Genomic DNA, 223,683 nt, shown 5'->3' with positions numbered 1-223,683 from the left:
CCCGGAGCTGGTCGACGACCTGTTCGAACACAACGGTCCCCACGCGGGACCGAAGGAGACGGCGATGATCACCCACATCGCGCCCGACCTCGTCCGCGAGGACCGGCTCGAAGACGCCCGCGACGACGGCCTCGTCGACCTCGCGAGCGCGGAGACGACGGTCCACGGCGCCCGCACCTTCTACGACGCGGTCGACAACTCCCCGAACGGCGCGTTCGGCGACCCGACCGACGTAACGCCCGAGAAGGCGGAGCGCCTGTTCGAGGCGGCCGCGGACCAGCTCGTCCAGTTGGCGGACTGGATCGGCGAGCGCGACGAGAGCGAGCTGTACCCCGAGCCGCGCGTCGAAGGGGAGACGGCCTAAGCGTCGCCGGGCTCCCGGTCGCTCCCGTCGCCGAGGATCTCGTCCAGCGCGGCGTCGGCCGCGTCGCGCCGGCCGTCGAGGACCGCGAACGCCTCGCCGCGGCGGCGTTCGAGCCAGCGGAGCAGCCGCGCCGCCCAGTCGAGCTTCCGCGCCTTCATCGGGTCGACCGCCGGGTCGTCGAAGTCCCAGCCGGGGAAGACCAGCTCGCCGGCCCCCGCGTGATCGGCGAGGAACGCGGCCCGGTCGCCGTCGGTGAATCCGCCGGGGTTTCGGACCGGGCCGACGGGGGCCGCCTGCGTCGTCGCCAGCGTCCACTCGTCGGCGAAGCGCGGAAGCCACTCGCGGACGGCGGGGACGTTGTCGCCGTGCGCGTGGGCGGCGACGGGGACGCCCTCGCGGGTCAGCGACGCCGCGGTCTCGGGGTTCTTGTCGAGGTCGGTCACCAGACAGTCGACGTCGACGCCGCGGTCGGCGAGCACGTCGGCCGCCGCGGAGGCGGCGACGACGACGTCGGCGTGGCGGGCGAGCGCGACCTCGTCGGCGAGGCACGGCGCCGCGCCAGCGACGGCGACCGTCTCCCCCTCCCAGTCGCCCAGGCGGGCGAGCGGGAACGACGTCGCGAGGTCGGCGGCGAGGTCCCGGGCTCGCTCGTCGGCGGCCCGGTCGAACCCGAAGTCGGCGAGGATCGCCTCGTAGACGGGTTCGAAGGTCGCGAAGTTCACGGACGGGTCACTCCGCGTGCGGGATCCCGTCTCCGCGCTGACCGGCGCCGCCGCTCGCCGGTCGAATTATGGTATGGGCCGGAGTGGCACAGAGTACCCCTACCCGCGTGCCCCTCCGGCGTCCGGTCGATCGGTTGTCTACACGAGGGCATAAACTTTCTCTTAACTGACGTTGGCGGCGATTCCGTCGAGCGCGGCGTCGAGCGCGTCGGAGACGCCGGAAACCGACTCTCTGACCGATTCGATCGCGTCCGGGGCCCCGATCAGGAGGCCGCGGCGACGGTCCGGGAGGGCGTCGCCGGGAGATCCGCCGTTCGCGCGGTCGCCGGTCCCGCCGTCGGTCGTCGGAGGAGTCGTCGGGACGCCGGCCCGGTTCGGATCGCCGAGCGCGAACGCCGCGGCGCTCGCGTCGCCGCCGACGGTCGCGGCGCGCAGGGCGCCGACCGCGGCGTCGCCGAGCCCGTCGAGCTCGTAGGTGCGGACGACCGCGGCCTCGGCGGGGTCGCGCTCGCCGTCGGCCGCCCGCGGCGCGCCGATCCGGTCGAGGTGACGCCCCGCCTCCCGGACCGTCGTCACGTCGAGCTCCGTGACCGCGACGGCGTCGTCACTTCCGCCGGCGTAGCGGTCGCGGGCGAACTCGGCGCCGATCAGGGCGGCGTCGCGCGTCTCGGCCACGTCGTGCGTTCGGATCACGTGGGCGCCGCGCTCGACGGCCATCGACGTGGCGGCGAGCGAGACCGGGAGCGCCTCCTCGGTGCTGCGCCCGGCGATCGTCTTGAGGAAGCTCTTGCGGTTGATCGAGACGAGCAGGGGGCGGCCGTAGCCGCGGAACTCGCGCAGGCGGTGGAACGTCTCGCGGTCGTCCTCGTGGGTCTTCGCCTCGGACCAGCCGCCGAACGCGGGGTCGAGGATGGTCTTGTCGGTGAGGCCGTTCATCGAGAGGGCCTCGTAGATGTCGTCCACGTCCTCGATGGCGCCCGGGCGTTCCAGGTCCGGCGGCGAGGCCATCTTCGAGACCGCCACGTCGTGCTCGCGGCAGACGCGGGGCATCTCCGGGTCGGCGAACCCGCAGATGTCGTTGACCATGTCGAAGCCGCGCGAGAGCGCCTCGTCGGCGACCTCGTGGTAGCGGGTCTCGATCGACCAGACGGCGTCCCCCGAGGTCGATTCGAGGGTCTCGACGGCGGTGTCGAGCCGGTCGAGCTCCTGTTCGGCCGAGAGCACGTCGAGGTCCTTGTTGGCCGATTCGAGGCCCACGTCGACGATGTCGGCGCCCTCGCCGATCAGCTCCTCGTCGACGTACGCGGCGGCCTCGCCGGGGTCGTCGTACACGCTGGGGTCGTACGGCGACTCCTCCGAGACGTTGAGCACGCCCATGATCCGGGGCGGGTGGTCGTCGCCGATCCCGAGTCCCGCGGCGTCCACGTTTCGCATACGATCACCACGGGCGCGAGCGACATAAACGGGGGGAATAGTCGGGGGAGACGAGGTGAGAAACGGGCGGAGTACGAGGACGGACCGGCGGGCGAAGACGCGCCGCCGAACGAGCCGAGAATCCGTCCGCAGACGCCCCGATACGTGTCAGTATGGGACACGAGGGCAGCCGTCGGACACGTCTTAATGCCGTTCGTCACCTATCCGGGATATGTACACGAAAACGGAGTACCGGTTGCTCGGACTCGCCTCGGCCGCTCTCCTCGCGACGATAGGCGCGGAACTGCTCGGGAGTCAACTGCTCGTCACGGTCGGCGTGGGTGTCTTCGCCCTCGCCGTCGCGGCGCTTTTCGCGGTCATGAGCGTCGTGCTCGCGGTGGCCGTCGCCCGGACCACGGACCTGAACATGCTCGACGCGGCGGCGGCCGACCGACCCCGCTGAGACGCCCTCACAGGTCGAACGCCAGCGAGTCCCCCACTGACACGCCGTGCCGGTCGGTCCACTCGTAGGGGACTTCGAGCACGTACTGCCCGGAGCCGGGATACCGCTGTTCCTCGCCGTCCTCGTTCGGACCCGGCTCCGGCGCGTTGTGGATCGCGACGATTTTCCGGTCGCCGTCGACGTAGACGATGTCGATGCCGAAGTCCATCTCGCGCATCACGTAGGTGAGAGAGTCTTTGGGGGCGTCGTAGACGAACAGCATGCCGCCGTCCTCGGGGAGCGACTCGGCGTCGCTGAGCCCGAGGAAGCGCTTGTCGCGAGTGTCAGCGAGCGCGGCGGTCACCGACCCGTGCTCCGCCCCGTCGGTCCCCTCGACGGTCACGGTCGTCGTCTCGTAGTCGGCGTAGGTGCCGGTGGGCCACGCGGACCCGTCTTCCCCGTCTCCGCTTCCGCCGTCGCCGGTCGACTCGCTCTCCCCGTCCGCGTCGCCGCCGCTCGCTCCGTCGCTATCAGCTGCTGCGTCGCCGTCGTCCGCCGCGTCGCCCCCGCTCAGACAGCCCGCCGCGGCGCCGAGAGTTCCGGCCGCGGTCAGTCCGAGGAGTCGCCGCCGTCTCATGCCCTGAACGAGGGCGGCCGGGGATATAAGCGACCGCGTCGGCGGCGAGCGCGTGCGGACGCCGCGGCCCCGGCGCGGCGCAGCGACCGTCCGCGTGCCGGGAAGGACGCGCTTTTATCGCCGCCGGAGCGTAGCGTGAACATGGCGAAAGTGAGCATCGGCCTCCGCGGGTGGCGCTTCGAGGAGGACGAGATATTCAGCGACGACGAGGAGCTGAAGCCCCTCGACGAGATCCCGGAGGACCCGCGAGAGCGGCTCCTGCGGCTCGTCAGCCTCGTCGAGGAGCCCTGCGACGTCTGCTACCTCGACTACGGCGAGGCGGAGGTCCACCGCTGTAACGAGGCGGAGATCGTGTACGGCGAGCCGGAGGGCGAGGTCCTGCTCTGTCCCGAACACGAGCCCGACCTGCTCTACTGGTTCCGCGAGGAGGGCGGCAGCGAGCACAAGGGGTCCGTCGAGTTCGCCGACCGCTTCCACGAGTGGGTCGCCGCCGGCAACGAGGCCCCCGAGGGGTACGGCTCCGTCGAGCACGTCGAGGAGGACCCCGACGGGCTCCCGGACCTGCCCGACCAGCAGGAGGTCCAAGAGCGGATCGAGGAGGGGTTCGAGGGCGAGCGGATCGACATCCTCGAACTCGCCCGCGGCGAGGAGACCGACCGCGAGGAACTGACCGAGGAGGAGCTGGCGGAGTCCGACCTCGACCTCTCCACCGACTACCCGTCGGACCGATGAGCGGCGACGAGCGAGCGCCGGCCACGGAAGAAGACGAGGGGGCGGCGGACCCGACTGACGCCGAGGCATCCGACTCGGCGGACGGCGCGGCGGCTCGGCGGAAGCCCGTGGTCGTCGTCGTCGAGCCCGAGACGCCGGGCAACGTCGGGACCATCGCGCGGGCGATGAAGAACTTCGGCCTCACCGACCTCAAGCTGGTCGACCCGCCGGAGCTGCGGGAGGACGGCGAGGCGTACGGCTTCGCCGGCCACGCCCGGGAGGACGTGCTGCCGAACGCGGACGAGGTCACCTTCGACGAGGTCGTCGCGAACTACCACACGGTCGGCACGACCGCGATCACCGGCGAGGACGACCGCAGCCACGAGCGCTTCCCGTTCAAGACGCCCGTCGAGCTCCGCGAGTCCCTGAAGACGGTCGACGCGCCCACCGCCATCGTCTTCGGCCGCGAGGGGCGCGGGCTCAACAACGAGGAGCTCTCGCGGCTCGACGAGGTGTGTTCGATCCCGGCCGACGACGACTACCCCGTCCTCAACCTCGGGCAGGCCGCGACCGTCCTGCTGTACGAGCTGCGCGACCTCACGGTCGGCGAGACCCAGCTGCCCGACACCGAGGTCACCCGCGCGCCCGAGGCCGACGTGGAGCGCTTCCACGGGTTCTTCGAGGACTTCCTCGCGGCGACGGGGCAGCGCGACCACGTCCGCGAGAAGAACGCGCTGCTGATGCGGCGGCTGCTCGGCCGCGCGCACCCGACGGAACGCGAGATCCACACCCTGCTCGGCACCTTCCGCAAGGCGAACACGAAGCTGGAGCACGCGGACCACCTCGCGGCGAAGTACGACGAGCCGCCGTACCCGCGGGAGAAGTAGCCGTGTCCGACTCCGTCCTCGACGAGGACCTGCTGGCCGGCGTCCGCGACGTGTCGCCGCTCATCCTCGGGGTCGCGCCGTTCGCGCTCGTGGCCGGCATCGCCGCCGTCGACGCGGGGCTCGGCCTCGCCGAGGCGGTCGGGATGTCGGTGATCGTGTTCGCCGGCGCCTCCCAGCTGGCGGCGCTAGACCTGCTCGGCGAGAACGCGCCGCTCGCGGTCGTCGTCGGGACGGCCGTCGTGATCAACCTCCGGATGCTGATGTACTCGGCATCCATCGCGCCGCACTTCGCCGACTACGGGCGCCGCCTCCGGGCGGGGCTCGCGTACCTCCTCACCGACCAGGCGTACGCGCTCTCGGTGGCCGAGTTCGGCGAGAACCCCGACCGGAGCCGGTGGCGCTACTACCTCGGCGCGGCCGCCTCGCTGTGGATCGTCTGGCAGATCGGCACCGTCGCGGGCGTCGTCCTCGGCGCCGGCGTCCCCGACGCGTGGGGGCTAACCTTCGCGGTGCCGCTCGTGTTCCTGGCGCTCCTCGTCCCGGCGATGAAGGACCGCCCGACCACCGTCGCGGGCGTCGCCGGCGGCGCGGTCGCGGTCGTCGCGGCCGGGCTCCCGCTCAACCTCGGGCTGCTCGTCGGCGCGCTGTGCGGGATCGGCGCGGGGCTCGCAACGGAGGTCGCGGGCCAGTGACCGGCGGGGTCGGCGGGCTCGTCGCCTCGCCGAGAGCGTGGGTCGCCATCCTCGTCATCGGCGTGCTGACCTACGGGATCCGCCTCTCGTTCATCTACCTGTTCGGCCGGATCGACGGGGTCCCGACGCGCGTTCAGCGGCCGCTTCGGTACGTCCCGCCCGCGGTCCTCGCGGCGCTCGTCCTCCCAGACCTGGTGACGCTGCGCCCGTCGGTGGCCGCGACCCTCCTCGACGAGCGGCTGATCGCCGGCGCCGTCGCCGGCGCCGTCGCGTGGCGGACCGAGAACGTCTTCGCGACCATCGCGACCGGGATGGGGACGCTGTGGCTGTTCCGGTTCGTCGTGTTCGGCTGAGGCTCGCGAGGCGCGCTCGGCGCGGCCGTGTCGGCGTCGCGACGGCGTGACCGGCCACTATCGCCGACCGGAACGACGGTTCCGTCAGCGCTCGCGCTCCGTCGCTCGCTCCGCGGAGGGATCCCGAGAGGTCGCGTCGCCGCGGTCGACGGGGCGGTCGAACCGCGAGCCGCCGGCGTCGGCCTCCCGCTCGCGGGCGGCGGCGATACGCTGGGCGGCGTCGGCGAGCGAGTCGAGCGCCGCGAACACCCGGTACGAGAGGTACGGGCCGACCGAGAGCACCGCGACGGCGATGATCCCGAGCAGGATCTGTCCGACGATCAACAGAGAGTAGACGAACACGAACAGGCTCACGGCGCCCAGAACCGTGCCGGCACGGGTGCGGAGGGCCTCGGACGGCGAGAGCGGGTCATGCGACATGGCCGGGGCTACCGGCGTGAGACACTTAAAAATGAACGCGGGTCGGCGGACGCGGCGTCGATCAGTCGTCGGCCGGGGCCGCGGAGTCGCCGGCGGAGACGCCGGTGCCGGGGCCGATGTCGATGCCGAGTTCCTCCAACTTCTCGTCGGGGACGACCCCGTCGACCCAGTCGCGGGTCTCGTAGTACTCGGCCTTCAGCTGGTCGAGTTCGACGAGTTCGCCCTCGCTGGCGCCGGTGCCGGGAACGGCGTCCGGGTGGCCCTCGATGAACCGGTTCGGCAGCGTGTCGTCCGCGCCGTCGAAGCCGGCGAGGTTGTTGTAGTAGCGTTCGAGGTTGTAGACGCGCTCGCCGGCCTCGAACAGCTCGTCCTCCGTGACGTCGCGGCCGGTGACGCCGTTGTACTGGAGGACGTACTCCTCGATTCCCTCCGCGAACGCGCTGAACTTACAGATGTCGAACGAGTCTGACACCGCGTGGAGGTCCTGGAAGGTGGCGGTGAGCTCGCCTTTGCCCTCCCACTCGTACGGGTCGACCTTCTCCGGGATCCCGAGGATCTCGGCGGCCGGCGTGTAGCCGCGCAGGTGGCAGGCGCCGCGGTTGGAGGTCGCGTACGCGATCCCCATGCCCTTCATACAGCGCGGGTCGTAGGCGGCCATCGTCTGCCCCTTGACGGAGAGCTTGTTGCCGTGCGCGTCCTTCGCGTCGGCGACGCGCTCGGGGCCCTCCGCGAGGAGGTCGCCGAGGTCCGACGAGCGGTGGCCGATCTCGTCGATGAGGTCGATCATCGTCTCGGAGTCGCCCCAGTCGAGGTGACCGACGCCGTCGAGTTTGCCCTCCTCGCTCATCTCCATCGCCATCGCCATCATGTTGCCGGCCTCGATGGTGTCGATGCCGAGGTCGTTACAGCGCTGGAGCATGACCGCGATCTCGTCGCGGTCGGAGTGCCCCGAGTTCGGACCGAGCGCCCACGCGGACTCGTACTCGTACGACTCCGTGCGGACGTTCATGTCCTGGCCCTTGTGCGTGACGTTGACCTCGACCTCCTTCTTACACGCGACCGGGCAGGAGTGACAAGTCGGCTCGTCGACGAGGATGTTCTCGCGGACGTTCTCGCCGGAGACGCGCTCCGCCTCGATGTCGACGCCCTCCGCGTCGTGGTACGCCTCGGTCGAGGTGTACTTCGCGTTCTTCGACGGGAGCCCGTCCATCTCCTCGGTCGCGTTCATCAGGACGTTGGTCCCGTACATCGAGAGCCCGCCCTCGTTGGGCGCGGTCACGTCGGACTCGCGGATGACCTCCATCGCCTGCTGGTACCCCTCCTGGAACGTCTCGGGGTCGGCGGGCTTGGGCATGTCCGTGCCCGACTTCACGACGACCGCCTTCACCTTCTTCGCGCCCATCACGGCGCCGGTGCCGCCGCGGCCCGAGGCGCGGTCGTCCTCGTTGATGACGCAGCCGTAGCGCACCTGGTTCTCGCCGCCCTGGCCGATCGCCATCACCGAGACGTCGCGGCCGACCTTGCCCTCGACCTCCTCGCCGAGCTGGTCGATCGTGTCGTGGACGCCCTGCCCCCAGAGGTGCGAGGCGTCGCGTACCTCCACGTCGCCGTCCTCGACGAACAGGTAGACGGGCTCGTCGCTCTCGCCGTCGAGCAGGATGCCGTCGAGCCCGGCCCACTTGAGCCGCGCCCCGGACCAGCCGCCGTGGTGCGAGTCGGTGACCGTCCCCGTCAGCGGGGACTTCGTCACCAGCGCGATCCGGCCGCTCATCACGGTCTGGGTGCCCGTCAGCGGGCCGGTCATGAACGCCAGTCGGTTCTCCGGTCCCAGCGGGTCCACGTCGGGCCCCTTGTCGAAGACGTACTTGACGCCGAGCCCGCGCGCGCCGATGTACTTCTCCGCGTCGTCGTCGTCGATCCCGCGGTAGCTGACCTCGCCACCGCCGAGATCGACCTGTGCCACACGGTCTCTGTAGCCGCCCATTTCAGTCATGTAATGCTCGTTCATTATAGACGGACCACAGCGTGTTAGGTGTTCACCTCGGGACGCAACCGGAACCGGTTACCAAACGGGAGGCGGCGGCGGCACGGCGCTTATGAATGGATCGAGCGTTCCCCGCGTGAATACTCGCGGACTGCGGCGGGATGCGAACGGTTCTCACGTTGCCGCGACCGGGTAGTGCGAACGACCGGTTTCGGTCGGTACCCCGCGTCAGACGCCGAATATCGCGATGCCGCAGGGCATAATTGCCGGCGAGACGAAGCGCGAGCGTGACCGACCGAGGGGGAGAGACGACCGGACGCCGTCCGGGAGGGGTCGCGAGCCGTCTGAGAGCGATCGGGCGCGACCGAGGAGGGGCGCTCGCGTTCGCGCTCGTCGTGCTCGTCGCGTCCGTGGTTCCGGTCCCGGGGTCGTCGGGCGGTGGAGGGAGCGCGCTCGGCGGCGTCCTCGACGTCCTCCCCGCCGGGGTCGGCCTCACCGACCAGTTTCACCTCGTCGGCTACGCGGTCCTCGCCGCGCTGCTCGTACCGGTGACGCGGGGAAATCGATTTGGACCGCTCCTCGCTGCCGGCGGCGCGGTCGCGTTCGGGTTGGGGATCGAACTCGTCCAGGCGCCGATCCCGTGGCGGTCGTTCGCGTTGCGAGACGCCGCGGTCAACGCGGTCGGCGCGGCCGTCGGGGCGGCTATCGCGGCGGGTCGAGCCCGCGTGTCGAGATTGACGAGCGACCGCGACGGCGGGCGCTGAGCCCGCCCGCGTTCAGCGTCCCGGGGGGCCGGCGCGGCCGCGACCGCGGCGGCGCACGGTCGCCGCCACGTCGGCGTTCAGCCGCGAGCGCTCGAAGTAGATCTGGTCGAACTCGCTCGACTCGTACTCGGCGTAGAGGTCGAGCGGAACCTCGTCGCCGTCGTCCGCGTCCTCGACCGCGTCCGCCAAGTCGCCGTCGTCGACGCGGACCATCAGGTTGTCACCGCCCGCCGCGAAGACGACCGTCTCCGCGTCGAGGTGCTCGCCGTCCGGCGTCCACACGGCGACGGCGTCCTCGGCGACGGAGTCGACGTCGTCGGGCGCGTCGAACTGCGTGACCACCTTGCCGTTCCCGTCGACGGTGACCGACGCGTCGGGGAGGTCGCGGTCGACGCGCTGCATCCGGCCTTCGACGGTCGGAGCGATCGTCTCCCGCTCCTGTAGGTAGTTGACCACGGTCTCCGCCTGGAGCTCTCCCGTTTCCTCGGCTACGGGTTTGTCCGCCAGCGGGTAGCCGCTCCCGCCGTTTGCGATGAAGCTGTTGACTGCCACTTCGTACGTCTCCTCGAGGTCGAGCGGCTCGCCGTCAACGTACACGTCGCGGATCAGTTCGTCGGCGTCGTCGTGGGGGACCCACTCGAAGCGCAGGCCGCTGGTCTGCTGGGATATCTCCTCGCCGAAGTTCTGCCCAGTTTCGCTTTCCAGCGTGACGACCTGGCTCTCTAAGGTCTCGACGAGCTCCTCGCCGGTGAGCTCAAGCGAGATGACCGTGTTCGGGAACGGCAACGTGTTGAAGATGTCACCGCCGGTGATCTCGCCGGGCCCGTACACCGAGTCCGAGCGGATACCGCCCGCGTTCGTGATCGCGGCGTCGGCGTCGACGCGCTCGCGCATCGCGTCGGTGATCAGGTTACCGTAGCCGGTTTCGCGGTGGTAGTTCGCCCCGAACGTGGCGTTGAGCGGCGTCTCCGTCTCCACGACCGTCGAGTCCAGGCTCACCTCTCCGCGGTACTCGTTGATGATGTCGGACGCGGTCGGGTCCTTCTCGATGTCGTCGGTGACCTCGATCAGCTGCCCGTCGAACGAGGTGACCTCGCCGCCCTCGACCGTCAGCTCGATCTCGCTGAGGTAGCGGGCGCGGGCCCGAGCCTCTGAGACGATCGACCCGTCGACCTCCTCGGGCGGATAGAACTGCTCGTCGTCGCCGACGACGATCACGTCGATGTCGTCGTCCGCGTCGGCCTCCGCGAGGTCCTCGGCGTCACTGATGCCCGTGTGCGCGAGGGCGACGACGGCGTCGACGCCCTCCTCTTCCTTGAGCCGCTTCGCTTCGGCGGGGCCGGTTTCGGTGTAGTCTTCGAGTGTCAACCCTTCTTCGTTGAATTTGATGTTCGTCTTTCCGAACGTCGCGCCCTCGTCGACGAGTCCGATCAGGCCGACCTTGACACCGCCTCGCTCGACGATTCGGACGGACTCCGTCCCGTCGAACGCTTCGCCGGTCTCGCTGTCGACGAGGTTCGTCGCGAGCCACGGGAACTCGGAGTCGGCCGTCACGTCCGAGATGGGGTCGAGCCCGTAGTCGAACTCGTGGTTGCCGATCACGTCCGCGTCCGGGCCGACCTCGTTGAGCACGTCCACCGGCGCGCGCCACTGCGAGACCGGGCTCAGCGCGTGCGGTCCCACCTCGTCGCCGCCGCCGACCACGACGACGGGGCCGTCGGCCGCCGCCCGCCGCTGCTCGATGAGCGTCACCAGCCGCGGGAAGTTCTCGTCCTGCGCCGCCGCCGTCTGGATGTCGTTGTACGACAGGACGGTGAGCGTCGTCGCTCCCTCGCCGTCCGCGGCCGCCGCCGAGCCGGAGACGAGCGACCCGCCGAGTACGATTCCACCCGCTCGCAGTACGTCACGCCGTCCGTAGTCACGGTCCCGTGACATCGGTTTCTTCCACTTTGGGATGTTTATAAAATCTTTCTATGAAATAATATATATTTATCAGTCCGTCATGTTTGAGAATTCTTCGCAAACGGTCGTCTCCGACCGGCGGACGCGGAGTCGAACCACGGTGTCGGACTCGCGGGCGGCCGGGCCCCCGGCGACGTGACTGATTCCGACGAGAGCGCGACATGGGCTGCGATGCGGGCGCGACGTGGCCCGCGATGACGACACCGCTTTACGCGCGCGACCGCTTCTCCCGGCAATGAGCCAGCCGAGCCCCGACGCGTACGAGCAGGGGCGCGGGATGGACGCGCACAACGCCGTGATGCGCGACATCCGCGCCGAGCGCTCGGAGACGTACGACCCGACGGAGCCGACCCGCGTGTGGATCGACGAGGACAACACGCCCGACGGCGTGGTGAACTCCCTCACGATCATCCTGAACACCGGCGGCTGCCGGTGGGCCCGCGCCGGCGGCTGTACGATGTGCGGCTACGTCGCCGAGTCGGTGGAGGGCGGCAGCGTCGCCCACGAGGACCTGATGACCCAGATCGACGCCTGCCTCGACCACGAGGCCGAGGAGGCCGAGGAGCCGGCGGAGCTGATCAAGATCTACACCTCCGGCTCCTTCCTCGACGAGCGCGAGGTGCCGGCCGAGACCCGCGGAGCCATCGCCGAGACGTTCGCGGACCGTGACCGGATCGTCGTCGAGTCGCTGCCGGACTTCGTCGAGCGCGAAAAGATCGCCGACTTCGCGGACCACGGCATCGCGACCGACGTGGCGGTCGGCCTGGAGACCGCGACCGACCGCGTCCGCCACGACTGCGTGAACAAGTACTTCGACTTCGCCGACTTCGAGGCCGCCTGCGCCGAGGCGGCCGCGGCCGACGACGAGTTCGACGCCGACGTGGGGATCAAGGCGTACCTCCTCATGAAGCCGCCCTTCCTCGCGGAGCCCGAGGCGGCCGCCGACATGATCGACTCGATCCGGCGGTGCGCCGACGTGGACGGCTGTCACACCGTCTCGATGAACCCGACGAACGTCCAGCGCTACACGATGGTCGACGAACTGTTCTTCGAGGGCGGCTACCGGCCGCCGTGGCTCTGGTCGGTCGCGCACGTGCTCGAAGCGACCGCGGACGTCGACGCCATCGTCGTCTCCGACCCGGTCGGCCACGGCTCCGAGCGCGGCGCGCACAACTGCGGCGAGTGCGACGACCGCGTCCAGACCGCGATCAAGGACTTCGACAAGCGGCAGGATCCGAGCGTCTTCGAGCAGGTGTCCTGTGAGTGCGAGGCCACGTGGGAGTACGTGATGGCCGAGGAGACGAGCTACAACATGCCCTTGGCGCGATAGCCTTCGACGGAAACGCGGTCCGGGGCGAGGCGTACCCCCGAGGCGTACCTCCGAGGCGTACCTCCGAGGCGGGCGACGAAACGCCCCGGAACGATGATGACAGTCGCCGATCAGTTATTTTCTAATCGGTGAAATGAACGATCTATTATCTCTGAAAGTGCGTGACAGTCACGTTTGTCACTCCCGATCATACTGAACGATCAGGTCGAACAAGACCCTTATATCTCCGGGTCTTACCGGACACCATGAACGCAGACGCCAGCGGTTCCCCGCCCTCCCGCGGGAAGTCGGTCCTCTTCTGTCCGGAGTGTCGCTTCGAGAGTCCCCTGTCAGAGGGGTGGCTCGTCGTCAGCGACGGCGACGAGCGCACGATCGTCTGTCCGGAGTGCGGCCACGTGGCCGACCACCGGGCGGAGCGGGCCGCGCCGACGCCGCAGCACGCGGACTGAGGGCATCCCACGCGCGGACCGAACCCCGTAGTTCTTCTTCCGATCGCGATTTTCTCTCGTCAGGGCGCTCGATCGGCGAGGACGGGAATCTCGGACAGCCGCTCCGCGTCGAGCGCGTCCCAGTCGATGCCGTCCGGGCGCGCGTACGGCGTGTCGGTCCGGACCGTCCGCTCGGGCGTCACGACGAGGTCGAGCGGTACGTCGTGCGCGTCGGGTTTCGGGAGGTCGGCATCCGGGCCCACGGCCGACTCGGGGCCGTCGAGCACGGAGCACTCGTGAACGGTCGTCGCCACCGTCGTGTCGGCGTCGGCCGCGCCGAGTTCGCGGAGGACCGCCCACTCCAAGTCGCTGTACCCCTCGCCCTTGCCGATCCGAGCGCCGTCGGCGGTGACGCCGACGGAGCCGGCGACGATCAGGTCGACGTGCGCGACGGCCTCGGGCGCGGTCGGCGTCCCGTACTCGCCGATCCCGGAGACGGTGGTCGCGTCGTCGATCTCCGCCGGCGGGATCTCGGCGGGGTCGAGCCGGAGGAACGGGTCCGGGTCGCGGAGCCGGGGCTGCGCGACGTAGACGGTCTTGCCGGCGCAGAGCGCGGCTCGGCGGACCGGGAGCTGCGGCGCGTCGGGGTTGGCCTTCAGCGTCGCGGCCGCCTCCCACACCTCGGTTTCCGCGAGCCGCTCAGCCGCGGCGTCGGCGCCGGCGAAGTTCGGGATCCGGTCGTGCGGCGGGAACGGGAAGCGCGCGTGGTCGCCTGCGTCGAAGGCGTCCCACACCGCCTCGCGGACGGCCTGTTTGTCCATGCCCGAAGGACGCTCGGCCGCGACAAGTAAGCCCCGAACGCCGACCGAACTGTCGGTACCGACGACCGGGGTCGGGTCCGTCGGACCGGGAGGCGGGGAGCGCCCAGCCCTGGCGGAGCGGGGGTCAGTCGTCGTCGGCGGGCGACCGGTTGCCGGCCCGAACCGTGCGGGTCGCCGCCACGCCCTTCCGGTTCGCGTCGAACTCGGAGAGCACGTACACCAGGCCAGCGAGCGTCACCACGCCGATCGGGAGCAGCACCAGCGGCGTGATCCGGGTTGCGCCCCACACCGTCAGCAGCACCGCGGCCACGATCAGCACCGTCGTGGCGTAGTAGATCTGGGTGCGGACGTGATCGATGTGGTCGGCGCCGGTGAACGTCGACGAGAGGATCGTCGTGTCAGAGATGGGCGAGCAGTGGTCGCCGAAGATGGCACCGCTGAACACGGTCCCGATCGCGACGGGGAGCAGCGCCGGCGTCGCGCCGCCGACGCTCCACGCCAGCGGGACCGCGATCGGGGTGACTATCGCCATCGTCCCCCACGAAGTGCCGGTCGAGAACGCGATGAACGCGGACGCCAGTAACACGACGACCGGGAGCAGCGTGGGCGAGACGAACTCCTCCGCGATGTTGGTGACGAAGACGCCGGTGCCCAGCGCGGTGGTGACGGTCCCGATCGTCCAAGCCATCACGAGGATCGTGAGCGCGGTCAGCATCATTCCGAAGCCGTCGATCACGGTCTCCATCGCCTCGTCGAGGTCGGCGACCCCGCTCGCGATGCCGATGACGAGCGCGACGGCCACCATCATGAACGTCCCCCAGAGGAGCGCGTCGACGAACGCGGCGTTGCCGGCGATCTCGAACGGCCCCGCGCCGGGCTCTGACGCCTCGAGTCCGGTGTAGAACCCGCCGCCGACCACAGTCACCATCAGGGTGAGGGTCGGGAGCACGAAGTACCGGAGCTGCGGCGAGTCGGTCAGCACGTCGCCGAGGCTGTCCTCGGCGCTTTGCATCGGGATGGCCCCGTCGCGCAGGACCTTCCCCTCCGTCGCCGAGCGGTGTTCGGCGTCGAGCATCTCGCCAAAGTCCCGCTTGGAAAAGACGATTATCCCGACCATCACGACCGCTAACAGGCAGTACATGTTGAACGGGACGCTCTGGAGGAACAGCGCGAAGGCGCTGGGGACCTGACCGGCGTCGACGGAGACGCCCGCCGCCTCGTAGCCGTCGCGGATCATGCTCAGCTGGTACGCGACCCAGCTCGAGATACCGAACGTCGCGACCGGCGCGGCGGTCGAGTCGATCATGTACGCGAGCTTCTCCCGAGAGATGCTCACCTCGTCGGATATCTCCCGCATCGTGGTGCCGACGATCGCCGTGTTCGAGTAGTCGTCGAAGAACCAGATCATGCCGAAGATCCACGTCGCCGCGCCGACCTTCCGTTGGGAGTCGAGCCTGGAGGTCACCGCGTTCGCGAGGGCGTTCGCCCCGCCGAGCCGCCAGATGAGCGCGACGCCGGCCCCGAGGAACAGCACGATCAGCATGATCTTCGCGTTGAACGTGCTCTCGCCGATCGAGGAGACGAGCCAGTCCAGCGTCTGGACCACGCCGTGGTTCGTCGTGTAGATCGCGGCCCCGGACCAGATCCCTAAGAACAGCGAGAGGACCGGTTTCCGCGTCACCATCGCGAGCACGATCGCTAACAGCGGCGGCACGAGGGAGACGGCGCCGAACGTCTCGGCTCCCGTCATACGCCTCCCCCCGACCGATCCCGGCCTGACGAGGGGGACGAGCGGCCCACCGCGGACGACCGGAATCCTCGTCGCACGCGCTCGGAGGCGCCGGTACAGGCGTTCACCGGATTCGTCGAACCGATGCGACGGTCACGAGCCCTCGTTTGGAACACCATGTTACACACACTCACACTGGCCAAAGGTATATAAAACCCATGGTAGTTTCATATTTCGTACTGTAAGTTTTCGAAATATGGACATTCAATCCCCGTTCCGACTGTTTCGCTTCTCGAACGACGAGACGGCCGCGGGCGTGTCTCCCGAAAGACGATTCCTCTCGGGCCGGCGGCGCCCGTTCGCTCTCAGTCGCGACGCGTCAGAGACCGACGACGCGCCTTTTAACCCGTTCAGGCGCGCATCGTCGGGTATGTTCGAAGACCGGCCGGACCGCGACGCCGAGGTCGTCCTCGTTGGGCGCTCGAACGTCGGCAAGTCCACGCTGATGCGCGAGCTGACGGGCCACGACTTCTCGACCGGCGGCAAGCCGGGCGTCACCCGCCAGCCGAACCACTTCGACTGGGCCAGCGAGAGCTTCATGTTCACGGACCTCCCCGGCTTCGGCTTCATGTCCGGCGTGGAGGAGGAACACCGCGAGCAGATCAAGACGGACATCGTCCGCTACCTGGAGGACAACGCCGACTCGATCCTCGCGGGGGTCGTCGTGATGGACGGCAAGGCGGCGGTCGACATCATCGACCGGCACGCCGAGCGCGGGAACGTCCCCCACGACGTGGAGATGTACGGCTTCCTGGAGGACGTGGGCGTCGAGCCCATCGTCGCCGTCAACAAGACCGACAAGATCGACGACCTCGACGAGCGGCTCGACGAGATCTGCGACCGGCTCGGGCTGTTCCCGCCGTGGCAGCAGTGGTCCGACCGCGTGGCGCCCATCTGCGCGAAGCGCGGCGACATCGAGGCGTTAGAGGAGTGCCTCCGGACGCGTTTCCACGACCACAACCGCGACGACCTGCTGAAGTTCGTCTCTTAAGTAGTGGTGTGGTGCGGCGGGATCGGTTGCTCCGTGGGTTCGGCCGTTTATTTATAAGCGAACGTGTGCGAGTCAACGTCGGAGAGCGCCACAATCCCAGTTACTTGTTTATAAATGGCTGCTGACGGACTGACGACGTACACCGCCAAAGCCCTAGCTTCTCGGCCGTACGTGGGTGACGCCCAATCAACGGTGGACACCGCCAAAGCCCCAGCCGCGAGGACTCGGTGCGCTCGCTGCGCTCCTCGTTCGTTCGCTCCGCTCACTCACTCCGGTGCTTACGTCACGCGCCGTCGTCCTCGCGGCTGCCCCTTTGAGTCCCGCCCCGCACAGCGCCTCACACCTCCCCAGCCTCGTCAGCCGCCCTCGCTTCGCTTCGGGCGACTGACTCCCTCGCGCGTGCTCCTCGCGGCCGCCAACGGCGGCCACTCGGAGGCACGCGCCACCGCAGAGCCATTTGTGAATAGTTGACCCAGTAACCGATTGGAATCCCGTCGTTTCAGAACTCGAAGCCGACCGCGTCGTCGCTCGGTCGGAGCGGGCTCTTCGGATACGGCGGCTCGGCGTCGGGGTCGTTGTAGGCCCGCGGCGCCACGTCGTTCGGGGCGTCGGGGTAACACAGCGCGGCGAGCGTCTGGATCGCGGTGCGGCCGCTCGCGAGTTCGAACTGCCCGCCGCCGTACGGCTGGATCCCCTCCTCCTCGCAGTAGGCGATCGTCTCGAACAGCGATTCGAGCGTGCCGAACCGAGAGGGCTTAATGTTACACCAGCCGGGCTCGACCGGGAGGGATTCGAGGCTCTCGACGCCGTCGATCGGGTAGTCGAACGAGAGCCGGTCCGCCTGCGGCTGGACGAGCGCGCTCGTCGCGGGCGTGAACGCCGGATCCTCCACGACCGCGGCCGGGAACGCCGCGAACACGTCGCGGTACAGCTCCGGGTCGGGCTCGACGTCCACCTCCGTCCCCTTGTACCACCCCTTCAGGTCGAGGACGCGCACGGCGTCGGTCTCGCGCAGCGTCTCGAAGGCCGCCTCCGGCCACTCCGGTGTGGGGTCGAGCTTGAACTCTAACTCCGGGTCTCGGGCGAGCAGCGCCTCCACGCGGTCGGTCGACGGCGGGTCGCCGAGCCGCGTCGAGACGACGAAGCGGACCGGTTCGGGGTCCACGCCGAGGCGTTCGCCGAGCGACTCCCCGCGCTGTCGGAGGGCCAAGTCGAGCGCCGCGCTCTCGACCGCCCACCGGCGGTAGTTGCGGGACGTCTCGTTTGCGGGCTCGTGGCCGTGGAAGAGGTCGATCTCGTCGAGCCGGTCCGACAGCTCGTCGATGGTCCACTCGCCCTCGATGTCGATCGGGTCGGTGCCGGCGAGGGCGTCGTGGTCGGCCGTCTCGTAGGTCACGTCCTCTCCCCTGCCGACGACGCCGTCGCCCGCGAGCCGGTACTCCGTCGTCGTCCGCTCGAAGCCGCTCGTCGTGTTCGCCGCGTGGCGTCGCCGCGAGACCGACTCGATCGTGACCGTCAGGTCCGCGATCCGCTCGTAGTGGCTCATACCCTGGTGGAGGTCGGCCGTCCACTTAAATCGGTGAGCGCGGGCGGGCTCGACGCTCTCCTACTGCGACGACGACCCGGCGTCGCTTTCGCGGCCTCGCAGCGTCGCGATCCGCGTTCCGAGCGTCCAGAACAGCGGGATCACGGTGAGAGCGACCGCGCCGGCGGCCGCGACCTGGAGGACGGTCGTCGTGAACCACGGCGCGCTGTCGGCGTACGGCAGCGAGGTGTGGGTCACCTCGCCGATCACGGGCACGAAGTAGTCCATCAACAGGTCGACGGTGTACCACGCGGTCGCGACCGCGACCGCCTTCAGCGGGAAGTCGGTGATCCGGTGGAGGACGAACGCCTGGACCACCATCGCGAGGTGGCTGAAGAACAGGAAGGCGTACAGCGCCGGGCCGTTGACCGCGAGGAACTCCGGCCAGAAGACGACGAGGACGTACGGGGTCCACAGGCCGAGCTTGACGTTCCCGAAGAACGCCAGCGCGGCGAGCGTGTCGCTTGACCGGCCGAGCGCCCACGCGCCGAGCGCGAGCGCGATGAGCAGCGTCGCGCCGGGGCTGTCCGGGATGAATAGCCACATCTCGGTCGGGAGGGCCCGGAACTGAAACCGGTAGTACCAGAAGCCGAACGCGGTGCCGACGAGGTTGATGGCGACGATGACCCACGCGAACCGGAAGGCGACGTCCTCCAGCCGTTTCGGGAGCGGCGCGACCCACCGCGGGAGCGACTCGCGGTCCGGCGGGTCGCGGCCGAGCGCGCCGACGATGTCCATACCGCCGGCTCGGACCGGGCGGGCAAAGCCGTGGCGGTCGCGGCGGACGCGATCGACTCGGACCGCGAGCGGGCCGCGAGCCCCCGACGGACCCCGCCCGCGACGAAAAGGGCTATGGGCGCCCGGCGGGAAGGCGGGGGTATGCGCCCGCGAACGCTGCTCGCGCTGCTCCTCGTCGTCCCCCTCGTGGACGCGCTGTTCCTGATCGTGGTGGCGACGCGGCTCGGGTGGCCGGTGACGGTCGCCCTAGTCGTGTTGACGGCCGTCCTCGGGATGCTCCTGCTGCGCGCCGAAGGGCGCGCGACCCTCGCGCGCCTCCAACGGAAGGTCGCGCAGGGGAAGCCGCCGACCGACGAACTGCTCGACGGCGGACTGCTCATCGCCGCGGGCGCGTTCCTGCTCACACCGGGGCTCGTTACCGACGCGGTCGGCTTCCTGCTCGCGCTCCCGCTCTCCCGGGTGCCGATCCGCGTGGCCCTGAAGAAGTACGTCGTCGTCCCGTACATCGAACGCGAGACGGACGGCTTCCTCTCGGGCAACGTCTACATCGGCGGCTTCCCCGACGACGGCGAGGGGGGCTTCACGATGGGCGGCGGATTCTCCGGCGGCGGTCCGGACGGGTTCGACGGCGGTGACGCTGGCAACGGAGATGTCGGGGCGAGCGCGGACCGCGGCGGCGCGTCGGCGGACGATGACGACGTCGTCGACGTGGATTTCACCGTCGAAGAGGAGGAGCGGACGGGAACCGACTGACGGCGCCGGCGTCGAGACGCACCGTGAAACCGCCACACGGCGGGCGGCTCCCGAAAGGAAACCCTTAAAATCCTACCCGCGCAACGACTGAATGCGCTCACCTGGGCCAATAGCTCAGTCAGGTTGAGCGCTCGGCTGATAACCGGGAGGTCCACGGTTCAAATCCGTGTTGGCCCACCTGCTTCACGGGCGGTCATTGGCCGCTCGGGATTGGTGGGCTGGGACTCCCCAGCCACCCAATTTCGTTGTCTTAGATCACCAGCAACCCGCTAGCGTGTCTTGTCTAGGCAAGAATTAAGCCGGTAGTCCTCACTGTCCCCCGATCCGCGTTAGCCGAAGTGGTGTCGGCATGATGTTGCGCCAATCTCGGGATAGCCGAAGCATGTCTTCAGTACGACGCGCACGTGGCCGCGAACTTCCGCCGCGTTTACGGCGACGAGGACGGCCGTACACACCGATGTCTCGATTGCGATTCGGGAGCACCAATCTTCTAGGAAGCGAACGTATCTGGTACACTTCCCGGTAGACGGTCTAGTGCCGACGCTGTTGGAATTCGTAAGGCAAGGTTGAGAGCTTTGTATGGGGTTCTCGGCGCACCTTGTGGTCCGGCGTAGATAGATTCATGATCCACGACAGATGTACCCGAATTGGCTCGAACGGCGAGTGGGTGTGCCAGTTCGAAAGGCGAGCGGTTCTGATGACGACCAAGCGAGGAGTGTGACGATCGACGCTGCGCTCGGTGATCTTACTTAGTCAAACAAAAATTTCCGCAGAGCTAATGTTGAGTTGGATCTAGCTGCGGCCCAGCAGTTCAAATAGATGTGCTCGGGCAGATAGAAAAAAGAATCTCGTTAGAGATGGCGGGGTTCCGATTAGGCTGAGAGGTCCGCCGTTCCCTCAAAGATCACGTTCCCGCTCGGATCGTGGATGAGTTGGACCGTCGCATCCGTATTATCCGGGAACGCGGTGTTTTCGCTGTAGGTCACCGTTACCCCGGTTTGCCAATCGCCCGAGATACTTGTGTTGGCATCATCGTACCTCGTTCCATCGATAGAGATAACGAGGTCGTCGATCGGAATCGCCTGACCACCGGTTTTGGTGATGTTAACCGCTGTGTCATTCGAACTGTCGATATCGAAACTGGCCTGCGGCGCGGTGTCACCCAACTGGTCGCCGAGTCCGAGAACGAACGTCCCGATGACCGCCGCCAGGATGACAGTAATCGCGACCATGAGGATGACGCCGATGACGGGACTCACTGCCCTGTCGTCCGCGTTGGATTGGTTGCTTGGTTTCATAGTTTGAACCCAGCGGCCACCGACGAACGAAATCTCCGGGACGTAAGCGCCGTTGACGACGCTTACTAGACCCCGTTTTCGTTCAGATCGGTTGCTGGTTACCGTAGATGAGACGGACCTGCCTTATGTACTTACTGGCACGAATATCAGGGCAGAAAATTAGATGAATAGGCTGGAAGTAGTCGATTCAGATACACGACAAACGGAATCCACGTCTAAATCGCTCCTACGGACCTACCGCGATTTCGTGTATTCGGACTCATATCGAAGGTCCACGATTGGCGTCGCATCCGCGAGTAGCCGACCGAGATCAGCGGTCGGGTCTCGTAACCAATCATTTGTACACCGCCCGTGAGAGAGGGGTATGGAGCAGTTGACGTGTTACGACTGCGGGGAGACGTACCCGTTCGGAGACGCGACCCGCTGTCGCTGCGGCGAACCACTCTGGTTCGAGACCGACGCGGCGGCGTTCGACTGGCCCGACACGGGCGACGGTTCGCTCGGCCGAGACACCCTCTGGCGGTACGAGTCAGTGCTCCCCGCGACGACGCCGACCGGGCTCGCCGCCGCCGCGGGCGGGACGCCGCTGTTCCGTGCGCCGTCGATCGAATCGACGGGCGGCCCTCGGATCCACCTCAAGGTGGAGGGCGTCAATCCGACGGGGAGCTTCAAGGACCGCGGCACGGCCGTCGGTATCAGTCGGATCGACGGGCCGGTCGGGACGGTGTCGCACGGCAACATGGCGCTGAGCGTCGCCGCCCACGCCGCCGCGGCTGACCGGGAGGCGGTCATCCTCGTGGCCGAGGACACCCCCGACTCCCGGCTCGCGATGATCGCCCAACACGACCCGCACCTGTTCCGGGTCCACGGGGAGTACGGACGGCTCTACCACGACACCCTCGAACACGACCTCGGCGCCGCGTTCCTCAACTCGGACGCCCCGCTCCGAGTGGCCGGACAGAAGACCGTCGCGTACGAGATCTGCGAGGCCTTCGCCCCCGACGCCCCGGACGCGATCGTCCTACCGGTAAGCAGCGGCGGGCAGGCGAGCGGGGTCTGGAAGGCGCTCAGGGAACTGGACGCGGCGGGGCTACTCGCGACGACGCCGCGGATCTACCTCGCGCAGGCCGCGCGCTGCGACCCGATCGCGCAGGCGTACCGGCGCGGGGCGTCGCACGTCGAGCCGGTCACCGGCGAGCCGACGGCGGCCGTCTCGATCAACAACGCAGATCCGCCGAGCGGGAACCGGGCGCTGGCCGCCGTCGCGGAGACGGACGGCGGCGTCGTCTCCGTCCCAGAGGAGGCGATGCTCGCCGAGACGGACCGCCTCGCGGCCGACGCCGGCGTCTCGGTCGAGCCGTCGTGTGCCGTGGCCACGGCCGCCGTGCGGGACCTCGCCGCGGCCGGCGAGTTCGGTCCCGACGACGACATCGCCGTGATAATGACCGGGTCGGGGTACAAGTACGGGGAGAGCGACCCCGACATCTCGTCGGTTCGGGAGGTCGACCGAGCGGACGTCCCGGGCGCTGTCCGCGACGCAGTGTCGTAACTCGTCGGGTATCGGTCTCCTCCTCGCCGGCGTCTCGTCGGTAGTGTCGGCGAGGTCCCTGCCACCTCTGAGTACGCGCGGTCGAGCAGCAGCGTTAGGTCATAGTGACCGCGACGTCGACGACGGAGAGCGCGTAACAGGCGCGAGCCGTGGATGGCCGGTGAAAGCCACGGCAGGAGGTCGGGCCCACGCCGCGGCTCTCTTTTCGGAATCCCGGAACGATCCCGACCACAGGGGTTTACACGCAGTTCTCCGTCGGCCGAGGCATGAATCCGTTCGACCGCGGGGGCAGCTGTGCGAACGGCCACTACTTCGCGTCGCCGAAGCAGGCCGGTGACGGGACGTACTACTGCCCGAAGTGTAACGTCAAGAACGTCGCGCCTGGCACGGACGGCGTCGAGGACGGCGGGCGCTGCCGGAGGGGCCACTACTTCGAAGAGCCGACACAGTTGGGCCACGGCGCGTTCGGCTGCCCGGCCTGCGAGTCGACCGACATCGAGCCGGCGACCGACCCGTTCGACGACGGCGGCGTCTGCGAGAACGGCCACGAGTTCCGCGTGCCCGACCGGACCGACGCCGGGGTCGCCCGGTGTCGCGAGTGCGGCACCCGCGAACTGGAACCCAACTGACCGCTCGACGGGGGGCACGGCGGGGCTGAGGGCCACTACGCTTATGCGAACCGAGTGAGTCGGTACCAACGATCATGAAGAAGCTGATCAACGACCCGGACGACGTCGTCGACGAGATGCTGGACGGGATGACGGCGGCGTATCCCGACCGCCTGCGACGCCTGCCGGACACGCAGGTGCTCGTCCGCGACGACGGGCCGGTCGAGGGGAAGGTAGCGCTGGTGACCGGGGGCGGCAGCGGCCACGAGCCGACCCACGCGGGATACGTCGGCGACGGCATGCTCGACGGGGCGGCCGCGGGCGACGTGTTCTCCTCGCCGACGGCGGACGAGTTCGAGGAACTGATCGGCGCCTGCGACGCTGGCGACGGCGTCCTCGCGATCATCAAGAACTACGAGGGCGACGTAATGAACTTCGAGACCGCCATCGAACTTGCGGAGATGGAGGGGATCGAGGTGGAAAGCGTCGTGGTGAACGACGACGTGGCCGTCGAGGACTCGCTGTACACCTCCGGGCGCCGCGGCGTCTGCGGGACGATCCTCGTCCACAAGGCCGCCGGCGCGAAGGCCGCGCAGGGCGCCGATCTGAGCGAGGTGAAGCGCGTCGCCGAGAAGGTGATCGACAACGTCGGCACGATGGGCACCGCGCTCACCTCCTGTGTCACCCCCGAGAAGGGCGAGCCCACCTTCGATCTTGGCGACGACGAGATCGAACTCGGCATCGGGATCCACGGCGAGCCGGGGACGGAGCGCACGGACGTGATGTCGGCCGACGAGATCACCGAGCACCTGACCGAGGCGGTCCTCGACGACCTCGACCTCGACGAGGGACAGGAAGTGCTCACGATCGTCAACGGGATGGGCGCCACCCCGCAGATGGAGCTGTTCGTCGTCAACCGCCGGCTCCAAGAGCTGCTCGGTGAGCGGGGCCTGGAGACGTACGACGCGTGGGTCGGCGACTACATGACCTCGCTGGACATGGCGGGCGCGTCGATCACGGTGTGCGCGGTCGACGACGAACTGAAGGAGCTGTTCGACGCGCCGGCCGACACCCCGGCGCTGACGAAGAAATGAGCGACGACGGGGCGGCGGTCGTCGCGGCCGTCGAGGCCGTCGCCGAGCGCATCGAAGCCGAGCGCGACCACCTCACCCAGCTGGACTCCGCCATCGGCGACGCCGACCACGGCGGAAACATGGCGCGCGGGTGGGCCGAGGCGGCCGACGCCGCGCGCGACCTCGACGACCCGGACCCGGAGACCGTCGCGAAGACAGTCGGCAAGACGCTGATGAGCGAGGTCGGCGGCGCCTCCGGGCCGCTGTTCGGCGGGTCGCTCGTGTTCGCGGCGGGCGAGCTCGACGGCGGGATCACCCCCGAAACGGCGGTCGCGTTCGCCGAGACGTACCTGGAGAAGGTCGAGGACCGCGGCGACGCGCGCGTCGGCGACCAGACGATGGTGGACGCGCTGACGCCCGCGGTCCACACGTTCAAGAAGTCGATCGAGGTCGACAACCTGCCGCCGATCGAGGCGCTCGCGAAGGCGGTCGACGCCGCCGAGCGCGGCGTCGCGTTCACCGTCCCGATCCGGGCGCGGAAGGGGCGCGCCTCCTACCTCGGCTGGCGCTCGGTCGGGCACCAAGACCCGGGCGCGACGAGCACCCTGTTCATCCTCGAAGAGCTGCTCGCGGTCGCCGCCGAGCGGCTCGGCGTCGACGTTCCAGAGACGGACGCCGCCTCGCCGACGATCCCGGACGAGGACCCCGACGACGCGGGGGGCTCGGAGGACGACTGATGGTCGGGATCGTCGTCGTCTCGCACAGCGAGCGCGCCGCCGAGGGGATCGCGGAGATCGCGGCCGAGATGGCTGGCGACACCCGGATCGAACCGGTCGGCGGCGACGGGAAGGGTGGGATCGGCACCGTCCCCGACGCGATCGAGGCGGCGATCGACGCCGCAGCCGGGGGCGAAGAGGAGGAGAGTGACGCGGATGGGGGCGAGGAAGACGAGGGCGACGCGGACGGCGTCGTCGTCCTCGTCGACCTCGGCAGCGCGGTGATGAACGCGGACGTCGCGGTCGAGCTGAGCGACGCGGAGGCGGTCATCGCGGACGCGCCGGTCCTCGAAGGCGCGGTCAACGCCGCGGTCGCGGCCACCGACCCGTCGGCCACGGTCGAGTCCGTGCGCGAGCAGGCGGAGGCAGCCCGGGACATCGAGAAGCTGTAGGAGCGGCGCCGCCCTGGTTTCCGGAGTCGGCTACGCGTCGCGCTCGCCGATCTCCAGCACGTCCAGCACCTCGCCGCGCGTCTCGCAGGCGAGCGCCTCGTTCGCGAGCGACGCCGCGGCGTCGGCGTCCACCTCGCGGACGCGCGCCTTCACCTCGGGCACCGTCACCGCGCTCATGCTGAGCTCGTCGAAGCCGAGTCCGACGAGCAGTTCCGTCAGCGCCGGGTCGCCGGCCATCTCGCCGCACATCCCGACCCAGGCGTCGCTCCCCTCGGCGGCCGCGGTCGTGCGGTCGAGCGCGCGCATCACCGCCGGGTGGAGCGGGTCGTGATAGTCGGCGACGGCGTCGTTGCCGCGGTCGGCCGCCATCACGTACCCCGCGAGGTCGTTCGTCCCGACGCTCAGGAAGTCGAGGCGCTCGGCGAGCGCGTCCGCGAGGAACGCCGCCGCGGGCGTCTCGACCATCGCCCCCAGTTCCGGGACGGCGTGGTCGACGCCCTCGGCCGCGAGGTCGTCGGCGACCGACTCGACGGCGTCGACCGCGCGCTCGACCTCCTCGACCCGCGTGACGAGCGGGAACATAACGGCGAGCCCGTCGCCGTCCTCGGTCGCCGCGGCGCGGAGCAGCGCGCGGAGCTGCGTCTCGAAGAGGTCGGCGTGCTCGTCGAGCGACAGCCGGATCCCGCGCCGCCCGAGGAACGGGTTCGGCTCCTCGGGGAGGTCGAGGTACGGAACCGGCTTGTCGCCGCCGACGTCGAGCGTCCGGACGACGACGCGGTCGTCGGGGAACGCCGACAGCGCGGTGGTCACGGCCGCGTACTGCTCGTCCTCGCTCGGCGGCGCCTCGCGGTCGACGAAGAGGAACTCGGTCCGGAACAGGCCGATCCCGTCCGCGCCGCGCTCGGCGGCCGGCGCCAGTTCGGCCTCGCCGCCAACGTTCGCGGCGACCTCGACCGACCGGCCGTCGACCGTCTCGACGCGCTCGGGGATCACCTCATGGCCCGATTCCCGCACCGATTCGCGGCGCGCCTCGTCGGGGTCGACGACGACCTCGCCGGCCTCGCCGTCGACGAGGACCGTCTCCCCGTCTCCGATCGATTCGAGGGCGTCGCCGACGCCGACGACCGCGGGGACCGCGAGCGACCGCGCGATGATCGCGGCGTGGGAGGTCCGACCGCCCTCGACGGTCGTGATCCCGGCGACAGCGTCGGGGTCGAGCGCGGCGGTGTCGCTCGGGGTGAGCCGCTCAGCCAGCAGGATCGTCCCGTCCGGGAGGGCCGCGAGATCGGTCGCGGTCGACGCCTCCCCGTCTCCGGCGAGGAGCGCGCGGAGCAGCCGGTCGCGGACGTCGCGCAGGTCGTCGGCGCGCTCGGCCATCCGCCCCTCCATGCCCTCGAACTGCGCGACGGCCTCGTCGAACCGGTCCGCGACCGCGTGTTCCGCCGGCGTCCCCTCCCGGATCGCGGCCGCGACGTCCTCGACTATCGTCGGGTCGTCGAGGAAGCCCTCGTGGGCCTCGAACACCGCGGCCTCCTTCTCGCCCACGCGCTCGGCCGTCCGGTCGCGGGCGTCGCGGAGGGCTTCCCGCGCGGCGTCGCGGGCCGCCTCGTACCGGTCCAGTTCGGCGTCGGCGTCGACGGCGTCCGGGCGGTCGGGGAGCGACAGATCGGCCTCGGGCCGGTACCAGCGCGCCGTCCCGACGCCCGCACGCGGCGTGCTTCCGACGCCGGCGAGCGTCCTCACGGGGCGTCCTCCGCGTCACCGCCGTCCGTCTCCTCCTCGTCCGCCTCCTCGACTGGACTCGTGAGCAGGTCGCAGACGGCGTCCAGCGCCGCCTCCGCGTCGGGCCCCTCGGCGACCACGCGGACCGACTCGCCGTGTTCGACGTTCAGACCGCTGACAGAGAGCATGCTGTCGGCGCGGACGAGGCCGTCGTCGCCGTCGTCGGCGCGACCGATCGACACGTCGGCGTCGAATCGGTTCGCCGTCTGTACCAGCTTCGAGGCGGGTCGCGCGTGAAGGCCGGCCTCGGGTTCGACCGTGACGGTCCGTTCCATGGGGTCCGGTTGGACCCCGGCGGGTAATAGCTGATCGGGGGCGTCGAGGGCCCGGGCAGCGCGGGGCGACTACGGCGCCGCCTGCTTCGTCGAGACCAGTTCGATCACGTCGCGGTGGGAGAGCTCGCGGTCGGCCCCGACCTGCCGGCCGCTCCGGCAGTCGGTGCCGTGGAGCAGCCCCTCGCCGATGTCGGAGTGGATGTGGTACGCGAAGTCCTCGGTCGTGGCGCCCTCGGGGAGGATGAAGCAGTCGCGGAAGACCCCCTTCTCGTCTTTGCTCCCGTTGGCGGAGCCGGGGAAGACCGCGATACAGCCCAGCACGTCGAAGACGGCCGCTTCGAGCGCGCCCTGGACGCCCGTGCCGTTGTACTCGCCGACGAACTCCGCGATCTGATCGAGCCCGGCCGCCTGCTCGCCGGAGACGTCGCCGACGACCTCGAACTCGTCCTCGCCCGGCGTGTAGTCGACGACGCCCGCCTCGTCGGCGTTCTTCAGCGCCTTCTCGGCGTGGGCGCTCGCGGGGACGAAGGAGAGGTGGTCGTAGTCGGGGTCCGAAGTGATCTCCTCCCAGTTCGCCTGCGCCTCGGGCGTGTCCATCTTGTTGGCGGCGATCACCATCGGCTTCGTCCGCTTGCGGATCTCGCGGGCCAGTTCGATCCGGTCCGTCTCGTCCCACGTCTCCGGATCGAGTTCGAGCCCCTGCGCGAGGATGGTCCGCTTCATCCGGTCTTTGTCCGTGCCGAACGCGGACATCTGCTCGGCGAGCTCCTCCTCGACGGCGGCGTCGGCGCCCTGGTACCGCGTCTCGTACTTCTCGAGGCCCTTCTCTAACACGTCGAGGTACCAGGCGTCGAGCTCCTCCTCCAAGAAGTCGATGTCCTCGCGGGGGTCGTGGCCCTCCGTCGCCTCGCCCTCGATGTCGGTCTTCCCCGAGAAGTCGACGACGTGGATCAGCACGTCGGTCTCGTTGAGGTCGGTGAGGAACTGGTTGCCGAGCCCGCGCCCCTCGTGGGCGCCCGGGACGAGCCCGGCCACGTCCACGAGCTTGACGGGGACGAACCGCGTCCCCTCGCGGCAGACGCCGACGCTCGGCGTACACGTCTCGTCGAACTCGGGGGCGGCGCAGTCGACGCGGACGTACGCCTCGCCGACGGTCGGGTCGATGGTGGTGAACGGGTACGCGCCCTCCGGCACGTCGTTCATGGTCGCGGCGTTGAAGAACGTCGACTTCCCCACCGAGGGCTTGCCGACGAGACCGATCCGGTAACTCATTACCGCCAGTCCGCGATCCGCGGTGAAAAGCGATGCGAGACGCGCCGTGGCGTGGGACGCGATGACGAGGGGCCGCGGCGTGCGAAGCGGTGAGGAGTGGCCGCGGCGTGCGAAGCGGTGAGGAGCGAGCGGCAAAGCGGGCCCCGTCAGGCGTCGCCGTCGGACTGGCCCGGTTCCCCGAGCGCCTCGATGGGGAGGACGTTCTGGAGCGCGGCGTGCGCGTCGTCGGCGCTCTCGAACGTCTCCTGGTCGACGTCGGCGAGGAGGTCGCCGAGGTCGGCGTCGCCGTCGGCGAACAGCACCGTGGTCCCGGCGAACGCTTCGGCGAGGGCGTCTCGATCCGCGGGGTACGCGTGGTCTTCGAGCGTCGGTTCGAGCCGGGAGAGGGTGATCTCGTCGGACATACCGTCCCCTCGACGGGACGGAGCATAAACGCGCGCCCCGTCGCGGCCGGGGCGGGGGCGACGGCGAGAAACCGGCAAGAACCGCAAAGGGTTATCCGTCGTCGGTGATATGAGTCATGTGAACATGCCCCTATATGACCGGATTCTGGTCCCGACCGACGGCTCCTCGGAGGGGGAGCTGGCGGTGTGCCACGCGCTCGATCTCGCCGCGGTCCACGGGGCCTCGGTCCGCGCCATCTACGTGGTCGACACCGCGCGGTACGCCGGGATGCCGATGGAGACGACCTGGGAGGGCGTCGGCGACCTGCTGTACGACGACGGGGAGGCGGCGCTCGAAACGGTCCGCGAACTGGCCGCCGACCGCGACGTGGACGTGGAGACGGCCGTCGTCGAGGGGTCGCCCAGCCGCGAGATCATCACCCACGCCGAGGAGGCGGGCTGCGACCTCGTCGTGATGGGGACCCACGGCCGCGGCGGCATCGACCGGCTGCTCCTCGGCAGCGTCGCGGAGAAGGTCGTGCGGGGCTCGTCGGTTCCGGTGTTGACGGTGCGGATCGGCGACGGCGAGGAGCCGCCGAGCGCCGCCGAGTCGGCGACGGCGGGCGAGGCGGCCGGGACCGACGCCGAGGGGCCGGTCTCGGACGCGACGGAGACCGGATAAAGAGGAGGCTCGGGCCCCGCCGCCCACCTCACTCCGCGTCGCGGAGGTGTTCGCAGTCGCCCGCGTGGACGCGCCGCCGCCCCTCGTCGGTATCGATCACGAGCGCGCCCGGCTCGGCGACGTCGACGGCGGTGCCCTCCACGACGCCGTCGGCGGCCTCGACGCGGACCCGCCGCCCGAGCGTGCTCGCCCGCTCGCGCCACGCCGGGAGGACGCCGTCGAGGGCCTCGGGCGACGCGGTGAGTTCCGCGTAGCGTTCGAGCAGCGTCGCGGCGAACCGCCGCCGGTCGACCGGGGCGCCGCGCTCGGCCGACAGCGACGTCGCGCCCGCGGGCAGCGTCTCGGGGTCGAGGTTGGCGTTGACGCCGACGCCGACGACGAGCCAGCCCACGCGGTCGGCCTCCCCCTCCATCTCCGTGAGTATCCCCGCCAGCTTCCGGCCGCCGCGGCCGGTCGGGTCCGGATCGCCCCCGCCCTCGCCGTTCCCGTCGCCCGCGACCAGCACGTCGTTCGGCCACTTGATCCGCGCGTCGACGCCGGCCTGGCGGGCGGCGTCGGTCGTCGCGACCGCGGCCGCGAGCGTGAAGAGCGGCGCCCGCGCGGTCGGCACGTCGGGGCGGGTCAGGACCGACAGCCAGACGCCGCCGCTCGGCGCCACCCACTCGCGGTCGAGGCGCCCCCGGCTCCCCGTCTGCTCGTCGGCGACCACCGCGACGTCCGCGGCGCCCTCTCCCGCGAGCTCGCGGGCCCGCTCGTTCGTCGACCCGACCCGGTCGTGGTACTCCACCGAGTAAGGAGCGTCGAGCCCGAACGCGATGCCCGCCCCGGAGTAGCCCGGGTCGTCGGGCGCGACGTAGCCGTCCGGCGTCGACTCCACCGCGAACCCCTCCTCCCGGAGCCCCTCGACCGCCTTCCAGACGGCCGCCCGGGAGACGTCGAGCGACTCGGCGAGGGCGGGCCCGGAGACCGGGCCGTCGTCCGCCGCCAGGGCGTCGAGCAGCGCGCGCCGCGTGTCCATACCCCCCGATCCGGTGGCCGCGCCGAAAGCCGTTCCGGGTCTCGAACGCCCCGTCGGGTCCCCGACGCTTTGTGTCCGGCGCGCGAAGACCCTCCGATGACCGACGGCGACCGCGACGGCGACGACCGAACGGAAGCCGGGACGGAGACCGTGTCGCTCGTCGTCGTCGACGGCGACGAGCGCGTCAACCTCGACGTGGAGCGGGGGCGGAACCTCCGCCGGGTCCTGCTCGACGCCGGGCTGTCGCCGTACGCGGCCGCGACCCGGCGCCTCAACTGCGGCGGGCGGGGGCTGTGCGCCACCTGCGGCGTCCGCGCCCGGGAGGGACCGCCCGCCGACCACTGGCACGACCGGCTCGCCGACCGGTTCGGCTACCCCCGGCTCTCCTGTCAGATCGCGGTCGACCGGCCGATGACGGTCTCGCTCGTCGACAAGCGCGTCTGGGGCGGGCGGCGGTCCGAGGCGGGCGACGGAGGGTCGGACGGGAACTGACGCCCGGGCCCCACACCTCGTTTCCGGTGAAACGGCGAACGGTACCGCGTCGCACGGGCCGCCGGTCGAGGGGTTCCCGCGGGCCGTCGCGGGCGTTCCGCCCGGTCGTCGGGGACGTTCCGGACGGCCGTCGCGGCACAAAAGCCAAGTCCGCTGGCCCGAACGGTCGGGTATGCAACCCTCCAAGGAGCGCGAGTCGTCCGACGACGACCCGATGGACGACCTCGACGACCTCCTCGACGACGACCTCGCCGGCGGCGAGGGGGCGTCCGACGCCGATTCCGGCGGCGCCGCGAGCGCCGAACCGAGCGCGGGGACCGCCGGCAGCGCCGGGGGGTCCGGCCGAGTCGGCGTCTCGGGCCGGTGGTTCTCGGCGAGGGCGTTCGGGCTCGCGCTCGTCACCGTCGCGGTCGGCGTGTTCGTCGGCGGGCTGATACCCCTGATCGGGGGGACGATCGGGACCGCGGGCGGCGTCTTCCTTGCCGCGTTCCTCCTCGGCCTCGTGCTGTCGACGCGCCGCTACGTCGAGACGGGGATCGCCGGCGGCGCGGCGGGCGCGGTCAGCGCGGTGACGAGCGTCCTCGGCGTCGGCTTCCTGCCCATCGGGATCGACTACCTCTCGCAGTGGGGGCTCCCGCTGGTCGCGGTCGGCGGGGGAGTCGGGCTGGCACTCGCGCTGCTCGGGCACTACTTCGGCCGCGACCTCCGCGCGGGGCTGAGCCGAGAGATCGAGGGGTGAATCCCCGCTGAGGACGCGGAACTGTTTCGCTGGTCGCTATCCCGTCAGGCGGTCGCCGCCGACGTAGTCGGCGATCTCCCGGCGCTCCAAGACGAGGAAGCCGGCGAGGATCGCGACGAACCCGACAAGGGCTTCGGCGTCGACGAGGTGGCCGAGCAGGAGCCAGCTGCCGACCGCGGCGACGACGGGCTCCGCGTAGCCGACGAGGTGGAGCTGCGACGGGCCGACCGCGTCGAGCAGCGCGAAGTACAGGAGAAACGCGACCACGCCGGACAGCACCGTCAGGTACGCGAGCGACGCGATCGACGTCTGGTTCCAGACGATCGCGGCGGGCGACTCCCCGATCGCGGCGGCGGCGACGAGGAGCTGGCCCGCCCCGATGACCATCGCCCACCCCTGAAGCGCGGCGATCGGCAGGTCGGTGCGGAGGGGTCGCAGCAGGACGGCGCCGAGCGAGAAGGCCACCGCGCCCGCGAGCGCGAGGCCGACGCCGACGACCGCCGCGCTGCCGAGCCCGGCCGCCGCCGGGTCGGCGACCACGACCACCCCGAGGACGCCGAGCGCGAACCCGCCTATCTCGACCGGGCCGAGGCGTTCGTTCGGGAGGAGTGCGGCCGCGAAGACGGCCGTCAGGACCGGAGAGAGGCTCACGACGACCGCGGCGACCGCGCCGGAGATCCGGATCTCGCCGAGGTAGAGGAGCCCGTGATACGCCGCGATCACGAAGGTGCCCGCGACGGCGACGCCGAGCCACTCGTCGCGGCCCCGCGGCGTCCACCGGTCCGCGGCGACCGCGGCGTAGCCGAGCACGACCGCGCCCGCGACGGCGTACCTGACCCCCGCGAACAGCAGCGGCGGGAAGTAGTGGAGGCCGGCCTCGATGGCGACGAAGGAGGTGCCCCACAGCGTCGCGAGGAGGAGGAACGCGGCCACGATCGCTTCCGGAGTAGAGAGGAAGTTTCTGAGATTCACTGACTATCCGTTCGAAATACGCGGTCATAGTTAAACTATACTCTCGAAACAGCCGATATCTAGGATGAAGAATCAGACATACGAATCAGATTCGATTCCTCGCCCGAGCCGCCACCGTATCTTAGAGCAGACTCCAACCCTGTCGGGCGACATATACAACCGATCGGGGGTCGATCCGGGTGTATGGACGAGCGCGACGTGCGGCTGCTGAAGGCCATCTCCGATCTCGGCACCGGGAGCCCCGAGCGGCTCCACGAGGAGACCGGGATCCCGGTGTCGACGATCCACTACCGGCTGAACAACCTGCGCGAGGACGGAGTCATCGAGAACGACCTGTACGACCTCGACCACGAGGCGCTCGGGCTCGGCGTCACCGTCATCGTCGAGGTGCTCGCGAGCTACGAGGGCCCCTACGAGGAGTTCGCCGAGGAGCTGCTGGCGGTCGAGGGCGTCACGGAGGCGTTCTTCACGATGGGCGAGACGGACTTCGTCGTCCTCGCTCGGCTCTCCTCGTCGGACACGGTCGAGCGGCTGATCAGCGACTTCGAGGCGATCCCGCAGGTCGAGCGGACGAACTCGACGTTCACCATCGCGACGCTCCGCGACGAGTCGCGCGCGCCGGCGACGTACGACCTCGACACGCTGATCGAGGAGCTGACGGACTGACGGCCCACTCGGACGGCGACAGCGGTCCCCCTACCAGCGCTCACTCGGACAGAATCGAGTTGCCGACCGAGCGCTCGACGAATAGCAGCGCCACGAGGCCGCCGATGATGATCGTGTACGACACCGCCGCGAACAGCGCGTCCTGCGTCGTCGAGTACTCCGTGGTGCGGAAGATGATCACCTTCCGGACCATCGCGATGACGCCGGTGTAGATCACCAGCCTGACGATCCGGCGCGTGTCGCTCTGCTCGATGTAGGCGACGACCGTCTCGTACACCTCGACGATGATGAGGAGCAGCAGTCCGGTCTCGATGAAGCCGATGACCGTGTTCGGGTCGGTGATCGCGCCGGTGGGGACCGACTCGGCGATCTGGATCGCGAGGTCGATCACGCCGATACCGAACAGCAGGGCGAAAAGCGCCGCCGCGGCCAGTTCGACGCCGTGAATGAACCAGTTCGTCACGTCCGAGACGCGGTCGCCGCGTGTCTTCGCGGCGGCCGGGTCGGGCGTGCTCCCCGGCTCGGGCGAGTCGTCGGACGGGTCGGCCGCAGACGAGTCAGCCATCTGTAGTTCTCGGACGGAAACAGGCACTCCCGCCACGTAAAGAACGGGCCTAACCGGCGGCGAGCGCGCTACGTGCGCTTGCCGATCTCTTCGCGGAGCACGTCGGAGACGACCTCGCCGTCCGCCTTCCCGCGGAGCGCGCCCATGGCCTCGCCCATCAGCCCGGAGAACGCGCCCATCCCCTCGGCCTCGACCTGGTCGGCGTTGCGCTCGACGACCTCGACGACGGCCTCGCGCACCTCCGCCTCGCTCACGCCGGAGAGCCCGGCCTCCTCGACCGCCTCGCTCGCCGTCAGGTCGGGGTCCTCGGCGAGCGTCGTCAGCACCTCGGGGACGCCCTCCTTCGCGAGGTCGCCGTCCTCGACGAGGTCGAACAGCGCGAGGAAGTGGTCGTCGGTGAGGTTCTCCACGGGCGCGCCGTCGCGCCGGATCTCCGTCGTCGTCGACTCAAGCGTCGACGCCGCGAAGGTCGGGTCGACGCCGCGCTCCACGGCCGCCTCGAACAGCGGGAACCGCTGGCCGAACGCGACCTGCTCGGCGAGGCCGGCGTCGAGGCCGAACTCCGCCTCGTACCGCTCGGCCTTCTCGTCGAGCAGTTCGGGGGTCTCCACGTCGGAGGGGTCCGGCTCGACCGGGGGCACGTCCGTCTCGGGGTACATGCGCGCGGCGCCCGGCAGCGGGCGGAGGTACCGGGTCGTGCCGTCGTCGTTCGCGCCGCGGGTCTCCTCCGGGACGCCCTCGATCGCGGTCTCGGCGCGGTCCGCGGCCGCCTCGATCGCGAGGTCGGCGGCCTCCGGGTCGGCCGCGACGATGGCGACCGCGTCGCCCTCGCCCGCGCCCACGGCGTCGCGGAGCGCGTCGACCTCCGCCTCGGTGACGCCGTACGCGGGCAGCTCGTCGGTGTGGAAGATGCCGCCGGCGCCGTGGTGCTTCGCGTGGTCGGACAGCTCCGTGCCGAGCCGGCGGTCCGTCTGGATCTCGCGGCCGACGAGGCCGTCGAAGCCGAACAGCGGGACCGCGGTCACCTTCCCGCCCGAGTCGAGCGCGCCGCGGATGACCCCGGACTCCGTGTCGGCGAAGACGTCGGTCACGTCCGAGACGTCGCCGACGCTCGCGTCGCGCTCGCGAAGCTCGTCGCGGATTTCGAGCAGCTCCGCCTGCCGCCCGACCTCGCCGCGGACGATGTCCTCGATCCCCTGGAGGTCCTGAACCCCCTTCACCTCGACGCGGGCGCCGTCCGCGATGGAGACGTTCACGTCCTGGCGGATCGTGCCGAGCCCGCGCTTGACCGCGCCCGTCGAGCGGAGCAGCATGCCGATGCGCTCGGCGGCCTGCCGGGCGCCCTCGGGGCTGCGGATGTCCGGGCCCGTCCCGATCTCGACGAGGGGGACGCCGAGGCGGTCGAGCGAGTAGACGACGCCGTCGTCGGTCTCCTCGACGCGCTTCGCCGACTCCTCTTCGAGCATGAGGTCGACGACCGACACGGAGCCGGACTCGGTCTCGATCTCGCCGTCCTGGCCCAGGAGAATGGAGCGCTGGAATCCGGAGGTGTTCGAGCCGTCGATGACGAGCTTCCGCATGACGTGCGCCTGGTCGACGACGGAGAGGTCGAGCAGGTCGGCGATCTGGAGCGCCACCGAGAGCGCCTCGCCGTCGACGCGCCGGGGCGGCTCGTCGTCCTCCTCGACGAGGCAGGTGGTGTCGTACGCGAGGTACGTGAACTCGCGGTCGACGCGGCTCTCCTCCATCGCCGCGTCGTCGAGTTCGCCCAGTTCGCTCTTCGTCGGGTGGAGCTGCCGGGTGATCGACCGGTCGGCCTCGTCCGGGTCGCGCTCGACGGTCGGGGAGTCACAGAACAGCTTCGTCTCCGTGTCGAGCTGCTGGTGGATCTCCAGCCCGGCGACGAGCCCCAGTTCCTCGTAGTCGTACTCGGGGGTCGCGTCCTTACTCATTACGCCTCACTCCGACGGCGCGCGACTAAAAGGGTGGCAGTTCGCGCGAGCGACGAGAGTCGAGACCGCTGCCGGTGTTTATAACTGAACGAGCGGTGGCGCGTGCCTGCGAGGCCGCCTCGCGGCCGAGCCGCGAGGGACCGAAGGTCCCTCTGGAAGCCGGCGCTTCGCGCCGGCGACAGCACGCGCGAGGGAGTCAGTCGCCCGAAGCGGAGCGAGGGCGACTGACGAGGCTGGTGTGGCGCGAGGTGCGGTGCTGGGCGGGACTCAAAGGGGCAGTCGCGGGGGCGAAGCACGACGACGCCAGCACCGCAAGGAGCGAGCGGAGCGACCGACTGAGGAGCACAGCGAGTCGCGCGAGTCCTCGCGGCTGGGGCTTTGGAGGAACCAGCGATCGATCTGAGACCGACGACTCCGTTGAGATCCTCAAACGACGACGTGGCCTCAGCGCCCGGGAGACTACGGAGCGCATAGTCAGCACGTAGTGCGAAGTCAGCGAAAGGTGACGAGTAGTCAACGCAGGCAGCAACTACTCAGTTGGAATTGATTGCTGACTCGAGATCGAAGGATCTAATATTACTTTCAGATATCGCTTGATTTCGTGGTTCGGTGTTGTGAACTCGCAGATAGCGGAACTCGTCCTCCCCGGATCTCGTACTGACCGTGGCACGACCGCCGAGGGTAAGTTCGTTGAAGTCGGCCTGTGTGACCGCCACATTGACCGGGTTCTCATTTCCGCCAACCGGAGCTACGTTAACGAGATACCGAACGTCCCCGAACTGATTTTTCAGCTCCTCATGGAGGCTGTCGGAGACGGTAACGGTTCGGTCATCAAGAGCAGACCCGACGTACTCGGGGTCATATTGCCCGTGGAGAATATTCTCCAAGCGTTCGAACAGCACGGTGAGTAGGTCAATTCTGGTCGCGTTCCCATCGGAAGCGGTCGCCTCCACATTGATTGATTTCACGAAGACACGTCCTGTCGTTGTGTCGACCGAACTAACGCAGCCTGCCACCCCGACAGCACCCACGACGCTCACTCCTGCGAGGAAATTCCGGCGGGAGGGCATATCCGGAACATGTGACATACCGGGAAAATATTTTGTGCCTATTTTTCACAATATCCGGGGTTCGGACATGCTGTAGTAGAAGCAAATCAGCCATCCGTAAGGAGGCAACTGAGGCTTTGAGGCTGTAACAGAAGCCGTTAGGTCAGGTCGCAAACGAGCATAGCCGTTGCTCGTCACGTAACGTCCGAAAGGAATTGTGCGTGGGTGCTGTCGTAGAGACAACACCGGCATCGTTGGGGGTGTGCCCCGAGCGATGCGTGGGACCGGATTTGAACCGGCGGACCTCTACAGGACAGCGCCCTCAACGCTGCGCCGTTGGCCTGGCTTGGCTACCCACGCTCGCGGTGTTCTGTCGCGTCTCCACCTACCTTTCCCCTGATTAAAAGCCCTTCCATTCGAGGGAGCCGTGCCGGAGTTTCGCAGACTGTCGGGCGGCCCCCCGACTCGACGGGGCGACCGCAACCGGCACGGGTTTGGGGGTCGCGTCCCACCGCACGGACATGACCGATTGGGCCCGCGAGAACGTTTCCGTCCTGACCGCCGTCGCCTCCGTCGTCGCGCTCGCGCTCGTGTTCGGCGCGGTGGGCGGCGTGATCCCGAGTTCGCTGCTGCCGCGCGCGAGCGACGCCGCCCTCGCCGCGATCCCGCACTTCAACGCCGCCGTCTCCCTCACCGCCATCGCGACGATCCTGCTCGGCTGGCGGGCGATTTCCCGGGGGAACGTCGAGCGGCACCGGAACTTCATGGTGACCTCCTTCGCGCTGTTCGCCGCGTTCCTCGGCGCGTACCTCTACCGGCTGATCCACGTCAGCACCACCGAGTTCCCCGGGCCGGAGCTCGTCTACTCGTACGTCTACCTCCCGTTCCTCGCGGTCCACATCCTGTTGGCCATCGTCTGCGTCCCGTTCGTCTTCCACGCGCTCTTCCTGGCCGCGACCCGTCCGTACGCGGACCTCTACCAGACGAGACACTCGCAGGTCGGGTTCGTCGGCGCCGTCCTCTGGCTGATCTCGTTCACGATGGGAATCGGCGTGTACCTGCTGCTGTACCACGTCTACTGACCGAAAGCGCGACGGGAATATCGGGGCGGCTACGTGTTCCGCTCGGCCTTCCGGTGGGCGGCGTAGAACAGCGGGACGAGCAGCGCGCCGGCGAAGCCGAAGCCGAGCGCCAGCGTCCCGATGTCGCTCGCGGAGAGTCCGCTCCCGCCGCCGGAGCCACCGCTTCCGGAACCGCCGCTTTCGGAGTCGCCGCTTCCGGAGCCGCCGTCGCCCCCGTCGCCCCCCTCGGCCTGCGGGTCGACGAGGTCGTCGTCGACGGAGCCGACCGCGACGGCCCCCTTCATCCCGATGGACTGGTGCGGGCCGCAGTAGTAGTTGAACACGTCGCCGTCGCCGGCGTCGTCGAAGGTGTACTCGAAGGTGGTCCCTTCCTCAGCGACCGCCGACCCGCTGTCGAAGGTGCCGTCGTCCGCGACGACGTTGTGGCCGCCGCCCCGACCGGTCCACTCCCAGACGACCGTCGTGCCCGGGTCGATCAGGATGGCGGCGGGACCGAACAGGAGACCGTTCTCGCCCGCGCCGACCGAGACGGTGACCTCGCTCTGCCCGCGGTAGTCGTGGGTCCCGTCGTAGTTGCTCACGTCGTCGAGCCAGCCGTCGTACTGGGCGGCCGCGGTGCCGCTTCCGGCCGCGACGCCCGCGGCGACCGCCGCCCCGGCGGCCCCGGCGCGGAAGAACCCGCGGCGGCTCATCGACGCGGCGTCGCCCTCGGCAACGTCGGCGTTCGGTGTCATACTCGCACGTCTAACCGTGAGCGTATTTAAGCCCCCGATACGTCCCGAGCGGTCGGACCGCCGCCGAACGTGTGCGGGGTCGCGTTCGAAAAGGCGCGGCTCGCGACCGAGCGTTCGAGGCGTGATTCGGTCGTCGAGTTCGGCCGTCCGGAGTCGCTAATCGTCGGCCGGCGTCGGGTCCGAGACTGGCGCGTCGACGTCGCGGTCGGTCGCTTCGCCCTCCACGTCGAAGGGGTACTCGCCGGTGACGCAGCCGAGACACAGGTCGGCGCGGCTCTCGCCGAGCGCCTCCGCGACCGCGTCGATGGAGAGGTACGACAGCGAGTCGGCGCCGACCTCCTCGCGGATCTCCTCGGTCGAGGCGTCGGCCGCGATCAGCTCCTCCCGGGTCGCCATGTCGATGCCGAAGTAGCAGGGCGCGAGGATCGGCGGCGCGCCGATCCGGAGGTGAACCTCCTCGGCGCCCGCCTCGCGGACCAGCTCGACGAGCTGGGTCGAGGTCGTCCCGCGGACGATGGAGTCGTCGATGATGGTGACCGACTTCCCCTCCACCGTCGAGCGGATCGGGTTCAGCTTCAGGCGGACCGCGCGCTCGCGCTCGTCCTGCGTGGGCATGATGAACGTCCGGCCCACGTACCGGTTCTTCATCAGGCCCTCGGCGAACTCGACGCCGCCGTCGTCGGCCGCCCTGGGCTCGCCGTCGGCGGTCGTCTCGGCCGCGGCGTCCGCGTAGCCGGAGGCGAACGCGCGCCCGGAGTCGGGCACGGGCATCACCACGTCGGACTCGACCGCGGACTCCTCCCAGAGCTTCCGGCCGAGCTTCCGGCGCACCTCGTACACGAGGCTCTCGTCGATGACGGAGTCGGGGCGGGCGAAGTAGACGTGTTCGAAGAAGCAGTGGGCGGTCGACTCGCGTTCGACCAGCTGGTACGTGTCGTAGCCGGTGCCGTCGGGGTCGAGGACGACGAGTTCGCCGGGGCGCACGTCGCGGATCAGCTCGCCGTCGAGGGTGTCGATGGCGGCGGACTCGCTGGCGAGAACGTAGCCGCCGTCGATCTTACCCAGGCACAGCGGCCGGTTCCCGAGCGGGTCGCGGACGCCGAGCACGGTGTCGTCGTGGGTGATCGCCAGCGAGTAGGAGCCGTGGATGCGGTTCATCGTGTGCTTGACCGCCCGCACGAGGTCCTCTTCGAGGAGGTTCCGCGCGAGGTCGTGGGCGATCACCTCGGTGTCGCCGTCGGAGGTGAACGCATGACCGGCCTCCGCGAGTTCCTCGCGCACCTCGTCGGCGTTGACGAGGTTGCCGTTGTGCGAGAGCCCGAGCGAGCCGGACTTGAACGAGACCGAGAACGGCTGCGCGCAGCTCTTGTCGAGGCTGCCGGCGGTCGGGTAGCGCACGTGGCCGATACCGGTGCCGCCCGACAGCGACGCGAGGTCACCCTCCTCGAAGGCGTCGCCGACGAGGCCGCGCTCGACGTGGCTGTGCTGTTGGAACCCGTCGTGCGTGACGATCCCCGCCGACTCCTGCCCGCGGTGCTGGAGCGCGTACAGCGCGTAGTACAGCGGTCGCGCGGCCTCCCGGTCCTCGAGCGAGACGCCGACGACGCCGCACTTCTCCCGCGGTTCGTCGCCGCCGTAGTCCCCACCGGCGTTCATGTACGCGAGGGTGAGGCGGGCGGCGATAAAAATCCTCGTGTTCGTGGCGTATCCCCCCGCTTCTCACCGATATTTATACACAATTATGGATAATTTCGGTGAGCGGTCCCCCGCGGTCGGGCAGTCCGACCGACGGGACTCACGCCGTCTCGCTGCTCCCGACGAACTCGTCGAGGCGCGCGAAGTACTCCTCTCTGGGCACCTGGTACGCCCCCCGGTAGTCCACGTCGCCGGAGACGAACCGCTCCGCGACGTCGACCGCGCCGGCCGCGCCCGCCTCCCGGCTCTCGTGGGTCTGCGTGACCGCCTCGATCTCGGGCTCCAAGAAGAGGACGACGTGCCACTCGTCGGTCGCGTACTGGCCCGACCCGGGCCGGGCGTTCCGGGCGCCGTTCGTCAGGTAGATCGTCGGGAGACACTCGTCGGGGAGGTCGCCGCTCCCGAAAACGTCGGGGCGGTAGACGAGGATCGCCCGCCCGCTGGGCTCCTCGTTCCACAGCCGCCAGCCGTCCGGCAGCGATTCGAAGGCCATGCGCCCCCTCGGTCGCGGAGGCTTGAAAACGTCGCGCTCGGGCCGACGCGGTGCCGCTCCGTCGGCGACGGGGTCGGGTCGACGACTGGCCTCAGTCGACGATGTCCGACCCGCCCGGCGGCAGGAACTCCTGTAGCTGGTCGGCGCTCGCGACCTTCCGCACGAACGACTGGTCCGCGAACCGCTCTTTCAGGTTCCGGTAGGCCATCATCGCGGCGTCGTTTTGCGCGTACATCCCCGGCTCGAAGGTGACGTGCGCGGCCGCGCGGTCGACGATCGCCGACGGCGGCCCGCCGATGGCGCGGGTGACCGGCTCGCACTGGACGCCGACCGCGATCCGGCAGGGGACATCCTCGAAGTAGGTGCGGTCGCCGCGGATCACGAAGCTCCCCTTCTCGATGTACTCGCCGCTCTCGGGCGTCTTCGACACCTGGTCCGGCTCGACCATGTACGCGTCGCCCGCGCCGCGACCGTCCTTCCAGTCCGACGAGTAGGAGACGGCGAACTGCGCGGCCTCGCGCAGGGTCTCCTCGGAGAAGTCGACGGGGTCGGCCGACTCTGACGGCCCCGACGCCTTCAGGATCGTCACCGGTCCCCCGTGCGCCTGGGTGTGGAAGAACCGGTCGTGCTTGCTCATATACTTCTTCACCAGCTCCTCGTTCTGGTCGGCGTTCCGGCCGCCGATGACGAGGTACCCCGTGGAGGTGCGGAACCAGCGGAACCGCTCGAACCAGTCGTCCGGGCTTCGGATCGGGATCGACGACCGCGAGAGCCAGTCGGTCTCGTACTCCTCCTCGTCGGCGTCGCCCTCGTCGTCAGCGTTGTCTCCCTCGTCGGCGGCCTGCTGTTCCCCCCACTCCCGCTTCCGCTCCTTGACGGCCTCCAGCTCCTCGCGGGTCGACTCGATCGCCTCCTTCGCGCCCGCCTTCTTCTCCTCGACGCGCTTCGCCTCCCGGTAGAGCCGGTCGGCGTTGACCTCGACGCCCTCGCTGGCGTCGAGTTCGACATGGGTCGTCCCGCCGTCGTCGCCCTCCTCGTCGAGCTCGACCGTCACGGTCCCCTCGCCGCCGTCGACGCCGACGACGGCCTGCGCGGCCTCGATCCCGCGCTCGGCGCCGGCGTCGAGCGTCGCCTCGATCTCGTCCCACGGCACCTCGTTCTCGCGGGCCTCGCGCACGGTCGAGATCACCTCGTCGACGAGGTCGTAGTTCGCGTACAGCAGCTCGGCGCGCTCGCGCTCGGCCTGCGCCTGCTCCTCGAACCCCTCGATCGCCCCCTTCTGCTGTTCGATGATCCGCTCCTGTTTGGCGATCTCCTCCTCGAAGTCCGGGCGGGAGCTGCCGGCGTCGGCGGGCGCCTCGCCGTCGTCGGTCGCCTCGCTCCCCAGCCGGTGGAAGTACTCGTCGACGGCGTCGTTGAACGAGTCGAAGCCGACGCTCGGGAGGTCCTCGTGTTCGGCCAGCGGGAACGGCGTCACGTCGACGACCCGGGGCTCGCCGCCGTCGCCGTCGGTCCCGTCGCCCTCGACCGATTCCTCGTACACGCGCGGGTCGACGTCGCCGGATCGGAGCCGCTCGTCGATCCGTGCGAGCGCGTCGTGGAGCGCGCGGAGCTGGTCGTCGGTCGCCTCCTCGATCGGCGTCTCCTTCGGCACGCCGGCCCGCGTACACACCTCCTCGGCGTACAGGCCGCCGAGGTTGAGCTGCGTGGCGAGCGTGCGCACCACGTCGCTGTCCGACTCGCGCATGTGGCGCTCGAACCCGCCGTAGCTCACGTCGAGCGGGTTCAGCCGGGAGGCGGGGTACTCGTACTGCGAGCCGGGCGCGACGGTGCGAGACTTGAGCCGCACCGTCGACAGCGCCCCAATCACCTCGCCCGTCTCGTCGAGCGCGGCGACGTTCCCCTGGCCGAACAGCTCCGCGACGAGGGTGGTGTTCTGGTCCTCGCGCTCGAACTCGAAGGTGAGGATGCGGTCGAACTCGTACTGCTCGACGCCCGCGAAGTCCGCGCCGGACATGCGGTTCCGCAGCATCTTCGCGAAGTTCGGCGGACGGCCCGGCGCGTCCGCGACGTGGTTCGGGTCGGCGGCGTGCGCGCGCTTCACGTCGCCCACCTCGATCATGAGCTCGACGCGGCCGCGGTCGAAGTCGCGCAGCTTCAGCCGGAGCAGGTCGTCGTCGTAGAGGTACGCCTTGTCGACCTTCGCGCCCTCGTACCGATTGAGCTCGGTGACGAGCGCGGCGAGGTCGATGCTCGACAGCTCCCGCTTCTGGTCCATACCCAAGACAGACCGGCGGGCCGGAAAAAGGCGTGTCGTTGTGGGGACGGCCCGCGACGCGCTCGACGGCGTCGCGTCGTCGCTACTTCTTGCCGTTCTTCGTCGCCAGTCGCTCGACCGTGTTCAGGGCATTGATGATCCCAGCGCCGAACTCGGAGCTGCTCTTGCCGTTCGCGCCTTCGGCTCCCTTCTGGATGGCCTGCTCGATGCGGCTCGCGTTCGCGTTCGGTTCGAGTTCGCGGACGAGCGCGGCCAGTCCGGCGACCTGCGGCGCGGCCATGGAGGTGCCGGCGATGGCATCGTAACCGGGCAAGCCGATCTCCGATTTCAGATCGGTCGGCCACGTCGAAACGACGGCGTTCAATGGGAAGGGGATGTCATCGGGCTCCCCGGTTACACCCAGCGTCCGTTCGACTGTCTCGTAGTAGCCGCCCGGCGCGGCGATGTCGATGTCGCTGGTGCCGAAGTTGGAGTAGAACGAGAGCGTGTCGGCGGGGGACGTGGCGCTGACCGTGAACGCCGCCGGAACGCTGTTCGGGAGGGTGAAGCCGCTTCCCTGAAGACTCCCCGAGTCGTTGCCCGCGCTCCCGGTGATTACCGTACCGCGGCGGACCGCACTCTGGAACACCGTCTGAACCTCCGCCTTCAGCTTGTTCAGGGCCGACCCGGGCTCTTGGACGCCCGGAATGCCGAGACTGAAATTCGCGGCGTCCGCGCCGATCTCGGCCGCGTAGTCGATCCCGGCGAGGATGTCGCCGAACGTCGCGCCGCCTTCGGCGGGGAAGACGCGGACCGGGATTAGCTCGGTGTCGGGCGCGGTCCCGACGAAGCCGACCTCGCCGGTCGCGCCGACGGTCCCCGCGACGTGGGTGCCATGGTAGCCAGAGTCGTCGGGGCCAATTTCTGGCACGTCGTCGTTGGTGACGAACGCGCGGCCGAGATCCTCGTTCACGTTGCCGAGGTCCGGATGGTTGAGATCGATCCCCGTGTCGACGATCGCGACCCGTGTCCCCTCGCCGGTCGCGTATTCGTGGGCCTCGAACACGTCCGTCGTTTGCTTGTCCCACTGGAGGTCTGTGAACGCGGCGTCGTCACTCGGAAGGTCATCCGACTCGACCTCGGCGTCGACATCCGGCTGGTCGAGTTCAACCGTCACGTCCGGGTTCGCCGCCGAGACGCCGCCGATCGACTCGAGGTCGGCGGACGCGTCCGCTGGCCCGGTGACGACGAGGACCGACCCCTCGGCGAGCTCGTGGCGCACCGAGAAGCCCGCGTCCACGACCGCGTCGCGTGTGCCGTTCCCAGTCGCGCGAACGATATACTGCGCGTCTCCGGCGGCGGCCGACGCCGTGCCCGTGATCGTCGCCGTGACGCCGATTCCCGCTGCGCCTTTGATGAACGTCCGTCGTCCAAAATTCATGGTAACATTCCTCGCGAAACGAGGTATTACTCAGTATGGCTAACCAATAATAAAAGTTGTAGAATGAAATGGTTTGACTGGTTGTCGTATTCTACGAAGTTCCAGACCGTTTCTCGGGCGAAACAGATCGATCGTGGCTATTGGCGGGTGGTCGTTATCCTCGGGGGCGCTGTCGTCGCGTGGCCGGTCAGAGCTGCTTCGACACGTACGGGCCGTCCTGCCGGTAGCCGAGCTTATTGCGATAGTACTCGCGGGCGCCGATGCCGGAGATGACCGCGACCTTGTCGTAGCCGGCCTCGCGGGCGAGTTCCTCGGCGCGTTCGAGGAGCCGCGTGCCGTACCCCTGATGCTGCCAGTCGCCGTCACCGCCGATGCCGACCTCGTTGCCGTAGACGTGGAGCTCGCGGACCAGGGCGGCGTCTTCGAGTTCCGGGCGGATCGGGTCGCTCTCGGTCCCCGGCGCGCCGGGCTGGTCGGGCGCGAACGAGGGGAACCGCAGCCGGCAGAAGCCGACGAGGAGGTCGCGGACCGGGTCCTCGAAGGAGATGAAGTGCTCCGTGCCGCCGCCGGCCTCGTAGGTGAGCACGTCGAGTTCCACGTCGTCCGGGTCCGGGTCGGCGTCGTTGTGGCCGACCTCGCGGGCGCGGATGTCCCGCTGGACGATCCCCTTCTCCTCGGCGCGCTGCGCCGCGAGCTGTCGGAGGTTCGACTTCTGGACGCCGGCGTCGATGAAGTCCGCGGGGATGTCGCGCTGGACGCGCTGGAGCCGCGTGTACTTCGGGATCTGGTCCATCACGTCGGCGACCAGGTCGGCCGCCTCCTCGCTGGTGAGCGGGTCGAAGTCGTCGCGGCGCCAGCGGTCGTACACGCGGGTCCCCTCGACGACGAGGGTGGGGTAGATCTTCAGGTAGTCGGGCCGCCAGTCGGGGTTCTCGAACAGCTGCCGGAAGTCCTCCAGGCACATCTCGCGGGTCATCCCCGGCTGGCCGGGCATCATGTGGAACCCCACCTTGAACGCCGCGTCGCGGAGGCGCCGGTTCGCGTTGCGGGAGGCCTCGTTGCCGTGCCCGCGGTGCATCTCGCGGTTGATCCGCTCGTAGGTGGTCTGGACGCCGACCTCGACCTTCGTGCCGCCCAGGTCGAGCATGCGGTCGATCTGCTCAGGGTCGCACCAGTCCGGCTTCGTCTCGAACGTGGTCCCGATGTTGCGGATCGCGTTCGTCTCGTTCTCGGCGATCACGTCTTCGAGGTACTCGAACTCGGCGTCCTCGGGTGCGGGCGCGAACGACTCGCCCTCGGCGGGCTCCGGCTCCTTATCGAGGTCGTAGTCGTTCATCGCCTGGAGCGCGCGCTTCACGAACCACTCCTGGTAGTCGTGCGAGCGCGCCGTCATCGTCCCGCCCATCAGGATGAGCTCAACCTTGTCGACGGGGTGGCCGATCTTCCGGAGCTGTTCGAGCCGGAGCGTGACCTGTCCGTACGGGTCGTAGTCGTTCTGTTCGCCGCGGGCCGCAGCGGGCTCGTGGCCGGTGTACGACTGCGCCGAGGAGAACTCGGAGGCCGGGCCGCCCGGACAGTAGAGGCACTTCCCGTGCGGGCACAGCTTCGGCGAGGTCATGATCGCGACCGGGGAGACGCCGGAGGCGGTGCGGACGGGCTTGCGCTGGACCACCTCGATCACGTCGTCGCGCGCCTCGGCGGGGGCGTGGTCCAGTATCTCGGTGTTCTTCGGCACCTTCGGGGAGCCGAACTCCGAGCAGGCATCGAGCTTGGCGCGTTCGAGGTCGTCGCGCTCGATCTCGCCCGCGAGGATGCGGTCGACGAGGTGTTCGCAGGTGCGGACGAACGCCTCCGAGTCGGTACCGTCCCCGGAAGCGGCGTCGTCGGCGTCGCCCGCCGCGTCGGTACTCATTACCCCTCGATCGACGGGTTTCGGGGTTAAGCGTGTCGCACCCGTGCGCCGACTCGGCGTCAGGGGGCGCTCACCGCAGAGTATATTAATTAGTGGTATTACTTGGTAATCATGCCAGCGACACAGATCGAACGGGCGCGGAACGGCGAGGTCACGCCCGCCATGGAGCGCTTGGCAGCGCGGGAGAACCACGAGCCGGAGTTCGTCCGCCGGGAGGTCGCCGAGGGGCGCGCGGTGATCCCGAACAACCACGCGCACGACTCGCTCGACCCGATGGTCATCGGGCGGGCGTTCGCCACGAAGGTCAACGCGAACATCGGGAACAGCGAGACGACCAGCGGCGTCGAGGAGGAGCTGGAGAAGCTCCACGCGGCGGTCCACTACGGCGCCGACACTGTCATGGACCTCTCGACGGGCGGGAAGCTCGACACGACCCGCGAGGCGAACGTCGCGCACTCGCCGGTGCCGATCGGGACGGTCCCGATCTACGAGGCGGTCAAGCGGGCCGAGTCCGCCGACGCGATCACTCACGAACTCCTCCTCGACGTCATCGAGAAACAGGCCGAGCAGGGCGTCGACTACATGACGATCCACGCGGGGATACTGATGGAACACCTGCCCCTGACTGACGGCCGGAAGACCGGGATCGTCTCGCGAGGTGGGTCGATCCTCGCGGAGTGGATGGAGGAGAACGGGATGCAGAACCCGTTGTACACGAAGTTCGAGGCGATCTGTGAGATCCTCGCCGAACACGACGTGACCGCCTCGCTCGGGGACGGCCTCCGGCCGGGGTGTCTCGCGGACGCGAGCGACGAGGCGCAGTTCGCCGAGCTCGACACCCTCGGAGAGCTCACGGGGACCGCGCGGGAGCGCGGCGTTCAGGTAATGGTCGAAGGTCCCGGTCACGTCCCGTTGGACGAAATCACCGAGAACGTCGAGCGGCAGCAGGCGGTGTGCGACGGTGCCCCGTTCTACGTCTTGGGCCCGCTGGTGACGGACGTTGCGCCGGGGTACGACCACATCACGAGCGCGATCGGCGCGACCGAGGCCGCGCGGGCCGGCGCGGCGATGCTGTGTTACGTGACGCCGAAAGAGCACCTCGGCCTGCCGGACGCGGACGACGTGCGGGACGGGCTCGCCGCGTATCGGATCGCGGCGCACGCGGCCGACGTGGCGAACGGCCGACCCGGCGCGCGCGACTGGGACGACGCGCTCTCGGAGGCGCGGTACGAGTTCGACTGGCGGCGGCAGTTCGAGCTCGCGCTCGACCCCGACCGCGCGCGGTCGTACCACGACCAGACGCTCCCCGAGGACAACTACAAGGAGGCGCGCTTCTGCTCGATGTGCGGCGCGGAGTTCTGCTCGATGCGGATCGATCAGGACGCGCGCGACGCGGACGGCGAGATGTCGTCGATAACGGAGTCGGAGGGGACGGACCTCGACGCGTCGGCGGCCGCGAGCGCGAACCGTCCGCCGGTCGGCACCCACGACACGAGCCGCGTCCCGGACCGAACCGAGGTCGACGGAGTGGCGTTCCCTTCGGAAGCCCCCGGCGACGACGACTGACGCGGTCGGACGCCCGACAGTCGGGCGGCCCGCGGACGGAAGCCCGACTCGGACCGGTGACCGGAACCCGACCGGTTTTAGGCCGCCACCCGCGTAGCCGCGGCCGTGCTACGGAAGGACCTCCTGCGCGTCTCCCGGGCTGGCGGCGGCTACCGCCCGCAGTTCACGGGGCGCGAACACCGCCCGCTCGCGGCCCGCGTGCTCGGGACGTTCGAGTCGCACGTCGGCGAGCGCCGCGGCGACCTCGACGACGCGCTGGCGGACCTGGAGGCCGACGCGGCCGCGCGGAACGGCAACTTCAAGCTCGTTCGCGGGCTCGCGGCGCTCGTCAAGCGCGAGTGCGAGTTCGAGACGCGCGCGCCGGTCCCCCCGCGCCGGGTCCGGCGAGCGGCGTTCGAGGCGGCCGAGGCGGTCGGCGTCGCGAGCGAGACGGACCGGGAGGTCGCGGTCGACCGCGCCGCGGACGCGCTGGGGATCGAGCCGGCCGACGTGGCGGCGTCGCTGTACGCCGACCGCGACGTGGAGCAGGTCCTCGTCGACGCCGACGTGCGCTGGGACCCGGACGCCCTGCTGGAGCAGTACGATCTCTCCTTGGCCCAGACGGCGCTGTTCGACGCCACCGAGGTTCGGGTGCGGTCGAACGACCCGAAGCGGTTGGTCTCGGCGGTGAAGCGCCTGCGGCTGATGTACGAGGTAGAGCGGACGCCCCAGGGCCGCGAACTGGTCGTCACCGGCCCCGACGCGCTGTTCTCGCGGACGAGGCGGTACGGGACCGCCTTCGCGCGGCTCCTCCGGACGGTCGCGGAGTCTGCGGAGTGGTCGCTGGAGGCAACGATAGACGACCGCGGGCGCGAGCGCACGATGCGCCTCTCGGACGGCGACGTGACGGTGCCGGACGTCGAGCCCGTCGCGGAGCCCGACTTCGACAGCGGGGTCGAGGCGGACTTCGCCGGCCGGTTCCGCGGGCTCGACCTCGACTGGACGCTCGTCCGCGAGCCGGAGCCGCTGGAGACGGGCGCGAGCGTCATGATCCCCGACTTCGCGTTCGACTACGCCCACGCCGACTTCCGGCTGTTCTTCGAGGTGATGGGCTTCTGGACCCCGGAGTACGTGGAGAAGAAGCTCGGACAGCTCGCGGACGTGGAGGACGTGGACCTGCTGGTCGCCGTCGACGAGAGCCTCGGCGTCGGCGAGGAGGTGGCCGCGCGCGACCACCGCGTCGTCACCTACTCCGGGATGGTGCGGGTGAAGGACGTCGTCGACGTGCTCCGCGAGTACGAGGCCGACTTCGCCGCGGACGCGGCCGCGGACCTCCCCGACGCGCTGTCGCCCGACGCGGACGTGGTCGGGCTCGACGACCTCGCGGACGAACGCGGGGTGAGCGTCGGCGCGATCGAGGGCAAGTCGTTCCCCGACCACGAGCGGATCGGGCGGACGCTCGTGCGGCCGGCGGTGCTGGAGGCGATCGGGAGAGAAATCGGCGCCGGGATGGCGCTCTCCGAGGCCGAGTCGGTCCTCGACGAGTACGGCGTCGACGACGCGAGCGCCGCGCTCTCGCGGCTCGGCTACCGGGTCGAGTGGGAGGGCCTCGGCGGGGGGACCGTGCGCGAGAAGGACGCGTGAGGGGCCGTGGCGGCGGCGCGGGCGGCACCGGTGGACCGATCGACCGCCCTCGGCGCCGACGCTCACGACGTTACTCCGGCGCGACGTTACGGATGAACACGCCGCCGATCCGCTCGCCCGCGAGGGTCAACTGGAGCGCGTAGTGACCGTTCGCGCACTCGACGCGGGCGAAGACGGCGTCGTTCCCGTCGCGCGACTCGATCCCCCACGCGCCGATCCGCTCGTACGCGCCGAGGTCGCCGACGTTCTCGGCCCAGACGCTCTCGATGCGGTCGGGCGGGAGCGAGCCGGCCAGCTCCTCGGTGAACGGCTCGCTCGCCGCCTCGTACTCGCCGTCGTGGACGCGGGTGACGAACGTCCGTGTCGTCTGCTTCTGCGCGTCGCTGGGGTCGCCGTCGGGGAACTCGAAGTCGCCGCCGAGTCCGAGCCCGCTACAGCCGGCCAACGCCGTCGCGCCGGCGACACTGACCGCGAGGACGCCGCGTCGCGTCAGCGTCGTCTGCGTTCCGTCGTTCATCTGTCTCGGCTCGTCGTTCGCGGGCGGGACACACAAAAGGCCGGCCACGGTCGCAGCCGCTGCGACCGCGGTTCACTCGGGGTCGACCCACAGGCCGTAGAGGATGCTACACATCCCGGCGACCTCGCTGGCCTGCGTGAGGACGGCGAGGACCGTCTGGCCGCCCGGCAGGGCGAAGTAGAGCACGCCGAGCACCCCCGGGACGCCCATGAGGAGAACGAACCCGACCGCGACGAACAGCATCGGCGTGTGTCGGTTGTTCCGGTACCCCCGGTAGGCGATGTAGCCGATCGCCAGACCGAGGGCGATGGTGACGTAGTCGGTCAGGAGGAGGGCGAGGTCGAGCGTCGAGAGCCAGCGCAATCGCTCGAACACGCTACATCTCCTCCACGAGCCGGGTGAACCGGTCCGCCATGCTCTCTTCGCGGGTCACCTCGACGTCGAACCCGTCGTCGGTCGCGTCGATCACGATCCGTTCGAGCGTCGCCGAGAACACCTCGTAGTGGTGGCCGTCCTCCTCCAGGCGGGTCCGGGACTCGACGAGGTCGTGCTCCCGGAGGTCCTCGATGCGCCGATACACCGTGCTCGGCGAGACGCCGCAGCGGTCGCTCAGTGTCTCTGCGGACATGGGTTGAGTGCGTGTTTCGAGCAGGATCCGGCGCGCCGTGTCGTCCTCCAGCAGGGCGGCGACGGCGGCCGCGTCCGTGTCCTCGCTCACTACCGGCGTCTGACGGGCCACGGTATTAATCCTGTACCGGACTCGCAGCGACTGCGACCGTCCCGCGGGCCCCCGACGCGGGTAACGGATTCCCCGGCAGACGGCCCACCGGAGGGCCCGGCGACGGTCCCGCTACTCCACGACCGGCAGGTCCGCGCGGCTCCCCTTCGGCACCACCGAACGCAGTTCGTCGTAGAGGTACAGCCCGACGCCGATGGGCACGCTCTCGCCCGCGACCTCGTGGGTCGCGATCAGGTAGCCCCAGTCGCCGTCCCACTCGGGGAGGTCCTGGTCGTCCCCGGCGGCGAAGGCGGCCGCCCGCTCCGGGCCGAGTTCGATCACGTTCTTCGTCGCGCGCGATCCGAACCGCGAGACCGCCCGCCCGGTCGGCTTCCAGTGCTCCTGTCGCGTCCGGAGGAACGTCATGCCGACCGCCTCGACCTCGCTGGGGTCGCTCGCCTCGCCGTTGAAGATCCAGATCTTCCCGGCCCCCTTCTCCCAGAAGGAGTACTCGGCGAAGGTGTCCCGACCGATCCCGAACCGCTCTTCCCACCAGTCGAGGACCTCCTCGCGGCTCGCGCGGCCCTCGACCGCGCGGTCGGCGGGGGTCTCCGGGAGCCGGTCGAACTGCTGTCCGTCGTTGGTGGGCGCGTCGTCGCTCATGCGTCCACCTCCCCGCCGTCGGCGACTCCGCCCCCGTCGCCGGCCGCTCCGCCCACGCGCAGCTTCGCGCAGAAGAACCCGCCCGTGTCGTTGCGGTGGGGGTAGATGCGCTTCGCGCGCGTGACCGACTCGTCGTACGTCTCGCCGTCCCACTCGGTCACGCCGGGGTCGGTGTCGAGCGGGAGGTCGAAGTCGACCAGCTCGCAGTCCTCGCTCGCGAGGACATGGTCGAGGACGGCCTCGTTCTCCTCGGGCGCAAACGTACACGTGGAGTAGACGACGACCCCGCCGGGGCGGGTCGCCTGGACCGCCCGCGCCAGGACGCCCTTCTGGATCCCCGCGACCGCGTGGACGTGGTCGAGCGTCCACTGGTCGAGCACGTCCGGGTTCTTCCGGCAGGTGCCCTCACAGGAGCAGGGGGCGTCGACCAGCGCGCGGTCGAACTCGTCGAACGCCAGCGGCTTCGTCGAGAAGTTCCGGGCGTCCTGGTTCGTGACGACCGCGTTCGTGATCCCGAGGCGCTCGGCGTTGTGCCGGAGCGCGGAGAGCCGCCCGAGGTTGTTGTCGTTGGCGACGACGGTGCCCTCGTCGTCCATGGCGTCCGCGATCTGCGTCGTCTTGCTGCCGGGCGCCGCGCAGGCGTCCCAGACGCGCTCGCCGGGCTGCGGGTCGAGCGCGAGTCCGGGCAGCACGGACACCTCCTCCTGGCCGTGCGTCCAGCCGTGGACGTACGGCCAGTTGCCGCCGGGGTTCCCGTCCGGCAGCCGGAACAGGCCGTCGTGCCAGTCGACCGGCTCGTAGGCGACGCCCGCCTCGTCGAACGCCTCGCGGACGCGGGCCGGCGTCGCCGCGATGCCGTTCGTGCGCACGACCGAGGGGAGGGGCCGGTCGCACGCCGCCCGGAACGCGTCGACGTCGTCGACGAGCGGCTCGTAACGGTCGAGCGGATTCATAGCCCCTCTTTCGCGTCGGGGCGTTAGACGGTTTCGGGACTCGGGCGCGGAGACTCCTGCGGGACCCGCCTCGCGCCGCACCTTTAGGTCCGCCCCGGGCGTAGAGCCGGCCATGGCACGCATCTCCGTCCTCGACGACGGCGTCTCGCTGGACGCGCCCACCCTGATCGAGGGGTTCCCCGGCGTCGGCCTCGTCGGCAAGATAGCGACCGACCACCTGATCGACGTCCACGGGATGACCCACTACGCGAACGTCCACTGCGACGGGCTCCCGCCGGTGGCCGTCTACCACGAGTCCGAGACGGCCGCGACGACGCCGGTGCGGCTGTACGCGGACCCTGATAACGACCTCGTCGCGCTCCGCAGCGACGTGCCCGTGAACCCGAACGCGGCGACGGAGGTCGCGGCGTGTCTCGGCTCGTGGTTCGACGAGGTCGACCTGTTCCCGGTGTTCCTGTCGGGGCTCGGCCGCGAGAAGGACGAGGCGCCGCCGGAGCTGTACGGGATCGCCACCGGCGACGGCGGCGAGGCGCTGGCTCGGGCCGAGGTGTCGGAGCCGTCGGAGTCCGGGCTCGTCTCCGGCCCCACGGGGGCGATGCTCGCGGCCGCGCTGGAACACGGCCGCGACGCGGTCGGCCTCGTCGTCGAGTCCGACCCGCAGTTCCCCGACCCGGAGGCGGCGCGGATACTCATCGCCGACGGCATCGACCCCATCGCCGGGATCGAGACGCCGACGGACGGGCTGGTCGAACAGGCGACCGAGATCCGGGACGCGAAACAACAGCTCGCCGAGCGGATGCGACAGGCGAACGAGGAGAGCTCGCAGGCCGAGCCGCTGAAGATGTTCCAGTAGGGGTTCGATCGGACGGCTACCGACCGCCCGCGTCGCCGTCGTCGCCCTCCAGCTCGTCGAGGATCGGCCGGTACTTCAGCTGGACCTCGTCCCACTCCCGGTCTGGGTCGGAGTCGGAGACGATGCCGACGCCCGCGAACAGCGTGGCGCGCCGGCGGGCCGCGACCGCCGAGCGGATCGCGACCGCGAACGCCCCGTTGCCCGCGGCGTCGATCCAGCCGACCGGGGCGGCGTACCAGCCGCGGTCGAACGGCTCAGTCTCGCGGATCGTCGCCAGCGCGCGGTCCGGCGGCAGCCCGCCGACCGCCGGGGTCGGGTGGAGCGCCTCGACAAGGTCGAGCACGTGGCGGTCCGCGTCCAGCTCGGCGGTGATCGGCGTGTGGAGGTGTTGGACCGTCGCGAGCCGGCGGACGCGACGCTCGCCCGCGGAGATGGACGCCGCGAACGGCTCCAACTGGTCCCGCACCGTCTCCGCGACCAGCTCGTGTTCGTGGACGTTCTTCTCGTCGTCGAGGAGCTCCCGCGCGAGCCACTCGTCCTCGCTCGGCGTCTCGCCGCGGCCGGTCGTCCCGGCGAGCGCGTCGGTCTCGACGGTGCGGCCGCGCAGCGAGACCAGCCGCTCGGGCGTGGCGCCGAAGAAGGCGCTCTCGCCGGCCTCGGGCTCGAACCAGTAGCGGTGACAGTCGGGGTACTTCTCCGCGAGGCGTTCGAGCGTCGCCGCGCGCGGGAAGTCGGCCGCGAGGTCGGCCTCCAGCGCCTGGGCCAACACCACCTTCCGGAGGTCGCCGTCGCGGATCCGGTCGACCGCGGCGCCGACGCTCTCGCGCCACGCCTCGGGGCTCGTGGTCCGCCGGCTCTCGCTGATCCCGGGCCGGGGCGGCCGGTCGCCCCGGGAGTCGGCGTTGCCGCCGCCGCTCGGCGCCTCGCCGTCGCCGTCGAGGGCGGCGAACCGGTCGACCTCGCTCGCCAGCCGGTCCTCGACGGCGGAGACGTCGGCGTCGTCGCCGACCGCGTTGACCGTCAGCCACGCGCCGTTGTCCGCGACGGTCAGTTGGACGCGGGGGAGTACGAACCGGGCCTCCGGGAACGGCGTCCACGGGTCGCCGTCGCAGGCCCCCTCGTGGAAGGCGAACCCGCCGAAGACTCTGGGGCGGGCCGCCTCGGTGCCGGCGTGGACGTCGCCGGACTCGAACAGCTCGGTGGTCGCGTCGCGGATCGCCGCGAAGCGGTCGCCGCCGGCGGCGGTCAGGGTGGCCGCCGATCCGCCGCCGATCACCAGCGCGTCGTCGGGCGCGCTCCAGGTCGTGCGCGGCGCCGGAAGCGCGTCGAACGCCGCCGCGAAGGCCGGTTCGTCGATCGCCGTGGTCCGGCTGACCAGCGGCGGTGACGACCGTGGGCGCGCCCCTTTCATACGTACCGAGTCGGGGCCGTGGACCCTTTATCCTGACTATCGGGGCGGAACGGACGGGGGATGTCCGAGGGGCGAAGCGAGCGGGGCGACGGACGCCGCGCGATCAGCTGTAGCGCTCCTCGTTCCAGGGGTTCGCCGTGTCGCTGTACCCGCGCTTCTCCCAGTAGCCGAGCTCGGGCTCCGTGAGGAACTCCACGCCCGAGACCCACTTCGCGCCCTTGTACGCGTACTTGTGCGGCGTGACGACGCGGATCGGGCCGCCGTGGTCCGCCGGGAGGTCGTCGCCGTCGAAGCCGTACGCCAGCTGGACCCCCGGTTCCGTACACTCGTCGAGCGGGAGGTCGGTCGTGTAGCCGTCCAGCGAGTGGAACATGACGTGTTCGGCGTCGTCGCGGACGCCCGCGAGGTCGGCGAGGTCCGCGAACGCGACGCCCGTGAACTCGCAGTCGAACTTGCTCCACCCCGTCACGCAGTGGAAGTCCTGTCGCTGGGTGACGGCCGGGAGGTCGCGGAACTCGTCGAGCGAGAACGAGCGGGGCTCCTCGACGGCGCCCCACACCTCGAGTTCGAACGTGTCCGGGTCCCACGACGGCGTGCCGCTCTTCGAGAGGACGGGGAAGCCGTCGGTCTCGCGCTGGCCCGGCGGGAGCCGGTCGTCGCCGTACTCGCGGTAGAGGTCGGTGAGGTCTTCGACGGCCTCGACGCCGGAGTCGGTCATGGGACCCGGTTCGGCCCGGACCGACGTATGGATGTCGCTCCCGGAGCCGGGCGGGCGGCCGAGTGCGGCGCGTTCGACGTGACCCCCTGTCGATAGGGGCGTGGACGCCGCGCGGCGTTCGCACAATTCCAAGGCGAATTTTGAGGACGGAAAATGAACTTTTGTGTCGTCGTTTTGCGTTTTCGTATCGGCGGATCTGCGACGCCAATTTTATATACGCCATCCCACAAGAGCCGGACAGCAAATGCCACGAGTGAAGATAACCGTGCCGGAGCATCTGGAGATGCAGATCGCCCAGATGGTCGAGGAGGGGGAGTTCCTCAACCGAGAGGAGGCGGTCGAGGAGCTGCTGTCGACTGGCATCAAGGCGTACAAGACGAGCGGCCCGCGAGACGACGACGACTCCAACGGATTCGAAGACGAGGGGATGATGGGCCACGAAGACGAGTACGTCTTCTGAGCGAACGACTCTCCTCGACGGCGGTCCCCGCGGCGCGGAACCGTGCGTACCCCCCTCAACAACCCTTATAGGGCCCACATCCCGTATCCGTGGGTATGCACAAGGACGAGCTGCTCGAACTCCACGAACAGATGGTGACGATCATGGAGCACTTCCGCGCCCAGGAGTCGGTCGACGGATCGCTGTTCGACCCGTACGACGAGCTCGACGTCGACCCCTCGCACGTCCACAAGTCGAAGAGCGAGCACAAGCACGCGGTGTTCGTCCTCGGGAACGCCCTGGCGAACGCGATGAGCGAAGACGAGTTCTCGCCCGCCGGCCGCGTCGGCAAGCGGATGGAGGAGCTCGCCGACGACGCGGAGAACAAGATCTGAGGACCGTTTCCGGACCGTCGGCCCGACGAGTCCCGTTCCGGACTCCCCGCCTCCGCGCCGACGCCCGGACGCCGCTTCCGAGCGCCGTCCGTCGCCGCCGACCCCCCGATCCCCGCTCCCGACCCCCGTATTGATGTGTGCGCGGCCCCGTCGAACCTGACATGGTCGCAGAGGCGCTGACGGCGGACGCCGTTCACCTCGCCGCAGGGGGCGTCGCGCTCGCCGTCGCGCTCGCCGTCGTGTACGCCGTCGACCGACCGAGCGGCGACTGGACGCGCGCGCTCCGGTCCCGGCTCCTCCTCGGCGTCCCGTGGGGGACGCTGGTCGTGATGGCGGGCGTGGTCGGGGTGTACCTGTTCGTCCAGTCCGGCCTCGACAACCCGAACCGGCCGGTCGTCATCCCGTTCCGGTCGTGGTCGTACTTCTACCCGGAGGGGCTCGTCTGGTCGAGCTTCGCGCACGCGAGCCGCGGTCACATCACCGGCAACCTCCTGGCCGCGGTCGTCGCCGGCGGCCTCTCGGAGTACGCGTACGGCCACTTCCCCGACGGCCGCGAGGTCGGGGACGCGGACCGGCTCGCCGTCCGCCTCCGACGCCTGCCGAGTCGCCTGCGCGCGCTCCCGAGCCGAGCGCGGCGTCTCCCCGAGCGGATCCGAGCGATTCCGGGCCGGATCGCCGCCGTCGAGTCGCCCGCGGCGAACCCGTACGTCCGGGCGTTCCTGATCGTGCCCGGCGCCGCGGTCGCGTTCGGCCTCGCCTCCGCGCTGTTCGCGCTGGGGCCGGTGATCGGCTTCTCCGTCGTCGTGTTCGCGTACTGGGGGTTCGCGCTCGTCTCGCGCCCGGTCGCCGCGGTCGTCGCCATGGCCGGAACGACGCTCGTCGGCGTCCTCTACGACGCCGTCCGGGTCCCGGTGGCGTTCGCGGAGGCGTCGCCCTCATACGGCGTGCCGGGGTGGGCGAACGTCGCGATACAGGGCCACGCGCTCGGGCTCATCGGCGGCGCGCTGGTCGCGGTCGTCCTGCTCCGGCGACGCAGCCAAGTCCGGAACGGCGGGGATCGCGGCGCCGACTCGGACGCGGCCGCGGGGCGGTGGCGGCACCACCCGGTCGCGACCGCCGACGGCGGCGGGGCCCGTACGGACGCGACGGAGCGGTCGGCGATCGTCGTCTTCGGCGCGCTGCTGCTGTTCGGCGCGTCGCGCCGGCTGTGGGCGGTGTACTGGTACCTCGGCAACGAGCGCTACGAGCTGTACCGCGCGGTCGGCGTCGGGCTGCTCGCCCTGCTCGCGGCGATAGTCGCCGTCGCGGCCGTCTCGCGGGACGAGCCCTTCTGGCCGGCCCGGGCGGTGCCGGACCCCGAGACGATCCGGGGCGGGGTCCGGTCGGCGACGCCGGCGGCGGTCGGCCTCCTGCTGCTCGTCGCGGCGCTGGCCGTCGTCGCCGGGCCGGCCGTCGTCCCGAACCTCGTCGCGGTCGACGACGGCGAGCTCCCCGGCGACCCGGTCGAGGTGGAGGGGTATCAGGTGACGTACGCGGAGGACGTGGAGAACCGGCTCGTGGGCGTCGTCGACGTCGAGGCGTTCGGCCGGTCGACGTCGGTCAACACCTCGGGAGTGATCGTCAGCAACCCCGACCGCGAGATATGGACGACGGCCGTCTCGAAGGGGAACCTCGCGTTCTGGGGGTACCGCGCGGTCGACGTGGGTGGGACCGGCTGGCGCGAGACTGTGTGGGTCCAGCGTGTCGGCTGGGTGGCGGCGAACGGGGGGCCGACGTACCGGGTCGACGCGGTCCGGAACGAGACCCGGCGGACGCTGTTCACGAGCGAACCGGCGCGCGCCGAACCCCGGATCGACGGCCGTAACGTCGTTGTCGCGGCCGCGCGCGGAGGCTTCGAGCTGTCGGTGATCGGCGGCAGCGGCAACAACGTCACGGCGGCGCTCCCGGCGGCGAACGAGTCGGTGACGGTCCGGGGGATCACCCTCGTGCGCGAGGGGGATGTCCTGTTTGCGGAGCGCAACGAGACGCGGGTCCGGATCGCGCAGCGGGAGCGGTACGAAGGGCGTCAGTAGTCGAGACCGGCGGTACCGGAGCGACGAGTCAGGGGCCTACGACCACTCGATCCGGTACACTTCGGTGTCGATGTCGCGCGCCGCGTCCGTGTGGTGGTCGAACTGCGCGTCGATCCGGAACTCGGCCGCGAACGCGTGGGTCACCTCGCCGCCCTCGTCGGCGGCGAACGCCTCGACGAACTCCCGGCTCCCGCCGTTGTGGACCGAGTAGGAGACGTCGGCGAGGTCGCTCGCGACCGCGAGGAACTCCCGGTCGGCGTTGCGGTTCCCGTCCTGCGCGCCGAACGGTGGGTTCATCACGACCGTCGCCGGCTCCGCGACGGCCAGCGGGGGGCGGGTGGCGTCGCCGCGGACCCAGTGGACCGGCGCGCTGGCGGCGACGCGACGCTCGTTGGCGCGGGCGGTCGCGAGCGCGCCGCCGTCGAGTTCGAGGCCGACGACGCGGGCGGGGCCGCGCAGCGCCGCGGCCAGCGCGAGCATCCCGGTCCCGGCGCCGAGGTCGATCACGGTCCGGCCGTCGACGTCGCCGTGGAGGTCGGCGAGGTGGACGACGTGGGCGGCCAGCTCCGGGGGTGTCGGGTACTGTTCCAGGGCGGCGTCCGGGCGCTCGAAGCCGGCGACGACGCCGAGCTTGGCCGCGAGCGACCGCTTCGTCGCCATCGGTCAGGCGGCGCCGTCGACGCGGACGAACTCGACGCCCTCGCGGTCGGCTCGCTCGGCGAGCGCCGCGAGCGCCGTGCGGGTCTCCTCGCACGGCTCGTTTTCGACGGCGACCTCGATCCGCCCGGCGCCGAGGAACGACGCCGCCCGGACGAGCTCGCGGAGGCGGTCGGCCTCGCGCTGGCGTTCGAGCGTGCTCTCGGCGTCGAACGACGCCTCGGTCGCGACGGCGGCTGGCTGGTAGCCCCGGGCGGCGAGCCCCTGCTTGAGGTCGCGGAGGTGGTCGGGCGCGGTGCTGTCGAGGTCGGTCGCGTCGATGACGACCGGGTCGACGTCCGCGGGGCGACAGCCGCGTAGCGTGCGTTCGATGCCGGACGAGGAGGTGGTGCTCATACACGCCTATTGGCATTGGTTATACAAAAATCTTTATAGATGTTTAGTGGTAATAACCAGAGATCAAGAGACGAGACCCGACGGCGACGAACGCATCGAGAAGGGCGTGCGAGCGTCTCCGAGCGCCGGAATTCGCTCGCAGTGGGGCCGCGATCTCGGGCCCTGAAATCCGGCGGGGAATTCGACCCCGAACCGCGGTCACGTTTCGTGCGTCGCGGCGGCGGACCGAGACGAGTCGCGACCCGAGCTGACCCGATCCCGTATTCCCGGATCCGTCGGCAAACGCGCTCTCCGAGCGGTTAACCGGGTGACCGAGCGCACACGGATCATCAGGATCGTTGATGGGGGTGGACAAGGTTTAAATGTGCGACTGACCACAAACCTTTTAATGGAACGTCCGAGTCGCCAGCGGCAACAGGAGCGGGACACGGAGCAGGAAACGGACGAATCGACGGTCTCCTGTCCGGAGTGTGACTCGGAGGACATCGTCACCGACGCCGACCAAGAACTCGTCTGCGAGGACTGCGGGCTCGTCTTGGACGAACGGAACATCGACCGCGGCCCGGAGTGGCGCGCGTTCAACCACAACGAGCGGCAGTCCAAGTCGCGCGTCGGCGCCCCCATCACGGAGACGATGCACGACAAGGGGCTGACGACGACCATCGACTGGAAGGACAAGGACGCCTACGGGCGGTCGCTCTCCTCGGAGAAGCGCTCGCAGATGCACCGCCTGCGGAAGTGGCAGGAGCGAATTCGGACCAAAGACGCGGGCGAGCGCAACCTCCAGTTCGCGCTCTCGGAGATCGACCGGATGGCCAGCGCGCTCGGCGTGCCGCGCTCGGTACGCGAGGTCGCCTCCGTCATCTATCGCCGCGCGCTCAACGAGGACCTCATCCGGGGGCGATCCATCGAGGGCGTCTCTACCGCCGCGCTGTACGCCGCCTGCCGACAGGAGGGGATCCCCCGCAGCCTCGACGAGGTCGCCGACGTCTCGCGGGTCCCGCAAAAGGAGATCGGCCGCACCTATCGTTACATCTCCCAGGAGCTCGGCCTGGAACTGAAGCCGGTCGACCCAAAGCAGTTCGTCCCGCGGTTCGCGTCCGCGCTCCAGCTCTCCGAGGAGGTCCAGTCGAAGGCGACCGAGATCATCGACGTCTCCGCGGAGCAGGGCCTCCTCTCCGGGAAGTCGCCCACCGGCTTCGCGGCGGCCGCCATCTACGCCGCGTCGCTGCTCTGTAACGAGAAGAAGACCCAGCGGGAGGTCGCCGACGTGGCGCAGGTCACCGAGGTCACCATCCGCAACCGGTATCAAGAGCAGATCGAAGCGATGGGGTTCCGGTAGGGACGGACGGCGCCGCCTCGGCGCTGCCGCGGATCGAGACAGTTGATCGGGTTTTTAATCGCTACCCGTCGAACCACGGGGTGAGATGTACTCAGAGATCCTTGTTCCGACGGACGGCAGCCCGGCGTCGGACGCCGCGATCGAACACGCGATCGACCTCGCGGACCGATACGACGCTCGCCTCCACGCGCTGTACGTCGTCGACGGCGCGGCGTACTCCAGCCTCGAGGCGGGCGCGGAGGTCGTCGTCGAGGCGCTCGAATCGGAGGGCGAGGAGGCGACGACCCGCGTCGCCGAGGCCGCCGCGGACGCCGGCGTCGAGTGCGTCACCAGCGTCACGTCCGGGACCGCCTACCGGTCCATCCACAACTACGTCGACGACCACGGCATCGACGTCGTGGTGATGGGGACCCACGGGCGGAAGGGGATCGACCGCTACCTGCTCGGGAGCGTCACGGAGCGGGTCGTCCGCACGTCGGACGTACCGGTGTTGACCGTGCGACAGTCGGCGGATGAGTAGTCGCACCGCACTCGGCGGACGCGGGTGACACCGATGCGCGACTGGCTCTCCCACCGGGTAGTCTCGTCGCCGGACGACACCGCCCTGATCCGCGCCGAGGACGGCGAGGCGTGGAGCTACACCGACCTCGACCGACTGGTCGCCGAGACGGCCGGTCGGCTCGTCGCGCACGGGCTCGGCGAGGGCGACCGGATCGGCGTGCTGACCCCACCGTACGTCGGCACCGTCGGCCTCGTCCACGCGACGATGCGGATCGGGGCGACGTTCGTCCCGCTCGGTCAGGAGCTGACCGCGCGCGAGATCGCCGCGCGGATCGACCGGACCGACCTCGACGCCGTGGTCTGCGCGGAGCCGACGGAGGCGACGGCGACCGACGCGACGGCGGAGATCGAAGGGGTCCCCGTCTACTCCGTCGACGACCCGACGAGCGCCGAGGTCACCGGGATCCACGACGTCGACCCGGCGGCGCTCGACCCGCCGGCGTGGTCGTTCGACGACCCGCTCTGCGTGCTGTTCACCTCGGGGACGACCGGCGAGCCCAAGCCCGTGCCGCTGACCGCTGGCAACGTGTACAGCTCGGCGGTCGCCTCGGCGTTCCGGCTGGGGGTCGAGGCGGACGACCGCTGGCTCGTGTCGCTGTCGCTCCACCACATGGGCGGGCTCGCGCCGGTGTATCGGTCGGTCATGTACGGGGCGACGCTCGTGTTGCGCGAGGGGTTCGACGCCGGCGGCACCGCGGACGACATCGACGCCTACGACGTGACCGGCGTCTCGCTCGTCCCGACGATGCTCAAGCGGATGCTCGACCGACGCGGGACGCTGTCGGACTCGCTCCGCGTGGTCCTGCTCGGCGGCGCGCCCGCGCCGGCGGAGCTGTTGGAGCGGTGTCGCGACTACTCGATCCCGGTCTACCCGACGTACGGGATGACCGAGGCGGCCTCGCAGATCACTACCGCGACGCCGCGACAGACCAGGGACCGGATCGGGACGGTCGGCCGGCCCCTCTTCGGCACTGACGTAACGGTCGTCGGCGACGACGGCGACCCGGTCGAGCCCGGCGAGACCGGCGAGGTCGTCGTCAGGGGCCCGACGATCACGCCGGGGTACCTCGCGCAGGGCGACGGCGACGGGTCCGAGGCGGACGACGACGGCGACGTGGCGCCCCCCGACAACGGAGACGCGGCGGCCCCCGACGACGTCGACCTGAACGGGATCGACCCCGCGGACATCGACCGGTCGGACTTCGGCCCCTACGGGCTCCACACCGGCGACGTGGGACGGTTCGACGAGGAGGGGTACCTCCACGTGCTCAACCGGGTCGACGACCGGATCATCACCGGCGGCGAGAACGTCGAGCCGGGCGAGGTCGGAGACGTGCTCCGGGGGTACGCCGAGGTCGAGGACGTGGCAGTCGTCGGCCTCGACGACGAGGTGTGGGGCGAGCGCGTGGCGGCGCTCGTCGCCGTCGGCGACCGGTTCCCGAACGGGGCTGGTGCCACGGAAGACGCCGCGAACGGTGATCCCGACCCGACGGAGACCGGCGTACCGGAGGAGGAGTCGGCCGACCTGGCCGACGAGGAGACGAGATCCGACGACGCGACGGGCCCCGACGACGCGACGGGCCCCGACGACGCGACGCCGGTCGTCGGGGGCGAGGGCGTCGGTCCCGCACCGATCGACGAGGGCGCGTTCGTCGACCACGCTCGGGAGCGCCTCGCCGGCTTCAAGATCCCGAAGACGGTCGCGTACGTCGAGGAGCTCCCCCGGACCGTCTCCGGGACGGTCGACAGGGAGGCGACGCGGGCGCTCCTCCGGGAGCGCGGCACGGACCCCCGAAAGAACACCGACGCGGACCTGGAGACGGCGGGGTTCAAGCCCGCGGATCCCGCCGAGCCGGTCGAGCAGGCGGAGGCGACGCCTCCGGACGGCGCGAGCGCCTCGGAGTCCGACGCCGAGCGCCCCGAGGAGGTCGACATCGCCGACGCCGAGGAGGTCGCGGGCGGACCGACGAGCGACGACGAGCCCGAGAGGGAGCCGGCGGAGACCGAGGGAGAGAACGGCGCGGACGCCGAGGAGTCGGGCGATACAGACGCCAACGGGTCGGGCGACTCGGACGCGGCCGATGGCACATAAACTCACCCGACGTTCTTCGTTGTTCCACCGACGTTTTGCCCGCGGAGTTCTGACGAGTCGTATGGAGCTGCTCGACGACAGCATCGTGCCGGAGCGCGCGCGAGAGGTCAAACAGGAGGCGCGGGAGTTCGCCGACGAGTACATCGCCCCGAACGCGGAGGCGTACTACGAGTCCGGCGAGTACCCGTGGGAAGTGCTCGAAGCGGGAATGGACGCCGGACTGGTCGCCCAAGACATCGGCGAGGAGTACGGCGGCAAGGGGTTCGACCTGGCGCAGGTGCTGGCCATCGCGGAGGAGTTCTACCGCGCCGACGCCGGCATCGCGCTCACCCTCCAGCTGGCCAGCTTCGGCGCGGAGATGGTCGAGGATTACGGGACCGAGGAACAGAAGGAGAAGTACCTCCGGCCCGTCGCCGAGAACGACCAGATCTCCGGGCTCGCGGTCTCCGAGCCGCAGACCGGCTCCGACCTGGCGGGCATGACGACGAAGGCCGAGAAGGTCGAGGGCGGGTACGAGCTGACCGGCGAGAAGTACTGGGTCGGCAACGCGGTCGAGGCCGACTGGCTGACCGTCTACGCGAAGACCGGCGAGAGCGACGACCGCTACTCCAACTACACGCTGTTCATCGTCGAGACCGACTCCGACGGCTACGAGGCCGAGCACATCCCCGAGAAGATGGGGATGCGCGCGTCCAAGCAGGGCCACATCGTCTTCGATGACTGCTTCGTGCCCGAGGAGAACGTCGTCGGCAGCGAGGGCGGCGGCTTCTACGTGCTCGCGGACTTCTTCAACCACGGCCGCGTCATCGTCGGGGGCCACGGGCTCGGGCTCGCCGCGGCCGCCATCGAGGAGGCGGAGGCGTTCATCGACGAGCGCGAGGCGTTCGGCCGCACCATCGACGACTTCCAGGCCGTCCAGCACACCATCTCGGACATGCGGATCGGGTTCGAGTCGGCGCGGGCGCTCAACTGGCGCGCCTGCGAGAAGGTCGCGAACAACGAGGACGCCGGCTACTGGGCCGCGCTGGCGAAGACCAAGTCGACGGAGGTCGCCACCGACTGCGCCGAGAAGGGCATGAAGCTCCACGGCGGCCGCTCGATCCTGACCGAGCGCCGGATCGCCCGCGTCTACCGCGACGTGCGCATCCCGGTGATCTACGAGGGCGCAAACGACATCCAGCGCAACCTCATCTACCGGCAGTCGCGGTAGGCGGGTAGATCAGACGGTCGCCGCCAGCCGTCGCAGGGCCTCGCCGCCGCCCGTCGCGAGCGGGTCGCCGTGCCCGACGCAGGCGACCTCGAACGCCGGGGCGCGCTCGGCGAGCCCGCGGACGCTCGTCGTCACCGCTCCCGTGTCGTAGCTGATTAGCCAGCCGGAGGGTTCGAGATCGCCGTCCGACGCCGAGACGAGGTCGCCGAGGAGGCCGACGCCAAGTTCCTCGCTGACGTACGCGACGTGACCCGGCGTGTGGCCGGGCGTGTGGTACGCCGTGAACGACCCGATCCGCTCGCCGTCGCGGACGCCGACGACGTCGAGGTCGGTGCGGTCGGTGACGAGCCCGCCGAGCCGCTGGATCAGGCCCTTGTGGTTCCGAAGCGGCGGTGACCGCGCCCCGCGGAGGAGTTGGGCGTCGAAGCCGTACGCGCGGACCGGCGCGTCGAGGTCGGGCGCGAGTGCCGCCAGCGTCCCGACGTGGTCGAGGTCGTAGTGCGTGAGCAGGACGCGGCCGACTTCCGAGACGGCGACGCCAGCGTCGTCGAGCCCGTCCCGGATCGCGGCCTCGTCCCACGGAGTCCCGGCGTCGACGAGCGTCGGCACGTCGTCGAAGACGAGGTACGCGTTGACACCGCGACACTCGATCCGCCAGACGCCCTCGGCGATCTCGGTTGCCATGGCCTCCCGTACGGGAGCCGGAGGCAAGAGCGCTCGCGTGCCGGATCGCGCCGCCGAGACCGCGGGGAAATCTGGACGGCGAGAGAGACATCGGGACGGCGGGGCCGCCGGGGCGGGCGACGAAAACGCCAAGGCGCCGGGGCGACACCACGAGGTATGCGACTGGAGGACTACTGGGGGATCGGCCCCAAGACGAGCGAGCGGCTCACCGAGGCGCTCGGGACCGAACGGGCCGTCGAGGCGATCGAGTCGGCCGACGTCCGCGCGCTCGTCGACGCCGGCCTCCACCGGGGGCGCGCGACCCGCATCCTCCGCCGGGCGAACGGCGAGGCCGGAATGGACGTCCTCGCGACTGGCGACGCCCGCTCGGTGTACGACGACCTCCTCGGGCTCGCGGCCGACGCGGCGCTGACCGCGCACGCGGCCGACCGGATCAGGGTGCTGACCCCACTCCTCGACCGCGACGCCGTCGAGCAGCGGTTAGACCGGGTCGTCGCCGCCCGCGACGCGTGGGAGGGCCTCGACGACGCCGAGCGCGAGGCCGTCGCGGACGCCTTCGCCGCCTACGACGAGGCCGACGGCTCGGACCTCGCCGCGGTCGAGACCGCCGTCGCCCTCCGCGAGGCGGGGTTGACGGACGGCCCGTTCGCGGACGTGGGCGCGCTCGACGGCGACCGCCTGCGCGACGCCGCCGACGCGCTCGCCGACGTGCGGGGCTCGATCGACCCCGCCGGCGACCTCGACGGCGACGACATCGAGATCGCGGCCGGCGCCGACGCGGAGCTGGATCGGCTACGCGAGCAGCTCTCGGCCGCGCGCGACCTCGCGGACTCCGCGTTCGACGTGCTCGAAACCGTCCGCGACGGGAGCCTCCGGGACTTCGAGGCGCTGGAGGCGGCGACGGTCGACCACGTCGCGCGCGAGACCGGCGTCGAGCCGGCGACGGTCCGGTCGGCGGCGCCCGACGAGGCGCTCGACGCGGCCGACTTCGTCTCCGGGACGCTGCGCGACCTCGTCGGCGAACTGGAGGCCGCCGCCGACGAGCGCGAGGCCGCCGTCGCGGCCGACATCCGGGAGCGGCTCGGGGACGAACCGGAGGGCGACGAGGACACCACCGTCGCCCGCGCCGCGACGGCCGTGTCCGACGCCGCGTTCCTGCTCTCTCTGGGGCGGTTCGCGGCCGAGAACGGGCACGTCCGCCCGACGCTCGTCGACGACGGCATCGCCGTGCGCGGGGCGCGGAACCCCTTCCTCGGCGGCGACGTTCAACCGGTCTCGTACGGGGTCGGTTCGCACTCGCTCGCGGGCGAGGCGGGCGTCGCGAGCGCCGACGCGCCGCCGACGGGCGACCGCGTGAGCGTGCTCACCGGGGCGAACTCCGGCGGGAAGACGACGCTCTTGGAGACCCTCTGTGCGGTCGCGCTGCTCGCGTCGATGGGGCTGCCCGTGCCCGCCGACGCGGCCGAGGTCGGGACGTTCGACCGGATCGTCTTCCACCGCCGGCACGCCTCCTTCAACGCCGGTGTGCTGGAGTCGACGCTGAAGTCCGTCGTCCCCCCACTCGTCGCGGACGGCCGCACGCTGATGCTCGTCGACGAGTTCGAGGCGATCACGGAGCCGGGCCGCGCCGCCGACCTGCTGAACGGCCTCGTCACGCTCACGGTCGACCGCGGCGCGCTCGGCGTCTACGTCACGCACCTCGCGGAGGACCTGAGCCCGCTGCCCGACGCGGCCCGGATCGACGGCATCTTCGCGGAGGGGCTGACGAACGACCTGGAACTCCGCGTCGACTACCAGCCGCGGTTCGAGACGGTCGGGAAGTCCACGCCGGAGTTCATCGTCTCGCGGCTGGTCGCGAACGCCGGCGACCGCGGGGTCCGCGCGGGCTTCGAACACCTCGCCGGCGCGGTCGGCGAGGAGGCGGTCCAGCGAACGCTCTCGGACGCCGAGTGGGCGGCGAACGATGACTGACGACGAGGGGAGTCGGGGCGCGGGCCCCGACCGGATCCGGTCGGTCGCGGTCCACCGCGAGGACGTGGCGAACGCGATCGAAGCGACGCTGCGGAGCGACCGCGAGGTCGTCCTCCGCGCGACGCCGCCCTTCTCCGGGCGGATGCGGGCGCGGCTCCACGCGCTCGACGCCGGAAGCGGCGACGGGGACGCGGACGCCGGCGACGGGCCTCCCGCGCCGCTCCACATCGACCCGCGGGCGCTGGTGGCCGACGCGCCGCCGTACCCCGAGGTCGACGACACGGCGGCGGAACACCCCGACGCGGACCTCGCGGCGCGGCGGAAGCGACACGCCGAGGCGGTCGAGGACTGGCGCGAAACGGTTCGCGAGCGCGTCGCCGAGACGGTCGAGATCGAGGTCGACGGCGAGACCCGCACCGTCGACGTGACCGCCCTCGGGTAGAAGGAGTTCGCGAACCGCCGACCTGACCCGGCTGCGACGGGCTACAGGCGGAGCCGCTCGACGGCGGTCCCCGCCGTCTCGAAGTCGTCGTCGGTCGCGGCCGCGACCACGACGGTGTGCGCGTCGGTGTCCGCGTCGAGGTCGACCTCGAACGCGCCGTCGGCGTCGGGGGCGACGAGCCGGGACGCCTGCCGCGTGTGAACTGCCACGCGCGCGGCGTTCGTCTCACCGGCGACGACGACCGAGTCCTCGACGAACTCGGCGGTGGCCGTCAGGTCGGGACCGGCCGGGCGGTCGCGGTCGACGTAGCGGTCGCGGACGACGGTCGGCGTCTCGACCGGCTCGCCCGCGTCGACGCCGTGCGCCAGCCGGACGAAGCCGGCCATCGACCACGCGAGGGGGGTCGCCCCCCCGGTGCCCTCGCCGAACTCCCAGCCGTACTTCGTCGGGTGCTCGCGGTCCCACACCTGTTCGGGGAGCATCAGCCCGGAGTTGCCGAAGCCCGCCATCGTCTCCAGCAGCGTCTCGGGTTCGAGCGCGTCCTCGTCGGTGCCGCCGAAGGCGTCGGGGCCGTCGCCGCGGGCGCGGAGCTCGTACTCCCCGCGCTCGCCGGTGAAGATGGGCCACAGGCGGCCGCGGCCGTCGCCGGTCCCGGCCCACGGCGCGCCGGGGTCGCCGACCGCTATCTCGCCGTACGCGTCGCCGACGTAGCGGTACCAGGCGGCGCCGTGAGGCGTGTCGACGCGGATCGAGTCGTCGACGACGGCGACGGAGTTCCGGACCACCGGGTCGTCGGCGGGCTTGATCCCCAGCCGGACGAGTTCGAGGAAGCCGCCGTCGACGATCTCGCGCTCGTCGTACGTCGGGCCGTCGTTGGCGATGGTCCGGGGGCGGCCGGACTCGGGGTCGCCGTCGGCCGTGATCCGGAGGTAGTACGGGGTCCGGTCGTGGCGGTCGGTGCCGGTCGCGGTCGCGCACCAGTCCTCGACGCGGGCGGTCCAGTCGTCGGCGAGCGCGAGCCACGCGAGCGCGTCGGCGCGGAGCGACTTGGGCGACTCGGCCGCCCCGCTCCCCGCCTCGTCGGCCCCGTCGCGACGGTCGGCCTCGGCGAGCGCGAGCGCGGCGCCGCAGACGAGGCCCGCGATCTCGGCCGCGATGCTCGACGGCGAGTAGCCCGCCTCCTCCTCCCAGCGCTCCTGGGCGGTCTCGGGGCCGTTCTCGGCGATGTAATCGAGCGATCGGGCGACCTGGTCGTAGGTGTAGTCGGCGTCGGCGAGCGTCACGCCGCGCTCGTACAGCTGCCACGCCATCACGGAGGGGAAGCCGATGTTGTCCATCTGCTCGCCGCCCCACCGGGTCCGGCCGTCGATGTAGGTGTTCTGCGGGAGGAAGCCGTCGTCGTCCTGCTGGGTGTTGTAGAGGTACGCCAGGGCGTCGGCGCCGCGGCCGAGGTCGTCCATCTCGATCAGCGCCGTGAACACCTGGTAGAGGTCCCGCGACCAGACGAAGTTGTAGCCGTAGCCGCGGTCCTCGGCGGCGTACTCCGTCTCGCCCCACGGGACCGAGGGGCTCGCGATCCCCGCGCCGTCGTGGGCCTTGTCCTCGACGGCCGCGAGCGTCATCAGCGCGAAGCGGTACTGCGCCGCGAGGTCGGGGTCGTCCGCGACCGAGTCGGGGAGCTCGCGGTCCGCGAGCCACGAGCGCCACGTCTCGGCGTACGCGTCCGCGGCGTCGTCGAAGCCGCGCGCGAGCGCCCCCTCGGCCTCGCCCAGCGCGGCCGCGGTGTCGGCGTCCTCGGCGAAGCCGAGCGCGACCGTGTCCGCGACGGTCTCGCCGCTGCCGACGAGGCCGGCCAGAACGACGTTGCCGACCGCCTCGCCCGACTCCTCGCCGCGCTCGCCGTCGCCGAACAGCGCGTCGGCCGCCTCGCCGCCGGCCGCGAGCGCGCTCGCCCAGTCGAACCCCGTGCCGCTCGCCAGCGCGAGGGCGGGGTCGAACGGCTCGCCCTCGTCGTCGACGAGCTTGCCCGCGTCGCGGTCGGGGTCGTCCTTGCGCGCGAGCAGGTGCGCGCCGCCGTCGCCGTCGACGCGCTGGGCGCGGTCGTTCGTGCCGACGTTGGCGATGGTGGCGTCGGCGAGCGCGTACACGTCGTACTCGCGGCTCCCCTCGAACCGCACGTCCGCGAGGATCGCCGTCCCGTCGGTGTCGACCGCGTACTCGACCCGGAGCGTCCAGGAGTGCCCGTGGCCGTCGCCGGTCTCGCGGATCCGCTGGACGTACGCGAGCGCGTCGTCGGCCGCCGGCTCCGTCGTCCGCTCGATCGTCTCCGTCGCCGAGACGTGGCCCGTCTCGTCGAACGTGCGGATCGCGTACTCGGAGTCGGGGTCGGCGACGAGGAAGTCGAACGTGCGGACGTTCATCACGTCGATCCGCGGGAACCGCGCCTCGGTGAGCGCCCCCTCCGTGAGCGTGAACCACACCGGGACCGGGTCGTCGGCCTCGTAGTCGGCCGGCGTGCCGAGGCCGAACTTCCGGCCGGTCGTCCAGTGTGGCGCCGCCTCGGGGCCGCTCTCGCGGTCGTGCGGGACCGGGAGCTCGCCGTGGCTCGCCAGCGTCACGGTCGCGTCGATGCGGAGCGCGTGCGACCACGCGATGGGCGTCGCGCTGTCGAGGTCGCCGTCGTCGAACGCCTGCTCCGCGAACAGTCCCGCCTCGTTGACGAAGGGGCCGTCCGGGCCGCACAGCGCGTACAGGTCGCGGGCGTCCGCGAACAGCGGCCCGGCGGCCCCGCCGCGCTCGTCGACGACGCCCGCGAGCGTCGCCGCGGCCGTCGCGCCCCACAGCGTCGCGATGGACCACACCTTCGCGGCGCCCTGTTCGGCCGTGCGCCAGTCGTCGCCGGTGAACCTGACGAGCCCCTCGACCGAGGCGGTCTCGCGCCGGAGCGCGTCGATCGTCTGCCGGACGTGCGTGTTGACCCGGTCGAGGAAGCGGTCGAACTCCGTCGTCGCGACCGAGTCGACGCCGGCGGGCCCGGAGCCGTCGGTGGCGGCCGCGTCGCCGCCCGGCGCGGCCTCGTCGTCGAGCAGGGCGGCGTACTCGGCGGCCGCCGTCGCGAGCGCGAAGGTGCTGGCGTCGGCGCGGGCGTCTTGCCCCTCGTCGCTGGCGCGCTGGAGGAACCGCCCCGCGTCGGGGTTCCAGCGCGCGTCGAGGCCCGACAGCGCCGCGTCGGCGGCGTCGGCGGCGTCGGCGCGGAGCGACTCGTCGACCGGCGCCCGCGCCACCGCGGCGAACGCCCGGAGGTACTCGGCGCCGGTGTGGGTGAACCGACCGAGGGCGTTCTCCCAGCAGTTCTGACAGCGGCGCGGCAGCCCGTCGTCCTCGGTCGTCTCCAGGAGGAAGTCGACGGCGTCGGCGATCGTCTCGTCGATCCGGTCGCGCCACTCAGCGGGGAGGTCGGCCTCGCGGCGCAGCGTCGCGAGGAACGCGACGACCGTCGCGGGCTGGTCGAGCTGGTCGTTCGGGCCGGGTGTCGCGTTTGCGCCCTCGATCCGGGCGTTCGCCCAGCCGGGCGCGACCTTCCCCGAGTCGGCCCACACTCGGTGGGGCCACGAGCCGTCGGCGTCCTGCGTCCGGCAGAAGAAGCTCGCGGCCGCGAGCAGCTCCTCGTCGGCGTCGAGCCCGAGCTCCTCGCTCGCGTCGAGCAGCGCGGTCGACACCGTCGCCTCGTCGCGGAACCAGGTGTAGCCGTAGCCGCCCGAGGTGGAGTAGAAGGGGTCGAACTCGGGCGCGGCGATCCGCGCGCCGGACTCCGCGGTGAGCAGGTCGAGCGCGCGGAGGTCGCTCGCGATTACCGAGCGCCGGGGGGCGTCCTCGGGCACGTCCGGGCCGCGGCCGTCGGCGGCCTCGCGGAGGTCGTCGGCGTCGGGGTAGGCGGTCGCGATGTTCGACACCGCCTCGATCCGGCGCTGTCGGTCGATCCCGTCGGTGAGGGCGTCCTTCGCGTCGTCGCCGGTGTCGCGCGCGGCCCGGCGGTCGACGACGGCGCGGCCCGCGAGCGTGACGCGCTCGGTGCGCCCGTCGCGCTCGAACGGGGCGCGGACGACCACGTCCGGGGTGAGCCGCGAGTCCTCGCGCCGGTCGATCTCGCCGCGGTGCGGGAACCCGTCGCCGCCCTCGCCGAGCAGCTCGGGGATCGTCCGCAGGCGCTGGCCGTGGGCGTTCGAGAGGCCCGTCGAGGCCGTGAGGAAGTCGTGTTCGGTCCGGTGGTACACCTCGACGACGCCGCCGTCCTCGGGGCCGGCGCCGTCGTGGACCATGTTGCCGACGCGGCCCTCGACCATGTCGGGCGAGAACGCGTAGGCGGCGACGAGCTCGGCTTCTGCCGGGGGCGAGCCGCGCAGTTCGACGTGGGTGAGGTGGGTGTCGCTCACCACGAGGTCGAACTGGTGGATGGTGTAGCGGCCGGCGTCGTACTCGGTCTCGACGAGGGGGGTGTCGCCGTCGTAGTGCTGGCGGGTCGTCTCGAGGTCGTCGAACCAGCGGACGCCGCGCCCGGCGGTTATCCCCATCCGGAGGCGGTCGGCGCCGCCGACCTCGGAGAGGGAGTACGAACAGTCGTGGACGGTCCCGTCCGGCCCCACGTGGACCAGTCGGCCGTCGTCGCCGGTGAACGCGCCGGCGGTCATCGAGTGCTCCGCCGGGTAGCGCTCCCCGCGCCGACGTTCGTGCTCCGTAAGGGCGGTACGCAGTCGCATACCCGCCCTGCGCCTGCCGGAGTAAAAGCCTTGACGACCGCGGCGGGTAACCGCGCGGCCAGCGGCGCCGCGGCGCGGCCACCGTCACAAGAGCAACACCGAAGGCCCCGGGCGTCGATGGCCGTCACATGCACCACCCCGGACCCCCGCGCTTCCTCGCGACCGGCGAGCGGACGGAGCTTGCGCCGAGAGATCCGAACCCGGACGGCGCGTACGCGTGGCGCGTCGCCGACGCGCCGCCCGACAGCGAGGCGACCGTCGGCGACGGCCCCGTGACCGGGTTCACGCCCGACGTGCCGGGACGCTACCTGCTCGGCCTCGACGCCCCGGACGGCGACCACCTCCTCACCGTCCGCGCGTTCCCGGCGAGCTACGAGGGCGTCGACGTCGCGGGCGGGAGCGGGACCGCGATCCGCGACCGGGACGCGGACGACGCGCCGCGCGATTACGCCGCGCAGGAGCAATACGAGGGAGTCGACCGGCCGCGCGTGCGGGTCGACGCGAGCGTCGCGTTCGACGGGGACCCGGGCGAGGAGGGCGAACACGCCGGGGAGGCGGTGTTCACCGCGGTCCCCTCGCCGAACCCGGAGTCCTCGCTCGACGCCGACGACCTGACCGTGACGTTCGTCGTCGACGACCGCGACGTGGCCGACGCCGTCGCGGCGGGCCGCACGAACCCGCGGGACGCGCTCCGCGCGAGCGACGACGGTCGCGAGCTCCGCGTGCCGCTCGACGCGGTGCCGGACCGGCTCCGGGTACACGCCGTCGCGGTCGCGCGGGACCCGGGCGAGGACCCGCGCGTGAGCGTCGCCGACGCGGCGGCCGTCGAGCGCGCCGCGGGCGACCGGGCCGCGGCCGACGAGGCCGGGGGCGGCGAGCCCGTGCGGGTCCCGGACGCGCCCGACTTCGAGACGGTGCGGCTCAACGACCCGCCCGAGTGGACCCGCGAGGCCTCGGTCTACGAGGTGTTCGTCCGCACCTTCGCGGACGCCGACGAGGGCGAGGCGTTCGACGCCATCGCCGAGCGGATCCCGCGGATCGCCGACCTCGGCGTCGACACGCTGTGGCTCACCCCGGTCCTCGGCCACGACGGGAAGCCGCACGGCTACAACATCGTCGACTTCTTCGACACCGCCGAGGACCTCGGCGAGCGCGAGGACTTCGAGGCGCTCGTCGAGACCGCCCACGACCACGGGATGCGCGTGCTGTTCGACTTCGTCGCCAACCACACCGCGCGCGAGCACGAGTGGTTCCGGGACGCTTACCAAAACCCGGCGTCGCCGTACCGCGACCGCTACGAGTGGCAGGAGTCGGGCGAGCCGGGCACCTACTTCGACTGGGAGCTGATCGCGAACCTCAATCACGCGAACCTCGACGTGCGGCGGTTCCTGCTCGACGTGGTCGACGAGTGGGCGCCGCTCGTCGACGGGTTCCGCTGCGACATGGCGTGGGCGGTCCCCGACTCCTTCTGGCGGGAGCTCCGCGACCGCGTGAAGGACGTCGACCGGGAGTTCCTCCTGATGGACGAGACGATCCCGTACATCCCCGGCTTCCACGAGGGGATGTTCGACGTCCACTTCGACGCGACGCTGTACTTCCAGCTCCGGCAGATCGGACGGGGGGCGGCGCCCGCGGAGTCCGTCCTCGACGCGGTCGGCCAGCGCGCCGAGATCGGGTTCCCGGACCACGCCGAGTTCCTCCAGTACATCGAGAACCACGACGAGACGCGCTACCGCGTCGAGTGCGGCGACGCGGCCGCGGCCGCCGCGGGCGCGGCGATCATGACGCTGCCGGGCGTCCCGATGGTGTACGCCGGCCAGGAGATCGGGCAGCGCGGGCGCCGCGACGCGATCGCGTGGGACCACGCGCGCGAGGAGGTCCGCGAGCGCTACGAGCGCCTGCTCGCGGTCCGCCGGGACCACCCCGCGCTCGGGCCGGCCGGCGACCTCTCGCGCGTCGACTACCACGTCGCGAGCGGCGACCTCTCGGAGGAGCCGGTCGTCGCCAGCGGCGACGCCCACCCGGACGACGTGGTGGCGTTCCGACGGCGCGACGGCGACGACGACCTCGTCGTCGTCCTCAACTTCGCGCCGGTCGACGCGAGCGTCGCGGTCGACCTCGACTACGGGGAGCGCGACCTCGTCACCGGCGAGGACTGCCTCGTCGAGGACGGCGAGGGCACGGAGCGGATCCGCGTCGACGAGGTGGCGGTAGTGCCGGTCGCCGGGGAGTGAGCGGCTGCCCGGTCGCCGGGGAGGGAGCGGTCGCCCGGCCGCCGGCGCCGCACCGGGAATCTCACCCGGACGCGACCCGACCGGACGCAACGCTTGAGTCGGTGGGGATCGCAGGGGGCCGTATGCGATTCGACCGCTCCGACGCCGTCTTCTGTCACGTCACCTCGCTGCCGGGGGCGTACGGGATCGGCGACCTCGGCGAGGGCGCGCGCGACTTCCTCTCGTTCCTCGGCGACGCCGGCGTCGACCACTGGCAGATCTGTCCGTTCGGGCCGACGCTCTCCGTGGCCGGGGAGTCGCCGTACCAGTCGCCGTCGGCGTTCGCCGGCAACCCGCTGTTCGTCGACCCCGACGGGCTCGTCGCGGACGGCTGGCTCGACGAGGGCGACCTGACGCCGGTCCCCGACTTCCCGACCGACCGCGTCGACTACGACGCGGTCCGCGAGTACAAGCTCCCGCTGTTGCGGACCGCCTTCGACCGGTTCGAGGAGCGGGCGACGGAGGCGGACCGCGCGGCGCTCGACGAGTTCCGCGAGCGCGAGCCGTGGCTCGCCGACTACGCGCTGTTCCGCGCGCTCTCCGACGCGCGCCCGGAGGACGTCTGGACCGACTGGCCCGCGCCGCTGCGGACGCGAGACCCCGAGGCGCTGGCCGAGGCGCGCGACGAGCACGCCCGCGAGATCCGGTTCCGCGAGTTCGTTCAGTGGACGTTCGACCGCCAGTGGCGCGACCTGCGGGCGGTCGCGGCCGAGGAGGGGGTGTCTATCGTCGGCGACGTGCCCATCTACGTCGCGCTCGACTCCGCCGACGTGTGGGCGAGCCCGGAGGCGTTCCGGCTCGACGAGGGGAACCGCCCGACTGCGGTCGCGGGCGTCCCGCCGAACGCGGGCGACGACGGGCAGCGGTGGGGGAACCCGCTGTACGACTGGGAGCACCTCGCCGAGTCGGGGTACGACTGGTGGCTCGACCGGTTCCGCCGGCTGTTCGAGCTCGCGGACGTGGCGCGGCTCGACCACTTCCTCGGGTTCGCGAAGTACTGGGCGATCCCGGCCGACAGCGACGACCCCGCGGACGGCGAGTGGCGCGACGGCCCGGGCCGGGACCTGTTCGAGACCGTGGAGCGCGAACTGGGCGAGGCCCCCTTCATCGCGGAGGACCTCGGGTTCGAGGAGCCGGCGATGGAAGAACTGATGGCGGAGTTCGGCTTCCCGGGGATGCGCGTCCCGCAGTACGCCGACTGGTGCGCGGAGGGGAACCAGTACCAGCCGATGCACTACGGCGAGGGCGTCGTGGGCTACACCTCGACGCACGACACGGACACCTGGGTCGGCTACTTCGAGGACCTCCCGCCCGAGCAGCGCGACTGCTTCCGGTACAACGTCGGGTCCGACCCCGAGGAGCCGCCCGAGTGGGCGATCATCGACGCGGTGTGGGGGTCGGACGCGATCCTCGCGGTGACGACGCTCCAGGACCTGCTCGGGCTCGGCAGCGACGCGCGGTTCAACGAGCCCGGCACGCTGGCCGGCAACTGGGAGTGGCGCGTCGCCCGCGACGCGCTCGACGACGAGATAGCGGACCGGCTCTGGGAGCTGGGCGGGCGACACGTCCGGTAGCCCGTGACGGGGATCCTCCCCGACGCGCCGGTCGTCCACGTCCTCGTGATCGCCGCGGCGACCGGGCTGATCTGGGTCGGGAGCGGCTGGCTGGAGGAGGCCGCCGAGACCCTCGCCGGCTACTACGGGCTGCCGGCCGTCGTCCAGGGTTCGGTCGTGGTCGCGGTCGGGTCGAGCTTCCCGGAGCTCGTGAGCGTCCTCGTCACCGCCTTCACCGGCGTCTTCGACATGGGCGTCGGGGCGCTCGTCGGGTCGGCCATCTTCAACGTCCTCGTGATCCCCGCGGTCGCCGGCCTCGGGGCCGAGGAGGAGCTGGAGGCCAACCGGGCGATCGTGTACAAGGAGGCGCAGTTCTACATGCTCGCGGTCTCGGCGCTGGTCGTGACGTTCGCGCTCGCGGTCATCTACTTCCCGGTGTCGACGGATCCGATCGTCGGGGAGCTGCCGCGCTCGCTCGCGGTCATCCCCCTCGGGCTGTACGGGCTCTACCTGTTCATCCAGTACCAGGACGTGGACGACGCGGCGGCGGAGCGCGTGCGCGACGGGGTCGACCTCCGGCGGGAGTGGGCGAAGCTGGCGGCGGGCCTCGGGCTCATCGTCGTCACGGTCGAGCGGCTGGTCGCGTCGGTCGAGTCGCTCGGCGCGGCCTTCGGCGTCCCGGAGTTCCTCGCCGGCGTCACGGTCGTCGCGGCGGCGACGAGCCTGCCGGACGCGCTGGTGAGCGTCCGGACGGCGCGCGACGACCGCGGCGCGACGAGCCTCGGCAACGTCCTCGGCTCGAACACCTTCGACCTGCTGGTCGCGATCCCGCTCGGCGTGCTGATCGTCGGCGCGGTCGAGGTGAACTTCTCGACGGCGGTGCCGATGTTCGGCGTCCTGACGGCCGCGACCGTCCTGCTGTTCGTGACGCTTCGGACGGGACTCGCGCTCGGCGAGCGCGAGTCGTACGCGCTGCTCGCGGCCTACGCGCTGTTCGTCGCGTGGGTCGTCGCCGAGACGGTCGGAGCGACGAGCGTGCTGAAGGGCGTGTGAGGGCCGGCGCGGGCGGTCACGCTACGCGGTCGCCGGGAGGCGACGCTTCAGTAGGAGTTCCGGCCGATGATGAGGTACAGCAGGATACCGAGGATCGGCGCGAAGAACACCACGAGCGCCCAGAGCACGGGCGGATGATCGCTTCGCGACTGCGCGTCCGAGTACGTCCACACGATCATCGCCAGGTGAACGACGAGGAAGACGAGGCTGATCAGCAGGGCGATCCCGGCGGCCGCACCCTGGAGGAGCAACGGGGACATACCGCTCGGAACCAGAACGGCCCCCGACAAGTGCTTTCGGATCCGCGCCCGGCGAAACCGCTTTTCGCGTCGAGTGCGAACGTTCCGCATGGTGAACGCGCTGCGCGCGCTCGGCGCCGCGAGCGAGTGCCTCGGGGTCGTGCTCCTGCTCGCGTGGTGGCGAGTGGCCGGCGGCGAGGTCCGGGCCGCCCCGTTCGCGGTCGGCTTCGCGGCCGGCTACCTCTACCGGCACGCGCGGACGGTCGCCGGCTGTCGGCGGCTCCGAGGCGGCCCGGGGCGGACCGTCGGCGTCGCGCTGGCGTGGGCGGCGCTCGGGGTCGCCGTCGGGCGCTCGGTCGACGGCCCGGCGGCGAAGCGCTCGTTCGCCGCCGGCCTCGGAGCGGGGTCGGCCGGCTACTGGCTCGCGCGGCGGAACGAGTGACTGCGCGGCGCAGGCGGGGAACGGCGGCGCCGCCGAGCGCCCGGCCGGAGCCCGAACCGTTTTGATCCCGCGGCACCCGGTGCCGGTATGAACCTCCCAGTCGACGCGGACCGGCTCCGCGCGGACATCGAGGCGAACGCGGCGTTCGGCCGGGTCGAGACGGACGACCCCGACGCGCACGCGCGAACGAACCGAACGGGGACCGAGGCCAACCGGGAGGCCCGGGACCGGCTGGTCGCGCGCCTCCGCGACGCCGGCCTCGACGTGACCGTCGACGCCGTCGGGAACGTCCTCGGGACGTGGACCCCCGAGAGCGCCGACCCGGACGCCGCCCCGGTCGTCTCGGGGAGCCACCTCGACAGCGTCCCCGAGGGCGGCATCTTCGACGGGCCCCTCGGGGTGTACGCCGCGCTGGAGGCCGTCCGCGCGATGCGCGACGAGGGCGTCGAACCGGAGCGTCCCGTCGGCGTCGTGAGCTTCACCGAGGAGGAGGGCGGCACCTTCGGCAACGGCCTGCTGGGATCGACCGTCGCGACGGGCGAGCTGGCGCTCGACGAGGCGCTCGCGCTGTCGGACGCGGAGGGGGAGACGCTCGGCGAGGCGCTCGACCGGATCGGCTACCGCGGCGGGGACGCGGTCGACGCCGCCACGCCGACCGACGCGGAGGGCGCGCCGACGACGTTAGAGCCCGCGTCGTGGGGGGCGTTCTACGAGCTCCACGTCGAGCAGGACACGACGCTGGAGGCGGCGGGCGCGGCGGCCGGCGTCGTGACGACGATCACCGGGATCACCCACTGCGAGGCGACGATCGACGGGGAGGCGAACCACGCGGGCGCGACCCCGATGGACGAGCGGACGGACGCGCTGGCGGCCGCGAGCGAGTTCGTGCTGGACGTCGAGGCCGCCGCGAACGAGGTCGTCGCGTCGTCGTCGCCCTCGGCCGTCGGCACGGTCGGGTCGCTGTCGGTCGCCCCGAACGCGACGAACGTGGTCCCCGGGCGCGTCGAGGCGGGCGTCGACGTGCGCGACGTGGAGGCCGAGTCGATGGAGGCGATCGTCGACGCCGCGCGCGACTCGCTGGCGCGGCTGGAGCGCGAGCGCGGGGTCGAGACCGAGTTCGAGCGCCCGTTCGACGTGGCGCCGACGCCGATGAGCGACCGCCTCCGCGAGGCCGCTCACGACGCCGCCGACGCAGCGGGCCGCGAGGCGATCGACCTCCACTCCGGCGCCGCCCACGACGCGATGCGGGTCGCGCGCGTCACGGACGCGTCGCTGCTGTTCGCCCCGTCGCGCGACGGGATCTCGCACAACCCCCGCGAGTGGACCGACTGGGCCGACTGCGCCGCCGCGACCGAGGTGCTCGCCGGGGCGCTCGCGCGCGTCGCGACCGACGGACGGTGACGGGCGATTGCCGGAGCGGCGTCCGGGACGGCGCAACCGTTTTGCCGGTCGGCGGCGAGCGACGAGCGTGAGGCGTCCACTCGGGCTCGCGTCGGTCGCGGTCGGCCTGTTCGCGGGGATCGGCGGGACGATCGCCGGCACGACCGACGCGCTGGCGACCTGGCCGCCGATCGGCGGGTACCCCGCCTCGGTGGTCGTGGGCCGCTCGCTGCTCGTCGTCGCCGTCGCGGGGCTCGTGTACGGGAGCTACCTGCTCGCGGTCCGGGTGCTGACCCGGTCGGCCAGCAAGCGCCGGGCGCACAACGTCCGGAACCTGCTTCGACTGGCGTTCGGGGTCGTCGGGACCGTGGCGACCCTCGCGGTGGCGACCGAGAACTGGCTCGGCCTCCTGTTCTCGCTCGGCGTCATCGGGTTCGCGGTCACCTTCGCGCTCCAGCAGCCGCTCTTATCGCTGATCGCGTGGGTGTACATCGCGGTCAAGCAGCCGTTCGGCGTCGGCGACCGGGTCCGGATCGACGACGCGAAGGGCGACGTGATCGGCGTCGACTTCCTCGTGACGACGCTGTGGGAGATCAACGGGGAACTGGTGACGACGAACCAGCCCTCCGGACGGGTGGTCACCGTTCCGAACAGCGTGGTCCTGTCGTCGAACGTCGTCAACTTCGGCGGCGGCGGGTCGCCGTACGTCTGGAACGAGGTCTCGGTTCAGGTGGCCTACGAGACCGACCTGGAGTTCGCGCGCTCGGTGATGATCGAGGAGGCGACCGACCTGGTCGGCCGGGACATGGCCGAGGGGATCGCCGCCTACCGCGACGCGCTCGCGGAGACGCCCGTCGAACTGGAGGTCCACGACGGCCCGAGCGTCAACGTCCGGCAGGAGGAGTCCTGGGTGGAGCTCCGGGTGCGGTACCTCACGCACCCGCGCCGCGGCCAGCGCGTGAAGAACAGGCTGTACGAGCGGATCCTCGAACGGTTCAACGACAACCCGGACCGGGTCGCGTTCCCGGTGAGCCGTAGCCGATAGACCGGGAGAACCGCCGTTTTCCGGTCGGCCACGCCGTCCGGAGCGTCCGGGAGAGAAGTATTTATACGATCGTGCGTCGCGAACGGCGCGACCTGCGTCGTCGTGATCGGACCCCAACGGGGCGCCGTGACGGCCGTTTTCCTCTCCCTAAGGCGAATTTCGTCTTTCTCCCACCACCGTTGAGAGCGACACATTTATATTCTTTCGCCACTAACTACACGTTAACAGACTGGCGATTGCGGACCTCGCTGTATTTTCGTCGGGGGATCGTCGGAGCAAGCCCATGACAGAGACATACACCTACAGCGACGGCGGCACGGAACGAGACCGACTCGCGGACCGGGGCGACGCGTCCGCGACCGGCGAGCACACCCGAACGAGGGACGCGGCGGGAGCGGAGTCGACGAGCGTCGACGAGCGCACGGAGAGCGAGCAGATCACCACCTGTCCGGAGTGCGACGGCCGGCTCGCCACGGACACGGAACACGGCGAGACGGTGTGTAGCGACTGCGGGCTCGTCGTCGAGGAGGACTCGGTCGACCGCGGCCCGGAGTGGCGCGCGTTCAACTCCGGCGAGCGCGACAGCAAGTCGCGTGTGGGGGCCCCCACGACGAACATGATGCACGACAAGGGGCTCTCGACGAACATCGGCTGGCAGGACAAAGACGCCTACGGCAAGTCGCTCACGGGGCGACAGCGGCGCCGGATGCAGCGGCTGCGGACGTGGAACGAGCGCTTCCGTACCCGCGACTCCAAGGAGCGCAACCTCAAGCAGGCGCTCGGCGAGATCGACCGCATGTCCAGCGCGCTGGGCCTCCCGGACAACGTCCGCGAGACCGCGTCGGTCATCTACCGCCGCGCGCTGGGCGAGAACCTCCTTCCGGGCCGTTCGATCGAGGGCGTCGCCACCGCCTCGCTGTACGCCGCCGCTCGGCAGGTGGGGAACCCCCGGAGCCTCGACGAGTTCACCGCGGTCTCCCGGGTCGAGAAGATGGAGCTCACACGGACGTACCGCTACGTCATCCGCGAGCTCGGGCTGCGCGTCCAGCCCGCGGACCCGACGAGCTACGTGCCCCGGTTCGTCTCGCGGCTCGACCTCTCCGAGGAGACCGAGCGGCGCGCGCGCGAACTGCTCGACGACGCCGCGAACGCGGGGATCACCAGCGGCAAGTCGCCGGTCGGGCTCGCCGCGGCCGCCGTCTACGCCGCGGCGCTGCTGTCGAACGAGAAGGTGACCCAGAGCCAGGTGTCCGACGTCGCCGACGTCTCGGAGGTCACCATCCGGAACCGGTACAAGGAGCTGCTCGACGCGAGCGGCACCGTGAGCGCCTGAGCGGGCGACGACGATCGAACCGGCCGTGGGACCGGCCCGTCGAACCGACCGCGAGATCGACCCGCCGACAGTCGCGGATCGCCCGCCACACACGTTTTTAACGCGGCCGCCTGTACTGGGTGACATGGTTGACGCGTTCGTCAGACTCGTCTGTCCGGAGTGCGGCAAGGAGTGGCAGGACAACCCCGCCGAGCTTCAGGATCTGCGGTCCAACTTCAGCTGTTCGGCGTGTCACGCGACGCGCCGCCTGACGGAGTTCATGCGGACGGAACGCGACCTCGAGGCCGTCAAGCAGTTCCAGTAGCGCACCGCCGGCGACGACGACCGTCCGCGACGCCGCGCCCTCCGATCGACGAGTGACCGACCCCCTAGCGACGCCCGTCGCTCGCGAGCGGGCGATCGCCGCGGACGGTCGTAAACGATCCTGATCGATCTATCGAGAATCCACTTCTCCGCGCCGCTACTCACGAAATACGCGAACAGTATGGTAACGTGACTCAAGATAATAATATAAACCTCCGGTAGCAAAGGACTGGTACTCATGAAGAAGCAGGAGCTCATCCATCTTCACGGTCTCCTCGCGGAGGTACGAAAACAGTGCGAGTTCTGGGACGACGACGTCGACCTCGAAGCCTATGAAGAACTGGGCGTCAAGCCGACATCGATTCACAAGTCGAAGACCGACCACAAAGCCGCCGTTTTCAAGCTGACCGAGGGAATCACCGAGCCGATGGAGTCGTCCGAATCGGAGCCGCTGGCCCCGACGGCCGACTGAACCGTCTACTGCGCGCTACTCCTCGCCGACCGACCGTCCGCCGACTAGCGTCGTCGCCGCCGTCCGTCGCCCCGCGTCGTTCTCGCCCGCGGACCGTCGGTGCCGGAGACCGTTCTTGAGTCTCAGCGACCGTCGGCCGCCCCGTTCTCGTCGGGGTCGGACCCGTCGCCCGCCGACGCTGACGGCTCCTCGGCCGTCGGGGAGTCCTCCGGGCGGTCGCTCTCCTCGGGATCGATCTCGGTCACGGACAGCACTTTCAGCGGAATGTTACGGAGCCGCTTGCCGATCTCCTTGCGCGCGACGCGGCTGGCGTGTTCGTCGCGGTCGACGTTGAACACGTCCATCCGGAGTTCGAGGGCGACGAGCGCCTCGTCGGCCGCGACGAACGCCGGGTCGAGCTGCTCACCGCTCGGCGACGTCCGCGTGTCGGTGTCGATCTCGACGTAGTTGAGGTCCGGGTTGAGCATCTCGCCGGTCTTCGAGATGGCGATCCGGACCGCCTCGTCAGGGGTCTCCACGTCGTACACCGGGACCGCGGCCTCGACGACGACTCGACAGTCCATCACGTCCGAGCGTACCACGCGAACGAGTATCAAACTTCGGCCGGCCGCTTCTCGGCGGTCGACGCGGTCGGCGAGCGGGCGTCTCGCGGCCGCTCGTTCCCGCGGAGACGCCGGCCGTCCGCGGACGCGGGCCCGCCGCTCACTCCCCGCCGGCGCGGAGGTAGTAGAACACGTACGTCTGCGCGTAGCCGGCGAACTCGCCGCCGAACCGCTCGCGGATCGCGCGGGAGGTCGCCGCGTAGCTCCCGCGGTCGCAGTCGGGGTAGTACTCCTCGATGGTCGTGCGGATCCAGGTGTCGAGCGGCACCGCTTCGAGGAACCCCAGCGAGAACAACAGCACGCAGTCGGCGACCTTGTCCCCGACGCCGACGAACCGCGTGAGCGACTCCCGCGCCTCCTCGTAGGGGAGGTCGGCCGCCGCCAGCGGGTCGGCCTCGCCGCTCGCGACCATCTCCGCGGTGCGCTGGACGTACGGCGCCCGGTAGCCCAGGGAGAGGTCGCGGAGCTCCTCCTCGGTGCGCGCGGCCAGCTGATCCGGCGTCGGGAACGCTCGGTACGTCTCGTCGCCGAGCGCGACCGCATCGCCGTACGTCTCCCGGAGCCGGCGCTGCATCCCGTGGATCCGCGCGACCCGCATCTGCGCCGAGCAGATGAACGAGATCAGACAGGGGAACACCGGGTCCCGGGTCAGCCGCATCCCCTCGTAGGCGTCGTAGGCCCGTTCCAGCAGCGGCAGGTCGGGCGTTGCGTCCAGGATCGCGTCGAGGTCGTCGTCGAGCCGGAGCAGGTGCGTCAACAGCGGCTCGGCGTCCGTCGACGCCTCCCATCGCAGCGTGCCGTCGTGGACGCCGCCCTCCTGTCTGACCCGGACGGCGACCCGTTCCTCCGTCACCCCGGGAATCGGGTCGACGACGGTCTCGTACCACGCGTCGCCGCCGTGGGCGTGAAGCTCGTCGTAGGTCTCGCCGTCCGCGCGGTTCCAGAGGTAGCTCTGTCCGCTCTCCAGGGTCGCCTGGAGATCGAACGGTCCAGCCAGGTCGCCGACGTCGATCGCCCCGCGTTCCATCGTCTCGTCTCACACCGCCCGCGGACATGCGGGTTTCGGTCCCCGAACCGCCGCCGAGGACGGCTTTTTGTCCGCCCGCACCGTACCGCGGGTATGCCGACGTACAGGCGGACGACTCGGGTGCCGGCCCCGATCGAAGACGTGTGGGATTTTCACTCCACGGTCGACGGACTGCGAGAACTCACCCCGGACTGGATGCGTCTCCGCGTCGACGGCGTCGCGGGCCCGGACGGATCCCCCGACCCCGAGGTCCTCGTCGCGGGCTCGGAGATCGAGATGTCGGTCCGCCCGTTCGGGGCCGGACCGCGCCAGCGGTGGACCTCGCGGATCGTCGAGCGCGAGCCCGACGGCACGGCGTCTCCGGAGCGCTCCGCCCGGTTCGTCGACGTGATGGAAGGCGGCCCGTTCCGACGGTGGGAGCACACCCACGCGTTCTACGCCGACGGCGACGAGACGCTCCTCGTCGACACGGTCGCCTATCGGCTGCCGCTCGGCCCGCTGGGCGACGCGGTCGGGCCGATGGCGAAGGTGGGATTCGAGGGAATGTTCCGCGACCGGCACCGCCGGACCGTCGACCGGTTCACCGAGAACTGAGTAGATCACCGAGGACTGAGCGGATCGCCGAGAACTGACCGAGTCGCGGGGACGCCGCCGACCAAGCGTTACGGCGCCGCGACCCGCGTCGCGTCCGCGTCGAAGGTGAGTTCGAAGACGGCGCCGTCGTCGTTCCTGACGTCGATGTCCCACTCGTGCGCCTCGACGATCCGGTCGACGATCGCCAGGCCGATGCCGGAGCTGTCGGCCGAGGAGACGCCCGAGTCGAACACCGTATCGGCGAGTTCGACAGGGATGCCGGGCCCGTCGTCGGCGACGTACATCCCGCCGACGTCGCCGCCGTCGGTGATCGGGCCGATCTCTATCGAGACCTCCGGGCCGCCGTGGTCGATCGCGTTCCGGAAGAGGTTCTCGAGGGCCTGCCGGAGTCGGCTCGGGTCCGCCTCGACGCGCCCGATCTCGTCGGCGATCGTGAGCGTCGCGTTGGGCGCGCGCACCGAGCCCCAGGCGTCCTCGGCGACGGCCGCGATCGGCACCGGCTCCGTGTCGCCGATCGCCTCGCCGCGGCGCGCGAGCATGAGCAGGTCGTCGATCAGCGTCTCCATGCGGTCGACCGCGCCGCTCATGGCTTCGTACCGCGACGGGGTGAGCTCGTCCTCGGAGAGCGACAGATAGCCCGAGAGCACGTTCAGCGGGTTCCGCAGGTCGTGCGAGACGACCGCGCTGAACTGTTCGAGCTGTTCCGCCTGCCTGCGGAGCGCCTCCCGGCGGTCGTTGCGCGCGATCGTGTGCGCGATCAGGTCGCCGAGGGTGCGGTACAGGCCCACCTCCTCGTCGGCCCAGACGCGGCAGTCGTCGGACTCGAACGCGACGATGCCGCTGAGCTCCCAGTCGACGACGAGCGGGACGTGGACCGTCGCCGGCGGCCCCGCGAGGCCAACGTCGTCATTGCCTTCGGAGTCGTCCTCGGCCGGGGCGGACCCGCGCGCGACGTTGCCGAACGTCGACAGCAGGTCCGGCTCCGGGAAGTCCTCGAACGGCCTCGGCGCCGGGTCGAACCCCTCGGGACACCAGTCGTAGGCGGGGACGAACTCGCCGTCCTCCTCGCGGTAACAGACGATCCGGTCGAGCTCGGCGTGTTCGCCGACGTTCTCCATCGTCCACTCGATCTTCGTGCCGACCTCGTCGGTTCGCGTGCTCATGAGCGTCGTTCCGGCGTCGAGCAACACCTCGGAGAGTCGGGCGACGCCGTCGTCTCCGAGCTTCACGCGGTCGGGGGTCATCCGACTCCGGATCCGCTCCGTGAGCGGGTCGGCCGCGTCCCCTCCGACGTGGCTGCCGCGGTCGTCGGTCTCGACCACGTCGTCCACGTCGGCCGCCAGCAGCGTCCGGATCGTCGTCGTCGTCGCGTCCTCGACGAGCGCGATCACCGGCACGTGGGACGGCAGCGCGGCGAGCCCCTTCCTCACGTCGCCGTCCGTCGCGGCCGAGGCGGTGACGACGACCCCACACGTGTCTTCCAACGGCTCCTCGCCGTCTCGGTCGCCGTCGAAGTCGGCGGGAGCGAGCGTCCGAAGGGACGGGCCGCCCGCGCCGTTCCAAGCGGCCTCGACCGCACGGGCCACGCGTTCGCTGGCGCTCTCGTCGTCGCCAACGAACGCGACGACCGTTCGCCGGTCCATACTCGACCCACCCGTTCCGCGGTCTTGAACGTTTACCCCAAAATATCGGCGCTGAAAACGCTACGAGGAGCCCGCCGTCGCGGTGACGTAGATCCCCACGAGGACCACGCAGCCGCCGGCGACCGTCGCCGGAGTGGGCGTCTCCGACAGGAGCGCGGCCGCGAGCAGCGTCGCGCCGACCGGCTCACCGAGCAGCGAGACGGAAACGACGCTCGACTCCAGGTGCGCGAGCGCCCAGTTGAGGACCGTGTGGCCGAGTAGCCCCGGTCCGACCGCGAGCCCGGCGAACAGGAGCCACTCCCGGGCGGGGTACCCCGTCAGCGGGTGGCCGGCGGCGAGCACGAATCCGAGCAGGACCACCACGCAGACGCTGTACACGACGGTTACGTAGGGGACCAACGAGATCCGCTGCCGCAGCGAGCGACCGGCCAAGACGTACCCCGCCGCGGCGACGGCACCGGCCAGCGCCAACGCGTTGCCGTACAGCGGGCGAGGCCCGACCGCCACGCCCCCCAAGAAATCGCCGAGCGACATCGACGCCATCCCGGCCACGGCGACGGCGATGCCCGCGGCCATCCGTCGCGTGACGCGTTCGCGTAGCAGTAGCCACGCGCCGACCGCGACGAACACCGGCTGCGCCTGGACGAGCGTCACGCTCGCGGCGACGCTCGTCCACCGGAGGCTCTCGAACCAGGCCGCGAAGTGGACCGCGAGCGCGACGCCGGACAGCACCGCGAACGCGAGGTCGCGCGACCGGATCCGGCCGAACTCCCCGCGGTACCGCCACGCCGCCACCGAGGCCAGCGGGAGGGTCGTGAACAGCACTCGGTAGAACGCGGCGACCGAGCTCGGCGCGTCGCTCAGGCGGACGAGGATCGCGCCCGCGCTCACCGCGACGACCGCCGCCGCGAGCCCCGCCTTCGGCGACACCGCTGGCTTCGAACTCATCGAGTTTCCGGCCCTTCGAGCGGGGGGCGCTTACCGGTTTCGAGAGCCGAGCGTGCGGGCCGGCGCGGTCGCCGTCGCGTCCGCCGCCGAACCGACCCCGACGGTGATTTCACCCCCCGACGCGAACGACGGTCCATGTGTGCGGACACGTTCGGCGTCGGCATCCGCGTCGCCGAGACGGAGCTCCGAGTCGTCGTCGGCGTCCCCTCCGACATCGACGCCGGGTGGACCGATCCCGAGGCGTTCCAGTCGCTCGTCGCGGAGGCCGTCTGGGACCGGCTCGACAGGCGCCGGACGCTGGCGGCGGTCGACGCCCGGTACGACACCGGCGAGACCGCCGCCCTCGGAAGCGTGACGCTGGAGCCCGACGGCACAGTCGTGGAGACAGACCTCAGACGCGTCGGGGAGAGCGACGAGCGGGACGAAAAGGGCGACTGACGCGCCGAGTCGGGAGGCGATGTTTCACTCCTCGACGCCGTCCGCTTCGAGCGCCGCGCCGATCGCCCGCGTCCGATCCGGCCGGTACGCAGTGAGGTCGTATCGGGTCGGTCCCACCGTGTCGCCCCACGTCTCCAGCGCGCCGAGCGTGACCAACCCAGACAGGGTCGCCCCCAGCGTCCGCGGCGTCGTCTCCGGGTCGGCCAGCGCGGCGTGGACCTGCTTCGACTGCGGGTAGTTCCGGTCGCACGCCTCGATACCCCGCCTGGCCTCGGCCCAGTGACGACGGACGTACCCGAAGGTGGTGGGGTCGTCGCGCGAGAGCCGCTCGACCGCCGCCGTCGCGGCCGCGTCGGCGTCGACGAGGGCGTCGAGGCGGGACAGTAGCTCGGCGGAGCACTCGGCGGAACAGCCGAGCAGGACGCGGTTCGCCTCGTCGGCGAAGCGCTCGCGGAGACGACCCGCGAACGCGACCGCGGCGCCGATGCCCTCCCGCGCGGCGAGGGGTGCGAGGTCGTCGACCAACAGGTCGACCGTCCCCTCCGGAACGCCGTCGAAGTGATCGGCGACGGCGTCGAGCACGCGCTCGCTGTCGGCGTCACGGCCGAGCACCGTGTACGCGAGTCCGTTGTTCGGTACCACCTGCGTCGACGCGGTGGCCCCGCTCCGAGCGATGTCGTTCACGTCCACTGCCGTCTCCCGTGCCGGCGGCCCGGCCGCGGTTCGATCCCAACCCCTTCGCCACGCCTCGACGTCCGTTCCGAACAACACGGAGACGACGCGGTCCGAGACGACGCCGTCGCGGAGCGACGGCTCGTCGCCGCAGCACAGTCGAACCGCGTCGTCCGACCCGCCCATGATACCTTGACTTCAGCGACAGAAGTGATAAACTTACGGACGAAAGTATTAGTACTGATACGGTTCCGCCGAGACAATCTTCGACCCGACTCTCGAACGGCGCAGCGGCCGACGGAGTGTATCCTAGTCCGGCCGTCTCGATACACGCAGGCTACACTGGTGGGTCAACAGCTACCGAATCGGACGCGTCGCTGCGGCTCGTTAGATATGAAGAAAGCCCACGGACGCGCTGTCCGTGGGCTGTAATGGGAATGTTCCCGTATGAGTGGGGAGGCGGCGACTCGTGGTTCCCAGAGGATCGCTCACTCCAGTACTTCACGATACGCTGGTAGGCTTAACTTCCGTGTTCGGAATGGGTACGGGTGTTTCCCTACCGCTGTGGCCGCCTTCATGCCGACTCTCGGACTCGAACCGAGACGCTCTCACTACAGAGAGCGACGCCAGTGTCGGTCGTGGTTCGAAATCAACCGTGTGTACGTGCGATCCAGATACCGCCTGAACTCATGCGAGTTCGTGGCGCGTCAGCGCCAATGAATGTGGCTCGGTCTGTTAGTTCTCGTGGGCTTAACACCTCGTTGCCTCGGTGCGTACACCCCGAGTCTATCGAACTCGTCTTCTACGAGTGACCTCGGTGGTACCTCTTTTCCATGTGGGTTTCGAGCTTAGATGCGTTCAGCTCTTACCCCGTGTCGCGTGGCTACTCGGCATCTGCCCTTCCGGACAACCGATACACCAGTGGCGACCAAACGTAGTTCCTCTCGTACTATACGTTCGTTCACGTCAGGTACCTCACACCCCCAATAGATAGCAGCCGACCTGTCTCACGACGGTCTAAACCCAGCTCACGACCTCCTTTAATAGGCGAACAACCTCACCCTTGCCCGCGTCTGCACGGGCAGGATGGAGGGAACCGACATCGAGGTAGCAAGCCACTCGGTCGATATGTGCTCTTGCGAGTGACGACTCTGTTATCCCTAAGGTAGCTTTTCTGTCATCTACGGGTCCCATTCCGGAACCTCGTAGGTTCGCTAGACCACGCTTTCGCGTCAGCGTTCCTCGTTGGGAAGAACACTGTCAGACCATCTTTTGCTCTTGCGCTCTTCGCCGGATTCCCGACCCGGCTGAGATGATCTTCGGGCGCGCTCGATATCTTTTCGAGCGCGTACCGCCCCAGTCAAACTGCCCGGCTACCGGTGTACTCCTCCCGGAGTGAGAGTCGCAGTCACCGACGGGTAGTATTTCAATGCTGTCTGGGTGGCGTGCTAGCGCACGTACCTCTGTAACGACTCCTACCTATGCTGCACATCGGCGACCACGTCTCAGCGACAGCCTGCAGTAAAGCTCTATAGGGTCTTCGCTTCCCCTTGGGGGTCTCCAGACTCCGCACTGGAACGTACAGTTCACCGGGTCCAACGTTGGGACAGTGGCGCTCTCGTTTATCCATTCATGCAAGCCGCTACTGAAGCGGCAAGGTACTACGCTACCTTAAGAGGGTCATAGTTACCCCCGCCGTTGACGGGTCCTTCGTCCTCTTGTACGAGGTGTTCAGATACCCGCACTGGGCAGGATTCAGTGACCGTACGAGTCCTTGCGGATTTGCGGTCACCTGTGTTGTTACTAGACAGTCGGAGCGCCCGAGTCACTGCGACCTGCTCCGTCGAGAGCAGGCATCCCTTCTTCCGAAGGTACGGGACTAACTTGCCGAATTCCCTAACGTCGGTTCTCCCGACAGGCCTTGCCTTGCGCTGGCAGAGCACCTGTGTCGGATCTCGGTACGGACATCATGCTTGCCTTTTCACGGGCCCTATGTACGGCTGACTTTCGCTGTCTCGCGTTTCGCTCGCTTCGTGCCGTGACGGCTTCCACGAGTTTCCACGATTCGACCGGGCGAGTGCCCGGCTCAGCGTTCCACACGGCGTCGGCGTTTACTGCACGATGGCGCTGGAATATTAACCAGCTTCCCGTCGGTGTAGTCAAGTTGTGGTACACCTTAGGACCGGCTAACCCTCGGCTGAACGGCAGTGCCGAGGAACCCTTGCTCTTCAGGCCGTCGAGGTTCTCACCCGACTATCGCTGCTACTGTGACCAGGATTGTCGTTACTGGACGGTCCACACGAGCTCTCGCCCGGGCTTCCGTCCGACCAGTACGCCAACCTACGCGGTTATCCTTTCACGGATACGGCCAGGTCTCGGTGGTAGATTTGAGCCCCGATCATTTTGGGCGCCTCAAACCTCGGCCGGTAAGCTGTTACGCTTTTCTTAGCGGGTAGCTGCTTCTAAGCTCACCTCCCGGCTGTTTAGGGCTTGAGACCACCTTCGAATCGCACTTAATCTACACTTTGGGACCTTAACCCGGCTCTGGGTTGTTCCCCTCACGGTACACAGGCTTACCCCGCGCACCGGACTCCCTTCGTCTACAGCGCCTGCGGGTTTGGAGTTCGACAGGATGGCCGACTCCTCTCGGAGGCGGGTCATCCAATCGGTAGCTCTACCCCGCGGGCTACCTCGGATGAGGTCATGCTTCGACATGTTTCGGTTGGAACCAGCTGTTGCCAGGCTCGATGGGCCTTTCACCCCTACACACGAGTCACGAGAGGGTATTGTAGAACACCAACTCTAACAGGCCTCCACGTGGCTTTCGCCACGCTTCACCTTGCTCGCGCGTAGATCGCCTGGTTTCGGGTCGCACCCGATTGACTCCCCGCGCTTGAACACGGTGGCCCTCGCAATGCTGCGGCCGTATCGGTTTCCCTGCGCCTTCCCCGGTTCACGGGTTAGACTCGCCAATCAAGTGCACTCCCTGGGTCGTTTTTCAAAACGCACGACACGACGCCGGCTCGATTCTTTTCCTACTAGAGGATCGCTCCTCGGTCGTTTCAAGAATCGCCTTGTACGCCCTGTCGCTCGATCGCCAGCTGATTTCAGGCCCTATTGCACCGCCCTTTTCGGGGTGCTTTTCAGCGTTCGCTCACGCTACTTGTTCGCTATCGGTCTCGAGGAGTGTTTAGCCTTCTCAGGGGATGCCTGAGGTGTTCACAGAGGATATCCGACCCCTGCTACTCTGGATTTGACGCCATCTGTACTGACTTATCTTACGGGGTTGTCACCCTGTTTCACGCTCCGTTCCAGGAGACTTCAGATGAGTTGTCGAGATTTGGTTGTCAACCCGAACACCACATTGGTCCGAAGACCTTCGGTTTGGGCTGTGTCGCGTTTACTCGCGGTTACTGACGACATCGCTGTTGCGTTCTTTTCCTGCCCTTACTGAGATGTTTCAATTCAGGGCGTTCCCTATTGCGCGTGGCAATTGTTGAACGGATTCCGATTGGGAGATCTCGTGTTCTTTCCCTCCATGCGGGTCCCACGAGCTTTTCGCAGCTTGGCACGTCCGTCGTCGGCTCTCGAGCCGAGCCATTCACCAGCTGGCACAGTAGCCAGTAGTGTGTCAACGAACTCTCGAAGGAGAGTTGTTGACGGTGTCAAGTGACGTAATGTCACCCGACTGTATATGGTTCACTGACGTTCCACGAACTCGGATGAGTTCAGTGGACGTCTGGATCGCACGTATACACGGTTGTCATTGAATCGCCCCGGGTGTGACGGGGCGTTCGTCGAACCCTTCCCATCCGCGGTTTCCCGGGATGGTGCATCGGTCGTCGTGTCCGAACCGAGTCGCGTCTCCCACTTAAGGGGACGGATTCGCTTCGGACGGACATGGACTCACTGGGATTCGAACCCAGGGCATCCTCCTTGCAAGGGAGGCACTCTACCACTGAGCTATGAGCCCACCTTCCCCGAAGGGAAGGTCATGTCGCGTGTTGTGTGAGCCGTGGTCGTTCTGAAGTGTCCAAGCCGGTGGGTGGGCGGACTATACAGTCCAATGCGAATGAGTAGTGACCGTCTTAGAAAGACGGTCGTAAGGTGAGCTCGCCCAGAAGGCGAGTCTCGGGTCGGTGGAGGTGATCCAGCCGCAGATTCCCCTACGGCTACCTTGTTACGACTTAAGCCCCCTTGCGAAGCCCAGATTCGACGTTCGTGGAACGCCTTATCCGGACCTCACTCGGGTGCTTTGACGGGCGGTGTGTGCAAGGAGCAGGGACGTATTCACCGCGCGCTTGTGACACGCGATTACTACCGAATCCAGCTTCATGTGGGCGAGTTGCAGCCCACAATCCGAACTACGATCGAGTTTCTGAGATTACCGTCTCCTTTCGGAGTTGGAACCCTTTGTCTCGACCATTGTAGCCCGCGTGTTGCCCAGCACATTCGGGGCATACTGACCTACCGTTGCCCGTTCCTTCCTCCGTGTTAGCCACGGCGGTCCCCCTACTGTCCCCAGCTACCTCGCGGTACTGCTGGCAAGTAAGGGTGCGGGTCTCGCTCGTTGCCTGACTTAACAGGACGCCTCACGGTACGAGCTGACGGCGGCCATGCACCTCCTCTCTGAAACTCGGACAAGGTCATCAACCTGGTCGTCATTATTACAGTCGATGCTGGTGAGATGTCCGGCGTTGAGTCCAATTAAACCGCAGGCTCCTCCGGTTGTAGTGCTCCCCCGCCAATTCCTTTAAGTTTCATCCTTGCGGACGTACTTCCCAGGCGGTCTGCTTAGCGGCTTCCCTACGGCACAGCACCCACTCGTAGTGGGAGCCACACCTAGCAGACATTGTTTACGGCCAGGACTACCCGGGTATCTAATCCGGTTCGAGACCCTGGCTTTCGTCCCTCACTGTCGGATCCGTTCTCGCGACGTGCTTTCGCCATCGGCGGTCCGTCCAGGATTACGGGATTTCACTCCTACCCCGGACGTACCCGTCGCGCCTTCCGGTCCCAAGCCACGCAGTTTCTACCGGGCGCCCACCTGTTGAGCAGGTGGATTTCCCGATGGACTTGCGCGGCCAGCTACGGACGCTTTAGGCCCAATAAGATCGGCCATCACTTGGGCTGCCGGTATTACCGCGGCGGCTGGCACCGGTCTTGCCCAGCCCTTATTCTGGCACCGCCTTAGGGTGCCGAAAAGCACAGGCGCTATGCCTGTGCACTTGGGATCCCCCTATCGCACTGTCGTGCAGTGTAAAGGTTTCGCGCCTGCTGCGCCCCGTAGGGCCCGGAATCTTGTCTCAGATTCCGTCTCCGGGTTCTCACTCTCATGACCCGTACCGATTATTGGCACGGTGGGCCGTTACCCCACCGTCTACCTAATCGGCCGCAGCCACATCCTTCGGCGCCGGAGCGTTTGGCATACCACTCATTCCAGTGGTGGTATGGTATACACTATTAGCCTCAGTTTCCCGAGGGTATTGTGTTCCGAAGGGTAGTTTGGCCACGTGTTACTGAGCTATTCGCCACGAGCCTGAACTCGTGCGACTAGCATGGCTAAATCGGATCCCAATAGCAATGGCCTCCGGCAGGATCAACCGGAATGTATGTCCTTCGAGCCTGATTCCCGGCTCGAAGGGGGTGTTGGCGGGTGTCAACGATGATGTTGACACACCATTGCATTGGTCTGTGTGGTGTCCGGCCCAGCCAACGGCTTGGATGGCACCGAACGACCACGACTCACATCAGATCACCGCTTACGCCGGAGCGCAGGGGGCGTGATCCTCATCGGATGAGTCGGATGAACCGACTCTGCGAAACCGGGCCGAGTTGAACGGCCCGAGTCCGCGGTGCGTTCTTCGCGTCTTGACCGAACGGGCTTATACACTTAAGCACGTCGGAACGCTTCGACCGGCCGCGTCGACGGCCGGTCGGTGCCCCCTCGCCGGGGGCGCCTCGCATTTCTTCGAATGCCCGGGTTGTACTTAACCCCGTCGAACCATCGACGCCACGTCATGCGGTTTCATGGAGCAACTCACAACCGAGTGACTCGTCGACGCGGCGCGACGAGTAGAGCTCGCCCGCGGGAGCGAGCGGCTTGAGAGGAGCGCGTGATCGGCAAACATATCAGAACTATATCACAGTGACTCCGACGACTCGGGGCCACACACGCGTGCGCGACATCGAACGAAGGAGGAACTCGGGGCAGCCGGTCATTTATACCACGGGCGTTTATAAGGGAGGGGGACACATATAAAAGCGAACGATGACGAACCCTGCAGACTCGATCGAGATTCAGAACGTTGTTGCATCGACGGGTATCGGTCAGGAGCTCGATTTGGAGGCGCTCGCGGAGGACCTTCCGGGTGCGGATTTCAACCCGGACAACTTCCCCGGCCTCGTGTACCGGACCCAGGAGCCGAAGGCGGCCGCGCTCATCTTCCGCTCGGGGAAGATAGTGTGTACGGGCGCGAAGAGCATCGACGACGTCCACGACGCACTCGGGATAATCTTCGAGAAGCTCCGCGGGCTCCAGATCCCCGTCGAGGACGACCCGGATATCACCGTCCAGAACATCGTGTCGAGCGCGGACCTCGGACACAACCTCAACCTCAACGCCCTCGCTATCGGTCTCGGTCTCGAAGACGTGGAGTACGAGCCGGAGCAGTTCCCCGGGCTCGTCTACCGGATGGACGAACCCGAGGTCGTCATCCTGCTGTTCGGGAGCGGGAAAATCGTCATCACCGGCGGCAAGCGCACCGACGACGCCGAGGAAGCCGTCGAGGAGATCGTCGAGCGCATCGAAGGGCTCGGCCTGCTCGGCTGAGGGTCGAATCGATCGGTCTGTTCGGTTCCCGCCGTCTCGGAGACGGGCGGCGACCGGTGTCGAGCGGCCGTGGGTCGCTGTCGAGCGGCTGAGTGCGGTCCCGTTACGTTTCGGCGTCGTCCTCGGTGAGTACTTCTTTGACGACGCTCGGGTCCTCGAGGAGTTGGTGTTTGGTGTAGCTCCCCTCGGCGCTGCCGCCGCTGTGTTTCGACTGTTCGATGATGTCGAGGAACGCGTGTTCCTTCAGCAGGTCGCGGACGCGGCGCAGCGAGAGGCTGTCGGACCCCTCCTGTCGGCAGATGTTCTCGTAGATCTCGTACACGCGGCTCGTTCGGAACCCGTCCTGGCGGCCGTTCGACAGCGACAACAGCGCGAGCGCCTGGAGCACGTACCGCGAGTGCGGCGTGGACCCGCGAATGAGTTCGCGGAAGCGGTCGGTCTCGGCTCGCTCGCGCGCCTGCGTGACGAACTCCTCGCGGACCGTAGGCTCGCCGTTCGCCTGCGCTATCTCGCCCGCGTACCGGAGGATGTCGATGGCCTTCCGGGCGTCGCCGTGCTCGCGCGCGGCGAGCGCCGCGGCGCGGGGTATCGTCGACGGTTCGAGCACGTCGTCGTGGAACGCGTCCGCGCGCGCCTGCATGATCTCACGGAGTTGGTTCGCGTCGTACGGCGGGAAGACGAACTCGCGTTCACAGAGGCTCGACTTGACGCGCTCGTCCATCCGGTCTTTGTACTGGATCTTGTTGCTGATCCCGACGACGCCCAATTTACAGTCGGTGATCTTCCCGGCCTCTCCCGCGCGGGACAGCTGCATCAGGATCGCGTCGTCGTCGAGCTTGTCGATCTCGTCGAGCAGGATCAGCACCACGTCGTACCGCTGGTCGAGGATGCGCCAGAGCCGCTTGTAGTAAGTGGAAGTCGAGAGCCCCTTGTCGGGGATGTTGATACCGGTCTGCTCGGGGTTGTTCACGCCCTCGGCGATGGTCTGGACGGCCTGGGTCTCCGTAGTGTCCTGCGCGCAGTCGACGTAGGCGAACGTGGCGGTGACGCCCTCCTCGCTGGCGGTGGAGACGAGCCGTTTGGAGACGTACTTCGCACACAGCGACTTCCCGGTGCCCGTCTTTCCGTATATCAGGACGTTGCTCGGGCTCTGTCCGAAGATGGCCGGGTTGACGGCCGTCGCCAAGTCGGATATCTCGTCGTCTCGGCCGACGATCCGTCCCTCCCCGGGTAGGTGACTGATCTCGAGGAGCTCCTTGTTCGCGAAGATAGGGTCCTCCCTCGTGAAGAGGTCGTCCGCTGCGTCCATGAGGGAGACACCGTGTTTCCGGTGAAATGCGTTCTGTTTCGCGACTAGGCGGGAGGCAGGTCGGCGGGTGGTTCGACCGGTCGAGACACACACCGTGTTTCCGGTGAAACGGGGTGAGCGGTTGGTGGTGTGAGTCGGGAGTAAGTCCTGCCATGAGGGAAAAGGAGACCCCAAAGAGCGACAGAAACCTCAAAGAGCGACAGAAGGTAATAACGGCTGCCAGAGCGGGGGAACTGGGGCGAGACAAGGTGAAGACACGTCCCTACATTTCACCGGAAATCCGGTGTACGGTGTCATATCGGTGCTCCCCTCACGGGGGAGACCGCATTTCCGGTGAACGACTCCAGTCGCTCGGCGAGCCTCTGCTCACTTCGCTTGGCGAGCTGTACACACATTTGAGTAATAAAACCTGTTGTTTCAAAACGGACAGAATGATGGAGTCCGCGAGTTCACTTCGGCGATTTTGTACGCCTACCCCGGCCGACCGTACACCCACACACAGCGACACCCGATTTCACCGGAAACACGGTGTGTCACTCCCACGGCGACTCACGTCAGCCGCGGAGAACGACGCGGAGTCAGCCGCGAAGAATTTGCGTGGGATCAGTCGCGGGAAACGTAGGGCCCGCAGGAGAAATACGCCACTTCGGTTCCGGGTGCTGCTGGAAACCGCCGAAGAAGAATAAAAAGCAACCGACGAGGTCGTTCGCCTGACTCCGCTCGGTGAGTTACTCCTGAGCGTCGACGACGGCGACGCTGGCGAGGTTGACGATGTCTTTCACCTCGTCGCCCCGCTGGAGCACGTGGACCGGTTCGTCCATCCCGACGAGCATCGGGCCGATGGCCTCGGCGCCGCCGAGCCGCTGGAGCAGCTTGTACCCGATGTTCCCGGCTTCGAGGTTGGGGAACACGAGGACGTTGGCCGCCTCGTCGAGCTGAGAGAACTCGTAGGTCCCGTTGAGGATGTCGTCGACGACGGCGGTGTCGGCCTGCATCTCACCGTCGACGGGGAAGTCGACCGCGTCGTCGGACTGGAGGATGTCGACCGCCTCGCGCGGCTTCCGAGTCCCCTCGTTGTCGACGCTCCCGAAGTTGGAGTACGACAGCATCGCCGCGCGCGGCTCGACGTTGAACCGGCGCGCGAGGTCCGCCGTGTGTCGCGTGACCTCCGCGAGCGTCTCCGCGTCGGGGTCTTGGTTGACCGTCGTGTCCGCACAGAAGATGACCCGGTTCTTGAACGTGAGCATGTACACCCCGGCGACGGTGTCGGTGTCGGCCGCGGACCCGACGATCTGGAGCGGCGGCCGGAGCGCGGACGGGTAGTGGTGGGTGAGCCCGGTGAGCATCGCGTCCACGTCGCCGGTCTCGACCATCACGCTCGCGAGGTAGTTGGTGTCGCGCTTGACGAGGTCGTCCGCCTCGCGCTTCGTGATGCCCTTGCGCTTACGGAGCTCGTACAGCCGCTCGCCGTAGTCCGTGACGTCCCGGTCGTCGGGGTCGACGACGTCGGGACGGAACGACAGACCGAGTTCCGCCGCGGTCTGCGAGATGGTGTCCGCGTCGCCGAGCAGCACCGGCTCGGCGATCCCCTGCTCGGAGAGCTGATACGCCGCCCGGATCATCTTCTCGTCAGTGCCCTCCGCGAGCGCGATCCGCTTCGGGTCGCTCTTCGCTTTGTTCAGGACGACGCGCATCATCTCGCGGGACTTCCCGAGCCGCGCTTCGAGCCGCTCCCGGTACTTCGCTAAGTCGATCTCGGTCCGGGCCGACCCGGACTCCATCGCCGCCTCCGCGACGCGCGGCGCCACCTCGAACAGCACCCGCGGGTCGAGCGGCTTCGGGATGACGTAGTCGGGCCCGAACTGGAGCGGTTCGTCGCCGTAGGCCTTCACGACCGCGTCCGGAACGTCCTTGCGCGCGAGGTCGGCCAGCGCCTCCGCGGCGGCCGCCTTCATCTCCTCGTTGATCTCGGTCGCGCGCACGTCGAGCGCGCCGCGGAACAGGAACGGGAACCCGAGCACGTTGTTCACCATGTTGGGGTAGTCCGACCGGCCCGTCGCCATGATCACCGTGTCGTCGCGCGCGTCCTTCGCGTCCTCGTAGGTGATCTCCGGATCGGGGTTCGCCATCGCGAAGATGATCGGATCGGCGGCCATCGAGCGGACCATCTCCTGCGAAACGATCCCGCCGACGGAGAGCCCGACGAACACGTCGGCGCCCTCCATCGCGTCCGCGAGGTCGCCGCCTTCGACCGGGCTGGCGAACTGGCTCTTGTACTCGTTGACCTCGCCGTTCTCGACGCGCGACTCGGTGATGATCCCCGAAGAGTCGCACATCGTGATGTTCTCCTTGCGCGCGCCCAGCGAGACGTAGAAGCGGGCCGTCGCGATGGCCGACGCGCCCGCACCCGAGAAGACGATGTCGAGCTCCGAGAGGTCTTTGTCCGAGATGTCGACCGCGTTCATCAGCGCCGCGCCCGAGATGATCGCGGTGCCGTGCTGGTCGTCGTGGAACACCGGGACGTCCATCTCCTCGCGGAGCCGCTCCTCGATTTTGAAGCACTCGGGCGCCTTGATGTCCTCGAGGTTGACCCCGCCGAACGTCGGTCCCATCGCTTTCACCGCCTCGCAGAACGGGTCGACGGCGTCGATGTCGAGCTCGATGTCGAACACGTCGATGTCGGCGAACCGCTTGAACAGCACGCCTTTCCCCTCCATGACGGGCTTGGAGGCGGCGGCGCCGATGTCGCCGAGCCCGAGGACGGCCGAGCCGTTCGAGACGACCGCGACGAGGTTCCCCTTCGCCGTGTACTCGAAGACGGACTCGGGGTCGGCCGCGATGTCGCGACAGGGCGCCGCGACCCCCGGCGAGTACGCCAGCGAGAGGTCCCGCTGCGTGTTCGTGGGCTTCGTCGTCTCTATCTCGATCTTCCCGGGCGGCTCCTGTCGGTGGTACTCCCGCGCGTCGTCGTCTAGTCCCATGTCTCTCTCCATTCGTGAACGGAGTAAAAAGCTATCCGATGGTGTCGAGTACGCAATTCGACGTTCGACGATCACCGATCGACCCGTACACGGCGCCGAGAACCCCGACCGTGCGCGATCACCCCCGATCGACCCCTCCGACAACGGATGATTTCTCTCGGGTCACCCCACACCGACATCCGACCGCCGCCGACTCACTCGCCGGCCGGTTCGCGGTCGTCGCCCGCGACGAGCGTCGGCGCCAGCGGCGCGAGTTCCGGATCGATGCCGGCGAGCGTCGAGACCTCGAACGCGGTCAGGTACGTCCGCACGACAAGCGTCACCGGGAGCGTCAGGACCACCACGGCGACGACCGCGCAGACGAGCACCGCCGCGAGCGCGACCGCCCCCGCGGTCGTCCCGATCAACGCCCCGACGCCGCCGAGCGCCACCGACGCGAGGAGGAGCGCGACGAGCGCCGTCGCCCCGACGACGCCGGCGACGAACGCGGCGGCGGCGGCCTGAACGATCCCGACGCCGGCGGCGAGGACGAGGTGGACCGCGAAGTAGACGACGATGTCCGCCCACGATCCGCGGAACGACGCCCAGACCGCCCGCCACCCGTCGATCACGCCCACGTCTCGGGCGACCATCGCCGGCGCGACGAACTCGAAGGTGATCCTGGAGACGACGGTCCCGACGAGCGCGACAGTGGCTCCGATCACGGCCAGCACGCCGAACGCCGGAGCGCTCACCGACGACTGTCTAGGTAATCCCCCGAGCGAAACGCCGAGGAACCGCAACAGCTCGGGGTCGAGCGCAATCGCGACCGCGACCGCGGGAAGCCCGACGGCGACCGCACTCACCACCGCGACGCCGAGGAGCCCGAGCGCCTGTCGGAAGCGGTCGCGGAACGGCCGCCACAGCGCGACCTCCGTCGTCGAGAGCGCCTCGTAGAAGACGAGCCGAAACGCGATCGAACACGCGAACAAGGCCATCCCCGCGAGGAGGACTCCGAGGGCGAGTCCGGTCAGCACCGCGGCGTCGACCTCGGCGAGGCGCTCGATCCCCGCGTTCGCGGCGCGTTCGACGCCCGCGGGCACCGACGCGGGCTCCGTCGGCCCGGCGTCGCTCCAGGCGCCGGCGCCGCCGCCGGCGGGACCGCCGAGAGACGACGTCGTCGCGCCCGACGCCCCCGCGCCGCCGCCCGCCATCACGAGCGCCAGGAACCCGAGCTTCGCCCACCGGACCGCTTCGAAGGGGAAGAGGAACCCGCGCGTGACGCGGACGGCGCGGTCGACGGCCGCGACGGCGTGCCAGCTCATACGGGCCGTTCGACGGAGGGCGTGAAATAGGCTGGCCACTGGCCCCGGACGGTTCGGGGGGAGAGCGGCCGACCCAGGCACCGTGTCACGGGCCACCAGGCGACCCGCAGCCGTTTAGGGCGGACGCGACGAACCGGTCGCCATGAAGGTCCGCGGCGAACGCGAGTGCCAGTCCTGCGGCGCGCGGTGGTCGTACTACGACACGGGCTCCGTCGCGTGTCCGAGCTGCGGCGACCTGCGCAGCGTCGGGGTCGACGACCGCACGGCCCACACGGACGCCCCCGTCTCGCTCGACCTCGCCCCCCACCGCGAGCGGTTCGGAGAGGCGCAGGGGACCCTCCCCCGCTCCGGCGTCGACGAGCTCCAGTCCGACCTCCGGGAGTACTGCCGGAAGCGCGGGTTCATCGACGGGGGACGGCTGGCCCCGCTCGACGGGACGTACCTCGCGGCCCGCGAGCTGCTGGAGGCCGTCGACTGCTTCGAGCGGCTACGCGACCCGACCGACACCGACGGGGAGTACCTCCTCGCGCTGCTCGCCGGCGCGGACGACGGCGACCGACCCGCGGCCGAGGAGGTCCCGACCGCGCTCCGAGAGGCGCGAGGAATGGCGGCCGTGCGCGCAGTCGAGGCTTACCGGAGCGACGCGCTCGACTTCCTCGACGAACTCGAAGCCGGGGCCGAACCGACCGAGGACGAGACCGACGCCGATGATGCGACCGACGCCGACGACGAGACCGACGCCGACGACGCGCCGACGGTCACTGTCGACGGATCCGATCCCGAAGACAGGATCGCCCCCGCCCGCGACGCCTTCGAACGCCTCCGCGACCGCGTCACGCGCGTCGACGCCCTCGGCGGCGACGTGTCGCCCACGACCGCGGACGCCCTCGTCGACGCCGCCGCGGCGCTCGGGGCTTACGTCCGAACCGGCGACGAGGAGAGCCTGCGGACCGCAACCGACCTGATCGACGACGCGAGCGTCGACGACCTCGACCGGGCGGACCGCTGAGCCGTCCGCCGCTGGCCGGCTGGCCACCGCTGGCCGGCTGCCCGCCACTCGCCAGCCGCCCGCCGCTCATTGGCCGCCCGCGGCGCGTCAGTCTGCGCCGGGCGCGACCACCGGGTTCGAGAGCGTCCCGACCCCTTCGTACGTGATCTCGACGCGCTCGCCCGGTTCGACGAGACCGGGGTTCGCGGGGCTGCCGAACGCGATACAGTCGCCGGGCTCGAAGGAGAACCGCTTCGAGAGGTACGAGACGATCTCGCGGGGACCGAACAGCATCAGCTCCGTGTTGGCGTCCTGGCGCGTCTCGCCGCCAACGGTCGTCTCGATGTCGAGGGCCGTCGGGTCGACGTCGGTCTCGATCCACGGCCCCAGCGGCGCGGAGCCGTCGAACGCCTTGCGGGCGGTCCGCCCCTGCTGGTCGAGGGCGTCGACGTCGTTCATGACCGTGTAGCCGCGCACGACGCCCGGCACCTCATCGGGCGCGAGGTCGCGGCAGCGCTCGTCGATCACCGCGACCAGTTCGCCGGCGTAGGTCAGCTCGTCGGTCCACTCCGGGTACCGGATCGGCTCGCCGTGCGCCAGCAGGCTGGCCGGCGGCTTGACGAAGAAGTCCGGCTCGTCAGGCCGCTCGTAGTCCATCTGGTCGAGCGTCTCGGCGTAGTTCCGGCCGACGCAGTACAGCGCGCTGGGGTCACAGGGCGGGAGCAGCCGGCCGTCGCGGCCGACCTCGTAGCGGCCGTCGTCCGCGACGACCCCGCCGTCGTCGTAGCGGCCGGCGACGGGACCGTCCGGCGTGAGCAGTCGAGCGAGTCGCATGCCGGAACGTCTGCGGTGGCGTCCGAAAAGGCGTCGGTGACGGCAGCGTTCGGGTCAGTCGCGGTTCGAATCCGACCCGCCGCTGTCCGGGTCCGATTCGCCGCCGTCCGGATCCGATTCGCTGCCGTTCGCTCCCGCCTCTGCGTCGCCGTTTCCTCCGCTTTCCACGTCGACGCCGATAACGACGCCCGACCGGATCTCCAGCGCGGTGTCGAACTCCTCCCGGCGGCCGCTCCCGGACCCGATCCGCTCGACCGCGGCCTCGTGGGCCCGCACGACCGCGTCGCGCTCGCGCTCGGAGAGCCCCACGCGGTCGGCCACCGTCTCCCAGTGATCCGGTTCGACGAGGAACGTCTCGCGGTCCGGCTCGGCCGCGATCCGCTCGTAGCGCCGGCGGTACTCGTCGATCCTAGGCCCCAGGTCGGCCTGAACCTGCGTGAGCAGCGCCGGGACGCGGGCGGCCGGCACGCTCGCGAGCGCGGCCGTCTTCACCAGCGCGGTCCCCTCGATCGGGTACGGACCCGGGTCCTTCTCGGCGTCGTCCCGGTCACCCGACTCCCCGCCGTCGGCGTCGTCGGACATCACCCGCCGGCGCGCATCGCCTTCTGCCGGTACTTCGGCAGGAGCTCGGCGAGGACCTCGGGGTCGCCCGCGAACTCGGCGGTCACCTCGGTGAGTTCGATGGCGGCCGCGGCGGTCACCGTCTCGGCGCTGAGAGTCACTCGCCAGCCGTCGCCGTCAACCCGGGTCGCGGCCGCGGGGTCGTCGGTCCCCACCAGCTCCCCGCCGAGGTTGCGGAGGTAGTGAGCCGCGAGGCGGCGAGAGATGCCGCGGTACGCGACCGTCTTTCGCTCCCACCCCTCCTCGGCGGGCGGGAGGTCGGCCCCCGCCGCCTCGTCGTCGACGCTCCCCTCGGTCGCCGCCGACCCGTCGTCGGTCATGCGCCCCCCGCGACCGGCGGGAAGACGGAGAGCCGGTCGCCGTCCGCCATCGGCGTGTCGAGCCCGTCGAGGTGGAGCACCTCGCGGCCGTTCTTCAGGACGTTGATCTGGGGGGCGAGGTCGCCGTCGACGATCAGCCGGCCCTCCATCCCCTCGTACTCGGCCTCCAATTCGCGCAACACGTCGCCGACGGAGGAGCCGTCGGCGAACTCCGCGTTCACCGTCTTCCCGCCGGCGGCCTCGCGAAACGTCGCGAAGAACCGCAGTTCGAGTTCCATACCCGTACGTCGTGTCGCGGCGGCTTAAAAGCGGTCGGCCGCGGAACCGAACCGACCGCGGACACGCGGCGGCGACGGCGCTCCGCGGCCAGCGGCACCGGCAGCGATCCGCGACCCACGCGAGGTCGCTCCCGCTACAGGTCCGACAGCCGGATCCCGTCCTCGACCAGCCGGAAGTTCCGCTCGCGGTCGAGGTCGTCGGCGAGCCACTCGTGGTCGTACAGCTGGCCGATCAGTTCGAGGTAGAGGTTCCGCCACGCGATGGCGTATATCGGCGACTGCCCCCACGCGCGCAGTTCGGGGACGAACTCGTGGTACGTGCTCGCCTGCGACTCCATGCGCTCGACCGCGTCGGCGACGACCTCGGCCGCCTCGTCCGGGTCCGCCTCGTCGAGCGCCTCGTTCAGCCGCGACTGGATCCCCGCAATGGCGCGTCGCATGTCGCGTTCGGCGGTCCCCTCGTCCTCCGGAAGCGACTCGACAACGCCCTTCGGCACGCCGAGTTCGATCTCTGGCATGGGGTCACCTCGGGGGAGCGTGCTGAAAAAACCCGTTCACCCGGCAACGAGAGCGGCGCTCGAATCTCCGTCTGAGACCGATCCCCTCACGGCGTCGGCGCGGCCTTCTGGAGCGCGGTCTCGGCGATGTTCCCGCCGTAGTCGGCCGAGCGGAGCACGGAGTCGACGACGAGCCCGAGCAGCTGCGCGCGCGTCGGATCGAGGTCGCGGAGCAGTTCGTCGATGGAGCGCACGCGCTCGTCGATGGCTCGAACGCCGGTCCGCGCCTCGTTGGCCCGACGGGTCGCGGCCTCGGTGTCGTCGTCGAACAGCGCGTCCATCGCCGCGTCGATCACGTCGACTGCGTCGCCGTGGAGGTCGCTCACCGCCTCGACCACGTCCGGGGGGAGGGCCTCGTCGATGTTCAGCGTGAGGTGCGCGATCTTCGTCGCGTGGTCGCCGATCCGTTCCAGCTGGCGGGCGCTGGAGTGGTAGTCGAAACACTCCTCGCGGGGGAGACCCAGCTCCTCGGCCGCCTTCGGCGTCCGCAGGGTGGCGCGGAAGATCCGCGAGACGACGAGCCACAGGCGGTCGAGGTCGTCGTCGCGACCGATCACGTCGCGCGCGAGGTCGTGGTCGCGCTCCGAGAGCGCGGTGATCGCGTCTTCGAGCATCGACAGCGAGATCAGTCGCATCCGCGTGACCGCGTTGTGGATCGAAAGCTCCGAGGAGTCGAGCAAGTCTTGAACGACGACGCGGTCGCGCGTCTCCTCTAACACCTCCAGGCCGACGAGGCTCTGGACCGCGTCCCGGATCGTCGACCGCTGCTCGGTGGTGATCTCCGCGGCCTCCAGTTCGATGACGTCGAAGCCGCTGACGTACATCGTCGTCACCGCCCGCCGGAGCGCCTGGCCGCTCAGATCGGCGATGTCCAGCGACCCCCGCGTCCGTTCGGACTCGGACCGCGGGGTGAGGAACAGCGAGTCGCCGTCGGGGTGGAACTCGATCTCCGTCCCGGCCTCGACGTCGTTGTCGGTCGCCCACGTCTTCGGAATCGAAACGGTGTACGTCGAGCCGCCGGTGACCTGGACCTTCCGCGTTTCCATATCAGGCCCTCGGGAGCGGATCACCTTAATTTTGATCAAAATATATACCTCTGTCAGCGAGTACAGCTCAATCTCTCCGACTCGGCTCGCTCCGTCGCTCTCAGGGTTTTCTAAAGCGGTATTAGGAGCAAATTAGTAGTATATAGAGATATATACTTGGGGGTAAAGTCAGTCCTCGACGGCGCTTCAGACCACGCGGTTGCGCAGGTCGTCGCCGGCGTCCAGCCGCGCGACGTTGTCCGCGAGGATGTCGGCGACGCGCTCGTAGTACTCCGGCGTGTGGCCGGCGTTGTGCGGCGTGATCGTCGCGTTCGACAGCCCCCACAGCGGGTGGTCCTCCGGAAGCGGCTCCGGGTCCGTGACGTCCAGCGCCGCGCCGCGGATCCGGTTGTTCCGGAGCTCCGTCACCAGCGCGTCGGTGTCGACGATCGGCCCGCGCGCGATGTTGACGAGGACGGCGTCGGGCCGCATCGTCCGGAGCGCGTCCGCGTCGACCAGCCCCCGCGTCGTCTCCGTGAGCGGACACGCCAACACGACGTACTCGGCGTCGGTGACGGCGTCGTGGAACTCGTCGAAGCCGTACACCTCGTCGGTCGGACCGCCCTTCTCCGGGGTGTAGCGCACCCCGACCGTGTCGACGTCGAACGACTCCAGGCGGTCGACGACGGACCGCCCGATGGCGCCGAGTCCGACGACGGCGACCGTCGAGCCGTACACCTCCGTCGTCTCGTAGGTGCGCCACTCGCGGCGGGACTGCTGGCGGTACGCCCGGTGGAACTGCCGCGCGTGCGCGATCATCGAGCCGATTACGTGTTCGGCGATGTTCGGTCCGTGGACGCCCGAGGCGTTCGTCACGGCGACGCCGTGGTCCGCGAGCAGGTCCCGCGGCAGATGGCCCGTCCCCGCGAACACGCAGGCGAACAGCTCCAGGTCGTCGGCGACCGAGAGCAGGTGTTCGTCGATGGTGAGTCCGACGGCGACCCGCGCGGTCCGGATCAGCTCCCGCTCCTCCGCCGGCGTCCGCGCCCGCGCCACCTCGGCGTCGGGGAGCCGCTCGCGGATCGCCGCCGCCAGTTCGTCGGGGCCGAGCCCGTGGATCGTCTGTCGAAGCACCAGGACGTCTGGATCGCTCATGGAGGCAGTCTCGGCGGCGGCGACAAAAATGGTACCAGTCGTCCGGCCGCGAACCGAGCGTGCCATGGAGCGGCCCGGAGCCCGGGCCGGCGGGCGGACGGACTACGACAGCGCCGCGTCGAACGCCGCCTGAAGGTCCGCCTTCATGTCGTCGACGTGTTCGATCCCCACGGACACGCGGATGAGGCCGTCGGTGAGCCCGGCGGCGAGCCGCTCCTCGCGCGGGATGGCGGCGTGGGTCATCGCCGCCGGCTGCTCGATCAGGCTCTCGACGCCGCCCAGCGACTCCGCCAGCGTGAACACCTCGGTCTCGCTCACGACGGTCGACGCCTCTTCGAGGGTGCCGTCGAGTTCGAACGAGAGCATGCCGCCGAAGTCGTCCATCTGTTCGGCCGCCAGTTCGTGGTCCGGGTGCGACTCCAGCCCGGGGTAGTAGACGCGGTCGACCGCGTCGTGGCCCTCCAGCCACTCGGCGAGCGCCATCGCGTTCTCGCAGTGGCGGTCCATCCGCACCGGGAGCGTCTTCGTCCCGCGGAGCACGAGGAAGGCGTCGAAGGGCCCGGGCGTCGCGCCGACGGAGTTCTGGTAGAAGCCGAGCCGTTCGTCCAGCTCCTCGTCGTCGACGATCAGGGCGCCGCCGATCGTGTCGGAGTGGCCGCCGAGGTACTTCGTCAGCGACTGGGAGACGATGTCGGCGCCGTGTTCGAGCGGCCGCTGGAGGTACGGGGTCGCGAACGTGTTGTCGACCGCGCAGAGCGCGTCGCCCTCGTGGGCGATGTCGGCGAGCGCGCCGATGTCGTTGACGTTCATCAGGGGGTTCGTCGGCGTCTCGACCCACACCAGCTCGGTCTCGTCGCGCATCGCCGCCCGGACCGCGTCGTGGTCGGTGGTGTCGACGAACGTCGTGTCGATGTCGTACTCGTCGTACACCTGCGTCAAGATTCGGTGGGTCCCGCCGTACACGTCGTCGCCCGCGACGACGTGGTCGCCCGCCGAGAGCAGGTTGAGCACGGTGTTGATCGCGCCCATGCCCGAAGAGAAACAGCGGGCGTGGCTGCCCGCCTCCAGCGAGGCGAGGTTCGCTTCGAGGTCGGTCCGAGTGGGGTTCCCGGTCCGGCTGTACTCGTAGCCGCGGTGGTCGCCGGGCGCGTCCTGCTCGTAGGTGGAGTTCGCGTGGATCGGCGTCATCAGCGCGCCGGTCTCCGGGTCCGGCTCCTGGCCGGCGTGGATCGCGCGCGTCTCGAACCGCCTGTCGTCGCCGTCGGACTCGTCGGGTCGGTCGCTCATGCCCGTCCCTCCGTCACCGACGGTGGTGATTCTTCCCCTTCGGACCGCGCGCGGATCCGGACGCGCCGCTCGCGAGGTGAGAATGGATGCTCGGTCAGGGATTTGAACCCTGGTCGTCGGCTGACTTCCGAACCGGCGCCGAGGCGCCGCGTCCGCCGAAAGGCCAACATGATTGGCCGGACTACACCAACCGAGCGCAATCGAGGATTACGCCGGGGGCAATTTAACTCTTCTCAACTCCCCGCGCCGGGGCGGGGTCCGACGCCCGACCGCGAGGGCTACTCGTCGACGTCGACGCGCTCGATCTCGACGGCCTCGCGGGGGTCGTCGTTGCGGCCGGTCGGCACCGCGCCGATCTCCTCGACGACGTCCATCCCGTCGATGACCTGCCCGAAGACGGCGTGCTTGCCGTCGAGGTGCGGGGTCGCGTCCAGCGTGATGAAGAACTGCGAGCCGTTCGTGTTCGGACCGGAGTTCGCCATCGAGAGGATGCCGGGCCCGTCGTGGGTGAGGTCGTCGTGGAACTCGTCGTCGAACTGGTAGCCGGGGCCGCCGCGGCCGTTCTCCATCGGGTCGCCGCCCTGGATCATGAAGTCGTCGATGACGCGGTGGAAGACGTTGCCCTCGTACAGCGAGTCACCGCGCACCTCGCCGGACTTGGGGTCCTCCCACGTGTTCGTCTCCGGCGCGGGCTCGGCGTCCGCTGCGGGGTCGTGTCGCGCCAGGCCGAGGAAGTTCTCGACCGTCCGCGGCGCGCGGTCGGCGAACAGCTCGACGACGATGTCGCCGTGGTTGGTCTGAAGCGTTACCTGCGGGTTGTCGGGGTCGGACACGTCGCGTCCCATACCCACGGGGAGGGCCGCCCGCCGGAAAACCCTACCCATCCGGCGCTCGACCGCCGCCCGCCTGCTCCCTCGATAGACCGTCGCTGACCGCCCGCCTTCCCGACCGTGCCTTCTCGACCGGCCCGCCGACCGGTTTCCCGGCCGACAGGACTTTGCGGGTGGGCGTTCCGTCACCACGCATGTACGACGACATCCTCCTGCCCGTCGCCCCCGGCGGCGAGGCGAACGACGCCATCCCGCACGCGGCCAGCCTCGCCGAGCGGTACGACGCGACGGTCCACGTCCTCTCCGCGGCCGACACCGCCGTCGACACGCTCGCCGGCCCGCGGACGGGCGTGTTCTCGGACCGGCTGGCGGACGCGGCCGAGGAACGGGTGGAGGCGGTGACCGCCGAACTGGAGGCGAGAGGCGTCGAGACGGTCGGCAGCGTCGTCCGCGGCGACCCCCTGGAGGTCATCGAGAACGCCATCGACGACGGCGCCGACATCGTCGTCATGCCGAGCCACACCCGTCGGGGGATCCGCCGGCTCCTCCTCGGCAGCGTCACCGAGAAGGTCGTCCGCGTCGCGTCGGTGCCGGTGGTGACCGTCCCGATGGCCGACCCCGAGGAAGTCGGGTCGCTCCCGACCGACTCCGGCGAGACCGAGGCGAACTCGGCGGACACCGGCGAGGCGGGCGACCGCGAGCCGTCCGACGCCCAGTGACGGGCGCGTCGAACGGGCGCGACACGGTCACGCGCGCCTTCCGCGTCGCGTACGACGGGCGGGCGTACGCCGGCTTCCAGCGCCAGCCGCACGCCCGCACCGTCGCGGACGCGCTCCTCGAGGCGCTCGCGGACCACGGCCTCGTCGACCGCGGCGACGGGTCGACGCACGCCACGCCCCCGGGCTACGCCGCGGCCGGCCGGACCGACGCGGGCGTCTCGGCGGTGGCCCAGACCGTCGCCTTCGAGGCGCCGACGTGGCTCACGCCCCGCGCGTTCAACGGCCACTTGCCTGGGTCGGTCCGAGTCTGGGCCGCCGCCGACGTGGGTGACGAGTTCCACGCAACGCACGACGCGGTTCGACGGACGTACCGGTACCACCTCTACGCGCCCGAGTCCGGGGCCGAATCCGCCTCGGACCGCGCGCGGCGAGACCCCGAGCACGCGGTCGACGACGACCGATTTCTGGAGGCGCTCGCGCGGTTCGACGGCGAACGCGACTTCCACAACCTGACGACCGACGAGACGGGGACGGTCCGCGACCTCGACGCGGGCGCGACCCGCGAGGGCGACACGCTCGTCGTCGAGCTCTCGGCGGACGGCTTCCCGCGGGCGCTCGTGCGGCGGGTCGTCGCCGCGGCCCGCGCGGTCGGTCGCGGAACCGCCGACCTCGTGTGGATCGACCGGCTGCTCGACGCCGAGCCGATACCGGGCGACCGCGGTATCGGTCCCGCGCCACCCGAGCCGCTCGTGCTGTGGGACGTGACCTACCCCGACGTCTCGTTCGCGGTCGACCGCGAGGCCGCGGAGAGCGCGCGGATCGCCTTCGGCGAGCGGCACCGGGACGCGCGACACGCCGCGTCCGCCACCGGCGCGGTCAGCGACAGGCTGTTCTCTGCGGTCGAGCCGGACTGACCGCGGCCGCTGACCGGCCGTTCAGGCGGCCGACCCGCCCGTCGGAGTCTCCATGCCGTCGACGCGGACCAGGAGGCTGTTGCCGTCGACGTTCGTCGCATCGACGACGCCGGAGAGCCGCAGCCCGGTGGCCGGCGTCGGCCCGACCGTCACGTGGTCGCCCGCGTCGAAGGGGCCGACCGGGCCGCGGATCACGAGCTCGGCGCGGCACAGTTCCGGGTTCGCGACGCTCGACAGGTCGATCTCCGCGACGGTGACGTCCTCGACCGGGTCGCCCTCGCGCTCGACCGGCGTCGTCGCGGCGTCCTCCAGGCGCTCGATGCCGAGCGCGTCGTACGCCTCGTCGGTCGGGATGTAGCCGCCGTCCGGCCCGGCGACGCCCTCGACGAGGCCGAGGGTGCTGAGGCTCCCCATCCGGTTCCGCACCGTCCCCGCGTTGCGGTCGATCGCGTCCGCGATCTCGCGGCCCTGTACCGGCGCCTCCCGACTCTCGGAGAGGTTCACGAGCGCGGTGAGCACGCGTTCCTGACTCGAACTCAACTGGATCTTCGACATGGTCAGACCGAACCAGATGCGACTAATAAATGTTCGTGTATAACGACATTATATGGTTGGAGATGTGATTATCTGCGCTATTTCTACAATAACAAGAACTATTCCCGGATACAAGAATTCATGTATCAACCAGAGACCCTATCGACAGACACCATATTCGATTATTTGAAAATATCTCGTTTGTAATTGATTGCGTATGTGGTTTCTCTGCTTTCATTCTCACGAGGAACTAACAACAGTACCAGTTCCTTATATTATCTACACCGCAAGTATTTACCAGCGCGACCGGAAGCGGCGGTCGACGAATGACATTCCAATGCGACGCCCGCGATCGCTCGCAGAGACGCGTCCGGGCTCCGCGCCGAGGCGCCGGACGCTCCCGCGGGCGGACGAAGCGGAGTGGGCGGACGGCCGGCGGAGGGGAAGATGGCTGATCGCGAGTCGGCGTTCGATCCGGACGAGGCCGCCGTCGACCGCTCGGAGGGAGCGACAGCGTCAGGCGACGGCGAAGCGGCCGCTGGCCGGCCTCTCCCCGCCTCGGTGCTCCCGGACCGGGACCCCGCGCTCGAACGCGACCGAATCAGGTCGTTCGTGGCCGACCGGGTCGACGCCGCGGGCGCCGATGGCGTGGTCGTGAATATGAGCGGCGGGCTCGACTCGACGGTGACGGCCGCGCTCGCGGTCGAGGCGCTCGGCGCAGACCGCGTGTACGGGCTGATCCTCCCGTGTAACAAGATCGGCGCGCCGCACGCCCGCGACGCCGAGGCGCTCGCCGAGGCGCTGGGGATCGACCACGACACGGCCCACCTCCAGCCGCTGTTCGCGCAGTTCGGCGCCGTCGTCCCGGACCGCTTCGACCTCCACGACGAGCCGGTCCGGTCCGGCAACGCCGTCGCGCGCCTCCGGATGGCCGTCGCCTACCTCGCCGCGAACGCGACGGACCGCCTCGTCTGCGGCACGGCGAACCGGAGCGAACTCCTGCTCGGTTACCTGACGAAACACGGCGACTGCGCGGCCGACCTGTTCCCGCTGGGCCACCTCTACAAGACCGACGTGCGGGCGCTCGCGAGCGAGCTCGACGTGCCGGAGTTCGTCGTCGAGAAGGCGCCGAGGGCCGGCTTCCTCCCGGGCCAGCGCGACGCGGACGACCTAGGCGCGCCGTACGAGGTCATCGACCCGGTCCTCCACCTCGGCGTTGACCGCGGGCTCAGTCCCGAGTCCGTCGTCGAGCGGATCGCGGCGGCGCTCACGGAGGGCGAACCTGCCGCGGCCGACGCCGGGACCGGCGCCGACCTCGGCGCGGTCGACCGCGAACTCGTCGCGGACCTGCTCGGGCGTCACCGCGCGTCGGCGCACAAGCGGCTTCCCGCGCCGACGCCGGACGCGGACCTGGAGTGAACGGTCGGCAGACCCGTCCGAGCCCTTCGATCAGTCCCAGTCGGCCGGCCAGAGGTCGGCGGCGCGCATCCCCGTCTCGAAGTCGGCCTCGCGGAACGCGGCCGCGAGCTCGTCGCGGTCCAGCCGCGGGAGGTCGCGTTCGGGCGCCGCGAACTCGGCGACGAGCAGCGCGATCAGCATCGCGTGTTCGCGGACGTTCCTGTCGTCCACCTTGTCCCGCGTGTCCGCGTGCGTGTGCCCCCAGCCTCGCCCGCGGTCGCCCGAGTCGCTGTGGAGCTGGAGCGCCGGCACGCCGCGGCGCACGAACGGCCACTGGTCGGAGAACGGGTGCGGTTGCGCGTCGACCTCGATGGGCTGCCGCGTCGCGGCCGACACCGCCTCCGCGACCGACGCGGCCGCGGTGGAGGCGTGCGCGAGCGCGACGAGGTCACGGAACCGCCCGGCTCCGTCGACGTTGACCACGCCCTTCACCCGGTCGAGGTCCACCCGGTCCGCGAGGTGCTCCGCCCCGAGCAGCCCCACCTCCTCGGCGCCCACCGCGACGACGTCGACGCCGACAGGGAGGTCGGCGTCCGCCAGGATGTCGGCCGCGGTCGCGACCGTCGCGATGCCGCAGCCGTTGTCGAGCGCGCCCTCCGCGATGTCGTGGGCGTCGTAGTGGGCGAGCAGGAGGACCCGCTCGTCGGTGTCCGGGCCGGCGCTCCCGAGGACGTTCCGGCTCTCGCCGGGCGTCGTCGACGCCTCCACCGACAGCTCGGCGCGCGCGACGTCGTCTCCGCCGCCGACTGGGGCGTTCGCGCCGCCGACCGCGTACTCGCGGAGCCACGCGCCGGTCTCCTTCGAGACGCCGACCGCGACGGCCTCGGCCTCCTCGCCGAACGTGAGCGACCCAGTGGGGGGCAGCTGGCCGTCGAGGTGGTTGACGAACACGAACCCGACGGCGCCCGAGTCGATCGCGTAGCCGAACTTCTCCATGCGGTGGACGAACCGGCCGCCGGAGGGCGTGGTCGTCGACGCGACCGCGATCCGGCCCTCGACGTCGCGCTCGTCGATCTCCGCGGGGGTGCCGTAGCCCACGTCGACGAGTTCGCCTGAGACGCTCCCCGACGGCGAGTACGGGAGCGCCAGTGCCTCGAACGAGCGCGTCGCCGGCTCGCCGTCGCGGCCCGAGACGGTCACGTCGAGCGACGCCGACCCGCGCTCCCAGGCCGGGAGGTCGAACGGCTCCGTGCGCACGTCCGCGAGCCCCGCTCGCTCGAAGGCGTTAGCGACGAGGCCCGCCGCCCGGCGCTCGCCCTCGCTCCCGGCCATGCGACTTCCGATCGCCGTGAGGTCGGTGAGGAAGCGCCACGGCTCGTCGTCGGTCCAGGTCGCGCCGAGGGCGGGGGCGAACTCGGCCGCGCGCTCGCGGACGCGGTCGATCGCCGCGGCCGCCTCGGGTCGCGTCGCGTCTGCTGCGTCGTCGGTCATGAGCGTGCCTGCGTCGGTGAGGGCTTAAGCGTGTGGCTCGCGGCACCGCGGCTCGGAGCCGGCCGGCGTCCGCCGAAACGCTACGTTCAAGTGGCACGGTCGGGTAGCAGCAGTCGAGCACCGTTGGTCCAGTGGTAGGACATTAGCTTCCCAAGCTAATAGCCCGGGTTCAATTCCCGGACGGTGCATTCCTGCGGCGAACAATCCGTGAGCCGCAATCTCCCGATTCTGACGCTTGAATACCTCCAAATTCCCGGCCGCTCGTTTATAAATAGCAGATTGTGGATCGAGGGTTGACACTCCAAAGCCCCAGCCAAGAGGCGGGCGCACGCTCGCTGCGCTCCTCACTCAGTCGCTCACTTCGTTCGCTCCCTCGTTGCGGTGCTTGTGTCGCCTGCGCCCGCCTCTTGGCTGCCCCTTTGAGTCCCGCCCTGGACAGCACCGCCCCGCACCTCACGCCTCCCCAGCCTCGCGGCTCACGCTTCGCGGCTACGCCGCTCGCGCTCGCCGCGTCCCTCGCGCGTGCGGTTCGCGCCGCGTTGCGGCGCTCACCGGCACGCGCCACCGCACAGCGTTCGTTTGAAAATAATCGCCGCTGTGACGCACGCCGATTTAAACATCGCGTCGTTCCGCCCGCTCAGAAGATGTTCGCCTGGTCGTACACCGAGATGCCGGTGTCCGTGATGTCGTACGGCTTCGTCTCGCGGGAGTGGTTCGCGTCGCGGATCTTCTGGATCTCGACGGCCAGCCGCGTCTCGCGGAAGTCCGACCCTCGGACGTACTGGAGGACGAAGACGGCGTCCGTGAGGTACTCCACGATCCCGTGCCGCGAGGCGTACGGGGTCTCCTCGCTCGCCTCGGAGGTGAGCAGCGTGGTGACGCCCGACTCCTTCAGCGAGCGCGTGAACCCGAACACCTCCGACCGGCGCTTCGCCGGGTGGTCGTACATCATCTCCAAGAGAGAGACAGAGTCGAGCACCAACCGGTCGGCGTCGAACTCGGAGATGAGCCGGACGAGGTCGTTGCGGATCGACGACAGGGAGTTGGCCATCTCGATGGGGTCGATGGCGACGACGGCGAGGCGGTCCTCGTCGGCGTACTCGCGGAACGACCACCCCTTCTCGGTCGCGGTGTCGAAGATCGACTCGCGGGTCTGTTCCAGGGTGATGTAGATCGCCTTCCCGCCCGATTCGAGCGCGCTGTTGAGAAACTGGAGCGCGAACGTCGTCTTCCCGGTCCCCGCGCCGCCGATGACTGACAGCAGCGACCGCTTGGGGACCCCGCCGAGGATCATGTCGTCGAGGCCCTCGATCCCGATGTCGGTCCGCGCGATCTCCGACTCGAACTCGTCGGGGTCGATGTCGAAGTCGGGCGGGCCGCCGGCGTCCGCGTCGCCCCCGAGGTCGCCGAACCCGAAGTCGTCGTCGCCGGCGCTCGCGGCGCCGCGGTAGCCGCCGAAGGGGTCGCCCCCGCCCTCCGCGCCGCCGCCGCCCGCGCCGCTCGATCCGCCGCCTCCGCCTCCTCTCCGACTCCCGCCGAAGGGGTCGTCCGCGCCGAACGGGTCTCCGCCGCCGGAGCCGGTGTCAGTCCCCGCGGCGGAGTTGCTCTCGGGGGCGCCGTCCGCGTCGGTCCCGCCGCCGCCGCCGAAGGGGTCGTCCCCGCCGAAGGAGTCGAACCCCTCGTCCGCGTCAGGGTCGCCGAACGCGTCGGCCGGCACGCCGTCGTCCGCCGAGGGGCCTCCCTGTCCTTCGCCCCCGAACTCGCCGTCTCCGCCGACGGCCCCGCCGAACGGGTCGTCGTCGTCCCCGGCGTCACCGCCACCTCCGGCATTGCCGCCGAACGGATCGCCGTCGTCGGCCGCGGCGCCCGCCTCGTCCGTGTCCGTGCCCACCTCCTCGCCCCCATCCCCGGACTCCGAATCGGAGTCGGCGCCGCCGCCCAAGTCGCCGAGCTCGGCCGCCGGGTCGTCGTAGTCGGTCGCCGCGGACTCGGAGTCGCCGCCCTCCGAATCGCCGTTCGCGGAGTCGATTTCCGCCGCTCTCTCGTCGTCACCGGATCCGCCCTCCGCGTCGCCCACCGGCCGCTCGTCGGACTCCTCGTCGGTCTCGCGTAGCGCGCGCTCGAACCAGTCGTCCTCCTCGCTCATCGTTTTCGCCGCCCGTGGGGGGTCGACATGGCCCGAGCAACGCGGTCGAGCGGCTTGAAACTTTCCGGCGGGCGCCGGAGTCCCGGAACCCGGCGGAGCCGCCCGATGTCCGCACGCTTTTATCCGGGGATCGGGATGGGACTGCCATGGAAGTGGGCATCGTGGCGCGGAAGGGCAGCGAGCGGGCGGCGTCGCTCGCGGCGACCCTTCGGGACGTCGTCGTCGACGCGGACGAGAGCGTCTGGCTCGACGAGGAGACCGCCGCAGCCCTCGACGCCGGCGACGACGCCCGACCGGTCGGCGCGTTCGACGACTGCGACCTGGTCGTCGCGGTCGGCGGCGACGGGACGTTCCTGTTCGTCGCGCGCAACGCCGGCGACACCCCGATCGTCGGCGTGAACCTCGGCGAGGTCGGCTTTCTCAACGCCGTCCAGCCGGGGGACGCGGCGACGGCGCTCCGCGCCGAGATCCGGGCGTTTCGCAACGGCGGCTTAGACGTCCGCGAGGCCCCGCGGCTCGCGGCCAGCGCCGGCGACTGGACGTCGACGCCGGCGGCGAACGAGGTGGTCGTCCAGGGCGAGCGCCGCGGGCCGGGCGGCGGGATCGACTACGAGGTGCGCGTCGACGGCTCGCGGTACGCCGGCGGCCACGCGGACGGGGTCCTCGTGGCCACGCCGACCGGGTCGACGGCGTACAACCTCTCCGAGCGCGGCCCGCTGGTCCACCCCGAGGTCGGGGGACTGGTCGTCAACGAGATGGTCGCGGACGAGGGGATGCCGCCGCTCGTGGTGGACGCCGACGCGACGGTCACCGTCGCCGTCGAGAACGACGCGGGAGCGACGGTCGTCAGCGACGGCCGCGACACCGAGTCCCTCGACGGGCCGGTCGAGGTGACCGTCGAGCGCGCCGCGCCCCCGATACGGATCGCGGGGCCGCCCTCCGACTTCTTCGAGGCGCTCGGCAAGCTGTCGTGACCGGCGCGGTCGCGCCGGCGACCCCCGAGCGAACGCACCCACAAAGCGTTTACCGGACGCCCGCGGACGCGAGAGCGTGAATCGCCGGACCACGGTCGGTCGGTACGCGGTCGCCGGGATCGCCGTCGCCGCGCTCGCGGCGGTCGCGCTCGCAGTCTCCCCCGAGGCAGCGCTCTCGCGGCTCCGCTGGCTGGCGACCGATCCGATCCGCTTCGGCGCCGCCGTGGTCGTGCTGGCCGCCGTCAGACCCCTCCTCGCGTGGCCGACGACGCTCCTCGCCGTCGTCGTCGGGTTCGGATACGGCTGGGTCGGGACGCCGTTCGCGCTCGCGCTCGTGGTCGGCACCGCCGTGCCCCCGTACGCGCTCGCTCGGGCGGGGCGGCTCAGGCTCGGGAGCGACCCCGAGACGGTCGAGGACTCGGGCGTCGCAGCGCGGTTCTGTCGCGCCGGCGAGCGCTTCGCGGCTGAGTCCGGCGGCGTGCGCGCCGTGACCGGGACCCGCCTCCTGCCGCTCCCCTCAGACGCGGTGACGGTCGGCGCCGCGGCCGCGGGGGTCGGAGCCCGACCGTTCATTTTCGGAACCGCGCTCGGCGAGCTGCCGTGGGTCCTCTGCGGGGTCGCTGTCGGCGTCTCGCTCGACCGCCTCGCGGCGGGCGGCGGGTCGCTCGTCGACCCCGCGATGATCCTCGGGATGGCGGGCGTCGGCGCGCTGGTGCTCGCCGGCCCGCTGTACCGGACGTTCGTGCGGTCGGACGCGACGGCCGCCTGACTAGATAGAGAGCGGCGCCGCCCCGAGAGCGGTCGGATGAACGGATCGGAGAAAGCGAAGACCGTCCGTGCGCGTCGTCGCGCGGACGATCCGTGCGGGTCGTGTGCCTCTGACGGCGACGAGATGCCTCGAGTCGGGCACCGACCGCAGCGGCGCGCGCATTCCCCCGGTCCCCGAATCCCGGGAACCGACCCAGCCCTGACCCCGAAGCCGCGGCGCGGTCCGCGCTCGCGCGTGCGAGCGACCGGATCGCGACCGCTGCTCCAACGGGGGACCGGGGGACCGCGGCGTTGCTACGCGTCGGCGGTCTCGTTGTCGCCGCCCGAATCGCTCCCGTCGGACTCGCTCGACTCCTCGTACTCGACCTCGATGCCGCTCGGCACCGGCCGGAGGAGGTAGCGGCCGTTCCCCCGGAGCACCGGCGCGAAGTCCGCGGTGAACGTCGTCCGCGTGTTCTCGCGGATCTCGAACGACTCGTTGAACTTCAGGGGCGCGTTGCCCGGGAGGTCGACGGTCGCGTCGCTCCCGTCGGTGAGCGTCCCGTCGGCCGACGACACGTCCAGCTGGAGGTACGGGTACTCGCCCGTCTGGAGCTCGCGCTCGTCGATCAGCTGGGTCTCGCCGTTCTGGAGCTCGACGAGGTCCGCCTCCTGCGGCTCGTCGAACTCGAAGTACTCGCGGCCCGCCTCGCCGTCGTCCCCGTCGTCGGTTTCGTTGCCGCCGGCGTCCGCGTCGTCGGTTTCGTTGCCGCCGGCGTCCGCGTCGTCGCCTCCGTCCGCGTCGTCGCCGGTGTCGGTCTCGTTGCCGTCCTCGTCGTCCGACTCGGCGCCCTCCGGCCCGAGCCAGAACCCCTCGACGGTGACGACGAGCGACTCGAAGTCGTCGATGTCCGCCGGCTGGTCCGTGACCTGCGTCGCGAGCGTCCCGGTCGCGCGGCCGACGCAGCCGGCGAGGCCGGCCGCACCGAGCGCCGCGGCGCCGGTCGCCTGAAGATAGGTCCGGCGGTCGAGCGCGTCGAGGTCGGGCTTGCGGTCCGTCACGTTACGCACCCCCGTCGGCGTCCGTTCCGTCGTCCGCGTCGCCTTCGCCGGCGCCGTTCCCGGCGATGTCGCTCACGGTCTCGCCGAGGTCGTCGACGCCGCCGTCGAGGAACTCGTTCACGCTGTCGAGGATGCCGCCGACGAAGTCGGGCACCTGGTCCGGGAGGTCGCTCGGCGGCCCCGCGTCGCCGGAGGCGTTGTCCGGGCCGGGCGTCGCCGCGACGGCACCGGCGGCCGCGCCGGTCCCGATCAGTACAACCGTGGCAAGCGCCACGAGCAGCGTCGTTCGGAGTGCGTTCATTGCGACTCGGCCTCGGGCCCCGATACCCTTTAATGACGCAAGCCGTTCAGCCGAGTTTCGCCCGATTTAATCCGGTTAAACAGAGAATAGAGGCCCTGAAGACAGAATCCACCCGTACTCAGTGTGTACTTATAAAAGAACCCTCGCGTCGACCGAGGGAGAAGTCGCTTGCGCGGCGAAGTCGAACTCGCTCGCGCGGCCGGGGAGGAGAAGGGAGATCCGCCTATTCGATGGTCGGACCGTCACGACCGCGGTGCGAACCGACCTCGGATCAAACGCGGACCGAACGCAGACCAAACCCAGACCGGACCGGAAGGGTCGCGCCGCCTACGGCTCCAGCCGGTTCGGGTCGCGCGGGAACATGATCGCCTCCTTGATGTTGTCGAGGTCGGCGACCTTCTGGACGAGGCGGTCGATGCCGAGCCCGTAGCCGCCGTGCGGGGGCGTGCCGTAGCTCAGCGCCTCGATGTAGAACTCGAAGTTGCTCGTCTCGACGCCCTCCTCCTCCATCACTTCGACCATGCGCTCGACATCGTGCTCGCGCTGCCCGCCCGAGGAGAGCTCCTGGCCCTTGTAGATGAGGTCGAACTTCCGGGAGGCGATGTCGTCCTCCGGCACGTCCTGCATGTAGTAGAACTTCTCGTCGGGGTAGCCGACGACGAAGAACGCGGGGTGGCCCTGTTCCTCGAAGTGCTCGCCGAGGAGCTTCTCCCCCTTCGTGTCGAGGTCGGTCGGGTCGTCCGGGAAGTGCCCGAACTCGGTTTCGAGGATGTCGAGCGCCTCGTCGAAGGTGATCCGCGGGAAGTCGTCCTCGGGGACCTCCAGGTCGACGTCGAGGAGGTCGAGCTCGCGCTCGGCGTTCTCGGCGACCTCGCTGAGCGCGTAGCGGAGCGACTCCTCCTGGACGTCCATCACGTCGTCGTGGTCGTCGATGTACGCCAGCTCCACGTCGAACATCGCGATCTCGGAGACGTGGCGGGAGGTCGCGAAGTCCTCGGCGCGGAACGCCGTGCCGGTCTCGTAGACGGCCTCGTAGCCCGAGGCCATCAGCATCTGCTTGTACAGCTGGGGGCTCTGCGAGAGGAACGCGTCCTGGTTGTAGTAGAGGATCGGGAACAGCTCCGCGCCGCCCTCGGCGCCGCCCTTCGAGATCAGCGGCGTCTTGATGTCGACGTACCCCTCGTCTTCGAACCACTCCTCCATCGCGGTGATGAGCTCGGAACGGAGAGTGAACACCGCGAGCGTCTCCGGCTTCCGGAGGTCGAGCGCGCGGTTGTCGAGCCGGGTCGAGAGGTCGACCTCGATGTCCTTCGAGATCTCCAGCGGGAGCGGGGAGTCGGCCTCGTCGATGACCTCGTACTCGGTGGGCGCGATCTCGACGCCGCCGGGCGCCTGGTCGCTCTCCAGCGGCTCGCCGACGACGCGGACAACGTCCTCGGCGCCCACGTCTTGGACGGCCTCGAACAGCTCCGGCTCGCGCTCCTCCTTGAAGACGATCTGGATGAGCCCCTCGCGGTCGCGCACGATGAGGAAGACGAGGCCCCCAAGGTCGCGGATCTCGTGGACGTGGCCGGCGATGGCGACCTCGTCCGCGTCCGGTTCGACGTCCGACGTGTGAATGCGCTCGATCATGGCGGTGACTGCTTACGCGCAACTGGTCGGGCGGTCGGCATAGGCCTGTCGTCTCGTCGTCGACGGAACCGAACGCGTGCGTCCGCTCCGGCGGATTCTCGGCGGCTCTCGGGTCGAACGCACCGTGGCATGTGGTCGCGTAACTAACATAATTTTAATACAAAACCGACACTGGAGGTGAACGACGGCGCACCCCGCGCCGCGGATCCCGACCATGACCCGTTCCACCCGCTCGACGCTCGTGCGGTCCGCGAGCGTCGCGTTCCTCGGGTGGATCGGGACCGGCTACGGGATTCCGACCCCACGGTCCGTCCGCCCGACCGCGTGACGCGCGTCGGCTGGGGAGGTTTCCCCGCGGGACGGACCGCACCCCGTTCTCTCCAGCCGCCGCTGTCCGTCGCGCGCGTCGAGTCGGACGACCGTCACCCTCGCGAGCGCCGCCGCCGGCGACCCCCGTCGTCGCCGCCGCGGCGTTCGAGGACGCGGACCGGTCGCCTCTCGGGTCGCGGCCCGAGACGGCGACCGGCCGCGCCGCGTTCGACTCGCGGCGAGGGCGTATGGCGGCAGCCATCCACACGCCGTCGGTCGAGGCCACGGTGACCGTCCGCGTCTCGCAGGCGGCCACCGGCGACCTCGTCGCCGGCGCCAGAGCACAGATCGAGCGAATCGACGGCCTCCGCGTCGAGGAGATCGAGATCGCCGGCCTCCGGCCCGGCCTCAACGACACCACGGTCGAGGCGGTCGCCACCCTCGCGGTCGACGAGGAGGCGGTCTCACGGGCGGAGTTCGGCGCCCCCGAAGAGGTCGTCGCCGACCGCGTCCGCGAGCGCCTCGCCGACGGCTTCGGCGTCGACCCCGAGCGCGTCGAGCGCGTCGACCCGCCCGACTGACGGGCCGGTCGCGAGGCCGGCCACCTGCTACTCGTCGGCGAGCCGCTCCCGCACCGCGGCCTCCGCGCGCCGGAGCACCTCGCGGATCGGGAGGCCCGTCGCCCCCGCGACCGCGGCCGCCTCGTCGTACTCCCCGCTGACGTCGTAGACCTCTCCGTCCGTCGTCGAGGCGACCTTCACGGTCACCTCGTGGTCGGCGCCGTCGACCCGGAGCGTCGCCGTCTCGAACTCCCGTTCCGCGATCCAGCGGTGGCTCGCCCCGGACTGGCGCACGCCCAGCGTCCCCGTCTCGCGGGCAAGCCGCTCGGCGACCGCCTCGACGTCCGCCGGCTTACAGATGACCTTCACGAGGTGACCCGGGCGGGACTTCTTCATCGTCGTCGGGACGATCGTCACGTCTCGCGCGCCGGCGCGTTCGAGCGTCTCCTGAAGCCCGCCGAGGACCTCCGGCGCGGCGTCGTCGAGGTTCGTTTCGAGGACCGCGATGTCGTCGCGAACGAGCCCGCCGCCCACGGTCCGCCCCCGGTCGGTCTCGCTCTCCGCCCGTCCCCCGTCGCCGACGAGCGCGCGCAGGACGTTCGGGTGGGGCTCGAAGTCGGCGTCGCCGGCGCCGTAGCCCGCGCGCTCGACGGCGAGATCGGGGACGGCGTCGACGCCCTCGGCGACCGCGCCGAGGATCGCCGCGCCCGTGGGCGTGAGCAGTTCCCGATCGACCGGGCCGCCGACGATTCGGAAGTCCGAACGGGTCGCGACCTCGGTCGTCGCCGGGGCCGGGACCGGGTACGTCCCGTGGCTCATCTCGACCGTGCCCCCGCCGGCGGCGACCGGTGTGGTGACCACGCGCTCCGGGTCGAGGTCGGCGAGCAGCAGCGCCGCGCCGACCACGTCGGCGATCGCGTCGTCGGCGCCCACCTCGTGGAAGTGCGTCTCGTCGAGGTCGATCCCGTGGACCGACGCCTCCGCGCGCCCGAGCAGCTCGAATGCGTCGAGCGCGGTCGACTCGACCGCGTCCGGGAGGCCCATCGACTCGACGAGGTCGACCACCTCGCGGTAGGAGCGGTGGACGCCCGCGCCCTCGGCGTGGGTCTCGTCCCGAGAGGCGTCCGTCTCGTGGCCGTGATCGTGGTCGTGGTCATGACCGTAACTGTGGTCGTCGCCGTGACTGTGAGCGTGGTCGTGATCGTGGCCGTGGTCGTGAGTGTGGCCGTGACCGTGAGCGTGGTCGTGATCCGAATCCGCATCCCCCGCGCCGTGCCTGTCGACGAGGACGTCGACGGTCGTCGCGCGGATCCCGTTCTTCTCAGTCTCGCCGACCTCGTACCGGACGGGGAGAGCGTCGCGCACGGGGTCGAGGACCGCGGGGTCGGCGCCGGCCGCGATCAGCGCGGCGCAGATCATGTCGCCGGCGGCGCCGGTCCGACCGTCGAAGACGAGCGTTCGCATGGCTCCTCCGAGGCGACTGCCGGACAAATACCTCCGGATCGACGGCTCCGTCGAGCGTATAGGCTGGTGATACGTGCGTGGTGACGATAGTCGCCGGAGAGTCCGCACACAGGGCGGAAGCGCGAGGAACGTCTGGTCGGACACCCATCATTTCACCAACCCTATCAGCGTCGCCGAGCGATCGGTTCGTACCGTGCCCTCCAGAATCAGCGAAGTCGTCTTCAGCGAACCGTCCGGCGGACTCAACGCGTACGCGATGTTCGCCTCCTCGCTCCTCATGGCGAGCATCTACGTCTACTTCGGCGTCCTCCGCGGCGTCACCGCGATCAACGCGCTCGTCATGGCGGTCGGATTCGCGCTGTCGGGGGTCGCCGAGTCCCTGCCGGCGGAGCGTCGCCGGTTGGCGGGGTGGGTTCGCGTCGCCGCGGTCCTCCTGTTGACGGGGCTGCTCGGGGTCACGGTTTTCGCCCCCGAAATCGTTCTCGGCCCGCGGTAGCGGCAGAGCGCTCGGCGCGCACGCCGCGGCGAGCGGCCGAGAACCGTCCGATACGAGCGACCGCGAGTCCACGGCGAAAACGCACGCTTACGACGGGGTTTTATGACCGGACTCCGTACCGTGCTATATGATCACACAGCCAATCGCGGCCGCCGATCGGACCGGAGGAATCGGCGGGCCGGACACGGGCAACAGGCTTATTCCCGGACCGGATCCAGATACTATCATCCCCCGCGAGGAATCATGAACGAAGTCCAACTCGAAGTGGCGAAGGCGTACCCGAACGACTCGGGGCGCGGCATCGCCCGACTCGACCCCGACACCCTGCTCCACCTGAAGCTCTCGCCCGGCGACATCATCGAGATCGAGGGCGCGGAGACGACCGCTGCGAAGGTCTGGCGCGCCGACCGCCAAGACTGGAACACCGACACCGTTCGCGTGGACGGGTTCACGCGGCAGAACGCGGACGTCGGCATCGGCGAGCGCGTCACCATCCGGAAGGCGGAGGCCGAGAAGGCCGACAAGCTGGTGCTGGCCCCGCCCGAGGAGGCGTCGGTCCAGTTCGGCTCCGACGCCGCCGGCATGGTCAAACGGCAGATCCTCAAGCGCCCGGTCGTCGAGCGCGACATCGTGCCGGTGATGTCCTCGACGAACCACCCGTTCATGCGGTCGCCCGGGCAGGCGATCCCGCTGATCGCGGTCGAGACGGAGCCCGACGGCGTCTGTCTCATCACCGAGGACACGGAGGTCGAGCTTCGCGAGGAACCGATCTCCGGCTTCGAGAAGACCGGCGGCGGGATCACCTACGAGGACATCGGCGGCCTCCAGTCGGAGATCCAGCGCGTCCGCGAGATGGTCGAGCTGCCGATGAAACACCCCCAGATCTTCTCGAAGCTCGGGATCGAGCCGCCGCAGGGCGTCCTGCTCCACGGCCCGCCCGGCACCGGGAAGACGCTGCTCGCGAAGGCCGTCGCCAACGAGACCTCGGCGTCGTTCTTCTCGATCGCCGGGCCGGAGATCATCTCGAAGTACTACGGCGAGTCCGAACAGCAGCTCAGGGAGATCTTCGAGGACGCGAAAGAGGAGTCCCCCTCGATCATCTTCATCGACGAGCTGGACTCCATCGCGCCGAAGCGCGAGGACGTGACCGGCGAGGTCGAGCGCCGCGTCGTCGCCCAGCTGCTGACGATGATGGACGGGTTAGAGACCCGCGGGCAGGTGATCGTCATCGGGGCGACGAACCGCGTCGACAGCGTCGACCCCGCGCTGCGCCGGCCCGGCCGGTTCGACCGCGAGATCGAGATCGGCGTCCCCGACGAGGTGGGCCGCAAGGAGATCCTCCAGATCCACACCCGCGGCATGCCGCTGTCGGACGACGTGAGCTTAGACCACCTCGCCGACGAGACGCACGGCTTCGTCGGCGCCGACATCGAGAGCCTCACCAAGGAGGCCGCGATGAAGGCGCTGCGCCGGTACCTCCCCGAGATCGACTTAGACGAGGAGGAGGTGCCCCCGAGCCTCATCGACCGGATGATCGTCAAGCGCGACGACTTCTCGGGCGCGCTCAACGAGGTGGAGCCCTCGGCGATGCGGGAAGTGCTCGTCGAGCTCCCGAAGATCTCGTGGGACAACGTCGGCGGGCTCGAAGACGCCAAACAGCAGGTCCAAGAGTCCGTCGAGTGGCCGCTCACGTCGCCGGAGAAGTTCGACAGGATGGGCGTCGACGCGCCGAAGGGCGTGCTGCTGTACGGCCCGCCCGGCACCGGGAAGACGCTGATGGCGAAGGCCGTCGCCAACGAGACGAACGCGAACTTCATCTCGGTGCGGGGGCCGCAGCTGCTCTCGAAGTGGGTCGGCGAGTCCGAGAAGGCGATCAGACAGACCTTCCGGAAGGCCCGGCAGGTGAGCCCGACGATCATCTTCTTCGACGAGCTCGACAGCCTCGCGCCCTCTCGCGGCCAGGAGATGGGGAACAACGTCTCCGAACGCGTCGTCAACCAGCTCCTCACCGAGCTCGACGGGCTCGAGGACATGGGCGACGTGATGGTCATCGGGGCGACCAACCGACCGGACATGATCGACCCCGCGCTGCTGCGCTCGGGCCGGTTCGACCGGCTCGTGATGATCGGCCAGCCGGACCAGGAGGGCCGCGAGCAGATCCTCGACATCCACACCCGGGACACGCCGCTCGCGCCCGACGTGAGCCTCCGCGAGGTCGCCGAGATCACCGACGGCTACGTCGGCTCCGACCTGGAGGGGATCGCCCGCGAGGCCGCCATCGAGGCGCTTCGCGACGACGACGACGCCGAGGAGGTGGAGATGAAGCACTTCCGGCGCGCGATGGAGTCGGTTCGCCCGACCATCAACGAGGACATCCTCGCGTACTACGAGGACGTGAGAGAGCAGTTCAAGGGCGGCGGCGGCGAGTCGCTCCGCGACACCGGCGGCCGGATCGGCTTCCAGTGACCGCCTGAGTCGCGGGGCCGCGGACCGCGCTGCCCGCCGCGACCGACCGTTTTTGCGTGCCGGCCTCGAAGGGGAGACCGATATGTCCGACGACGTGACCGTCGACGTGGAGGTCGAGGTGGAGGTCGACCGGAACGAACTGGAGGTCGAACGCGAGGACGCCGAGATGCTCGAAGCGACCTACGAGGCCAACGGGATCGAGATCGAGGTCGAGGCAGAGGTGGAGACGCACGGCGGCGACGAGGACGAAGCCGACGAGGGCGCGGCCGGGGACGGCGACGGCGAGGACGCCGAGGCCGAATCCGAGCACGTCGAGTAGCGACCGACCCGTTCCGCTCCTTTTAACCTCGACAGCGACCAAGCGGAGGCATGTCCCAGCCCCGCGTCCCCGGCGGCGACGAGAACGCGCTGGAGCTACCCTGCGGGGAGACGGTCGGCGTCGGCGAACTTGACCTCGGGATGCGCGAGTACGAGTGCGCCTGCGGCGAGACGCACGCGGTCGTGATGGACGTTCACCCGCCCGAGCGCTTCCTCCCGGACTTCCTCGTCGAGGTCCTCCGCGAGGCGATCGACACCACCAGCGAGGAGATGCCCGAGTTCGACACGCCGCACCTGCTCGGCGTCGTCCTGGAGGAGTTCCCCGAGGCGGTCGTCGCGCACGACGCCAGCGAGAACGCGGACGTCGGGTACGCGATGGTGTGGGTCACCGAGTTCGACTCCCGCCGGCTCCACGAGATCGTCGTCGAGCTGGTCGTCGAACTGATGGAACACGCCGTGAGCCACGCGGACGACGACGAGGCGCTGTCGGCGTTCGAGCGGGAGATGGTCGAGTTCGACGTGAGCGAGTTCGTCGAGCAGTACCGCGCGGAGCGCGACCTCGAGGCCGAGGACCCGTACGCCTGATCCCGGGTCGACGGCCGTTCCGAACGCCCACCGGAACTCCGTCGAAAGGCCGGCTAGCGGGCGTCTCGCGCCCGCTGTCAGACAACCGTCCGACTTCTGTCTCACTGAACCCTATATGTTCGGAGACCGTACGTAAGACGTATGAGCGCCGGTGAATACGACCGGTACGAGCGGATCCGCGGCGTCCTCGCCGAGGCCGACGAGCCGCTGACGGCGCGGGAGATCCTGGCGCTCGTCGAGGAGTGCGACGAGTGCGAGGAGATCGGCAGCCCGCACCGGGTCGCCACGGTGCTCGGGCGGCGAGCCGAGCGCGGCGAGGTCGAGGTCATCGCGGGGCAGCCGTACCGATACCGGCTCAAGGCCTGAGCGCCGTCCCCGCGCGAGGCTGAGCTTCCGCGGCCCGCCGCTCGGGGCGATGAGCCGACGGTCGTCCGACCTCCTCTCCTACGGCGAGACTATCAGATCGAACCGGTAGACGTCGTCTCGGAACTCGACGACGACGTTCCGGAAGTCGACGCGCTCGTCGTAGCTGTCGATCGGTTCGAGGTCGTCCGCGATGGCGAGCGCGTCGAGGGCCTCGGTCAGTTCCGCCGACGGCGGTGCCCCTTCCTCGTAGCGACGCGGCTCCTCGGCGATGGCGTCGTCCAAGACGCCGGCTGCGGCCTCCGAGAGTCCGGCGTCGTCCACGTCCCGTTCGACGATGGCGTCGCGCGCGTGCGCCGTGAACTCGCTCCGAGAATCGCTGATCTCGGTGATCGCGTACGTCCACTCCGGAACGTCGACGGACCGACGCTCGGCGACCGCTCGGAAGTACTCGTCTTCGTACTCCACGAAGTCGAACGACGGTGACGGGACGAGGTCGCTGGCGTCCGCGTCGAGCCCGTGGTGGAACTCGACGGTCTGAAGCTCGTCGAACTCGGGGTCGCCGAGGAAGCCGTCGTGACCCGCGTAGACCGCGTCGAGCGCCGCGTTCAGTACGCGTTCGTCTTGGTCGGAGAGGCCGAACGGCGGCCCGTCGAGCGTCGCGTCCTCCGGCGGTGCCTCGTCGACTCGTTCGAGCGCGAAGTGCCACCGATCGCGTCGGCGGATCCGTTCGTCGACGATGTCGACCTCGTAGAAGGTGCCGTCGCGGCGGAGGAACGTCGGGCGCGGTCGCGTCTCGGTCCCCCACCGGTCGCGGCCGACCAGGGGCCACTGTCTGACAGTCACGCTGCCCGTGTCGAACAGCTCCGAGAGCCAGGCGGCCTTCGCCTCGGTCGCGAAGTCGACGCGGGTCACCGCGTCGATTTCGGTCGGGTCCGGCCACAGGTACGGGCGCTCGATCGACGACAGGTCCAGTTCGTCCGCGATGAGGGAGTACGCGTCGAGGTCGCCGGCGTTGAGACAGCCGGCCGTGGCGGCGGTGGCGCCGGCGACGCCGAGCAGTCGGAGGGCACTGCGGCGGGAACAGCGCATGTCACTCACCGAATTTCCGACATCTCGGTAAACCCCTTGTGGTGGACGCCTCAGCGCACCGGGACGGCGAGTCGACGAGAAGATCGTGTGGTATCGTACCGACCACCGTGGTAGGATGTAGCTTGCGAAAATCGCAAACTTGTTGCGAGATTCGTACTCTACCGCCGACCTTATTACGATGAGCGTATTCCGTCCGCGTAATGAGCGAGGACCGGACGATTCTCCTTATCGGCAGCGGACCGATTCAGATCGGACAGGCGGCCGAGTTCGACTACTCCGGGGCGCAGGCGTGTCGCGCCCTCCAGGAGGAGGGCGCCCGCGTCGTCCTGGTGAACTCGAACCCCGCCACGATCATGACCGACCCCGAGACGGCCGACCGGGTGTACATCGAGCCGATCACGCCCGAGGCCATCGCGGAGGTCATCCGCATCGAGGAGCCGGACGGCGTCATCGCGGGGCTCGGCGGGCAGACCGGGCTCAACGTCACCGCCGAACTCGCAGAGGAGGGAATCTTGGAGGAACACGACGTCGAGGTGATGGGGACGCCGCTGGACACCATCTACGCGACGGAGGACCGCGACCTGTTCCGCCAGCGGATGGAGGGCCTCGGACAGCCGGTGCCGAAGTCGACCACCATCTCCTTGGACGACGACGAGTCGGTCACCGACTTCGACGAGGCGGCCTTCCGCGAGCGCGTCCAGGAGGCGGTCGACGCGGTGGGCGGTCTCCCCGTCATCGCGCGGACGACGTACACCCTCGGCGGCTCCGGCTCGGGCGTCGTCGACGAGTTCGAGGAACTGGTCGAGCGCGTCCGCAAGGGGCTCCGCCTCTCGCGCAACAGCGAGGTGCTGATCACGGAGTCCATCGCGGGCTGGGTCGAACTGGAGTACGAGGTGATGCGGGACGCCGACGACTCCTGTATCATCATCTGTAACATGGAGAACATCGACCCGATGGGGATCCACACCGGCGAGTCGACGGTCGTCACGCCGTCGCAGGTGATCCCCGACGACGGTCACCAGGAGATGCGGGACGCGGCGCTCGAAGTGATCCGCGACCTGGGCATCCAGGGCGGCTGTAACATCCAGTTCGCGTGGCACGACGACGGCACCCCCGGCGGCGAGTACCGCGTCGTCGAGGTGAACCCGCGCGTCTCGCGCTCCTCGGCGCTCGCGTCGAAGGCGACCGGGTACCCGATCGCCCGCGTCACGGCGAAGGTCGCGCTGGGCAAGCGGCTCCACGAGATCGACAACGAGATCACCGGGGAGACGACTGCGGCCTTCGAGCCCGCCATCGACTACGTGGTGACGAAGGTGCCGCGCTGGCCCATCGACAAGTTCGACGACGTGGACTTCGAGCTCGGCACCGCGATGAAGTCCACCGGCGAGGCGATGTCGATCGGCCGCACCTTCGAGGAGAGCATGGTGAAGGCGCTCCGCTCCTCGGAGTACGACCCCGCGGTCGACTTCGAAACGGTCGACGACGCGACCCTCGAATCGGAGTACCTCGAACGGCCGAGCCCGGACCGCCCGTACGCGATGTTCGAGGCGTTCGACCGCGGCTACTCGGTCGACGAGGTCATCGACCTGACGGGCATCCACCGCTGGTACGTCGAGCGCTTCGAGAACATCGCCGAGGGCACCGCCGCGGCCGCCGAGGGTGACTTCACCGAGGCCGCGATGGTCGGCCGCACCGACGCGGAGATCGCCTCTGTCGCGGCCGCCGGGGGCGTCGACGCCGACGTGGGGCAAGTCGAGAGTTCGGTCCCCGACCGCACCTACAAGCAGGTCGACACCTGCGCGGGCGAGTTCGAGGCCTCGACCCCGTACTACTACTCCGCGCGCCTGCCGGAGTTCCTTCAGGGCGCCGACACCGCTGGCGCGGCGAACGAGGTCCGCGTCGACCCCGACGTCGAGAGCGTCGTGGTCGTCGGCGGCGGGCCGATCCGCATCGGGCAGGGCGTCGAGTTCGACTACTGCGCGGTCCACGCGGTGCGCGCGCTCCGCGAGCTGGGCATCGACGCGCACGTGATCAACAACAACCCGGAGACGGTCTCGACCGACTACGACACCTCCGACGGGCTGTTCTTCGAGCCCATCTCCGCCGAGGAGGTCGCCGACGTGATCGAGACGACCGGCGCCGACGGCGTGATGGTCCAGTTCGGCGGGCAGACCTCCGTCAACGTTGGCGAACCCCTCGAAGCGGAGATCGAGCGCCGCGGGCTCGACTGCGAGATCATGGGCACGAGCGTCGAGGCGATGGACCTCGCCGAGGACCGCGACCGCTTCAACGTCCTGATGGACGAGCTGGGGATCGCCCAGCCCGAGGGCGGCACCGCGACGAGCGAGGCGGAGGCGCTGGAGCTGGCCCACGAGATCGGCTACCCGGTCTTAGTGCGCCCCTCCTACGTGCTCGGCGGGCGCGCGATGCGGGTCGTCGAGGACGACGCGGAGTTAGAGGAGTACATCGAGGAGGCGGTCCGCGTCTCGCCCGACAAGCCGATCTTAGTCGACCAGTTCCTCGACGACGCGGTCGAACTGGACGTCGACGCCGTGGCGGACGGCGAGGACGTGCTGCTCGGCGGCGTGATGGAACACGTCGAGAGCGCGGGCGTCCACTCGGGCGACTCCGCGTGCATGATCCCGCCGCGCTCGCTCGGCGACGAGACCCTCGGGCGGGTCCGCGAGGTCACCGAGGACATCGCCCGCGCGCTCGACACTGTCGGCCTGCTCAACGTCCAGTTGGCGGTGACGGGCGTCGACGACCCCGAAGCGGACAGCGAGGTGTACGTGTTGGAGGCGAACCCGCGCTCCTCGCGCACCGTCCCGTTCGTCTCCAAGGCGACGGGCGTCCCCATCGCCAAGCTGGCGGCGAAGGTGATGACCGACGACCTGACGCTCGCCGACCTCGACGCCGACGAGCAGATCCCCGAGCACCGCTCGGTGAAGGAGGTCGTCCTGCCCTTCGACCGCCTGCCGGGCTCGGACCCGCGGCTCGGCCCGGAGATGAAGTCCACCGGCGAGGTGATGGGCACCGCGACCTCCTTCGGCAAGGCGTACGACAAGGCGCAGGACGCCACCGGGAAGCCGATCCCGGAGTCCGGCACCGCCGTCGTCGACCTCTCGGCCGAGGAGTTCCCGGACCCGGGGACCGAGGCGGGCGAGGCGCTCGTCGACGGCTACGCCGAGCACTTCGAGCTGAGCGAGGCGACGGACCTGATCGAGGCCGCCAAGCGCGGCGACCTCGACCTCATCGTCTCGCGCCAGCGCGACCTGCTGGAGGTCGCCGTCGAGGAGGAGATCACCTACTTCTCGACGCACGCCTCCGCGAAGGCGGCGCTGGAGGCGCTCGACCACGCGGGCGACGACCTCGACGTGATGGCGGTCTCGGACCGCCCGAAGCGCGTCGAGCAGTGGGGCGCCGCGGAGTAGCCCCGGGCGCGACTCGGTCGGCCGGACGCTCTTTTTCGGCTCGTTAGGCCACACGCCCGATTTATCGACCGTATCTAACTCCAACGGCGACGATCGGAGACGGTGTGACTTCGCAACTACTTCAGGCGGGCCTGCTCGCCGACCCGACCGCCGCCGTGGTATCGCTCGCCGTGACCGTCGTGACGTTCGTCGTCTCGTTCCTCGTGCTCTACCTCGTCGGGAAGTCGGTTCTCGTCAGGACGACCAAGCAGGTGTTGAACCAGCGCGACTACTCGCCGGCCATCGTCAGCCTCTCGTCCAGCATCGCGGGGGCGATCGCGCTGTTCGCGGCCGTCGCCATCGCGGCGACGGTGGCCGGGTTCCCGATGATCCTCGGGGCCTTCGCCACCATCTTCGGCGCGCTCGCGCTGGGGTTCGCGTTCGCGGCGAGCGACATCGTCCAGAACTTCGTCGCCGGCGTGTTCATCCTGAAGGACAAGCCCTTCGAGATCGGCGACTACATCGAGTGGAGCGGCAACGGCGGGATCGTCCGCGAGATCGACCTCCGCGTCTCGAAGCTCGACACGTGGGACAACGAACAGCTCACCGTGCCGAACGGCGACCTCGCCAACGCGGTCGTCAAGAACGTTCAGGCCAACGACACCCGGCGGGTCACCGTCGACTTCGGGGTCGATTACGGCACCGATGTGGACCGCGCCCGCGACATCCTCCTCGACGAGGCGGCGAAGACCGACGGCGTCCTCGCCGACCCGGAGCCGGCCGCACCGCTGACCGCGCTCGGCGACTCCGCCGTCGTGTTCAACCTCCGTGTGTGGATCGACCCCGCGGAGACCGGGGCCGGCGGCGTCAAACACGCGCTCACGGAGACCGTCATGCGCCGCTTCGACGAGGCCGACATCGGGTTCCCGTACCCCCACACCGAACTCGTCGGCTCGCTCAACGTCAACCAGATCGGTCGGGACGCGACGGCGGACGACTGACGGCTCACAGTGCTTCGAGCGTCGCGCGGTCCACCTCGGTCGCGGGCATCGTCTTGCCTCCGTACTCGGCGACGAACGACTCGACGTCGCCCTTCTCGCTGAACGGGATCAGGTCGGGTCCCATCGCGCCGATCACCTCGCTGCGCGCGACGACGGTGAGGGAGGGCTCGCGGGCGAACGCCTCGCTGTCGACGTGCGAGGAGAACATCGTGTCGCCGCCCTCCTCGAACACCTCCTGCTCGACCGCGGAGTAGTCGGTGAGAAACGTCGCGAGCGGCGTGCGCCCGGAGTCTTCGGCGTCGAACCGGTACGTGTACGTACAGGTGGCGCTACAGAACTGCGCCGGGCGACCGCCCTCCGGTTCGTCGTCCTCGAAGTGGACCTGCCCGACCGTTCCCGGGTGGTCCGCGACGATCATGCCGCACTGGTCGCATGCCTGGTCGTCGTCGATGGAGACCGGGGCGATCGAGTTCGACCCACCGCCGGCGCAACCGGCGACGGAACCGATCCCTGCGGCGGCGATTCCGGCGAGCACTCGACGCCGCGGGACGCTCATCGAGCTGGCGGGCGTTGGAGTCGATGGGTCGCGTTTCGTCATGGTCAGATTTGGAGTACCTGCCTCTTAGCCCCTCTGGACGCGTTCAGCGGCGCGTTCGAGGAACGAACCAGACGCCCTAAGTCGCCGGCGATCGAAGTACTCGCGTGGCAGTTTTCGACCCCGCTACCGCCCAGTCGCGTCGCCTCCGTCTCGCGGCCGTCGCGCTCGTCGCCCTCGCGGCCGTGGGGACCGCGGGCGCGTTCGCCGCGGACCCGAGCGAGTCGGTCCCCGAGCCGGTGCGCTTCGAGGACGCGGTCGAGTTGGGGCTCTCCTCGGAGACGGACGCCCTGATGGCGGGCGATGCGACGCTCCCGCGCGTCCAGGTGTTCTACTCGCAGCTCCAGTACGTCGTCGGCTACAACGGGATCGCCTCGTTCGTCGACTCGCGCGGAGACGGGCGGACCGAGCGACAGTTCGGCTACCCGCTCGTCGCGTACGTGGAGACGTTCGATCACCGAGACCCGGGCACGACCGAGTCCGGACTCTTCGCGGCGGGCGGGGCAGGCGGGTGGACGCCGGTCGACGAGGCGTTCTACGTCGTCGGCAGCGACGCCGAGACGCCGTCGGGCGAAGTCGTCGTCCCGTTCCGCGGCCGCGAGGCGGCGGCGGCGTTCGCCGACGACCACGGCGGGTCGGTCGTCGGGTGGGAGGCGGTCCGGACCCGGTCGTACGACGTCGACTCCGCGGCGACCGTGCGGTCGCTCGCCGCGGACCGCTGGCGGACGGCGAACCAGCGGCTCGCGGCCGCGGAACGGCGCGCGGACCGACCGGTCTCCGTCGTCGTCGGCGAGGACGCCCCCACCGTCTCCGCAGCGGTCGCGGCGGCGCCGCCGAACACGACAGTCCGCGTCCCGCCCGGGACCTACGAGGAGACGGTGACCGTGAACCGGTCCGTGACGATCGCCGGCGCGAGCGCCGGGCGGGGCGACGCGGCCGCGACCCGGATCGTCGGCAACGGCACCGGCTCGGTGGTCACCGTCCGCGCGGCCGACGTGGCGCTCACGGGGCTGCGAATCGCGGGAACGGGGAACCGAACCCGGGACCCGGAAGCCGCCCGTCAGTCCCGGGACCCGGAGGGCGGTACGTGGGACACGAACATCCAGCTCGGCTACGGCCACGGCGACGCCGGAGTGAAGGCCGTCGGCGCGCCGGGCCTCGTCGTCGACGAGGTGGTCGTGGACACGAACGCGAGCGGGCTCCTGCTGCGATCGGGTTCTCACGCGACCGCGAGCGGGCTCGTCGTCCACGGGACCGACGAGTGGCAGGCGGGGTTCATGGGCATCACAGGGATGGAGTCGCGCGTCACCGTCACGGACAGCCGGTTCGAGGGCGGGCGAGACGGGATCTACCTCCACCGCGCCGACGGCTCCGTCGTTCGGAACTCGACGTTCGTCGACAACCGGTACGGGACGCACCTCATGTACACCGGGGACGCGCTGGTCGCGGACAACGTCTTCCGAAATGAGCTGTTCGCCGGGGTGACCGTGATGACGCGGCCGGCCGGGAACGCGATCGTCGGCAACGACGTCCGCGACTCCAGCGCGGGGATCCAGGCGTCTGGAACGCGGACGTACGTCGGCTACAACACGCTCGTCGACAACGAGCTCGGCTTCTCCACGAGCGCCCGCGGGTCGCTGTACGAGCACAACGTCGTCGTCGGCAACGAGCTCGGGGCGCGGGCGACGACGGTCGTCCCCTCCAGTCGGGTCGTCGCCAACGACTTCGTCGGCAACGCGGACCACGCGGCGGCCGGGGCCGGCGCGCTGCGCGTGTGGGCCGACGGCGGCCGGGGGAACTTCTGGGAGGGCGCGAACGTCGGACCGCGCGGTCCTGGCGAACGGGCGTACCGCCCGACGTCGCCGGTCGACGGGGCGCTCCACCGGACGGTGAGCGCGGTAACGGTGCGTGGGTCCCCCGCCGCGCGGCTGCTCGACGCGCTCCGCGGGACCGTGCCCGGGGCGCGCTCGGGGAGCATCATCGATCCGGCGCCCGCGGCCGAACCGTATCACCCCGACCGGCTCGCCGCCGTCGCGGAGTCGGACGGCGACCCGGTCGAGTCGTCGTGGCGCTCCGCCGCCGGAGCGGACGGGAACGCCACGGCGACCGCGGAGGGGGCCGGATGAGCGACCGCACGCTCGCGGCGCTCGACGGCGTCACGCGCACCTACGGCGGCGTCGCGGTGCTCGACGACGTCTCACTGTCGGTCGGGACGGGCGTCACCGCCGTCATCGGTCCCAACGGCTCCGGCAAGTCGACGCTGCTCGGGGTCCTGAGCGGCGCGGTCGAACCCACCGCGGGGACGGTCCGGTACCCCGAGGGCGGTCCGCGCTCGGGGTCGGAGAAGCGCGTCGGCTACCTCCCGCAGCGGGTACCGTTCCGAGACGGGTTCACCGCCCGAGAGACCCTCGGGTTCTACGCGGCGCTCGCTGGCGGCGACCCCGACGCGGCGCTGGCGGCGGTCGGGCTCTCGGACGCGGCCGGGAAGCGGGTCGCGGACCTCTCCGGCGGGATGCGGCGGTTGCTCGGGATCGCACAGGCGAGGCTCGGCGACCCGGACGTCGTCGTCCTCGACGAGCCGACGAGCGGGCTCGACCCGGAGATGCGAGAGCGGGCGTTCCGCGCGGCGGCGCGGGCGGGCGACGACGCCGCCGTCGTCGTCAGCTCGCACGACCTCGACCTCGTCGACGCCCACGCCGACGCGGTCGTCGTCCTCCGCCGCGGCCGGATCGCCGCGGCCGGGCGCCGCGAGCGCCTCCTCGACGAGCGGGGGGTCGACGACGTCGCGGCGCTGTACCGCGCGGTCGCGGCCGGCACCGACGGGGCGTCGTCGCCCGCGGGCGGCGGGGCGGAGGAGGGCGGAGAGAGCGGCGGAGCCGACGCCGAGTCGGTCCACGTCACGGGGGTGTCCGACCGGTGAACTCTCCGTTCGGCGGCGTGTGGGTCGTCTTCCGGCGCGAGCTGGTCACGGTGCGCCGGACGCCCGGGTACGCCGTTCTCGCTGCCGGGCTGCTTGTCGTCCTCGCCGGCCTCGTCGCGGTCGGGGGCGGCGGCGCGACCGGGTTCGTGCCCGCGGTCGTCGACCTGCTGTTGCCCGCCGAGGTGCTTGTGCCGCTGCTGGCGGTCGTGCTCGGGTACCGCTCGCTGTTCGCCGACGCCGCGAGCGGGGAGCTCAGCGTGATCCGGACGTATCCGGTGAGCGCGACCGGGTACGTCTTCGGGGTGCTGCTCGCCCGGACGGTCGCGCTCGTCGCGCTCGTGGGCGGCCCGTTCGCGCTCGTCGGCGCCTACGTGTGGCTCACCGCCGCGCCGGACACGGGCATCTTCGCGACGCACGCCGGTGTCGACTCGCCGGTGCTTTTCGTCCGCTTCATCGCGCTCGTCGTGCCGTTCGGCGCGGCGTACCTCGCGCTCTCGGCGGCGGTGTCGACGGTCGCGACGAGCCGGCGGAGCGCGGTCGCGCTCGCCCTCCTCGCGCTGCTCGGCGGCGTTCTCGCCGGCGACCTCGCGGTGCTTCGATCGCTGTCGGCCGGGGCGTCGCCGGGCGGGATCGCCGGGTCGGTCGCGCTCTCCCCGAACGGTGCGTTCCGGGGACTCGTCTTCGAGCACGTGATCGGCGTCGCCTTCGCGCCGGAGGGCGGGTTCGTCCAGACCGGGCGGGCGGTGGCCTCGCTCGTCGGGTGGACCGTCGGCGGGACCGTCGTCTCCGTCGCCGCCGTCGCGTTCGGGCCCCGCGTCGGCGTCGCGGTCGAACGCCTCCGCGGGAGCGTCGGCCGGTAGGCGCGTCGCTCGGCTCAGTCCGAGGCGGCGTCGTCGCCGACCGCGCCGGGCGCGTGGGCGTACACCGCATAGAGGACGGTCGCGGCGATGAGGAAGTCCAGGCTGTGCGCGAGGAGGTGGTGGACCGGCATCGGCACGGCTCCCAGAACGGTTCCGACGCCGACCACCGACCGAGCCAGGAGCGCGCCGACGGCGAGGGAGATCAGTCGGTACTGCGCCTGCCGGCGGCGTCGGTAGGCGGCGAGGCTGACGGCGAAGAGGAGACTCGTCCCGAGTCCGGCGGCGACCACGACCGCCAGGATCGGCAGCGACCCCTCCACGGACCATCCGGCGAGCGCCGACACCGACCCCGAGAGCGACTGCGTCACACCGGCCCTTGGGAGCCGACCGACAAGAAGACGTGCCCCGCCGCCGTTCCCAGAGCGAGAGACCGCACGGGCGCCTTTTATTCCGAGCGGGGGTAGGTCGATCCCCCGAAAATGGCGGACACCAGAGACAGGATCCGACGCCACGTCCGCGACGCCCCCGGCGTCCACTTCAACCGGATCGGCCGCGAGCTCGACATCGCGACCGGACAGGCGCAGTACCACCTCCGCCGGCTCGTCCGGGACGGCGAGCTCGCGGTCGAACGCATCGGCGGGCGCGCGCACTACTTCGATCCGGCGGTCGATCCGTGGGACCGGCGGACGCTCGCGTTTCTCAGGCGGGAGACGGCCCGCGAGATCGTCGTCAGGCTCCACGCCGACGGCCCAACCCGGCCGGCGGCGCTCGCCGGTGACCTCGACCTCGCGAAGAGCACGGTGTCGTGGCACGTCTCGACGCTCGCGGACCACGGGATCGTCGAGAAGTCCCCCGACCGGCCGATGACCGTCGCGCTGGCGCGTCCGGACCGGACGGCCGCGCTCCTCGACGAGGTGTCGCCGTCGCTGCCCGACCGGCTCGTCGACCGCTTTGTCCGCACGGTCGACTCGCTCCTCGACGCCGAGGGGTGACGGCGTGGGCGCCGGGCGAGGGGATCGGCGTGAACCGGGCTCGCGCCCGTTCGCCGATCACACCAGATCGGTTAGCGACCTTGCGGTCGTTGATCCGGTATGGACGTCCTCATCGATACCGGGGCGCTTCGACTCGTCGACGCCGTCGGAACGGCGACCTGTGAGCCGAGCGGCTCCCTGTACGCGACCGAGTCGCTCGGCCTCGGCGTCTTCCTGCTCGTCGGACTGCTCGGCGGCGCGCACTGTCTCGGCATGTGTGGCCCGCTCGTCACCACCTACGCCGATCGGATGCGGTCCGGGCAGGCCGGCGGCGGTCGCGGGCGAGACGACGACCTCACCCTCCGCCAGGTGCGCCAGCACGCGCTCTTCAACCTCGGACGCACGGCGAGCTACGCGACCCTCGGCGGGGCCTTCGGTCTCGCCGGCAGCCTCGCGTTCGTCACGGGGCGGACGGTCACCGGCGTCGCCGACGACGTCCACGCGCTCACCGGCATCTTCGTCGGCGGAGTGATCATCGCCGTCGGCGCGCGCTACGCGCTCCGCCTCCGGCTGGAGTCCGTCCCGATACCGGGGTTCGACCGGGCGGCGAGCGCGGTGAGCGACCGGATCGTCGCCCGCGTCGACGCGTGGGTCGGAGACTGGCGGATCGTCGGTCTGGGGGCGGCGCACGGCTTTCTCCCGTGCCCGCTCCTGTACCCGGCCTTCCTCTACGCGTTCGTTCAGGGGAGCGCGCTCGGGGGAACGGTCGCGCTCGGCGCCCTCGGCCTCGGCACCGTGCCGTCGCTGCTGCTTTTCGGTACGGTGTTCGGGTCGATGCGTCTCGAAACGCGGCTGCGGATCCACCGGGTGCTCGGCGTCGCCTTCGTAGCCCTCGGATACGTCCCGCTCCAGCACGGGCTCGCGACGCTCGGCGTGCCGCTGCCGCACCCGCCGATCCCGTACTACACCCCGTTTTGACTCGGGCGACCGACTCGCCGCGCGCTCGCTCCCGCGAGACCCGGGTCGCTCGCGTTCGTCGATCGCACCAGACGCGTTATGCGCCGCTCGCCCCTTCGCTCGGGTATGAAGCGACGAACGCTGCTCGCCGGCGTCGGAACGGCCGCCGCCGGCTCCGTCGCGGGCTGTACGTCGCGCCTGTTCGGTGGAAGCCCGGACGACGTCGTGCTCGATCCGCAGTCGGACCAGCTCGCGGACAGCGAGGACCTCGCGTATCCCGCGTACGGCCAGCCGCTCCCGTCGTTCGAGCTGCCGGCTCCCCTCGCGGACGAGACGTTCGACAGCGACGAGCTCGACCGGACCGCCCTCGTGACCGGCGTGTTCACGTTCTGTCCCGCGGAGTGTTCGATCCTCCTCCGCCAGTGGGCGACGGTACAGCGCCGCGTCGCGGCGGCGGGGCTGACCGACGACACGTACTTTATCCCGATCACGTTCGATCCGGAGCGCGACGACGCGGCGGCGCTCCGCGACAACGCCGAGTCGATCGGCGCCGACCTCGAGGCGGGCAACTGGCTCTACCTGCGGCCGGAGACGCCGGCTCGCGCGAAGGCGGTGGTCGAAGACCGACTGGGGATCGGCTTCGAGCGGACGACGGAGAGCGACCGCCTCCCGGGCTACGACTTCACCCACATCGTCGTGACCCTGCTCGTCAACCCCGACGGCGTGGTCGAACGGGCCTACCGCGGCGAGCGGATCGACCCGGAGCGCGTCGCGGGAGACATGGAGCGCGTCGTCGCCGCGTTCGACGACGAGTGACGCCCCGTCGAACGCTCAGACCGACGCGCGGCCGGGACCTCGCTCTCCCGGAGGGGGAACGCACAAACCGTCCGCCGCCCTCCGGAGCGGTATGAACGTCGACGTGCTGCTGTACGACGGGTTCGACGAACTCGACGGCATCGGGCCGTACGAGGTGTTCGACTACGCGCTCGGCTACGCCGCCGCGGACGGCGAGCGCGCCGGCCGCGTCAGGTACGTCACGCTCGCCGAGCGCGAGACGGTGACCGCGAGCCACGGGACCCGCGTGGGCGTGGACGGAGTCCTTCCCGACCCCGAGTCGGCCGACGCGCCCGACCTGCTCGTCGTCCCCGGGGGCGGCTGGAGCGCGCGCGACGAGGACGCGAGCGCCTGGGCGGAGGCGCAGAAGGGCGACGTGCCGCGCGCGCTCGCCGGCCACCACGCGGCCGGCACCCGGATCGCCTCGGTGTGTACGGGCTCGATGCTGCTCGCGGAGGCGGGCGTCACCGACGGCCGCCGGGCCGTGACGCACGCGTCGGCGGTCGAGGAGCTCCGCGAGTCGGGCGCCGAGGTCGTCGACGCCCGGGTCGTCGACGACGGCGACCTGCTCTCCGCGGGCGGCGTCACCTCCGGTATCGACCTGGCGCTGTACGTCGTCGAGCGCGAGTTCGGCGAGGATGTCGCCGACCGGGTGGCGACCGTCATCGAGTACGAGCGACGGTACGAGGTAGCCGAGTAGGTCGGACCGCGCGAGGGCTCAGTCGTCGTCCTCCGGCAGGGGCGGGCCCTCGTCGTCGACCTCGTTGGTCGTGATCCCGCCGTCGGCGTCGACGGTGATCACGGTACAGTCGAGCTCGCCTCGGAGGAAGGAGTCGATGTCGGGGTCGGAGAGCAGCTTCTGGACCATCCGCCGCCACCGGCCGGCCTGCTTCGACCCGATGACGACCACGTCGGCGCCCTCGGCCACGACCTCTTCGAGGATCGTCTCCTCGACGAGGAAGCCGCGGCGGACGACGTAGCGCGCGCGGTCGACCCGACCGATTCGCTCCTCGACGGCGCGCTTGAGGTCGCTGCGCGAGACGCCCCCGGAGCGCTGGTACAGGTCGACGTGGAGGATCGTGAGGTCCGCGTCGCGCTCCTCGGCGACGCGGGTCGCCTCTCGCAGCGTCGCCGCCGAGTGCGACGAGGGAGGGAACCGGACGGGGACCACGACGAGCGTCATGTCAGACCGGTCGCGCTCGGGACGTAAATACGCTGTCGATGTGGCGTCCGCGCGGGCGCGTCAGCTGTGGCCCTCGACCGGCACCGGCTCGTACGGCTCGGCCAGCCAGTCGAGGTCCGAGTCGGAGAGGTCGAGGTCGAGCGCCTCGACGGCGTCGACGACGTACTCCGGCTTCCGCGCGCCGACGATGGGGGCGTCGACCGCGTCCTGATGGAGGAGCCACGCCAGCGCGATCTGCGCCATCTTGACGCCCTTCTCGGCGGCGAGCTCCGCGACGCGCTCGTTTATTTCCCGGCCGCCGTTCGCCGCGTAGGTCGTCAGCCGCTCGTGGAGGTACCGGTCGGTCTCGCCCCGGACCGTCGCCTCCAGTTCGTCGTGCGGCCGCGTGAGGTACCCGCGGGCGAGCGGGCTCCACGGGATCAGCCCCACGTCCCGCTTCTCGCAGAGGGGGACCATCTCGCGCTCCTCCTCGCGGTACGCGAGGTTGTAGTGGTTCTGCATGGTGACGAACGGCTCGCGGCCGCCCCGCTCGGCCGCGTGGCACGCCTCGGCGAACTGGTGGGCCCACATCGACGAGGCGCCGACGTGGCGCACGTCCCCGCGGCGGACGGCGTCGTCGAGCGTCCGCAGCGTCTCCTCGATGGGCGTCTCGTCGTCCCAGCGGTGGATCTGGTAGAGGTCGATCGCGTCGGTCCCGAGCCGGTCGAGGCTGTTCGCCAGCTCCTGCTCGATCGCCTTCCGGGAGAGCCCGCCGGAGTTCGGGTCCTCGTCGTCCATCTGGAAGTACACCTTCGTCGCGATCACCTGTCGGTCGCGGTCGTACCCGTCGAGCGCCTCGCCGAGGACGCGCTCGCTCTCGCCCGCGTTGTAGGCGTTCGCGGTGTCGAAGAAGTTGATCCCGTGGTCGATCGCGGTGTCGACGACCTCCTGCGCCGCCTTGGCCGAGAGGTGCCAGTCCGCGTCGCCGCCGAAGGTGTTCGTCCCGATCCCGATCCGGCTCACCTTCGTCCCGGACCCGCCGAGCGTCGTGTACTCCATACGACGGCCACGCGCGGCGGGGAGGAAGTCGTTCCGCTCGCGGCCGCGCCGCCGGGGCGCCCGCGCCTTTTTGTCTCAGCGGTCGAACCCGTTGGTGATGGATCGACAGGGAGCGCGCCGGACGACGGAAGAGTGATGGACCGACTCCCAACGGAGGGGCTCTCGCCGCTCGCGAGTCGTGTCGACGAGGTCCTGGCGCGATACGGGTACGAGATCGGCCCCGCCATCGACGCGATCGACGCGGCCGTGTCCGGCTACGGCGGCCTGTTCGATCCGGGGACCGGCGACGGCGAGATCCGGACCGCCGTCGAGGCGGTCCTCGCCGCCGACCCGCCGGCCGACGAGCACGGCTCGTGGGGCTCCGACGACGGCGCCGTCGTCCTCTACGTCGACGGGAGCGCCCGCGGGAACCGGGGGCCGGCGGGGGCGGGTGCCGTGTTGCGGACCGACGATGAGCCGGCGGTCCGGCTGGGGCGACCGGTCGGCATGGCGGGAAACAACGTCGCGGAGTACGCCGCGCTCCACATGGGGCTGGAGGCGCTGGCCGCGCGCTGCGACCCGGCGGCCGTCGAGGTCCGCATCGACTCGCGGACCGTCATCGACGACGTCTGGGGGGCGGGCGACGGCGTCGCGTCGGCCGCGCCGTACAGGCCGGCGATCCGGGAGCGGATCGCGGCGCTGTCCGCCTGCGAGTGGACGCACCTGGCCGACAGCGACCCCAACCCGGCGGACGCGCGGGCCGCGGTCGGCGCTGACATCGCGGCGCTCGGCCCGTGAGCCGAGCCGGCGGTCGGCCCTTCACGACCCGTCTCGGTCGCCGTCGGGGGCGACGAGGTCGTCGTCGCCCCTCGGCGCTTCGAGCCGGACCGGGTGGTTCGCGTGCCGCGCGTGGGTCCGCGCCCAGCGCCGGGCGGGCCGCTCCGCCAGGAAGCGCTCGCCGTCCGGGCAGCGCTCGCACCGAGCGATCCACGGGGTCACGTCGTCCGGGTAGTGGCCGGTGTGGCGCTCGTGGTCGATCGCGAACTGCTCGACCGCGTGGCCGCCGGGGTCGAGGCCGTCGATCTCGCGGTCGAGGTCCCACTCGCGGCCGCACCGCTCGCAGGAGACGGTCGGTACCGCCCGGTCGTCGTCGGCGGACGCGTCGTCGGTCACGGGGGCGCTTCGGACCGCACGCACTTGAACGGCGACCGCGCGGCGCCCGGAGGCCGCCTCACAGCGCCGGCGGCTCGCCGCGGCCGATCACGATCTCCTGGCCCTCGACGTCCTCCAAGGCGGCGACGCGGCCGCCGATCTCGACGCGCCCCTCGTCGGTCTCGACGACGAGGGAGGCGACCTCCTCGGTGTCGACGAACGCGACGTCGACCACCTTCCCGCGCACCGTCACCTCCTCGCCGGTCTCGATGTCTCGCCCCTCGACGGTGGCGTAGAACTCCTCGCCGTCGAACTCCCGCACGTCCTTCACGGCGCGGCGGATCGAGGCGTAGCGGCGCGGGAAGGGCCGCTCCGCGCCGTCGGTGGCCAGCGTCTCGGCGGTCGTCCACAGGACGGTGCCGAAGAAGCCCGAGACGAGGAAGCCGAGCGCGGACCGGTTGAAGATGACGCCGTAGCGCTCGCGGTCGTCGCGCAGCGCGTCCTGCGTGGCGTACACGGAGTACTCGCCGTCGCCGACCGCCAGGACCGGCGTGGTGATGCCGCGACGGGCGCGCGCGATGGTCGCGACCTCGAGGTAATCGAACTCCGCCGGGTCGGGCGCGTTCGACGCGGGCGTGACGAGCAGTTCGACGCTGACCCCCGCGGCGACCTTCGCGGCGAGCTGGTCCCGGAACCGCCGGAGGAGGCCGGGCGTGAGCGACACCGCGAGCTCGTACTCCGCGTTCTCGATCACCTCCTCGATGTACCGGAGGATCGTCGAGCGCGACTTCACGAGCGACACCGCCTCGGTCTCCCTGGTCGGCGCGGTGTAGCGGGCCTCGAGCTCGTCGACCATCTCCGTGAACGACGAGCGGAGCTCGCCGAACGCGTCGTCGGGGTCGACGGCCACGATCTTCATCGGTCGGGACTCGCGGAGCTCGACGAGCCCGCGGTCCGAGAGGCTCCGGACCGTGTCGTACACCCGCGGCTGCGGGATGTCGGTCCGGTCGGCGATGTCGCTCGCCGTCAGCTCGCCGTGTTCCAACACCGCGAGGTACGCGTCGATCTCGTATTCGCCGAGGTTGAACCGGTCCCCGACGCGGTCGAGGGTGTCCCGGAGGTCGTCCGTCATGGGCAGACGATCGGGGGCGGGGATTATAGCTTTTTACTATGAGCCGAGTTGTACGCGTTTTCAGAGTTCGCTCCCTCGCCCCGCCGCCCGACCCCTCACATGTACATCCGGTCGTAGCTCCCCTCCGGCTCGCGCTCTTCGATCCGCTCGGCGAGGTCCTCGTACCGCCGTTGAATCTCCTGCGCGAACGCCTCCAGCGGGCCCGCGTCGACCCCGAGGTCGTACACTGCGTTCGCCGTGTCGACGAGCCGCACCGCGGCCTCCGCGTCGGGCGCCTGCGCGTGGACCGGCGTGACGAACACCCCGACGCCGAGCGGCGAGTCGAGGCCGCGTTCCAGCAGCCCCGCGTTCGCGCCGTCGAGGAAGCCGGACTCCATCGCGGGGACGTCCGGCCCGCCCTCCAAGCGGGCGGCGCGGTAGTCCTCGGTGGCGACGTGGAACGTGCGGTGCGCGTCGGGGCCGTGCGCCACCGGGACGCCCGACAGCACGGCTATCTCTTCGACGCCGTTCGCCTCCGTCCAGTCGAGGAGGGCGTCGGCGAGCAGTTCGCCGAGGAACGGCGGCACGAACTGCTCGGCGACCAGCACGGTGATGTCGAGGTCGGGGGCGGCGTAGAGCCGGATCGGGTGTCGCGGCGTCCCCTTCGTGAACGGCGTGACCGACGGGACGCCGTCGATGCGGACGTGACCGGTCGCCGTCAGTCCGAGGTCGTCGACCAGGTAGTCGACGGCGGTCAGCCCGGCGAGGCCGAACGAGGAGAACCCGGCTATCAGCGCGCCCCCCGGTTCGGCGTCGTGTTCGACGCTGAACCGCGGGTTCGTCGGATCCGCGGACGGTCGAGGCATACGCTCCGTTCGCGCAGCCGCGACATAGTGGTTGTCCCCGGCGCGGGTGCGTCCGAGGCGCCGCGCCCGCGGTCGCCGTCCGCGGGGAGAAACGCTTTTTCCGATGGCCGTCCGCGGGTCTCCATGGTCTTCCCGGAGGCGACGGCGATCCCCGGCGTCGCGTCGCGGCTCGCCGGCCTCGGGTCTCGGCTCGCCGACCTGCCGGGAGCGGGGCTCCTCACCGTGGTCGCCTCCGTCGCGGTGGGCGTCGTCCTCGCCAACTTCCTCGTCCGGCTGATCGGTCGCCCCGTGGCCCAACGGGTGTCGCGGCAGAGCGTCGCGCAGACGATCGTCCGCGGGGTCCGGGCGGGGACGATCGCGGCCGCCCTGCTCGTCGGCCTCAGCGCGGCCGGCTTCCAGTTCGAGGAGCTGCTCCTCGGGACGGCGGTGTTCTCCGCTGTCATCGGTATCGTCCTCGCGCCGCTGGTGGGGAACTTCATCAACGGCGTGTTCGTCCTCGCGGACCAGCCGTTCGAGATCGGCGACATGATCGAGTTGGAGGACGGGACCGCGGGGTTCGTCGAGGACATCACGATCCGCTACACGAAGATCTTCACCGTCGACAACACCTTCCTCGTCGTGCCGAACGGCACGATGCGCGAGCGCGACGTGACGAACCTCTCGGCCGAAGACGAGCGGACCCGCCGCTCTATCGACGTGCTCGTCACCTACGAGAGCGACATCCCGGAGGCCCGCCGCCGGATCGAGCGCGCGGCGCGCGACTGCGACGCCGTCATCGACGGCGGGCCCGACATCCGCATCGGCGTGGCGCGGTACATGGCCGGCCCCGACTGCCGCCTCCACGAGTTCGGCGACAACGGGATCCTGCTCCGGCTGCGGTACTGGGTGAAGAAGCCGTACAAGCTCGCGAAGGTCCAGTCAGACGTGAACACCGAGATCCGCGAGCGGCTGGCAGACGCCGACGCCGACGTGGAGATGGCGTACCCGCACCGGCACCTCGTCTTCGACGACACGTCGGGCGTCGCCCGCGTCGACGCCGGGAGCGAGGCGCCGCGGGCCGCCGACCCCGACGCGCCGGCGGCAGACGCGTCGGAGATCGGCGACGGCGCGGGCTCGGACGCCGCCGGCGACGGCGCCGCCCGAGGCGGCGTCGACTCCGAGCCCGACCGCGGCGACGTGAGTGGCGGCGGAGCCGGGTAACCGAATCGGAAGCCTGATAGAGCGCCCCCGGCGTGTTACGGCAGTGAGCGACGAGCCCGCTGCCGACCCCGACGGCTCCTCCGCCGACGGTTCCCCCGACGGCCCCTCCGGCGACCGGCCGGACGACGGCGTCGACGGGCCGTCGGGCGGTCCCGACGACGACGGCCCCCTCGACGACGAGTCGATCACCGAGGGGAGCCTCCTCCGGCCGCTGTTCCGGCTGGCGTGGCCGATCGTCGTCATCCAGCTGCTACAGGTCACGTACAACATCGTCGACACCCTCTACCTCGGCCGCCTCTCCGCGGAGGCCGTCGGCGCGATCAGCCTCGCGTTCCCGCTCATCTTCCTGCTGATCGCGGTCGCCGGCGGCTTCACGACCGCGGGGGCGATCCTCGTCGCGCAGTACACGGGCGCCGACGGCGACGGGTCCGCCGGCCTCGTGGCCGGACAGACCATCTTCACCGTCTCGGTGCTGTCCGTGCTCATCGGCATCGGCGGGTACTTCTACACCCGGCCGGCCCTGGAGATCCTCCCGAGCGACGCCGACACCGCGGCGACGGTGATCCCGCTCGCGGCCGACTACATGGAGGTGATCTTCGCCGGGATCCCCCTGATGTTCGGCTTCTTCGTCTTCTCGGCGCTGATGCGCGGCTACGGCGACACGCGGACGCCGATGGCGGTCATGTTCATTTCCGTCCTCCTGAACGTCCTGCTGGACCCGTTCTTCATCTTCGGGTTCGACGGGAATCCGCTGTTCCAGTGGCTGGCCGCGGTGCCCGGCGTCGCCGCGCTCGACCCGGTCGCGCTGGAGGCGACCCTGCTCTCGGCGACCGGAATCACCGGAATCGGGATCCAGGGCGCCGCGCTGGCGACGATCCTCTCGCGGGGCGTCGCGACCGCCATCGGGATCTGGATCCTCTTCGGGACGGGCTACGGCCCGGACGTGACGCTCGGCCACCTCGCGCCCGACCTCGACTTCATCCGCGACATCTTCCGGCTCGGCCTCCCGTCCAGCGTCGAGCAGACGACGAGCGCGCTCGCGATGATCACGCTCACCGCGATGATCGTCACGTTCTCGCCGCCGGTGGTCGCCGCCTACGGCCTCGGCAACCGCCTCATCTCGCTCGTCTTCCTGCCCGCGATGGGGCTCGGGCGCGCCATCGACACGATGGTCGGGCAGAACCTCGGCGCGGACCGCGCCGACCGCGCCGCCAAGGCGGTGAAGTTCGCCGCCACGACGGGCGCGGGCGTGATGTTCCTCGTCGCCGTCGTCGCCGTGGCGTTCACCGAACCGATCGTCGGGGCGTTCCTCGGCGACGTGCCGGACGCGCCGGCGACCATCGGCCACGCGGTCGACTACGTCCGGATCCGCTCGGTCGAGTTCGCCTTCATCGGCGTCTCGCAGGTAATCTTAGGCGCGTTCCGCGGCGCGGGCAACACGAAGACCGCGATGGTCATCTCCATCGTCACCCTCTGGGTCGGCCGGGTCGCGAGCGTGGCGTACCTCGTGTTCGTGGCCGACTGGGGCGAGACCGGCGTGTGGGTCGGGATGGCGCTCGGAAACGTCCTCGGCGCGGCGGTCGGCGTCGCGTGGTTCTCTCGGGGGACGTGGACCGAACGCTACATCGACGACCCGGACCCCGGCGTCGACCCCGTCGGCGACGACTGACTGCGCCGGATCCGTTGTTTGAAGATCGGTAACTAACGGACAAGAAAAATTCACTGAGGATCTCACTGACGGGCGACGTTCCCGTTTGGTGTTGGACTTCTGCCCAACGCTTATGCCGTTGGGTGATGTCCCAACACGTAAGGGATGCCCTCAGAGGCGTTCTTCCAGTACACACACGTCGAAGCCGGCCTCGTCGAGAACGTCGTCCTTCGGCCGACCGACGACACCGAGACGTACCCCTCGGGCTGGAAGTACACCCTCCATCTGGGCACCCTCGACGATCTCACGCTCGTCCGGTACGACAACTCCCACGAGGATACCAAGGGACACGAACACACACCGCAGCGGGCGATCTCGACGGCGTCGGGTTCCCTGGAATGGAGGAGCTGCTCGTCGAGTTCTGGGCGAGTGCGGACGAGTACTGGAACGTTGTCGGCGGCGACCCACCCCGACCGCACTGATCGAACACTACCTGACCCACCCCAACCATGACCACACTCCACATCACCGTCGGCGACCGAGAACAGCTCCGTGAGGACGCACTCCAGTTCGTCCACGATGTCGAGGACGACGACCAAGGCGGAAAAGCGACGCTCCAGTTCGGAACCTACGACGACTTCGTCGACAGTCTCACGCCGCTCCGCCTGAATCTCATCCGAGCGATCGCCGAGGAAGCTCCCGAGAGCATGCGCGAAGCGGCGCGGCTCGTCGAGAGGGACGTGTCTGACGTCCACTCTGACCTGAAGCAGCTGGAAGTACTGGGTATCCTTACGCTCGAAGGGGGCGGACCCGGCGGCGCGATACAACCGGTCGTCCCGTTCGATCGCATCGAAGTCCACATCGACTACCCGCTCATCGATGACGGCGATGCCGACGGCGCCCCCGCGAGCGCGTAGTCGGTTCGTCTCAAGCCGGGAAGGTCCTCAGCGATCAATTCGCACTCTTCAGCGACCAGCCGTGTCAGGCGAGTAAGCGTCTGCGGAAGGGATTTCAACGCGGTTGACGCTCCGCAGAACTGATCCCCTGTGCGCTCAGTGTCTGAACAGGTACACCGCGTCGTCATCGCGGAGCAGACAGAACCGCGCGCCGTCGTTCTCGGGGAACGTCGTTCCCGCCTGCCGCGTGACGAAGAGCCGCGAGAAGACGTCGTCGCACACGGGACACGCCATCGCTTCCTTGTTCTCCCAGAGGCTCGTCCGGCCGGAGTCGCGGAGCTGTTTCAGTTCGTGGCGGTGGTCGTGAACGTCGAAGCCGGTCATGGAGGGAGGTTCGGCGGGCGGGTGTTGAACGTGTCCTCGCGAGTCTCAGTTCGGAGAACGCGCGCTTGGCTGGGGGCGCCGAGTGGGCGCAGCGCGGGTCAGCCTTTGAGACGCATCGGCTGCGCCTCCCCGTAGGTGAGAGTCCGCCACACCCACTCAACCGGGCCGAACCGGAAGTACCGCAGCCAGAGCACCGAGAGCGGCACCTGAACCGCCCAGATGGCGACGACGATCCCCATCGCCTCGACGCGGCTGACGGAGCCGAACAGCCCGAGGCCGTGGCCGTAGAATATCGTCGTCGCGATCACCGTCTGGAGCAGGTAGTTCGTGAACGCGGTCCGGCCGACCGCGGCGAGCGCGCGGGTCACGAGCCCCTCGCCGCGCCGCCGGACGAACAGCGTGACGAGGCCGACGTAGCCGCCGGCGACGAGGAGGCTCCCGACGTAGTTGAACTGCCGCCAGTACAGCGCGGCGCCCGCGCTCCAGTCGTTCGCCTCGATGTAGGCGACGCCCGCGACGACGATCGCGACGCCGACGACGCCGCCCGCGACGAGCCGCCGGTAGAACGCGGTCGAGCGCTCGCCGGTCAGCACGCCCCGCTTGTACAGCGCCATCCCGAGCAGCATGACGCCGCCGACCCGCCAGAAGCTCGACCCGATGAACCCGCTCGTCTGTCGCTGGAGCGAGGAGTCGACGCGGTGGCTCATCTGGTCGAGCCAGCCGCCGCGGTAGGCGGCCACCTGCTGCCGTATCGCGGCCTCCGAGGGCATCCACTGGCCGGCGATCGCCTCCCCGCCGATCGACACCGCCGCGAACAGCTCGATCGCGGGGACGAAGAGGAGGAAGATCCCCGCGAGCCCGGCGAGTTGCCGCGCGTCGAGGTCGCGGACGAACAGCAGGAAGATCCCGGTCAGCCCGTACGTGACGAGGATGTCGCCGTACCACAGCAGGTACGCGTGGAGGAGTCCGATCGCGATCAGCACCGCGGTCCGGCGGAGGTGGAGGCGGACGGCGTCTTGGCCCTTCTCCTCTTTGCTCTCGATGAACAGGAGGACGCCGGCGCCGAACAGCGCCGAGAAGACCGTGATGAACTTCGACTGCGCGAACACGTGGCCGACGAACCACGTCCAGTAGTCGATCCCGGTGAAGTCGCCGTACACGTTGGGGTTGAGCAGGGTCTGCTCCGGCATCGAGAACACCCGGATGTTGATGACGAGGATGCCGAGCAGCGCGAACCCCCGGAGGGCGTCGAGGCTGGTGATGCGTTCGGAGGGCGGCGTCGGGCCGGGATCGCTGGTCACGAGTTGTCACCGGGAACGACCCCCAGCACCGAATAGGTTCCCATCGCGGAGGCCGTCGCCAGCCGGCCGACCGGTTCGATCGGGGCGCGGTCAGTCCAGTCGGACCGCCGCGCCGGTCTCGGAGGACCGGTAGATGGCGTCGATGACGCGCTGGACGCGGAGCCCCTCCTCGACGGTGTTGATCGCGGGCGCCTCGCCCGCCGCGACGGCTTCGAGGAACGTCGCCTGCTCCGCGGCGTGAGCGTCCCCCTCGCGCGTCTCCACGCTCGCGTCCGTGAGGTGGTGGCCGCCGCCCACGCCCGCCTCGTGGACGGTGAGGTCGTCGCTGCCGCGGTCGAACGTCGCGCCCGCCTCGGTGCCCCGGACGACGAACTCGTCGGTCGCCGGGCGGTTCGTCGCCCACGCGACCTCCAGCGACACCGTGGAGCCATCGGCGGCGCGGATGAACGCCGACGCCGAGTCGTCGACGTCGAAGCCCTCCGGTCCGGCGTCGTCGCCCCACATGTGGACGTACGCGTAGTCGTCGCGGCCGCCGAACTCCGAACGCGTCTCGCCCGACACCTCGACGACCTCGGGGTGATCGAGGAAGTAGAGCGCGAGGTCGACCGCGTGGACGCCGATGTCGATGAGCGCGCCGCCCCCGGCCACGTCGGAGAAGGTGAACCACGACCCGCGCCCGGGGACGCCGCGCCGGCGCACGTAGTTCGCCTCGACGTGCGTGGTCTCCCCGAACCGCCCCTCGTCCTGGTAGTGTTTGATCACCCGGACCGGCTCCGCGAACCGGTTGTTGAACCCGATCGTACAGAACCCCTCGGCGTCGCGGGCGGCGTCGGCGATGCGCTCGGCGCTCGCTACCGTGTGCGCCAGCGGCTTCTCCAAGAGCACGTCGAGGCCGGCTTCCAGGGCCGAGGTCGCGTACTCCTCGTGGAAGCGGTTCGGCGTGGTGACCAGCACGGCGTCGCACTCGTCGTAGAGGGTCGCCTCGTCCTCGTACGCGGGGAGGCCGAACTCCTCGTGGAACCGCGCGCGGGTGTCGGCGTCGATGTCCATGCCGCCGACCAGGTTCGCGCCGCGCTCGACCAGCTTCGTCGCGTGGTGGGACCCGATGCCGCCGAGGCCGACGATGCCGACGGCGACGTCGTTCGGATGCGTCATGGGCGGGATTCACAACGAGTGTTGTTAAGGCTCACGTCCGGGCGAATTCGGGGAAAATCGGCGACGCGATCGAGCGCGTCTGGATCACAGGGGGACCGTGAGAGCCGCGGTCACGCCGCCGGGACCGCGACGAGGGCGGTCACCGCGGCGTCGACCACCGCCGTCCCGGCGTCGACCGCCGCGGGCGACATCGAGTCGACGACGTCGAAGAGGCCGCCGATCGAGTCGGCGTTCTCGGCGAGGGCGTCCCGCGCGTCGAGCAGGGCCCGGAACTGCTCCGGTTCGCGGGCGATCACGAACCGGCCGACGGTCGCGCCGGTCCCGAGGAAGGCGAGGAGCGCGAGCGCCCGCGAGATCGCGAGCAGCTTCAACAGGACCGGGAGCGCCAGCGCGAGCGCGAGCGCGGCGACGACCCCCGTGACGACCGCGCCCACCGATCCGCCGTCGGCGAGGTCTATGACGCCCGCTCCGGAGAGGAGGACGAACCCGCCGACGAGGAGGGCCAGCGACCCCCACACGAGCAGCGCCAGCAGGCGGACGGGACCGTCGTATCCGCCGCCGGCGTCGTCCGGCACGTCGTCGTGGACCCACGGGTTGCGCATACGCGCAGTCGGGAGCAGACCCTGATATAGTTCGCTTCAGATCTCGGAAACGCCGAGCGTGAAACGGAGCGGCTACTCGCCCGGGCGGGGCCCGGTCATCCACTCGCTTGCCTGCGGTTCGCCCGGATCGGTGACGACCTCCACGAGCGCCGGCCCCTCCCGACTCCGGGCGCGCTCGACGGCGTCGCCGACCGCGTCGCGCTCGCGGACGCGCTCGGCGGGCAGTCCCATCCCGGACGCGACCGCGACGAGGTCGAGGCCGGTCTCCGCCCAGCCGTAGCTCCCCTCGGGGAACTCGTAGGAGCGCTCCGCCTCCTCGCTGATGATCGCGTAGTCGTCGTTGTTGAGCGCGACGACGGTCACGTCGATCCCCTCGCTCGCCAGGGTGTGGAGCTCGTGGACGCACATCATGAGCCCCCCGTCGCCGGTGAGCGCGACGACATCGCGCTCCGGGTTCGCCAGCTTGGCCCCGATCGCCGAGGGGAGTCCGGTCCCCATCGTCGCCCACGAGCCGGGATTGACGTACGACCGCGGCCCCGCGGCGGGGAAGGAGACGAGCGTCCACAGCCGGAACCCGCCCGCGTCGGCGGTGACGACCGCGTCCTCGGGCATCGCGTCGCGCACCGCGGAGAGCACCTCGACGGACCGGAGCGGATCGTCGGAACCGCTGTCCTCGGAGAGCGCTTCGAACCGATCGCGGTCGGCCGCGCGGACGGCCTCGGCGCGCGCGGCGCCGGAGCGCTCGCGGGCCGGCGGTGACTCCTCGTCGAGCGCGCCGTCGAGGTCGCGCAGGAAGCGGTCGGCGTCGGCGACGACGCCGAGGTCGGCGTCGTAGCCGAACCCCACGTCGTCGCCGTCGAGCGTGACGTGGATCAGCGTCTCCGGCATGGAAACGGACCACGAGGCGGTCGCGACCGCGTCGAGGTCGGAGCCGACGACGAGGCCCACGTCCGCGCCGGCGAGCAGGTCGCGGAGGTCCGCGCTCGCGCCGCCGCAGAGGACGCCGGCCGAAAGGGGGTGCGTCTCGGGCAGCGTCCCCTTCCCCTTGTACGTCGTCACGACGGGAGCGTCCAGACTCTCGGCGACCGAGCGGAGCGCCTCGCTCGCGCCCGAGCGCCTGACCCCGCCGCCGGCGAGGACGACCGGCGACGCCGCGTCGGCCAAGCGGTCCGCGGCGTCTCGCACCGCGTCCGGGGGAGCGGTCGGCGGCCGCGAGGGGTCGCGGTCGCCGACGGCCGGTTGGGGGGTTCGGCCCGCGAGCACGTCTTTCGGGATCCCGACGCGAACCGGTCCCTGCGGGTGTTCGCGCGCGGTGCGGATCGCCTCGACGACCGCCGGGACCGCGCCGGCGGGCGAGTCGACGAGGACGTTCTCCTTGACGACGGTGTCGTACGTCTCGGGCGGCGTCTCGTGGATGCCGTCGCCGCCGCGGACCGACCGCTCGGTCTCCACGGCGAGGTGGAGCAGCGGGACGCAGTCGTTCAGGGCGTTCTTCAGCCCGTTCATCGCGTTCGTGTCGCCGGGCCCGGGGACGACGCAGGTGGCCGCCATCGCGCCCGGCTCGCTCGTCTCGGCGTACCCCCACGCCTCGTGCGGAACGGCCGTCTCGTGGCGAGCGACGACGAACCGCGCGTCGCGGTCGGCGAGCGCCCGGTTAAGCGGGAGGGTCTGCTTGCCGGGGATACCGAAGACGGTGTCGACGCCGCGGTCGAGCATGGCGTCGACGACCGCCTCGGCGACGGTCGGGTGCGTCTCGTCGGCGGGATCGTCCGCGTCCATACCGCGAACTCGACCGAGCGGGTGTTGAAGCCTTCGACGCGACGGGGAGCGCGCGACCGGAGGCGGTGCGTCCGCTCACTCGGCGACGTTCGTCTCGCGGACGCGGACGCCCTTCCGGCCGAGGTGCCGCATCTGCCGCTGGGCGAACTCCTCCTCGCTCGATCCCCGCGTCGCGAGGACGTAGACGAGCGCGGAGCCGGAGGGGCGCATCGTCCGACCGGCGCGCTGTGAGCCCTGTCGCCGGGACCCCCCGAGCCCGCTCGCGACGACCGCGAGTTCGGCGTTCGGGAGGTCGATCCCCTCGTCGCCGACGCGGGAGACGACGAGCGCGGCGAGGTCGCCGTCGTCGCCTCCCGATCCGTCATCCTCCCGCTCGGCCCGGAACCGGCGGAACAGCTCCGCGCGCTCGTGGTGCGGCGTCTCGCCGCTGACGAAGGGGACGCCGAGCGCGTCGGCGATCGCCTCGCCCTGGTCGAGGTACTCGACGAAGACGAGCGCCTTCTTGTCGCGGTGGGCGGCGAGCAGGTAGCGGATCTCCTCAATCTTCGCGGGGTTCTCGGCGGCGAGGCGTCTGCGCTCCCGGCCGTCCGCGGCCGCGTACTCGTTGCGGGCCATCTCGTCGCGCCACGGGACGTAACGGATCTCGACCTCGGGCTCCTGGACGAAGCCCGCCTCGAACAGCGCGTCCCAGTCGGCGCCGATCGGCTGCCCGATCAGGGTGTATATCTCCTCCTCGCTGCCGGTCTCGCTGACGGGGGTCGCCGAGAGCCCGAGCCGGTGTTTCGCCTGTAGCTCGGCCGAGCGGGAGAAGACGGGGGCGGTGATGTGGTGCGCCTCGTCGAAGCAGATCAGCCCCCACTCGCGGGAGTCGAAGAGGCTGCGGTGACGGTCCATCCCGGCGATCTGGTAGGTCGCGATCGTCACGGGGCGGACGTCCTTCGTCCCGCCGTGGTAGAGTCCGATGTCGGCGGGATCGACGGTGGAGTGGTCGAGCAGCTCCTCGCGCCACTGCTCGGCGAGCTCTCGCGAGGGGACCAAAATGAGGGTCTCGCCCCCGACCGCGGCGATCGTCGCGATCGCGGCGACGGTCTTCCCGGAGCCCGGCGGCCCGACGTACACCCCGGACTTGCGGTCGAGGAACGTCTCCACCCACGTTTCCTGGTAATCGCGGAGGTCGGTCGTGAGTTCGATCTCGACGGGGTCGCCCGTCTCTAGGTCGCGGTCGTCCTCGACGGGGTAGCCGGCGTCGTAGAGCGCGCGCTTGACCGCCGCGACCGCCGCCTCGTTGACCCACGCCTCCGTGTCCGAGATGGGCGCGCGGAGGTGGTCGTCGTCGAGGTGCTGGTCGGCGACGTTCCCCATCAGGTTCTCGGAGGCGGCTTCGAGGACGACGTACTCGTCCTCGTGGGTGTACAGCCGGAAGCGGTGCGCGCGCCGCCACTGGTCGCGCACCCAGTCTTCGAGGTGGTCGTACCGGCGGGGCAGCACCGAGCGGAGCGCCCCCACGAGCCCGTCGGCGTCGTCGAACGGCGCGGCCCACACGTCCTCCTGCCGGACCCGATAGAGGTACCCGCGTGTTCCCGGTTCGGTGCCGGTGGTGTCGACGAGGTTCGCGAACTGCGAGAGCCGCGCGCGGGTGTACTGCGTTGGGCGGTCGACGACGATCTCGCGGCGCTTCGGGAAGACTACGACGCGCTCGCGGCTCGCCAGCGCGCCCCAGTCGCGCGGGTAGAAGACCACGGGGTCGGCCTCGACGTCCAGCCGGTCCACGTCGCCGCGGTCGACGAGCGCGGCCAGCGCGTCGCGGGCGGCGGCCTGGGTCGTGCCGAGCCGGCGGGCGACCTCGCTCGCGGTCGCGACCGGGCGCTCCTCGGCTTCGAGCGCCTCGTGGAAGCGGTCTATCGAGAGGTCGTCAGCGTCGTTCTCGCTAGAATCGTCGCCGGCGTCGTCGCCGGTGTCGTCGGTCATCACCGCCGCTTCGGCCGCGACGCGGAAATGGATAGCGTCAGCCGACGGGACGAGTCGGTTACTTCATGGAAACTGGAATGGGTTGCCGGCGGGCGATCGACCGGAACCACCTCCAAGGCCCCGGTCGTGAGGCCCGCCCCACACCGCAACCGCACCTCACGCCTCCCCAACCTCGTCGCTCGCTGCTCGCGGTTTCACCGCTCGCAATCGAGGTGCTCGCTCCGCTCGCACCTCGCACCGCTCGCGACTCCCTCGCACGCGCTCCTCGCGCCCTGCGGTCGCTCGGAGGCGCGCGCCACCGCACGGCTCGGTCGCCCGTGAATCGCGTGAAAGATCGGGTGCCGGTCAGAAACAGTGCTGCCGGCTACCGCCCCGGCGAGCGCTGTCGACACCGCCGCGACGTGATCCCCTCCTTCGAGCGGAACCGGCAGCCGCAGTCGGTACAGCGCACGAACGGCTCGCCGGGTTCGGTTTCGAGGCGGTGCTCGCCCACCTCGAAGGGGCGGGTGACGGTCCGGGGGCGGATCCGGTCGGGGATCGGCGTCGCCGCCGACTCGCTCAGCGCGGCCCGCACGGCGATGGTGTCGACGTCGACTCCGTCCCACCGCGGCGCTTCGAGCGCGGCCTCGCGGTCCGCGACCTCGGTCCAGCCGGTGACGACGACCGGTGAGTTCGTCTCGGTGTCGCTCACGACCACGACGAAGCGGACGCCCCCCTCGACGAGGGCGAACCGCCAGCCGTCGGTGCTGTTCCACCGCAGTTGTCCCTCCCGGATCGCGTCGCTCACGGTGCGCGTCGAGACGTACCGACCGGGCTGTTCGAGCCGCTCGTGGAAGTGGTCGGTGAGCGCGTAGAGGGAGGGGTCCCGGACCGGCGGGTCCTCCGGCGTCCGGGCGGCGGCCTCCCCGCCGTGCGGCGGGTCGACCGACCGATAGTCCGCGGACCGATCGGTTCGCCCGGCCCGAGCGCGGCGGCGCGCCGGCGACTCCGGCGGGGACCGGGGCCGCGCGTCTGCCTGCCGGCTCGCGGCGGCGGTCGTGGAAGCGGTCCGACGCTCCGTCGATCCGGGCCCGAGGGGCTCCGCGTCCCCCGACCCGCCCTGTCGGGATGCCACTACACCACCGTACCGAGCGCGCTCTTAAGTGTGTTACGCCGACACAGGGGCCGCGGTCGCGCCGGCCTCGAACCGGAGGAGCGTCCAGGGGTCCGCGCCGTGGACCTCGCTCGTCTCCGCCGAGGAATCGCCCTCGTCGAACGCCCAGAGGCCGACGCCGCGCTCCCTCGCGTCCGCCTCGGCGGCCGCGTACGCGTCGCGTTTCGCGAACTCGGTGTCGTAGAGCCGCGCGTACCCCTCCGTCAGCAGGCGCTCGTTGAAGTCCTCGCCGTCGACGTACAGCACCGCGAGCAGGCGACCGTACCCCCCGCGGCGGTCGCCGCCGGTCACGACCGTAACCGTCTCGCCGGCGAGTTCCGACTCCGCGAACGCCGACGCCTCGCCGCCCCACGTTGCGAGGTGCCCGCGACCGGCGTCGGTGTCCGGAATCCCCTCGAATTCGCCAGGCGCAGTCGACCCGGCGCTCGTCTCGGGCGTGTCGACGCCGAGGAGCCGGACGGTGTCGACCTCGCCGTTCGGGAACTCGACCTCCATCGTGTCGCCGTCGACGACGCGCACGACGGTGCCCGTCCACGCCGTGTCGGCCGGGTCGTCGGGGTCGACGCCGTCCGGATTGGCGGGCGGGCTGTCGAGGGCGGTGGGCTGCGAGCCGGAGCCCGTGTCCGGGACCGGCGCGCCGGCGCAACCGGGCAGAACGAGGAGAACGACGACGGCGATCGACTGCCAACCAACGCTCATACGCAGTCGTCGCCGGGCGTCGACAAAAGTCGGGCGGTGACGGCGCCGTCCCGTGTCGCCGGGCTCAGCCCTCGGGCTTGTTCACGATCACGCAGGGGTTCACCCGACCGATCGAGCGCCAGTCGTCCTCGTCGACCGCCTTCCAGAAGCTGCGGGGCCTCCGGGAGAGGGTGGCCTCGATGTCCTCGTACGTGAGGAGGTTCTCGCCGTCGAGCACGAGTTCGAACCGCTCGGGGTCGGTATCCGGGTCCTCCCGGTACATTCGCATGGTGTGCCGGTTCGGGTAGTTGAACACCAGGTGTCCGCCGGGCGCGACGCGAGAGTACAGCGCGTCGAGGGCAGACCGGACGTCCGCGACGTAATGGAGCGTCGCGATACATGTGACGCAGTCGAACCGGCGGTCGACGTCCAACGCCGGGAGCCGCGCCGTCTCGAAGCGCAGGCCGTCGACCTCGCGCTCGGCGGCGATCGTTCGGTTCCGCCGAACGACTGACTCGGCCGCGTCGTATCCGTAGAGGTCGGCGTCGGGGTGGCGGTCGGCGGCCTCGAACAGCATGAACGCCGGCCCGCAGCCGACGTCGGCCAGCGACCCAGGGAAGCCGTCGAAGAACCGCTCCAGGCGGTCGACGGTTCGCTCGCCGGCGGCACGCATCTCGTCTAACCCGTCTCGGTCCGTCGCCTCCCAGTGGTCGTCCCAGTCGATCGTCGACGGAAACGACATCCTCGCAGAGACTGTACGTCGTGACCGAAGTCAAGCCTTCGGCGATTCGAGCGCCGCGAAAATCCCGGAGGCCGCGTCTCTCCGGGGACTGTCTTAGTCCGCCCTCCTCGAATTGATACGCGCGAGTCTCGCTGCGGTCACCCCGCTGTTCCCCGCTCGCTTCGCTCGCGGGGACGGAATCGAGCCGAACCACGTTCGGCTACGAATCGACTGGAAAACGAGTCCGCCCTCCCCGAATTGAACGGGGGACAAGTCGATCTACAGTCGACTGCTCTACCAGGCTGAGCTAAGGGCGGTTACCGAAACATAACCGCCGGATTCGACTTAAGAGTTCCCTTTCAGCGCAGGTGTGATCCGCCGTACCGCGGCCCGGATCGACCGACGCGAACGGCCGCCGGGACCGCGCTCCCGGCGCGCTCACCGCGCGGCAGTTAAGTCGCTCGCGGCGGGAGCGAGGGCATGGCCGACGGCGACGACAGACAGGCGACGTTCGGGTCGGACGGGAGCCTCGAGACCGAGACGACGCCGGACGCGACGGGCGAGAACGACTTCGGCGAGGAGAAGGAGCCGAACGAGACGGACGGGGGGTACAGCCGGTACGTCGTCTCCAGCCTCCTCCAGAAGGCGGTCCGGCGCTCGGACGAGGAGGTCGCGGCGTGGGCGGCCTGGGAGTTGGCCCGCTCCGGGTACGCCTGGAACCTCTGGGACCGCCTCAACCTCTACGTCGTCGAGGACCTCCGGGCGGGCGACGAGGTCGCGCTCCTGATCGACCGTTACGAGGAACTCGCCACCGAGCGCTGGGAGCCGGACGCGTGGAAGGGGCGCCTCTGTGCGATTCACGCCGCGCTCGCGGCCGCCCGCGCCCGCTCGACCCGGGAGGCGTCGAACGCGGACGCCTACTTCTCCGCCGTCGCCGAGGTCCGCGCCGAGGCCCGCGAGCGCGGCGAGGAGCCGGCCCACGACTTCCCCGTCGGCGACCTCGAACCGGAGGGCGAGTTCGACGCGGTCTTCGACGGTCACACGGGCGAGGGGTCGAAGCGGGGGCGCGGCACGCGCTTCTTCAAGACCCACGGCGCCCGCGTCGGGCCGGAGGGCGAGGACGACCAGAGCGCGCGCTGGCAGCGCCTCGCGATGATCCTCGACGAGGACACGGAGTACGACGCCGACGAACTCGACCGCGCCGTCGAACCGGTCGACCCGGACGACCCGTGGGGTGTGCCCGGCGGGGAGAGCGAGGGAGCGGACGACAGCCGGGAGGGCGACCGAGACGACGGCCGGGAGGGCGACGACGGTGATGACGACGCTCCCGACGGTTCGCTCGGTGATTTCGGGGCGTAAGTCGCCGAATCCAACGCCGGCGCGTCGACGCCGCGACCGGTCCGTTTCGGCCCGCCGCGTCGATCCCCGCTTCCGTCAACCCTTATGCCCGGGCGCGGTGAAATGGCGACCATGTCAGATGTCGTAATCGTCGGCGGCGGCCCCGCCGGACTGAGCGCCGGACTGTTCGCGAGCAAGAACGGCCTCGACACCGTCCTCTTCGACACGGACGGGACGTGGATGCACAAGGCGCACCTGTTCAACTACCTCGGCGTGGGCTCGGTCGGCGGCAGCGAGTTCATGGCGACCGCGCGCCAGCAGGTCGACGACTTCGGCGTCGACCGCCACCAGGGCGAGGAGGTCACCGGCGTCGAGTCGACCGACGACGGCTTCGCCGTGACGACCGAGGAGGACGAGTACGAGGCCGACTACGTCGTCCTCGCGACGGGCGCGAACCGCGACCTCGCGGAGGAGCTGGGCTGCGAGTTCGACGACGACGACACCGTCAGCGTCGGCGTCTCGATGGAGACCAGCGTCGAGGGCGCCTACGCGACGGGGGCGATGGCCCGCGCCGAGGAGTGGCAGGCGGTCATCTCCGCGGGCGACGGCGCGGCCGCCGCGCTCAACATCCTCTCGAACGAGAAGGGCGAGCACTACCACGACTTCGACGTGCCGGACACCGCGGCCTCCGTGTTCGGCGACCTGATCGACGACGGGGAGTGAGGCGGCGGCCGGCGCCTCGGGCCCGGGTCGCCGGCTCGATTCGCTCCGTCAGCGGCGCGAGAAGCGCCGTCTGACCGCGTCGACCGCGCGGCTCACTCGCCGCCCGACCTCCATCGCCGCGAACGCGCCGCGGACGAACCAGTCGGTCGGGACCCGCTCCGGGAACGTCAGCGGGCCGACCCGCGAGACGCCCACCGTCCGCGTCTCCGTGTATCGCCGGATCCCCTCCGGCCCGTGTCGACGGCCGAGCCCGGAGTCGCCGAACCCGCCCATCGGCGCGTCGACCGCGCCCCACGTGGCGAGGAACGCGTCGTTGACGTTCACCGTGCCGCAGTCGATCTCCCGGGCGATCTCGGCGCCGCGCTCGCGGTCCCCGGTCCAGACGCTCGCGTTGAGCCCGTAGTGAGAGTCGTTCGCGGCCGCTATCGCCGCGTCGGCGTCCGGGACCGGCGTCACCGCGGCGACGGGCCCGAACGTCTCCTCGCAGGCGACGGTCGCGTCGGGCTCGACGCCGGTCAGGACGGTGGGCTCGTAGCAGTAGGGCCCGACGTCCGGCCGCGCGCGGCCGCCGGTCTCGACGGTGGCGCCGCGCTCGCGGGCGTCCTCGACGTGCGACTCGACCCGGGCCAGCTGGTCGTCGTCGACGAGCGACCCGAGGTCGGCGTCGTAGTCGTACCCCGTCCCGAGCGTCACCGCCTCCGTCTCGCGGACGAACGCGTCAAGGAAGGCGTCGTACGCGGACTCGACGACGTAGATCCGCTCGGCGGAGAGGCAGAGCTGGCCCGCGTTCGAGAAGCAGGCCTGGACCGCGCCGCGGGCCGCCTCGTCGACGTCGGCGTCGCCGAGGACGACGAGCGGGTTGTTGCCGCCGAGCTCCAGCGAGCAGCCGATCAGGTTCCGGCCCGCGCGCTCCGCGATCGTCCGCCCGACAGACGTGCTGCCGGTGAACGCGACGTAGTCGACCGCGTCGATCAGCGGCGGCCCGACCTCCGGCCCCTCGCCGGTGACCACCTGGAACAGGTCCGCCGGGAGGCCGGCGACCTCCAGCAGCTCCGAGAGCAGCAGGGCCCCGAACGGCGTCTTTTCGTCGGGCTTGAGCACGACCGCGTTGCCGGCGGCCAAGGCGGGGATCGCGTCCGCCATCGAGAGGGTGAGCGGGTAGTTCCACGGCGAGATGACCCCGACGACGCCGACCGGCTCGCGGGTAACCGTCGCGGTCGTGATCCCGGGCGCGACCCCCCGCCGGCGCTCCTCGGCGAGCGCGTCCGGCACCTCGCTCGCGACGTACGCGCAGCCGGTCGGCACGTCGAACAGCTCCTCGACGGCGGTGCGCCGGGACTTCCCCGTCTCCAACTGGAGCAGGTCGAGCAGCTCCTCGCGGCGGTCCGCGACGAGGTCGCCGAACCGGTCGACGACCCGGGCGCGCTCCGCCGCGGGCGTCTCGGCCCACTCGGCCTGCGCGTCCCCCGCGCGGTCGACGGCGGCCGCCACGTCGTCCGCGTCGCAGGCTGGCACGCGCCCGATCCGCTCGCCGGTCGCCGGGGCGAACACGTCGATGGCGTCGTCGCCGTCCGCCGGCCGCGAGCGGGCCACGCGCTCGGGGAGGTCGTCGAGGCGTCGCGCAGCGAGCGTCGGGGCGTCACCGACCGCGGTGGGGAGATCCGTCGGGGGCATCGGATACCGTGATGACGGTCGGCGGAGGGAAAGCGGTACCGGCGGCGGAGAGGAGGGTCGTGGATCGGGCGCCGGTCAGTCCGACGAGTCCTCGCGCCCCTCGACGGAAGGGGCCTCGGGCGCGGCGGACCCGGATTCGTGAGCGACGGAGCCGGGTTCGTGCGCGGCGGACCCCGACTCGGCGCCGTGTTCGGTGAGCATGTCGATCACCTCGAGCAGCAGCGAGACGACGAGGGGGCCGACGATGACCCCGACCGCGCCGAGCGTGAGGATGCCGCCGACGAACCCGACGAAGTACAGCCCCGGCGATATCTTCCCGGTCCACCCGGCGAGCCGCGTCCGGATCACCGCGTCGGGGACGAAGGCGACGACGACGAGGCCGATCACCAGCACGGCGATCGCTCGCCCGGGCTGGCCGACGAGGACGTCGCCGGCGCCGAGGGCGACGATGAGGACGCTCGGTCCGACGACTGGGATGAACTGGAGGACGCCGGCGATCACGGCCAACAGGACCGGCGAGCCGTAGCCGAGGACGCGGAACACCACGAGCGCGAGGACGAACGTTCCGGCCGCGGTCGCCGCCTGAAGGACGTATATCGAGTACAGCGTCCGCCGGGTCCGCTCGTGGAGCCGAGTCGGGATGTCGTGGTACTCGGGAGGTAAGACGCCGAAGACGGCGGTGCCGACCGCTCCCGGCCGGTAGAGGATGCCGTACACGAGGAAGGTGAACACGACGAGTTCCAAGACGAGCACGGGCGCCGCGCCCGCGAGCGCGAGCGCGATGTCCCGCACGAACCCCTCGGCGGCCGCGACGAACGGCGCGATGTCGACGACCGTCTCGAACCCGCCGACGCTGATCGGGACGGCGTCCGGGATCCGTTCGAGGAGGTCGATCAGCTGCGACCGCCGGCGGTAGAGAGCGTACAGGAGCGGCGCCACGAGGAGCACGGCGCCGGCGAACGCGACCGCGGTGGCGGCGGCGCACGCGATCCGGCGCGAGAGCCCGCGACCGACGAGCCGCTGTCGGAGGGGGTAGAGGACGTACGCGACGGTGACCGCGAACACGACCGTTCGCAGCACCTCCGCCAGCACGGCCGCCGCGAGCGTCGCGAGCGCGACGAGCAGCGCGCCCAACAGCCGCTGCCGGTTGAGAACCATGTCGCCCTGTCGCGATCGGCGAGGAAAGTCGTTGCGGTGATCGCGGCCCGCATCGGAGCGAGGGCGGGCACCCGAGACCACAGCACCTAACCTCGCGCCTCCCCGAGTACGCCCATGCGCATCGACCCGTTCGGCCTCGAACGCTGGTTCGCGGAGCACGAACACGAGGCCGACATCATGCTGGCCGAAAGCGGCATCCGGTCGCTCGACGCGAGTCGGTTCGACCTCGACCCGGGGAAGCTCGGCTACGTCATCCCGACGAACGGCGACCCCGAGTTCCGGGCGTCCGTCGGCGACCGCTACGACCGGTCCGCCGACGAGGTCCTCTTCACGTGCGGTACCCAGGAGGCGAACTTCCTGACGTTCCTCTCGCTGCTCGGCGACGAGGCCGCCGTCGACGGGGAGGGCGGGGAGACCGGCGTCGGCTCCGGCACCCACGCCGTCGTTGTCACCCCCACCTATCAGGCGCTCCACGCCGTCCCCGACGCCTTCGGCGAGGTGACGCGCGTCGAGCTGGAGCCGCCCGAGTGGGAGCTGGACCCCGACGCGGTCGCCGACGCGGCCCGCGACGACACCGCCGTGATCGTCGTGAACAACCCGAACAACCCGACCGGGCAGTACCACGACGAGGCGGCGATGCGGGCGGTGTACGACGTGGCGGTCGAGCGCGACGCCTACCTGCTCTGCGACGAGGTGTACCGCCTGCTCGCCGAGGACCCGCAGCCGCCGGTCGCGAGCTACGGCGCGCACGGGATCTCGACCACGAGCCTCACGAAGGCGTACGGGCTCGCCGGGCTGCGGTTCGGCTGGGTCGCCGGCCCGGAGCCCGTCGTCGAGCGCGCGTGGCAGTGGAAGGACTACACGACCATCTCGCCGAGCCTGTTCGGCCAACACGTCGCGAAGCAGGCGCTCGGCGCGCGCGAGGACCGCATCCTGGCCGAGAACCGCGAGCTGGCGGCGGACCACCGCGACCGCGTCGCGAACTGGGTCGACGAGCACGGCCTCGACTGGCTCGATCCGGTCGGCGTCAACGCGTTCGTGACGGTCCCCGGCGGCTTCGACGACGCGGAGGCGTTCTGCCGGACGGTCGTCGAGGAGGCGAGCGTCGTCCTCGCGCCCGGGAACCTGTTCGGCTTCCCGGGCCGGTTCCGGATCGGGTTCGGGCTGCCGACCGAGGAGCTGGAAGACGGGCTCGACCGCGTGAGCCGCGTGATCGAGGAGCACGCGGCGGCGTCCGACGCGGCCGCGACGAGCGGGGGTGACGCCTGATGGGCCTGCTCGGCGACCTCAAGGACGACGTGGTCGAGTTCGTCCGCGACCCGACCGACGAGCAGAAGATCCTGGTGACCGCGGCCGTCGCCATCGCGATCGCCGACCGCGCGCTCTACTTCGTCGACTTCCCGTTCGTCGTGCGGACGACGGCCGCGGTCGGCGTCGGTTTCATCGTCATGTTCCTCGTCAGCTACCTGTACACGGGGCAGCTCGTCCCGCCGGACGGGAACGTGGACGACGACGAGGAGCCGGAGGAGTACGTCGACGAACTCGACCCGTAGACCGCTTTTTTCCGCGATCGGGGCACCCTACGTCGCCGCGGCCGACGCCGCCGCCGCGCCGCCGGCCGCGGCCGCCCCGCTCCCGTTCGCGTAGTTCACCGCGTCGCCCCAGTCGACCGGGGGAACGCCGGGGTCGCCGTCGTCGCCGGCCTCGACGTCGCTCCGGAGGTCGCGGTGGTCGTAGTCCGGGTCGCGGAGCCGCTCCGCGAGGCCGGGCGTCACGGCGACGCGTTTCACCGTCCGGCCGACGTCGCCGATCGACCCGTCGTCGAGGCCGAACTCCACGTCGTACCCGCGCACGTGGGCGTCGTCGAACTCGTCGTGGAGCGCCGCCGCGGCGCGGGCGGCGTGGCGGTAGACGCCGTCTTTCCCGGGATCGGCCGTCGCGAGCGGGACCCTGACCACGGGGACGTACACCGGGTCGCCGTCGTCGTGTTCGGCGACCTCGTGGAGCCCGGTGGACGAGGGAACGCCGGCGTCCTCGCGGACCGGCGCGTCGGTCGGGGAGGGGAGGTCGTTGCCGAGCGCGTCGGCGACGCGGTCAACACGGTCGTCGCCCGAGCGGTATACCAACACGATGATGCCGCCGAGGATCATGAGACCGCCGCCCACGAACGCGCCGGCGAGGGCGAGCCTCCCGGCGGTCAGCGGGAGCGCGGCCGGGACGCCGGACGGGGCGGCGCCGAGCGCGGCGACCGGAATCGAGGCATCGAGCGGAGGGGAAGCCATCGGAGACACGACCGACGATCCCGGCGGATCCGGTTTGAGTGTTTCCCCGAAAAGGGTCCGTCGCGCCCGGCGCCCGGTCCCGGCGCTCCGCACCGTGAGGGCGCGAAGACGCCGCTCCGACGGGCGTCCCGGCGGCGTTCCAAACCGTTTATACCCGCCCCGCGGGAATTGGCGTTCATGCCGCGAGAGCAGAAGCAGGTTCGCGAACTCCAGGAGGGCAGCTACGTGATGATGGACGACGCGCCCTGTAAGATCAACCACTACAGCACCGCCAAACCCGGAAAACACGGCAGCGCGAAGGCACGCGTCGAGGGGAAGGGCGTCTTCGACGACAAGAAGCGCTCGCTCTCGCAGCCGGTCGACGCGAAGGTGTGGGTCCCGATCATCGAGCGCAAGCAGGGGCAGGTCGTCAACGTCAGCGGTGACGAGGTCCAGGTGATGGACTTAGACACCTACGACACGTTCACGATGCGCATCCCCGAGGGCGAGGACTTCACCTCGGACGACAACATCGAGTACCTCGACTACGAGGGCCAACGGAAGATCATCGGGTAGTCGGCATGTTCCCCGGGGCGACGACCGACCGCGAAGCTGCTTCCCACGTGGTCGTCGGCGCTCCGCTCGACGCCACGACCACTTTTCAGCCGGGCGCCCGGTTCGGACCGGACCGGGTCCGGCGATTCGCGGAGACGTACGACGACTACGACCGCCGCACCGACAGCCGATTCTCCGCGCTCGGCGTCCACGACGCCGGCGACGTGCGTCCCTGGGACGACGTGCCGGCGTACCTCGACCACCTCGCCGCCGAACTGCGGAGCGTCGTCTACGACGGCGCCGTCCCCCTCCTCCTCGGCGGCGAGCACACGGTCACCTACGCCGGCGTCGACGCGGTGGAACCTGACACACTCGTCGTCGTCGACGCGCACCTCGACCTCCGCGAGGCGTACGACGGGAACCCGTGGAACCACGCCTGTGTCACCCGCCGCTGTCTCGACGACCTCGGCGTCGACCGCGCGGTGATCGTCGGCGCCCGGACCGGCTCCGAGGCGGAGTGGGACCGCGCGGCCGAGGCCGACGTGGAGGTCGTCGCGCCCGAGGACGCCCGCAAATGGCTCGACGCCCTCGACGGCGACGCCTTCGCGGACGAGTCGGTCTACTGCTCCGTCGACATCGACGGGCTCGACCCGGGGTACGCCCCCGGAACGGGGACGATGGAGCCGTTCGGCTTAGAGCCCCGAGAGGTCCGGGACCTCGTGCGCGCCGTCGCACCGGCCGCCGACGGGTTCGACGTCGTCGAGGTGAACGACCGCGACGACGGGCAGGCGGCGGCGGTCGCGGGCAAGCTGCTCCGTGAGTTCGTCTACGCGCACGGGGCGGCCCGCGACGGCGAGTCGGGCGAGTGACGGGCGAGTGACGGACGGGAGCGTTACGAGACCTCCGAGAGGCGTTTCCGCGCCGCGGTCACCGCCTCCATGGCGTCGATCCACTCGCGGGGATCGGTACACCAGATGCGGTCGCCTTCGACGCTGACACAGAAGACGGACTCTCCGGAGGGAGCGAGCGTGACGCGGTCGACGTCGGGGCGGTCGCCGAGGTACGCGTCGATGAGCCGTCGGGCGGTCTCCGCCTCCGACCGGAGGCGGTTCCCCTCGGCGTACTCGATGGCTATCTCTGCCATGGTGCCGCGTTGGAACTACACGATTAATAACTACTGTTTTCTGGCAGCGATTGCGGGTTTCACGGCCCGTCAGTCGAAACGCTCCTCGCCGCCGCCTCACCGGTCGTCGAACACGACCTCGCCGTCGACGACCGTCAGGGCGACGTCGATGTCGTCGATAGCGTCGGACGCCTCCCACGGCGAGTCGTCGAACGCGACGAGGTCGGCCCGCTTCCCGGGTTCGATCGTCCCGAGTCGGTCCTCGTCGAAGCCGGCGTAGGCGGCGCCGCTGGTGTACGCGCGCAGCGCCTCGGTGACCGTGAGCCGCTGGGCCTCGGCCGGGGCGGTGACCGCGTGGTGGACGCCGACGAGCGGGTCCATCGGCATCCCGTCGGAGCCGAAGGCGAGCTCGACGCCCGCGTCGAGCATGTCGCGGTAGCGGTTCGTCTCGGCGGTGCGCTCGGTGCCCAGCCGCTCCTCGTAGAGGCCGCCCTCGCCCGCCCACTTCAGGAAGTTCGGCTGGACGCTCGCGACGACGCCGGTCTCCGCGAGGCGCTCGATCGCGTCGTCGTCGGCCAGTTCGACGTGTTCGATCCGGTGGCGCGCCTCGCCCGCGTCGGTCCGCGAGGCGTCCTCGTAGGCGTCCAGCACGGCGTCGACCGCCTCGTCGCCGATGGCGTGGGCGGTGAACTGGAGGCCCGCCTCGGTCGCGGCCGCGACCGTCTCGTCCAGTTCCTCGGGGTCGACGACCCACTGCCCGGTCTCGTCGGGGGCGTCCGCGTACGGTGCCGAGAGGCGAGCCGTCCGGCCGCCGAAGCTCCCGTCCGTGTACGACTTGATCGCGCCGGTCTCGACGAACTCGCTCCCGGCGTTCGTGGCGAGGCCGACCTCCCGCACCGCGTCGAGGTGGTCGCTCCAGTAGTTGATCCGGACGCGGGCGGTGAGCTCGCCGGCCGCGTCGAGGTCGCGGTAGACCCGCGGGGCGTGCGAGTCCCGGACCATGTCGTGGAAGCTGGTGATCCCGCGCTCGGCGCACTGGTCGAGCGCGGCCTCGACGACGGCGCGGGTCTCCTCCCGGTCCGGCTCGACCGCCCGGTATATCGGATCGATGGCGGCTTCGAGGAGGACCCCGGTCGGCTCGCCGTCCTCGGTCGGCACCGTCCCGTCGGGCGCGTCGGCGAGCGCGTCCGCGAACCGGTCGAGCGCGACGCCGTTGACCGCCGCGACGTGCATGTCCTCGCGGAACGCCGCGACCGGGCGCTCGGTCGAGACGCGGTCGAGGTCCGCGCGAGTCAGGTAGCGCGACTCGTCCCAGGTCGACTCGTCGTAGCCGTAGCCCAACACCCACTCGCCGGTCCCGCCGCCGTCGCTCGCCACGCCGCTCTCGTCCGCCGCCTCGTCGTCGCTCTCTTCCCGTTCCACTTCCGCCGCGCGCTCCGCGAGCAGGTCGACGGCCGCTCCGGGGGAGTCGGCCGCGGAGAGGTCCGCGTGGACCAGGTACCGCCCCACGGTCGTCAGGTGGGTGTGCGCGTCGACGAACCCGGGGAGGAGCACGCGCCCGCCGAGGTCGACCACGTCGGTGTCGACGCCCGCGAGCAGTTCCACGTCGTGGGTCCGGCCGGTCCTGACGACCGCACCGTCGCGCACGGCGACGGCCTCCGCGACCTCGTCGCCGCCGTCGTCCGGGTCCGCGAGCGTGTGTACCTCCCCGTTCACGAAGATCCGGTCCGCGGCCTCGGTCATGGGCATCCGGGGGGCACACAGCGTGTTAACCGTTCGGGAATCGGTCACCTCGCCGCCGGCCGGGAACCGGCGACCGCGCCGGTCGAGAATCGGCGACCGATTTATTCGCTCGCCCGTCGAACCGTCGCGTATGTACGACAACGTCCTCCTCCCGACCGACGGCAGCGTCGGCGTCGACCGCGCGACCGACCACGCGATAGACGCCGCCGACCGCTACGACGCGACGCTCCACGTCCTCTACGTGGTCGACAGCGACGTGGTGAACGCCTACTCCGGCGACGAGTTCGTCGACGGCGCCGAGGGCGCCGAGGAGACGCTCGAAGAAAGCGGCCGCGAGGCGCTCGACGCGGTCGCGTCCCGCGCGGACGAGGCCGGCGTCGAGACCGTCACCGCCCTCCGGTACGGCGTCCCCCACGAGGAGATCCTCCGGTACGTCGACGAGGCGGACGTGGACCTCACGGTGATGGGGTCGAAGACGCGCTCCGGCGACTACCGACGGATGCTCGGCTCCGTCACCGAGCGCGTCTCCCGGCAGTCGACCGCGCCCGTGAGCATCGTGAAGACGACCGTCGACGCCTGACCGGAGTCGGCGCCCGGGGATCGGGAACGCGACCCTGACCCCGCGGCCGCCTCACAACCGTTCTCGCACGTCCTCGGCGACCGCGGACAGCGCCGCCTCCGCGGTCGGCACGCGGTCGGCGAGGCTACAGAACCCGTGCGCCATCGCCGGGTAGTGGCGGTGCTCGACCGCGGTCCCCTCGCGCCCGAACCGCTCCGCGAGCGCGGCGCCGTCGTCGCGTAGGGGGTCGAACCCGGCGGTGACGACCGTCGCGGGGGGCAGGTCGCCGAGGTGGGCCGCCCGGAGCGGCACCGCGTAGGGGTTCGCGGCGTCGACCGGGCTCCGGAGGTACCGCTCGTAGAACCACCGCATGTCAGCACGGGTGAGCAGGGGGCCGTCGGCGTTCTCCCGGTAGGAGTCCGTCTCGAAGTCGTGGCCGGCGATCGGATAGAGCAGGAATGGCCGGCGGGGGTCGGCGGCTCGTCGAACTCCCCGGCGCGAAGCGACGCGGCGACCGCGAGCGCGCCGCCCGCGCTGGTGCCCGAGACGCCGATCCGATCGGGGTCGACGCCGAGCGCGTCGGCCGTCTCCGCGACCCACGCGACGGCGGCGGCCGCCTCGTCGACCGGCACCGGGAAGGGATGCTCCGGAGCGAGGCGGTAGTCGACGGAGACGACGACGGCGTCGGCGCGGACGGCGAGCTCGCGGCAGATGCCGTCGACCGAGTCGAGCGTCCCGAGCGTCCACCCGCCCCCGTGGAAGTGGACGAGGGCGCGGCTCGGCTCGCCGTCGGCCGCGTCGAGCGCGGTCTCCGGCCGGTACACCCGCACCGGCACCTCGCCGTGCGGGCCGTCGAACGCCAGGTCGCGGACCTCGGCCACGGGCGGCTCGGGCGGCCCGGAGAACAGGTCGTCCTCGAGGTCGCGGGCGGCGGCGACGGAGAGGTCGCTCCACGCGGGCAGGCCCAGCGACTCGATCTCGTCGATCGCCGCGGCGAGGTCCGGGTCGAGTTCGTCCGCGCGCATACCGGGGCGAGGCGGTGGGGCTTTGTAAGTCGGTCGGCAACTCCGGGCGATGGACGTCCGGCTGACCTACGAGGACGGCACGATCCGGGTCGACGCGGACGCCGACCTCGCGCCCGACGCGCTGCCGCCGCTTCCGGGAGTGGAGACCGACCCCCGGACCGGGACCGGCCGGGCGCCCGCGCACCGCTACGCCGAACTCCGGCGGGCGCTCCGGGTGGCCGGCGTCTCGGTCGACGACCGCGTCCTCGACGCGAGCGACCGCGCCGCGAGCGAGGCGGGGCTGCCGGACGCGCTCGCGACGGACTACGACCTCCGTGAGTACCAGCGCGAGGCGTTGGACGCCTGGCACGAGGCGGACGACCGCGGCGTGATCGAACTCCCGACCGGCGCGGGCAAGACCGTGATCGCGATCCGCGCGATGGTCGATCTGGGCGTCCCGACACTCGTCATCGTCCCCACGGTGGACCTGCTCGACCAGTGGCAACGGGAGCTCGAACGCGAGTTCGACGCCCCGATCGGTCGGTTCGGCGGCGGCGAGCAGCGTCGCGAGGCGATCACGGTGTCGACGTACGACTCTGCGTACCTCAAGGCCGACGGCGTCGGCGACGCCTTCGAGTTCGTCGTCTTCGACGAGGTCCACCACCTCGGCGGCGAGGGGTACCGCGACGCCGCGCGCCTGCTCGCGGCGCCCGCGCGGCTCGGCCTCACCGCGACCTTCGAGCGCCCGGACGGCGCCCACGAGGTCGTCGCCGACCTGGTCGGCGACCGCGTCTACGCGCTCGACGTTGACGACCTGGCGGGCGACCACCTCGCGCCCTACGACATCCGGCGGATCGAGGTGGAGCTGACGGCGGAAGAGCGCGAGCGATACGACGAGAGGCAGGGCACCTTCGTCGAGTACGTGCGCGACGCCGGCATCACGTTTTCGAGCGGCAGCGACTACCAGGAGCTCGTCAAGCGCTCGGGCAACGATCCCGCGGCCCGCGAGGCCCTGCTCGCGAAGCAGGACGCCCGCGAGATCATGATGAACGCCGACCGCAAGGTCGAGCGGCTCGGCGAAATCTTAGAGCGCCACCGCGACGACCGCGTCATCGTGTTCACGGCCCACACCGACCTCGTCTACCGCCTCTCCGAGCGCTTCCTCCTGCCCGCGATCACCGCCGAGACGGGCGCGAAGGAGCGCCGCGAAATCCTCGAACGCTTCCGCGACGGCACCTACGGCCGGGTCGTCGCCGCGAACGTCCTCGACGAGGGGGTCGACGTGCCCGACGCCAACGTGGCGGTCCTGCTCTCCGGCTCGGGCAGCGAGCGCGAGTTCACCCAGCGGCTCGGCCGCGTACTCCGTCCGAAGGAGGACGGCGGCCGGGCGACGCTCTACGAGCTGGTCAGCGCCGAGACCGCCGAGGAACGGGTGGCGAGCCGGCGACGTTGATCGAAAGCGGTGGCGCGTGCCTACGAGGCCGCCCCGCGGCCGAGGAGCACGCGCGAGGGAGTCAGTCGCCCGAAGCGAAGCGAGGGCGACTGACGAGGCTGGGGAGGTAGGAGGCACGGTCGCTGTGCGGGGCGGGACTCAAAGGGGCAGCCGCGAGGGCGGCACAGGCGAAGTAAGGACCGCAGGGAGCGAACGAAGTGAGCGACCGAGGACCGCAGCGAGCGTGCGCCGCCCTCGCGGCTGGGGCTTTGGCGGTGTTCGCGGTCGACCCGCCAGCGACCGCCGAAGAATGAACAATTTGGGCTTCGGCGATAGATGCGGTCGTTCCGGCGTCCGCGCTCAGCGACTCCGCGTTCCCAACTGATTAATCGTCGCCGTCGACGTCCAGCGAGCGCTTCTCGCCCAGCTCCTGTTCGAGGCTGCCCCGCTCCCAGCTGCGGACCGCGTCGCCCTCGACCTCGGCGCGGAGCTTCTCCTCTAAGAGGTTCACGGCGACGCTGTTGGCGCCCTCCGGGATGATCACGTCTGCGTGCTTCTTCGAGGGCTCGATGAACTGCTCGTGCATCGGCTTCACCGTCGAGAGGTACTGGTCGATGACGCCCTCCAGGTCGCGGCCGCGCTCGATCACGTCCCGGCGGATGCGGCGCAGGATCCGCACGTCGGCGTCGGTCTCGACGAACAGCCGGAGGTCCATCATGTCGTTTATCTCCTCGTCGTACAGCGCGAGGATGCCCTCCAAGACGATCACGTCGGTCGGCTCGACGGTGACGCGCTCGTCTTTCCGGTTGTGGACCTCGAAGTCGTACTGGGGCATCTCGACGGACTGGCCCTCCAGCAGGGCTTCGAGGTGGTCCCGCAGCAGCTCCCACTCGAACGCCGAGGGGTGGTCGTAGTTGACCTCCTGGCGCTCCTCGAACTCGAGGTGCGAGAGGTCCTCGTAGTAGTTGTCCAGCGGGATCCGGGTGACGCTGTCGCCGAGGTCGCGGGTGACGAGTCGGGAGACCGTCGTCTTCCCGGCGCCCGTCCCGCCCGCGATCCCGATCACGAACGAGGGAATGGCCATATCGCAGTTCGAACGCCGGAGGGTTTGAACGCTCCCTTTCCTCGCGGCGTGCGATCACCGTCACCGCTGCGCACGCACCGGGGGCCGCCGCGCGTCGCACGTCCACCGATCGGCGTGTGAACCGATCGCAAATGTACGACCGGCGCGGATAAAACGCTACCGGGGGCACCTTTTAGCCGGTCGGAGCGGATCCGGGTCGTATGCGAACAGACACCACGGTCCGTGACGTGATGCATCGCGAGTTCCTCGGCGTCAGCGAGTCGGACTCGCTCTCGGAGGCGGCCGCCCTGCTGGTCGACGAGGAGACGAACTGCCTGGTCGTCGTGCGCGGGGGCGAGCCGGTCGGACGCCTGGAGTCCCGCGACGCGCTCGACGCGCTGCTGGACGCGACGACCGGCGGGTCGGACGGCGGTCCGGCCCCCGCCGACCTCACCGTCGGCGACGTGATGGGTCCGCCGCTGCCGGCGGTGGCGCCCGACGACTCGCTGGCGGCGGTCGAGGAGCGCCTCGTCGCGGAGGGGGCGGACCGCGTCGTCGCCGTCGCGGACGGGGAGGCCGTCGGCGTCGTCACGGACGGCGACGCGCTCGCCGCGGGCGCGCCGCGGACGGGCACCGGCACCGAGGCCTTCGGCGAGGAGCCCGCGGCGGGCGAGCCCGGAGCCAACGGGGCGGTGCTGTCGACCGCGCCCGCCGCGGACGCCGGCGCCGAGCGGCGCGCCGAGGCGACGATGGATCCGGAGGCGGCGGAGCGCGCGGCGGTCGCGACGGGGGACGAGACCGCCGACACCGACGGCGGCGCCGACGCGACCGCCGGCGCGAGCGGGGGATCGACGCAGGGCGTCTGCGAGAACTGCGGCGCGCTCGTCCCCGACCTCGTCACCGCGAACGGGCAGGCCGTCTGCCCGAACTGCCGCGAGATCTGAGCCCGCGTCGAGGCGAGCGAGCCGCCAGTCGGCAGCCTCAACACACCGCGAGCCGAAGGCGTGCGCATGTGCGAGTCGGACGCGCGGGTCGAGCCGGCGACCGCCGACGACGTCGACGCCGTCACCGACATGTGGGTCTCGCTCGCGGCCGGGCAGCGAGAGCACGGCGCCACGCTCCGCGCCGAGGCGAACCGCGCGACCGTCCGCGAGTGGGTCGCGCAGTCGGTCGTCACGGGCGAGCTGTTCGTCGCTCGCACTCCGTCCCCCGAAGCGGAGACGGAGGGAGGCGGAGACGGTGACTCCGATCCGGTCGGCTTCGTCGGCTTCTCGCTCGAACGCGGCGACTACGAGCGCGACGCCGTCCGCGGGACCGTCAGCAACCTCTACGTGGTCCCGGAGCGGCGCGGGGAGGGGATCGGCGCGGCGCTACTCGACGCGGCAGAAGCCGAGCTCGCCGAGGCGGGTGCCGAACACGTGGCGCTGGAGGCGCTCGCCGACAACGACCGCGCCCGGGAGTTCTACGCGGCGCGCGGCTACGACCTCCACCGGGTCGAACTGACGAAGTCGCTGGGCGACGCCGAGGCCGAGTCGACCGACTCCGAGGCCGAGTCGCCCGACGCCGAGAGCGGGGATCCACCGAACGAAAGCGGCTGACCCCGGCCGGGTTCGCGGAAAGCGACACGCACTCATAGGAGGACCGAGTACGGCCGCACGCGCCAGGGGAGCATGGGTGGTTCATGCACTCGACTTGTAATCGAGACTTCCGGGGTTCAAATCCCTGCCCTGGCTTCGACCCCGTCGCGACCCTCCGCGGGCACTTCTTAAGTAGCCCCGACGCCCACGTCGGGTATGGACTCGTCGGACCGCGCGCTGCTCGGCGTGGCCGGGATCGTCGGCGCGCTCGTGGTCGCGATCGCGTTCGCGGGCGGCGTCCTCTTCGGCTTCGGGGAGTCGGCCGCGCGCCCGATCCGACTCCTCGCGGTCGAGCCCCTCACGTGGATCGTGATCGCCGCGCTGGTCGTCGCGGTCGTCGGCAACGCGTACATCGACTGACGACGGGCGGGTACGCCGATCGCGGCCGAACCCCGCTGACTCACCGCACGACCGTGACCGGCACCGGCGACCGCTGGAACACCGTTTTCGCCACGTTGCCGACGAACAGGCGTTCGGCCAGCGACCCGCTGTGGGTGCCCAACACGACCACGTCGAACTCCTCCGCGCGGTCGATTATCTGCCGCGCGGGGCGGCCCGCCTCCACGGCCGTCTCGACGGTCGCGTCGTACTCGGCCGCGATCTCCCGCGCCCGTTCGAACACCGGCGCGGCGGCCTCGCGGACCCCGTCCTCGCCGTCGTCCGACAGCGCGATCCCCGCGGCCTGTCCCATCATCGGCGACGCGCCGCCGACCACGGTCAGCACGGTGATCTCGGCGTCGGGGTGGCCGTTGAGCGCGTACCGGAGCGCGCGCTCGGAGAGGTCTGAGCCGTCCATCGCCACGAGTACGCGCTCGATCATGCCGGCAGTACACGCCGTCTCCTGATAAACGCAGGTGGTGACACAGGTCGGGCGGACCGACCGGTCGCATCCTCACCCGTCGACGTCCTCGATGACCCGGACGAGGGCGTCGAGCGCCCGCTCGGCGGCGCCCCGCTTCACCGCGTCGCGGTCGCCGTCGATGACGGCCCGCTCGGTCCGAACGAACGACTCCCCGGTGCCCCACGGCGCGGCGTGCGCGACGCCGAAGTGGACGAGCCCCACCGGTTTCTCGTCGGTCCCGCCCGTCGGTCCGGCGATACCGGTCGTCGCGACCGCCCAGTCCGCGTCCGCCCGGTCGCGGGCGCCCGCCGCCATCTCGCGGACGACCGGCCCGCTCACGGCGCCGTGCGCGTCGAGCGACTCGCGGGAGACGCCGAGCAGCTCGCGCTTGGCGTCGTATGTGTACGTCACGAAGCCGCGGTCGAAGTAGGCGCTCGCGCCCGGGGCGTCCGTCACTCGCGAGCCGACGAGGCCGCCCGTGAGCGACTCCGCGGTCGCGAGCGTCTCGTCGCGGTCGCCGAGGAGCGCGTTCAGGCGCTCGGCGGGGTCCGTCGCGTCGTCCATACGGGCCACTCCGGGCGAGGCGCCCCTGAGGTTTACGCCCCGGCGCGTCGAACGGCGACCGTGACCGACACCGACTGGGACGAGCGCTTCGCGTCGGGAGAGTACCCCCGCGCGCCGGCGCCGTCTCCCGTGCTACGCGCCTACGAGCCGTCGCTGCCCGGCGGTCGCGCGCTCGACGTCGCCGCCGGCACCGGCCGCAACGCGGTGTTCCTCGCGGACCGCGGCTACGACGTCGACGCGCTGGACGCCTCGGCGGAGGGGCTCCGGATCGTCCGCGAGCGCGCCGCCGAACGCGGCGTCGCCGACCGGATCGAGACGATCGAAGCGGACGCGACGACGCACGAACTCCCGGCGGAGACCTACGACCTCGTCACGATGAGCTACTTCCACACCCTCGACCGCTTCGCCGACCTCGTCGCTTCGCTCTCGCCCGGGGGGTACCTCTTCGTCGAGGGCCACCTCCGCTCGGCGGAGCCGTCGCCGTCGGGACCGAGCGACGACCGCTACCGCTTCGCGGCGAACGAGTTGCTCCGCGCCGGGCTCGGACTGAGCGTGCGCTACTACGACGAGACGACGACGGAGCGCCCCGGCGACCGCCGCCGCGCGACGGCGCGGCTGCTGGCGCGGAAGTCGACCGGCGGCCGGCAGTCGTATCCGCCGCGACCCGACGCGCCCGCCCGATGGCCGGGCGACGAGCGCGACTCGGCGGGCGCAGACGACGCCGCGGGCGACTCCGCGGCCGCGGGCGATCCGGACCCGTGAGCGACGGCGACTCCGCGTCGCCCGCGGCCGTCCTCCGGTCGCTCGTGGCACGCGCCGTCGACGCCGACCCCGAGCGGGTCGACCTCCTCGAACGCGGGCGCGCATCGGCGGACGACGAGGCGACCGAGAGCAGATCGCCGGGCGACGGCGCGGTCAGCGGCGACACCGAGACCCCCGCCCGGCGACTGGCCGACCTCGTCGGCGAGTCCGAGAGCGTCGTCGCCGTCGTCCCGCGGTTCGAGGCCGACCTCGCCCGTCGGCTGAACGCGGCGCTGGCGGCGGGAGGCGACGATCCGGACGGAGGAGAGAAGCGCGAGTCCGACGCGGTCGCGCCGCGAGAGGCCCGCGTCGTGTTCACCGGCGCCGCGGCCGACCGCCTCGCCGGAGCGACGGGGCCGGTAGTCCGGCGCGCGCTCGCCGACCGCGGCGTCGACGCGTACCGCCACGACGGCGACTCGCCGGTCGCAGTGGCGCTCGGCGACGACCGCGCCGTCGTCGGACTGGTCGACGACGCGGGGGTCGCCGCGCTGCTGTGGACGGACGACCCCGCGGTCCGCGAGTGGGCGGCCGCGACCTGCCGTCGCTACCTCGACGCGGCCGAACGGGTGACCGACGACTGACCGGCCGGGGCAGACCGCACGGGCCGGTCCCCCGGTCCGCTTTTCAGGACCGGCGTCGAAGGACCGGTATGAAAGCGCTACTGCTGTTGGTGGCCGGAATCGGCGGACTACTCGAAGCCGTCGCCCCGCGGCGCGCCGTCGCGCTCTGGACGCGCGCGCTCTACCGGAACGCCGGCGAGGCGGAGCCGCGCGAGTGGGTGTACGCGGCCGCGAAGGTCGAGGGAACGCTGGTGGCGGCCGGCGCGCTCGTGGGGCTGTTCCGCCTCGCGACCGCGGAGGGCGGCGACGCGGAGGACGACGGTGCGGAGGGCGGCGACGGGGAGGGCAACGACGCGGACGGTGGCGACGCGGACGCGGCGTGAGCCGCTAGCCCGCCCGCGAGCCGGTCGACCCGAACGTATATTTGACCAGTCACGATATGTGTTGACATGTCGGGACCCTCCTCGGACGCCGGGTCGGCGGACGCGTCGAGCCTCCGCGTGCTCCACGTCGACGACGACCCGGCCTACCTCGACCTGACCGCGACCTACCTCGAACGGATCGACGAGGCGTTCGCGGTGACCTCCGAGACCGACGTGGACGACGCCTTGGAGACGCTCGACGACGAGGCGATCGACTGCGTCGTCTCCGACTACGACATGCCGGAGGCCGACGGCCTGGAACTCCTCCAGCGGGTCCGCGACCGCGGGATCGAGGTCCCCTTCGTGCTGTTCACCGGGAAGGGGAGCGAGGAGATAGCGAGCGAGGCGATCTCGGCCGGCGCGACGGACTACATCCAGAAGCGCGGCGGGAACGACCAGTACGAGGTGCTGGCCAACCGGGTCCGCAACGCGGTCGACCAGCACCGGTCGCGGGCCGCGCTCGCCGAGAGCGAAGAGCGGCTCTCGCGGTTCATCGAGCAGTCGCCGCTGGGGACGATCGAGTACGACGCCGACTTCCGGATCGTTCGGGCGAACCCCGCCGCGGAGGAGATCCTCGGCTACGACGAGTCGGAGCTCCTCGGCGGGACGTGGCTCCCGTTCGTGCCCGCGTCCGAGCGCCGACACGTCGCCGCGCTCGAACGCGACCTCCTCTCGGACAAGGGCGGGTACCAGAGCGTCAACGAGAACGTCCGCGGCGACGGCGAGCGGATCCGCTGCGCGTGGCACAACCAGGTGGTGACCGACGCCGACGGAGCGGTGATCGGCGTGTTCTCGCAGTTCGAGGACGTGACCGAGGAGACGGCGCGCAAACGCGAGATCGAACGGACGAACGCCGTGCTGTCGACCGCCCTCGACGCGCTCCCCGTGGGGATGCTCGTCGAGGACGCCGACAGGCGGGTGATTCGCGTGAACCAGCGCCTCTTCGACCTGTTCGGCCTCGACGGCGACCCGGAGGACGCCACCGGGCTCGACTGCCGGAAACTCGCCGCCGACCTGAGCGGGGAGTTCGCCGACCCGGAGGAGTTCGTCGCGCGGATCGAGCGCGTCGTCGACGCCGGGGCGCCGGTGAACGACGAGCGGCTGGCGCTCGCCGACGGGACGGCGCTGATCCGGACGTACCGACCGATCGACCTGCCGGGCGGCGACGGGCATCTCTGGGCCTATCGGCGGGCGAAACGGCCGGAGTGAGATGGCCGGCTGCGTCGCCGGACGCCGAGGTCAGGGGCGGGCTCAGTCGTTCGCGGAGTCGGCCTCGGCGCTCTCGAACGGGCGCTCCTCCTCGGGCCGGTCGCCGGTCAGCAGCACGTGGCAGTCGCGACACCGCGCCTCGTAGGACTCCTCGGCGCCGACGAGGATCGTCGGGTCGTCGACGTGGGCGGGCTCGCCCTCGATGAGCCGCTGGTTCCGGGAGGCGGGCTCGCCGCAGACCGAGCAGATCGCCTGGAGCTTGTCGACGTACTCGGCGGTCGCCATGAGCTGCGGGAGCGGGTCGAACGGCTCGCCGCGGAACGTCTGGTCGGTGCCCGAGACGATCACGCGGCTGCCGCGGTCCGCGAGCGCGTTACAGACCTCGACGAGCGCGTCCGAGAAGAAGTTCGCCTCGTCGATCGCGACGACCTCGGCCGGGTCGTCGTCGAGGATGTCGAGGGGGCCGTCGCCCTCGTTGTCGACGACCGTCGCCTCCCACTGGCGGCCCGTGTGGCTGCCGATCGTCGCCTCGCCGTAGCGGTCGTCGACCGCGGGCGTGTAGACGGCGACCGACTGTCCGGCGATCTCGGAGCGCCGGAGCCGGCGGAGCAGCTCCTCGGTCTTGCCCGAGAACATCGACCCGGAGATGACCTCGATCCAGCCGGATCGAGTGATGGCGTGCATACCGGATCGGGCCGGAGCCAGCGACTAAACCGTTTCTCTCCCGGCGCGCGGCGCTCGGGGAACCGGCGCGGTCCCGCCGTCGACGCGGCGTCAGAGCGCGGTCGCGACGCCGACGGCGACGGCGGCGACGAGGACGTACGCCGCCGCGGAAGCGGCCCAGTCGCGACGGATCGGGCCGAGCCGCTGACGCGGGAGCCCCGAAGCGCGAGGGAGCGGGACGAGCGCGAAGAAACCGACCATCAGCGCGAACTGCGCGACGCCGGTGACCGGCAGCGCGACGCCGACCCCGACGCCGAGCGCCGCCTGTACCGCTGAGACGAGGCCGACGAACAGCAGCCCCGAACCCGCCCCGGCGACGTAGTGGACCCACGTCGCCAAGCGCTCGGGGGCGTCGTCGACGGGCGTGTCGGTGAGGACGCTCGCGGCGACCTTCGGCGCCGTGGTCCCCTCGGGGAGCCGCGCCATCACCGGGTCCATCGCGAGCGTCGCGGCGAGTCCGACTACCGGCCCGAGCGCGAGGCCGGCGAGCAGCGAGAGGGTCGTCATAGGAGAGGTCACGGGCGGGAACGGTTTCACTCCGTCGGCGGGGGAAGGCTGCGGCGGAAAGCGAGGGGGAAGGTGGCGGGGGAAAGCGGCACGCGGACGGCGCCCTACGAGCGGCTCAGTCCCCGCGCGGGACGACCGTCTCGCCGCCGATCACGACCCGCGACACGTCGGCCTGTCCGGCGCGCCTGACGACCGCGCGGACGAGGTCGCGCGCGCCGGCGAGGTTGTCGGAGTCGCCGTCGAGGACGAGCAGGTCGGCGTCGGCGCCGGGCTCGACCACGCCGCGGTTCAGCCCGGCTATCTCGGCGCCGTTGGCGGTCGCCATCCGCAGCACCTCCCGGGCGGGGAGGTCGGCGAGCTTCGCCGCGAACTCCATCTCGCGGAACATCGACGGCGAGTCGGTCATCACGTTGTCGGTGCCGAGCGCGACGGTGGTGCGCTCCGCCAGCTCGCGGATCGGCGGCACGCCGACGTTCGTCACGAGGTTCGACCGCGGGCAGACGACGACGGGGGTCCCCCGGTCGGCGAGGCGTTCGAGGTGGATCGGCTCGGCGTGGACCATGTGGACGAGGAAGTCGGGGTCGAGGTCCATCGCGGGGTTGACGTCGTCGGCGTCGCGCTCGCCGGCGTGGATCCCGAAGGGCTTGCCGGCGTCGCGCGCCGCCGCCCGGACCGCGTCGAAGTCGGCGTCGCGGGCTCCGGACGCGCCGTACCCGTCGGCGACCGAGAGCACGTCGGGGTCGTCGCGGCCGAAGACGACCGGTTCGATCGCGCGGGCGCCGAACGCGACTCCCTCGCCCGCGAGCGCGTCCCGCAGGACGCGCACGCCCTCGACGCCCCCTTCGCGGAACTCCAGGAAGGTTCCCGTGCCGGTCGACTCCATGTACCGGAGGGTGCGCGCCATCGCGGCGACCTTCTCCTCGCGGTCGGCCGCGCGGAGGAGGCGGTGTTTCAGCCCGTCCGGCGGCGCGACCAGCTCGTCGAGCGAGAGCCCCTCGCCCGCCTCCTTCGCGATCGAGTCGCCGATGTGGGTATGGGCGTTCACGAACGCCGGGAGTATCACCCGGCCGCTCTCGACCGACGCCTCCTCGACCCGGACGATCTCGCCGTCCGCGACGACGACCCGGCCCTCGACCGGCTCGAAGTCGCGACCGACCAGGACCGTCCCCTCTAGATACATACCGGGGGGTCGCCAGCCCGAGTTAAAACGTCACGGGTGCGGGTCCGCCGGCGGCCTCACTGCGCGTCGAGCCGCGCCCAGAACCCGAGCGTGTCAGGGAGGAGCGCCCGCGGCTCGGCGGCCGCCGCGGCGTCGCCCTCGCTCGTCGTCTCGCCGCCCTCGGGCTCCGGTTCGACGAGGCGCTCGACGACGAACCCCGCGTCTGTGAGGGCGCGGTGGAGGTCGGAGACGGTGCGGTCGAACGCGACCAAGTCCGCGTCGTACGACTCGTCGATCTCGATCTCGCGGCGCGGCGGCGCGTGGTAGCCGCGGCGCGGCGCGCCGTCGTCCGGGTCGATCAGCTCTCGGAACGGGTGCATCACGGCCAGGTAGAACGTGCCGCCCGGTCGGAGGACGCGGCGCGCCTCGCGCACCGCGGCCTCTACGTCCGCCACCAGCTGGAACGCGGCCTCCGAGAACGCCAGGTCGAACGCGTCGCTCGCCAGCGGCGGGCGAGTCACGTCGCCCTGGACGAAGCGCGCGTCGACGCCGTAGTGGTCGCGGAGGCGCCGCGCGTGGCGGAGCTGATCCTCGGAGATGTCGACGCCGACGACGCGGTCGGCGCCCGCGAGCGCCGTGCCGACGCTCCCCTGGCCGCCGCCGCAGCCCAGCTCGACGACCGCCTCGCCCTCGGCCGAGGGCGGGAACTCGGGGCCGGTCGCCGCGTGCCCGTCCGGGTCGAACGGCGTCGGGACCGGCGGCGGATCGGTGTCGGTCTCGGCGTTCCACAGCGCCTGAAACGCGTCGCTCCACTCGTTCCAGAGCCGACGGTTCTCGCGGTGCGCGTCGGTCACGGCGGCACGTCGCCCGGCGGGCGGATAAACCTCACTCGAACTCGTCGAGCGTCGTCGGCATCGCGCCGCGCACCTCGGTCACGAGCCCGTCGGGATCGAGGCCGAGCACCTCCGCGGCCGCGCGGCCGACGCGGTCGGTCGCCGGCTCGGGGGCGTACACGCCGAGGCGCCACTGGTTGCGCTGCGCGGTCCGGAGCGCGGAGACGAGCGGCGACTGGCGTTCGAGGCGTCGGATATCCCCGTTGACGGTGACGCGCGCGGTGGACTCGCGCATCGTCGGCTCCAGGGGCACGTCGAGGATCACGTGGTCGCGGGCGACGCCCGCCTCCGCGGCGATCTCGCGTTCGAGGGCGGTCTCCGCGGCGTGGTCCGCCTCGTGGACGCGGTCGGGGACGTCGTCGTACTCGGCCCACACCGCCAGCTTGTAGAGGTCGCGCTCGTCGTAGCGACGGGACAGCTCGGCGGTCGCGCGGCAGTCGCGGATCGCGACGAGGAAGTCGTGGTCGTCCATCCGGCGCAGCTCGGCGGCCGTCGTCGCGGTCGCGTCGAGGAGTTCGCTCGCGGCGCGGCGCAGCATCGCCTTCGAGATGCGCGCGACGTGGTGGGTGTAGACGACCGGGTTCATCAGCGCCCGGGCCAAAAGCAGGCTCTCGGCGGTCTGGACGTTCCCCTCGTCCAAGACGAGCTCCGGCCCCTCGCGGTCGGCCCCCCCGTTGTCGGCGATCTCGTCGCGCTCGACGAACGTCAGCTCGCGGACGAACCGCTCGGTGTCGATGGTGCCGTACGGGACGCCGGTGTGGTAGGCGTCGCGCACGAGGTAGTCCATCCGGTCCACGTCGAGCTCCCCCGAGACGAGCCCGGCGTACGGCCCCTCGCCGGCGACGATCCCGGCGATCCGGTCCGGGTCGAGGTCGTGGTCGCGCAGCACGTCGCCGACCGCGCCCGTCGCCAGCAGCTCGTCGACGTCGTCGTGGTATTTCCCGGTCCGGCGGTGCGTGAGCGACTCGAGGTTGTGGCTGAACGGCCCGTGCCCCACGTCGTGGAGCATCGCCGCCGCCTCGATGCGGTCGGCGCGGGTCCCCTCGATCCCGAGGTGGTCGAGCGCGCGGCTCGCGAGGTGGTAGACGCCGAGGCTGTGCTCGAACCGCGTGTGGTTCGCGGAGGGGTAGACGAGCTGGACCGTGCCGAGCTGTTTGACGTGCCGGAGCCGCTGGACGGCGGGCGTGTCGACGAGGTCCGCGGCGACACCGTCGATCTCGATGTGGTCGTGGACGGTGTCCTTGACCGTGATCATGCGTTCGCCTTCGGCGGCTTCCGATAAAAGGCTGTGAGTCTCCGCGACGCGGTCTCGCCCTCGCCGCGACCCGCTTTCGGTGGCCGCGAATCCGTGGCGCGATTTATTACCCGACCGCGCGAACCGTCGCGTATGTACGACGTGTTAGTCGCGATCGGACTCGACGAGGAGCAGCGGGCGCGCGCACAGGCCGAAGCCGTCGTCGGCCTGCCGGGCGACCCCGACGAGGTGACCGCACACCTCTGTCACGTCTTCCAGGACAACCCGGAGGGCGCGTCGGTCCACCAGCTCGGGACCGTGCGACGCGCCCGAGAGATCCTCGAAGACGCCGGTATCAACTGCGTCCACTACGAGGCCAGCGGCGACCCGAGCGAGGAGCTCCTCGCGGCCGCGGACGACGTCGACGCCGACCTCATCTGCGTGTCGGGCCGGAAGCGGAGCCCGGCCGGGAAGGCCGTCTTCGGCAGCACGACGCAGGCGCTGGTGTTGAACGCGGACCGGCCGGTGCTGGCGGTCCCGGGGCCGGGCGCGGAGTGAGGCCGCGGCGGGCGCCGTCGGTCGGGCGTCTCGACGGTGCCGGGCGCGGGGTTCAGGCGGAGGGCCGCCCGGCGGCCCGGAGTCCGAGCACGTCCCGCGCCGCGTCGGCGACCGGCTCGACGCGTTCGGCCGGGCAGTAGACGCCGAGCGTCCAGCGGCGGCGCTCGGCGGCGCGGAGCCCGGCGACGAGTTCGGATGCGTCCTCCAGCCGCTGCGGGACGCCGTCGACGACGACGGCGGACCCGGACTCCTTGAGGGCCGGCCGCGAGGGGATGTCGACGATCACCGCGTCGCGGTCGATCCCGACGGCGTCGGCGATCTCGCGCTCGGCCGCCCGCTCCTCGGCGCGGCCGGCGTCGACCGTCCCCGCGGGCACCTCGTCGATCCCCGCCCAGACCGCGCGCTTGTAGAGGTCGCGGCGCTCGATGCGCTCGCCGAGCGCCGGCACCCGGTCGCGGAGCTCGACGAGGAGGTCGTGGTCGGCCATCTCGCGGAACGCCTCCACCTCGGTGCCCGTGCGGTCGAGGTACCGCTCGCAGGCGCGCTCCAGCATCGCGCCGGCGACCCGGGAGACGTGGTGGCGGTAGACGACGGCGTTCATCAGCGACCGCGCGACGAGCAGGCTCTCGGCGGTGGCGACGTTCCCCTCGGCCAAGACGAGGTCGGCTGACTCGCCGGGGCCGTCGCCGCCGATCAGCCGGAGCTCGGTGACGAGCCGACCGGTGTCGACGGTGCCGTACGGAACGCCGGTGTGGTGGGCGTCGCGCACGAGGTAGTCCATCCGGTCCACGTCGAGCTCTCCCGAGACGAGGGGGCCGAGCGCGCCCTCGCCGTCGATCAGCGCGGCGACGCGCTCGGGGTCGAGCCCGTTCCGTTCGAGGACCTGACACACCTCGCGGTCCGCGTCGGTGAGGAGCCACGCGACGTCGTCGTGGTCGCGGCCGGTCGCGCGCCGGATGATCCCCTCGGTCTGGTGGCCGTACGGCCCGTGGCCCACGTCGTGGAGCAGCGCCGCCGCGCGGACGTGCGCCGCGGTGTCGGCGTCGAGGTCGAACCCCTCGACCGCGCGGCGCACGAGGTGGTAGACGCCGAGGCTGTGCTCGAACCGCGTGTGGTTCGCGGACGGGTACACCAGGCGGACCGTGGACAGCTGTTTGATGTGTCGCAGCCGCTGGAACGCCGGCGTGTCCACGAGGTCGGTCGCGAGGTCGCCGAGCCTGACGTGGCCGTGGACGCTGTCCTTGATTGCCTTCATGCCCGGCGCCTCGCGTCCCGCGCGGTCCGCGGGGTCGACCCGGCGACGGGTGGGACGGCGCGGGTCACTCGTCGACGACGTCGATGCCGAACCGCTCTTCGAGCGCTCGCACGACCGACCCGCCCACGTTGGCGGTCGCGGCGCGCCCGTCCTCGACCGCGAGCAGGTCGTCCTCGTCGACCTCCAGCTCGGCGGCGACCTCCTCGACCGTCAGCCCGGCGTCCTGCCGCGCCTCGGTGACCACGTCGCCGTAGCCGGAGACGAGGTACGGGAGGCGGTCCGCCTCGTAGCTCGTCCCCTCCTCCTCCCAGCGCTTCGAGTCGCCGGTCGCGGAGTCGTACATCTTCGCCTGCTTGCGGGCGAGCTCCTTCTTCCGGCTCTCGGTCGCGCCCGAGCCGGAGCCGCCGCCGGCGCCCCCGGGGCTGCCGCCGGCGCTCCCGCCGCGTGACCCACCGCTGGGCGCGTTCCCGGCGTCGTCGTGGGGGCGGCAGTTCGAGCACACGAGCAGCTTCGCGCCGGCGACCGTCGCCTTCCGGAGGTCCGCGGTCTCGCGGCCGCAGAGCTCGCACGCGTCGCCGTCGTCGCCGCCGCCGCCGCCGCCCGTCGAATACTTCGGCATACCCCGTGTAGTGGTCCGGACCGTTAAAAAGTCGTGGAGGGCGAGGGCCGGCTCCGCCGAGCCGCCGAAGCGGCGACCGGTGTCAGCGAGTCCGGCGCCGTTCCGGGCTCACGGCCCAAGGTACCCCCACGCCTGGAGGCGGTCGCCGTCGCCGTCGATCCAGCGCTCGCCGATGTCGTCGCGGTAGTACAGGTTCGGCATCACGATGTCGTCGATCCGGCCGTACGCCTGCTCGCGCGCCGCCCCCATCGTCTCGCCTTTCCCGGTGACGACGATTGGCATCCCGCTCTCGCCGGCGACGCGCCACTGGCCGTCGACCCGCTTCGTGTCCTCCAAGTGGATCCCCTCGCGGTCGTCGGTCTGGAAGACGACGGCCGCGTTCCGCGAGTTCTCGTCGTACGTCTTCTCGTCGTCGAACGGGAACGGCGGCAGGACGACTCGCACGGCGATCTGATACCCGTTGTGAACCGCTACCTCCGGCTTGTCGCCGCGCGCGAGGTCACGGAAGAACGCGGCCGTCGACGACTCGATAGACTCCTCCTGAAGCGCGATGGTCGGGTACCCGAACCGCGGCGTGAACTCCAACGGGTAGATGCCGGTCTCGTTGACGATACAGTTGATGTCGATGCTCCCGACGTACCCCTCGTCGGCGAGCCACCCCTCCATCTTCCCGAGGGTCTCCTCGAAGAGTCGGTTCCGCCCCGCCCAGAACATGGAGGTACCCATCTCACCGGTCGAGGGACCGATGTTGCCGGGGAACAGCTTCTTGTGCTCGAAGTTGAAGTTGACCCGGTCGATGAACTCGTTCCCGTCGAAGAACCCGCAGATAGCGACTTCGACGCCCTCGACCTTTCGCTGGAGCTGGAACCCCTTCATGCGGTGCCCCCACGCCTTCTTGTACGCCGTCAACACGTCGACGACATCGCTCCCGTCGTCCTCGTTCCCGACGTACAGCAAGCGCTTGACGTTCTGGACCTCGCCGAGCGGTTTGATCACGTACGGGGCGGGGTGCTCCCGGACGTGCCGTATCCCCGCGTCGAAGCTGTCGAAGACGTGGTGCTCGACGGTGTTCACACCGTTCTCTTCGAGGACCTCCATCGCGTAGCCGCGGTCCTCTTCGAGGCGGTCGGTGTTCGGCGTCCCGCCGACGACGGCTTTCCCCTTCTCACGGAGCTCCTCTGCGAGTTCGCCCGTCCCGACGTCGGAACCGACCCAGATGTCGTCGAAGACGACGACATCCGCCCACTCCACGTCCGCGCGCCAGTCGTCCGTCTTCGGGACGAACCCGTCGCCGATCTCGCGGTCGCTCTCGGCTTCGATGTAGTATTTCACGTCGTGGCCTTCGCGGTGGACCTGCCAGGCCAGGTCGGTTATCAGCGCCGCGTCGGCCGAGACGAAGAGGAAGTTGGCGGTATCCATGCGTGGCAGTCATCCCCGACGGACTTGAGTGTGTGCCCGCGAGCGTTCGGGGGTCCCGAGGCAGCGGTGAATCGGCGAAAAACGCCCGCTTGGGCGAGGGTGGTTGAAACGTTAACGCCCGGATTGATGGAGGACCCCGTGGTCGTTCCTGCTATGCCAAGCGTGACACGGGACGGCGTGGCGATCGACTACGCCGTCGACGGGGACCCCGACGGACCGACCGTGCTACTCTTAGAGGGCCTCGGGTACGGCCGGTGGATGTGGCGGTGGCTCGCCGAGACGTTGGCGGACGACTACGAGGTGCTCCGTCCGGACAACCGCGGCACCGGGGACTCGGACGTGCCCGAGGGGCCGTACACGGTCGCCGAGATGGCGGCCGACGCGGCCGCGGTCCTCGACGACCGCGGCGTCGACGCGGCCCACGTCTGCGGCGCGTCGATGGGCGGGATGATCGCGCAGGAACTGGCGCTCGCCGACGACCGGGTCGCGTCGCTGACGCTGCTGTGTACGTCGCCCGGCGGCGACGAGGCGACGCCGACGCCGCCGGCGGTCCAAGAACACATCTTCTCGGCGCCCGAGGACGCCGACCCCCGGGAACGGATCCGCTACCTGATGGAACCGGCCGTCTCGGACGGATTCTACGAGCGCGAGCCCGACCTCGTCGACCGGATCGTCGACTGGCGGCTCGCGGGCGACGCGACGCCGACGGGCCGGGAGGCGCAGGCGGCCGCGGTGGCGGCGTTCGACGCGAGCGACCGGCTCGACGACCTGTCCGTGCCGACGCTCGTCCTCCACGGGACCGCGGACCGCGTCCTCCCGGTCGAGAACGCCGACCTCCTGGCGGAGCTGCTCCCGCACGCCGAGGTCGAGCGGTTCGAGGGCGGGCCGCACCTCTTCTTCGTCGAGGAGCGCGAGCGCGTCAACGAGCGAGTCCGGTCGTTCCTCGGCGGGGTCGCCTGAGATGGCGACCGGAGACGACCCGCGGGGCGACGACCGCGCGGCGGAGAGCGGTGCCGACCCGCGACCGCACCCGCACGGCGACCGGGCGTACGAGTGGGTCGGCTCGCTGTCGGCGCGGCGCGCGCGGCTCTCGCCGGACCGCGTCGCGGTCACCGACACGGCCGCGAACGCCGAGTACACGTACGCCGAACTGGACGAGCGCGCCAACCGCACCGCTCGGTTCCTCCGCGAGATCGGCGTCGAGGCGGGCGACCGCGTCGCCGTCGTCTCGCGGAACCGCGTCGAGCTGGTCGACCTGTTCTTCGCGACCGGCAAGACCGGCGCCGTCCTCGCGCCGCTCTCGCACCGGCTCGCGGAGCGCGACCTGTCGGCAGTGTTGGGGACGGTCGACCCGGAACTCCTCCTCGTGGAGACCCCGTTCGAGGGCGACGTCATCGACGCCTTGGAGCGCGCCGACGTCGAGCCGGCCGTCAGGTCGATCCCGACCGACGGCGACGACGCGTGGCGGTCGTACACGCGGGACCTGCCCGCGGACGGGTCGCCGGTCGAGACCGCGGAGGTGTCGCTCGCGGACCCGCACCTCTTCTTACACACCGGCGGCTCGACGGGGACGCCGAAGGAGACGGTGATCAGCCACGGCGCGATGCGCTGGAACGCGTTCAACACGATCACGGCCTGGGGGCTCCGCGAGGACGACGTGACCCCGATGGTGTTCCCGATGTTCCACACCGGCGGGTGGAACGTGCTCACGGTCCCCTTCTTCCAGATGGGCGGGCGCATCCTGCTGAGTCCGGAGGTCGACCCCGGCCGCGTGCTGCGCGACGTGGAGCGCGAGTCGGCGACGACGCTGGTCGCGGTGCCGGCCGTGTTGCGGATGATGGCCCGCCACGACGAGTTCGAGGACACCGACCTCTCCTCGCTCCGGTTCGTGAAGAGCGGCGGCGGCCCCTGTCGGGAGAGCGTCATCGCGGCGTGGCGCGACCGCGGCGTCGAGATATCGCAGGGGTACGGGCTCACCGAGTGCGGGCCGAACAACTTCGCGATGCCCGACGGGTTCCCGCAGGAGAAGACCGCCAGCGTCGGCGTGCCGGCGCTCGCGGTCGACGCGCGCGTCGTCGACGAGGACGGCCCCGTCCCCGACGGGACGGTCGGGGAACTCGAACTGGCGGGCCCGGCCGCGGCCGACCGCTACTGGAACGAGCCGGCTGAGACCGCCGAGACGTTCGGCGACTGGGTGTCGACCGGCGACCTCGCGCGCGTCGACGAGGACGGCTACTACCACATCGAGGGGCGGAAGAAGAACATGTTCGTCTCCGGCGGCGAGAACGTCTACCCGCCCCGGGTCGAGGACGCGCTCACCGATCACCCGGGGATCGAGGAGGCGGTCGTGATCGGCGTCCCGAGCGACCGGTGGGGGACGGTCGGGAAGGCGATCCTCGTCGGCGACGAGTCGCTCACGCTCGGCGACGTGGAGTCGCACCTCGCCTCGCGGGTCGCCCGGTACGCGGTGCCGAAGGAGCTGGCCTTCGTCGACGAGATGCCGACCTCGGGGCCCTCGAAGATCGACCGCGCGGCGCTGAAAGAGCGGTTCGGTGGCTGACGGCGCCGTAACCCACAGGAACAACCATTATATACGCAGGGGATAAGGACGGGGCATGCTCGACGTCACGATGGATATGGAGCAGTTCGACTGCCCGTTCATCGACACCTCCGCCGACCACGACGTCTCCTTCTCGGCCATGCACTGGCAGTTGGACACGGCGGCGGAGCAGTTGGAGACGCGGTTGCTCGTCGAGTCGTCGGACCGGTACGAACTCGGGGAGGGGCTCTCGGCGCTCCGCGACCACGAGAACATGGCCGAGTACCGCCTGTTCTCGAAGGAGGACGGGACCGCGATCATCCGGACCGTCATCGAGGAGACGAACGCGATGTCGACGATAACGGACCACGGCGGCTACATTACCGGCCCCTTCCTCATCGAGGACGGCTCCGAGCAGTGGCAGGTCGGCTTCGACGACGAGGCGACGACGGAGGCGGCGCTCCACGACTTAGAGAAGGGCAACGAGTTCGTCGTGGAGGACCGCTCGGAGCTCTCGATGGAGGCGCTGTTCGACACGATGCGGAACGCGAACGCGGCCTCGACGATGCTGGAGGCGTGTCGGGACCTGACCGACGTCGAGCGCGAGACCATCGAGTCGGCGGCCGACGCCGGGTACTTCGAGTCGCCCCGCGAGGCGACGCTGTCGACGCTCGCCGACGAGTTCGACGTCTCGACTGCGGCCGTCTCAAAGAACATGCGCCGCGGCGAGAAGAAGCTGCTCCGCAGCGTCGTCGCCGCGCTCGACCGACTGGAGTAGCCGCCGAAGCGACCCGCCGACGCGGGGGATCGGCGGGGACCGATCGCACGGCGCGCCGTTCGGAAACCTTGGTTTCAGCCCGGTTTTCCGGCGTATTCTGCCGAATCCGAGCGGACTGTTAACATCTTAACTCGGCCCTTGATGATGGTGGTCGTCCTCGGATGGTGTATGCGAGACGAACACACACGGCGGTCGTACCTGCGAGGAACCGGCGCCGCGGTCGGCGCGGCGGGACTGACCGGCCTGGCCGGCTGTTCCGGGGGCGGAGACGGCGGGGACGGGTCGGACGGCGGCGACGGCTCCGGCGGCAGCGGCGGGGACGGTTCCGACGGCTCCGACGGCGGGGACGGCTCCGGCGGCGCCGACCTCTCCGACGAGACGGTCCGGATCGGGGCGCTCCAGCCGACCTCGAGCGACCTCCAGTACTACGGGCAGATCAGCCTCCGCGGGTTCTACTCCGGGCTGGCGTACAAACACGACCTCGACCCGATCCAGGAGGCGACGCCGGGGACGTACACGGTCGAGCCCGACGGCGGCCCGACCTACGAGATCATCGTCGAGGACACGCAGTTCAGCCCGGACACGGCCCAGAGCGTCGCGACGGACCTCGTCTTGGACGAGGAGGTCGACATCCTGTTCGGGGGGACCTCCTCCGACAGCGCGCGCCGGATCATCAACACCGTCGTCGACGAGACGGACGTGCCCTACCTGATCGGCCCCGCGGCCGACGCCGGCATCACGGTGAGCGACGAGTTCTGCCACCCGCTCGCGTTCCGCGCGAGCGAGCACACCGCGATGGACGCGCGGGCTGGCGGGACCTACGTCGCGGAGAACTTCGACATCGACACGGTCGCCGTGTTCGCGTCCGACAACGCGTTCGGACAGAGCGTCGCGAGCAACTACACGCAGGTCTTAGAGAACCAAGGGGTCAACGTGCTGGAGCCGCGGTTCGTCGAGGTCGGCTACTCCGAGTTCGACGGCCTCTTCGAGCAGGCGGTCTCGGACGGCGCGTCGGGCGTCGTCGGCGGCTTCACGGCGTCGACGCTGCCGCAGTTCCTCACCTCGGCCATCTCCTACGACGTCCAGGTGTTCGGCGGGTTCGCGGCCCTGCTGACGACGCAGCTCATCGGCGGCACCATCGAGTCGGCGCTCGGCGAGGACTTCACCGCGCAGGACATCAAAGACGCCGGGCTCGGCCCGTTCACCAGCCGGTACCACTGGAACCAGTACGAGAACCCGATCAACGAGGAGTTCCGGCAGATGCACGTCGACGCGTACGGCATCGTCCCCGACCTGTTCAGCTCCGGCACCTTCACCGCGGCCTCGGCGCTGTCGCAGGCCGTCTCGGAGGCCGGCTCCGCGGACGGCGCCGACATCGCCGATGCGCTGCGCGGGATGACCGTCACGGACACGCCGAAGGGCGAGAACGGGTACACGTTCCAGGAGCACAACAACCAGGCTGCCTCGCAGATGACGGTCGCGTGGCCGGTCCCGACCAGCGACGAGTACGCCGACACCTGGGGCGCGCCCATCATGCCGGGCGAGCCGCTCGAACGCCTCGACGCCGAGGACGTGATGGTCCCCGAATCGGACGCCAGCTGCTCGCTGTGATGCTGCTGGAGACCGAGGGGCTCACGAAGCGCTTCGGCGGCATCACCGCCGTCGACGGCGTCGACTTCGCGTTAGAGGCCGGCGAGCTCTGCTCGATCATCGGCCCGAACGGCGCGGGGAAGACGACGTTCTTCAACCTGCTCACGGGCGTGTTAGAGCCCTCCGACGGACGCATCCGCTTCGACCCGGCGGGCGGCGCTGCGGGGACGGACGGGAGCGGTTCGGCGCTCGACATCACCGCGGCCTCGCCGGACGAGACGGCGCTCGCGGGGATCCACCGGTCGTACCAGATCACGAACCTGTTCCCGACGCTGACGGTGTTGGAGAACGTCCGCGTCGCCGCGCAGGCGAGCCGCGGGAACGACTCCTGGAAGCTGTGGCGCAACGTGGCCGACTTCGAGGAGCACTACGCGGAGGCGACCGCGATCCTCGAACGGATCGGGCTCGCGGCGGAGGCAGAGACCGTCACGGAGAACCTGAGCCACGGCGAGAAGCGCAGCCTGGAAATCGGCGTCGCGCTCGCCGGCGACCCCGACCTCCTGCTGCTCGACGAGCCGACCGCCGGCGTGTCGAGCGAGGGCGTCGACGAGGTCGTCGAACTGATCGAGGACGTGGCGGAGGACCACTCGGTGATGCTCATCGAACACAACATGGAGGTGGTGATGGACATCTCCGACCGGATCGCCGTCCTCCACCGCGGCGAGCTCATCGCCGACGGCCCGCCCGAGGACGTGCGCGGCGACCCGGCCGTCCAGGAGGCGTACCTCGGCGGGTACGGCCGCGAGGGCTCCGAAGACGACTCGGCGACAGCGGCGGGGAACGGCGACGGCACCGAGGAGGGCGACGGCGCCGCCGACCGCGACGGCGACGCGGCGGCCGACGGCGGTCGCCGCGCGAGCGCCGGGGGTGAGCCGCGGTGACGGCCCTCGAACTCGACGGCGTCCACACGTACTACGGCGAGAGCCACATCCTTCAGGGACTCTCGCTGTCGGTCGAGGAGGGCGAGATCGTCGCGCTGGTCGGACGCAACGGCGTCGGGAAGACCACGACGCTCCGCACCGCGCTCGGACTGACGCCGCCCCGCGAGGGGACGGTCCGGTTCGGCGGGACGGACGTGACGGGGATGGAGCCCCACGAGATCGCCGCCCGCGGGATGGGCTGGGTCCCGGAGGAGCGCCGCGTGTTCTCGCACCTCACGGTCGAGGAGAACCTCCGCGTCGCCGCGCACTCGGCGGCCGACCCGGGCGCCCGGATCGAGGAGGCCTACGAGCTGTTCCCGGCGCTCGACCGCTTCGCCGACAAGGAGGCGGGCGACCTCAGCGGCGGGCAACAGCAGATGCTCGCCATCGCCCGCGGAATGGTCGGCGACAACGACCTGCTGCTCGTCGACGAGCCGAGCGAGGGGCTCGCGCCCCAGATCGTCGAGGACGTGGTCGAGGCGCTCCGGGCGGCCTCCGCGGACACGACGATGGTCTTAGTCGAGCAGAACTTCCGGCTGGCGATGGACCTGGCGGACCGGTTCTACCTCGTCGACCACGGCGTCGTCGTCGAGGAGGGCGAGACCGCCGGCGTCACGAGCGACGACGAGCGAATCCGGAGGTACCTCACCGCATGACCCCCGGAACGCTCGCGGCGGCCCTCCCGCAGTTCGCGCCGCTGCTCGACCCGAGCGCGCTGCTCGCGACGGGCGGCGCGGTCGACGGGCTTCAGACGGCCGCCCGCGTGCTCGCTGAGGGGATCGGCAAGGGCGCGGTGTACTTCACCATCGCGGTCGGGCTGACCCTCGTCTTCGGGCTGATGGGCGTCCTCAACTTCGCGCACGGCGCGGTCGCGATGGTCGGCGCGTACCTCGGCGGCCTCGTGCTCGTCTTGGTCGTCGGCGCGAACACCGGGACGCTCGCGACGATACTCGTCTTCTTCGTCGCGCTGGCGCTGGTGTTCGCGGTCACGACAGCCGCCGGCAGCGCGATGGAAGTGGCGCTGATCCGACCGATCTACGACCGCACGCCCACCTACCAGATCCTGTTGACCTTCGGCGTCTCGCTCATTATCGAGGAGCTGGCCCGGATCATCCTGACGCTCCGCGGGATCCAGCCGGACCCGCAGTGGCAGGCCCCGATGGCCACCGCCCCGGACGTGCTCTTGGGCCGGACCCAGCTGTTCGGCGTGGGCGTCAGGCGGCTGTACCTCTTCGAGATCGCGATCGGCGCGGTCGTCGCGGTCGCGGTGTGGGCGTTCCTGACGAAGACGCTGTACGGGCTCTACATCCGCGCCGGCAGCGAGGACACCGAGATGGTCCAGGCGCTCGGCATCGACGTGCGGCAGGCGTTCACCGTCGTGTTCGGCGTCGGCACCGGGCTCGCCGCGGTCGGCGGCGTGCTGCTGATGTGGGACCCGATCTGGGGCCCCAGCGTCCTGTTGAGCATCGACGTACTGCTGTACGCGTTCGTCGTCGTCATCATCGGCGGGCTGGGGAGCTTCACCGGGACGCTCGTCGCGGCGGGCATCGTCGGCGTCGCCGACTCGGTGACGACGTGGCTGTTCACCACCGGGATCGTCACCTTCCCCGGCCTCTCCGAGGTGACCATCTTCCTCCTGCTCGTGGTGATGCTTATCATCCGCCCGCAGGGGCTCTACGGCGTCGAGGAGGTGGGGGGCCATTAGCGACCCCGACTCCCCCGCCGACGCGGACGCTCCGGCCGACGCGGACGTGCAGACCGAGTCAGACGCCCCCGTCGACGAGGCGGACCCGATCCCGCCGTCGACCGCGACCGGCGGTCTCCGCGAGTACCTGCGGGACCACGCCGTTCACGCGGCCGTGATCGTCGGCTTCCTGCTGTACCCGCTCGCCTACGAGGCGCTGCTCGCGACGCCGGCGGCCCCGTTCGCCGAGGCGTTCCTCCCCGCGATCACGTTCATGGTCGTGGTGCTGTACATGGGGCTGTTCGCGATGAGCTTCGACTTCGTCAGCGGCTACACCGGCTACCTCTCGTTCGGCCACGCGGCCTTCTACGGCACGGGCGCGTACTTCGTCGTCCTCGCCGCGAACGGGCAGGTCCCGGGCGTTCCCGAAGGGACCCCGTTCATGATAACGCTGCTGTTGGGCGCCGCGCTGGCCGGCCTGCTCGCGCTCGTCATCGGGTCGGTGTCGTTCCGGCTCACGGGCGTCTACTTCGCGATGATCACGCTCGGGTTCGCGCAGGTGATCTACGAGCTGATCCGCTCGTGGGGGTACGTCTCGACGAACCCGACAGAGGGCGCGACGGTGAGCGGCGACGCGCTCGCGATCGGCGTCCCGTACGTCGACGCGCTGAGCCTCGACGTGGGGCGGCTCACGGGCGAGAGCGTCGAGAACCTGCTCGGGCTCGGGATCGACCTCTCGGCGACGGTGGTCTCGTACTACGCGCTCGGGATCGTCGTCGTCGTCTGCTACTTCGCGATGCAGCGGATCCTCCACTCGCCGTTCGGGCGCGTGATGATCGCGATCCGCGAGAACGAGGAGCGGGCCCGCGCCGTCGGCTACGCGACCTACCGGTTCAAGCTGGCCGCGTTCGCCGTTAGCGGCTTCTTCGGGGCCATCGCGGGCGGGATCTTCGCCGCCTACTCGCGGTCGGTCGCGCCGGACGGGACGTTCTACTTCCTCGTCACCGCCGACGCGCTGATCACGACGATCGTCGGCGGGTTCGGCACCCTCGCCGGCCCGGTGTACGGGACCCTGTTCAACCAGGGGTTAGAGGACGTCCTCTCGACCGAGAGCGGCGGGATCGCGACGCTGCTCCGCGAGGGGCTCCCGGAGAGCGTCCTCCAGGCCGACCTCTTCGGGGTCAGCTTAGAGCTGTTCGTCAACACCGCGGTCGACGGACGCGCCCCGCTGTACCTCGGGATCGTCTTCGTGTTGTTCGTGCTGTTCGTCCCGAACGGCATCCTCGGCACCCTGCGCGACCGGCTCGGCGGCACCGTCGGGAAGCGGCTCCCGGACCACCTGCGGCGCTACCTCCGGTAGCGTCGCGGGCCCGCGGCTCCGCGGGCGCCGTGGCGCACGCTCGACGCGACCGCCCGCGACTCTCACACGACACATGATCGAACCAACGCGACACAACGGAACGGACCGGACGGAGCGCGACGAGACGGACCGAACGCGGCACGGAGGAGACGCATGACGGTCGGGATCACCGGACTCGGGACGTACGTCCCCGACGACACCGTTACCGGCGAAGCGATCGCCGCCGAGAGCGGCATCCCGGAGGAGGTCGTGGTCGAAAAGATGGGCGTCCGCGAGAAGCGCGTCTGTCCGCCGGGCGGCGACCACGCCACCGACATGTCGGTGAAGGCGGCCGAGGCCGCGCTGGCGGACGCGGGCGTGGACCCGACCGACCTCGACGTCGTCGTCTACCACGGCTCGGAGTACAAGGACCACGTCGTCTGGTCGGCGGCGGCGGCGATCACCGACCGGATCGGAGCGACGAACGCCTACGCCACCGAGAGCTACACGCTCTGTGCGGGCGCGCCGATCGCGTTACGGCAAGTGACCGCGCAACTGGAGACGGAACCGATAGACGCGGCGCTGCTCGTCGCCGCCAGCCGCGAGGAGGACCTCGTCGACTACGGCAACGAGGACAGCTCCTTCATGTTCAACTTCGGCAGCGGCGCGAGCGCGCTCGTCGTCGAGGCGGCAGATGAGGGCGAGGACTCCGACGCAACGGCCGACGGCGACGAATCGAGCGACGCCGCCCCCTTCGGCGGTCGCGCCCGGGCGACGGTTCACGCCAGCGCGGCCGAGACCGACGGCTCGTTCGCCGACGACGTGGTGATGCCGGCGGGCGGGTCGAAGCGCCCGCCGAGCGAGGAGACCGTCCGCGAGGGGCTCCACACCCTCGACGTGCCCGACCCCGAGGGGATGAAAGAGCGGCTGGGCCCGGTGTCGCTGCCCGCGTACCTCTCGGTCGCCGACGAAGCCCTAGAGCGGTCGGGGTTCGAGCGCGACGACCTCGATTACGTCGCGCTGACGCACATGAAGCGGTCGTTCCACGAGCGCGTCCTCGACGAGCTCGGACTCGACCCCGCGAGCGACGGCTACTACCTCGACGAGTACGGCCACGTCCAGAGCGTCGACCAGGCGCTCGCGCTGGAGGCCGGCGTCGAGACGGGCCGGCTCGAGCCGGGCGACCTCGTCTGCCTGCTCGCGGCCGGCACCGGCTACACTTGGTCGGCGACCGTGCTCCGGTGGCGGGGGTAACCGACCTGTCGGCCGCTGCGGCGGCTCGTTACTCGTCGCCGTGCGGTACCGACAGCACCACCGCCTCCCCCGAGTGGACGCGCTCGTCGCGCTCGGGGACGGTCGCGGTCGTCTCGACCGCGAGCCGGTCGCCGCCGAGGTCGTCGATGACGCTGACGCTCGCTTCGACCGTCTCGCCGGGGAACACCGGCTTCTCGAAGGACAGCTCCTGCGAGAGGTAGACGATATCGCCGGAAAGCCCCGCGAGCGCGCCGGAGACGACCGCTGCCGAGAGCATCCCGTGCGCGACGCGGCCGCCGAACATCGTCTCGGCGGCGTACTCGTCGTCGAGGTGGATCGGGTTCTCGTCGCCCGAGAGCTCCGCGAACGCCTCGATCGTCTCCTCGCTCACCGATACCTCGTTGGTCGCCGTCTCGCCGACCGTCGCGACTGGCATACCGATCGGTCTCGCCGGCGGGGCCTCAACCCCGTGGTTCAGCCTCGAACCCCGGGTCGACCCGGGGGCGCGGAGGCGTGTCCGCGGTGGATCCCCAGCCCCGGTTCAGTCGTCCGTCGGCGCGCCGACCACGTCGGCGTCGGTCGGGTTCGCGCCGCCGTACTCGGCGACCAGCTCGTCCAGCCGCTCGGGGTCGTCGGCGTGCGCGAGCGGCTCGCCGGCGGTCTCGCAGGCGGCGTCGACCCCGAGCCGCTCGCAGACGCGGTCGGCGGTGGTCTCGGCCATCTGCCGGTAGGTGGTCAGCTTCCCGCCCACGACGCTGTAGAGGCCGGCGGCGCCGTCGCGCTCGTGGTCGAGCAGCGTGAACCCGCGGGAGATCCCGCGTCGGTCCGAGCCCGCCTCGTCGGGCGCGTAGAGGGGGCGGACGCCCCACCAGGTCCGAACGGTCGGCGCGTCGGCGACCGCGGGGAGCATCGCGGCGCACTCCTCGACGGAGCGCTCGATCTCCCAGTCGGCGGTCTCGTAGTCGTCCGGGTCGGAGACGGGGACGCTCGTCGTCCCCAGCACGACCTCGCCGTCGTGGGGCACGACGATGTCGCCGTCGTCGGGGTCGCGACACCGGTTCAACACCGGGCCGAGCCCGTCGTACTCCACGGAAACCATCACGCCGCGGCTCGGCGCCATCCCGACCTCGACGCCGGCCATCTCGGCGATCGAGTCCGCCCAGGCGCCGGTGGCGTTGACGACGACCTCGGGCGAGAGCGTTGCGTCGACCGCGCCGCCGACGCGGACCGAGTCGACCGCGCCGTCGCTGACCGTCACGTCCTCCACCGGCGCGTGCGGGTGAACGGCCGCCCCGTGGCGCTCGGCGTCGGCGGCGTTGGCGGCCACCAGCCGCGACGGGTAGATGACGCCGTCGGGGACGCGGAACGCCTCCTCGACCTCGTCCGCGAGCCCCGGGGCCGCCTCGCGGGCGGCGTCGCCGTCCAACCGCTCGGTCTTGATGCCGATCTCCTCGCAGGCGGCGATCTTCTCTTCCAGATAGTCCGGGTCGTCGCCGGCGAGGCGGACGAACAGGCCGCCGGTGTCGCGGACGCAGGCCCCGGCGATCGACCGGAGCGTCCGGTTCTCCTCGATACACTCGCGGGCGCCCTCGGCGTCGGCCTCGGCGTACCGGGCCCCGCTGTGGAGGAGGCCGTGCGAGCGCCCGGAGGTGCCGCCGCCGAGCCCGCCGCGGTCGACGAGCGCGGTGTCCACGCCGCGGATCGCGAGGTCGCGGGCGATCCCCGTCCCCGTCGCGCCGCCGCCGATCACGAGGACCGTCGGAGCGTCGCTCACGCGGCGCTCACCTCGGTCGAATCCGCGGCACGGTCCGCCGCGAGACGCCGTCGGCTCGGATGGCTGTCGAACACGCGATTGATAACGGCTCGCGGCCACTTGAGCCCTCCGCCAGAACGGCGCAGATCGACAGCTACGAGGCCACGCTGGCGAGAAATAGGGAATCTCCTTCCCGGCGTCAGCGGGAGGCCCGCCCGTCCGCGGGGCAGGTGCTGAAGCCGAGCAGGGCGTAGAGGCCGCAGGTGCCCGTCGCCGCGGTCGCGAGCATCGCGAGCGCGACGACGCCGAGCACCGGCGCCGCGAGGGCCGGAAGCGGCGCGGCGCCCGCGAGCGTCGCTATCGAGACGGCACCGGCGACCGCGCCGACGGCCGTCCTGACGAGCTTGTCCGTCGCACCGACGTTTTGTTCCATACGACACAATACGGCACACGACCCTATCAAGCTTTCCACTGCGCCGCGGGCGCGGCCGGACGGGGCCGCCGAGCGCTCACTCGAACTCGTCGAGGCCGGCCTGGGCGGAGCCGCTCCCGGGGTCCGCGTCCGGTTCCCCGTGGTCGGCCGCGATGGACTCGGCGGCGTCGATCCCGCCGGAGAGCGACGCTCGCCGGGCTATCGCCTCCTCGCCGAGTCGCTCCGCCGCGGCGGGGTACGCGGCGCCGTAGCGGTCGCGGAACTCGCTTTTCGCCGCCTCGTAGTCGACCACCGGGTACGGGTACGCCTCGCCGATCCTGACGCCGACCTCGCGCTGGACCGCGAGCGGCGTCTTCTCGGGGGCGTCGAGGTGGGCGGCCGGGAGCGGCGCGAGCTCCGGGACCCACCGCGAGACGAACTCCCCGTCGGGGTCTTGGTCCCGCACTTGCTTGCGCGGATCGTACAATCGCAGTCCGGGGCGACCGACCAGTCCGCACTGCGACTGCCACTGGGTGTAGTTGATCGCGGGGTCGCCGTCGATCAGGTGCTCGTAGAAGTGGTCGGCGCCGATCCGCCACGGCTGCTGGAGCACGTGGAAGTAGACGGAGGCGCAGAGCGCCCGCATCCGGAAGTTGAGCCACCCGGTCTCGCGCAGGCAGCGCATGCTGGCGTCGACCATCGGGAACCCCGTCTCGCCGGCCTTCCACGCGGCGACGAGGTCGGGGTCGTGCCGGTCGCGGTTGAACCCTTCGTACACGGGGTTGACGGCGCGGTCGAGCCACCCCGGCCAGTCGAGCAGCTTCTGGGTGTAGTGGCGGTTCCAGTACAGCCGGGAGACGAACATCGACTTGCCGCGGCCGTCCGGCGCGCGCTCGTCGACGTGGCGGTGGACCTCGCGGACTGAGAGACAGCCGAACCGCAGGTAGGGGGAAAGGCCGCTGGTCCCGTCGCGGGCGTCGACCGGCGAGGAGATGGATCCGGGGTAGTCGCCGATCCGATCGGTGAACGCGCGGAGGCGCTCGCGGCCGGCCTCGCGTCCCCCGGTCGGCACGCGCGTCTTCGTCGGCTCTATCCCGTAAGCGTCGGCCACCCGCTTGGGGGTGACGCCGGTCTCGACGCGCTCGACTGCGACCGACCGGGGGTCCCAGTCGAACGGATCGGCCGCGAGCCACGCCTCGACGCGGTCGCTCCAGTCCTCTCGCGGACGGTCCGCGTCGCGCACGAGCCCGTCGCCGTCGACGAACTCGACGCCGAGACGGTCGCGGGCGCGATCGTCTCGTCGTCGCCCGTAGCGGCCGGTCGCCGTCGCGGTCGCGACCGCGTCCCAGCCCGCGTCGACGAACCGCCCCAGCACGTCGAGGGGGTCGCCGTGCGCGAACGTCAGCCCCGGCGCGCCCACGTCGCGGTACTGCCGGTCGAGGTCGCGCAGGCAGTCGTGGAGGAACGCGATCCGCGCGTCGCAGGCCGCGCCGCGCTCGTCGTGGAAGCCGGGGTCGAAGACGAACAGCGGGAGGATTCGATCGGACTCGTCGGCGGCCGCCGCGACCGCCGGGTTGTCCGCGATCCGCAGGTCGCTGCGGTGCCAGACGACGGTTCCGGGGTCGGCGTCTCCCGGCCCCGAAAGGGAGCCGACCGCCTCGGCGTCCGGCGTCGTCGGAAGGGGAGCGTCGTCGCCGCCTGGCATGTCGTGTGAACGGACGGGCCTCGGAACCATGGGCCTATCGCCCGTCCGGGGGCGGAATCCCCTCGGACGAGAGGCGGTCCCGAGGACGGGAAACGTTGAATAGCGTTCCGTCGCCGTACGTACACGGATGTCAGACTCAGACGAGACCGACGTACTGCGCGAACTCGCCTCGCTGCCGACGATCGCGAGTCCGCGCGTGTCCCCGGACGGAGAGACCGTCGCCCTCTACTACGACGAGACCGGCCGCAACGAGCTCCACCTCTGTGACCCGAGCGACGGGTCCTTAGAGCAGCTCAGCGACGGCGACGTTCCCCGGTCCGTCCGCGCCGGCTTCAAGTGGGACCCCAGCGGCGACCGCCTCTACTACCACCGCGACGAGGCTGGCGACGAGCAGCACGACATCTGGGCGATGTCGCTCGACGGCGACAGCGAGCCCGTCGTCGAGATGGACGGCCAGATCCGCCTCCACGACGTGGGCGAGGACGGCGAGACCCTCCTGCTCGGCTCCAGCCGCGACGGGCAGATGAACCTCTACCGCCACGACGTGCCGAGCGGCGAGACGACGAAGGTAACCGACTACGAGCGCGCCGTCGCGGCCGGTGAACTCTCCCCGGACGGCGACCGGATCGCGTACACGACCAACGAGACCGACGCCTACGAGAACAGCGACGTGTACGTCGCCGACGGCGACGGGTCGAACCCCCGGAACTTGGAGATCGGTGACGTGGGCGCCGAGGCCGCGCCCTCGGACTGGGGCCCCGACGGCGACCGGCTGCTCGTCGTCGACAACACGACTGACCTCGGTCGGGCCGGGATCGTCGACCTCGCCGACGGCGTCGACGACGCGACGGTGACGTGGTTCGGCGACGGCGAGTTCGAGGAGTCGCCGAGCCACTTCCTCGACGACGGCGAGCGGTTCGTCGCGAGCCGGATGCGCGGCGCCGTGACCGTCCCCGTGATCTACGACGCCGAGACCGGCGAGGGGCGCGAACTCGACTTCCCCGCCGGCGTCGCCAGCGTGGCCGACGGCCGCCTCGCGGACGACCGCCTGCTCGCGTACCGGACCACGTCGAGCAAGCGGCCGGAACTGGTCGCGTACGACCTCGACGCTGACGCCACGGAGACGCTGTTCGACGCGGAGTACGGCCCGTTCGACCCGGACGACTTCGTCGAGCCCGAGACGGTGACGTTCGCCTCCGACGGCGTCCCCGAGACGCCGGCGCGCGCGGTCGACCACGACCCATACGAGGAGTTCGAGATCGAGGGACTGCTGTTCGACTCCGGCCGACGCCCCTCGCCGCTGATCGTCAACCCCCACGGCGGGCCGCGACACCACGACATGCGGCGGTTCAGCTACCGCGTCCAGTTCCTGCTGTCGCGCGGCTACTCGGTCCTCCAGGTGAACTACCGCGGCTCCACGGGACGCGGCCGGGAGTTCGTCCAGGAGCTGTACGACGACTGGGGCGGCGCCGAGCAGGGCGACGTGGCGACCGGCGCCGAGTACGTCCTCGACGAGTACGACTGGCTCGACGAGGACCGCGTCGCCGTCTACGGGGGCTCCTACGGCGGCTACTCCGCGAACTGGCAGATGGTCCAGTACCCGGACCTGTACGCCGCGGGGATCACCTGGGTCGGCGTCAGCGACCTGTTCGACATGTACGAGAACACCATGCCCCACTTCCGGACGGAGCTCATGGTGAAGAACCTCGGCGAGCCGGACGACAACGAGGCGATCTACCGCGAGCGCAGCCCGGTGAACTACGTCGAGAACGTCGACGCCCCGCTGCTGATCGTCCACGGCGTCAACGACCCGCGGGTGCCGGTCTCGCAGGCGCGCATCCTCCGGGAGGTGCTCGACGACGCCGGATTCGTGGAGGGCGACGACTACGAGTACGAGGAGCTCGGCGAGGAGGGCCACGGCTCGGGCGACATCGACCAGAAGATCCGCTCGCTGGAGCTGCTCGACGACTTCCTCGACCGCCGGATCGGCGCGGAGCGGACCGCGGTCGCGTCGCTCGACGACTGACGCGGCCGACGCTCGTCCGACGGGGATTATTTAGCCGACGCCGCCGTCGGAGCGAGTGACATGGCTCGATTCCGCGCGGAGGGAGGCGCGTGAGCGTGGTCGGCGTCGGCTTCTGGGCCCTCGTCGCCCTCGCGACGCTGACCAGCCTCGCTACCGCGTGGGCCCTCGGCGCGAACAGCAACTCGCCGCCGTTCGCCCCGGCGATCGGCGCCAACGCCATCTCGACGATGCGGGCGGCCTTCCTCATCGGGATCCTCGCCGCCCTCGGGGCGCTCACGCAGGGCGGGGCCATCTCCGAGACCGTCGGCGCGGGGCTGATCGACGGCGTCCAGATCACCTCGCTGGCGGCGACGGCGGGGCTGCTCACCGCGACCGGGTTCATGGCCTTCGGCGTCTACACCGGCTACCCGGTCCCGGCGGCGTTCGCGACGACGGGCGCGATGGTCGGCGTCGGGCTCTCGCTCGGGGGCGACCCCGCCCTCGCAACCTACCGACGCATCGGGCTCTTCTGGGCGCTCGTGCCGCCGGTCTCCGGCGGGCTCGCGTACCTCACCGCAACCCTCCTCCGGCGCGACGACATCCCGGAGACGGTCGGGGTCCCGCTGCTCGCGGCCGTCGTCGGCGGGATCGTGGCCAACGTCCGGCTGGGCGTCATCCCCTCGCCCCCGGACGCGGCACAGAGTTCCATTGCGGGGTTCGTCGCGCGCCAAGTCGGGGCGCCGACGCTCGTCGGCGTCGACCCCGTGGCGGCGCTCGTGACGCTGCTCGCGGCCGCGGCGTGGTTCGCCGCCGTCCGGCGGCGGACGCTGGCGTCGGTCGAGGACGGCATCCGGACGTTCCTCCTCGTCCTCGGGAGCGTCGTCGCCTTCTCCAGCGGCGGGAGCCAGGTCGGGCTGGCGACCGGGCCGCTGGAGAACCTCTACGGCGTCGAGCTCGGCCTGCCGGGCATCGTGCTGCTCTCGCTCGGCGCCGCGGGCATCCTCGCCGGCGCGTGGATGGGGGCGCCGAAGCTGCTCCAGGCGACCTCGCGCGAGTACGCGCAGCTCGGCGCCCGGCGGTCGATCGCCGCGCTGGTCCCCGGGTTCATCATCGCGCAGGTAGCCATCGGGCTCGGGATCCCCATCTCGTTCAACAACATCATCATCTCGGGAGTCATCGGCGGCGGGCTCGCCGGCGGCTCCGCCGGCGTCTCACGGCGGAAGATCGGCGTCACGCTCCTCTTTTGGGGGATCACGCTCGTGGCGTCGATCGCGATCGGCTACGGGCTCTACGCGGCCTTCACCGCGGTGCTGGGCGGGTGAAGCGGCGCTCAGCGCACGACCGTCACGGTCACGGGCGCGTCGCCGACCACGCTCGTCGCGACGGTGCCGAGGAGCCGCCTCGCGACGCGGCCGCGCTCGCCGCCGTGGCCGCCCATAACGACGCGGTCGACGTCGTGGGCGTCGACGTACTCCAAGATCGCCGCCGCCGGGTCGCCCGTCCGCACCGCCGTCTCGACGCGGCGGTCGCTCTCGGCGGCGCGGTCCGTCGCTCGGTCGACGATTCGGTCGGCCCGGTCGCGCGCGCTCTCGCGGCGGTCCTCGTCGGCGCCGAGGATCCCGCCCTCGCTCATCGGCGCGTCGAGCGGGGTCACCACGTTCAGGACGGTCACTCGACAGTCGAAGAGTTCGAGCGCGTCGTCGAGGGCGTCGACGGCGAGCGGCGACCCGTCGAGGGGGACGAGGACGTGAGACGGTGCCATGCGACGCCTTACGTCCCCGGACACATATCGGCGGTGATCGTTCGCTCGGGACGGTTCGGGGGACCGACGGCGCCGGTTACTCGCCGGTCTCGATCGGCGCGCCGACGAGGTTGCCCCACTCGGTCCACGAGCCGTCGTAGTTGCGGACGTCGTCGTAGCCGAGCAGCTCGTGGAGGAGGAACCACTCGATCGACGAGCGCTCGCCGACGCGGCAGTAGGTAATCGTCGACTCGTCGCCGTCGACGCCGGCGTCGCCGTACAGCTCGCGGAGCTCGTCCGCACTTTTGAACGTCCCGTCCTCGTTCAGCGTGGTGCCGATCGGCACGTTGCTCGCCCCGGGGATGTGGCCGCCGCGCTGGGCGGTCTCGTTGAGCCCCTCCGGCGCGATGACCTCGCCGGAGAACTCCTCGGGGGAGCGCACGTCGACCATCGGGATTCCCTCCTCGATCGCCTTGTCGATGTCGTCCTTGTAGGCGCGGACGCTCTCGAAGGGACCGCGGGCCTCGTACTCGCGGGGCGTGAAGTCGGGCTCCTCGGTCGAGAGCGGGTAGTCGTTGTCGACCCAGTACCCCTTCCCGCCGTCGATCACGCGGATGTCGTCGTGACCGTAGTACTTGTAGATCCAGTAGCCGAACAGCGCGAACCAGTTCGGAACGCGGCCGCCGCCGTACACGACGACCGTCGTGTCGGCGTCGATGCCGCCCTCGCCGTTCCGGGCCGCGAAGTCCTCCTTCGAGACGATGTCGCGCTCCGTCTCATCGGTGAAGACCTCGTCCCACTCGAAGTTGAGCGCGCCGGGGATGTGGCCCTCCTCGTAGGGCGTGTACTCCGACTCGTCGGTGACGGTCGGGTTGTTGATCTCGACGAGCCGGTGATCGGAGTCGTCGTCCTGGAAGGTGTCGAGTCGCTCTTCGACCCAGTCCGCCGTGACGAGTACGTCTTCAGACATCGATTCACGTTACGCTCCCAACCGGTTTTGAAGGCCCGATAACGGTGGTCCTTGCCAGCGTCTCTGACGCGGTCGCGGCTACCGGATCACCGTCACGGGCACGTCGGCTTTGTCGACGATGCTCTTCGCGACGCTGCCGACGACCTGTTCGCGCTCCTCCGAGAGCCCGCGGTGGCCGACGTAGATCGCGTCGACCGGCTCCTCGGCCGCGTACTCGGTGATCGCGTCCGCCGGCCGGCCCGTGAGGAGCTGCGTCTCCACCGTGATCGGCTCGTCGGCCGCCTCCTCGGCGATGCTCCGGGCGCTCTCTAAGACGCCCTGCCCGGCCTCGACGGCGGCCTCCTCGCCGGGGAGGACGATCGTGCCGTCGACCAGCTCCGAGTCCGGCGTCAGGACGTGGGCGATCTCGAGCGTCTCGTAGAACGCGACCGCCTGCCGCGCCGCGTACCGGACGGCTTCGTCGCTCTCCGTCGACCCGTCGGTCGCAACGAGGTAGCTCATACGTACGGATCGGCCCGAGGGACACATAATTCCTGTCGGGCGTTCCCGGGCCGCGACTCCGCGAGCGACCTACGGCGCGTCGCCGCCCGTCCCCGGGCGGACGCGGTCGCCGTCCGACGCGTGAATCGCGTCGAGCACCTCCTGGACGCGCGTCGCCTCGGCGAACGAGACGAGGTCGCCGCCCTCTCCCTCGACCGCGCTCGCGAACTCCGTCAGGAGCGCGCGCACGGTGTCGCCCCGTTCGTCGACGAGCGTCTCCTCGCCCTCGCGCCCGCGGTCCCGGACGAGGCGGTACCACTCCGTCAGCGACAGCGACGCCTCGTCGCCGACGACCGTGACGCTGTTCTCCTCCTCGCCCTCGTGGTCGCAGAGCAGGTCGATCGTCCCCCGAACGCCGTCGGCCCGGAAGGTCCCGACCACCTCGTCCTCGTAGGCGTCCGGTCCCGAGTACCCCACGTCGGCAGAGACGGTCTCGATCGGGCCGAACAGCTCCTGGACGCCGAACAGGAAGTGGGTCCCGACCTCGCGCAGCGGGCCGCCCTGCTCGCGCGACTCCAACCAGGCCACGTCCTGCCACTCGCGGGGCCACTGCGGGAACCGGAACCGGAGTTCGACGCGGCGCGGGTCGCCGACCTCGCCCGCGGCGACCGCCTCCCGCAGCCGGACGAACCCCGGCGTGTAGCGGAACGGGAGGTTCACGGCCGTGACGCGGTCGGTCTCCTCGGCCAGCCCGACGAGTTCGCGGCCGGTCTCCGCATCGGCCGCGATGGGCTTCTCGCAGATCACGTGCTTGCCGGCCGCGAGCGCGTCGGCGACCACCTCGCGGTGCGCGAGCGGCGGCACGCCGACGTACACCGCGTCGAGGCCGTCGGTCTCGACGAGCGCGGCGTGGTCGGTCGTCGTCGCGGTGCGGTCGGTGCCGTGGTCGGCCGCGAGCGACGCCGCGCGGTCGGCGTCGAGGTCGCAGGCGGCCGCCAGTTCGTACCGGTCGTGGTCGTCTATCGCGGCCGCGAGGCGGTTCCCGATCACGCCGCAGCCGACGATCCCGATCTGTATCACGGGCGTCGAAAACGGGCGAGCGCGCTTGTAGCTTCGGGAGGCGGAACCGCCGCGGAACCGACCCCGAACCGGGACGATCTTCAGGCGTCGTCCAGCGGTCTCGCGACCATCTCGCCCCACGGCTCGAAGCCGCGGCGGTTGTAGAACCCCTTCGCGCGCTCGTTCGCGGGGTCGACGTCGAGGACCAGCCGGTCGAGCGGGAGGTCCTGATCGGCGCCGAGCGCAAGCGCGGCGTCCAGCAGGTCGTCGGCGACGCCGGTCCCGCGGTGCTCGGGGGCGACGAACAGCTCGTTCAGCACCGCGGCGTCCCAGACCATCGACAGTCGCTCGGGGAGCACGAACGCGTAGCCGACGAGGGCACCGTCGCCCGGCGTCCCGCTCTCGCCCTCACCCTCGACCGCGACGGTCACGCACCGGTCGTCGTCCGCGACGCAGCGGTCGACCCAGTCGAGCCAGCGCTCGCGGTAGGCGTCCGTGAGTTTCCCCTCGTAGGCGGCCGCCTTCCCGTCGCCGCCCGTGTTCTCGCCGAGGCCGCGCTCGAAGGCGATCTTCAGTTCGTACAGGCCGTCGGCGTCTCGCTCGCGGTCGTAGGGGCGGATCTCGGGACTCATGCGCCCTCCCCCTCCAGCACGAACTCCGCCAGCGTCGGGACGAAGGTGCCGATGTCGGTGACCATCCCGATCGCCTGCGCCGAGCCGCGGTCGAGCAACTGGGTGACGGTGGCGGGGTTGATGTCGACGCAGACGGTCTTGGTCGTCGAGGGGAGGCAGTTGCCGACCGCGACGGAGTGGAGCAGCGTGGCGAGCATGATCACGAGGTCGGCCTCGTGGGCCTGCTCGCGGATCGCGTCCTGCGCCTCGACCGCGTCGGTGATCGTGTCCGGGAGCGGGCCGTCGTCGCGGACCGACCCCGCGAGGACGGTGTCGACGTCGTTCTCGACGCACTCGTACATCACCCCCTCCGTGACGATTCCCTCCGCCACGGCGGCCCCGATGCCGCCCACCCGGATTATCTCGGAGATGGTCCAGATGTGGTGTTTGTGGCCCTTCCGGGGGTGTTCGAGCGTCTCGACGTTCATCCCGAGCGAGGTGCCGTAGATGGACCGCTCCAGGTCGTGGGTGGCGAACCCGTTGCCGGCCGAGAGCGCGTCCACGTAGCCCGCGGCGACGAGGTCGGCGAGCGCGTCGCCCGCGCCGGAGTGGATCACGGCCGGCCCCGCGACGACCATCACCTCGCCGCCCTCGTCTTTCACCGCGCGCAGCTCCTCGGCGACCTCGCGGATCGTCGACTCCGAGGGGCGCTCCGCGGAGACGCCGCCCTGCATGAATCCGAACGCGCCGCCGCCGCTCCGCGGGCGCTCGGGCGGGTTCACACGGATCCCGGACTGGTCCGTCGCGACGAGGTCGCCCTCCTCGACGGCGTTGAGGGTCTTGGTGTAGGCGCGCGGGCCCTCGCCGGCGTCCGCCCCCGGCTCCGGGTCGACCACCAGCGCGCAGTCCATCTCGATCCGCTCGACGTCGATCCACTCGCCGTCGTACAACACCTCGGTCGGGTGGTTCGTCGTCGAGTAGAAGTTCGGCGGGACGACCTTGTCCGCGGGCGCCGCGACGAGCTCCACCTCGGAGGGGTCCTCGAGCACCGCGCCGTTCTGGTGGAGCTCGTGGAGGATGTCCCGCAGCGTCTCGGGGTCGTCCGCGGAGACGGTCAGGCGGCAGTACGACTCCTCGGTCTCGTGTTTCCCGACGTCGAACCGCTCGACGTCGAAGGAGCCGCCGAGGTCCATCACCGCGCCGAAGCAGCGCTGCATCGTCCCGCTGTCGATGATGTGACCTTCGAGTTCGACGGTCCGCGAGTGGGTCATACGGGGGCGTCGCGCCCGGCGGGGAAACCGGTTTCCCTCAGATCAGGCCGAGCGCGGTGAGGATCTGGTTGCCGAAGATCATCGCGATCAGGCCGGCGAGCATGACGAGCCCGGACGAGACCGTGATCGTCCGCACCGCGGCGTGCCGGTCGCTGATCGGGACCCGGCTGATCACGGCCTCGGCGACCATCCGGAGGATGCGGCCGCCGTCGAGCGGGAACGCGGGGAGGCAGTTGAACAGCGCAAGCTGGATGTTGATCCACCCCGACCAGAAGAGGAGGTTCGCGAGCAGGAAGGCGCCGCCGCCGAGCGCCGCGAGCGGGCCCTCGACGACGAAGAAGTTGGTCAGGTCGCCGGTGAACCCCGCGAAGTTGAACGGGAGCCCGAAGAGGCTGCCGAGCGGGAGGATGAGCGCGACGAACACCAAGCCGAGCGGGGACTGGGTGACTCCGCCGAGCGGGACGCCGTCAGCGGCCTCCCCGCCGTCGCCGCCGAGCAGTTCGAGGTACGCGCCGGCGGGGTACTCCGTGACGCCCACGTCGTCGAGCGCGAGCCCGCTCGTTCCGGGGAAGACGCTGACGCCGATGAAGCCGCCGTCGCGGCTCGGATGGGGGTCGAGCTCCACCTCGTGCGTCGCCTGCTCGCCGTCAGCGTCGTAGACGGTGACGGGGACGGTCTCGCCCGGGTCGCGCTCGCCGAGGACGGCCGAGAGCGCCTCGTTGTCGACGACGCGCTCGCCGTCCACCGAGACGATCGTCAGCGGCTCGCCGAGCGCCGCGCCCGCGTCGTGGATCGGGCCGCCTTCCTGGACGCCGACGACGTACGCGCCGATCAGCACGTCGGGGACGGTGACGGCCCCCTCGCCGTCGGCGGTTTCGACCCCGGAGGCGTTCTCGGCACCCGGCGCGTCGCGGACCTGGTCGAGGACGCTCGCGTTGCCGGTCACCGTCAGCGCCGCGCGCTCGTCGCCGCCGACCGCGTCGTAGAACGCCGACTCGGTCGCGACCGCCTCGCCGTTGACGGCCGCGATCGTGACGGGAGCGCCCTCGATCGTCACGCCGAGGGGGTTGCCGCCGGCGGAGCCGACCACCTGTAGCTCGCGGTCGACCGTCACCGTCTCGCGGGCGTCGCCGTCGTCGACGGTGAGCGCGACGGACTCGCCGGCGTCGGCGATCGCGGCCTCGAACTCGGCGCCCGTCTCGACCGGCGCGCCCGCCACCTCGACGATCCGGTCGCCCTGCGAGAGGTCGGCGGCGGCCGCCGGCGAGCCGGGGTTCACCTCGCCGACCGCGTAGCCGGGCGCGGGCGAGATGGCGCCGACGACGGGCCCGAACAGGAGCGCGAAGACGACGATCGTCAGGACCGTGTTCGCGGTGACGCCGGCCGCGAACATCCGGGCGCGGGCGCCGCGGGAGGCCTCCTGCGTCGCCTCCTCGTCCGGCTCGACGAACGCGCCGACCGGGAGCAGCGCGAAGAAGACCAGTCCCATCGACTCGATGTCGATGTCCTCGACCCGGCAGAGGAGCCCGTGCGCGCCCTCGTGGACGACCATCGCGCCGGCGAGCCCGGCGACGATCTCGGGCGCGACCGACAGCGGGAGGAAGTCGTTGACGCCGGGGATGATGAGGAAGTTCTGCGGCTGCTGGATCGCGGACGGCTGCGCGGTCGAGAACGCCGACCGCGCCGACGAGAGGATGAGCGCGAACGACGCCACCATCGCCACCAGGGCGCCCCCGAGCCCGAGGTTGGCGACCGCGCGCCAGAACCGCTTCGGCGCAGCCAGTCGGCCGAGGAAGGCGCGCCCGCGGAGCGTCCGGAGGGTCAACACCGGACCGGAGACCCTGAACGCGTCCGGCAGGACCCCCCGGTTCCGCAGCCACATCGCGACCGCGGAGTAGGCGAGGACCCCGGTGAGCACCCAGAACAGCGTGTTCATTACGACCCGCTAAGGCTCGGCCGTTCCTAAGGGGTTCGGTTCCCGGAACCCCCGGCGGCGAGGACTGATACGCCTCCCGCCCGTGTGTCGCGGTATGACCGACGCAGACCGAACGCGCGCCGAGACCGAAGCGGACGCCCCCCTCGAAGCCGAGCGGTCGCTCGCGCCGCTGATGGGCGCGACGTACGTCGTCGCCGGGATCGCGCACTTCCTGATCCCGGAGCGATTCGCCGAGGCGATCCCGCCGTCCTTCCCGCGGCCGGTCGGGCTGGTCTACCTCTCCGGGATCGCAGAGGTACTCCTCGGGATCGGCGTCGCGATCCCGCGGACGCGACGCGCCTCGGCGTGGGGGATCGTCGCCCTCCTCGTCGCGGTGTTCCCCGCCAACGTCCACCTCGCCCGGAGCGAGACGCTGAACGACCTCGTCCCGGAGCCGCTCGTCTCCCCGGCCCGGCTCGCGGCTTGGGTCCGGCTACCGTTTCAGGGCGTGCTGATCGGGTGGGCGCTGCGCTACGCGCGCGCCGACGAGCCCGAGTCGGCGGCGGCGGAGGCGTGAGGCGCCGCCGCGAACTCAACACCCAAGTACCCCCCGGTCCAAGCGTGGCCCATGATGGCGCTCATCGACTTCGTCTCGCGGCTGGTCGGCGACGTCGGCCGGTTCGTCGACATCTTCCTGAACGACCTGATCCTCGGCGCGGGCGACCCGCTGTCGGCGCTCCTCGTCGTCGTCGGACAGGTGCTGATCGTCGCCTCCGTCAGCGCGCTCGGGTACGCGGCGGCCGGCGCGCTGCTCGGCGAGATCGGCGTCGACCTGCCTTCCCTCGGCGGTCGCGGCCGCTCGGAGTAAAAACGGACCAGCGGACGACCCGGCCGGAAATCCGTCAGTCGTCGTCGCCCGCCGCCGACCGGGTCACGGCGGCCTCCGCCGGGGCGTCGGTCGCGATCCCCTCCTCCGCGCCGTCCGGCACCTCGAACTCGTTCAGCCGCGCGAGCAGCTCGTCGGACTGCTCCGAGAGCGTGTGGACCCGCTCCGTCACCTCCGAGACGGTCGCGGTCTGCTCCTCGGCCGCGGCCGCGACGGTCTCCGCCTCGGTCGCGGTCTGCCTGCTCACGGACGCGACCCCGTCGACCATGTCGACGACCTCCTGGGTCGTGCGCGCCTGGTCGTCGGTCGCGTCGCTGATCTCCTGGACGGTCTCGTCGACGGTCGTCACGTCCTCGACGACCCCCTCGAACTCCCGCAGCGTCGACTCGATGGTCTCGACGCCCTCGGCGACCTGCGCCTCCATCGCCTCGGCGTCGGCCGCGGTCTCGGCGGACGCCTCCTGGACCGCCTCGATGCGCCCGGAGATCTCCGCGGCCGACTCGCGGGTCTCCTCGGCGAGCGACTTCACCTCGTCGGCGACGACCGCGAACCCGTCGCCGGAGCCGTCCGCGCGGGCCGCCTCGATCGAGGCGTTCAGCGCGAGCAGGTTGGTCTCCTCCGCGATCTCGTCTATCACGGCCGCGATCTCGTCGATTTCGCCGACCCGCTCCGCGAGGTCGGTGACGGCGGCCGCGGTCTCGCCGATCCGGCTCTCCAGGGTCTCGAGCTCGGCGATCGCCTCGGCCGCCTCCTCGCGCCCGGAGCGACCGCGGTCGGCCGCGTCGCGGGCCGTCTCGGCGGCGTCGTCCGCGGAGGCGGCGATCTCCTCGACGGTCGCCGACAGCGTGTTCATCTCGCCCGCGATCGCCTCCAGCTCGTCGGTCTGTTCGGCCGCGCCGTCGGATATCTCCCCGACCGAGCCCGCGACCTCGCCGCTCGCGTCGTCGACCTCGTCCATGCTCGCGCGCACGTCGTCCGCGGTGCCGGCCACGTCCGCGGTGAACGCGCCCACGTCGCCGAGCGTCTCGCCGAGCGTCGCGACGAGCCGGTTGTAGTTGTCGACGAGCTCCGCGTACCGGTCCTCGTCGGTCGCCAGCGCGTCCTCGTCGATGGTCGCCGTCAGGTCGCCGTTCTGCGCGCGCTCGGCGGCGTCGCCGAAGGCGTCGACGAGCGCCTCCAGTTCGGTCGTGTAGGCGGCGAGGTTCTCTGCCATCTCGTCGAGCGAGTCGCCGAACGACCCGGGCACGTCCTCGTCGAGCGCCGGGTCGTCGAACTCCTGCGCGGCGAGCGCCTCGGCCTGCGCCGAGACGGTCGTGAGGTAGCCGTGGACCTCGCCGAACGCGGCCACGAGGCTCCCGACCTCGTCGGGCTGGCTCGGGTCGAGGGCGTCCGCGGCGTCCCGGTCGACCTCCTCGACATCGCCCGCGGCGATCGCCTCGGCCTGGCGCTCTAACGCCCGGATCGGGCCGACGAGATCCCGGCGGACGATGAGCAGGGTGTTGTAGATGGCGACGACGGACCCGAGGAACAGCGCCCCGGAGACGACGTACGCGACGGTGCCGGAGAGGACGAACTGCGCGAGAAAGATACCGACGGTGACGAGGAACTGGATGCCGACGGCCGCGACCATCTTGCGCTCTATCGATTCCGAGACGCCGAGCCCGTCCATCGTCCGCCAGAGGAGGGCGTCGTACCGCCCGCGTATCCCGGGGCGGCGCTGCCGTGTCGTGGACATGTCCGGACCTCGACGAGACCGGGTTATCAACCTCCCGCCGGCGTTATCAGGACCGATTCTCGATTGTCACGCCGCGGGAATCCGAGGACCGGGGCGACGCCGATCGAACGGCAGGCAGTCGAACGGCGAGCGGCCGCGCGGTCGCGGGGCCGCAGAACAGTCCGTCGCGGGGTCTCAAAAGAGGCCGTCGACCGCCTCCGTCGCGGGGTCTCAAAAGAGGCCGTCGACCGCCTCCGTCGCGGGGTCTCAAAAGAGGCCGTCGACCGCCTCCGTCGCGGGGTCTCAAAAGAGGCCGTCGACCGCCTCCGCCGCGAGGTCGACGGCGGCCTCCAGGTCGGGGCCGAGCGGCGACCCGACGACGAGGCCGTCGGCGTGCTCGGCGACCGCGGCGGCGCGCTCGCGGACGGTCTCGGGCGTGCCCGCCATACAGAACGCGTCGACCATCTCGGGCGTCACGCGCTCGAAGGCGGCCGAGAACTCGCCGGCGGAGACGCGATCGCCGATCTCGCTCGCCGCGTCCGGGTCGATCCCGTGGCGCTTCAGGACGGGCGGCGCCGCGCCCGCGGTGATGAACGCGACCGGGGGGCGGGCGGCCTCGCGGGCGGCGGCCTCCTCGTCGGCGACCGACACCGCGGCGTACGCGATCAGGTCGAACTCGCCGCGGTGGTCCGGCCTGTCGTCGAGGCCGTCGTCGACCTGGTCGCGGGCCCACGCGAGGTCCTTCGGGTGCGACCCGTTGTACAGCAGTCCGTCGGCGTGTTTCGCGGCCATCCGGCACATGTGCGGCCCCTCGCCGCCGACGTGGACCGGAATCGACGCGCCCTGCGGCGGCTCGTAGTTGAGGCCGGCGTCCGCGGCGTCGAAGGCGCCCTCGTGGTCGACGCGTTCGCCCGCCCACAGCTTCTGGGCGGTCTTGAACGCCTCCAAGACGGGCCGGAGCCCCCGCTCGTCCTCGAGGCCGAGGTTCGAGAGCGTCGAGGGGTCGCCCGGCCCGAGGCCGAAGACGGCGCGCCCCCCGGCGACCTCGTCGAGGGTGGCGACCTTCGAGGCGAGCGTCACGGGGTGGGTCTCGTAGGGGTTCGCGACGCCCGGGCCGAGCCGGACCGACTCGGTGGCGGCCGCGAGCCGCGAGAGGAACGCCCACGGGTCGCGGTTGTTGTAGTGACACGTCGAGTAGACGGCGTCGTAGCCGGCCTCCTCGGCGCGGACGCCGAGGTCGACGAGGCGAGACATCTCGTGTTCGGGGGTGAGTTCGATGCCGAGCATGGTTACTCCTGAAACGTCCACTCCCGCAGGGCCTGGCGGACGAAGTCGCCCTCGACCTCGCGGAAGTGACTGTCCGAGCCGTCGTGGTCGCCGAACTCCCAGTCGCGGACGACGACCACGGGGGTCCCGCCCGCGCCCTCGCCGGCGACGAGGTTGGCGGCCGCGGCGAGCTCGTCGACCACGTTCTGGACGGTGACGCCCATCTCGCGGCCGTCGCGGTCGCGCTCGCCGCGCCAGTCGCGGCTGGCGGGCATCCCCGCCCAGCCGATCGCGACCCCGCGCTGCCCGTGGCGGAACGGGCGCCCGCAGGTGTCGCTGACGACGACGCGGTCGGCCGCGAGCCCCCGGCGGATCCGCTCCGCGCTCTCGGAGGGGCGCTCCGGGAGGAGCAGCAGGTCGCCGCCGGGGACGTTCGACCGGTCGATGCCGGCGTTGACGCCGACGTGGCCGAAGCGCGTCGCGGTGAGGAGGAACGGCGCCTCCATCACGAGCTCCGTCGACTCCTCGATGACGGCCTGCGCGAACCGCGGGTCCTTCTCCTCGCCGGTGATCTCGGCGAGCCGGTCGGCCACCTCCCTCGCGCGCGGGCTCGCCGGGAAGTCATCGAGGTCGAAGACGCGGCCCTCCGCCTTCGAGACGACCGTGCTGGCGACGACGACCACGTCGTCCTCGCGGAGGTCGACGCGCTCGCCGATCATGGCCGCCAGGTCGTCCCCCTCCCGGATCTCCGGGAGGTCCGGAACCGCGAACAGCTCCATGCGATCACCTGCGCGGCGACGTGGAAAAACCCCGCCGGTACCGGGCCGGTTTGACGCTATCCAGGGCGTGGTATGTGACGAGGGCCGGTCATCGGTGTCAACGTTCGGACAGAGAAGCAGGCGTTAATGGCACGATACCGCGCGCAACGCGGTTTCTGTTAAACGTATATTAGGAGATGGCAGCGATAACGAGTCATTCAGCCGAACGGTTTTGTACCGTGACCGGCGACCCTCGGCCGCGATGTGCGAATCAGCGACTGAACCCGATCCGGCGCCGATCGGGACGCGAACGCGCGTCCCGGCCGACAGCGACGACGACGAACCGTTCCTGACGCGGACCCGCGCCCCGTGAGGGGCGGCGGGCCACGATTTCGCTGATTTTTCGCCGCCCCCGTCTGCCCTCGTCCGCACCCGTCCGCACGGCTTATAGGCGACTCCGTCGAACCCGGTGTGTGGACCTCCACGTCCGGTACGAGGGCGACGACGACCCCGACAAGTGTACGGCCCGGAAGCTCTCGCGGTTCGACCTCGCCGAGCTCCACCGCTCGGACCGGGCTACGCCGTACGGGGTCGTGCTCAACCCCCACGCGGAGCGCGCGCTCTCGCCCGCGGACGCCGAGCGGGCCGCCGAGAGCGCGCTCGTCGCCCTCGACTGCTCGTGGGAGTCGGCCGGCGAGAAGATGTTCAGCCTCCCCGGCGAGCACCGCGCGCTCCCGTACCTCGTCGCCGCGAACCCCGTGAACTTCGGGCGACCGATGCGGCTCACGACGGTCGAGGCGTTCGCGGCCGCGCTCGCGATCCTCGGCGAGCGCGACCACGCGGAGCGCGTCCTCGCGAAGTTCACCTGGGGCGAGACGTTCCTCGAACTCAACGCGGAGCCGCTCCGGCGGTACGCGGCCTGCGCGGACTCGGCCGAAGTGGTCGCGGTCCAGCAGGAGTACCTCGACCGGGAGTAGCGGCCGCTCGCCTCGGATCCGGCGGTTCCGATAGCGGCACCGAACGGGGTCGCGACAAGCCTTTTGCGTGGTTCGGCCGTATTGAACACCGATGGTTTCCACAGGCGACGACGCACCCACGTTCACCGCGACGGTCGGCACGAGCGACCACGAGCCGTTCGACCTCGACGAGCGGATCGGCGACGGGCCGGTCGTGCTCGCGTTCTTCCCCGGCGCGTTCACGCCGCCGTGTACGAACGAGATGATCGCGTTCCAGGAGCGCGCCGACGCCTTCGCCGACGCGGGCGCGACCCTGTTCGGGATCAGCGCCGACTCGCCGTTCTCGCAGGGCGCGTTCCGCGAGGAGCACGGCATCGAGTTCGACCTCGTGAGCGACATGGCCGGCGACGCGATCCGGGCGTACGGCCTCGAGATCGACATCGCCGACCTCGGGCTCCACGGCATCGCTAACCGCGCGGTGTTCGTGATCGACGACGACGGGCGGATCGTCTACGACTGGGTCGCCGACGACCCGACGAACGAGCCCGACTACGAGGCGGTCCTCGACGCCGTCGAGAGCGCTTAAATATCGGATTATCGCCAAGGAGTCGTTTCTGCTGCTGTTCGGATCGCTTTTTTATACGGTACTGAGGTGCGCGTAGCGCCGGTGACCTCGCACCCGCTCCTCGCGGGCGAGGCCCGCTCGGAGGCGCGCGCCGACGCCGAAACGACCACTTTCGACTCCCTCGGAACCGGCAGTCTTGAAGATGTGCGATTATTCGCCGACCACGCCGCCGATGGCGCCCGCGAGCGCCGAGTCGACCGCGAGCAGGAACGTGAGGAACAGGCCGACGACCAGCACGCCGGCGCCGCCGAGCAGGCTCCCGACCGGGCCGCCCACGAGGCCGACGAGGCCGCCGAACAGGGCGAGCAGCAGCGTGACCACGACTCCGCTCACCGACCCCGCCAGCAGTCCGTGCCAGAAGCCGGAGAGCAGGCCGCCGCCGGCCAGGTACCCCGCGACGAAGCCGCCGACGAGGCCGGCGGCCGCGTGCCCCACCACGGGGACGAGCGTCGCGAGCAGCCCGGCGATCAGCATCACGACGAACCCGTAGCCCACGGCGCGCCAGTCGGTCATGCGACGAGGTAGCCTATCCGCGGGTAAATACTTCGTCGTCAAATTACTATTTCTATACGTTTATTTAATAACTCTTGATAAGAGAGGCCGTTGGAATGGTAGCTGGATTAATAACGCTGTGAGCGGTAGCGGTTAGTAATGAGCGACTCGCGCGACGCGGACGGTCACGACGACGAGCCGACCGACCGCCCCGCCGGCGCGGCGACGGACGAGCCCGACGGGGCGCGGCTCCGGCTCTCGGTGCCGGACATGGACTGCTCGTCGTGCGCGGGGAAGGTCGAGGGCGCGCTCGACCGCGAGGGCGTGCTCTCGGTCGACACCCGCCCGACCACGGGCGTCGTCGTCCTCACGTACGACCCCGACCAGACGGACGTCGAGGCGCTGACGGCCGCGGTCGAGGGGGCCGGCTACGCGGTCGCCGACGCGGAGTCGGACGGCGTCGCCGACGACCTGTTCACGAGCCCCCGGGCGATCGCGACCGCGGTCGGCGGGCTGTTCCTCGGCGCCGGCCTCGTCTTAGAGTGGCTGCTTCCCGGCCTCGACCCGACGTTCGCGACGGTCGGCGGCGTGGGCTTCCTCGGGCCGTGGACGGTCACCGGCGCGTCGGTCGCGTACCTGGTCGCGGTCGCGGTCGCCGGCCCGCCGATCCTGCGGAACGGGCTCTACTCGCTGCGCGGCCTGAGCCTCGACATCGACCTGCTGATGAGCGTGGGGGTCGTCGCAGCGCTGCTCGTCGACCTCCCGTTCGAGGCGGCGACCCTCGCGGTGCTGTTCTCGGTTGCCGAACTGCTCGAACGCTACTCGATCGACCGGGCGCGCACCTCGCTGCGCGAGCTGATGGAGCTGTCGCCGGACGAGGCGGTCGTGATCCGCGACGGCGACGAGGAGACGGTCCCCGCCGAGAGCGTCGCGACGGGCGAGCGGCTCGCGGTGCGGCCGGGCGAGCGCGTCCCGCTCGACGGCGTCGTCCGCGAGGGCTCCGGCGCGGTCGACGAGTCGCCGATCACCGGCGAGTCCGTCCCGGCGGAGAAGGCGCCCGGCGACGAGGTGTACGCCGGCTCGATCAACGAGGCCGGCTACCTCGAGATCGAGGCGACCGCGCCCGCGAACGAGTCGACCATCGCGCGGGTCGTCGAGCTCGTCGAGGCCGCCAACGGCGAGGAGACGCGCGCCGAGCGGTTCGTCGACCGCTTCGCGAGCGTCTACACCCCGATCGTCGTGGTCGGCGCGGTCGCGACCTCGGCGCTCGGCCCGGTCCTCGTCGGCGGCGGCGCGGAGACGTGGTTCGTCCGCGGGCTCACCCTGCTCGTGGTCGCGTGTCCGTGCGCGTTCGCCATCTCGACGCCCGTCAGCGTCGTCTCCGGCGTGACCGCGGCCGCGCGCAACGGCGTCCTGATCAAGGGCGGCGAACACCTGGAGGCCGCCGGCGACGTCGACGCCGTCGCGCTCGACAAGACCGGGACGCTCACGCGCGGCGAGCTGTCGGTGACCGACGTGGTCCCCCTCGGCGACCGCGGGGCCGACGACGTGCTCGCGTGCGCGACCGCCATCGAGCGCCGGAGCGAACACCCGGTCGCGGCGGCGATCGTCGCGCGCGGCGAGGAGGCGGGCGCCGAGCCCGACGGCGAGGACGCGACCGCGGTCACCGGCTTCGAGGCGCTGACCGGCGAGGGCGTCCGAGCGGACCTCGACGGCGAGACCCACTACGCCGGCAAGCCCTCGCTGTTCGAGGAGCTCGGCTTCGACCTGAGCCACGCGCACGTCCGGCCCGACGGCGGGGTCGTCCGCGAGCGCGACGCGGACGCCGACGCCCCCGACGACGCGGGCGCGAGCGTCACCGAGCCCGAGTCCTGCGACCACGGCCAGTACCTCGACCTGGCGAGCGAGACGATCCCCCGGCTTCAGGCGGAGGGCAAGACGGTCGTCCTCGTCGGCACGGAGACGGAGCTGGAGGGCGTCATCGCGGTCGCCGACACCGTCCGCCCGGAGGCGGCGTGGGTCGTCGACCGGCTCCACGACCTCGGGGTCGACCGCGTCGCGATGCTCACCGGCGACAACGACCGGACCGCGCGGGCGATCGGCGAGCGCGTCGGCGTCGACGAGGTGCGCGCGGAGCTGCTCCCGGACGAGAAGGTCGACGCGGTCCGCGAGCTCGCGCCCGAGGCGGAGGGCGGCGTCGCGATGGTCGGCGACGGGATCAACGACGCGCCGGCGCTGGCGGCCGCCGACGTGGGGATCGCGATGGGCGCCGCCGGCACCGACACCGCCATCGAGACCGCCGACGTGGCGCTGATGGCCGACGACCTGACGCGGCTGCCGTACGTCGTCGACCTCTCCTCGCGCGCGAGCTCGACGATCCGGACGAACATCGGCGCCTCCCTCGCCGTGAAGGCGCTCCTGGCGGCCGGCGCCCCGCTGGGCTACGTGAGCGTCGCGATGGCCGTGGTCGTCGGCGACATGGGGATGAGCCTCGGCGTCACCGGCAACGCGCTCCGGCTCGGCGGCGTCGAGCCCGCGGAGCCGCCGGCGGCTGACGCGGCCGCCGACGAGTCCGGCGCGTAGCGGAGCGCGCGCCGCCGGTCGGCGGGAGCCGGCGAGATCGGCCTCACGATTTTTATCGGCTCGACGGCAATTCGGGCGCATGCCCTCCGAGAGCGGACCCGCGGCCGCGGCCGACGCGGTCGACGCCGTCGAACCCGCCGACGCGGTCGAAGACGCAGAGCCCGACGACGCGACCGCGACCGACGAGGCCGACTCGACTCGCGGTCCCGGGCGCGAGGCGATCGAGTGGGGACCGGTCCGGTACGACCGGCTCAGGTCGCTCGCGGCCGGCGCGACGGCCGGGATCGCCGGCGCCGTCCTCGTCGGGATCGGGGTCGTCGTCGCCGCGGTTCTCACCGGGACCGGCGAGTTCGCGCTGCCGAGCGTCGGCCTCGCCGAGGCCGCCGTCGGCGTCGGGTTCCTGTTCGCGCTCGCGGTCGCCACCGTCCCCTCGCTGTACGTCTGGTACCGGGAGACAGCGGTCAGCGAACTGACCGTCTCTCGGCTGCGCGAGGCCGCGGGCGCGCTGCGACCCGGCTGGACGCTCGCCGGGCTCGGCGCGGTCGCCGCGGCGGCGCTGTCGCTCCCGTCCGACCTCCTGCCGGCCTTCTGGCCGCTGTTCTGGCTCGTCTGGTTCGTGCCGGCCGTCGTCCAGTCGTCGGGCAAGACCGTCCGGCTTGACCCGGCGGCGGCGACGGTCGAGCGGACGTACCCCAGCTACGACCGGACCCGGAGCGACGACCTCGGGTCTGTCGTGCGGACGCGGCGGATCGACCTCCGGTGGACGACGCTGTTCCTGCTCGCGTACCGTGGGAACGCGTGGTTCCGGTCGACGCCGTGGCTGTTCGTCCCGACCGACCGCGCCGACGAGGTCGAGGCGACGCTCGACGCGGTGCTGGCGGAGAGCGACGGCCCGGACCGCGCGAGCGTCCCGGAGCGGCTCACCCTCGCGGTCCTGGGATCGTTCTCGCTCGTCGTCGGCCTCCTGATGGCCGTCGCGGCCGGCGAGGGCGCGGGCGGCGTGGCGCTGGCGCTGCTCACGGCGCCGTTCTCCCTCCTGTTTCTCGCGCTGGCCGCGCGCCTGTGAGACGCCCCCGACACCGGACGTGACACCCCCTACCACGCGACTCATATACTCGCGGACCGTAGCACGGACATGGACAGACAGCGTCTGGAACGCGCGCTCGAAGACGAGTTCGGCGGGACCGAGGCGGAGCGGCGCGCCATCTCGCGGGCGGCCCGCGACCTCGTCGACTCCGGGCGGCCTTCCGAGGACCGCGGTCACGGGCTGACCGTGCCGGGGGTGGTCGGGCACATGGAGGACGCCCCGGACGGCTCCTCGCTCGTCGAGCGCTGGAACTGGTGGATGGGCGCATTCGACGCCGCCTACGGCGGCTACGACTACTTCACGGTGCGGTTCGTCGAGGACGACGAGGCGACCGGCCTCCGTCGATAGGGGGAGGCGGACCCCGGAGCCGCCGTGCCCGAATCGCCGTCCAGCGGTTCGGAGCGGTTCACTTTCACTTTCACTCCGGGGATGGCTCGATTATAGGGGCGTTCCGGCCCGAGGGAGAGGTATGAGCGCAGTAACCGCCGACCGACCGCGGTACGCGACGCCGACGCGCGTGGACGTCACCGACTGTCGAACCGACCGCCTCCCGGACCGCGTCCGGGCGAACCGCGTCGACGGCAGCGAGGTCCACCTCGAACGCCGGGGCGGACGGACGTTCCTCGTCACGCGACCGACCGAGTGACCGTCGCTTTCGGGCGGCAGTAAAGAAGAACTCAGCGCCCGGCCCCGTCAGTCGTCCGCGGGGAGTTCCGTGCGTGTCAGTTCGCCGTCCCCGAGCCGGCCGTCGAGACCGACGCCGAGCGTCTCGTTCGTCCGCGCGACCGACTCGGCCGCGTCGATGTCGGTCGCGAGCGCGCGGACCGCGTCCACGTTCTCGGGGACCACGTCGGCCTCCTGGTGGACGTTCTGGAACAGGTAGAGGTCCCGGCCGGTGACGCTTATCGACTCCTCCCAGACGCAGTTCTCCCAGAGGTCGCC

At 70.8% G+C, this 223,683-nt stretch carries 217 protein-coding genes, 7 tRNA genes, 3 rRNA genes and 2 pseudogenes (2 of these 229 running past the window's edge); 110 read left to right on the top strand and 119 right to left on the bottom strand.

The features are described 5' to 3' along the window. A protein-coding gene (locus HPS36_RS13325; protein WP_173230517.1) for a creatininase family protein crosses the window boundary here: on the top strand, positions 1-364 show its 3' portion. 422 nt of this gene lie to the left of the window's left edge; the window shows 364 of its 786 coding nt (coding positions 423-786); its start codon lies beyond the left edge, outside the window; it ends in the stop codon at positions 362-364. Here the strand turns inward: HPS36_RS13325 and HPS36_RS13320 are convergent. Both HPS36_RS13320 and folP read right to left on the bottom strand, forming a co-directional pair. Further along, positions 361-1,086 carry a 6-hydroxymethylpterin diphosphokinase MptE-like protein gene (locus tag HPS36_RS13320; RefSeq protein WP_173230516.1) on the bottom strand — a complete coding sequence of 242 codons (726 nt, stop codon included), beginning with the start codon at positions 1,084-1,086 and terminating at the stop codon, positions 361-363. The genes HPS36_RS13325 and HPS36_RS13320 overlap by 4 nt on opposite strands. Positions 1,087-1,248: 162 nt before the next feature. Beyond that, complete coding sequence (gene folP, locus HPS36_RS13315) at positions 1,249-2,520, bottom strand: dihydropteroate synthase (protein WP_173230515.1); 1,272 nt, start codon at positions 2,518-2,520, stop codon at positions 1,249-1,251. 211 nt (positions 2,521-2,731) lie between these two features. On the opposite strand from folP, the gene HPS36_RS13310 reads away from it, so the two are divergent. Next, the gene (locus tag HPS36_RS13310; protein ID WP_173230514.1) at positions 2,732-2,962 is read left to right on the top strand and encodes a hypothetical protein; all 231 of its coding nucleotides are present in this window, start codon (positions 2,732-2,734) and stop codon (positions 2,960-2,962) included. Positions 2,963-2,969: 7 nt separating this feature from the next. Here the strand turns inward: HPS36_RS13310 and HPS36_RS13305 are convergent, their stop codons facing one another. Beyond that, complete coding sequence (locus tag HPS36_RS13305; protein WP_173230513.1) at positions 2,970-3,578, bottom strand: DUF192 domain-containing protein; 609 nt, start codon at positions 3,576-3,578, stop codon at positions 2,970-2,972. 141 nt (positions 3,579-3,719) lie between these two features. Between HPS36_RS13305 and HPS36_RS13300 the strand changes: the two genes are divergently transcribed. The 4 genes from HPS36_RS13300 to HPS36_RS13285 are packed head-to-tail and all read left to right on the top strand — an operon-like array spanning position 3,720 to position 6,221. Beyond that, entirely contained in the window at positions 3,720-4,310 is a 591-nt protein-coding gene (locus HPS36_RS13300) for a hypothetical protein (protein ID WP_053771412.1), read from the top strand. After that, complete coding sequence (locus tag HPS36_RS13295) at positions 4,307-5,176, top strand: RNA methyltransferase (RefSeq protein ID WP_173230512.1); 870 nt, start codon at positions 4,307-4,309, stop codon at positions 5,174-5,176. Before HPS36_RS13300 ends, HPS36_RS13295 begins: the two co-directional genes overlap by 4 nt. A 2-nt stretch (positions 5,177-5,178) precedes the next feature. Next, positions 5,179-5,868, top strand: a complete 690-nt coding sequence (locus HPS36_RS13290; RefSeq protein ID WP_137716174.1) for an AzlC family ABC transporter permease — start codon at positions 5,179-5,181, stop codon at positions 5,866-5,868. Then, positions 5,865-6,221, top strand: a complete 357-nt coding sequence (locus HPS36_RS13285) for an AzlD domain-containing protein (protein WP_173230511.1) — start codon at positions 5,865-5,867, stop codon at positions 6,219-6,221. The genes HPS36_RS13290 and HPS36_RS13285 overlap by 4 nt, the downstream gene beginning before the upstream one ends. A gap of 84 nt (positions 6,222-6,305) precedes the next feature. On the opposite strand, the gene HPS36_RS13280 is transcribed toward HPS36_RS13285, so the two are convergent. Then, positions 6,306-6,641 (bottom strand): hypothetical protein, encoded by a 336-nt coding sequence (locus HPS36_RS13280; RefSeq protein ID WP_173230510.1) that lies wholly within the window; start codon positions 6,639-6,641, stop codon positions 6,306-6,308. A gap of 61 nt (positions 6,642-6,702) precedes the next feature. Then, positions 6,703-8,634 carry an aldehyde ferredoxin oxidoreductase family protein gene (locus HPS36_RS13275; RefSeq protein WP_173230830.1) on the bottom strand — a complete coding sequence of 644 codons (1,932 nt, stop codon included), beginning with the start codon at positions 8,632-8,634 and terminating at the stop codon, positions 6,703-6,705. Between the two features lie 278 nt (positions 8,635-8,912). Here HPS36_RS13275 and HPS36_RS13270 point away from each other — a divergent pair, with 278 nt between their 5' ends. Further along, complete coding sequence (locus tag HPS36_RS13270; protein WP_394353771.1) at positions 8,913-9,389, top strand: hypothetical protein; 477 nt, start codon at positions 8,913-8,915, stop codon at positions 9,387-9,389. Between the two features lie 12 nt (positions 9,390-9,401). Here the strand turns inward: HPS36_RS13270 and HPS36_RS13265 are convergent, their stop codons facing one another. After that, complete coding sequence (locus HPS36_RS13265; protein WP_173230509.1) at positions 9,402-11,324, bottom strand: bifunctional metallophosphatase/5'-nucleotidase; 1,923 nt, start codon at positions 11,322-11,324, stop codon at positions 9,402-9,404. 262 nt (positions 11,325-11,586) lie between these two features. On the opposite strand from HPS36_RS13265, the gene HPS36_RS13260 reads away from it, so the two are divergent. Next, positions 11,587-12,681, top strand: coding sequence for an archaeosine biosynthesis radical SAM protein RaSEA (locus HPS36_RS13260; RefSeq protein ID WP_173230508.1), 1,095 nt, complete (start codon positions 11,587-11,589; stop codon positions 12,679-12,681). Positions 12,682-12,926: 245 nt separating this feature from the next. Beyond that, complete coding sequence (locus HPS36_RS13255; protein WP_137716168.1) at positions 12,927-13,130, top strand: hypothetical protein; 204 nt, start codon at positions 12,927-12,929, stop codon at positions 13,128-13,130. Between the two features lie 59 nt (positions 13,131-13,189). Here the strand turns inward: HPS36_RS13255 and HPS36_RS13250 are convergent, their stop codons facing one another. Both HPS36_RS13250 and HPS36_RS13245 read right to left on the bottom strand, forming a co-directional pair. Beyond that, positions 13,190-13,930 (bottom strand): 5-formyltetrahydrofolate cyclo-ligase, encoded by a 741-nt coding sequence (locus HPS36_RS13250; protein WP_173230507.1) that lies wholly within the window; start codon positions 13,928-13,930, stop codon positions 13,190-13,192. 124 nt (positions 13,931-14,054) lie between these two features. Continuing rightward, positions 14,055-15,680, bottom strand: a complete 1,626-nt coding sequence (locus HPS36_RS13245) for a Na+/H+ antiporter NhaC family protein (protein ID WP_173230506.1) — start codon at positions 15,678-15,680, stop codon at positions 14,055-14,057. A gap of 409 nt (positions 15,681-16,089) precedes the next feature. Between HPS36_RS13245 and engB the strand changes: the two genes are divergently transcribed. Then, positions 16,090-16,710, top strand: coding sequence for a GTP-binding protein EngB (gene engB / locus HPS36_RS13240; protein ID WP_173230505.1), 621 nt, complete (start codon positions 16,090-16,092; stop codon positions 16,708-16,710). Positions 16,711-17,209: 499 nt separating this feature from the next. Here the strand turns inward: engB and HPS36_RS13235 are convergent, their stop codons facing one another. Continuing rightward, entirely contained in the window at positions 17,210-18,256 is a 1,047-nt protein-coding gene (locus HPS36_RS13235; RefSeq protein ID WP_173230504.1) for an enolase-like domain-containing protein, read from the bottom strand. Between the two features lie 60 nt (positions 18,257-18,316). Then, positions 18,317-19,033, bottom strand: coding sequence for a DUF1405 domain-containing protein (locus HPS36_RS13230; protein WP_173230503.1), 717 nt, complete (start codon positions 19,031-19,033; stop codon positions 18,317-18,319). A gap of 141 nt (positions 19,034-19,174) precedes the next feature. Here HPS36_RS13230 and HPS36_RS13225 point away from each other — a divergent pair, with 141 nt between their 5' ends. From HPS36_RS13225 to HPS36_RS17085, 3 genes are all read left to right on the top strand, one after another. Beyond that, positions 19,175-19,786: an FxsA family protein gene (locus tag HPS36_RS13225; protein ID WP_173230502.1), complete on the top strand. Its 612-nt coding sequence runs from the start codon at positions 19,175-19,177 to the stop codon at positions 19,784-19,786. Between the two features lie 103 nt (positions 19,787-19,889). Further along, a tRNA-Ile gene (locus HPS36_RS13220) sits at positions 19,890-19,963 on the top strand. Between the two features lie 194 nt (positions 19,964-20,157). Next, on the top strand, positions 20,158-20,280 hold the full coding sequence (locus tag HPS36_RS17085) for a DUF7563 family protein (RefSeq protein WP_449405251.1): 123 nt from the start codon (positions 20,158-20,160) through the stop codon (positions 20,278-20,280). A gap of 378 nt (positions 20,281-20,658) precedes the next feature. Here the strand turns inward: HPS36_RS17085 and HPS36_RS13215 are convergent, their stop codons facing one another. Continuing rightward, complete coding sequence (locus HPS36_RS13215) at positions 20,659-21,084, bottom strand: type IV pilin (protein WP_173230501.1); 426 nt, start codon at positions 21,082-21,084, stop codon at positions 20,659-20,661. Between the two features lie 364 nt (positions 21,085-21,448). On the opposite strand from HPS36_RS13215, the gene HPS36_RS13210 reads away from it, so the two are divergent. The 5 genes from HPS36_RS13210 to HPS36_RS13190 all read left to right on the top strand — a co-directional run bounded on the left by HPS36_RS13210 (position 21,449) and on the right by HPS36_RS13190 (position 25,482). Beyond that, positions 21,449-22,633: a threonine synthase gene (locus tag HPS36_RS13210; protein WP_173230500.1), complete on the top strand. Its 1,185-nt coding sequence runs from the start codon at positions 21,449-21,451 to the stop codon at positions 22,631-22,633. Between the two features lie 266 nt (positions 22,634-22,899). Next, positions 22,900-23,262, top strand: coding sequence for a hypothetical protein (locus HPS36_RS13205; RefSeq protein WP_173230499.1), 363 nt, complete (start codon positions 22,900-22,902; stop codon positions 23,260-23,262). Positions 23,263-23,336: 74 nt separating this feature from the next. Then, positions 23,337-24,335, top strand: coding sequence for a dihydroxyacetone kinase subunit DhaK (gene dhaK, locus HPS36_RS13200; protein ID WP_173230498.1), 999 nt, complete (start codon positions 23,337-23,339; stop codon positions 24,333-24,335). Beyond that, a complete protein-coding gene (dhaL, locus tag HPS36_RS13195; protein ID WP_173230497.1) occupies positions 24,332-25,051 on the top strand; it encodes a dihydroxyacetone kinase subunit DhaL in 720 nt (239 codons plus the stop codon). The genes dhaK and dhaL overlap by 4 nt, the downstream gene beginning before the upstream one ends. Next, positions 25,051-25,482 (top strand): PTS sugar transporter subunit IIA domain-containing protein, encoded by a 432-nt coding sequence (locus tag HPS36_RS13190; protein WP_173230496.1) that lies wholly within the window; start codon positions 25,051-25,053, stop codon positions 25,480-25,482. The genes dhaL and HPS36_RS13190 overlap by 1 nt, the downstream gene beginning before the upstream one ends. 30 nt (positions 25,483-25,512) lie before the next feature. On the opposite strand, the gene ptsP is transcribed toward HPS36_RS13190, so the two are convergent. The 4 genes from ptsP to HPS36_RS13170 form a co-directional block, all read right to left on the bottom strand. Continuing rightward, positions 25,513-27,225 carry a phosphoenolpyruvate--protein phosphotransferase gene (gene ptsP / locus HPS36_RS13185; protein ID WP_173230495.1) on the bottom strand — a complete coding sequence of 571 codons (1,713 nt, stop codon included), beginning with the start codon at positions 27,223-27,225 and terminating at the stop codon, positions 25,513-25,515. Then, positions 27,222-27,539: an HPr family phosphocarrier protein gene (locus HPS36_RS13180; protein WP_173230494.1), complete on the bottom strand. Its 318-nt coding sequence runs from the start codon at positions 27,537-27,539 to the stop codon at positions 27,222-27,224. The genes ptsP and HPS36_RS13180 overlap by 4 nt, the downstream gene beginning before the upstream one ends. Positions 27,540-27,608: 69 nt before the next feature. Continuing rightward, positions 27,609-28,811: a redox-regulated ATPase YchF gene (locus HPS36_RS13175; RefSeq protein WP_173230493.1), complete on the bottom strand. Its 1,203-nt coding sequence runs from the start codon at positions 28,809-28,811 to the stop codon at positions 27,609-27,611. Positions 28,812-28,957: 146 nt separating this feature from the next. Then, positions 28,958-29,215, bottom strand: a complete 258-nt coding sequence (locus tag HPS36_RS13170) for a DUF5789 family protein (RefSeq protein WP_173230492.1) — start codon at positions 29,213-29,215, stop codon at positions 28,958-28,960. Positions 29,216-29,339: 124 nt separating this feature from the next. Here HPS36_RS13170 and HPS36_RS13165 point away from each other — a divergent pair, with 124 nt between their 5' ends. After that, a complete protein-coding gene (locus HPS36_RS13165) occupies positions 29,340-29,876 on the top strand; it encodes a universal stress protein (protein ID WP_173230491.1) in 537 nt (178 codons plus the stop codon). Between the two features lie 28 nt (positions 29,877-29,904). Here HPS36_RS13165 and HPS36_RS13160 read toward each other — a convergent pair whose 3' ends face one another. Continuing rightward, positions 29,905-30,894, bottom strand: a complete 990-nt coding sequence (locus tag HPS36_RS13160; protein ID WP_173230490.1) for a biotin--[acetyl-CoA-carboxylase] ligase — start codon at positions 30,892-30,894, stop codon at positions 29,905-29,907. A gap of 96 nt (positions 30,895-30,990) precedes the next feature. On the opposite strand from HPS36_RS13160, the gene HPS36_RS13155 reads away from it, so the two are divergent. Together HPS36_RS13155 and HPS36_RS13150 are read left to right on the top strand one after the other, a co-directional pair. Further along, positions 30,991-31,386, top strand: a complete 396-nt coding sequence (locus tag HPS36_RS13155) for a 2Fe-2S iron-sulfur cluster-binding protein (RefSeq protein ID WP_173230489.1) — start codon at positions 30,991-30,993, stop codon at positions 31,384-31,386. Between the two features lie 172 nt (positions 31,387-31,558). After that, on the top strand, positions 31,559-32,125 hold the full coding sequence (locus tag HPS36_RS13150) for a hypothetical protein (protein ID WP_173230488.1): 567 nt from the start codon (positions 31,559-31,561) through the stop codon (positions 32,123-32,125). Positions 32,126-32,161: 36 nt separating this feature from the next. Here HPS36_RS13150 and HPS36_RS13145 read toward each other — a convergent pair whose 3' ends face one another. Beyond that, positions 32,162-33,097 carry a DMT family transporter gene (locus tag HPS36_RS13145; protein WP_173230487.1) on the bottom strand — a complete coding sequence of 312 codons (936 nt, stop codon included), beginning with the start codon at positions 33,095-33,097 and terminating at the stop codon, positions 32,162-32,164. Between the two features lie 183 nt (positions 33,098-33,280). Between HPS36_RS13145 and HPS36_RS13140 the strand changes: the two genes are divergently transcribed. Then, positions 33,281-33,763 carry an Lrp/AsnC family transcriptional regulator gene (locus tag HPS36_RS13140; protein WP_137716146.1) on the top strand — a complete coding sequence of 161 codons (483 nt, stop codon included), beginning with the start codon at positions 33,281-33,283 and terminating at the stop codon, positions 33,761-33,763. A 40-nt stretch (positions 33,764-33,803) separates the two neighbouring features. Here the strand turns inward: HPS36_RS13140 and HPS36_RS13135 are convergent, their stop codons facing one another. From HPS36_RS13135 to HPS36_RS13120, 4 genes are all read right to left on the bottom strand, one after another. Beyond that, positions 33,804-34,328 (bottom strand): phosphate-starvation-inducible PsiE family protein, encoded by a 525-nt coding sequence (locus HPS36_RS13135; protein ID WP_173230486.1) that lies wholly within the window; start codon positions 34,326-34,328, stop codon positions 33,804-33,806. 68 nt (positions 34,329-34,396) lie between these two features. Next, entirely contained in the window at positions 34,397-36,280 is a 1,884-nt protein-coding gene (gene gatE / locus HPS36_RS13130) for a Glu-tRNA(Gln) amidotransferase subunit GatE (protein ID WP_173230485.1), read from the bottom strand. Between the two features lie 533 nt (positions 36,281-36,813). After that, on the bottom strand, positions 36,814-37,350 hold the full coding sequence (locus HPS36_RS13125; RefSeq protein WP_173230484.1) for a twin-arginine translocation signal domain-containing protein: 537 nt from the start codon (positions 37,348-37,350) through the stop codon (positions 36,814-36,816). A gap of 254 nt (positions 37,351-37,604) precedes the next feature. After that, a tRNA-Leu gene (locus tag HPS36_RS13120) sits at positions 37,605-37,689 on the bottom strand. Positions 37,690-37,850: 161 nt separating this feature from the next. On the opposite strand from HPS36_RS13120, the gene HPS36_RS13115 reads away from it, so the two are divergent. Further along, a complete protein-coding gene (locus tag HPS36_RS13115) occupies positions 37,851-38,411 on the top strand; it encodes a DUF420 domain-containing protein (protein ID WP_173230483.1) in 561 nt (186 codons plus the stop codon). A 29-nt stretch (positions 38,412-38,440) separates the two neighbouring features. Here the strand turns inward: HPS36_RS13115 and HPS36_RS13110 are convergent, their stop codons facing one another. The 6 genes from HPS36_RS13110 to HPS36_RS13085 all read right to left on the bottom strand — a co-directional run bounded on the left by HPS36_RS13110 (position 38,441) and on the right by HPS36_RS13085 (position 46,943). Beyond that, positions 38,441-39,145: a halocyanin domain-containing protein gene (locus tag HPS36_RS13110; protein ID WP_173230482.1), complete on the bottom strand. Its 705-nt coding sequence runs from the start codon at positions 39,143-39,145 to the stop codon at positions 38,441-38,443. A gap of 156 nt (positions 39,146-39,301) precedes the next feature. Continuing rightward, entirely contained in the window at positions 39,302-40,801 is a 1,500-nt protein-coding gene (gene purF, locus HPS36_RS13105; RefSeq protein ID WP_173230481.1) for an amidophosphoribosyltransferase, read from the bottom strand. A gap of 139 nt (positions 40,802-40,940) precedes the next feature. After that, on the bottom strand, positions 40,941-41,333 hold the full coding sequence (locus tag HPS36_RS13100; RefSeq protein ID WP_173230480.1) for a DUF5820 family protein: 393 nt from the start codon (positions 41,331-41,333) through the stop codon (positions 40,941-40,943). A 91-nt stretch (positions 41,334-41,424) separates the two neighbouring features. After that, the gene (gene rqcH / locus HPS36_RS13095; protein ID WP_173230479.1) at positions 41,425-43,611 is read right to left on the bottom strand and encodes a ribosome rescue protein RqcH; all 2,187 of its coding nucleotides are present in this window, start codon (positions 43,609-43,611) and stop codon (positions 41,425-41,427) included. Positions 43,612-43,693: 82 nt separating this feature from the next. After that, complete coding sequence (locus HPS36_RS13090) at positions 43,694-45,031, bottom strand: S8 family serine peptidase (RefSeq protein WP_173230478.1); 1,338 nt, start codon at positions 45,029-45,031, stop codon at positions 43,694-43,696. Between the two features lie 187 nt (positions 45,032-45,218). Beyond that, positions 45,219-46,943 (bottom strand): tRNA uridine(34) 5-carboxymethylaminomethyl modification radical SAM/GNAT enzyme Elp3, encoded by a 1,725-nt coding sequence (locus HPS36_RS13085; protein ID WP_173230477.1) that lies wholly within the window; start codon positions 46,941-46,943, stop codon positions 45,219-45,221. Positions 46,944-47,054: 111 nt separating this feature from the next. Between HPS36_RS13085 and thiC the strand changes: the two genes are divergently transcribed. Beyond that, a complete protein-coding gene (gene thiC, locus HPS36_RS13080; protein WP_173230476.1) occupies positions 47,055-48,509 on the top strand; it encodes a phosphomethylpyrimidine synthase ThiC in 1,455 nt (484 codons plus the stop codon). Between the two features lie 105 nt (positions 48,510-48,614). Then, entirely contained in the window at positions 48,615-50,132 is a 1,518-nt protein-coding gene (locus HPS36_RS13075) for a DUF790 family protein (RefSeq protein WP_173230475.1), read from the top strand. A gap of 70 nt (positions 50,133-50,202) precedes the next feature. Here the strand turns inward: HPS36_RS13075 and HPS36_RS13070 are convergent, their stop codons facing one another. The 5 genes from HPS36_RS13070 to HPS36_RS13050 form a co-directional block, all read right to left on the bottom strand. After that, positions 50,203-50,649, bottom strand: a complete 447-nt coding sequence (locus HPS36_RS13070; protein ID WP_173230474.1) for a DUF3887 domain-containing protein — start codon at positions 50,647-50,649, stop codon at positions 50,203-50,205. A gap of 72 nt (positions 50,650-50,721) precedes the next feature. Further along, entirely contained in the window at positions 50,722-51,024 is a 303-nt protein-coding gene (locus HPS36_RS13065) for a DUF7521 family protein (protein ID WP_173230473.1), read from the bottom strand. 1 nt (position 51,025) lies between these two features. Next, complete coding sequence (locus tag HPS36_RS13060) at positions 51,026-51,367, bottom strand: ArsR/SmtB family transcription factor (protein ID WP_173230472.1); 342 nt, start codon at positions 51,365-51,367, stop codon at positions 51,026-51,028. Between the two features lie 132 nt (positions 51,368-51,499). After that, complete coding sequence (locus HPS36_RS13055) at positions 51,500-52,030, bottom strand: DUF7122 family protein (protein WP_173230471.1); 531 nt, start codon at positions 52,028-52,030, stop codon at positions 51,500-51,502. Continuing rightward, a complete protein-coding gene (locus tag HPS36_RS13050; RefSeq protein WP_173230470.1) occupies positions 52,027-52,983 on the bottom strand; it encodes an RsmB/NOP family class I SAM-dependent RNA methyltransferase in 957 nt (318 codons plus the stop codon). The genes HPS36_RS13055 and HPS36_RS13050 overlap by 4 nt, the downstream gene beginning before the upstream one ends. Before the next feature lie 112 nt (positions 52,984-53,095). Here HPS36_RS13050 and HPS36_RS13045 point away from each other — a divergent pair, with 112 nt between their 5' ends. After that, positions 53,096-53,836 (top strand): proteasome assembly chaperone family protein, encoded by a 741-nt coding sequence (locus HPS36_RS13045; protein WP_173230469.1) that lies wholly within the window; start codon positions 53,096-53,098, stop codon positions 53,834-53,836. A gap of 16 nt (positions 53,837-53,852) precedes the next feature. Here HPS36_RS13045 and HPS36_RS13040 read toward each other — a convergent pair whose 3' ends face one another. Both HPS36_RS13040 and HPS36_RS13035 read right to left on the bottom strand, forming a co-directional pair. Then, positions 53,853-55,247: an isochorismate synthase gene (locus HPS36_RS13040; protein ID WP_173230468.1), complete on the bottom strand. Its 1,395-nt coding sequence runs from the start codon at positions 55,245-55,247 to the stop codon at positions 53,853-53,855. A gap of 103 nt (positions 55,248-55,350) precedes the next feature. Next, complete coding sequence (locus HPS36_RS13035; RefSeq protein ID WP_137716130.1) at positions 55,351-55,965, bottom strand: sulfite oxidase-like oxidoreductase; 615 nt, start codon at positions 55,963-55,965, stop codon at positions 55,351-55,353. Positions 55,966-56,209: 244 nt separating this feature from the next. Between HPS36_RS13035 and HPS36_RS13030 the strand changes: the two genes are divergently transcribed. The 3 genes from HPS36_RS13030 to HPS36_RS13020 all read left to right on the top strand — a co-directional run bounded on the left by HPS36_RS13030 (position 56,210) and on the right by HPS36_RS13020 (position 58,871). Next, positions 56,210-56,425 (top strand): ribbon-helix-helix domain-containing protein, encoded by a 216-nt coding sequence (locus HPS36_RS13030; RefSeq protein WP_004598554.1) that lies wholly within the window; start codon positions 56,210-56,212, stop codon positions 56,423-56,425. Positions 56,426-56,520: 95 nt separating this feature from the next. Further along, complete coding sequence (locus HPS36_RS13025) at positions 56,521-56,799, top strand: UPF0058 family protein (protein WP_053771458.1); 279 nt, start codon at positions 56,521-56,523, stop codon at positions 56,797-56,799. Between the two features lie 161 nt (positions 56,800-56,960). Further along, positions 56,961-58,871 (top strand): rhomboid family intramembrane serine protease, encoded by a 1,911-nt coding sequence (locus HPS36_RS13020; protein WP_173230467.1) that lies wholly within the window; start codon positions 56,961-56,963, stop codon positions 58,869-58,871. Between the two features lie 36 nt (positions 58,872-58,907). On the opposite strand, the gene HPS36_RS13015 is transcribed toward HPS36_RS13020, so the two are convergent. Together HPS36_RS13015 and HPS36_RS13010 are read right to left on the bottom strand one after the other, a co-directional pair. Further along, on the bottom strand, positions 58,908-59,531 hold the full coding sequence (locus HPS36_RS13015; protein ID WP_173230466.1) for an METTL5 family protein: 624 nt from the start codon (positions 59,529-59,531) through the stop codon (positions 58,908-58,910). A gap of 3 nt (positions 59,532-59,534) precedes the next feature. Further along, positions 59,535-59,924, bottom strand: coding sequence for an apurinic/apyrimidinic endonuclease family protein (locus HPS36_RS13010; RefSeq protein WP_173230465.1), 390 nt, complete (start codon positions 59,922-59,924; stop codon positions 59,535-59,537). A gap of 388 nt (positions 59,925-60,312) precedes the next feature. Between HPS36_RS13010 and HPS36_RS13005 the strand changes: the two genes are divergently transcribed. The 4 genes from HPS36_RS13005 to HPS36_RS12990 all read left to right on the top strand — a co-directional run bounded on the left by HPS36_RS13005 (position 60,313) and on the right by HPS36_RS12990 (position 65,129). After that, entirely contained in the window at positions 60,313-61,266 is a 954-nt protein-coding gene (locus tag HPS36_RS13005) for a transcription initiation factor IIB (protein WP_053771462.1), read from the top strand. A gap of 85 nt (positions 61,267-61,351) precedes the next feature. Next, positions 61,352-61,786, top strand: a complete 435-nt coding sequence (locus HPS36_RS13000) for a universal stress protein (RefSeq protein ID WP_137716127.1) — start codon at positions 61,352-61,354, stop codon at positions 61,784-61,786. A 33-nt stretch (positions 61,787-61,819) separates the two neighbouring features. Further along, complete coding sequence (locus HPS36_RS12995; protein ID WP_173230464.1) at positions 61,820-63,919, top strand: AMP-binding protein; 2,100 nt, start codon at positions 61,820-61,822, stop codon at positions 63,917-63,919. Between the two features lie 61 nt (positions 63,920-63,980). After that, positions 63,981-65,129, top strand: coding sequence for an acyl-CoA dehydrogenase family protein (locus HPS36_RS12990; RefSeq protein ID WP_137716125.1), 1,149 nt, complete (start codon positions 63,981-63,983; stop codon positions 65,127-65,129). A gap of 9 nt (positions 65,130-65,138) precedes the next feature. Here HPS36_RS12990 and HPS36_RS12985 read toward each other — a convergent pair whose 3' ends face one another. Continuing rightward, on the bottom strand, positions 65,139-65,813 hold the full coding sequence (locus HPS36_RS12985; protein ID WP_173230463.1) for an MBL fold metallo-hydrolase: 675 nt from the start codon (positions 65,811-65,813) through the stop codon (positions 65,139-65,141). Positions 65,814-65,969: 156 nt separating this feature from the next. Between HPS36_RS12985 and HPS36_RS12980 the strand changes: the two genes are divergently transcribed. Together HPS36_RS12980 and HPS36_RS12975 are read left to right on the top strand one after the other, a co-directional pair. After that, the gene (locus tag HPS36_RS12980) at positions 65,970-67,784 is read left to right on the top strand and encodes a MutS-related protein (protein WP_173230462.1); all 1,815 of its coding nucleotides are present in this window, start codon (positions 65,970-65,972) and stop codon (positions 67,782-67,784) included. Beyond that, positions 67,777-68,226: a hypothetical protein gene (locus HPS36_RS12975; protein WP_173230461.1), complete on the top strand. Its 450-nt coding sequence runs from the start codon at positions 67,777-67,779 to the stop codon at positions 68,224-68,226. Before HPS36_RS12980 ends, HPS36_RS12975 begins: the two co-directional genes overlap by 8 nt. Positions 68,227-68,267: 41 nt before the next feature. On the opposite strand, the gene HPS36_RS12970 is transcribed toward HPS36_RS12975, so the two are convergent. After that, a complete protein-coding gene (locus HPS36_RS12970) occupies positions 68,268-72,983 on the bottom strand; it encodes a glycoside hydrolase family 15 protein (RefSeq protein WP_173230460.1) in 4,716 nt (1,571 codons plus the stop codon). 128 nt (positions 72,984-73,111) lie between these two features. On the opposite strand from HPS36_RS12970, the gene malA reads away from it, so the two are divergent. The 3 genes from malA to HPS36_RS12955 all read left to right on the top strand — a co-directional run bounded on the left by malA (position 73,112) and on the right by HPS36_RS12955 (position 77,862). Then, positions 73,112-75,217: an alpha-amylase MalA gene (gene malA, locus HPS36_RS12965; RefSeq protein ID WP_173230459.1), complete on the top strand. Its 2,106-nt coding sequence runs from the start codon at positions 73,112-73,114 to the stop codon at positions 75,215-75,217. A 122-nt stretch (positions 75,218-75,339) separates the two neighbouring features. Next, on the top strand, positions 75,340-76,830 hold the full coding sequence (gene malQ, locus HPS36_RS12960) for a 4-alpha-glucanotransferase (RefSeq protein ID WP_173230458.1): 1,491 nt from the start codon (positions 75,340-75,342) through the stop codon (positions 76,828-76,830). Positions 76,831-76,833: 3 nt separating this feature from the next. After that, complete coding sequence (locus HPS36_RS12955) at positions 76,834-77,862, top strand: sodium:calcium antiporter (RefSeq protein WP_173230457.1); 1,029 nt, start codon at positions 76,834-76,836, stop codon at positions 77,860-77,862. Positions 77,863-77,909: 47 nt separating this feature from the next. Here HPS36_RS12955 and HPS36_RS12950 read toward each other — a convergent pair whose 3' ends face one another. Beyond that, positions 77,910-78,122, bottom strand: a complete 213-nt coding sequence (locus HPS36_RS12950; RefSeq protein ID WP_137716118.1) for a PLDc N-terminal domain-containing protein — start codon at positions 78,120-78,122, stop codon at positions 77,910-77,912. An 88-nt stretch (positions 78,123-78,210) separates the two neighbouring features. On the opposite strand from HPS36_RS12950, the gene HPS36_RS12945 reads away from it, so the two are divergent. From HPS36_RS12945 to HPS36_RS12920, 6 genes are all read left to right on the top strand, one after another. Beyond that, positions 78,211-78,543: a hypothetical protein gene (locus tag HPS36_RS12945; RefSeq protein WP_173230456.1), complete on the top strand. Its 333-nt coding sequence runs from the start codon at positions 78,211-78,213 to the stop codon at positions 78,541-78,543. A gap of 87 nt (positions 78,544-78,630) precedes the next feature. Then, positions 78,631-79,944, top strand: coding sequence for a Zn-dependent hydrolase (locus HPS36_RS12940; RefSeq protein ID WP_173230455.1), 1,314 nt, complete (start codon positions 78,631-78,633; stop codon positions 79,942-79,944). A 67-nt stretch (positions 79,945-80,011) separates the two neighbouring features. Further along, positions 80,012-80,968, top strand: coding sequence for a mechanosensitive ion channel family protein (locus HPS36_RS12935; RefSeq protein WP_173230454.1), 957 nt, complete (start codon positions 80,012-80,014; stop codon positions 80,966-80,968). A gap of 283 nt (positions 80,969-81,251) precedes the next feature. After that, the gene (locus HPS36_RS12930; protein ID WP_173230453.1) at positions 81,252-82,301 is read left to right on the top strand and encodes a transcription initiation factor IIB; all 1,050 of its coding nucleotides are present in this window, start codon (positions 81,252-81,254) and stop codon (positions 82,299-82,301) included. A gap of 124 nt (positions 82,302-82,425) precedes the next feature. Then, positions 82,426-82,605 (top strand): DUF7836 family putative zinc-binding protein, encoded by a 180-nt coding sequence (locus HPS36_RS12925; protein WP_096392845.1) that lies wholly within the window; start codon positions 82,426-82,428, stop codon positions 82,603-82,605. Positions 82,606-82,842: 237 nt separating this feature from the next. After that, positions 82,843-83,076 carry a UPF0058 family protein gene (locus tag HPS36_RS12920; protein WP_004598519.1) on the top strand — a complete coding sequence of 78 codons (234 nt, stop codon included), beginning with the start codon at positions 82,843-82,845 and terminating at the stop codon, positions 83,074-83,076. 122 nt (positions 83,077-83,198) lie between these two features. On the opposite strand, the gene HPS36_RS12915 is transcribed toward HPS36_RS12920, so the two are convergent. Continuing rightward, positions 83,199-83,639 carry a DUF555 domain-containing protein gene (locus HPS36_RS12915; RefSeq protein ID WP_173230828.1) on the bottom strand — a complete coding sequence of 147 codons (441 nt, stop codon included), beginning with the start codon at positions 83,637-83,639 and terminating at the stop codon, positions 83,199-83,201. 139 nt (positions 83,640-83,778) lie between these two features. Continuing rightward, positions 83,779-84,705, bottom strand: a complete 927-nt coding sequence (locus tag HPS36_RS12910) for a DNA-3-methyladenine glycosylase family protein (protein ID WP_137716112.1) — start codon at positions 84,703-84,705, stop codon at positions 83,779-83,781. 93 nt (positions 84,706-84,798) lie between these two features. Between HPS36_RS12910 and HPS36_RS12905 the strand changes: the two genes are divergently transcribed. Further along, positions 84,799-85,299, top strand: coding sequence for an SRPBCC family protein (locus HPS36_RS12905; RefSeq protein WP_173230452.1), 501 nt, complete (start codon positions 84,799-84,801; stop codon positions 85,297-85,299). Between the two features lie 68 nt (positions 85,300-85,367). Here the strand turns inward: HPS36_RS12905 and HPS36_RS12900 are convergent, their stop codons facing one another. Together HPS36_RS12900 and HPS36_RS12895 are read right to left on the bottom strand one after the other, a co-directional pair. Then, positions 85,368-86,942, bottom strand: coding sequence for a sensor histidine kinase (locus HPS36_RS12900; protein ID WP_173230451.1), 1,575 nt, complete (start codon positions 86,940-86,942; stop codon positions 85,368-85,370). A gap of 60 nt (positions 86,943-87,002) precedes the next feature. Beyond that, positions 87,003-87,890: a DMT family transporter gene (locus HPS36_RS12895; RefSeq protein WP_173230450.1), complete on the bottom strand. Its 888-nt coding sequence runs from the start codon at positions 87,888-87,890 to the stop codon at positions 87,003-87,005. Between the two features lie 135 nt (positions 87,891-88,025). Between HPS36_RS12895 and HPS36_RS12890 the strand changes: the two genes are divergently transcribed. Continuing rightward, positions 88,026-88,328: a hypothetical protein gene (locus HPS36_RS12890; protein ID WP_173230449.1), complete on the top strand. Its 303-nt coding sequence runs from the start codon at positions 88,026-88,028 to the stop codon at positions 88,326-88,328. A gap of 24 nt (positions 88,329-88,352) precedes the next feature. On the opposite strand, the gene HPS36_RS12885 is transcribed toward HPS36_RS12890, so the two are convergent. The 5 genes from HPS36_RS12885 to HPS36_RS12865 form a co-directional block, all read right to left on the bottom strand. Continuing rightward, positions 88,353-89,186: a hypothetical protein gene (locus tag HPS36_RS12885; RefSeq protein WP_235681708.1), complete on the bottom strand. Its 834-nt coding sequence runs from the start codon at positions 89,184-89,186 to the stop codon at positions 88,353-88,355. Positions 89,187-89,454: 268 nt separating this feature from the next. Continuing rightward, positions 89,455-89,576, bottom strand: a 5S ribosomal RNA gene (gene rrf, locus HPS36_RS12880). A gap of 141 nt (positions 89,577-89,717) precedes the next feature. After that, a 23S ribosomal RNA gene (locus tag HPS36_RS12875) occupies positions 89,718-92,629 on the bottom strand. A 272-nt stretch (positions 92,630-92,901) separates the two neighbouring features. Continuing rightward, positions 92,902-92,973, bottom strand: a tRNA-Ala gene (locus tag HPS36_RS12870). Positions 92,974-93,140: 167 nt separating this feature from the next. Beyond that, positions 93,141-94,610: ribosomal RNA gene (locus HPS36_RS12865) — 16S ribosomal RNA — on the bottom strand. The 16S, 23S and 5S rRNA genes sit together here with 1 tRNA gene alongside, the layout of an rRNA operon. A gap of 661 nt (positions 94,611-95,271) precedes the next feature. Between HPS36_RS12865 and HPS36_RS12860 the strand changes: the two genes are divergently transcribed. Continuing rightward, complete coding sequence (locus HPS36_RS12860) at positions 95,272-95,832, top strand: TATA-box-binding protein (protein ID WP_137716096.1); 561 nt, start codon at positions 95,272-95,274, stop codon at positions 95,830-95,832. 103 nt (positions 95,833-95,935) lie between these two features. Here HPS36_RS12860 and HPS36_RS12855 read toward each other — a convergent pair whose 3' ends face one another. The 3 genes from HPS36_RS12855 to HPS36_RS12845 form a co-directional block, all read right to left on the bottom strand. Beyond that, positions 95,936-97,141 (bottom strand): Cdc6/Cdc18 family protein, encoded by a 1,206-nt coding sequence (locus HPS36_RS12855; protein ID WP_173230448.1) that lies wholly within the window; start codon positions 97,139-97,141, stop codon positions 95,936-95,938. A gap of 728 nt (positions 97,142-97,869) precedes the next feature. Continuing rightward, complete coding sequence (locus HPS36_RS12850; RefSeq protein ID WP_137716095.1) at positions 97,870-100,122, bottom strand: NADP-dependent malic enzyme; 2,253 nt, start codon at positions 100,120-100,122, stop codon at positions 97,870-97,872. A 194-nt stretch (positions 100,123-100,316) separates the two neighbouring features. Continuing rightward, positions 100,317-101,426: a DUF7544 domain-containing protein gene (locus HPS36_RS12845; RefSeq protein WP_173230447.1), complete on the bottom strand. Its 1,110-nt coding sequence runs from the start codon at positions 101,424-101,426 to the stop codon at positions 100,317-100,319. Positions 101,427-101,568: 142 nt separating this feature from the next. On the opposite strand from HPS36_RS12845, the gene HPS36_RS12840 reads away from it, so the two are divergent. Then, positions 101,569-102,435 (top strand): DUF7117 family protein, encoded by an 867-nt coding sequence (locus tag HPS36_RS12840; RefSeq protein WP_173230446.1) that lies wholly within the window; start codon positions 101,569-101,571, stop codon positions 102,433-102,435. A gap of 87 nt (positions 102,436-102,522) precedes the next feature. Here HPS36_RS12840 and HPS36_RS12835 read toward each other — a convergent pair whose 3' ends face one another. The 10 genes from HPS36_RS12835 to HPS36_RS12790 form a co-directional block, all read right to left on the bottom strand. Further along, the gene (locus HPS36_RS12835; protein WP_173230445.1) at positions 102,523-103,248 is read right to left on the bottom strand and encodes a fumarylacetoacetate hydrolase family protein; all 726 of its coding nucleotides are present in this window, start codon (positions 103,246-103,248) and stop codon (positions 102,523-102,525) included. A 54-nt stretch (positions 103,249-103,302) separates the two neighbouring features. Then, positions 103,303-103,830 (bottom strand): hypothetical protein, encoded by a 528-nt coding sequence (locus HPS36_RS12830; RefSeq protein WP_235681707.1) that lies wholly within the window; start codon positions 103,828-103,830, stop codon positions 103,303-103,305. Continuing rightward, the gene (locus tag HPS36_RS12825; protein WP_173230444.1) at positions 103,830-104,189 is read right to left on the bottom strand and encodes a hypothetical protein; all 360 of its coding nucleotides are present in this window, start codon (positions 104,187-104,189) and stop codon (positions 103,830-103,832) included. The genes HPS36_RS12830 and HPS36_RS12825 overlap by 1 nt, the downstream gene beginning before the upstream one ends. Then, the gene (locus tag HPS36_RS12820) at positions 104,186-104,467 is read right to left on the bottom strand and encodes a ubiquitin-like small modifier protein 1 (protein WP_053772576.1); all 282 of its coding nucleotides are present in this window, start codon (positions 104,465-104,467) and stop codon (positions 104,186-104,188) included. The genes HPS36_RS12825 and HPS36_RS12820 overlap by 4 nt, the downstream gene beginning before the upstream one ends. A 134-nt stretch (positions 104,468-104,601) precedes the next feature. Next, the gene (locus HPS36_RS12815; RefSeq protein WP_053772577.1) at positions 104,602-104,985 is read right to left on the bottom strand and encodes a hypothetical protein; all 384 of its coding nucleotides are present in this window, start codon (positions 104,983-104,985) and stop codon (positions 104,602-104,604) included. 86 nt (positions 104,986-105,071) lie between these two features. Continuing rightward, positions 105,072-106,070, bottom strand: a complete 999-nt coding sequence (locus HPS36_RS12810) for a phosphate signaling complex PhoU family protein (RefSeq protein WP_173230443.1) — start codon at positions 106,068-106,070, stop codon at positions 105,072-105,074. A gap of 186 nt (positions 106,071-106,256) precedes the next feature. Beyond that, positions 106,257-107,204 (bottom strand): D-2-hydroxyacid dehydrogenase, encoded by a 948-nt coding sequence (locus tag HPS36_RS12805; protein ID WP_173230442.1) that lies wholly within the window; start codon positions 107,202-107,204, stop codon positions 106,257-106,259. Positions 107,205-107,306: 102 nt separating this feature from the next. Further along, positions 107,307-108,491, bottom strand: coding sequence for a cystathionine gamma-synthase (locus HPS36_RS12800; protein ID WP_173230441.1), 1,185 nt, complete (start codon positions 108,489-108,491; stop codon positions 107,307-107,309). Positions 108,492-108,578: 87 nt separating this feature from the next. After that, positions 108,579-108,687: transfer RNA gene (locus tag HPS36_RS12795), tRNA-Glu, on the bottom strand. An 82-nt stretch (positions 108,688-108,769) separates the two neighbouring features. Beyond that, positions 108,770-109,336, bottom strand: a complete 567-nt coding sequence (locus tag HPS36_RS12790) for a peptidylprolyl isomerase (RefSeq protein ID WP_173230440.1) — start codon at positions 109,334-109,336, stop codon at positions 108,770-108,772. 179 nt (positions 109,337-109,515) lie between these two features. On the opposite strand from HPS36_RS12790, the gene HPS36_RS12785 reads away from it, so the two are divergent. Both HPS36_RS12785 and truA read left to right on the top strand, forming a co-directional pair. Next, positions 109,516-110,040: a universal stress protein gene (locus tag HPS36_RS12785; protein ID WP_173230439.1), complete on the top strand. Its 525-nt coding sequence runs from the start codon at positions 109,516-109,518 to the stop codon at positions 110,038-110,040. After that, a complete protein-coding gene (truA, locus tag HPS36_RS12780; protein ID WP_173230438.1) occupies positions 110,037-110,954 on the top strand; it encodes a tRNA pseudouridine(38-40) synthase TruA in 918 nt (305 codons plus the stop codon). Before HPS36_RS12785 ends, truA begins: the two co-directional genes overlap by 4 nt. Positions 110,955-110,975: 21 nt before the next feature. On the opposite strand, the gene HPS36_RS12775 is transcribed toward truA, so the two are convergent. Continuing rightward, complete coding sequence (locus HPS36_RS12775; protein ID WP_173230437.1) at positions 110,976-111,509, bottom strand: Rrf2 family transcriptional regulator; 534 nt, start codon at positions 111,507-111,509, stop codon at positions 110,976-110,978. Between the two features lie 426 nt (positions 111,510-111,935). Here HPS36_RS12775 and nadE point away from each other — a divergent pair, with 426 nt between their 5' ends. Beyond that, positions 111,936-112,907, top strand: a complete 972-nt coding sequence (nadE, locus tag HPS36_RS12770) for an NAD(+) synthase (protein WP_173230436.1) — start codon at positions 111,936-111,938, stop codon at positions 112,905-112,907. Between the two features lie 30 nt (positions 112,908-112,937). On the opposite strand, the gene HPS36_RS12765 is transcribed toward nadE, so the two are convergent. Then, positions 112,938-114,377, bottom strand: a complete 1,440-nt coding sequence (locus HPS36_RS12765; protein ID WP_173230435.1) for a M28 family peptidase — start codon at positions 114,375-114,377, stop codon at positions 112,938-112,940. A gap of 117 nt (positions 114,378-114,494) precedes the next feature. On the opposite strand from HPS36_RS12765, the gene HPS36_RS12760 reads away from it, so the two are divergent. Then, positions 114,495-114,565: transfer RNA gene (locus tag HPS36_RS12760), tRNA-Gly, on the top strand. A gap of 449 nt (positions 114,566-115,014) precedes the next feature. Here HPS36_RS12760 and HPS36_RS12755 read toward each other — a convergent pair. Next, entirely contained in the window at positions 115,015-116,523 is a 1,509-nt protein-coding gene (locus HPS36_RS12755) for a KaiC domain-containing protein (protein WP_173230434.1), read from the bottom strand. Between the two features lie 146 nt (positions 116,524-116,669). On the opposite strand from HPS36_RS12755, the gene HPS36_RS12750 reads away from it, so the two are divergent. Both HPS36_RS12750 and HPS36_RS12745 read left to right on the top strand, forming a co-directional pair. Next, positions 116,670-117,497 (top strand): NAD(+)/NADH kinase, encoded by an 828-nt coding sequence (locus HPS36_RS12750; RefSeq protein ID WP_137716079.1) that lies wholly within the window; start codon positions 116,670-116,672, stop codon positions 117,495-117,497. 76 nt (positions 117,498-117,573) lie between these two features. Next, positions 117,574-118,266, top strand: a complete 693-nt coding sequence (locus HPS36_RS12745) for a VTT domain-containing protein (protein WP_173230433.1) — start codon at positions 117,574-117,576, stop codon at positions 118,264-118,266. Between the two features lie 293 nt (positions 118,267-118,559). Here HPS36_RS12745 and HPS36_RS12740 read toward each other — a convergent pair whose 3' ends face one another. From HPS36_RS12740 to aspS, 3 genes are all read right to left on the bottom strand, one after another. Next, positions 118,560-119,306, bottom strand: coding sequence for a DUF4382 domain-containing protein (locus tag HPS36_RS12740; RefSeq protein WP_173230432.1), 747 nt, complete (start codon positions 119,304-119,306; stop codon positions 118,560-118,562). A 1-nt stretch (position 119,307) separates the two neighbouring features. Next, positions 119,308-119,607, bottom strand: a complete 300-nt coding sequence (locus HPS36_RS12735) for a hypothetical protein (RefSeq protein WP_173230431.1) — start codon at positions 119,605-119,607, stop codon at positions 119,308-119,310. Between the two features lie 327 nt (positions 119,608-119,934). Continuing rightward, a complete protein-coding gene (aspS, locus tag HPS36_RS12730) occupies positions 119,935-121,239 on the bottom strand; it encodes an aspartate--tRNA(Asn) ligase (RefSeq protein ID WP_137716075.1) in 1,305 nt (434 codons plus the stop codon). Between the two features lie 557 nt (positions 121,240-121,796). Between aspS and HPS36_RS12725 the strand changes: the two genes are divergently transcribed. Further along, positions 121,797-122,129 (top strand): hypothetical protein, encoded by a 333-nt coding sequence (locus tag HPS36_RS12725; protein ID WP_173230430.1) that lies wholly within the window; start codon positions 121,797-121,799, stop codon positions 122,127-122,129. Between the two features lie 27 nt (positions 122,130-122,156). Here HPS36_RS12725 and larC read toward each other — a convergent pair whose 3' ends face one another. Continuing rightward, positions 122,157-123,572: a nickel pincer cofactor biosynthesis protein LarC gene (gene larC / locus HPS36_RS12720; RefSeq protein ID WP_173230429.1), complete on the bottom strand. Its 1,416-nt coding sequence runs from the start codon at positions 123,570-123,572 to the stop codon at positions 122,157-122,159. A 193-nt stretch (positions 123,573-123,765) separates the two neighbouring features. Here larC and HPS36_RS12715 point away from each other — a divergent pair, with 193 nt between their 5' ends. The 5 genes from HPS36_RS12715 to HPS36_RS12695 all read left to right on the top strand — a co-directional run bounded on the left by HPS36_RS12715 (position 123,766) and on the right by HPS36_RS12695 (position 127,803). Then, positions 123,766-124,068, top strand: a complete 303-nt coding sequence (locus HPS36_RS12715; protein WP_173230428.1) for a hypothetical protein — start codon at positions 123,766-123,768, stop codon at positions 124,066-124,068. A 243-nt stretch (positions 124,069-124,311) separates the two neighbouring features. Then, positions 124,312-126,534, top strand: a complete 2,223-nt coding sequence (locus tag HPS36_RS12710) for a CDC48 family AAA ATPase (RefSeq protein WP_137716072.1) — start codon at positions 124,312-124,314, stop codon at positions 126,532-126,534. Between the two features lie 82 nt (positions 126,535-126,616). Then, positions 126,617-126,853 (top strand): hypothetical protein, encoded by a 237-nt coding sequence (locus HPS36_RS12705; RefSeq protein ID WP_173230427.1) that lies wholly within the window; start codon positions 126,617-126,619, stop codon positions 126,851-126,853. Between the two features lie 50 nt (positions 126,854-126,903). Further along, the gene (locus HPS36_RS12700; protein ID WP_173230426.1) at positions 126,904-127,437 is read left to right on the top strand and encodes a DUF5815 family protein; all 534 of its coding nucleotides are present in this window, start codon (positions 126,904-126,906) and stop codon (positions 127,435-127,437) included. 141 nt (positions 127,438-127,578) lie between these two features. Further along, positions 127,579-127,803: a hypothetical protein gene (locus tag HPS36_RS12695; protein WP_121564246.1), complete on the top strand. Its 225-nt coding sequence runs from the start codon at positions 127,579-127,581 to the stop codon at positions 127,801-127,803. 78 nt (positions 127,804-127,881) lie between these two features. Here the strand turns inward: HPS36_RS12695 and HPS36_RS12690 are convergent, their stop codons facing one another. Then, entirely contained in the window at positions 127,882-128,892 is a 1,011-nt protein-coding gene (locus HPS36_RS12690) for a hypothetical protein (RefSeq protein ID WP_173230425.1), read from the bottom strand. 200 nt (positions 128,893-129,092) lie between these two features. Between HPS36_RS12690 and carB the strand changes: the two genes are divergently transcribed. Together carB and HPS36_RS12680 are read left to right on the top strand one after the other, a co-directional pair. Then, positions 129,093-132,323, top strand: coding sequence for a carbamoyl-phosphate synthase large subunit (gene carB / locus HPS36_RS12685; RefSeq protein ID WP_173230424.1), 3,231 nt, complete (start codon positions 129,093-129,095; stop codon positions 132,321-132,323). Between the two features lie 104 nt (positions 132,324-132,427). Next, complete coding sequence (locus HPS36_RS12680; RefSeq protein ID WP_173230423.1) at positions 132,428-133,303, top strand: mechanosensitive ion channel family protein; 876 nt, start codon at positions 132,428-132,430, stop codon at positions 133,301-133,303. 4 nt (positions 133,304-133,307) lie between these two features. Here HPS36_RS12680 and HPS36_RS12675 read toward each other — a convergent pair whose 3' ends face one another. Further along, entirely contained in the window at positions 133,308-133,901 is a 594-nt protein-coding gene (locus tag HPS36_RS12675) for a nitrous oxide reductase accessory protein NosL (protein ID WP_173230422.1), read from the bottom strand. 104 nt (positions 133,902-134,005) lie between these two features. On the opposite strand from HPS36_RS12675, the gene HPS36_RS12670 reads away from it, so the two are divergent. From HPS36_RS12670 to HPS36_RS12660, 3 genes are read left to right on the top strand one after another with little or no spacing between them, the layout of a single operon-like run. Beyond that, a complete protein-coding gene (locus HPS36_RS12670; protein ID WP_173230421.1) occupies positions 134,006-136,024 on the top strand; it encodes a NosD domain-containing protein in 2,019 nt (672 codons plus the stop codon). Next, on the top strand, positions 136,021-136,818 hold the full coding sequence (locus HPS36_RS12665; protein ID WP_173230420.1) for an ABC transporter ATP-binding protein: 798 nt from the start codon (positions 136,021-136,023) through the stop codon (positions 136,816-136,818). Before HPS36_RS12670 ends, HPS36_RS12665 begins: the two co-directional genes overlap by 4 nt. Next, positions 136,815-137,678, top strand: coding sequence for a copper ABC transporter permease (locus HPS36_RS12660; protein ID WP_173230419.1), 864 nt, complete (start codon positions 136,815-136,817; stop codon positions 137,676-137,678). The genes HPS36_RS12665 and HPS36_RS12660 overlap by 4 nt, the downstream gene beginning before the upstream one ends. Before the next feature lie 14 nt (positions 137,679-137,692). Here HPS36_RS12660 and HPS36_RS12655 read toward each other — a convergent pair whose 3' ends face one another. Beyond that, positions 137,693-138,046, bottom strand: a complete 354-nt coding sequence (locus HPS36_RS12655) for a DUF7471 family protein (protein WP_053772605.1) — start codon at positions 138,044-138,046, stop codon at positions 137,693-137,695. A 111-nt stretch (positions 138,047-138,157) separates the two neighbouring features. On the opposite strand from HPS36_RS12655, the gene HPS36_RS12650 reads away from it, so the two are divergent. The 4 genes from HPS36_RS12650 (at position 138,158) to HPS36_RS12635 (ending at position 141,140) form a co-directional block, all read left to right on the top strand. Further along, complete coding sequence (locus tag HPS36_RS12650; protein WP_053772606.1) at positions 138,158-138,670, top strand: winged helix-turn-helix transcriptional regulator; 513 nt, start codon at positions 138,158-138,160, stop codon at positions 138,668-138,670. A 99-nt stretch (positions 138,671-138,769) separates the two neighbouring features. Then, positions 138,770-139,627 carry a sulfite exporter TauE/SafE family protein gene (locus HPS36_RS12645; RefSeq protein ID WP_053772607.1) on the top strand — a complete coding sequence of 286 codons (858 nt, stop codon included), beginning with the start codon at positions 138,770-138,772 and terminating at the stop codon, positions 139,625-139,627. Between the two features lie 105 nt (positions 139,628-139,732). Then, positions 139,733-140,422, top strand: a complete 690-nt coding sequence (locus HPS36_RS12640) for an SCO family protein (protein WP_173230418.1) — start codon at positions 139,733-139,735, stop codon at positions 140,420-140,422. A gap of 91 nt (positions 140,423-140,513) precedes the next feature. After that, positions 140,514-141,140: a DJ-1/PfpI family protein gene (locus HPS36_RS12635; protein ID WP_173230417.1), complete on the top strand. Its 627-nt coding sequence runs from the start codon at positions 140,514-140,516 to the stop codon at positions 141,138-141,140. 18 nt (positions 141,141-141,158) lie between these two features. Here HPS36_RS12635 and HPS36_RS12630 read toward each other — a convergent pair whose 3' ends face one another. Beyond that, entirely contained in the window at positions 141,159-141,623 is a 465-nt protein-coding gene (locus tag HPS36_RS12630) for a universal stress protein (protein WP_121564224.1), read from the bottom strand. A 60-nt stretch (positions 141,624-141,683) separates the two neighbouring features. After that, on the bottom strand, positions 141,684-142,661 hold the full coding sequence (locus HPS36_RS12625; RefSeq protein WP_173230416.1) for an aldo/keto reductase: 978 nt from the start codon (positions 142,659-142,661) through the stop codon (positions 141,684-141,686). Positions 142,662-142,796: 135 nt separating this feature from the next. On the opposite strand from HPS36_RS12625, the gene HPS36_RS12620 reads away from it, so the two are divergent. Further along, positions 142,797-143,438 carry a ribonuclease HI family protein gene (locus tag HPS36_RS12620; RefSeq protein ID WP_173230415.1) on the top strand — a complete coding sequence of 214 codons (642 nt, stop codon included), beginning with the start codon at positions 142,797-142,799 and terminating at the stop codon, positions 143,436-143,438. Between the two features lie 21 nt (positions 143,439-143,459). On the opposite strand, the gene HPS36_RS12615 is transcribed toward HPS36_RS12620, so the two are convergent. The 3 genes from HPS36_RS12615 to HPS36_RS12605 all read right to left on the bottom strand — a co-directional run bounded on the left by HPS36_RS12615 (position 143,460) and on the right by HPS36_RS12605 (position 145,769). Beyond that, positions 143,460-143,813 carry a hypothetical protein gene (locus HPS36_RS12615; RefSeq protein WP_173230414.1) on the bottom strand — a complete coding sequence of 118 codons (354 nt, stop codon included), beginning with the start codon at positions 143,811-143,813 and terminating at the stop codon, positions 143,460-143,462. 58 nt (positions 143,814-143,871) lie between these two features. Next, on the bottom strand, positions 143,872-144,924 hold the full coding sequence (trmB, locus tag HPS36_RS12610) for an HTH-type sugar sensing transcriptional regulator TrmB (RefSeq protein WP_121564217.1): 1,053 nt from the start codon (positions 144,922-144,924) through the stop codon (positions 143,872-143,874). A 95-nt stretch (positions 144,925-145,019) separates the two neighbouring features. Next, positions 145,020-145,769 carry a proteasome assembly chaperone family protein gene (locus HPS36_RS12605; protein WP_173230413.1) on the bottom strand — a complete coding sequence of 250 codons (750 nt, stop codon included), beginning with the start codon at positions 145,767-145,769 and terminating at the stop codon, positions 145,020-145,022. A 123-nt stretch (positions 145,770-145,892) separates the two neighbouring features. Between HPS36_RS12605 and HPS36_RS12600 the strand changes: the two genes are divergently transcribed. The 4 genes and pseudogenes from HPS36_RS12600 (at position 145,893) to HPS36_RS12585 (ending at position 149,534) form a co-directional block, all read left to right on the top strand. Next, a complete protein-coding gene (locus tag HPS36_RS12600; protein ID WP_173230412.1) occupies positions 145,893-146,969 on the top strand; it encodes a mechanosensitive ion channel family protein in 1,077 nt (358 codons plus the stop codon). A 43-nt stretch (positions 146,970-147,012) separates the two neighbouring features. Continuing rightward, complete coding sequence (locus tag HPS36_RS12595) at positions 147,013-148,638, top strand: MATE family efflux transporter (protein WP_173230411.1); 1,626 nt, start codon at positions 147,013-147,015, stop codon at positions 148,636-148,638. Between the two features lie 144 nt (positions 148,639-148,782). Next, positions 148,783-149,099 (top strand): annotated as a pseudogene (locus tag HPS36_RS12590) (toxin-antitoxin system TumE family protein). A gap of 27 nt (positions 149,100-149,126) precedes the next feature. Further along, a complete protein-coding gene (locus HPS36_RS12585; protein ID WP_173230410.1) occupies positions 149,127-149,534 on the top strand; it encodes an HVO_A0114 family putative DNA-binding protein in 408 nt (135 codons plus the stop codon). Between the two features lie 135 nt (positions 149,535-149,669). On the opposite strand, the gene HPS36_RS12580 is transcribed toward HPS36_RS12585, so the two are convergent. The 10 genes from HPS36_RS12580 to HPS36_RS12535 all read right to left on the bottom strand — a co-directional run bounded on the left by HPS36_RS12580 (position 149,670) and on the right by HPS36_RS12535 (position 159,571). Next, on the bottom strand, positions 149,670-149,897 hold the full coding sequence (locus HPS36_RS12580; protein ID WP_173230409.1) for a DUF7385 family protein: 228 nt from the start codon (positions 149,895-149,897) through the stop codon (positions 149,670-149,672). A gap of 98 nt (positions 149,898-149,995) precedes the next feature. Further along, positions 149,996-151,198, bottom strand: coding sequence for a DUF418 domain-containing protein (locus HPS36_RS12575; RefSeq protein ID WP_173230408.1), 1,203 nt, complete (start codon positions 151,196-151,198; stop codon positions 149,996-149,998). A gap of 90 nt (positions 151,199-151,288) precedes the next feature. Then, complete coding sequence (locus HPS36_RS12570; protein WP_173230407.1) at positions 151,289-152,353, bottom strand: Gfo/Idh/MocA family protein; 1,065 nt, start codon at positions 152,351-152,353, stop codon at positions 151,289-151,291. Positions 152,354-152,463: 110 nt separating this feature from the next. Further along, positions 152,464-152,955 (bottom strand): hypothetical protein, encoded by a 492-nt coding sequence (locus HPS36_RS12565; protein ID WP_173230406.1) that lies wholly within the window; start codon positions 152,953-152,955, stop codon positions 152,464-152,466. Between the two features lie 72 nt (positions 152,956-153,027). Beyond that, positions 153,028-154,734 carry a thiamine pyrophosphate-binding protein gene (locus tag HPS36_RS12560; RefSeq protein WP_173230405.1) on the bottom strand — a complete coding sequence of 569 codons (1,707 nt, stop codon included), beginning with the start codon at positions 154,732-154,734 and terminating at the stop codon, positions 153,028-153,030. 75 nt (positions 154,735-154,809) lie between these two features. Next, positions 154,810-156,702 (bottom strand): DEAD/DEAH box helicase, encoded by a 1,893-nt coding sequence (locus tag HPS36_RS12555; protein ID WP_173230404.1) that lies wholly within the window; start codon positions 156,700-156,702, stop codon positions 154,810-154,812. Between the two features lie 364 nt (positions 156,703-157,066). Then, entirely contained in the window at positions 157,067-157,816 is a 750-nt protein-coding gene (locus HPS36_RS12550) for a hypothetical protein (protein ID WP_173230403.1), read from the bottom strand. 33 nt (positions 157,817-157,849) lie between these two features. Continuing rightward, positions 157,850-158,554 carry a thermonuclease family protein gene (locus HPS36_RS12545; protein ID WP_173230402.1) on the bottom strand — a complete coding sequence of 235 codons (705 nt, stop codon included), beginning with the start codon at positions 158,552-158,554 and terminating at the stop codon, positions 157,850-157,852. Positions 158,555-158,618: 64 nt separating this feature from the next. Next, entirely contained in the window at positions 158,619-159,275 is a 657-nt protein-coding gene (locus HPS36_RS12540) for a class I SAM-dependent methyltransferase (RefSeq protein ID WP_173230401.1), read from the bottom strand. Positions 159,276-159,497: 222 nt separating this feature from the next. Beyond that, a tRNA-Tyr gene (locus HPS36_RS12535) sits at positions 159,498-159,571 on the bottom strand. A gap of 163 nt (positions 159,572-159,734) precedes the next feature. On the opposite strand from HPS36_RS12535, the gene HPS36_RS12530 reads away from it, so the two are divergent. Both HPS36_RS12530 and HPS36_RS12525 read left to right on the top strand, forming a co-directional pair. Next, positions 159,735-160,613: a hypothetical protein gene (locus tag HPS36_RS12530; RefSeq protein WP_173230400.1), complete on the top strand. Its 879-nt coding sequence runs from the start codon at positions 159,735-159,737 to the stop codon at positions 160,611-160,613. Between the two features lie 111 nt (positions 160,614-160,724). Further along, on the top strand, positions 160,725-161,315 hold the full coding sequence (locus HPS36_RS12525) for an NAD(P)/FAD-dependent oxidoreductase (protein WP_137716045.1): 591 nt from the start codon (positions 160,725-160,727) through the stop codon (positions 161,313-161,315). Positions 161,316-161,363: 48 nt separating this feature from the next. Here the strand turns inward: HPS36_RS12525 and HPS36_RS12520 are convergent, their stop codons facing one another. Both HPS36_RS12520 and HPS36_RS12515 read right to left on the bottom strand, forming a co-directional pair. Beyond that, a complete protein-coding gene (locus tag HPS36_RS12520; RefSeq protein WP_173230399.1) occupies positions 161,364-162,989 on the bottom strand; it encodes a succinic semialdehyde dehydrogenase in 1,626 nt (541 codons plus the stop codon). A gap of 75 nt (positions 162,990-163,064) precedes the next feature. Beyond that, the gene (locus HPS36_RS12515; protein ID WP_235681706.1) at positions 163,065-164,147 is read right to left on the bottom strand and encodes an AI-2E family transporter; all 1,083 of its coding nucleotides are present in this window, start codon (positions 164,145-164,147) and stop codon (positions 163,065-163,067) included. Between the two features lie 114 nt (positions 164,148-164,261). Here HPS36_RS12515 and HPS36_RS12510 point away from each other — a divergent pair, with 114 nt between their 5' ends. Next, positions 164,262-165,416, top strand: coding sequence for an aminotransferase class I/II-fold pyridoxal phosphate-dependent enzyme (locus HPS36_RS12510; RefSeq protein ID WP_173230398.1), 1,155 nt, complete (start codon positions 164,262-164,264; stop codon positions 165,414-165,416). Next, positions 165,416-165,700 (top strand): hypothetical protein, encoded by a 285-nt coding sequence (locus HPS36_RS12505; protein WP_173230397.1) that lies wholly within the window; start codon positions 165,416-165,418, stop codon positions 165,698-165,700. The genes HPS36_RS12510 and HPS36_RS12505 overlap by 1 nt, the downstream gene beginning before the upstream one ends. A 27-nt stretch (positions 165,701-165,727) precedes the next feature. Here HPS36_RS12505 and HPS36_RS12500 read toward each other — a convergent pair whose 3' ends face one another. Further along, complete coding sequence (locus tag HPS36_RS12500) at positions 165,728-166,429, bottom strand: hypothetical protein (protein WP_235681705.1); 702 nt, start codon at positions 166,427-166,429, stop codon at positions 165,728-165,730. 177 nt (positions 166,430-166,606) lie between these two features. Here HPS36_RS12500 and HPS36_RS12495 point away from each other — a divergent pair, with 177 nt between their 5' ends. After that, the gene (locus HPS36_RS12495; RefSeq protein ID WP_017344606.1) at positions 166,607-166,984 is read left to right on the top strand and encodes a translation initiation factor IF-5A; all 378 of its coding nucleotides are present in this window, start codon (positions 166,607-166,609) and stop codon (positions 166,982-166,984) included. A 5-nt stretch (positions 166,985-166,989) separates the two neighbouring features. Further along, complete coding sequence (speB, locus tag HPS36_RS12490) at positions 166,990-167,832, top strand: agmatinase (RefSeq protein WP_173230395.1); 843 nt, start codon at positions 166,990-166,992, stop codon at positions 167,830-167,832. 23 nt (positions 167,833-167,855) lie between these two features. Here speB and HPS36_RS12485 read toward each other — a convergent pair whose 3' ends face one another. Together HPS36_RS12485 and HPS36_RS12480 are read right to left on the bottom strand one after the other, a co-directional pair. Continuing rightward, on the bottom strand, positions 167,856-168,107 hold the full coding sequence (locus HPS36_RS12485) for a SelT/SelW/SelH family protein (protein WP_053772633.1): 252 nt from the start codon (positions 168,105-168,107) through the stop codon (positions 167,856-167,858). 96 nt (positions 168,108-168,203) lie between these two features. Further along, complete coding sequence (locus HPS36_RS12480; RefSeq protein ID WP_173230394.1) at positions 168,204-169,829, bottom strand: amidohydrolase; 1,626 nt, start codon at positions 169,827-169,829, stop codon at positions 168,204-168,206. A gap of 130 nt (positions 169,830-169,959) precedes the next feature. On the opposite strand from HPS36_RS12480, the gene HPS36_RS12475 reads away from it, so the two are divergent. Then, the gene (locus HPS36_RS12475) at positions 169,960-170,409 is read left to right on the top strand and encodes a universal stress protein (protein WP_121564175.1); all 450 of its coding nucleotides are present in this window, start codon (positions 169,960-169,962) and stop codon (positions 170,407-170,409) included. A 51-nt stretch (positions 170,410-170,460) separates the two neighbouring features. Here the strand turns inward: HPS36_RS12475 and HPS36_RS12470 are convergent. Further along, a pseudogene (locus HPS36_RS12470) lies at positions 170,461-171,212 on the bottom strand (alpha/beta hydrolase). A 250-nt stretch (positions 171,213-171,462) separates the two neighbouring features. Here HPS36_RS12470 and HPS36_RS12465 point away from each other — a divergent pair. After that, on the top strand, positions 171,463-172,845 hold the full coding sequence (locus HPS36_RS12465) for a DEAD/DEAH box helicase family protein (protein ID WP_173230393.1): 1,383 nt from the start codon (positions 171,463-171,465) through the stop codon (positions 172,843-172,845). 364 nt (positions 172,846-173,209) lie between these two features. Here HPS36_RS12465 and udk read toward each other — a convergent pair whose 3' ends face one another. Next, the gene (gene udk, locus HPS36_RS12460; protein ID WP_121564167.1) at positions 173,210-173,908 is read right to left on the bottom strand and encodes a uridine kinase; all 699 of its coding nucleotides are present in this window, start codon (positions 173,906-173,908) and stop codon (positions 173,210-173,212) included. Between the two features lie 200 nt (positions 173,909-174,108). Between udk and HPS36_RS12455 the strand changes: the two genes are divergently transcribed. The 4 genes from HPS36_RS12455 (at position 174,109) to HPS36_RS12440 (ending at position 175,884) form a co-directional block, all read left to right on the top strand. Next, the gene (locus HPS36_RS12455; protein ID WP_173230392.1) at positions 174,109-174,831 is read left to right on the top strand and encodes a CBS domain-containing protein; all 723 of its coding nucleotides are present in this window, start codon (positions 174,109-174,111) and stop codon (positions 174,829-174,831) included. 66 nt (positions 174,832-174,897) lie between these two features. Continuing rightward, the gene (locus tag HPS36_RS12450) at positions 174,898-175,485 is read left to right on the top strand and encodes a GNAT family N-acetyltransferase (protein ID WP_173230391.1); all 588 of its coding nucleotides are present in this window, start codon (positions 174,898-174,900) and stop codon (positions 175,483-175,485) included. A 61-nt stretch (positions 175,486-175,546) separates the two neighbouring features. Further along, positions 175,547-175,620 (top strand) — tRNA-Thr (locus tag HPS36_RS12445). 60 nt (positions 175,621-175,680) lie between these two features. Further along, positions 175,681-175,884, top strand: coding sequence for a hypothetical protein (locus HPS36_RS12440; RefSeq protein ID WP_053772641.1), 204 nt, complete (start codon positions 175,681-175,683; stop codon positions 175,882-175,884). A gap of 40 nt (positions 175,885-175,924) precedes the next feature. Here the strand turns inward: HPS36_RS12440 and HPS36_RS12435 are convergent, their stop codons facing one another. After that, positions 175,925-176,344 carry a universal stress protein gene (locus HPS36_RS12435; protein ID WP_173230390.1) on the bottom strand — a complete coding sequence of 140 codons (420 nt, stop codon included), beginning with the start codon at positions 176,342-176,344 and terminating at the stop codon, positions 175,925-175,927. A 72-nt stretch (positions 176,345-176,416) separates the two neighbouring features. Next, entirely contained in the window at positions 176,417-176,929 is a 513-nt protein-coding gene (locus HPS36_RS12430; protein WP_173230389.1) for a CinA family protein, read from the bottom strand. A gap of 60 nt (positions 176,930-176,989) precedes the next feature. Here HPS36_RS12430 and HPS36_RS12425 point away from each other — a divergent pair, with 60 nt between their 5' ends. The 4 genes from HPS36_RS12425 to HPS36_RS12410 all read left to right on the top strand — a co-directional run bounded on the left by HPS36_RS12425 (position 176,990) and on the right by HPS36_RS12410 (position 179,921). Continuing rightward, positions 176,990-177,691, top strand: a complete 702-nt coding sequence (locus HPS36_RS12425; RefSeq protein ID WP_173230388.1) for a class I SAM-dependent methyltransferase — start codon at positions 176,990-176,992, stop codon at positions 177,689-177,691. Beyond that, positions 177,688-178,311, top strand: a complete 624-nt coding sequence (locus HPS36_RS12420) for a transcriptional regulator FilR1 domain-containing protein (protein ID WP_173230387.1) — start codon at positions 177,688-177,690, stop codon at positions 178,309-178,311. Before HPS36_RS12425 ends, HPS36_RS12420 begins: the two co-directional genes overlap by 4 nt. Before the next feature lie 68 nt (positions 178,312-178,379). Next, on the top strand, positions 178,380-178,673 hold the full coding sequence (locus tag HPS36_RS12415) for a hypothetical protein (protein ID WP_173230386.1): 294 nt from the start codon (positions 178,380-178,382) through the stop codon (positions 178,671-178,673). Between the two features lie 66 nt (positions 178,674-178,739). Then, positions 178,740-179,921, top strand: coding sequence for a PAS domain-containing response regulator (locus HPS36_RS12410; RefSeq protein WP_173230385.1), 1,182 nt, complete (start codon positions 178,740-178,742; stop codon positions 179,919-179,921). A 42-nt stretch (positions 179,922-179,963) separates the two neighbouring features. Here HPS36_RS12410 and HPS36_RS12405 read toward each other — a convergent pair whose 3' ends face one another. The 5 genes from HPS36_RS12405 to HPS36_RS12385 all read right to left on the bottom strand — a co-directional run bounded on the left by HPS36_RS12405 (position 179,964) and on the right by HPS36_RS12385 (position 184,458). Beyond that, positions 179,964-180,605: a thymidine kinase gene (locus tag HPS36_RS12405; protein ID WP_121564147.1), complete on the bottom strand. Its 642-nt coding sequence runs from the start codon at positions 180,603-180,605 to the stop codon at positions 179,964-179,966. Positions 180,606-180,695: 90 nt separating this feature from the next. Then, on the bottom strand, positions 180,696-181,151 hold the full coding sequence (locus tag HPS36_RS12400) for a hypothetical protein (protein ID WP_173230384.1): 456 nt from the start codon (positions 181,149-181,151) through the stop codon (positions 180,696-180,698). A gap of 115 nt (positions 181,152-181,266) precedes the next feature. Continuing rightward, positions 181,267-182,331 (bottom strand): amidohydrolase family protein, encoded by a 1,065-nt coding sequence (locus HPS36_RS12395; protein WP_173230383.1) that lies wholly within the window; start codon positions 182,329-182,331, stop codon positions 181,267-181,269. Positions 182,332-182,387: 56 nt separating this feature from the next. Beyond that, the gene (locus HPS36_RS12390) at positions 182,388-183,164 is read right to left on the bottom strand and encodes a class I SAM-dependent methyltransferase (protein WP_173230382.1); all 777 of its coding nucleotides are present in this window, start codon (positions 183,162-183,164) and stop codon (positions 182,388-182,390) included. A gap of 31 nt (positions 183,165-183,195) precedes the next feature. Beyond that, on the bottom strand, positions 183,196-184,458 hold the full coding sequence (locus HPS36_RS12385) for an HD domain-containing protein (protein WP_173230381.1): 1,263 nt from the start codon (positions 184,456-184,458) through the stop codon (positions 183,196-183,198). 132 nt (positions 184,459-184,590) lie between these two features. On the opposite strand from HPS36_RS12385, the gene HPS36_RS12380 reads away from it, so the two are divergent. Continuing rightward, positions 184,591-184,995 carry a universal stress protein gene (locus HPS36_RS12380; RefSeq protein WP_173230380.1) on the top strand — a complete coding sequence of 135 codons (405 nt, stop codon included), beginning with the start codon at positions 184,591-184,593 and terminating at the stop codon, positions 184,993-184,995. A gap of 52 nt (positions 184,996-185,047) precedes the next feature. On the opposite strand, the gene HPS36_RS12375 is transcribed toward HPS36_RS12380, so the two are convergent. The 3 genes from HPS36_RS12375 to HPS36_RS12365 form a co-directional block, all read right to left on the bottom strand. Next, entirely contained in the window at positions 185,048-186,250 is a 1,203-nt protein-coding gene (locus HPS36_RS12375; protein ID WP_173230379.1) for an HD domain-containing protein, read from the bottom strand. A gap of 64 nt (positions 186,251-186,314) precedes the next feature. After that, positions 186,315-186,869, bottom strand: a complete 555-nt coding sequence (locus HPS36_RS12370; protein WP_173230378.1) for a helix-turn-helix domain-containing protein — start codon at positions 186,867-186,869, stop codon at positions 186,315-186,317. A gap of 108 nt (positions 186,870-186,977) precedes the next feature. After that, positions 186,978-188,288, bottom strand: coding sequence for a phosphoribosylamine--glycine ligase (locus tag HPS36_RS12365; RefSeq protein WP_173230377.1), 1,311 nt, complete (start codon positions 188,286-188,288; stop codon positions 186,978-186,980). Between the two features lie 153 nt (positions 188,289-188,441). On the opposite strand from HPS36_RS12365, the gene HPS36_RS12360 reads away from it, so the two are divergent. From HPS36_RS12360 to HPS36_RS12320, 9 genes are all read left to right on the top strand, one after another. Further along, entirely contained in the window at positions 188,442-189,248 is an 807-nt protein-coding gene (locus HPS36_RS12360; RefSeq protein ID WP_173230376.1) for an alpha/beta fold hydrolase, read from the top strand. Position 189,249: 1 nt separating this feature from the next. After that, positions 189,250-190,848: an AMP-binding protein gene (locus tag HPS36_RS12355; RefSeq protein WP_173230375.1), complete on the top strand. Its 1,599-nt coding sequence runs from the start codon at positions 189,250-189,252 to the stop codon at positions 190,846-190,848. Positions 190,849-190,903: 55 nt separating this feature from the next. After that, on the top strand, positions 190,904-191,605 hold the full coding sequence (locus HPS36_RS12350; protein WP_173230374.1) for a helix-turn-helix domain-containing protein: 702 nt from the start codon (positions 190,904-190,906) through the stop codon (positions 191,603-191,605). Between the two features lie 168 nt (positions 191,606-191,773). Continuing rightward, a complete protein-coding gene (locus tag HPS36_RS12345; protein WP_173230373.1) occupies positions 191,774-193,216 on the top strand; it encodes an ABC transporter substrate-binding protein in 1,443 nt (480 codons plus the stop codon). Continuing rightward, on the top strand, positions 193,216-194,136 hold the full coding sequence (locus HPS36_RS12340; RefSeq protein WP_173230826.1) for an ABC transporter ATP-binding protein: 921 nt from the start codon (positions 193,216-193,218) through the stop codon (positions 194,134-194,136). Before HPS36_RS12345 ends, HPS36_RS12340 begins: the two co-directional genes overlap by 1 nt. Then, a complete protein-coding gene (locus tag HPS36_RS12335; RefSeq protein ID WP_121564121.1) occupies positions 194,133-194,831 on the top strand; it encodes an ABC transporter ATP-binding protein in 699 nt (232 codons plus the stop codon). Before HPS36_RS12340 ends, HPS36_RS12335 begins: the two co-directional genes overlap by 4 nt. Then, the gene (locus HPS36_RS12330) at positions 194,828-195,880 is read left to right on the top strand and encodes a branched-chain amino acid ABC transporter permease (RefSeq protein ID WP_173230372.1); all 1,053 of its coding nucleotides are present in this window, start codon (positions 194,828-194,830) and stop codon (positions 195,878-195,880) included. The genes HPS36_RS12335 and HPS36_RS12330 overlap by 4 nt, the downstream gene beginning before the upstream one ends. 154 nt (positions 195,881-196,034) lie before the next feature. After that, positions 196,035-197,219, top strand: a complete 1,185-nt coding sequence (locus HPS36_RS12325; RefSeq protein WP_173230825.1) for a branched-chain amino acid ABC transporter permease — start codon at positions 196,035-196,037, stop codon at positions 197,217-197,219. A 153-nt stretch (positions 197,220-197,372) separates the two neighbouring features. After that, complete coding sequence (locus tag HPS36_RS12320) at positions 197,373-198,452, top strand: 3-oxoacyl-[acyl-carrier-protein] synthase III C-terminal domain-containing protein (protein WP_173230371.1); 1,080 nt, start codon at positions 197,373-197,375, stop codon at positions 198,450-198,452. 28 nt (positions 198,453-198,480) lie between these two features. Here HPS36_RS12320 and HPS36_RS12315 read toward each other — a convergent pair whose 3' ends face one another. The 4 genes from HPS36_RS12315 to HPS36_RS12300 form a co-directional block, all read right to left on the bottom strand. Continuing rightward, positions 198,481-198,888, bottom strand: a complete 408-nt coding sequence (locus HPS36_RS12315; RefSeq protein WP_173230370.1) for a MaoC family dehydratase — start codon at positions 198,886-198,888, stop codon at positions 198,481-198,483. Positions 198,889-198,993: 105 nt separating this feature from the next. After that, positions 198,994-200,226 carry an FAD-dependent oxidoreductase gene (locus tag HPS36_RS12310; RefSeq protein ID WP_173230369.1) on the bottom strand — a complete coding sequence of 411 codons (1,233 nt, stop codon included), beginning with the start codon at positions 200,224-200,226 and terminating at the stop codon, positions 198,994-198,996. 178 nt (positions 200,227-200,404) lie between these two features. Further along, on the bottom strand, positions 200,405-200,638 hold the full coding sequence (locus HPS36_RS12305) for a YgaP family membrane protein (protein ID WP_173230368.1): 234 nt from the start codon (positions 200,636-200,638) through the stop codon (positions 200,405-200,407). A gap of 76 nt (positions 200,639-200,714) precedes the next feature. Next, a complete protein-coding gene (locus HPS36_RS12300; protein WP_173230367.1) occupies positions 200,715-202,322 on the bottom strand; it encodes an FAD-binding domain-containing protein in 1,608 nt (535 codons plus the stop codon). Between the two features lie 127 nt (positions 202,323-202,449). Between HPS36_RS12300 and HPS36_RS12295 the strand changes: the two genes are divergently transcribed. Beyond that, a complete protein-coding gene (locus HPS36_RS12295; protein WP_173230366.1) occupies positions 202,450-204,348 on the top strand; it encodes a S9 family peptidase in 1,899 nt (632 codons plus the stop codon). 95 nt (positions 204,349-204,443) lie between these two features. After that, on the top strand, positions 204,444-205,649 hold the full coding sequence (locus HPS36_RS12290; protein ID WP_173230824.1) for an inorganic phosphate transporter: 1,206 nt from the start codon (positions 204,444-204,446) through the stop codon (positions 205,647-205,649). Positions 205,650-205,657: 8 nt separating this feature from the next. Here HPS36_RS12290 and HPS36_RS12285 read toward each other — a convergent pair whose 3' ends face one another. From HPS36_RS12285 to HPS36_RS12255, 7 genes are all read right to left on the bottom strand, one after another. Beyond that, positions 205,658-206,089, bottom strand: a complete 432-nt coding sequence (locus HPS36_RS12285; protein ID WP_137716010.1) for a universal stress protein — start codon at positions 206,087-206,089, stop codon at positions 205,658-205,660. 76 nt (positions 206,090-206,165) lie between these two features. Then, positions 206,166-207,038: a sulfurtransferase gene (locus HPS36_RS12280; protein WP_173230365.1), complete on the bottom strand. Its 873-nt coding sequence runs from the start codon at positions 207,036-207,038 to the stop codon at positions 206,166-206,168. Positions 207,039-207,116: 78 nt separating this feature from the next. Continuing rightward, positions 207,117-207,539 (bottom strand): universal stress protein, encoded by a 423-nt coding sequence (locus HPS36_RS12275; RefSeq protein WP_053772670.1) that lies wholly within the window; start codon positions 207,537-207,539, stop codon positions 207,117-207,119. Between the two features lie 69 nt (positions 207,540-207,608). Next, positions 207,609-208,598, bottom strand: a complete 990-nt coding sequence (locus HPS36_RS12270) for a Gfo/Idh/MocA family protein (protein WP_173230364.1) — start codon at positions 208,596-208,598, stop codon at positions 207,609-207,611. An 80-nt stretch (positions 208,599-208,678) separates the two neighbouring features. Beyond that, positions 208,679-209,209, bottom strand: coding sequence for a GNAT family N-acetyltransferase (locus HPS36_RS12265; protein ID WP_173230363.1), 531 nt, complete (start codon positions 209,207-209,209; stop codon positions 208,679-208,681). Next, on the bottom strand, positions 209,206-210,459 hold the full coding sequence (locus HPS36_RS12260) for an ornithine cyclodeaminase (RefSeq protein ID WP_173230362.1): 1,254 nt from the start codon (positions 210,457-210,459) through the stop codon (positions 209,206-209,208). The genes HPS36_RS12265 and HPS36_RS12260 overlap by 4 nt, the downstream gene beginning before the upstream one ends. Positions 210,460-210,496: 37 nt before the next feature. Continuing rightward, positions 210,497-212,395, bottom strand: a complete 1,899-nt coding sequence (locus tag HPS36_RS12255; RefSeq protein ID WP_173230361.1) for a site-2 protease family protein — start codon at positions 212,393-212,395, stop codon at positions 210,497-210,499. A gap of 94 nt (positions 212,396-212,489) precedes the next feature. On the opposite strand from HPS36_RS12255, the gene HPS36_RS12250 reads away from it, so the two are divergent. Beyond that, a complete protein-coding gene (locus HPS36_RS12250; protein WP_173230360.1) occupies positions 212,490-212,951 on the top strand; it encodes a DoxX family protein in 462 nt (153 codons plus the stop codon). A gap of 51 nt (positions 212,952-213,002) precedes the next feature. Continuing rightward, positions 213,003-213,242: a hypothetical protein gene (locus HPS36_RS12245; protein WP_137716003.1), complete on the top strand. Its 240-nt coding sequence runs from the start codon at positions 213,003-213,005 to the stop codon at positions 213,240-213,242. Positions 213,243-213,276: 34 nt separating this feature from the next. On the opposite strand, the gene HPS36_RS12240 is transcribed toward HPS36_RS12245, so the two are convergent. From HPS36_RS12240 to HPS36_RS12230, 3 genes are all read right to left on the bottom strand, one after another. After that, a complete protein-coding gene (locus tag HPS36_RS12240) occupies positions 213,277-214,929 on the bottom strand; it encodes a methyl-accepting chemotaxis protein (protein WP_173230823.1) in 1,653 nt (550 codons plus the stop codon). Positions 214,930-215,277: 348 nt separating this feature from the next. Further along, positions 215,278-216,261, bottom strand: coding sequence for a 5,10-methylenetetrahydromethanopterin reductase (locus HPS36_RS12235; protein WP_173230359.1), 984 nt, complete (start codon positions 216,259-216,261; stop codon positions 215,278-215,280). A gap of 2 nt (positions 216,262-216,263) precedes the next feature. Further along, a complete protein-coding gene (locus tag HPS36_RS12230) occupies positions 216,264-217,019 on the bottom strand; it encodes a coenzyme F420-0:L-glutamate ligase (protein ID WP_121564081.1) in 756 nt (251 codons plus the stop codon). 452 nt (positions 217,020-217,471) lie between these two features. Between HPS36_RS12230 and HPS36_RS12225 the strand changes: the two genes are divergently transcribed. Both HPS36_RS12225 and HPS36_RS12220 read left to right on the top strand, forming a co-directional pair. Further along, positions 217,472-217,975 (top strand): DUF367 family protein, encoded by a 504-nt coding sequence (locus HPS36_RS12225; protein WP_173230358.1) that lies wholly within the window; start codon positions 217,472-217,474, stop codon positions 217,973-217,975. Positions 217,976-218,066: 91 nt separating this feature from the next. Further along, complete coding sequence (locus HPS36_RS12220) at positions 218,067-218,540, top strand: redoxin domain-containing protein (protein ID WP_173230357.1); 474 nt, start codon at positions 218,067-218,069, stop codon at positions 218,538-218,540. Positions 218,541-218,729: 189 nt separating this feature from the next. Here the strand turns inward: HPS36_RS12220 and HPS36_RS12215 are convergent, their stop codons facing one another. After that, positions 218,730-219,092 carry a DUF5518 domain-containing protein gene (locus HPS36_RS12215; RefSeq protein ID WP_173230356.1) on the bottom strand — a complete coding sequence of 121 codons (363 nt, stop codon included), beginning with the start codon at positions 219,090-219,092 and terminating at the stop codon, positions 218,730-218,732. 138 nt (positions 219,093-219,230) lie between these two features. On the opposite strand from HPS36_RS12215, the gene HPS36_RS12210 reads away from it, so the two are divergent. The 4 genes from HPS36_RS12210 to HPS36_RS12195 all read left to right on the top strand — a co-directional run bounded on the left by HPS36_RS12210 (position 219,231) and on the right by HPS36_RS12195 (position 223,387). After that, complete coding sequence (locus HPS36_RS12210; RefSeq protein ID WP_173230355.1) at positions 219,231-221,654, top strand: heavy metal translocating P-type ATPase; 2,424 nt, start codon at positions 219,231-219,233, stop codon at positions 221,652-221,654. A 79-nt stretch (positions 221,655-221,733) separates the two neighbouring features. After that, a complete protein-coding gene (locus tag HPS36_RS12205) occupies positions 221,734-222,720 on the top strand; it encodes a hypothetical protein (RefSeq protein WP_173230354.1) in 987 nt (328 codons plus the stop codon). Positions 222,721-222,789: 69 nt separating this feature from the next. Beyond that, a complete protein-coding gene (locus HPS36_RS12200; RefSeq protein WP_173230353.1) occupies positions 222,790-223,089 on the top strand; it encodes a hypothetical protein in 300 nt (99 codons plus the stop codon). A gap of 121 nt (positions 223,090-223,210) precedes the next feature. Then, entirely contained in the window at positions 223,211-223,387 is a 177-nt protein-coding gene (locus HPS36_RS12195) for a hypothetical protein (RefSeq protein ID WP_006112147.1), read from the top strand. 47 nt (positions 223,388-223,434) lie between these two features. Here the strand turns inward: HPS36_RS12195 and HPS36_RS12190 are convergent, their stop codons facing one another. Beyond that, positions 223,435-223,683 carry the 3' end of a type II glyceraldehyde-3-phosphate dehydrogenase gene (locus tag HPS36_RS12190; protein WP_173230352.1) on the bottom strand. 819 nt of this gene lie beyond the right edge of the window, so only the last 249 of its 1,068 coding nucleotides appear in the window; its start codon lies beyond the right edge, outside the window; the stop codon is at positions 223,435-223,437.

It is taken from the genome of Halorubrum salinarum (assembly GCF_013267195.1).
Classification (GTDB): Archaea; Halobacteriota; Halobacteria; order Halobacteriales; family Haloferacaceae; genus Halorubrum; species Halorubrum salinarum.
The sequence above is the reverse complement of the archived record's forward strand: the minus strand, read 5'-3'. Positions and strand labels throughout refer to the sequence as shown.

Coding starts and splice junctions, on each gene's coding strand:
- folP (WP_173230515.1), bottom strand. CDS start 2,520: ATGCGAAACGTGGACGCCGCGGGACTCGGGATCGGCGACGACCACCCG.
- HPS36_RS13310 (WP_173230514.1), top strand. CDS start 2,732: ATGTACACGAAAACGGAGTACCGGTTGCTCGGACTCGCCTCGGCCGCT.
- HPS36_RS13305 (WP_173230513.1), bottom strand. CDS start 3,578: ATGAGACGGCGGCGACTCCTCGGACTGACCGCGGCCGGAACTCTCGGC.
- HPS36_RS13300 (WP_053771412.1), top strand. CDS start 3,720: ATGGCGAAAGTGAGCATCGGCCTCCGCGGGTGGCGCTTCGAGGAGGAC.
- HPS36_RS13295 (WP_173230512.1), top strand. CDS start 4,307: ATGAGCGGCGACGAGCGAGCGCCGGCCACGGAAGAAGACGAGGGGGCG.
- HPS36_RS13280 (WP_173230510.1), bottom strand. CDS start 6,641: ATGTCGCATGACCCGCTCTCGCCGTCCGAGGCCCTCCGCACCCGTGCC.
- HPS36_RS13275 (WP_173230830.1), bottom strand. CDS start 8,634: ATGACTGAAATGGGCGGCTACAGAGACCGTGTGGCACAGGTCGATCTC.
- HPS36_RS13265 (WP_173230509.1), bottom strand. CDS start 11,324: ATGTCACGGGACCGTGACTACGGACGGCGTGACGTACTGCGAGCGGGT.
- HPS36_RS13260 (WP_173230508.1), top strand. CDS start 11,587: ATGAGCCAGCCGAGCCCCGACGCGTACGAGCAGGGGCGCGGGATGGAC.
- HPS36_RS13255 (WP_137716168.1), top strand. CDS start 12,927: ATGAACGCAGACGCCAGCGGTTCCCCGCCCTCCCGCGGGAAGTCGGTC.
- HPS36_RS13250 (WP_173230507.1), bottom strand. CDS start 13,930: ATGGACAAACAGGCCGTCCGCGAGGCGGTGTGGGACGCCTTCGACGCA.
- HPS36_RS13245 (WP_173230506.1), bottom strand. CDS start 15,680: ATGACGGGAGCCGAGACGTTCGGCGCCGTCTCCCTCGTGCCGCCGCTG.
- engB (WP_173230505.1), top strand. CDS start 16,090: ATGTTCGAAGACCGGCCGGACCGCGACGCCGAGGTCGTCCTCGTTGGG.
- HPS36_RS13235 (WP_173230504.1), bottom strand. CDS start 18,256: ATGAGCCACTACGAGCGGATCGCGGACCTGACGGTCACGATCGAGTCG.
- HPS36_RS13230 (WP_173230503.1), bottom strand. CDS start 19,033: ATGGACATCGTCGGCGCGCTCGGCCGCGACCCGCCGGACCGCGAGTCG.
- HPS36_RS13225 (WP_173230502.1), top strand. CDS start 19,175: ATGCGCCCGCGAACGCTGCTCGCGCTGCTCCTCGTCGTCCCCCTCGTG.
- HPS36_RS13215 (WP_173230501.1), bottom strand. CDS start 21,084: ATGAAACCAAGCAACCAATCCAACGCGGACGACAGGGCAGTGAGTCCC.
- HPS36_RS13210 (WP_173230500.1), top strand. CDS start 21,449: ATGGAGCAGTTGACGTGTTACGACTGCGGGGAGACGTACCCGTTCGGA.
- HPS36_RS13205 (WP_173230499.1), top strand. CDS start 22,900: ATGAATCCGTTCGACCGCGGGGGCAGCTGTGCGAACGGCCACTACTTC.
- dhaK (WP_173230498.1), top strand. CDS start 23,337: ATGAAGAAGCTGATCAACGACCCGGACGACGTCGTCGACGAGATGCTG.
- dhaL (WP_173230497.1), top strand. CDS start 24,332: ATGAGCGACGACGGGGCGGCGGTCGTCGCGGCCGTCGAGGCCGTCGCC.
- HPS36_RS13190 (WP_173230496.1), top strand. CDS start 25,051: ATGGTCGGGATCGTCGTCGTCTCGCACAGCGAGCGCGCCGCCGAGGGG.
- HPS36_RS13180 (WP_173230494.1), bottom strand. CDS start 27,539: ATGGAACGGACCGTCACGGTCGAACCCGAGGCCGGCCTTCACGCGCGA.
- HPS36_RS13175 (WP_173230493.1), bottom strand. CDS start 28,811: ATGAGTTACCGGATCGGTCTCGTCGGCAAGCCCTCGGTGGGGAAGTCG.
- HPS36_RS13170 (WP_173230492.1), bottom strand. CDS start 29,215: ATGTCCGACGAGATCACCCTCTCCCGGCTCGAACCGACGCTCGAAGAC.
- HPS36_RS13165 (WP_173230491.1), top strand. CDS start 29,340: ATGCCCCTATATGACCGGATTCTGGTCCCGACCGACGGCTCCTCGGAG.
- HPS36_RS13160 (WP_173230490.1), bottom strand. CDS start 30,894: ATGGACACGCGGCGCGCGCTGCTCGACGCCCTGGCGGCGGACGACGGC.
- HPS36_RS13155 (WP_173230489.1), top strand. CDS start 30,991: ATGACCGACGGCGACCGCGACGGCGACGACCGAACGGAAGCCGGGACG.
- HPS36_RS13150 (WP_173230488.1), top strand. CDS start 31,559: ATGCAACCCTCCAAGGAGCGCGAGTCGTCCGACGACGACCCGATGGAC.
- HPS36_RS13140 (WP_137716146.1), top strand. CDS start 33,281: ATGGACGAGCGCGACGTGCGGCTGCTGAAGGCCATCTCCGATCTCGGC.
- HPS36_RS13135 (WP_173230486.1), bottom strand. CDS start 34,328: ATGGCTGACTCGTCTGCGGCCGACCCGTCCGACGACTCGCCCGAGCCG.
- gatE (WP_173230485.1), bottom strand. CDS start 36,280: ATGAGTAAGGACGCGACCCCCGAGTACGACTACGAGGAACTGGGGCTC.
- HPS36_RS13125 (WP_173230484.1), bottom strand. CDS start 37,350: ATGCCCTCCCGCCGGAATTTCCTCGCAGGAGTGAGCGTCGTGGGTGCT.
- HPS36_RS13115 (WP_173230483.1), top strand. CDS start 37,851: ATGACCGATTGGGCCCGCGAGAACGTTTCCGTCCTGACCGCCGTCGCC.
- HPS36_RS13110 (WP_173230482.1), bottom strand. CDS start 39,145: ATGACACCGAACGCCGACGTTGCCGAGGGCGACGCCGCGTCGATGAGC.
- purF (WP_173230481.1), bottom strand. CDS start 40,801: ATGAACGCCGGTGGGGACTACGGCGGCGACGAACCGCGGGAGAAGTGC.
- HPS36_RS13100 (WP_173230480.1), bottom strand. CDS start 41,333: ATGGCCTTCGAATCGCTGCCGGACGGCTGGCGGCTGTGGAACGAGGAG.
- rqcH (WP_173230479.1), bottom strand. CDS start 43,611: ATGGACCAGAAGCGGGAGCTGTCGAGCATCGACCTCGCCGCGCTCGTC.
- HPS36_RS13090 (WP_173230478.1), bottom strand. CDS start 45,031: ATGAATTTTGGACGACGGACGTTCATCAAAGGCGCAGCGGGAATCGGC.
- HPS36_RS13085 (WP_173230477.1), bottom strand. CDS start 46,943: ATGAGTACCGACGCGGCGGGCGACGCCGACGACGCCGCTTCCGGGGAC.
- thiC (WP_173230476.1), top strand. CDS start 47,055: ATGCCAGCGACACAGATCGAACGGGCGCGGAACGGCGAGGTCACGCCC.
- HPS36_RS13070 (WP_173230474.1), bottom strand. CDS start 50,649: ATGAACGACGGAACGCAGACGACGCTGACGCGACGCGGCGTCCTCGCG.
- HPS36_RS13055 (WP_173230471.1), bottom strand. CDS start 52,030: ATGAGCGACGACGCGCCCACCAACGACGGACAGCAGTTCGACCGGCTC.
- HPS36_RS13050 (WP_173230470.1), bottom strand. CDS start 52,983: ATGAATCCGCTCGACCGTTACGAGCCGCTCGTCGACGACGTCGACGCG.
- HPS36_RS13045 (WP_173230469.1), top strand. CDS start 53,096: ATGGCACGCATCTCCGTCCTCGACGACGGCGTCTCGCTGGACGCGCCC.
- HPS36_RS13040 (WP_173230468.1), bottom strand. CDS start 55,247: ATGAAAGGGGCGCGCCCACGGTCGTCACCGCCGCTGGTCAGCCGGACC.
- HPS36_RS13035 (WP_137716130.1), bottom strand. CDS start 55,965: ATGACCGACTCCGGCGTCGAGGCCGTCGAAGACCTCACCGACCTCTAC.
- HPS36_RS13030 (WP_004598554.1), top strand. CDS start 56,210: ATGCCACGAGTGAAGATAACCGTGCCGGAGCATCTGGAGATGCAGATC.
- HPS36_RS13025 (WP_053771458.1), top strand. CDS start 56,521: ATGCACAAGGACGAGCTGCTCGAACTCCACGAACAGATGGTGACGATC.
- HPS36_RS13020 (WP_173230467.1), top strand. CDS start 56,961: ATGGTCGCAGAGGCGCTGACGGCGGACGCCGTTCACCTCGCCGCAGGG.
- HPS36_RS13015 (WP_173230466.1), bottom strand. CDS start 59,531: ATGGCGACGAAGCGGTCGCTCGCGGCCAAGCTCGGCGTCGTCGCCGGC.
- HPS36_RS13010 (WP_173230465.1), bottom strand. CDS start 59,924: ATGAGCACCACCTCCTCGTCCGGCATCGAACGCACGCTACGCGGCTGT.
- HPS36_RS13005 (WP_053771462.1), top strand. CDS start 60,313: ATGGAACGTCCGAGTCGCCAGCGGCAACAGGAGCGGGACACGGAGCAG.
- HPS36_RS13000 (WP_137716127.1), top strand. CDS start 61,352: ATGTACTCAGAGATCCTTGTTCCGACGGACGGCAGCCCGGCGTCGGAC.
- HPS36_RS12995 (WP_173230464.1), top strand. CDS start 61,820: ATGCGCGACTGGCTCTCCCACCGGGTAGTCTCGTCGCCGGACGACACC.
- HPS36_RS12990 (WP_137716125.1), top strand. CDS start 63,981: ATGGAGCTGCTCGACGACAGCATCGTGCCGGAGCGCGCGCGAGAGGTC.
- HPS36_RS12985 (WP_173230463.1), bottom strand. CDS start 65,813: ATGGCAACCGAGATCGCCGAGGGCGTCTGGCGGATCGAGTGTCGCGGT.
- HPS36_RS12980 (WP_173230462.1), top strand. CDS start 65,970: ATGCGACTGGAGGACTACTGGGGGATCGGCCCCAAGACGAGCGAGCGG.
- HPS36_RS12975 (WP_173230461.1), top strand. CDS start 67,777: ATGACTGACGACGAGGGGAGTCGGGGCGCGGGCCCCGACCGGATCCGG.
- HPS36_RS12970 (WP_173230460.1), bottom strand. CDS start 72,983: ATGCGACTGCGTACCGCCCTTACGGAGCACGAACGTCGGCGCGGGGAG.
- malA (WP_173230459.1), top strand. CDS start 73,112: ATGCACCACCCCGGACCCCCGCGCTTCCTCGCGACCGGCGAGCGGACG.
- malQ (WP_173230458.1), top strand. CDS start 75,340: ATGCGATTCGACCGCTCCGACGCCGTCTTCTGTCACGTCACCTCGCTG.
- HPS36_RS12950 (WP_137716118.1), bottom strand. CDS start 78,122: ATGTCCCCGTTGCTCCTCCAGGGTGCGGCCGCCGGGATCGCCCTGCTG.
- HPS36_RS12945 (WP_173230456.1), top strand. CDS start 78,211: ATGGTGAACGCGCTGCGCGCGCTCGGCGCCGCGAGCGAGTGCCTCGGG.
- HPS36_RS12940 (WP_173230455.1), top strand. CDS start 78,631: ATGAACCTCCCAGTCGACGCGGACCGGCTCCGCGCGGACATCGAGGCG.
- HPS36_RS12930 (WP_173230453.1), top strand. CDS start 81,252: ATGACAGAGACATACACCTACAGCGACGGCGGCACGGAACGAGACCGA.
- HPS36_RS12925 (WP_096392845.1), top strand. CDS start 82,426: ATGGTTGACGCGTTCGTCAGACTCGTCTGTCCGGAGTGCGGCAAGGAG.
- HPS36_RS12920 (WP_004598519.1), top strand. CDS start 82,843: ATGAAGAAGCAGGAGCTCATCCATCTTCACGGTCTCCTCGCGGAGGTA.
- HPS36_RS12915 (WP_173230828.1), bottom strand. CDS start 83,639: ATGGACTGTCGAGTCGTCGTCGAGGCCGCGGTCCCGGTGTACGACGTG.
- HPS36_RS12910 (WP_137716112.1), bottom strand. CDS start 84,705: ATGGAACGCGGGGCGATCGACGTCGGCGACCTGGCTGGACCGTTCGAT.
- HPS36_RS12905 (WP_173230452.1), top strand. CDS start 84,799: ATGCCGACGTACAGGCGGACGACTCGGGTGCCGGCCCCGATCGAAGAC.
- HPS36_RS12900 (WP_173230451.1), bottom strand. CDS start 86,942: ATGGACCGGCGAACGGTCGTCGCGTTCGTTGGCGACGACGAGAGCGCC.
- HPS36_RS12895 (WP_173230450.1), bottom strand. CDS start 87,890: ATGAGTTCGAAGCCAGCGGTGTCGCCGAAGGCGGGGCTCGCGGCGGCG.
- HPS36_RS12890 (WP_173230449.1), top strand. CDS start 88,026: ATGTGTGCGGACACGTTCGGCGTCGGCATCCGCGTCGCCGAGACGGAG.
- HPS36_RS12885 (WP_235681708.1), bottom strand. CDS start 89,186: ATGGGCGGGTCGGACGACGCGGTTCGACTGTGCTGCGGCGACGAGCCG.
- HPS36_RS12860 (WP_137716096.1), top strand. CDS start 95,272: ATGACGAACCCTGCAGACTCGATCGAGATTCAGAACGTTGTTGCATCG.
- HPS36_RS12855 (WP_173230448.1), bottom strand. CDS start 97,141: ATGGACGCAGCGGACGACCTCTTCACGAGGGAGGACCCTATCTTCGCG.
- HPS36_RS12850 (WP_137716095.1), bottom strand. CDS start 100,122: ATGGGACTAGACGACGACGCGCGGGAGTACCACCGACAGGAGCCGCCC.
- HPS36_RS12845 (WP_173230447.1), bottom strand. CDS start 101,426: ATGAGCTGGCACGCCGTCGCGGCCGTCGACCGCGCCGTCCGCGTCACG.
- HPS36_RS12840 (WP_173230446.1), top strand. CDS start 101,569: ATGAAGGTCCGCGGCGAACGCGAGTGCCAGTCCTGCGGCGCGCGGTGG.
- HPS36_RS12835 (WP_173230445.1), bottom strand. CDS start 103,248: ATGCGACTCGCTCGACTGCTCACGCCGGACGGTCCCGTCGCCGGCCGC.
- HPS36_RS12830 (WP_235681707.1), bottom strand. CDS start 103,830: ATGTCCGACGACGCCGACGGCGGGGAGTCGGGTGACCGGGACGACGCC.
- HPS36_RS12825 (WP_173230444.1), bottom strand. CDS start 104,189: ATGACCGACGACGGGTCGGCGGCGACCGAGGGGAGCGTCGACGACGAG.
- HPS36_RS12820 (WP_053772576.1), bottom strand. CDS start 104,467: ATGGAACTCGAACTGCGGTTCTTCGCGACGTTTCGCGAGGCCGCCGGC.
- HPS36_RS12815 (WP_053772577.1), bottom strand. CDS start 104,985: ATGCCAGAGATCGAACTCGGCGTGCCGAAGGGCGTTGTCGAGTCGCTT.
- HPS36_RS12810 (WP_173230443.1), bottom strand. CDS start 106,070: ATGGAAACGCGGAAGGTCCAGGTCACCGGCGGCTCGACGTACACCGTT.
- HPS36_RS12805 (WP_173230442.1), bottom strand. CDS start 107,204: ATGAGCGATCCAGACGTCCTGGTGCTTCGACAGACGATCCACGGGCTC.
- HPS36_RS12800 (WP_173230441.1), bottom strand. CDS start 108,491: ATGAGCGACCGACCCGACGAGTCCGACGGCGACGACAGGCGGTTCGAG.
- HPS36_RS12790 (WP_173230440.1), bottom strand. CDS start 109,336: ATGGGACGCGACGTGTCCGACCCCGACAACCCGCAGGTAACGCTTCAG.
- HPS36_RS12785 (WP_173230439.1), top strand. CDS start 109,516: ATGTACGACGACATCCTCCTGCCCGTCGCCCCCGGCGGCGAGGCGAAC.
- HPS36_RS12775 (WP_173230437.1), bottom strand. CDS start 111,509: ATGTCGAAGATCCAGTTGAGTTCGAGTCAGGAACGCGTGCTCACCGCG.
- nadE (WP_173230436.1), top strand. CDS start 111,936: ATGGCTGATCGCGAGTCGGCGTTCGATCCGGACGAGGCCGCCGTCGAC.
- HPS36_RS12765 (WP_173230435.1), bottom strand. CDS start 114,377: ATGACCGACGACGCAGCAGACGCGACGCGACCCGAGGCGGCCGCGGCG.
- HPS36_RS12755 (WP_173230434.1), bottom strand. CDS start 116,523: ATGAGCGAGGAGGACGACTGGTTCGAGCGCGCGCTACGCGAGACCGAC.
- HPS36_RS12750 (WP_137716079.1), top strand. CDS start 116,670: ATGGAAGTGGGCATCGTGGCGCGGAAGGGCAGCGAGCGGGCGGCGTCG.
- HPS36_RS12735 (WP_173230431.1), bottom strand. CDS start 119,607: ATGAACGCACTCCGAACGACGCTGCTCGTGGCGCTTGCCACGGTTGTA.
- aspS (WP_137716075.1), bottom strand. CDS start 121,239: ATGATCGAGCGCATTCACACGTCGGACGTCGAACCGGACGCGGACGAG.
- HPS36_RS12725 (WP_173230430.1), top strand. CDS start 121,797: ATGGCGGCAGCCATCCACACGCCGTCGGTCGAGGCCACGGTGACCGTC.
- larC (WP_173230429.1), bottom strand. CDS start 123,572: ATGCGAACGCTCGTCTTCGACGGTCGGACCGGCGCCGCCGGCGACATG.
- HPS36_RS12710 (WP_137716072.1), top strand. CDS start 124,312: ATGAACGAAGTCCAACTCGAAGTGGCGAAGGCGTACCCGAACGACTCG.
- HPS36_RS12705 (WP_173230427.1), top strand. CDS start 126,617: ATGTCCGACGACGTGACCGTCGACGTGGAGGTCGAGGTGGAGGTCGAC.
- HPS36_RS12700 (WP_173230426.1), top strand. CDS start 126,904: ATGTCCCAGCCCCGCGTCCCCGGCGGCGACGAGAACGCGCTGGAGCTA.
- HPS36_RS12695 (WP_121564246.1), top strand. CDS start 127,579: ATGAGCGCCGGTGAATACGACCGGTACGAGCGGATCCGCGGCGTCCTC.
- HPS36_RS12690 (WP_173230425.1), bottom strand. CDS start 128,892: ATGCGCTGTTCCCGCCGCAGTGCCCTCCGACTGCTCGGCGTCGCCGGC.
- carB (WP_173230424.1), top strand. CDS start 129,093: ATGAGCGAGGACCGGACGATTCTCCTTATCGGCAGCGGACCGATTCAG.
- HPS36_RS12675 (WP_173230422.1), bottom strand. CDS start 133,901: ATGACGAAACGCGACCCATCGACTCCAACGCCCGCCAGCTCGATGAGC.
- HPS36_RS12665 (WP_173230420.1), top strand. CDS start 136,021: ATGAGCGACCGCACGCTCGCGGCGCTCGACGGCGTCACGCGCACCTAC.
- HPS36_RS12650 (WP_053772606.1), top strand. CDS start 138,158: ATGGCGGACACCAGAGACAGGATCCGACGCCACGTCCGCGACGCCCCC.
- HPS36_RS12645 (WP_053772607.1), top strand. CDS start 138,770: ATGGACGTCCTCATCGATACCGGGGCGCTTCGACTCGTCGACGCCGTC.
- HPS36_RS12640 (WP_173230418.1), top strand. CDS start 139,733: ATGAAGCGACGAACGCTGCTCGCCGGCGTCGGAACGGCCGCCGCCGGC.
- HPS36_RS12635 (WP_173230417.1), top strand. CDS start 140,514: ATGAACGTCGACGTGCTGCTGTACGACGGGTTCGACGAACTCGACGGC.
- HPS36_RS12630 (WP_121564224.1), bottom strand. CDS start 141,623: ATGACGCTCGTCGTGGTCCCCGTCCGGTTCCCTCCCTCGTCGCACTCG.
- HPS36_RS12625 (WP_173230416.1), bottom strand. CDS start 142,661: ATGGAGTACACGACGCTCGGCGGGTCCGGGACGAAGGTGAGCCGGATC.
- HPS36_RS12620 (WP_173230415.1), top strand. CDS start 142,797: ATGGACCGACTCCCAACGGAGGGGCTCTCGCCGCTCGCGAGTCGTGTC.
- trmB (WP_121564217.1), bottom strand. CDS start 144,924: ATGACGGACGACCTCCGGGACACCCTCGACCGCGTCGGGGACCGGTTC.
- HPS36_RS12605 (WP_173230413.1), bottom strand. CDS start 145,769: ATGCCTCGACCGTCCGCGGATCCGACGAACCCGCGGTTCAGCGTCGAA.
- HPS36_RS12600 (WP_173230412.1), top strand. CDS start 145,893: ATGGTCTTCCCGGAGGCGACGGCGATCCCCGGCGTCGCGTCGCGGCTC.
- HPS36_RS12585 (WP_173230410.1), top strand. CDS start 149,127: ATGACCACACTCCACATCACCGTCGGCGACCGAGAACAGCTCCGTGAG.
- HPS36_RS12580 (WP_173230409.1), bottom strand. CDS start 149,897: ATGACCGGCTTCGACGTTCACGACCACCGCCACGAACTGAAACAGCTC.
- HPS36_RS12570 (WP_173230407.1), bottom strand. CDS start 152,353: ATGACGCATCCGAACGACGTCGCCGTCGGCATCGTCGGCCTCGGCGGC.
- HPS36_RS12565 (WP_173230406.1), bottom strand. CDS start 152,955: ATGCGCAACCCGTGGGTCCACGACGACGTGCCGGACGACGCCGGCGGC.
- HPS36_RS12560 (WP_173230405.1), bottom strand. CDS start 154,734: ATGGACGCGGACGATCCCGCCGACGAGACGCACCCGACCGTCGCCGAG.
- HPS36_RS12555 (WP_173230404.1), bottom strand. CDS start 156,702: ATGACCGACGACACCGGCGACGACGCCGGCGACGATTCTAGCGAGAAC.
- HPS36_RS12545 (WP_173230402.1), bottom strand. CDS start 158,554: ATGAGCGTTGGTTGGCAGTCGATCGCCGTCGTCGTTCTCCTCGTTCTG.
- HPS36_RS12540 (WP_173230401.1), bottom strand. CDS start 159,275: ATGTCGTTTCCGTCGACGATCGACTGGGACGACCACTGGGAGGCGACG.
- HPS36_RS12530 (WP_173230400.1), top strand. CDS start 159,735: ATGGCCGACGGCGACGACAGACAGGCGACGTTCGGGTCGGACGGGAGC.
- HPS36_RS12525 (WP_137716045.1), top strand. CDS start 160,725: ATGTCAGATGTCGTAATCGTCGGCGGCGGCCCCGCCGGACTGAGCGCC.
- HPS36_RS12520 (WP_173230399.1), bottom strand. CDS start 162,989: ATGCCCCCGACGGATCTCCCCACCGCGGTCGGTGACGCCCCGACGCTC.
- HPS36_RS12515 (WP_235681706.1), bottom strand. CDS start 164,147: ATGGTTCTCAACCGGCAGCGGCTGTTGGGCGCGCTGCTCGTCGCGCTC.
- HPS36_RS12510 (WP_173230398.1), top strand. CDS start 164,262: ATGCGCATCGACCCGTTCGGCCTCGAACGCTGGTTCGCGGAGCACGAA.
- HPS36_RS12505 (WP_173230397.1), top strand. CDS start 165,416: ATGGGCCTGCTCGGCGACCTCAAGGACGACGTGGTCGAGTTCGTCCGC.
- HPS36_RS12500 (WP_235681705.1), bottom strand. CDS start 166,429: ATGGCTTCCCCTCCGCTCGATGCCTCGATTCCGGTCGCCGCGCTCGGC.
- HPS36_RS12495 (WP_017344606.1), top strand. CDS start 166,607: ATGCCGCGAGAGCAGAAGCAGGTTCGCGAACTCCAGGAGGGCAGCTAC.
- speB (WP_173230395.1), top strand. CDS start 166,990: ATGTTCCCCGGGGCGACGACCGACCGCGAAGCTGCTTCCCACGTGGTC.
- HPS36_RS12485 (WP_053772633.1), bottom strand. CDS start 168,107: ATGGCAGAGATAGCCATCGAGTACGCCGAGGGGAACCGCCTCCGGTCG.
- HPS36_RS12480 (WP_173230394.1), bottom strand. CDS start 169,829: ATGACCGAGGCCGCGGACCGGATCTTCGTGAACGGGGAGGTACACACG.
- HPS36_RS12475 (WP_121564175.1), top strand. CDS start 169,960: ATGTACGACAACGTCCTCCTCCCGACCGACGGCAGCGTCGGCGTCGAC.
- HPS36_RS12465 (WP_173230393.1), top strand. CDS start 171,463: ATGGACGTCCGGCTGACCTACGAGGACGGCACGATCCGGGTCGACGCG.
- udk (WP_121564167.1), bottom strand. CDS start 173,908: ATGGCCATTCCCTCGTTCGTGATCGGGATCGCGGGCGGGACGGGCGCC.
- HPS36_RS12455 (WP_173230392.1), top strand. CDS start 174,109: ATGCGAACAGACACCACGGTCCGTGACGTGATGCATCGCGAGTTCCTC.
- HPS36_RS12450 (WP_173230391.1), top strand. CDS start 174,898: ATGTGCGAGTCGGACGCGCGGGTCGAGCCGGCGACCGCCGACGACGTC.
- HPS36_RS12440 (WP_053772641.1), top strand. CDS start 175,681: ATGGACTCGTCGGACCGCGCGCTGCTCGGCGTGGCCGGGATCGTCGGC.
- HPS36_RS12435 (WP_173230390.1), bottom strand. CDS start 176,344: ATGATCGAGCGCGTACTCGTGGCGATGGACGGCTCAGACCTCTCCGAG.
- HPS36_RS12430 (WP_173230389.1), bottom strand. CDS start 176,929: ATGGACGACGCGACGGACCCCGCCGAGCGCCTGAACGCGCTCCTCGGC.
- HPS36_RS12415 (WP_173230386.1), top strand. CDS start 178,380: ATGAAAGCGCTACTGCTGTTGGTGGCCGGAATCGGCGGACTACTCGAA.
- HPS36_RS12410 (WP_173230385.1), top strand. CDS start 178,740: ATGTCGGGACCCTCCTCGGACGCCGGGTCGGCGGACGCGTCGAGCCTC.
- HPS36_RS12405 (WP_121564147.1), bottom strand. CDS start 180,605: ATGCACGCCATCACTCGATCCGGCTGGATCGAGGTCATCTCCGGGTCG.
- HPS36_RS12400 (WP_173230384.1), bottom strand. CDS start 181,151: ATGACGACCCTCTCGCTGCTCGCCGGCCTCGCGCTCGGGCCGGTAGTC.
- HPS36_RS12395 (WP_173230383.1), bottom strand. CDS start 182,331: ATGTATCTAGAGGGGACGGTCCTGGTCGGTCGCGACTTCGAGCCGGTC.
- HPS36_RS12385 (WP_173230381.1), bottom strand. CDS start 184,458: ATGATCACGGTCAAGGACACCGTCCACGACCACATCGAGATCGACGGT.
- HPS36_RS12380 (WP_173230380.1), top strand. CDS start 184,591: ATGTACGACGTGTTAGTCGCGATCGGACTCGACGAGGAGCAGCGGGCG.
- HPS36_RS12375 (WP_173230379.1), bottom strand. CDS start 186,250: ATGAAGGCAATCAAGGACAGCGTCCACGGCCACGTCAGGCTCGGCGAC.
- HPS36_RS12370 (WP_173230378.1), bottom strand. CDS start 186,869: ATGCCGAAGTATTCGACGGGCGGCGGCGGCGGCGGCGACGACGGCGAC.
- HPS36_RS12365 (WP_173230377.1), bottom strand. CDS start 188,288: ATGGATACCGCCAACTTCCTCTTCGTCTCGGCCGACGCGGCGCTGATA.
- HPS36_RS12360 (WP_173230376.1), top strand. CDS start 188,442: ATGCCAAGCGTGACACGGGACGGCGTGGCGATCGACTACGCCGTCGAC.
- HPS36_RS12355 (WP_173230375.1), top strand. CDS start 189,250: ATGGCGACCGGAGACGACCCGCGGGGCGACGACCGCGCGGCGGAGAGC.
- HPS36_RS12350 (WP_173230374.1), top strand. CDS start 190,904: ATGCTCGACGTCACGATGGATATGGAGCAGTTCGACTGCCCGTTCATC.
- HPS36_RS12345 (WP_173230373.1), top strand. CDS start 191,774: ATGCGAGACGAACACACACGGCGGTCGTACCTGCGAGGAACCGGCGCC.
- HPS36_RS12340 (WP_173230826.1), top strand. CDS start 193,216: ATGCTGCTGGAGACCGAGGGGCTCACGAAGCGCTTCGGCGGCATCACC.
- HPS36_RS12330 (WP_173230372.1), top strand. CDS start 194,828: ATGACCCCCGGAACGCTCGCGGCGGCCCTCCCGCAGTTCGCGCCGCTG.
- HPS36_RS12320 (WP_173230371.1), top strand. CDS start 197,373: ATGACGGTCGGGATCACCGGACTCGGGACGTACGTCCCCGACGACACC.
- HPS36_RS12315 (WP_173230370.1), bottom strand. CDS start 198,888: ATGCCAGTCGCGACGGTCGGCGAGACGGCGACCAACGAGGTATCGGTG.
- HPS36_RS12305 (WP_173230368.1), bottom strand. CDS start 200,638: ATGGAACAAAACGTCGGTGCGACGGACAAGCTCGTCAGGACGGCCGTC.
- HPS36_RS12300 (WP_173230367.1), bottom strand. CDS start 202,322: ATGCCAGGCGGCGACGACGCTCCCCTTCCGACGACGCCGGACGCCGAG.
- HPS36_RS12295 (WP_173230366.1), top strand. CDS start 202,450: ATGTCAGACTCAGACGAGACCGACGTACTGCGCGAACTCGCCTCGCTG.
- HPS36_RS12285 (WP_137716010.1), bottom strand. CDS start 206,089: ATGGCACCGTCTCACGTCCTCGTCCCCCTCGACGGGTCGCCGCTCGCC.
- HPS36_RS12280 (WP_173230365.1), bottom strand. CDS start 207,038: ATGTCTGAAGACGTACTCGTCACGGCGGACTGGGTCGAAGAGCGACTC.
- HPS36_RS12275 (WP_053772670.1), bottom strand. CDS start 207,539: ATGAGCTACCTCGTTGCGACCGACGGGTCGACGGAGAGCGACGAAGCC.
- HPS36_RS12265 (WP_173230363.1), bottom strand. CDS start 209,209: ATGAGTCCCGAGATCCGCCCCTACGACCGCGAGCGAGACGCCGACGGC.
- HPS36_RS12260 (WP_173230362.1), bottom strand. CDS start 210,459: ATGACCCACTCGCGGACCGTCGAACTCGAAGGTCACATCATCGACAGC.
- HPS36_RS12255 (WP_173230361.1), bottom strand. CDS start 212,395: ATGAACACGCTGTTCTGGGTGCTCACCGGGGTCCTCGCCTACTCCGCG.
- HPS36_RS12250 (WP_173230360.1), top strand. CDS start 212,490: ATGACCGACGCAGACCGAACGCGCGCCGAGACCGAAGCGGACGCCCCC.
- HPS36_RS12245 (WP_137716003.1), top strand. CDS start 213,003: ATGATGGCGCTCATCGACTTCGTCTCGCGGCTGGTCGGCGACGTCGGC.
- HPS36_RS12240 (WP_173230823.1), bottom strand. CDS start 214,929: ATGGACGGGCTCGGCGTCTCGGAATCGATAGAGCGCAAGATGGTCGCG.
- HPS36_RS12235 (WP_173230359.1), bottom strand. CDS start 216,261: ATGCTCGGCATCGAACTCACCCCCGAACACGAGATGTCTCGCCTCGTC.
- HPS36_RS12230 (WP_121564081.1), bottom strand. CDS start 217,019: ATGGAGCTGTTCGCGGTTCCGGACCTCCCGGAGATCCGGGAGGGGGAC.
- HPS36_RS12220 (WP_173230357.1), top strand. CDS start 218,067: ATGGTTTCCACAGGCGACGACGCACCCACGTTCACCGCGACGGTCGGC.
- HPS36_RS12215 (WP_173230356.1), bottom strand. CDS start 219,092: ATGACCGACTGGCGCGCCGTGGGCTACGGGTTCGTCGTGATGCTGATC.
- HPS36_RS12210 (WP_173230355.1), top strand. CDS start 219,231: ATGAGCGACTCGCGCGACGCGGACGGTCACGACGACGAGCCGACCGAC.
- HPS36_RS12205 (WP_173230354.1), top strand. CDS start 221,734: ATGCCCTCCGAGAGCGGACCCGCGGCCGCGGCCGACGCGGTCGACGCC.
- HPS36_RS12200 (WP_173230353.1), top strand. CDS start 222,790: ATGGACAGACAGCGTCTGGAACGCGCGCTCGAAGACGAGTTCGGCGGG.
- HPS36_RS12195 (WP_006112147.1), top strand. CDS start 223,211: ATGAGCGCAGTAACCGCCGACCGACCGCGGTACGCGACGCCGACGCGC.